Source organism: Rhizobium sp. BK491 (assembly GCF_014194925.1).
Classification (GTDB): domain Bacteria; phylum Pseudomonadota; class Alphaproteobacteria; order Rhizobiales; family Rhizobiaceae; genus Rhizobium.
On sequence record NZ_JACIAR010000003.1, the window covers coordinates 1 to 228,587 of the forward strand.

201 protein-coding genes and 4 pseudogenes (1 of these 205 running past the window's edge) are annotated in these 228,587 nt (G+C 59.5%); 95 read left to right on the plus strand and 110 right to left on the minus strand.

The genetic code is table 11. The annotated features are described in order from the left end of the window. The 14 genes and pseudogenes from FHX05_RS14450 to FHX05_RS14510 all read left to right on the plus strand — a co-directional run. Positions 1-185 (plus strand): inorganic phosphate transporter (locus FHX05_RS14450; RefSeq protein WP_183872469.1); only part of this gene is annotated, 185 nt, incomplete at its 5' end. A 142-nt stretch (positions 186-327) separates the two neighbouring features. Beyond that, positions 328-1,428, plus strand: a complete 1,101-nt coding sequence (locus FHX05_RS14455) for an LLM class flavin-dependent oxidoreductase (RefSeq protein ID WP_183872471.1) — start codon at positions 328-330, stop codon at positions 1,426-1,428. A 128-nt stretch (positions 1,429-1,556) separates the two neighbouring features. After that, entirely contained in the window at positions 1,557-2,801 is a 1,245-nt protein-coding gene (locus tag FHX05_RS14460; protein WP_183872473.1) for an acyl-CoA dehydrogenase family protein, read from the plus strand. Further along, a complete protein-coding gene (locus FHX05_RS14465; protein WP_183872475.1) occupies positions 2,798-3,841 on the plus strand; it encodes a ketopantoate reductase family protein in 1,044 nt (347 codons plus the stop codon). Before FHX05_RS14460 ends, FHX05_RS14465 begins: the two co-directional genes overlap by 4 nt. Before the next feature lie 38 nt (positions 3,842-3,879). Continuing rightward, positions 3,880-4,455: a TetR/AcrR family transcriptional regulator gene (locus FHX05_RS14470; protein ID WP_183872477.1), complete on the plus strand. Its 576-nt coding sequence runs from the start codon at positions 3,880-3,882 to the stop codon at positions 4,453-4,455. A 58-nt stretch (positions 4,456-4,513) separates the two neighbouring features. After that, positions 4,514-5,116, plus strand: a complete 603-nt coding sequence (locus tag FHX05_RS14475; RefSeq protein ID WP_183872479.1) for a DsbA family protein — start codon at positions 4,514-4,516, stop codon at positions 5,114-5,116. Positions 5,117-5,862: 746 nt separating this feature from the next. Further along, positions 5,863-7,047, plus strand: a complete 1,185-nt coding sequence (locus FHX05_RS14480) for a 2-isopropylmalate synthase (protein WP_183872481.1) — start codon at positions 5,863-5,865, stop codon at positions 7,045-7,047. A 133-nt stretch (positions 7,048-7,180) separates the two neighbouring features. Next, entirely contained in the window at positions 7,181-8,956 is a 1,776-nt protein-coding gene (locus FHX05_RS14485) for a thiamine pyrophosphate-dependent enzyme (protein ID WP_183872483.1), read from the plus strand. Between the two features lie 354 nt (positions 8,957-9,310). Further along, positions 9,311-9,706, plus strand: a complete 396-nt coding sequence (locus FHX05_RS14490; RefSeq protein WP_112339137.1) for a DUF1236 domain-containing protein — start codon at positions 9,311-9,313, stop codon at positions 9,704-9,706. Between the two features lie 64 nt (positions 9,707-9,770). After that, positions 9,771-9,971, plus strand: a pseudogene (locus tag FHX05_RS30360) (hypothetical protein). Further along, positions 9,968-10,342, plus strand: a complete 375-nt coding sequence (locus FHX05_RS14495; RefSeq protein WP_183872485.1) for a GFA family protein — start codon at positions 9,968-9,970, stop codon at positions 10,340-10,342. The pseudogene FHX05_RS30360 and the gene FHX05_RS14495 overlap by 4 nt, the downstream one beginning before the upstream one ends. Positions 10,343-10,502: 160 nt before the next feature. Continuing rightward, positions 10,503-11,252: an AraC family transcriptional regulator gene (locus tag FHX05_RS14500; RefSeq protein WP_183872487.1), complete on the plus strand. Its 750-nt coding sequence runs from the start codon at positions 10,503-10,505 to the stop codon at positions 11,250-11,252. 114 nt (positions 11,253-11,366) lie between these two features. Further along, positions 11,367-12,089 (plus strand): haloacid dehalogenase type II, encoded by a 723-nt coding sequence (locus tag FHX05_RS14505; RefSeq protein ID WP_183872489.1) that lies wholly within the window; start codon positions 11,367-11,369, stop codon positions 12,087-12,089. Positions 12,090-12,237: 148 nt separating this feature from the next. Next, positions 12,238-12,564 carry a YrdB family protein gene (locus FHX05_RS14510; RefSeq protein ID WP_183872491.1) on the plus strand — a complete coding sequence of 109 codons (327 nt, stop codon included), beginning with the start codon at positions 12,238-12,240 and terminating at the stop codon, positions 12,562-12,564. 69 nt (positions 12,565-12,633) lie between these two features. Here FHX05_RS14510 and FHX05_RS30365 read toward each other — a convergent pair whose 3' ends face one another. Beyond that, complete coding sequence (locus tag FHX05_RS30365; RefSeq protein ID WP_246698948.1) at positions 12,634-12,969, minus strand: hypothetical protein; 336 nt, start codon at positions 12,967-12,969, stop codon at positions 12,634-12,636. A 15-nt stretch (positions 12,970-12,984) separates the two neighbouring features. Here FHX05_RS30365 and FHX05_RS30370 point away from each other — a divergent pair. Further along, positions 12,985-13,302 (plus strand): annotated as a pseudogene (locus FHX05_RS30370) (cation:proton antiporter); the annotation flags it as partial. A 259-nt stretch (positions 13,303-13,561) separates the two neighbouring features. On the opposite strand, the gene FHX05_RS14520 reads toward FHX05_RS30370, so the two are convergent. Together FHX05_RS14520 and FHX05_RS14525 are read right to left on the minus strand one after the other, a co-directional pair. Continuing rightward, positions 13,562-14,530, minus strand: coding sequence for an alpha/beta hydrolase (locus FHX05_RS14520; RefSeq protein ID WP_183872493.1), 969 nt, complete (start codon positions 14,528-14,530; stop codon positions 13,562-13,564). A gap of 96 nt (positions 14,531-14,626) precedes the next feature. Next, positions 14,627-15,313: a glutathione S-transferase gene (locus FHX05_RS14525; protein WP_183872495.1), complete on the minus strand. Its 687-nt coding sequence runs from the start codon at positions 15,311-15,313 to the stop codon at positions 14,627-14,629. Between the two features lie 104 nt (positions 15,314-15,417). Between FHX05_RS14525 and FHX05_RS14530 the strand changes: the two genes are divergently transcribed. Both FHX05_RS14530 and FHX05_RS14535 read left to right on the plus strand, forming a co-directional pair. Continuing rightward, a complete protein-coding gene (locus tag FHX05_RS14530; protein WP_183872497.1) occupies positions 15,418-15,993 on the plus strand; it encodes a TetR/AcrR family transcriptional regulator in 576 nt (191 codons plus the stop codon). 449 nt (positions 15,994-16,442) lie between these two features. Beyond that, positions 16,443-16,637 (plus strand): annotated as a pseudogene (locus tag FHX05_RS14535) (family 1 encapsulin nanocompartment shell protein); the annotation flags it as partial. 39 nt (positions 16,638-16,676) lie between these two features. Here FHX05_RS14535 and FHX05_RS14540 read toward each other — a convergent pair. From FHX05_RS14540 to FHX05_RS14555, 4 genes are read right to left on the minus strand one after another with little or no spacing between them, the layout of a single operon-like run. Then, positions 16,677-17,225 (minus strand): sarcosine oxidase subunit gamma family protein, encoded by a 549-nt coding sequence (locus FHX05_RS14540; protein WP_112606170.1) that lies wholly within the window; start codon positions 17,223-17,225, stop codon positions 16,677-16,679. Then, the gene (locus FHX05_RS14545; protein ID WP_183872499.1) at positions 17,218-20,151 is read right to left on the minus strand and encodes a sarcosine oxidase subunit alpha family protein; all 2,934 of its coding nucleotides are present in this window, start codon (positions 20,149-20,151) and stop codon (positions 17,218-17,220) included. Before FHX05_RS14545 ends, FHX05_RS14540 begins: the two co-directional genes overlap by 8 nt. Beyond that, positions 20,148-20,426, minus strand: a complete 279-nt coding sequence (locus FHX05_RS14550) for a sarcosine oxidase subunit delta (protein ID WP_112606176.1) — start codon at positions 20,424-20,426, stop codon at positions 20,148-20,150. The genes FHX05_RS14545 and FHX05_RS14550 overlap by 4 nt, the downstream gene beginning before the upstream one ends. A gap of 12 nt (positions 20,427-20,438) precedes the next feature. Then, positions 20,439-21,689 carry a sarcosine oxidase subunit beta family protein gene (locus tag FHX05_RS14555; RefSeq protein ID WP_112606179.1) on the minus strand — a complete coding sequence of 417 codons (1,251 nt, stop codon included), beginning with the start codon at positions 21,687-21,689 and terminating at the stop codon, positions 20,439-20,441. A gap of 88 nt (positions 21,690-21,777) precedes the next feature. Here FHX05_RS14555 and FHX05_RS14560 point away from each other — a divergent pair, with 88 nt between their 5' ends. The 14 genes from FHX05_RS14560 (at position 21,778) to FHX05_RS30770 (ending at position 35,858) form a co-directional block, all read left to right on the plus strand. After that, entirely contained in the window at positions 21,778-22,737 is a 960-nt protein-coding gene (locus FHX05_RS14560; RefSeq protein WP_183872501.1) for a GlxA family transcriptional regulator, read from the plus strand. A gap of 77 nt (positions 22,738-22,814) precedes the next feature. Next, positions 22,815-23,498: a helix-turn-helix domain-containing protein gene (locus FHX05_RS14565; protein ID WP_183872503.1), complete on the plus strand. Its 684-nt coding sequence runs from the start codon at positions 22,815-22,817 to the stop codon at positions 23,496-23,498. A gap of 92 nt (positions 23,499-23,590) precedes the next feature. Continuing rightward, entirely contained in the window at positions 23,591-24,499 is a 909-nt protein-coding gene (locus FHX05_RS14570; RefSeq protein ID WP_112339152.1) for a glutamine amidotransferase family protein, read from the plus strand. Between the two features lie 31 nt (positions 24,500-24,530). Beyond that, positions 24,531-25,217: a GXGXG domain-containing protein gene (locus FHX05_RS14575; protein ID WP_112339153.1), complete on the plus strand. Its 687-nt coding sequence runs from the start codon at positions 24,531-24,533 to the stop codon at positions 25,215-25,217. A 15-nt stretch (positions 25,218-25,232) separates the two neighbouring features. After that, positions 25,233-26,561, plus strand: coding sequence for an FMN-binding glutamate synthase family protein (locus FHX05_RS14580; RefSeq protein ID WP_112339154.1), 1,329 nt, complete (start codon positions 25,233-25,235; stop codon positions 26,559-26,561). 77 nt (positions 26,562-26,638) lie between these two features. Further along, complete coding sequence (gene glnT, locus FHX05_RS14585) at positions 26,639-27,946, plus strand: type III glutamate--ammonia ligase (RefSeq protein WP_183872505.1); 1,308 nt, start codon at positions 26,639-26,641, stop codon at positions 27,944-27,946. 98 nt (positions 27,947-28,044) lie between these two features. Then, positions 28,045-28,929, plus strand: a complete 885-nt coding sequence (purU, locus tag FHX05_RS14590; protein ID WP_183871302.1) for a formyltetrahydrofolate deformylase — start codon at positions 28,045-28,047, stop codon at positions 28,927-28,929. 3 nt (positions 28,930-28,932) lie between these two features. Then, positions 28,933-29,838 carry a bifunctional methylenetetrahydrofolate dehydrogenase/methenyltetrahydrofolate cyclohydrolase FolD gene (gene folD, locus FHX05_RS14595; protein WP_183872508.1) on the plus strand — a complete coding sequence of 302 codons (906 nt, stop codon included), beginning with the start codon at positions 28,933-28,935 and terminating at the stop codon, positions 29,836-29,838. 114 nt (positions 29,839-29,952) lie between these two features. Beyond that, positions 29,953-31,086 carry an aminomethyltransferase family protein gene (locus tag FHX05_RS14600; RefSeq protein ID WP_183872510.1) on the plus strand — a complete coding sequence of 378 codons (1,134 nt, stop codon included), beginning with the start codon at positions 29,953-29,955 and terminating at the stop codon, positions 31,084-31,086. A gap of 12 nt (positions 31,087-31,098) precedes the next feature. Next, positions 31,099-31,704 carry a dimethylamine monooxygenase subunit DmmA family protein gene (locus FHX05_RS14605; RefSeq protein ID WP_183872512.1) on the plus strand — a complete coding sequence of 202 codons (606 nt, stop codon included), beginning with the start codon at positions 31,099-31,101 and terminating at the stop codon, positions 31,702-31,704. Beyond that, complete coding sequence (locus FHX05_RS14610) at positions 31,701-32,666, plus strand: PDR/VanB family oxidoreductase (protein WP_183872514.1); 966 nt, start codon at positions 31,701-31,703, stop codon at positions 32,664-32,666. Before FHX05_RS14605 ends, FHX05_RS14610 begins: the two co-directional genes overlap by 4 nt. A 29-nt stretch (positions 32,667-32,695) precedes the next feature. Beyond that, positions 32,696-33,736 (plus strand): DUF3445 domain-containing protein, encoded by a 1,041-nt coding sequence (locus tag FHX05_RS14615; protein WP_183872516.1) that lies wholly within the window; start codon positions 32,696-32,698, stop codon positions 33,734-33,736. A 68-nt stretch (positions 33,737-33,804) separates the two neighbouring features. Then, the gene (locus FHX05_RS14620) at positions 33,805-35,142 is read left to right on the plus strand and encodes an NAD(P)/FAD-dependent oxidoreductase (RefSeq protein ID WP_112400068.1); all 1,338 of its coding nucleotides are present in this window, start codon (positions 33,805-33,807) and stop codon (positions 35,140-35,142) included. Positions 35,143-35,258: 116 nt separating this feature from the next. Next, positions 35,259-35,858 (plus strand): PAS domain-containing protein, encoded by a 600-nt coding sequence (locus FHX05_RS30770; RefSeq protein WP_112338234.1) that lies wholly within the window; start codon positions 35,259-35,261, stop codon positions 35,856-35,858. Here FHX05_RS30770 and FHX05_RS14630 read toward each other — a convergent pair. Further along, positions 35,855-38,224 (minus strand): DUF1989 domain-containing protein, encoded by a 2,370-nt coding sequence (locus FHX05_RS14630; protein ID WP_183872518.1) that lies wholly within the window; start codon positions 38,222-38,224, stop codon positions 35,855-35,857. The genes FHX05_RS30770 and FHX05_RS14630 overlap by 4 nt on opposite strands. A 242-nt stretch (positions 38,225-38,466) precedes the next feature. Here FHX05_RS14630 and FHX05_RS14635 point away from each other — a divergent pair, with 242 nt between their 5' ends. Continuing rightward, positions 38,467-40,251, plus strand: a complete 1,785-nt coding sequence (locus FHX05_RS14635; protein ID WP_183711860.1) for an APC family permease — start codon at positions 38,467-38,469, stop codon at positions 40,249-40,251. Between the two features lie 98 nt (positions 40,252-40,349). On the opposite strand, the gene FHX05_RS14640 is transcribed toward FHX05_RS14635, so the two are convergent. Further along, positions 40,350-41,801, minus strand: a complete 1,452-nt coding sequence (locus FHX05_RS14640; RefSeq protein ID WP_183872520.1) for an MFS transporter — start codon at positions 41,799-41,801, stop codon at positions 40,350-40,352. A gap of 113 nt (positions 41,802-41,914) precedes the next feature. Between FHX05_RS14640 and FHX05_RS14645 the strand changes: the two genes are divergently transcribed. Continuing rightward, the gene (locus FHX05_RS14645) at positions 41,915-42,790 is read left to right on the plus strand and encodes a helix-turn-helix transcriptional regulator (RefSeq protein WP_183872522.1); all 876 of its coding nucleotides are present in this window, start codon (positions 41,915-41,917) and stop codon (positions 42,788-42,790) included. 156 nt (positions 42,791-42,946) lie between these two features. Here the strand turns inward: FHX05_RS14645 and dinB are convergent, their stop codons facing one another. Next, the gene (dinB, locus tag FHX05_RS14650; RefSeq protein WP_246698949.1) at positions 42,947-44,062 is read right to left on the minus strand and encodes a DNA polymerase IV; all 1,116 of its coding nucleotides are present in this window, start codon (positions 44,060-44,062) and stop codon (positions 42,947-42,949) included. Positions 44,063-44,430: 368 nt separating this feature from the next. Here dinB and FHX05_RS14655 point away from each other — a divergent pair, with 368 nt between their 5' ends. Continuing rightward, on the plus strand, positions 44,431-44,745 hold the full coding sequence (locus FHX05_RS14655; RefSeq protein WP_183872524.1) for a hypothetical protein: 315 nt from the start codon (positions 44,431-44,433) through the stop codon (positions 44,743-44,745). A 12-nt stretch (positions 44,746-44,757) separates the two neighbouring features. On the opposite strand, the gene FHX05_RS14660 is transcribed toward FHX05_RS14655, so the two are convergent. From FHX05_RS14660 to FHX05_RS14685, 6 genes are all read right to left on the minus strand, one after another. Continuing rightward, entirely contained in the window at positions 44,758-45,318 is a 561-nt protein-coding gene (locus FHX05_RS14660) for a GNAT family N-acetyltransferase (RefSeq protein WP_095438591.1), read from the minus strand. Positions 45,319-45,339: 21 nt separating this feature from the next. Further along, positions 45,340-47,697: an Orn/Lys/Arg decarboxylase N-terminal domain-containing protein gene (locus FHX05_RS14665; RefSeq protein ID WP_183872526.1), complete on the minus strand. Its 2,358-nt coding sequence runs from the start codon at positions 47,695-47,697 to the stop codon at positions 45,340-45,342. A 130-nt stretch (positions 47,698-47,827) separates the two neighbouring features. Then, complete coding sequence (locus FHX05_RS14670; protein ID WP_183872528.1) at positions 47,828-49,606, minus strand: adenine deaminase C-terminal domain-containing protein; 1,779 nt, start codon at positions 49,604-49,606, stop codon at positions 47,828-47,830. After that, the gene (locus tag FHX05_RS14675; protein WP_183872530.1) at positions 49,596-50,594 is read right to left on the minus strand and encodes a LacI family DNA-binding transcriptional regulator; all 999 of its coding nucleotides are present in this window, start codon (positions 50,592-50,594) and stop codon (positions 49,596-49,598) included. Before FHX05_RS14675 ends, FHX05_RS14670 begins: the two co-directional genes overlap by 11 nt. 158 nt (positions 50,595-50,752) lie before the next feature. Next, positions 50,753-52,585 carry an ABC transporter ATP-binding protein gene (locus FHX05_RS14680; protein WP_183872532.1) on the minus strand — a complete coding sequence of 611 codons (1,833 nt, stop codon included), beginning with the start codon at positions 52,583-52,585 and terminating at the stop codon, positions 50,753-50,755. 32 nt (positions 52,586-52,617) lie between these two features. After that, positions 52,618-53,814, minus strand: a complete 1,197-nt coding sequence (locus tag FHX05_RS14685) for an aminotransferase class V-fold PLP-dependent enzyme (protein WP_183872534.1) — start codon at positions 53,812-53,814, stop codon at positions 52,618-52,620. A gap of 144 nt (positions 53,815-53,958) precedes the next feature. Between FHX05_RS14685 and FHX05_RS14690 the strand changes: the two genes are divergently transcribed. Continuing rightward, positions 53,959-54,744 carry an IclR family transcriptional regulator gene (locus FHX05_RS14690; RefSeq protein WP_348648325.1) on the plus strand — a complete coding sequence of 262 codons (786 nt, stop codon included), beginning with the start codon at positions 53,959-53,961 and terminating at the stop codon, positions 54,742-54,744. Between the two features lie 67 nt (positions 54,745-54,811). Here FHX05_RS14690 and FHX05_RS14695 read toward each other — a convergent pair whose 3' ends face one another. From FHX05_RS14695 to FHX05_RS14715, 5 genes are all read right to left on the minus strand, one after another. Continuing rightward, entirely contained in the window at positions 54,812-55,309 is a 498-nt protein-coding gene (locus FHX05_RS14695) for a RidA family protein (RefSeq protein ID WP_112400080.1), read from the minus strand. Positions 55,310-55,341: 32 nt separating this feature from the next. After that, positions 55,342-56,550, minus strand: coding sequence for an amidohydrolase/deacetylase family metallohydrolase (locus tag FHX05_RS14700; RefSeq protein WP_183872539.1), 1,209 nt, complete (start codon positions 56,548-56,550; stop codon positions 55,342-55,344). Next, positions 56,551-57,429, minus strand: coding sequence for an ABC transporter permease (locus tag FHX05_RS14705; RefSeq protein ID WP_183872541.1), 879 nt, complete (start codon positions 57,427-57,429; stop codon positions 56,551-56,553). It lies immediately after the preceding gene. Next, positions 57,429-58,370 carry an ABC transporter permease gene (locus FHX05_RS14710; RefSeq protein ID WP_183872543.1) on the minus strand — a complete coding sequence of 314 codons (942 nt, stop codon included), beginning with the start codon at positions 58,368-58,370 and terminating at the stop codon, positions 57,429-57,431. The genes FHX05_RS14705 and FHX05_RS14710 overlap by 1 nt, the downstream gene beginning before the upstream one ends. A gap of 183 nt (positions 58,371-58,553) precedes the next feature. After that, on the minus strand, positions 58,554-60,080 hold the full coding sequence (locus tag FHX05_RS14715; RefSeq protein WP_183872545.1) for an ABC transporter substrate-binding protein: 1,527 nt from the start codon (positions 60,078-60,080) through the stop codon (positions 58,554-58,556). 179 nt (positions 60,081-60,259) lie between these two features. Between FHX05_RS14715 and FHX05_RS14720 the strand changes: the two genes are divergently transcribed. Continuing rightward, positions 60,260-62,680, plus strand: coding sequence for a glucan 1,4-alpha-glucosidase (locus tag FHX05_RS14720; protein ID WP_183872547.1), 2,421 nt, complete (start codon positions 60,260-60,262; stop codon positions 62,678-62,680). 40 nt (positions 62,681-62,720) lie between these two features. Next, positions 62,721-63,461, plus strand: coding sequence for an ROK family protein (locus tag FHX05_RS14725; RefSeq protein WP_183872549.1), 741 nt, complete (start codon positions 62,721-62,723; stop codon positions 63,459-63,461). Positions 63,462-63,540: 79 nt separating this feature from the next. On the opposite strand, the gene FHX05_RS14730 is transcribed toward FHX05_RS14725, so the two are convergent. Continuing rightward, positions 63,541-64,458, minus strand: a complete 918-nt coding sequence (locus FHX05_RS14730; RefSeq protein ID WP_183711895.1) for a LysR family transcriptional regulator — start codon at positions 64,456-64,458, stop codon at positions 63,541-63,543. 104 nt (positions 64,459-64,562) lie between these two features. Here FHX05_RS14730 and FHX05_RS14735 point away from each other — a divergent pair, with 104 nt between their 5' ends. From FHX05_RS14735 to FHX05_RS30390, 4 genes and pseudogenes are all read left to right on the plus strand, one after another. Further along, complete coding sequence (locus tag FHX05_RS14735; protein ID WP_183872551.1) at positions 64,563-65,129, plus strand: chromate transporter; 567 nt, start codon at positions 64,563-64,565, stop codon at positions 65,127-65,129. Continuing rightward, complete coding sequence (locus FHX05_RS14740) at positions 65,126-65,656, plus strand: chromate transporter (RefSeq protein ID WP_183872553.1); 531 nt, start codon at positions 65,126-65,128, stop codon at positions 65,654-65,656. The genes FHX05_RS14735 and FHX05_RS14740 overlap by 4 nt, the downstream gene beginning before the upstream one ends. A gap of 399 nt (positions 65,657-66,055) precedes the next feature. Beyond that, positions 66,056-66,226, plus strand: a pseudogene (locus FHX05_RS30385) (GGDEF domain-containing protein); the annotation flags it as partial. Positions 66,227-66,322: 96 nt separating this feature from the next. Then, the gene (locus FHX05_RS30390) at positions 66,323-66,856 is read left to right on the plus strand and encodes a GGDEF domain-containing protein (protein WP_246698986.1); all 534 of its coding nucleotides are present in this window, start codon (positions 66,323-66,325) and stop codon (positions 66,854-66,856) included. Positions 66,857-67,183: 327 nt separating this feature from the next. Here FHX05_RS30390 and ugpC read toward each other — a convergent pair whose 3' ends face one another. The 6 genes from ugpC to FHX05_RS14775 form a co-directional block, all read right to left on the minus strand. Further along, positions 67,184-68,245 carry a sn-glycerol-3-phosphate ABC transporter ATP-binding protein UgpC gene (gene ugpC, locus FHX05_RS14750; protein WP_183872554.1) on the minus strand — a complete coding sequence of 354 codons (1,062 nt, stop codon included), beginning with the start codon at positions 68,243-68,245 and terminating at the stop codon, positions 67,184-67,186. A 21-nt stretch (positions 68,246-68,266) separates the two neighbouring features. Then, positions 68,267-69,121, minus strand: a complete 855-nt coding sequence (locus FHX05_RS14755) for a sugar phosphate isomerase/epimerase (RefSeq protein WP_183872556.1) — start codon at positions 69,119-69,121, stop codon at positions 68,267-68,269. A 31-nt stretch (positions 69,122-69,152) separates the two neighbouring features. Further along, a complete protein-coding gene (locus FHX05_RS14760; protein WP_183873540.1) occupies positions 69,153-70,391 on the minus strand; it encodes an ROK family transcriptional regulator in 1,239 nt (412 codons plus the stop codon). A gap of 39 nt (positions 70,392-70,430) precedes the next feature. Then, positions 70,431-71,273, minus strand: a complete 843-nt coding sequence (locus FHX05_RS14765; protein ID WP_183872559.1) for a carbohydrate ABC transporter permease — start codon at positions 71,271-71,273, stop codon at positions 70,431-70,433. Further along, positions 71,270-72,199 (minus strand): sugar ABC transporter permease, encoded by a 930-nt coding sequence (locus FHX05_RS14770; protein ID WP_183872561.1) that lies wholly within the window; start codon positions 72,197-72,199, stop codon positions 71,270-71,272. The genes FHX05_RS14765 and FHX05_RS14770 overlap by 4 nt, the downstream gene beginning before the upstream one ends. Positions 72,200-72,266: 67 nt before the next feature. Beyond that, on the minus strand, positions 72,267-73,565 hold the full coding sequence (locus tag FHX05_RS14775) for an extracellular solute-binding protein (protein WP_183711911.1): 1,299 nt from the start codon (positions 73,563-73,565) through the stop codon (positions 72,267-72,269). 271 nt (positions 73,566-73,836) lie between these two features. Here FHX05_RS14775 and FHX05_RS14780 point away from each other — a divergent pair, with 271 nt between their 5' ends. After that, positions 73,837-74,883, plus strand: a complete 1,047-nt coding sequence (locus tag FHX05_RS14780) for a Gfo/Idh/MocA family oxidoreductase (protein WP_183872563.1) — start codon at positions 73,837-73,839, stop codon at positions 74,881-74,883. Positions 74,884-74,897: 14 nt separating this feature from the next. Here FHX05_RS14780 and FHX05_RS14785 read toward each other — a convergent pair whose 3' ends face one another. Then, on the minus strand, positions 74,898-76,034 hold the full coding sequence (locus tag FHX05_RS14785) for an ROK family transcriptional regulator (protein ID WP_183711915.1): 1,137 nt from the start codon (positions 76,032-76,034) through the stop codon (positions 74,898-74,900). Between the two features lie 213 nt (positions 76,035-76,247). On the opposite strand from FHX05_RS14785, the gene FHX05_RS14790 reads away from it, so the two are divergent. Next, a complete protein-coding gene (locus FHX05_RS14790; RefSeq protein ID WP_183872565.1) occupies positions 76,248-79,274 on the plus strand; it encodes a glycoside hydrolase family 38 C-terminal domain-containing protein in 3,027 nt (1,008 codons plus the stop codon). 53 nt (positions 79,275-79,327) lie between these two features. Here FHX05_RS14790 and FHX05_RS14795 read toward each other — a convergent pair whose 3' ends face one another. The 3 genes from FHX05_RS14795 to FHX05_RS14805 all read right to left on the minus strand — a co-directional run bounded on the left by FHX05_RS14795 (position 79,328) and on the right by FHX05_RS14805 (position 83,008). Then, entirely contained in the window at positions 79,328-80,350 is a 1,023-nt protein-coding gene (locus tag FHX05_RS14795; RefSeq protein WP_112338060.1) for an ABC transporter permease, read from the minus strand. Next, positions 80,334-81,854, minus strand: coding sequence for a sugar ABC transporter ATP-binding protein (locus FHX05_RS14800; protein ID WP_183872567.1), 1,521 nt, complete (start codon positions 81,852-81,854; stop codon positions 80,334-80,336). Before FHX05_RS14800 ends, FHX05_RS14795 begins: the two co-directional genes overlap by 17 nt. Before the next feature lie 167 nt (positions 81,855-82,021). Continuing rightward, positions 82,022-83,008: a sugar ABC transporter substrate-binding protein gene (locus FHX05_RS14805; protein WP_112338061.1), complete on the minus strand. Its 987-nt coding sequence runs from the start codon at positions 83,006-83,008 to the stop codon at positions 82,022-82,024. 319 nt (positions 83,009-83,327) lie between these two features. Between FHX05_RS14805 and FHX05_RS14810 the strand changes: the two genes are divergently transcribed. Continuing rightward, on the plus strand, positions 83,328-84,335 hold the full coding sequence (locus FHX05_RS14810; RefSeq protein ID WP_183872569.1) for a LacI family DNA-binding transcriptional regulator: 1,008 nt from the start codon (positions 83,328-83,330) through the stop codon (positions 84,333-84,335). A gap of 133 nt (positions 84,336-84,468) precedes the next feature. Here FHX05_RS14810 and FHX05_RS14815 read toward each other — a convergent pair whose 3' ends face one another. Both FHX05_RS14815 and FHX05_RS14820 read right to left on the minus strand, forming a co-directional pair. Beyond that, on the minus strand, positions 84,469-85,599 hold the full coding sequence (locus tag FHX05_RS14815; protein WP_183872571.1) for an AraC family transcriptional regulator: 1,131 nt from the start codon (positions 85,597-85,599) through the stop codon (positions 84,469-84,471). Further along, positions 85,586-86,059, minus strand: a complete 474-nt coding sequence (locus tag FHX05_RS14820; protein WP_183872573.1) for a hypothetical protein — start codon at positions 86,057-86,059, stop codon at positions 85,586-85,588. The genes FHX05_RS14815 and FHX05_RS14820 overlap by 14 nt, the downstream gene beginning before the upstream one ends. Positions 86,060-86,088: 29 nt before the next feature. Between FHX05_RS14820 and FHX05_RS14825 the strand changes: the two genes are divergently transcribed. Continuing rightward, positions 86,089-86,409: a hypothetical protein gene (locus tag FHX05_RS14825; protein ID WP_183872575.1), complete on the plus strand. Its 321-nt coding sequence runs from the start codon at positions 86,089-86,091 to the stop codon at positions 86,407-86,409. Positions 86,410-86,540: 131 nt separating this feature from the next. Here FHX05_RS14825 and FHX05_RS14830 read toward each other — a convergent pair whose 3' ends face one another. The 12 genes from FHX05_RS14830 to FHX05_RS14885 all read right to left on the minus strand — a co-directional run bounded on the left by FHX05_RS14830 (position 86,541) and on the right by FHX05_RS14885 (position 99,889). Further along, positions 86,541-87,005: a DUF995 domain-containing protein gene (locus FHX05_RS14830; RefSeq protein ID WP_246698950.1), complete on the minus strand. Its 465-nt coding sequence runs from the start codon at positions 87,003-87,005 to the stop codon at positions 86,541-86,543. A 60-nt stretch (positions 87,006-87,065) separates the two neighbouring features. Next, on the minus strand, positions 87,066-88,013 hold the full coding sequence (locus FHX05_RS14835) for a glycosyl hydrolase (RefSeq protein WP_183872579.1): 948 nt from the start codon (positions 88,011-88,013) through the stop codon (positions 87,066-87,068). Positions 88,014-88,030: 17 nt separating this feature from the next. Further along, on the minus strand, positions 88,031-88,774 hold the full coding sequence (locus tag FHX05_RS14840; protein ID WP_246698951.1) for a DUF995 domain-containing protein: 744 nt from the start codon (positions 88,772-88,774) through the stop codon (positions 88,031-88,033). A 38-nt stretch (positions 88,775-88,812) separates the two neighbouring features. Continuing rightward, positions 88,813-90,645 (minus strand): glycosyltransferase family 2 protein, encoded by a 1,833-nt coding sequence (locus tag FHX05_RS14845; protein WP_112611158.1) that lies wholly within the window; start codon positions 90,643-90,645, stop codon positions 88,813-88,815. Beyond that, positions 90,642-91,628 (minus strand): UDP-glucose 4-epimerase GalE, encoded by a 987-nt coding sequence (galE, locus tag FHX05_RS14850; protein ID WP_183872581.1) that lies wholly within the window; start codon positions 91,626-91,628, stop codon positions 90,642-90,644. Before galE ends, FHX05_RS14845 begins: the two co-directional genes overlap by 4 nt. After that, entirely contained in the window at positions 91,628-92,641 is a 1,014-nt protein-coding gene (locus FHX05_RS14855) for a UDP-glucuronic acid decarboxylase family protein (RefSeq protein ID WP_183872583.1), read from the minus strand. Before FHX05_RS14855 ends, galE begins: the two co-directional genes overlap by 1 nt. 554 nt (positions 92,642-93,195) lie before the next feature. Next, the gene (locus FHX05_RS14860) at positions 93,196-93,534 is read right to left on the minus strand and encodes a hypothetical protein (RefSeq protein WP_112338070.1); all 339 of its coding nucleotides are present in this window, start codon (positions 93,532-93,534) and stop codon (positions 93,196-93,198) included. An 18-nt stretch (positions 93,535-93,552) separates the two neighbouring features. Beyond that, complete coding sequence (locus tag FHX05_RS14865; RefSeq protein WP_183872585.1) at positions 93,553-94,107, minus strand: ATP-binding protein; 555 nt, start codon at positions 94,105-94,107, stop codon at positions 93,553-93,555. Positions 94,108-94,111: 4 nt separating this feature from the next. Beyond that, the gene (locus FHX05_RS14870) at positions 94,112-96,472 is read right to left on the minus strand and encodes a SpoIIE family protein phosphatase (RefSeq protein WP_183872587.1); all 2,361 of its coding nucleotides are present in this window, start codon (positions 96,470-96,472) and stop codon (positions 94,112-94,114) included. Beyond that, positions 96,469-97,644 carry a class I SAM-dependent methyltransferase gene (locus FHX05_RS14875; protein ID WP_112611166.1) on the minus strand — a complete coding sequence of 392 codons (1,176 nt, stop codon included), beginning with the start codon at positions 97,642-97,644 and terminating at the stop codon, positions 96,469-96,471. The genes FHX05_RS14870 and FHX05_RS14875 overlap by 4 nt, the downstream gene beginning before the upstream one ends. Beyond that, entirely contained in the window at positions 97,641-98,147 is a 507-nt protein-coding gene (locus FHX05_RS14880; protein WP_183872589.1) for a ubiquinone biosynthesis methyltransferase UbiE, read from the minus strand. Before FHX05_RS14880 ends, FHX05_RS14875 begins: the two co-directional genes overlap by 4 nt. A 44-nt stretch (positions 98,148-98,191) precedes the next feature. Continuing rightward, complete coding sequence (locus FHX05_RS14885) at positions 98,192-99,889, minus strand: EAL domain-containing protein (RefSeq protein WP_183872591.1); 1,698 nt, start codon at positions 99,887-99,889, stop codon at positions 98,192-98,194. A 605-nt stretch (positions 99,890-100,494) separates the two neighbouring features. On the opposite strand from FHX05_RS14885, the gene FHX05_RS14890 reads away from it, so the two are divergent. From FHX05_RS14890 to FHX05_RS14905, 4 genes are all read left to right on the plus strand, one after another. Then, positions 100,495-101,124, plus strand: coding sequence for a hypothetical protein (locus FHX05_RS14890; RefSeq protein WP_246698952.1), 630 nt, complete (start codon positions 100,495-100,497; stop codon positions 101,122-101,124). A 239-nt stretch (positions 101,125-101,363) separates the two neighbouring features. Further along, positions 101,364-102,092, plus strand: coding sequence for an MgtC/SapB family protein (locus FHX05_RS14895; RefSeq protein ID WP_183872595.1), 729 nt, complete (start codon positions 101,364-101,366; stop codon positions 102,090-102,092). Between the two features lie 131 nt (positions 102,093-102,223). After that, a complete protein-coding gene (locus FHX05_RS14900; protein WP_348648317.1) occupies positions 102,224-102,709 on the plus strand; it encodes a BON domain-containing protein in 486 nt (161 codons plus the stop codon). Positions 102,710-102,719: 10 nt separating this feature from the next. Next, entirely contained in the window at positions 102,720-102,866 is a 147-nt protein-coding gene (locus FHX05_RS14905) for a hypothetical protein (protein ID WP_165915298.1), read from the plus strand. Positions 102,867-102,876: 10 nt separating this feature from the next. Here FHX05_RS14905 and FHX05_RS14910 read toward each other — a convergent pair whose 3' ends face one another. Further along, positions 102,877-103,305 carry a hypothetical protein gene (locus FHX05_RS14910; protein WP_348648318.1) on the minus strand — a complete coding sequence of 143 codons (429 nt, stop codon included), beginning with the start codon at positions 103,303-103,305 and terminating at the stop codon, positions 102,877-102,879. Between the two features lie 268 nt (positions 103,306-103,573). Between FHX05_RS14910 and FHX05_RS14915 the strand changes: the two genes are divergently transcribed. Continuing rightward, complete coding sequence (locus FHX05_RS14915; RefSeq protein ID WP_183872599.1) at positions 103,574-103,930, plus strand: hypothetical protein; 357 nt, start codon at positions 103,574-103,576, stop codon at positions 103,928-103,930. A gap of 107 nt (positions 103,931-104,037) precedes the next feature. Here the strand turns inward: FHX05_RS14915 and FHX05_RS14920 are convergent, their stop codons facing one another. After that, positions 104,038-104,295 (minus strand): DUF2934 domain-containing protein, encoded by a 258-nt coding sequence (locus FHX05_RS14920; protein WP_112611180.1) that lies wholly within the window; start codon positions 104,293-104,295, stop codon positions 104,038-104,040. Positions 104,296-104,433: 138 nt separating this feature from the next. On the opposite strand from FHX05_RS14920, the gene FHX05_RS14925 reads away from it, so the two are divergent. Both FHX05_RS14925 and FHX05_RS14930 read left to right on the plus strand, forming a co-directional pair. Then, positions 104,434-104,895 carry a YbhB/YbcL family Raf kinase inhibitor-like protein gene (locus FHX05_RS14925; RefSeq protein ID WP_183872601.1) on the plus strand — a complete coding sequence of 154 codons (462 nt, stop codon included), beginning with the start codon at positions 104,434-104,436 and terminating at the stop codon, positions 104,893-104,895. A gap of 67 nt (positions 104,896-104,962) precedes the next feature. Then, complete coding sequence (locus FHX05_RS14930) at positions 104,963-105,151, plus strand: DUF3008 family protein (protein ID WP_183872602.1); 189 nt, start codon at positions 104,963-104,965, stop codon at positions 105,149-105,151. A gap of 323 nt (positions 105,152-105,474) precedes the next feature. Here the strand turns inward: FHX05_RS14930 and FHX05_RS14935 are convergent, their stop codons facing one another. Together FHX05_RS14935 and FHX05_RS14940 are read right to left on the minus strand one after the other, a co-directional pair. After that, a complete protein-coding gene (locus tag FHX05_RS14935) occupies positions 105,475-105,852 on the minus strand; it encodes a hypothetical protein (RefSeq protein WP_183774110.1) in 378 nt (125 codons plus the stop codon). Between the two features lie 185 nt (positions 105,853-106,037). Beyond that, positions 106,038-106,262: a hypothetical protein gene (locus FHX05_RS14940; protein ID WP_183872604.1), complete on the minus strand. Its 225-nt coding sequence runs from the start codon at positions 106,260-106,262 to the stop codon at positions 106,038-106,040. Positions 106,263-106,553: 291 nt separating this feature from the next. On the opposite strand from FHX05_RS14940, the gene FHX05_RS14945 reads away from it, so the two are divergent. After that, on the plus strand, positions 106,554-108,194 hold the full coding sequence (locus FHX05_RS14945) for an FAD-binding dehydrogenase (protein ID WP_183872606.1): 1,641 nt from the start codon (positions 106,554-106,556) through the stop codon (positions 108,192-108,194). A 761-nt stretch (positions 108,195-108,955) separates the two neighbouring features. On the opposite strand, the gene FHX05_RS14950 is transcribed toward FHX05_RS14945, so the two are convergent. Continuing rightward, positions 108,956-110,689: a phospholipase D-like domain-containing protein gene (locus FHX05_RS14950; RefSeq protein WP_183872608.1), complete on the minus strand. Its 1,734-nt coding sequence runs from the start codon at positions 110,687-110,689 to the stop codon at positions 108,956-108,958. 364 nt (positions 110,690-111,053) lie between these two features. Here FHX05_RS14950 and FHX05_RS14955 point away from each other — a divergent pair, with 364 nt between their 5' ends. The 10 genes from FHX05_RS14955 to FHX05_RS15000 all read left to right on the plus strand — a co-directional run bounded on the left by FHX05_RS14955 (position 111,054) and on the right by FHX05_RS15000 (position 121,862). Then, entirely contained in the window at positions 111,054-112,100 is a 1,047-nt protein-coding gene (locus FHX05_RS14955) for a LacI family DNA-binding transcriptional regulator (protein WP_183872610.1), read from the plus strand. A 94-nt stretch (positions 112,101-112,194) separates the two neighbouring features. Next, on the plus strand, positions 112,195-113,802 hold the full coding sequence (locus tag FHX05_RS14960; protein ID WP_183872612.1) for an ABC transporter substrate-binding protein: 1,608 nt from the start codon (positions 112,195-112,197) through the stop codon (positions 113,800-113,802). Between the two features lie 10 nt (positions 113,803-113,812). Continuing rightward, on the plus strand, positions 113,813-114,781 hold the full coding sequence (locus FHX05_RS14965; RefSeq protein WP_183872614.1) for an ABC transporter ATP-binding protein: 969 nt from the start codon (positions 113,813-113,815) through the stop codon (positions 114,779-114,781). Then, positions 114,774-115,640 (plus strand): ATP-binding cassette domain-containing protein, encoded by an 867-nt coding sequence (locus FHX05_RS14970; protein WP_183873544.1) that lies wholly within the window; start codon positions 114,774-114,776, stop codon positions 115,638-115,640. The genes FHX05_RS14965 and FHX05_RS14970 overlap by 8 nt, the downstream gene beginning before the upstream one ends. Before the next feature lie 11 nt (positions 115,641-115,651). Then, positions 115,652-116,578 (plus strand): ABC transporter permease, encoded by a 927-nt coding sequence (locus tag FHX05_RS14975; protein WP_183872616.1) that lies wholly within the window; start codon positions 115,652-115,654, stop codon positions 116,576-116,578. Positions 116,579-116,602: 24 nt separating this feature from the next. After that, positions 116,603-117,493, plus strand: a complete 891-nt coding sequence (locus FHX05_RS14980; protein ID WP_183872619.1) for an ABC transporter permease — start codon at positions 116,603-116,605, stop codon at positions 117,491-117,493. A 37-nt stretch (positions 117,494-117,530) separates the two neighbouring features. Then, entirely contained in the window at positions 117,531-118,328 is a 798-nt protein-coding gene (locus tag FHX05_RS14985) for a glycerophosphodiester phosphodiesterase family protein (RefSeq protein WP_183872621.1), read from the plus strand. A gap of 729 nt (positions 118,329-119,057) precedes the next feature. Then, entirely contained in the window at positions 119,058-120,032 is a 975-nt protein-coding gene (locus FHX05_RS14990) for a mannonate dehydratase (protein WP_183872623.1), read from the plus strand. 37 nt (positions 120,033-120,069) lie between these two features. Then, complete coding sequence (gene kdgD / locus FHX05_RS14995; protein WP_183872625.1) at positions 120,070-120,978, plus strand: 5-dehydro-4-deoxyglucarate dehydratase; 909 nt, start codon at positions 120,070-120,072, stop codon at positions 120,976-120,978. 458 nt (positions 120,979-121,436) lie between these two features. Then, positions 121,437-121,862 carry a DUF4168 domain-containing protein gene (locus tag FHX05_RS15000; protein ID WP_112414455.1) on the plus strand — a complete coding sequence of 142 codons (426 nt, stop codon included), beginning with the start codon at positions 121,437-121,439 and terminating at the stop codon, positions 121,860-121,862. 221 nt (positions 121,863-122,083) lie between these two features. Here the strand turns inward: FHX05_RS15000 and FHX05_RS15005 are convergent, their stop codons facing one another. Next, complete coding sequence (locus FHX05_RS15005; RefSeq protein ID WP_183872627.1) at positions 122,084-122,953, minus strand: NmrA/HSCARG family protein; 870 nt, start codon at positions 122,951-122,953, stop codon at positions 122,084-122,086. Positions 122,954-123,059: 106 nt separating this feature from the next. Between FHX05_RS15005 and FHX05_RS15010 the strand changes: the two genes are divergently transcribed. Beyond that, positions 123,060-123,950, plus strand: coding sequence for a LysR family transcriptional regulator (locus tag FHX05_RS15010; protein WP_183872629.1), 891 nt, complete (start codon positions 123,060-123,062; stop codon positions 123,948-123,950). 234 nt (positions 123,951-124,184) lie between these two features. Here FHX05_RS15010 and FHX05_RS15015 read toward each other — a convergent pair whose 3' ends face one another. Then, a complete protein-coding gene (locus FHX05_RS15015; protein WP_183872631.1) occupies positions 124,185-125,408 on the minus strand; it encodes an MFS transporter in 1,224 nt (407 codons plus the stop codon). Between the two features lie 99 nt (positions 125,409-125,507). Between FHX05_RS15015 and FHX05_RS15020 the strand changes: the two genes are divergently transcribed. Next, a complete protein-coding gene (locus FHX05_RS15020) occupies positions 125,508-126,488 on the plus strand; it encodes an AraC family transcriptional regulator (protein ID WP_112611212.1) in 981 nt (326 codons plus the stop codon). A 42-nt stretch (positions 126,489-126,530) separates the two neighbouring features. On the opposite strand, the gene FHX05_RS15025 is transcribed toward FHX05_RS15020, so the two are convergent. Next, positions 126,531-127,145, minus strand: a complete 615-nt coding sequence (locus FHX05_RS15025; protein ID WP_183872633.1) for a TetR/AcrR family transcriptional regulator — start codon at positions 127,143-127,145, stop codon at positions 126,531-126,533. Between the two features lie 101 nt (positions 127,146-127,246). Here FHX05_RS15025 and FHX05_RS15030 point away from each other — a divergent pair, with 101 nt between their 5' ends. Continuing rightward, positions 127,247-128,680, plus strand: coding sequence for an MFS transporter (locus FHX05_RS15030; protein ID WP_210294892.1), 1,434 nt, complete (start codon positions 127,247-127,249; stop codon positions 128,678-128,680). A 174-nt stretch (positions 128,681-128,854) separates the two neighbouring features. Here FHX05_RS15030 and FHX05_RS15035 read toward each other — a convergent pair whose 3' ends face one another. Further along, positions 128,855-129,433, minus strand: coding sequence for a TetR/AcrR family transcriptional regulator (locus FHX05_RS15035; RefSeq protein WP_183873548.1), 579 nt, complete (start codon positions 129,431-129,433; stop codon positions 128,855-128,857). Positions 129,434-129,575: 142 nt separating this feature from the next. Here FHX05_RS15035 and FHX05_RS15040 point away from each other — a divergent pair, with 142 nt between their 5' ends. From FHX05_RS15040 to FHX05_RS15050, 3 genes are all read left to right on the plus strand, one after another. Continuing rightward, complete coding sequence (locus FHX05_RS15040; protein ID WP_183872635.1) at positions 129,576-129,935, plus strand: DoxX family protein; 360 nt, start codon at positions 129,576-129,578, stop codon at positions 129,933-129,935. 184 nt (positions 129,936-130,119) lie between these two features. Then, complete coding sequence (locus FHX05_RS15045; RefSeq protein WP_183872637.1) at positions 130,120-130,698, plus strand: flavodoxin family protein; 579 nt, start codon at positions 130,120-130,122, stop codon at positions 130,696-130,698. 318 nt (positions 130,699-131,016) lie between these two features. Beyond that, positions 131,017-131,661 (plus strand): glutathione S-transferase family protein, encoded by a 645-nt coding sequence (locus tag FHX05_RS15050; protein WP_183872639.1) that lies wholly within the window; start codon positions 131,017-131,019, stop codon positions 131,659-131,661. 125 nt (positions 131,662-131,786) lie between these two features. On the opposite strand, the gene FHX05_RS15055 is transcribed toward FHX05_RS15050, so the two are convergent. Continuing rightward, positions 131,787-132,680, minus strand: coding sequence for a LysR family transcriptional regulator (locus tag FHX05_RS15055; RefSeq protein WP_112338115.1), 894 nt, complete (start codon positions 132,678-132,680; stop codon positions 131,787-131,789). 110 nt (positions 132,681-132,790) lie between these two features. Here FHX05_RS15055 and FHX05_RS15060 point away from each other — a divergent pair, with 110 nt between their 5' ends. From FHX05_RS15060 to FHX05_RS15075, 4 genes are read left to right on the plus strand one after another with little or no spacing between them, the layout of a single operon-like run. Beyond that, positions 132,791-133,873 carry a 4-oxalomesaconate tautomerase gene (locus FHX05_RS15060; protein WP_183872641.1) on the plus strand — a complete coding sequence of 361 codons (1,083 nt, stop codon included), beginning with the start codon at positions 132,791-132,793 and terminating at the stop codon, positions 133,871-133,873. Between the two features lie 47 nt (positions 133,874-133,920). Continuing rightward, positions 133,921-134,922 carry an ABC transporter substrate-binding protein gene (locus FHX05_RS15065; protein WP_183872643.1) on the plus strand — a complete coding sequence of 334 codons (1,002 nt, stop codon included), beginning with the start codon at positions 133,921-133,923 and terminating at the stop codon, positions 134,920-134,922. A gap of 11 nt (positions 134,923-134,933) precedes the next feature. Next, on the plus strand, positions 134,934-135,767 hold the full coding sequence (locus FHX05_RS15070; RefSeq protein ID WP_183872645.1) for an ABC transporter ATP-binding protein: 834 nt from the start codon (positions 134,934-134,936) through the stop codon (positions 135,765-135,767). Continuing rightward, the gene (locus FHX05_RS15075) at positions 135,751-136,524 is read left to right on the plus strand and encodes an ABC transporter permease (protein ID WP_183872647.1); all 774 of its coding nucleotides are present in this window, start codon (positions 135,751-135,753) and stop codon (positions 136,522-136,524) included. The genes FHX05_RS15070 and FHX05_RS15075 overlap by 17 nt, the downstream gene beginning before the upstream one ends. A gap of 110 nt (positions 136,525-136,634) precedes the next feature. On the opposite strand, the gene FHX05_RS15080 is transcribed toward FHX05_RS15075, so the two are convergent. The 14 genes from FHX05_RS15080 to FHX05_RS15145 all read right to left on the minus strand — a co-directional run bounded on the left by FHX05_RS15080 (position 136,635) and on the right by FHX05_RS15145 (position 151,323). Then, the gene (locus FHX05_RS15080) at positions 136,635-137,546 is read right to left on the minus strand and encodes an ABC transporter permease (RefSeq protein ID WP_183711977.1); all 912 of its coding nucleotides are present in this window, start codon (positions 137,544-137,546) and stop codon (positions 136,635-136,637) included. Next, the gene (locus FHX05_RS15085) at positions 137,543-138,643 is read right to left on the minus strand and encodes an ABC transporter permease (RefSeq protein WP_183711979.1); all 1,101 of its coding nucleotides are present in this window, start codon (positions 138,641-138,643) and stop codon (positions 137,543-137,545) included. The genes FHX05_RS15080 and FHX05_RS15085 overlap by 4 nt, the downstream gene beginning before the upstream one ends. After that, a complete protein-coding gene (locus FHX05_RS15090) occupies positions 138,640-140,163 on the minus strand; it encodes an ABC transporter ATP-binding protein (protein ID WP_183872649.1) in 1,524 nt (507 codons plus the stop codon). Before FHX05_RS15090 ends, FHX05_RS15085 begins: the two co-directional genes overlap by 4 nt. A 7-nt stretch (positions 140,164-140,170) precedes the next feature. Further along, positions 140,171-141,271, minus strand: coding sequence for a BMP family ABC transporter substrate-binding protein (locus FHX05_RS15095; RefSeq protein ID WP_183872651.1), 1,101 nt, complete (start codon positions 141,269-141,271; stop codon positions 140,171-140,173). Between the two features lie 21 nt (positions 141,272-141,292). After that, complete coding sequence (locus FHX05_RS15100; protein WP_183872653.1) at positions 141,293-142,672, minus strand: amidohydrolase; 1,380 nt, start codon at positions 142,670-142,672, stop codon at positions 141,293-141,295. Between the two features lie 4 nt (positions 142,673-142,676). Then, complete coding sequence (locus FHX05_RS15105; protein ID WP_183872655.1) at positions 142,677-143,333, minus strand: glutathione S-transferase family protein; 657 nt, start codon at positions 143,331-143,333, stop codon at positions 142,677-142,679. Continuing rightward, entirely contained in the window at positions 143,330-144,175 is an 846-nt protein-coding gene (locus tag FHX05_RS15110; protein WP_112609893.1) for an aromatic ring-hydroxylating dioxygenase subunit alpha, read from the minus strand. Before FHX05_RS15110 ends, FHX05_RS15105 begins: the two co-directional genes overlap by 4 nt. Beyond that, entirely contained in the window at positions 144,172-144,816 is a 645-nt protein-coding gene (locus tag FHX05_RS15115) for a Rieske 2Fe-2S domain-containing protein (protein WP_112609895.1), read from the minus strand. Before FHX05_RS15115 ends, FHX05_RS15110 begins: the two co-directional genes overlap by 4 nt. Before the next feature lie 138 nt (positions 144,817-144,954). Beyond that, positions 144,955-145,239 carry an acylphosphatase gene (locus FHX05_RS15120; protein WP_183712000.1) on the minus strand — a complete coding sequence of 95 codons (285 nt, stop codon included), beginning with the start codon at positions 145,237-145,239 and terminating at the stop codon, positions 144,955-144,957. Between the two features lie 121 nt (positions 145,240-145,360). Then, on the minus strand, positions 145,361-146,875 hold the full coding sequence (locus FHX05_RS15125; RefSeq protein WP_183872657.1) for an ABC transporter substrate-binding protein: 1,515 nt from the start codon (positions 146,873-146,875) through the stop codon (positions 145,361-145,363). Positions 146,876-146,894: 19 nt separating this feature from the next. After that, a complete protein-coding gene (locus FHX05_RS15130) occupies positions 146,895-148,598 on the minus strand; it encodes an ABC transporter ATP-binding protein (protein WP_183872659.1) in 1,704 nt (567 codons plus the stop codon). Further along, entirely contained in the window at positions 148,595-149,446 is an 852-nt protein-coding gene (locus FHX05_RS15135; protein WP_183872661.1) for an ABC transporter permease, read from the minus strand. The genes FHX05_RS15130 and FHX05_RS15135 overlap by 4 nt, the downstream gene beginning before the upstream one ends. After that, positions 149,443-150,381: an ABC transporter permease gene (locus FHX05_RS15140; protein WP_183872663.1), complete on the minus strand. Its 939-nt coding sequence runs from the start codon at positions 150,379-150,381 to the stop codon at positions 149,443-149,445. The genes FHX05_RS15135 and FHX05_RS15140 overlap by 4 nt, the downstream gene beginning before the upstream one ends. 51 nt (positions 150,382-150,432) lie before the next feature. Further along, positions 150,433-151,323, minus strand: a complete 891-nt coding sequence (locus FHX05_RS15145) for a proline iminopeptidase-family hydrolase (protein ID WP_183872665.1) — start codon at positions 151,321-151,323, stop codon at positions 150,433-150,435. 131 nt (positions 151,324-151,454) lie between these two features. Between FHX05_RS15145 and FHX05_RS15150 the strand changes: the two genes are divergently transcribed. Both FHX05_RS15150 and FHX05_RS15155 read left to right on the plus strand, forming a co-directional pair. Further along, positions 151,455-152,237, plus strand: a complete 783-nt coding sequence (locus FHX05_RS15150) for a LuxR family transcriptional regulator (protein WP_183872667.1) — start codon at positions 151,455-151,457, stop codon at positions 152,235-152,237. A 54-nt stretch (positions 152,238-152,291) separates the two neighbouring features. After that, complete coding sequence (locus FHX05_RS15155) at positions 152,292-153,206, plus strand: proline iminopeptidase-family hydrolase (RefSeq protein WP_183872669.1); 915 nt, start codon at positions 152,292-152,294, stop codon at positions 153,204-153,206. 92 nt (positions 153,207-153,298) lie between these two features. Here FHX05_RS15155 and FHX05_RS15160 read toward each other — a convergent pair whose 3' ends face one another. From FHX05_RS15160 to FHX05_RS15175, 4 genes are all read right to left on the minus strand, one after another. Beyond that, positions 153,299-154,543, minus strand: coding sequence for an amidohydrolase family protein (locus FHX05_RS15160; protein WP_183872671.1), 1,245 nt, complete (start codon positions 154,541-154,543; stop codon positions 153,299-153,301). Then, positions 154,540-156,114: a gamma-glutamyltransferase family protein gene (locus tag FHX05_RS15165; RefSeq protein WP_183872673.1), complete on the minus strand. Its 1,575-nt coding sequence runs from the start codon at positions 156,112-156,114 to the stop codon at positions 154,540-154,542. The genes FHX05_RS15160 and FHX05_RS15165 overlap by 4 nt, the downstream gene beginning before the upstream one ends. Positions 156,115-156,553: 439 nt before the next feature. Next, positions 156,554-159,712: an efflux RND transporter permease subunit gene (locus tag FHX05_RS15170; protein WP_183872675.1), complete on the minus strand. Its 3,159-nt coding sequence runs from the start codon at positions 159,710-159,712 to the stop codon at positions 156,554-156,556. A gap of 7 nt (positions 159,713-159,719) precedes the next feature. Next, a complete protein-coding gene (locus tag FHX05_RS15175) occupies positions 159,720-160,802 on the minus strand; it encodes an efflux RND transporter periplasmic adaptor subunit (RefSeq protein WP_348648319.1) in 1,083 nt (360 codons plus the stop codon). Positions 160,803-161,139: 337 nt separating this feature from the next. Here FHX05_RS15175 and FHX05_RS15180 point away from each other — a divergent pair, with 337 nt between their 5' ends. Together FHX05_RS15180 and FHX05_RS15185 are read left to right on the plus strand one after the other, a co-directional pair. After that, a complete protein-coding gene (locus tag FHX05_RS15180; protein ID WP_183872678.1) occupies positions 161,140-161,832 on the plus strand; it encodes a response regulator in 693 nt (230 codons plus the stop codon). Then, positions 161,789-162,874: a HAMP domain-containing sensor histidine kinase gene (locus FHX05_RS15185; protein ID WP_246698954.1), complete on the plus strand. Its 1,086-nt coding sequence runs from the start codon at positions 161,789-161,791 to the stop codon at positions 162,872-162,874. Before FHX05_RS15180 ends, FHX05_RS15185 begins: the two co-directional genes overlap by 44 nt. A 48-nt stretch (positions 162,875-162,922) precedes the next feature. Here the strand turns inward: FHX05_RS15185 and FHX05_RS15190 are convergent, their stop codons facing one another. The 8 genes from FHX05_RS15190 to gcl form a co-directional block, all read right to left on the minus strand. After that, positions 162,923-163,798 (minus strand): NAD(P)H-binding protein, encoded by an 876-nt coding sequence (locus FHX05_RS15190; protein WP_183872680.1) that lies wholly within the window; start codon positions 163,796-163,798, stop codon positions 162,923-162,925. A gap of 99 nt (positions 163,799-163,897) precedes the next feature. Further along, complete coding sequence (locus FHX05_RS15195; protein WP_183872682.1) at positions 163,898-164,755, minus strand: AraC family transcriptional regulator; 858 nt, start codon at positions 164,753-164,755, stop codon at positions 163,898-163,900. 217 nt (positions 164,756-164,972) lie between these two features. After that, positions 164,973-166,028 (minus strand): hypothetical protein, encoded by a 1,056-nt coding sequence (locus FHX05_RS15200; RefSeq protein WP_246698955.1) that lies wholly within the window; start codon positions 166,026-166,028, stop codon positions 164,973-164,975. 366 nt (positions 166,029-166,394) lie between these two features. After that, on the minus strand, positions 166,395-168,023 hold the full coding sequence (locus FHX05_RS15205; protein ID WP_112609931.1) for an MFS transporter: 1,629 nt from the start codon (positions 168,021-168,023) through the stop codon (positions 166,395-166,397). A gap of 280 nt (positions 168,024-168,303) precedes the next feature. Then, on the minus strand, positions 168,304-169,581 hold the full coding sequence (locus FHX05_RS15210; RefSeq protein WP_183872686.1) for a glycerate kinase: 1,278 nt from the start codon (positions 169,579-169,581) through the stop codon (positions 168,304-168,306). 15 nt (positions 169,582-169,596) lie between these two features. After that, the gene (glxR, locus tag FHX05_RS15215) at positions 169,597-170,481 is read right to left on the minus strand and encodes a 2-hydroxy-3-oxopropionate reductase (protein ID WP_183872688.1); all 885 of its coding nucleotides are present in this window, start codon (positions 170,479-170,481) and stop codon (positions 169,597-169,599) included. A gap of 5 nt (positions 170,482-170,486) precedes the next feature. After that, a complete protein-coding gene (gene hyi, locus FHX05_RS15220; RefSeq protein ID WP_183872690.1) occupies positions 170,487-171,302 on the minus strand; it encodes a hydroxypyruvate isomerase in 816 nt (271 codons plus the stop codon). A gap of 12 nt (positions 171,303-171,314) precedes the next feature. Next, positions 171,315-173,099, minus strand: coding sequence for a glyoxylate carboligase (gene gcl / locus FHX05_RS15225; RefSeq protein WP_183872692.1), 1,785 nt, complete (start codon positions 173,097-173,099; stop codon positions 171,315-171,317). A gap of 35 nt (positions 173,100-173,134) precedes the next feature. On the opposite strand from gcl, the gene FHX05_RS15230 reads away from it, so the two are divergent. Together FHX05_RS15230 and bhcR are read left to right on the plus strand one after the other, a co-directional pair. Then, complete coding sequence (locus tag FHX05_RS15230) at positions 173,135-173,287, plus strand: hypothetical protein (protein ID WP_183872694.1); 153 nt, start codon at positions 173,135-173,137, stop codon at positions 173,285-173,287. A gap of 5 nt (positions 173,288-173,292) precedes the next feature. Next, on the plus strand, positions 173,293-174,120 hold the full coding sequence (bhcR, locus tag FHX05_RS15235) for an HTH-type transcriptional regulator BhcR (RefSeq protein ID WP_183872696.1): 828 nt from the start codon (positions 173,293-173,295) through the stop codon (positions 174,118-174,120). Between the two features lie 63 nt (positions 174,121-174,183). Here the strand turns inward: bhcR and guaD are convergent, their stop codons facing one another. Beyond that, entirely contained in the window at positions 174,184-175,530 is a 1,347-nt protein-coding gene (guaD, locus tag FHX05_RS15240) for a guanine deaminase (protein WP_183872698.1), read from the minus strand. After that, positions 175,527-176,765 (minus strand): urate hydroxylase PuuD, encoded by a 1,239-nt coding sequence (locus FHX05_RS15245; protein ID WP_183872700.1) that lies wholly within the window; start codon positions 176,763-176,765, stop codon positions 175,527-175,529. Before FHX05_RS15245 ends, guaD begins: the two co-directional genes overlap by 4 nt. A gap of 156 nt (positions 176,766-176,921) precedes the next feature. On the opposite strand from FHX05_RS15245, the gene FHX05_RS15250 reads away from it, so the two are divergent. Continuing rightward, a complete protein-coding gene (locus tag FHX05_RS15250; RefSeq protein ID WP_183872702.1) occupies positions 176,922-177,866 on the plus strand; it encodes a LysR family transcriptional regulator in 945 nt (314 codons plus the stop codon). Here the strand turns inward: FHX05_RS15250 and xdhC are convergent. From xdhC to uraH, 4 genes are read right to left on the minus strand one after another with little or no spacing between them, the layout of a single operon-like run. Beyond that, on the minus strand, positions 177,853-178,704 hold the full coding sequence (xdhC, locus tag FHX05_RS15255; RefSeq protein ID WP_183872704.1) for a xanthine dehydrogenase accessory protein XdhC: 852 nt from the start codon (positions 178,702-178,704) through the stop codon (positions 177,853-177,855). The genes FHX05_RS15250 and xdhC overlap by 14 nt on opposite strands. A 4-nt stretch (positions 178,705-178,708) precedes the next feature. Further along, positions 178,709-181,063: a xanthine dehydrogenase molybdopterin binding subunit gene (xdhB, locus tag FHX05_RS15260; RefSeq protein WP_183872706.1), complete on the minus strand. Its 2,355-nt coding sequence runs from the start codon at positions 181,061-181,063 to the stop codon at positions 178,709-178,711. Positions 181,064-181,066: 3 nt separating this feature from the next. Further along, the gene (gene xdhA / locus FHX05_RS15265; protein WP_183872708.1) at positions 181,067-182,551 is read right to left on the minus strand and encodes a xanthine dehydrogenase small subunit; all 1,485 of its coding nucleotides are present in this window, start codon (positions 182,549-182,551) and stop codon (positions 181,067-181,069) included. Between the two features lie 3 nt (positions 182,552-182,554). Next, positions 182,555-182,920 carry a hydroxyisourate hydrolase gene (gene uraH / locus FHX05_RS15270; protein WP_183872710.1) on the minus strand — a complete coding sequence of 122 codons (366 nt, stop codon included), beginning with the start codon at positions 182,918-182,920 and terminating at the stop codon, positions 182,555-182,557. 580 nt (positions 182,921-183,500) lie between these two features. Between uraH and FHX05_RS15275 the strand changes: the two genes are divergently transcribed. Then, on the plus strand, positions 183,501-183,986 hold the full coding sequence (locus FHX05_RS15275; RefSeq protein WP_183872712.1) for an ureidoglycolate lyase: 486 nt from the start codon (positions 183,501-183,503) through the stop codon (positions 183,984-183,986). A gap of 151 nt (positions 183,987-184,137) precedes the next feature. On the opposite strand, the gene FHX05_RS15280 is transcribed toward FHX05_RS15275, so the two are convergent. From FHX05_RS15280 to FHX05_RS15310, 7 genes are all read right to left on the minus strand, one after another. Beyond that, positions 184,138-185,430 (minus strand): NCS2 family permease, encoded by a 1,293-nt coding sequence (locus tag FHX05_RS15280; protein WP_183872714.1) that lies wholly within the window; start codon positions 185,428-185,430, stop codon positions 184,138-184,140. A 452-nt stretch (positions 185,431-185,882) separates the two neighbouring features. Then, entirely contained in the window at positions 185,883-187,535 is a 1,653-nt protein-coding gene (locus tag FHX05_RS15285; RefSeq protein WP_183872716.1) for a GMC family oxidoreductase, read from the minus strand. A gap of 30 nt (positions 187,536-187,565) precedes the next feature. Further along, the gene (locus FHX05_RS15290; RefSeq protein WP_183872718.1) at positions 187,566-188,648 is read right to left on the minus strand and encodes an ATP-binding cassette domain-containing protein; all 1,083 of its coding nucleotides are present in this window, start codon (positions 188,646-188,648) and stop codon (positions 187,566-187,568) included. Positions 188,649-188,652: 4 nt separating this feature from the next. Beyond that, a complete protein-coding gene (locus FHX05_RS15295; protein WP_183872720.1) occupies positions 188,653-189,537 on the minus strand; it encodes a carbohydrate ABC transporter permease in 885 nt (294 codons plus the stop codon). Then, positions 189,537-190,424: a sugar ABC transporter permease gene (locus tag FHX05_RS15300; RefSeq protein WP_183872722.1), complete on the minus strand. Its 888-nt coding sequence runs from the start codon at positions 190,422-190,424 to the stop codon at positions 189,537-189,539. Before FHX05_RS15300 ends, FHX05_RS15295 begins: the two co-directional genes overlap by 1 nt. A gap of 70 nt (positions 190,425-190,494) precedes the next feature. Continuing rightward, entirely contained in the window at positions 190,495-191,727 is a 1,233-nt protein-coding gene (locus FHX05_RS15305) for an ABC transporter substrate-binding protein (RefSeq protein WP_183872723.1), read from the minus strand. A 59-nt stretch (positions 191,728-191,786) separates the two neighbouring features. After that, a complete protein-coding gene (locus FHX05_RS15310) occupies positions 191,787-192,740 on the minus strand; it encodes a sugar phosphate isomerase/epimerase (RefSeq protein WP_183872725.1) in 954 nt (317 codons plus the stop codon). A 220-nt stretch (positions 192,741-192,960) separates the two neighbouring features. Here FHX05_RS15310 and FHX05_RS15315 point away from each other — a divergent pair, with 220 nt between their 5' ends. Beyond that, positions 192,961-194,037 carry a LacI family DNA-binding transcriptional regulator gene (locus tag FHX05_RS15315; RefSeq protein ID WP_183872727.1) on the plus strand — a complete coding sequence of 359 codons (1,077 nt, stop codon included), beginning with the start codon at positions 192,961-192,963 and terminating at the stop codon, positions 194,035-194,037. Between the two features lie 97 nt (positions 194,038-194,134). Here the strand turns inward: FHX05_RS15315 and FHX05_RS15320 are convergent, their stop codons facing one another. Both FHX05_RS15320 and FHX05_RS15325 read right to left on the minus strand, forming a co-directional pair. Next, entirely contained in the window at positions 194,135-194,677 is a 543-nt protein-coding gene (locus FHX05_RS15320; protein ID WP_246698956.1) for a hypothetical protein, read from the minus strand. A gap of 271 nt (positions 194,678-194,948) precedes the next feature. Continuing rightward, positions 194,949-195,893 (minus strand): LysR family transcriptional regulator, encoded by a 945-nt coding sequence (locus FHX05_RS15325; RefSeq protein WP_183872729.1) that lies wholly within the window; start codon positions 195,891-195,893, stop codon positions 194,949-194,951. Here FHX05_RS15325 and FHX05_RS15330 point away from each other — a divergent pair. The 6 genes from FHX05_RS15330 to FHX05_RS15355 all read left to right on the plus strand — a co-directional run bounded on the left by FHX05_RS15330 (position 195,861) and on the right by FHX05_RS15355 (position 201,510). Next, the gene (locus FHX05_RS15330; RefSeq protein WP_246698957.1) at positions 195,861-196,736 is read left to right on the plus strand and encodes a phosphoribosyltransferase family protein; all 876 of its coding nucleotides are present in this window, start codon (positions 195,861-195,863) and stop codon (positions 196,734-196,736) included. The genes FHX05_RS15325 and FHX05_RS15330 overlap by 33 nt on opposite strands. A gap of 445 nt (positions 196,737-197,181) precedes the next feature. Continuing rightward, positions 197,182-197,754, plus strand: coding sequence for an aminotriazole resistance protein (locus tag FHX05_RS15335; RefSeq protein ID WP_112609985.1), 573 nt, complete (start codon positions 197,182-197,184; stop codon positions 197,752-197,754). An 18-nt stretch (positions 197,755-197,772) separates the two neighbouring features. After that, positions 197,773-199,296 (plus strand): ATP-binding cassette domain-containing protein, encoded by a 1,524-nt coding sequence (locus tag FHX05_RS15340; RefSeq protein ID WP_183872731.1) that lies wholly within the window; start codon positions 197,773-197,775, stop codon positions 199,294-199,296. Further along, entirely contained in the window at positions 199,293-199,973 is a 681-nt protein-coding gene (locus FHX05_RS15345) for an energy-coupling factor transporter transmembrane component T (protein ID WP_183872733.1), read from the plus strand. The genes FHX05_RS15340 and FHX05_RS15345 overlap by 4 nt, the downstream gene beginning before the upstream one ends. Further along, positions 199,963-200,595 (plus strand): phosphoribosyltransferase family protein, encoded by a 633-nt coding sequence (locus tag FHX05_RS15350; protein WP_183872735.1) that lies wholly within the window; start codon positions 199,963-199,965, stop codon positions 200,593-200,595. Before FHX05_RS15345 ends, FHX05_RS15350 begins: the two co-directional genes overlap by 11 nt. A 294-nt stretch (positions 200,596-200,889) precedes the next feature. After that, positions 200,890-201,510, plus strand: a complete 621-nt coding sequence (locus FHX05_RS15355) for a YdeI/OmpD-associated family protein (protein WP_183872737.1) — start codon at positions 200,890-200,892, stop codon at positions 201,508-201,510. A 66-nt stretch (positions 201,511-201,576) separates the two neighbouring features. Here the strand turns inward: FHX05_RS15355 and FHX05_RS15360 are convergent, their stop codons facing one another. Beyond that, positions 201,577-203,136 carry a glycosyltransferase family 39 protein gene (locus FHX05_RS15360; RefSeq protein ID WP_183872739.1) on the minus strand — a complete coding sequence of 520 codons (1,560 nt, stop codon included), beginning with the start codon at positions 203,134-203,136 and terminating at the stop codon, positions 201,577-201,579. A 944-nt stretch (positions 203,137-204,080) separates the two neighbouring features. On the opposite strand from FHX05_RS15360, the gene FHX05_RS15365 reads away from it, so the two are divergent. Then, entirely contained in the window at positions 204,081-205,370 is a 1,290-nt protein-coding gene (locus tag FHX05_RS15365; protein ID WP_183872741.1) for an MFS transporter, read from the plus strand. 69 nt (positions 205,371-205,439) lie between these two features. On the opposite strand, the gene FHX05_RS15370 is transcribed toward FHX05_RS15365, so the two are convergent. The 4 genes from FHX05_RS15370 to FHX05_RS15385 all read right to left on the minus strand — a co-directional run bounded on the left by FHX05_RS15370 (position 205,440) and on the right by FHX05_RS15385 (position 212,336). Further along, on the minus strand, positions 205,440-206,024 hold the full coding sequence (locus tag FHX05_RS15370) for a YigZ family protein (RefSeq protein WP_183872743.1): 585 nt from the start codon (positions 206,022-206,024) through the stop codon (positions 205,440-205,442). A gap of 509 nt (positions 206,025-206,533) precedes the next feature. Next, on the minus strand, positions 206,534-208,630 hold the full coding sequence (locus FHX05_RS15375) for a carboxy terminal-processing peptidase (RefSeq protein WP_183872745.1): 2,097 nt from the start codon (positions 208,628-208,630) through the stop codon (positions 206,534-206,536). A 549-nt stretch (positions 208,631-209,179) separates the two neighbouring features. Next, entirely contained in the window at positions 209,180-210,229 is a 1,050-nt protein-coding gene (locus FHX05_RS15380) for a porin (protein WP_183872747.1), read from the minus strand. 622 nt (positions 210,230-210,851) lie between these two features. Beyond that, positions 210,852-212,336 carry a nucleobase:cation symporter-2 family protein gene (locus FHX05_RS15385; RefSeq protein WP_183872749.1) on the minus strand — a complete coding sequence of 495 codons (1,485 nt, stop codon included), beginning with the start codon at positions 212,334-212,336 and terminating at the stop codon, positions 210,852-210,854. A gap of 317 nt (positions 212,337-212,653) precedes the next feature. Here FHX05_RS15385 and FHX05_RS15390 point away from each other — a divergent pair, with 317 nt between their 5' ends. The 3 genes from FHX05_RS15390 to FHX05_RS15400 all read left to right on the plus strand — a co-directional run bounded on the left by FHX05_RS15390 (position 212,654) and on the right by FHX05_RS15400 (position 215,930). Beyond that, a complete protein-coding gene (locus tag FHX05_RS15390; protein ID WP_246698959.1) occupies positions 212,654-212,980 on the plus strand; it encodes a hypothetical protein in 327 nt (108 codons plus the stop codon). Between the two features lie 352 nt (positions 212,981-213,332). Continuing rightward, positions 213,333-214,961, plus strand: coding sequence for a thiamine pyrophosphate-binding protein (locus FHX05_RS15395; protein ID WP_183872751.1), 1,629 nt, complete (start codon positions 213,333-213,335; stop codon positions 214,959-214,961). Between the two features lie 327 nt (positions 214,962-215,288). Then, positions 215,289-215,930, plus strand: coding sequence for a Pr6Pr family membrane protein (locus FHX05_RS15400; protein ID WP_348648320.1), 642 nt, complete (start codon positions 215,289-215,291; stop codon positions 215,928-215,930). Positions 215,931-216,009: 79 nt separating this feature from the next. On the opposite strand, the gene FHX05_RS15405 is transcribed toward FHX05_RS15400, so the two are convergent. Then, positions 216,010-217,233: an MFS transporter gene (locus tag FHX05_RS15405; RefSeq protein WP_183872753.1), complete on the minus strand. Its 1,224-nt coding sequence runs from the start codon at positions 217,231-217,233 to the stop codon at positions 216,010-216,012. Between the two features lie 133 nt (positions 217,234-217,366). Here FHX05_RS15405 and FHX05_RS15410 point away from each other — a divergent pair, with 133 nt between their 5' ends. Continuing rightward, on the plus strand, positions 217,367-217,960 hold the full coding sequence (locus FHX05_RS15410; RefSeq protein ID WP_183712099.1) for a TetR/AcrR family transcriptional regulator: 594 nt from the start codon (positions 217,367-217,369) through the stop codon (positions 217,958-217,960). 68 nt (positions 217,961-218,028) lie between these two features. Here FHX05_RS15410 and FHX05_RS15415 read toward each other — a convergent pair whose 3' ends face one another. From FHX05_RS15415 to FHX05_RS15430, 4 genes are all read right to left on the minus strand, one after another. Further along, positions 218,029-219,060 carry an ABC transporter substrate-binding protein gene (locus FHX05_RS15415; RefSeq protein WP_183872755.1) on the minus strand — a complete coding sequence of 344 codons (1,032 nt, stop codon included), beginning with the start codon at positions 219,058-219,060 and terminating at the stop codon, positions 218,029-218,031. Between the two features lie 34 nt (positions 219,061-219,094). Continuing rightward, positions 219,095-219,865 carry an ABC transporter permease gene (locus tag FHX05_RS15420; RefSeq protein ID WP_112414397.1) on the minus strand — a complete coding sequence of 257 codons (771 nt, stop codon included), beginning with the start codon at positions 219,863-219,865 and terminating at the stop codon, positions 219,095-219,097. Beyond that, entirely contained in the window at positions 219,862-220,680 is an 819-nt protein-coding gene (locus FHX05_RS15425) for an ABC transporter ATP-binding protein (RefSeq protein ID WP_183872757.1), read from the minus strand. The genes FHX05_RS15420 and FHX05_RS15425 overlap by 4 nt, the downstream gene beginning before the upstream one ends. A gap of 191 nt (positions 220,681-220,871) precedes the next feature. Beyond that, positions 220,872-221,432: a type 1 glutamine amidotransferase domain-containing protein gene (locus tag FHX05_RS15430; protein ID WP_112338224.1), complete on the minus strand. Its 561-nt coding sequence runs from the start codon at positions 221,430-221,432 to the stop codon at positions 220,872-220,874. A 133-nt stretch (positions 221,433-221,565) separates the two neighbouring features. On the opposite strand from FHX05_RS15430, the gene FHX05_RS15435 reads away from it, so the two are divergent. Further along, entirely contained in the window at positions 221,566-222,063 is a 498-nt protein-coding gene (locus FHX05_RS15435; RefSeq protein ID WP_183872759.1) for a cupin, read from the plus strand. An 18-nt stretch (positions 222,064-222,081) separates the two neighbouring features. On the opposite strand, the gene FHX05_RS15440 is transcribed toward FHX05_RS15435, so the two are convergent. Next, positions 222,082-222,780 (minus strand): isoprenylcysteine carboxylmethyltransferase family protein, encoded by a 699-nt coding sequence (locus FHX05_RS15440; RefSeq protein WP_183872761.1) that lies wholly within the window; start codon positions 222,778-222,780, stop codon positions 222,082-222,084. Between the two features lie 158 nt (positions 222,781-222,938). Here FHX05_RS15440 and FHX05_RS15445 point away from each other — a divergent pair, with 158 nt between their 5' ends. Then, positions 222,939-223,886, plus strand: a complete 948-nt coding sequence (locus FHX05_RS15445; RefSeq protein WP_183872763.1) for a bile acid:sodium symporter family protein — start codon at positions 222,939-222,941, stop codon at positions 223,884-223,886. An 81-nt stretch (positions 223,887-223,967) separates the two neighbouring features. On the opposite strand, the gene FHX05_RS15450 is transcribed toward FHX05_RS15445, so the two are convergent. After that, on the minus strand, positions 223,968-224,585 hold the full coding sequence (locus FHX05_RS15450; protein WP_112338229.1) for a 4'-phosphopantetheinyl transferase superfamily protein: 618 nt from the start codon (positions 224,583-224,585) through the stop codon (positions 223,968-223,970). Between the two features lie 7 nt (positions 224,586-224,592). Beyond that, positions 224,593-228,587, minus strand: the 3' portion of a protein-coding gene (locus FHX05_RS15455; protein ID WP_183872765.1) for a Pls/PosA family non-ribosomal peptide synthetase. The gene runs 49 nt beyond the window's last position; the window shows 3,995 of its 4,044 coding nt (coding positions 50-4,044); the start codon falls outside the window, past its right edge; its stop codon occupies positions 224,593-224,595.

The window sequence follows — 228,587 nt, forward strand, 5'->3', positions numbered from 1 at the left end:
TCGGCATCCCGGTCTCGACGACCCATACGATCACGGGCGCTATCATCGGTGTCGGCGCCGCGCGGCGGATCTCGGCGGTTCGATGGGGATTGGCGGGCAATATTGTCATCGCATGGGTAATAACCCTTCCGGCTGCGGCTGCTATCTCTGCACTCACCTATTGGATGACGAATTGGGTCGGATAGAACTGTGCCTTCAGGATTGAAGACATCTTAAGCACGAATATTCTATAAATTTAGTAGAAAAAGAACGACCTGTCTTTCTGAGGCCGGAGGGTCACGCTAGCATTCTGTCCAAATCCGATGAAGGAAACCATAGGACATCGATATGCCGACCGAATTCATCAGCGTCACCTTTCCGAATGCCTCGACCGAGCTCAATCCTCTGGAAAACCCCGCGCTCGACCCGCAATTCCTAGAGCGCTATGCCCGTTCGCTCGATGATTATGGCTTCAACTATACCCTTATTCCCTACGACAGCGCCTCCTTCGACCCCTTTACCATCGGCGCAACGGTTGCGGCGCACACGAAGAATATCAAGATCATCATCGCCCTTCGTCCGAACACGATCTATCCCACCGTCGCGGCAAAATCGCTCGCCACGCTCGATCAGCTGAGCGGCGGGCGTGTGGTGGTTCACTTCATTGCCGGCGGAAGCGATGAGGAACAGGCCAAGGAAGGTGATTTCCTTGACAAGCGCCAGCGCTACGAACGGCAGGAGGAGTATATCCGCATTCTGCGACGCGTCTGGCAGTCGAGTGAAGCCTTTGACTTCGATGGCCGCTACTATCAATTCAAGCAGTTCCACAGCCGCGTGCGTCCAGTAAACGGCACCATCCCGGTGTCGGTTGGCGGGTCGTCGGACGATGCCTATCGCATCGGCGGCGCGCTTGCCGATATCTTCGGCCTATGGGGTGAGCCGCTGGCCGAAACCAAGCAGCAAATCGACCGGATCTATGCTGAAGCGGCCCGCGCCGGGCGCAAGGATCGCCCGCGGATCTGGGTGACGTTCCGTCCGATCGTTGCGGAGACTGACGAGCTTGCCTGGGCCAAGGCGCATCACACCCTCGACCTTTTGAAGGAAAATCGCGCAAGGGCCCTTGGCAAAGTGCCGCCATCAGCGCCTTCTCCGCAGAATATCGGCTCGCAGCGCCTGCTTGAGATCGCCTCGCGCGGTGATGTCCATGATCGGGCTCTCTGGTATCCGACGGTGACGGCGACGAATGCGCGCGGCGCCTCCACCGCCCTGGTCGGCTCACCAAGAACGATTGCGGACTCCATTCTCGATTATGTCGATCTCGGCGCGGATCTGATTTCGATCCGAGGCTATGACAACCTGAACGATGCCATCGACTATGGCCGCTATATTCTGCCGCTCGTCAGGGCGGATCTGGCGGCAAGAGAGGCGCCGCAGCAAGCCGTCGCCTGATCCCACATTGTCACGCACCGACAAACAGAATTGGCGAACGCCATTTGGGTTGTGTTCGCAAAGACAGGCCATCGCGCGGCAAACGCCGCGCATGGTGCTCCTGACTGCTTCAAAGAGGCTGATGTAAAGTGTCCTTTAACACCATCGATCTGACGGATGTGACCCGCGAGCTTGCCGCCGCAGCTGCGGTGGCAGATGAGTCCGGCGCCTTCCCCTGGGCCGGCATCGAGGCCGTTCATGCGGCTGGCCTACTCGAAAGCACGGTGGCGACGCGGTTCGGTGGAAAAGGTGCTGGTATTGCCGATGTCGGGCGTATTCTGGCAGCGCTTGGTCGCGGCGATCCTTCGGTCGCCCTGATCAGCGCTATGACCATATTCACCCATCTCGGACAGGCAGCGGGCAACAAATGGCCGGAGCCGCTTTATCGACGTTTGCTCGACGACGCGCGCGATCGGCCGATCCTGCTGAACGTGGCCCGCGTCGAGCCCGAGCTTGGTTCTCCCGCCCGAGGCGGCCTTCCCGACACATTGGCGCGCCGCACCGTCAGTGGATGGGTGATCACAGGGCGCAAGCGTTTCGTGACGGGTGCGCTTGGCCTGACCCACTTCCTCGTCTGGGCACGCACCGATGAGACACCGCAACGTGTCGGCACTTTCGTCGTTCCGTCGACCCTTCGCGGCATCAAGGTGATCGAGAACTGGAAGAGCCTGGGAATGCGGGCCAGCGGCTCGCACGACGTCGAATTCAAGGATGTCGAGGTGCCGGTTGAGGACGTCCTCGATCTTGTCGACGTTTCCGTCGGCACACAGGACAATCGTGCCCATGCCGCCGCTAACGTCGCGCTTACCGCCATATACCTCGGAGCTGCAGAAGCTGCCCAGGAGGCTTTCATCCGTTTCGGTCATGAACGCATCCCCCCCAATCTCGGCGTTCCGATCGCAAAAACGGAAAGGTTCATTTCCGCAGCCGGTGAAATCGACTTGCTCGTGGGCGGCGCGAGACAGATCCTGTTCAACGCGCTCGACCATTCGCTGGATGAACCTGAAGCGCTCATCAGGGCGCGCCTTCTTGCTGCCCGCAACATACGCGACGCGGTTCAGCTTGCCGTTCGCACGCTCGGCAATCCCGGTCTCAATGGCGATCTCGGCATCGAGCGGCATTTCCGCGACATCCAATCGGTTCTCGTCCACGCGCCTCAGGAAGACACGTCTGTTTCCATTCTAGGGCGCTCGGCCTGTGACAGATGGAGCCGAAAGGCAGAGGAATCGCCTCATCTTTTCGCGGTTGAAAAGGCGTCAGCTGTCTCCCCCAGTTCCCGGCAGACAGAAGACGCGCGGGAGCTCCTGAATGCAGTTTCCGGGCGGCGAGCATGACACGTTACATCATCATCGGAGCGGGCGCCGTCGGTGCGAGCCTTGCCGCGCAGTTTGAGCTTTCGGGGATAGACTACGCCCTTGTCGGACGCGGCGCCCAGATCAGGCATATCGTCGATCATGGTCTCGTCTACCAGCGGCCCGCCGGCACCCGGCAAATCCGGCTGAAAGCCTTCGACGCGACTGAACCGCCATCATTGAGGCAGGGAGACATCCTCCTGCTGACGGTGAAATCGCAGGATGCAGCCGAAGCTCTTGCCTTTTGGGCCTGGCGGCCCGTCGAGCATACCGAGGGACTGACCGCCTCCGCCCTGCCGATCGTCACGTTTCAGAATGGCCTGGCGACGGAAGCGGCGGCTCTTAGGCTATTTCCGAATATCTACGGCGCCAGCATCTTGACGCCCGCCCGCTTTACGCAAGTCGGTCACGTCGTGGTCGGTGGCGATCCGCAAGTGGCGATCGTGACTATCGGTCGCTATCCGCAAGGCTCGGACGAGACCGCGGCCAAGATCGTCGCGGATCTTAGCCGGTCCGATTACATTGCCGAGGCAACAAGCGATATCAAGCGATGGAAGGCGGCGAAGCTTCTTCACAACGTGCGCAATGTGCTGGAGCTTTTCGACGGCGCGGACGACGAAAGAGCAACGTTCAGCGCGGCCCTTGTCGATGAGGCCCAGATCGTTCTCAAGGCCGCGGGCTATAGATTTGCATCTCCCTCGGAACGTACGGTCAGCATAGCGCACTGGAAGATCGCCGAGAATGCCGGTATTCGCCCCGGTCAGCAATCGACGTGGCAAAGTTTCACGCGCGGCGCTTCGAGCGAAGTCGACTATCTGAACGGAGAAATCGTGCTTCTCGGGCGTCTGCATGGGATAGCAACGCCCTATAATCGTACCGCCCAGGAAATTGCCGGATCGGCGGCGCAACAGGGTGGCTTCACGGCGCTCCTTCCTTTCGCTAGTCTGCGCGAGCTTGCCGAGAACTACCTGTCTTTCTCCACTCCCACCCATTCGAGGCCGAAGGCGCACCTGGCGGGCTAGTTCCGAGTTAGTGCGGTGAAGGCATCCGGACCGACGCAATGAAAATTTCAGACCATATCCTGACCACCGCCGGCACCCTTTTTTATAGGGAGGGTATTCGCGCCGTCGGCATCGATCGCATCATCGATGAAGCCGATGTTGCAAAAGCCACGCTCTACCGGCACTTTCCATCCAAGGATCATCTTGTCGCGGCCTACCTGACCGAGCGTCACGAACGCGTCCTTCTCCAGTTGAGAGAGGTCATATCCACCGCAACCCTGCAGCCGCGTGACCAGATTGCCATGATTTTCGAGCGCCTGTTCGAAAAGGCCGACAGTCCGGAGTTTCGCGGCTGCGCTTTCGCGTTGGCGGTTGCCGAGCACGGCGATTCCGAGCGGGTCGTCACTATCGCCCGCGAGCATAAGAATGCGGTGCGCGAAATCTTCCGTTCCGTCATGTCGGCGGCAAGGTGTCCGACCGAGCAGGCGGCTGCGCATCTGTCTCTGCTTTACGAAGGCGCTTTGGCTACGGTCGCTGTCGGCCGCGACCCCCGGTCTGTTTTGATCGCGCGTGATTGCGCGCTGTCCGTTTTCGATATGGCGACCACAGCATCCGGCGTCGCGTGTGACGCGTAAAGGTCGCTCTAGCAATTTAGATCTGTTTCACATTTGATCCCGTCGGGAGGAAAACTTTATGACCAAAACCATCGACTACTTCTTCGGCATCGGATCGCCCTGGGCTTATATAGGCTTTGACGCGTTTATCGAACTCGCGGCGCGATCGGGCGCGGAGATCCGCCCTTATCTCATTCCGCTGATCGTCGAAAATGGCGCGATCTACTCGCGTGATCGCCCCGACGCGCGGCGGGCCTACTGGATGAAGGATCTTCGGCGGTGGGCCGCTCTCCGCGGCAAGCTGCTCGACTTTACCAACCGGTCGGCGCTGTCCGATCCGACGCCCGCGGGCTTTCTTGTCTTGGCGGCCCAGCTCGATGGGCAGGATTGGACTGCTCTCGCCCGCGCGCTTCAACATGCTTTCTGGGGCACCGCTGCAGATATCGGCAATGCCGATGTGCGAAAGGCGATTGCCGAGGCTGCAGGTTTTGACGGCGCTGCGCTCGAGGCGCGCACGGCTCGTCCCGATATTGCCGAACTCTGGAGCAGCAATCGCGATGTTGCCAAGGAGGCGGGCGTCTTCGGCCTTCCAACCTTCCGATACGAAGGCGAGCTCTATTGGGGACAGGACAGCCTCCCCTTCCTGGAGCGTCATCTCAGTGGTGAAAAGCTGGTGGCGTGACACAGGGCTGAAAAATAGCGACTTGCTATGGAAGCCGCGCTAGGCAAGAGCTGCCATCGTCCGGCCCGGATGGCTTGGGCGAGGGCAGACGTATGCAATGACATCTTATTATGGTGATCGGCGCAGATACGGGGTCTGCATGACCGGACTGTCCGATGCTGCTCGCGAGCCGGCGACGGTGCCGCTCCCACTATAGCCCTAAAATACCAGCGGCTTAGAGCAAGTGTGGCAAAGTCGATACACTCTTCGCGGGTGGAGCAAAAAGCCGTAGCTTCCTAAAAATAATCCATAGTTTTCTAAAATACGGCCATCGAGAATGGAGGCATGCTCGCGATGGTAACCATTCGGTGCGCTATGGACACTCAATTCTCAGACCTTGAAATATTGGCTCCGAAAATCGAGATGGTCCGGACTGCCTCGCGGCGGCAATTTGCCAGCCATCTGACCGTTGTGGAACCTGGAATCTACTTGCCTGCCGCATCCTGGGGAGATGAAGCTCCCTTTCGATCTCACACATGTTGAATGGAAAAAGTGCTGTCCGAATTGACGGTTTAGTTTGTTCGGTTTCCAGAAGCGAAACCCGGTCGAACGGGATCAGATCTGATAGGAATTGCATGAGATGATCGATGTCGCTGCCGGCGTGAATGTGCCGGAAGCCTCGATTTATACGACCTGCACATGATGCAGTGCAGCTAACCCTTACGAATTCGTCAATGCCGATGTTTCAATCGATTGGGGAGAGTCGCGTGAGTGCCGAAAAAATCACTATCTTTGACACCACATTGCGGGACGGCGAGCAAAGCCCCGGTATCAACCTCGACACCGGTGAAAAGGTGGAGATCGCGCTTATGCTCGAAGGGCTGAAGGTCGATGTGATCGAGGCTGGCTTTGCCGTCTCCAGTCCCGGAGAATTCGAAGCGATCAAAGCCGTGGCGCGTGTCGTCAAGGACAGCACGATTTGCAGCCTGAGCCGCGCGGTCGAGCGCGACATCGATCTTACGGCGGAGGCCGTTTCCGGTGCGGCATCGTCTCGTATCCACATCGTGCTGGCGACCTCGCCCATTCACATGAAATACAAGCTGCAGATGACACCGGAAAACGTGCTCGAACACGCTGTTCGCGCGGTGGTCCATGCGCGACGCTATTCGGAGGATATCGAATTTTCCTGCGAGGACGCAAGCCGGTCGGAGCCGGAGTTTCTCGCCCGCTTTGTGGAACAGGTGATTGGGGCCGGTGCAACCACGGTCAGCCTGCCGGACACCGTCGGTTACGCCACGCCCGATGAATACGGCAAGCTATTCACCTATCTGCGCAATGTCGTGCCGAATGCTGACAAGGCCGTGTTCTCCGCGCATTGTCATAATGATCTCGGCATGGCTGTTTCCAACTCGCTCGAAGCGACCCGGCAGGGCGCGCGCCAGATCGAATGCACGATCAACGGTATCGGTGAGCGAGCGGGCAATGCGTCGCTTGAGGAGATCGTCATGGCACTGCATACACGCGAGGATTTTTTCCGATGCCGGACGTCCGTTGAAACCCGCCGTTTGACGGCTGCATCCAGGCTCGTCTCGGAGATCACGGGTTTCGTTGTGCAGCCCAACAAAGCGATCGTCGGCAGGAATGCTTTCTCGCATCAGTCCGGTATTCACCAGGATGGCATGCTGAAGAACCCGTTGACCTATCAGATCATGACGGCGGCGGAGGTCGGCGCCGACGAGTATCGGCTGGTGCTCGGAAAGAATTCCGGTCGTAACGGTTTTCGCATGTGCATGCGTTCGCTCGGCGTCGAGTTCGGCTCCGATGCGGATCTCGATCTCGCTTTCTCCCGTTTCAAGGATATCGCCGATCAAAAGGCATCGCTTTGCGATGAGGACCTTCTGGCGACGGTTGCCGGTATGGAAGCGTTCTTCCGCGAAAAGCACATCGCGTAATTCTGCTTCCACAACATGCAACCGGGATCGGCTTGAAGTCGGAACCGCGCTTCCTCCGAGCCCGACCGGTTCGGGGAACGAACGTCAATACGTTGCTGAATTCAGGAAAAGGCCATAGCGGAGAGATGAGCAAATGACGGTGAATCTCACAGTCGAAGCGGCAGGCGATGTTCAGGTAGTCAAGCCGAAAACGGGATATGAATTCCTGATCGATACGCTTGCGACCTGGCATGTGCGTCACTATGCCGGCGTCACGGGTGGAGGGGTCATCCATTTGCTCAAACATCTCGAGCCGATGGTTGTCCCCGACGACGGGGTCGAACGCCCGGTTTTCTTCAATGTCGGAGAGTATGTCGCCGGCTTCATTCCTCTGGGATACTATCTGGCGAGCGGGAAAATCAGTGCAGCCATTGCAACGACGGGAGCCGCAACGCGGCTGCTGACCTGCGGCCTGAGCGATGCGAAATTGCACAATATTCCGGCAATCTACCTGATTCCCCTTAGCCCCGCAGATACGCGATACCGCGCACCGCTGCAGGACACGAGCGCAGACGGGGCCGATGTCGTGGCTCAGTTGAGGGCCGAGTTACCTTCGGGCACATTCGTCTTGAACGATCCGGACAGTATCGAAGAACAACTTGAAGAGGCCCGCAAACAGCTCGATCAGGGCTCGCCGATCGCACTTCTTATGCCGCCGGAGGCACTCGGAAAGGTGGTGCCTGAGCCGGTCCTTACGCCTTGGCGCGGTGACTACGCCCATAAACCGAATAGGATCGACCATGGGTCGCTCGCCCATTTTCTGGCTGAATTTCCGCGGCAATCGGCGGGGCGTCGGGTGATCGTGCTCGCCGGGGAAGAGGCGGCCGTGTATCCGTACATGCCTGTCCTCACCACACGTTTGTGCAAAGCGCTACAGGCACCGATCGTCTGGAGCATAAACGGAGCGAATGCGGTGGCGCGCAACAATAGCTTCGGTTTCGGCTATCTGGGATTTGGCGGCAATGATCGCGCAATGCAGCTCTGGAAAAGCCTCGGGCCCGACGATATCGTCATTACGCTCGGGTTTTGCCCTGACGAATATACCCTGAACTTCTCTGACATACCCGCCCATACGACATGGAATTTCACCAACCTGACAGCGCCCTACGGCAGCGTTGGGGGCGAGTTTCGGCATCGTGTGGGCGGCGAATATTTCGATGTTCGAGGCCCGATCGACCAGGTTCTGAGCGAAGCGATCGGCCGCCTTGAGGGTCTTCAGCTGCCGCGCCCTCCCGCGCCGGCCTTTGTGGCTGATCTCAATGATCGCAAGATCTTGCCGCCACGTGCCGGGACGATCGATATCGCCCGATTTTATCAGGAGCTCGACTGCCAATGGCAGTCGGGAAGCATCGCGTTCGACGATGTCTGCCTTGCCTACAAGGATCGTCAATATGTCACGCAGCGCCCGCATCCGAATGTCCGCTTCCATTCGCTCTATCGCGGTTCGGCAATGGGCGGAGCGTTGGGCGCGGCAATCGGCGCAAAGCTTGCAAAGCCGGAGGCGACAGTCTTCGCTTTTATGGGCGATGGATGCTTCCGGTTGATTGCTGGTTGCCTGGCCGAAGCGCGATCATTGGGGCTAGTTCTGTTCGTGCTGGACAACGGCGCGCTCGGCATCATGGTGCAGGGCCTGCCCGTGGTCATTCCAGACTATTCATCCGATCGCTACCACAGTGACCTCTACCGCATCGACTTTGGGTTAATGGCGCGCGCATGCGGCTGGACAAGCCGGAAGCTGATGCCGGATCTCAGCAACCTGGCCGAGATCATGCGCGAAAGCTACAGCCCCGGTCACCCATCCATCTTGGTCGAGGTGCCGGTAGATGCAGAACAGGTCGTGGGACAAAATCCGCGAGCTAACAATCTGTAGCGCCACACAAGACTATCTCCGTTAAGAGCCGCAGCGCATGCGGGGCGAGAAGCGTGATCAACTGCGGCATCGGTTCGAAGCGGCAGGGCGAAGCTAAGACAGATCATACGACTACCGTCTGTCTCAGACAGAGACTCCTAGGCGGCATGGCATCATGGCCGAACATGAGATCCAGTCGGAAGCGTTGCCGTTACCGCATCCTTCGCCGATGCGCCTGCCCCTTCCGTGCCGATCACGAAGTTTGTCGCAGGCGGCTAACTCGTGATGGCTTCGGATGGTAACCGAAGAGGAACATTCTATTGGCTCAGTAATTCTCCTTTCAGCTCATAAGAGCTGGAATTAAAGGAGAATGCTATGAAAACGAGACTTGTCGTTTCAATGGCCGCCTTCGGCCTTCTGGCCGGTTCGGCCTTCGCCCAGTCTTCCACCGTAACCGGCGCCGCAGGCGGTGCGGTGACCGGAGCAGTAGTAGGCGGCCCTGTCGGTGCTGCAGTCGGAGGTGTCGCCGGTGCGATTGCTGGCACCGCGATCGATCCACCGCCAGAGAAAGTGGTCACATACGTTCAGGAACAACCCCTGCCTCCATCCGAGGCAGTCGTCCAGGACCAGATCGTTGTCGGCCGCGCGCTCCCAGAGACGGTTGTCGTCACACCGGTCCCGGACAACCCGACCTATGCCTACGCTGTCGTGAACCACAAACGTATCATTGTTCAACCAAAGACGCGCACGGTTGTCCGCATCCTTGAATAATGCCGAAAGGGTGGCCCTAGGGATCGGGAAAGGCAGAAAAGGACCGAGGCCATCTTCTTGAAGATTGGCTTATGTCTGATCGGAGACCTTTCCCGACCATGAGAGTGCGCTCGCGGCTGCCAAATTTGCTGCAGCCCGCCAGTCACAGGGCGGTGAGGATGCAGAAATCAGCTATCAGCTGTCTGACCGGCGCTGGCAGACGGAGCATGTCAACCGTGGGCAAGGCCCGATCACGAATGTCAGCGATGATGAGGACATACCATGACGGAATCGACCGGATCGTGCCGGTGCGGGCAAGTGCGTCTCACGGTGCGCGGAACGCCGCTTCATATCGGCATTTGCCATTGTACAGATTGCCGACAGGAAAGCGGATCCGCCTTCACTTATTTCGGCCTGTGGCCGGTAAGTGAATTTCACTATGAAGGCGAGACAAGCGAGTTTGCTGGACGGGAGTTTTGCCCGCGCTGCGGCTCGCGCGTCTTTGCCATGAGTGATAACGAGGTTGAGATCAAACTCGGGATCCTTAGCGAGGCGCCCACGCGTCTCCGCCCCACCTATGAGCTGTGGACCAAACGGCGGGAACCCTGGCTTTCTCCGATCGAGGGAGCGGAACAGCACGAGGAGGATCGGCGATGAGCAGCGCATGATGGTTGGTTACTATGTTTGCTGCTCCCGCCGTCGGCTCGCGGGCATGAGCAGATATGCCAGAACTCCGCGAAAATTAACATCGCGCGCGAAAACGGGTATGCCCAGCTAATTCATAAGCGCAAGACTGGGTTGCCTGGGAGCAAGAGCCGTGGACATCAATCTCGAGACAAGACAGTATCATAGTCGCGGTTATCATTATCACGACCATATCCAGGTGCTATTTCCGTTGCGGGGCGCGATGAAGATCTCCATCGACGCGGGATCGGGCGTTATTGCAGGCGGCTCAGTCGCTGTCATCCCGACGGGGTGTTACCATGACTTCGTCCCAAGTGCGGACTGCAGTCTGTTGGTCGTAGATCTCAAACTCCACGAAAGCGATGCGGAACAAGCACCGGTTCTACTGACCAGAGGTAGCCCCTTGGTCTCGCGCATGGAGCCCTGGCTTTGGCGAATCTTCCGCCAGATCGGCACAGAGGTCAATGCGAATGGGCATCGCGCTCAAGATGCAGCCATGTTGGCGCTAACCGGACTGCATCTTATCCGTCCGGCCTCGGCCCCTAAGACAAAATCAAAAGCATCGAACAGAATAGAGCGGCTGGCGGCCGATCTTGGAACAGGCGGCAGCAAAACAAATATCAGCGCTATGGCGCGAGAGGCCGGCATTAGCCAGAGCCATTTCCATGCATTGTTCAGGGCGACGTTCGGCAGTTCTCCGAGACAGTATGATATTGAGCGGCGACTTGATGTAGCGATGGAGTGCCTGATCGCCACCAATAACACCATAGCGGAAATTGCCTATGCGGCAGGTTATGAGAATGTTTCTGCGTTCAACCGCATATTCAAGCGTCGCCTTGGGATTTCACCAGGCGAATTTCGTCTGACTGGTCGCGTGGACTAAGGCTCGGCTAAATGTCGTAGCTTTGGCATAGTCTTCCAGATTCCAGGCTCATCTCTTCTGGCACAGCAAACGCTAGTGTAGCGCAACGAAGATCTGCGCGAGAGGATGAACGACATGGATCTGACCTGCTTTAAGGCCCTTTCTTTTGATGTCTACGGTACGCTGATTGACTGGGAGAGCGGCATCTGGAACGCCCTGCAGCCGTTGTTGAGCACGGGAAGTCGCGAAATCGGGCGCGAGGAGGCGCTGAAAGCTTACGGGGAGATTGAGACGGCGCAGGAGGCTGAGACGCCGTCCTTGCACTACGTCACGCTCTTATCGGTCGTGCATGCAAGGCTTGCTCGGCACTGGGGCTTAACTGTCCACTCCGACCTACATGAGCGCTTCGGCGCCTCGGTACCTGATTGGCCAGCGTTCCCTGATTCTGCTGAGGCACTCGCGTATCTGAAGCAGCACTATCATCTGGTTGTGCTTTCCAATGTGGATCGCAAGAGCTTTGAGGCTTCAAACCGTAAGCTCGGTATTTCCTTTGATGCCGTCTACACCGCAGAGGACATTGGGAGCTATAAGCCGGATCCGAAGAATTTCCATTTCCTTTTCTCGCCGCTGCAGCAGGATCTAGGCGTTCAAAAGAGTGAGCTTTTGCATGTGGCGCAGAGTTTATATCACGACCATGCGCCGGCCGTGCAAATGGACCTGACCAGTGTATGGATTGACAGGCGATTTGGTAAGGCGGGCCAAGGGGCGACGAAAATCCTCGACAATCCTCCGAAAGTTGCTGGTCACTTCCGTTCGCTGTCGGAGTTTGCGGCTGCACACCGAGCCGCAATCGGGTAAAGGCACTCGCTGTGCCGATCGTGCTGTGTGGCCACATAAAGCCTCAGGACTTCGAGTAAAAACTGCTATTCGGATATCGTTCGAGTTTCTTAGTGGCCTTGGGCTTCTTTAAAAATGAATGAGCACAGCTCTACAGCTGGGAGGGAAGATGAAAGCGATAGCACTTAGCATCAGATTTGCGCTCGAGCTTTGTATACTCGCTTCGCTGGCGGCGTTGGCCGCACATCTTGCCGTACCGATCATGGCACAAGTGTTGTTGGGGTTTGGGCTGTGCGCAGCAGTTGCCACTTTTTGGGGTAAATTTCTTTCCCCGAAACGGAGATATGAGGTTGGCCCGGCCGGCGGGCTCGTTCTCGAAGCTGGCATTTTCTTGATCACAGCCTTGATTTTGAATCACCTCGGTTGGCCAACGCTGGCGATCGCGCTAGTCGTCGTCGCAGCTGCCAATCGGATTGCCCTTGCGCTCATTCCATGATTGGGCGCCATCCAGACATGACAACGCCCATCAACTGATTGGACGAGTGTCATGCTGCCCGACGAGCGGTTAAGTCTGTAAAGTAAGGGACAATCGCGTGGAAGCCATTGCTGTCAGCCTTATTCTGATCGCCCTTGTCGTTGCCAGCAGCATTCTGGCGAGAATGTCGCCGCTGCGCCTTCCTATTCCTTTCGCGCAGATCTTGCTCGGGGCCGTCGCCGCGCTCGCGTTTGATTTTCGCGTGGAGCTTGATGCGCCGACATTCCTTCTGTTTCTCGCGCCCTGCTCTTTCTTGACGGCTGGCGAACGCCCAAGGAGGGCCTTCTGCGCGATCAGGGCACGATCGCCGCCCTCGCTTTCGGTCTGGTGTTTTTCACGGTTCTTGGCGCAGGCGCTTTCATCCATTAGATGATCCCGTCTATGCCTTTGCCCGTCGTATTCGCTCTCGCGTCGGCCATTTCGCCCGCAGACGCGGTCGCCGTGTCTGCCATCGTGAGCCGTTTACCCGTTGCAAAGCGCCTGATCCACATCCTGGAGGGAGAGTCGCTTCTGAACGACGCTTCCGGTCTGGTTTGCATGCGCTTCGCGATCGCCGCCGCCACGACGGGCAAGTTCTCACCGCCGGAAGCATCGACAACGTTTGCCTGGATCGGAAGCATAGGAGCCACGATCGGTAAAGCCATGACTCTTCTGGCGACGACGGGAAAGGACTGGATATCACGGCGTTTCGGGGAGGAAACCCGATCGCAGATCCTCATCAGCCTGTTGATCCCCTTCGCCGCATACATGCAGGCGGAACGGGAGCGGCAAATGCGTTGGACACCGATCGCCACTCATCGGGTTCTTCAAGTCCAAGCAGCCGTCGCGGAAGGCCGTCTCAAACAGGCAAAGCTCGACCTCGCGGCCTAACCCCCAGCTTTTTTCCGCTCCCCTGATCGATCGTACGCAAAGGCCGGGGCGTGGCTCTATGACCAGCCCCCGGGCCTTTCGCACGCCATCAGCCGCGAAGGAACGCAAGCAGGTCGGCATTCAAGCGGTCCTTGTCGACATGCAGCAATCCATGCGAGCCGCCTTCGTAGACAATGAGCTTTGCACGCTGAACGAGCTCAGCGGTCGGTTTCGCGGAGATCTCCAGCGGGACGATCTGATCATCGCTACCGTGGACTATCAGTGCGGGGACGGTGATCTTCCTGAGGTCGTCGCGGAAATCGGTCTCCGAGAAGGCGCCAAGCGCGTGGTAGGCGGCTAGAAAGCCGGTTGCCTGCCCCTGCCGCCAGTAGCTTTCCCGTAGGCCTTCCGAGACATGCACCCCGGGCCGGTTGAAGTTGTAGTACGGCATGGTGACGTCGAGATTCCACTGCGACCTGTTTGCCTGGACGGCAGCGCGGAAGCTGTCGAATAACTCCTTCGGCGCACCGGTCGGGTTGGTTGCGGTCTCGAGCAGGAACGGTGTCACCGACGACACGAAGGCGACCTTGGCAACGCGGTTCTGGCCATGGCGCGCGACATAGCGTGCGACCTCGCCACCGCCCATCGAGTGACCGACAAAGGTTGCCTCGCGCAGATCGAGCGCCTCGACCAATTGGGCCAAGTCGTCGGCAAAGGTATCGTAGTCGTAGCCGCCGGATGGTTGGCTCGAGCGGCCAAAACCCCGACGGTCGTGGGCGATGACGCGATAACCGTTTTGTAGCAGGAAGAACATCTGGTCCTCCCAGGCATCGGATGAGAGCGGATAGCCGTGGCTGAACACCACGGCCGGACCGGTGCCCCAGTCCTTATAGTAGAGGCTGGTGCCGTCTTTCGTGATAAGGCGATCACCGGTTGGCTTGCTGGCACGGTTTGAGGAGAGGGTCTTTGCATCCGCCGGATTGGCGCCGGCCCGGGCTGCAAGTCCGACGCCAGCGATGGCGACCCCTTTCAGCAGGTTGCGCCGCGAAGCGCTGTCGGGTGTTGAGATCGTGGACATGAGGAAACTCCGTGATAATTGCCGCCCTGGGACGGCGTGATCGCAAATGTGGATGGGAGTGTCGGCGCGACGTTCAAGCCGCTTTTGCGCGGGGAATTAGAAGTCGAGCCTGCGCAGGTCCTCAGAGACGAACATCTGGCCGCTGCGATTTTTGACGCTCGGCAGTTCAGAGACCTTCGCGCGCCAGGACTTCAGGGCGGAATGATCTTCAGGGATGGAAATGCCGGCGGCATCCGCAAACATCAGTCCGGCAAACACAGTGATGTCGGCCATTGAGAACGCATCGCCGGCAACGAAAGGATGGTCCTGCAGTACCGTGTCGAAATACCCCATGCCGGCGAACGCCTTGTCGCGCTGGCGGTTGCCCCAGTCCTGACGGCCCGCCCATTCAGGGCTCTTGAATACTTGCAACGCGTCCCCGAGGCCAGGCGTTGCGTGGTGGAAATAGTTGCCAACGGCGTCGAGCAGCTCGGTCTCGGCCCGCTTCTGCATCATGTGGATGACGGCTTTTTCCTTTGGCGTCTTGCCGGTGAGCCGTGGATCGCCGTCAAGATTGTCGAGATATTCGGTGATGGCGGTAGTTTCACTGATGTAGGTGCCGTCCTCGAGCTGGAGCACCGGCAGGACGCCGGACGGGTTCTTTTCGAGGAAAGCCGGCTGCTTATGTTCGGCGGCGATGAGGTCGACGGAGACGAACTCGACCTGTGGTTCAAGACCCTTCTCGGCGAGCACGATGCGAATGCGGGCGGGATTGGGAAAGCCGGGGCGATCGAAGATTTTCATGAGAGATCCCTTTATCTGTCTATCGATAGATAGGTTACGACCTCCAAATAGCCCTTCCCTTTTGCGGCGTCAACAACTATCTATCGAGTGATAGGTAAGGATCGATGATGGCTGGGACAAAAACGGATATGCGCGAGGCGGTCATGACCGCCGCAAGAGCGACGGTGCAGTCGCATGGCTACAATGCACTCAGCTTTCGCGAGCTGGCGAAAGAGGTCGGGATCAAAAGCGCCAGCGTGCACTACCACTTTCCGACCAAGGGCGACCTCGGCGCAGCGTTGGCGCGTCGCTATACCGAGGAAGGGGCTGCCTATCTGGCGGAGCTGCTGGCGACGCCCGAAGACGCGACCTGGTGCATGGACAGATATACCGAGATCTTTCGCTCTGCTCTCGCCAACGACAATCGTATGTGCCTGTGCGGCATCATGAGCGCGGAACTTGACGATCTTCCCACGGAGGTTCGGACGGAGGTCGACAAATTCGCCGCCATGAACGTCGGTTGGCTGGCCAAGGTGCTCTCGCGGGCCAGGCCTTCCGCACGAGACCAGGACCTGCAGGAGCACGCGATGGCGATCTTCGCAGCCATCGAGGGGGCCCAACTGATCGCGCGCGGTTGCCGGGATATTGGCATCTATGACCGAACAATCCGGGCCTATCGGGCGACTGGTTTTATCCCGTGATAGGTGCTTGTGAATCATGATCAAGAAGTGGTTGCCTCAGACGCCTTGATCGCTGCGATAACTTGTTCTCGCATTGTGGTATTTATGTTCCCGCTTCCCAAATCTTATTTGCCATCACATTGCCACGTGCGCCTCAATTCGCCGAGGCGTGATCGGTACAGACAACTTCCTGAATGAATGGAGATAGAAGCGCAGCTTTTGGCGAGCCAAGAAATCGACGTTCCTTGACGGTCATAATCGCCCATCCGGAATGTTCCCGTTTGATGGGTTGAAAGGAACTATCAGCTGCCAGCGATGTCGGAAGGGCGAATTCGGGACTATTTCATCGGCTACCCCCATCGGCGGCGCGTATGGAACAGATGCTCGTCAATATGTTCGTCGGCCGACCACCGGGAATGAAAATACGGACGGCTCCCTCGGGATCGGTTCCTTAAAGAAAGAGGTTTGACATGGACAATCCTCACAGGAAACTCGCTCCGATCTCGAACAAGGCCTGGGAGCAGATCGAGGGAGAGGCGAGAAGGACGCGCAAGCGTCACCTGGCCGCACGGTGTGTGGTGGATGTCGACGGTCCGAAGGGCGCCGAATTTTCAGCCGCCAGCACCAGGCACCTTAAGCAGATTGCAGGATTGGGTGAGGGCGTCCAAGCTTCCGTCTTTTCGCGTGCATCAAAAGCGGATGCTTCACGAGTTGCGCCGAATGCCAGCCCCTTGGGAAATGACCAGCGTTTCGAGTTCTTCATACAGCGATTCCGCAAAGCTGCGCAGGACAGTCAGTTCGAAATCCTCCATGCCCAGGCGCGTGAGCTGCACGGAGATATGCCCGAAGAGCGTCATGGCGCTGCTTCCCTCCGGGAAGTTCGCTGGATGCAGGTCGACAGCAGTACCTCTATTGAGCATCCGGGCGGCGCTCGATCCTGAGATGCGGATACGGATGCGCCCGTGGCTTTGATCGGAGACGAAAGCTCTGCCCGCCAGAGCGTCCGCAAGTGCCCGCTCTTGGGAGCCGGCAAGCTGCTCGCCGCCGGCGATGAACCATTGCCGGTATCCGGCCGGACGCACGGAGCTCTCCGTGAGGCCGGCTGCTGCAAGATGCGCCGCAAGCTCTTCGCTCGTCGTCGCTCCCATTACCTGCAGCAGATGACCCTCAGGTAAGGCTTCAAGCCGGATGGTCTCGCCTTGTAGAACGGCCTTGCCGGCGAGGACCGGCTTCGATGTCGGCAAATCAGGCATGGAGTTTCTCGTTCTGAGGGTCGATGAAGACGGGGCTGCAGATCACCGCATCCGTGTATTCGTTTCTGAGGCCATTCCAGACGACGATCTTTTCGCCGATACGCTCCGGCCCATTCTTGATGAGCGCGAGCCCGATTGTATGGCCGAGGTTGGGGGAAAAGGCGCTCGAGGTGACATAGCCCTGATCGTTTTCGAGCGTTGCGGCAGCGCCTTCCGCCAGGATGTGGGCCCCAGTGCGGAAGCTGGTCGCAGGGTTCACCGGTTTGACCCCGACGAGGCGAGGCCGGTTGGGCGCCTGCAGGCCTTCGCGCGCGAGCATCGCTTTGCCGATGAAATCGGGTTTCGTGGTCGAAACCATGCGACCAAAGCCAAGATCGCCTGGTGTTACCGTACCATTGATTTCCGCATGGGTGACGTGGCCCTTCTCGATGCGCATGACGCCGAGCGCTTCGGCGCCATAGGCGCAGATACCACGCTTCTCGCCTGCTTGCATGATGGCGTCGGCAACGAACTCGCCATAGGCCGCGGGTACGCCAAGCTCATAGGCGAGCTCGCCGGAAAAGGAGATGCGGAAGAGCCGACCCTTGAGTTTGCCGCCGAACAGAGAGACGGCGCGCGCGCCCATGAAGGGGAAAGCCGCGTCGGAAATGTCCTCGTCGATGATCTCGGACAGGATCATCCGCGATTTCGGGCCGGCGACCGCCATCTGCGCCCATTGATCGGTCGACGACGCAAAATAGACCTCCAGCTCGGGCCAGAGCGTCTGGGCGCAGAACTCCAGATGGGTGAGCACGCCGGCGGCAAGCGCCGTCGTCGTCGTCATGAAGAAATGGTCTTCGCTCAAGCGGCTGGTGGTGCCGTCATCATAGATCATGCCATCTTCGCGCAGCATGATGCCGTAGCGCGCCTTGCCGACGGACAGCTTGGCGAAGCCGTTGCAGTAGATGCGGTCGAGGAAGGTCGCCGCATCCTTGCCGAAGATCTCGATCTTGCCGAGGGTCGAGACATCGCAGATGCCGGCATTTTTCCGGATATTCAGCACTTCGCGATCGACACTTTCGCGCCAGGTCTTCTCGCCGTCACGCGGGAACCAGGAGGAGCGGTACCAGAGGCGGGTTTCGACGAAGACTGCGCCATTCTTCTTTGCCCATTCATGCAAGGGAGATTTGCGCGCCGGTTGAAAGTGCTTAGCCCGCGAAGTACCTGTCAGCGCGCCGAAGGAAACAGGGGTATAAAACGGTCGGAACGTTGTAGTTCCGACCTCGGCGGGGGAGACGCCGCGGGCCTCGGCCAGAATGCCGATTGCGTTGATGTTGGAAAGCTTGCCCTGGTCGGTCGCCATGCCGTTCGTCGTATAACGCTTGGCGAGCTCGACATCGCCATAACCTTCGCGCACGGCAAGCCCCAGATCTTTCAGGTTCACGTCGTTCTGGTAGTCGACGAAGGCTTTGCCTTTGCTCCCTTTGACATGCCAGAGCTGCGCGGCAACAGTCGGTACTTCTTCTTCTGCTGAAGAAAAGGCGGGAGCGATCTTTCCAAAGCCGATGGTTTCCAGCGCCTCGGCAGCTTTGATTGCTCCGTCGCTAAGGCAGCTATCCGTGGAGGCGAGGCCGGATGCCGAGCCGGCAATCAGCAAGCCCTCCTGTCTTTCGGGCGCGAGGAAGGCTGCATGCCGTTCGGACCATACCGGCCTTGTGCCGCGATGGCAGGCAAGATGGATGATCGGGCTCCAGCCGCCGGACATGGCCAAAGCGTCCGCATCGATCTCCTGAGTGCCCAAACCGCTCGCAATCTTGACCCCGCGAACCTGCTTGGTTCCGACCGCATCGAGGACGCAAGCACCGGTCAGCACCCGCGCCTTGCCGCCCCAGTGTTCACCTGCGGCGCGCGTATCGACGATGGCGACCACGTCGACGCCCGCGGCCTCGAGGTCGGCGGCGGTGCGGTAGCCGGAACCGTTGGTCGTGAAGACGACCGTGCGCTTGCCGGGAGCGACAGCTTGACGGTTCAGATAGCTGCGCATGGCGCCAGCCATCATCACGCCTGGAATATCGTTGCCGCCAAAGACGAGCGGCCGCTCCTCGGCGCCGGTCGCAAGGATCGCCTGCTTGGCGATGATGCGCCAGAGGCGTTCGACTGGCTGGCGCGGGTCGGGCGCTGCCACATGCTTCTGAACGCGTTCGACGGCGCCGAAGACATTGTCGTCGTACCACCCGATAACCGTCGTGCGCGGCAGGCATTGCACGTTCGGCAGGCTGTCGAGTTCGTCCAAGATTTCCCCAAGGGGTGAATTGCTCTCAAAGAGCAAACTGCCGCCAAGAGCGAAGCCTTCATCGGCAAGAATGACGCACGCTCCGGCGCGTCCCGCCGTCAGCGCCGCGGCAAGGCCCGCAGGCCCAGCGCCGATGACGAGCAGATCGCAATGCGCCCAGCATTTCTCGTAGGAATCGGGATCGACCTCATAAGAGGCTTTGCCGAGACCGGCGGCCTTGCGGATCAGCGGCTCGTAGACCTTTTCCCAGAAGGCGGCCGGCCACATGAAAGTCTTGTAGTAGAAGCCGGCGCTGAGGAAGGGCGACAGCAGCCCGTTGACGGCACCGAAATCGAAGGCGAGAGAGGGCCAGCGGTTTTGGCTGCGCGCCGTGAGCCTATCATAAAGCTCGATCATCGTGGCGCGGCTGTTGGCCTCGGTGCGGCCGCCTGTGCCGGTCGTGACAAGCGCATTGGGTTCGGCGGCACCGGCCGTCAGGATTCCGCGCGGCCGATGATATTTGAAGCCGCGGCCAACAAGCTGGATGCCGTTGGCGAGGAGGGCTGAGGCAAGCGTGTCGCCGGGATGGCCCGCCAGGTTCCTGCCGTCGAAGCTGAAGGCAATGGTTTTGGAGCGGTCGATCCGACCGCCGGAGGAAAGACGATAGCTGCTCATGCGCCGCCTCCAAGCTTGGTAAGCGCCGCATCGCTGACGCCATGGACCTTGTGTGTGACGGTGTCGCGCTCGACGATCAGCCAGCGGCGGCAGCCGGAGGTGTGGTGCCAATACTCCTTGTGACGCCCCTTTGGATTGTTGCGCAGGTAGACGTAATCATACCAGTCTTCGGTGCCGGCATCGGCTTTCGGGCGGATAAGGTTTGCATCCCCCTTGATGGTGAATTCTTCCTTGGGACGTGTGCCGCAGTGAGGGCAGGAAATCAGGCTTGCCATGTCGTCATGTCCTCAATGCAGGTTCGGCTGGGCGCCGACGCCCTTTTCATCGATCTGATAGCCACGCCGGAATCGGTCGAGGCGCAGCTGTGTCGCCGTTTCATGCGGCTCGTTGCGGGCGATCAAATGCGCGTAGCAAAAGCCTGATGCCGGCGTGGCCTTGAAGCCGCCGTAGCACCAGCCGGCGTTCAGATAGAGATTGTCGATATGGGTCCGGTCGATGATTGGGGAGCCGTCCATGCTCATGTCCATGACGCCGCCCCATGTGCGCAGATAGCGCACGCGGGTCAGTGCCGGGATCATCGCCACACCGGCTTCGGCAACATGCTCGACGGTCGCGAGGTTGCCGCGCTGGGCATAGGAGTTGTAGCCGTCGATATCGCCGCCGAAGACAAGGCCACCCTTGTCGGATTGCGAGACATAGAAATGCCCGGCGCCGAAGGTGACGACACAATCGATGAACGGCTTCAGGCCTTCGGAGACGAACGCCTGCAGCACATGACTTTCGATCGGCAAACGCAGACCCGCCATATCGGCGACGACGGTGGAATTACCGGCTGCCGCCAGTGCCAGCTTGCCGCAACCGATGAATCCCTTCGTGGTCTCGACACCCGTGACGCGGCCCTGGTCGGTGCGGATGCCTGTGACTTCACAGCCGGTGATGATGTCGACGCCACGGCTATCGGCTCCGCGGGCATAGCCCCAGGCGACTGCGTCGTGGCGCACCGTGCCGCCGCGCTGCTGCAACAGGCCGCCCATGATCGGGAATCGTGCGTTTTCGAAATCGAGAAAAGGCAGCTTTTTACGGATGGCTTCGCGATCGAGCAATTCGGCATCGACGCCGTGCAGGCGCATGGCATTGCCGCGGCGAGTGTAGGCATCGCGCTGCGCATCCGAATGGAAGAGATTGAGCACGCCGCGCTGCGAGACCATGGCGTTGAAATTGAAATCCTGCTCGAGCCCTTCCCAGAGCTTCATTGACAGCTCGTAAAAGGGATTGTTGCCGGGCAGCAGGTAATTGGAGCGAATGATCGTAGTGTTGCGGCCAATATTGCCCGAGCCGAGATAGCCCTTTTCCAGAACGGCGACATTGGTGATGCCGAAGGTCTTGGCCAGATAATAGGCGGTCGCCAGTCCATGACCGCCGCCACCGACGATGATGACGTCATAATGTGGCTTCGGTTGCGGCTGGCGCCAGGCGGGCGCCCAGCCAGTATTGCCGCGTAGGCCGTTGAGGAAAACAGAGAAAGCCGAATAGCGCATGGTCAGGTCCGCTGTGAATTGCGCTCATGATGACAGAGTGGCAAATGCCGACTTGCCCAATTAGGACCTCTTTCGATAGAAAAGGGACATGGCTCCAATCGACGCAAGAAATAGTCAGTCCATCGGCTTTGTCCTGATCCCGGGATTCGCGCTGATGTCTTATGCTTCTGCGAGCGAGCCGCTGCGGGCGGCCAATCTTCTGGCCGGGCGTGAAATCTATCGATTGTCGATCTTTTCGCCGGACGGCACTCCGGCGGTATCGTCGGGCGGCGTGCCGGTGCCGGCCGAGCATCTTCCAGGTCGCGGATCCGGTCTTGGCACGGTCTTCGTCTGCGCCGGCGGCTCGCCACGCGATTGGCATTACCCTTCGGTGCTTGCCTGCCTGCGCCAGCTCGCACGCGAGGGCGTACGCATCGGTGGGATTTCCGGCGGTCCTTATCTGCTTGCCGCCGCCGGGCTTTTGGCTGAGCGCGATTTCACGATTCATTGGGAGCATGCGCCAGCCCTGCTCGAAGCCTTTCCGGTGCTTACGCCGCGCCAAGCGCGCTTCGTCATCGACGGCAATCGTATCACCTGTGGCGGCGGTATTGCGCCGCTCGACATGATGCATGTATTGATATCAGAGCGCATGGGCGCCGATTTTGCCCGGCGCGTCAGCGATTGGTATCTGCATACGGAGGTGGGTGAGCCGACTGCGCCGCAACGCGGCTCGCTAGCCGAGCGCTATGGCGTCCATCATCCGGGTCTGCTGAGCGTGCTCGAAAAAATGGAGGAAACGATCGAGATGCCCCTCGACCGTGCCGCCATGGCGCGGATTGCCGGCGTCACGCCGCGTCATCTCGACCGGCTGTTTGCCGCTCATCTCGGCTCGACGTTTCTCGATCAATATCGGCGAATACGGCTGCAGCATGCCCGGCGGCTCCTCGAGCAGAGCCCGCTTTCGATTTCCGAAATCGCCATCGCCACCGGCTTTTCAAGCGGCGCGCATTTTGCCCGAGCCTATCGCTCTCTTTATGGGATTGCGCCCGGTGATACCCGTCAGGCGTGATTTTCGCGGCAGTTGAGAAAATTTCACTCGGAGGATAGGATCGCCGCAGCAAGCCCTGCCGGCAAAAAGGATCATAAATGAAAACCAAGGCAGACAAGATATCGGCCGACGATCAGTCCCATGGCGGACGGTCAGCTTTCTCACAAAATCCGCATGCGGTGCGCGAGCCGAAGGAAAACAATCTCGAGATGGCGATCGGCCACGAGGTTCGCGCCTATCGCAAGAAGCTCGGCATCACGGTGACGGATCTTGCCGCCGCGACGGGCATCTCGCTCGGCATGCTGTCGAAGATCGAAAACGGCAATATCTCGCCGTCGCTGACGACGCTGCAATCGCTGTCGCGCGCACTCGGTGTGCCGCTGACAGCTTTCTTCCGTCGTTACGAAGAGCCGCGCAATGCTGTCTTCGTCAAGGCTGGCCAGGGCGTCGAACTCGAACGCCGCGGCACGCGTGCCGGCCATCAATATAATGTGCTCGGCCATATCGACAACAATTCGAGCGGTGTCATCGTTGAGCCCTATCTGATTACGCTGACGGCCGATTCCGATGTCTTTCCGACATTCCAGCACGAGGGCATGGAGTTCCTCTATATGCTCGAGGGCGAGGTGATGTACCGTCATGGCGACCAGCTCTATCCCATGCAGCCCGGCGACAGCCTCTTCTTCGATGCGGATGCGCCGCATGGACCGGAAGTGCTTGTGAAACTGCCGGCGAAATACCTGTCGATCATCAGCTATCCACAGCGGGGCAAGATTGATTAACTTGCCTAAAAAGAAAAATTTATTCTTTTGAGTTGAAAAACCGCGTTGGACCTGATAGCCATTTTGCAGATGCGAAAACGGAGGGTTTGGGCATGTGCGGAATTGTCGGTCTCTTCTTGAAGGATAAGGCGCTGGAGCCGAAACTTGGCGCGCTTCTGTCCTCCATGCTGATCACGATGACCGATCGCGGACCTGACAGCGCGGGCATTGCGATCTACGGCAACGATAACGGAAACACGGCGAAGATAACCGTCCAGTCAGCCGATCCGGCCAAGGATTTCGACGGTCTGGAATATGAACTCCGGCGCGCGCTCGACGTCCCGGTATCCGTCGTGGTCAAGAGCACGCATGCGGTCATCACTCTTGCCAAGGACAAGCTCGACGAAGGTCGAGTAGCACTGGCGGCTCTGCGCCCGAATATCCGGGTCATGAGCAGCGGCGATACCGTCGAGATCTACAAGGAAGTCGGCCTGCCGAAGGATGTAGTCTCGCGCTTTGGCGTCGCCGCCATGTCCGGCACGCATGGCATCGGTCATACCCGTATGGCGACCGAGTCGGCTGTCACAACGCTTGGCGCTCATCCCTTCTCGACAGGTTCGGATCAATGCCTGGTTCACAACGGGTCGCTCTCGAACCACAACAACCTGCGTCGCGAGCTTAAGCGCGTCGGCATGACCTTCGAGACGGAAAACGATACCGAGGTCGCGGCCGCCTATCTGACGGCCGAAATGGCAAAGGGCAAGGATCTCGGCGCGGCATTGGAAGGCGCGGTCGACGATCTCGACGGCTTCTTCACCTTCGTCGTCGGCACCAAGTCAGGTTTTGGCGTCGTTCGCGATCCCATCGCCTGCAAGCCGGCCGTTATGGCCGAGACCGACCAATATGTCGCCTTTGGCTCCGAATATCGCGCGCTCGTCAATCTGCCTGGCATCGAGGATGCCCGCATCTGGGAGCCGGAGCCGGCGACCGTCTATTTCTGGGATCACGAAAAGGCTGCCTGATCAGGTCAGCCGCAATCGAGAGAGATCTTACATGCCAGTTTTCGACCTATCCGTCACACCGCTACGCGAACTCAACAGCGCCCTTCATGGCCTTCCCCCGGGCGCCAACGATCTAGCCTTCGAAGTCGTCAACCCACGCGGCCATCATGCTGTCGCCGCCGGTATCGATGCGCCCGTCACCGTCGATATAAGGGGTTCGGTTGGCTACTATTGTGCCGGCATGAACGATGGCGGTAACGTCACCGTGCATGGCTCCGCCGGTCCTGGTGTCGCCGAGAACATGATGTCCGGCAGCGTCGTGATCGAAGGCGATGCCAGCCAGTATGCCGGCGCAACCGGACGTGGAGGCCTGCTCGTTATCAAGGGCAATGCAGCGTCGCGCTGCGGCATCTCGATGAAGGGCATCGACATCGTCGTCTACGGTAATATCGGCCATATGTCCGCCTTCATGGGGCAATCCGGTCATCTGGTCGTGCTGGGTGACGCTGGTGATGCGCTCGGTGACAGCCTCTATGAGGCTAAGCTCTTCGTCCGCGGTTCAGTGCAAAGTCTCGGTTCGGACTGCATCGAAAAGGAAATGCGCCCGGAGCATCTGGAGAAGCTTGCCGAGCTTCTCGAGAAGGCCGGCGTGCGCGGCGTCAAGCCCGAGGAATTCAAGCGCTACGGATCGGCCCGCAAACTCTACAATTTCAACATCGACAATGCCGACGCGTATTGAGACGAAGGGGACCTCATGAGCTACCACAATCCATATACGCCACCCCGCAAGTCGGCGACCTTCGACGATCATACGCTCGCTGAAATCCGCCGTGCGGCAGCGACCGGCATCTACGATATCCGCGGCGCCGGCACGAAGCGCAAGGTGCCGCATTTCGATGATCTGCTCTTTCTCGGCGCTTCGATCTCGCGCTATCCGCTCGAAGGCTATCGCGAGAAATGCGATACGACCGTCGTGCTTGGCAGCCGTTTTGCCAAAAAGCCGATCACGCTGAAAACCCCGATCACCATCGCAGGCATGAGCTTCGGTGCGCTTTCCGGCAACGCCAAGGAAGCGCTCGGCCGGGGCGCCACACTTGCCGGCACGTCGACGACAACAGGCGACGGCGGCATGACGGACGAAGAGCGCGGCCATTCGCAGACGCTGGTCTATCAGTATCTCCCCTCGCGCTACGGCATGAACCCTAGGGATCTTCGTCGCGCCGATGCGATCGAGGTCGTGGTCGGGCAGGGTGCCAAGCCTGGTGGCGGCGGCATGCTGCTCGGCCAGAAGATCTCCGATCGCGTCGCCAACATGCGCAATCTTCCGAAGGGCATCGACCAGCGCTCGGCCTGCCGCCATCCGGACTGGACCGGGCCGGACGATCTCGAAATCAAGATCATGGAATTGCGCGAGATCACCGATTGGGAAAAGCCGATCTATGTCAAAGTCGGCGGCGCGCGCCCCTATTATGATACGGCTCTTGCCGTCAAGGCCGGTGCCGATGTCGTCGTGCTCGATGGCATGCAGGGCGGCACGGCCGCGACGCAGGACGTCTTCATCGAGAATGTCGGCATGCCGACGCTCGCCTGTATCCGTCCCGCCGTCCAGGCGCTGCAGGATCTCGGCATGCACCGCAAGGTGCAGCTGATCATCTCCGGCGGCATTCGCTCTGGGGCTGATGTGGCGAAGGCGCTCGCACTCGGTGCGGATGCAGTTGCCATCGGCACGGCGGCGCTGGTTGCGCTCGGTGACAACGATCCCAAGTGGGAAGAAGAGTACCAGAAGCTCGGCACGACGGCCGGCGCCTACGACGACTGGCACGAGGGCAAGGACCCGGCAGGCATCACGACCCAGGATCCGGAGCTCGCAAGCCGGCTCGATCCGATTGCTGCGGGCCGACGCCTTGCCAATTATCTCAAGGTGATGACGCTGGAGGCGCAGACGATCGCGCGCGCTTGCGGCAAAAATCACCTGCACAATCTGGAACCTGAGGACCTCTGTGCGCTGACGATGGAAGCTGCCGCCATGGCGCAGATTCCGCTCGCCGGCACCAATTGGTACCCGGGCAAGGGAGGCTTTTAAGATTTCGGCCGGGCTACGAGGCCCGGCCGCTGCATGCATCATCGAAGTGTCTCGAAGAAATCCAAAGGGGAACGAGAATGACACTGGATCTTGCTGCCTTTGCAAAGGACAAAGGCATCAAATATTTCATGATCAGTTATACGGATCTTTTTTCCGGCCAGCGTGCCAAGCTGGTGCCGGCGCAGGCAATTGCCGGCATGCAGGAAGACGGTGCCGGCTTTGCTGGTTTTGCCACCTGGCTCGACATGACGCCCGCCCATCCCGATCTTTTCGCCGTACCTGATGCTTCCTCCGTCATCCAGCTCCCATGGAAGAAGGATGTTGCCTGGGTCGCGGCCGATTGCATGATGGAGGGCGAACTCGTCGGCCAAGCGCCGCGAAACGTGCTGAAGAAGCTCGTGAAAGAAGCGGAAGCCGCTGGCAAGCGCGTCAAGACGGGCGTCGAGGCTGAATTCTTCCTGATCACGGCCGATGGCGCCAAGATATCGGATGAATACGATACCGCAGAAAAACCTTGCTACGACCAGCAGGCCGTCATGCGCCGCTATGACGTCATCTCCGAGATCTGCGACTATATGCTTGAGCTCGGCTGGGGTGCGTACCAAAACGACCACGAGGACGCCAACGGCCAGTTCGAGATGAACTGGGAATTCGACGATGCCCTGAAGACGGCGGACAAGCACTCCTTCTTCAAGTTCATGGTCAAGTCGATCGCCGAGAAGCACGGGCTTCGAGCAACCTTCATGCCGAAGCCCTTCAAGGGTCTCACCGGCAATGGCTGCCATTGCCATATCTCCGTGTGGAGCAATGACGGCAAGACCAACGTCTTTGCCGACAAGGAAGCGGAATTCGGTCTGTCGGCCGAAGGCAGACACTTCCTTGGCGGCATCATGAAACATGCCTCGTCGCTGGCGGCGATCACCAACCCAACGGTCAATTCCTATAAGCGCATCAATGCGCCGCGCACGACCTCCGGCGCCACCTGGTCTCCCAATACCGTGACGTGGACCGGCAACAACCGCACCCACATGGTGCGCGTGCCCGGTCCCGGCCGCTTCGAGCTGCGCCTGCCCGATGGTGCCGTCAATCCATACCTGCTGCAGGCGGTGATTATCGCTGCCGGCCTGGATGGCCTGCGCAGCAACGCCGATCCGGGACCGCATCACGATATCGACATGTATGCGGAAGGCCATCTCGTGAAGAATGCGCCGCGCCTGCCGCTCAATCTGCTGGATGCTCTGCGTGCCTATGATGAGGACGAGGGGTTGAAGCAGGCGATCGGTTCGGAATTCTCCGAAGCTTATCTGAAGCTCAAGCATCAGGAATGGAACGCCTACTGCTCGCATTTCACGCAGTGGGAGCGCGACAGCACGCTCGATATCTGAGTGCGCAGCGACAAGATGCCCTTAAGGGCTCAGGTGCCGGGGCGTGAGCCCCCGGCACGACAGCGGAATTTTGGCCGCGGACGGCGGAGGAAATCAGCATGACGAGCTATGTATTGACAGTTGCGTGCAAATCGACGCGCGGGATCGTTGCGGCGATCTCGAACTATCTGGCCGGGCAGGGCTGCAACATCGTCGACTCGAGCCAGTTCGACGATCTCGACACCGGCATGTTCTTCATGCGCGTCTCCTTCATCTCGGAAGAAGGTGTCGGTGAGACGGCGCTGGCGGAAGGCTTCAAGCCGATCGCCGAGAAGTTCGCCATGGACGTCGAGATCCACGATGCCAAGAAGCGCATGAAGGTGCTGCTGATGGTGTCGCGCTTCGGCCATTGCCTCAACGACCTGCTCTATCGCTGGAAGATCGGCGCCCTGCCGATCGACATCGTCGGCGTCATCTCCAACCATTTCGATTACCAGAAGGTGGTGGTCAACCACGACATCCCCTTCCACCATATTCCGGTGACCAAGGCCAACAAGCCGGAGGCGGAAGCCCGGATCATGGACGTGGTCGAGCAGACCGGCACCGAGCTGATCGTGCTGGCGCGCTACATGCAGATCCTGTCGGATTCCATGTGCCAGAAGATGTCGGGCCGGATCATCAACATCCACCATTCCTTCCTGCCGTCGTTCAAGGGCGCGAACCCCTACAAGCAGGCCTATGAGCGCGGGGTGAAGCTGATCGGGGCGACGGCGCATTATGTAACGGCCGATCTCGACGAGGGTCCGATCATCGAGCAGGATACGGCGCGCATCACGCATGCGCAGTCCGCAGAGGACTATGTCTCGATCGGCCGCGATGTGGAGAGCCAGGTTCTCGCCCGCGCCATCCATGCCCATATCCACTATCGCACCTTCCTCAATGGCAACCGCACCGTCGTCTTCCCGGCAAGCCCGGGTTCCTATGCCTCCGAGCGCATGGGGTGAGTGATGACCCTCGCAACGGTGATCGACGGGAAGAAGGCAGCCGCTTCGGTGATCGAGGCCGTGAAGGCTGCGGCGGCGGGACTTGAGCAGGAGGCCGGTGCGAAGACCGGACTTGCGGTCGTCATCGTCGGTGATGATCCGGCCAGCCACGCCTATGTGAGTTCCAAGAGCAAGATGGCCAAGGAATGCGGCTTCAAGTCGGTCCAGCACACGCTGCCGGCCGAGACGACGCAAGGTGAGCTGGCAAAGCTCGTCCAGTCGCTGAACGACGATCCGTCCATCCACGGCATTCTCGTGCAGCTGCCGCTGCCGAAGCATCTTGATTCGGATGACATCATCCAGTCGATCCGGCCGGAGAAGGATGTCGATGGTCTGCATGTCGTCAATGCCGGCAAGCTTGCAACCGGCGATCTCGAAACCGGGCTGATCTCCTGCACGCCGGCCGGCGCCATGCTTTTGGTACGTTCGATCCACGGCGAAGACCTGTCGAGTCTGAATGCCGTCGTCATCGGCCGCTCCAACCTGTTCGGCAAGCCGATGGCGCAATTGCTGCTCAATGCCAATGCGACGGTAACGACGGCGCATTCGCGCACGAAGGACCTCGCCTCCGTGGCAAGGGGTGCCGATATTCTGGTGGCGGCCGTCGGCCGTCCGGAGATGGTGAAGGCGGATTGGGTGAAGCCAGGTGCGACCGTCATCGATGTCGGCATCAACCGGATCGCGGCACCGGAGCGCGGCGAGGGCAAGAGCCGGCTGGTGGGCGATGTCGCTTATGGTGAAGCCTCCGATGTCGCCGCAGCGATTACGCCGGTTCCGGGCGGTGTGGGTCCGATGACGATCGCCATGCTGATGGCCAACACCGTCATCGCGGCCCATCGCGCCGCCGGCAGAAAACCGCCGAGGTTTTGACGGCGAAATACCATCCGGACGGTCAAGAAAAACCCTTCGGATCGGCTTGCCAAGGCGCGAAAGACGATTATAGTCAGGAAATAATTATTCCATAGAAGAAAATGAGGGAACGAAATGGCATTATCATGGCGTTTCTCCGCCTTGGCGGACCGGCACCGTGCTCTCGGATCGAAACTCGAGGACTGGAGCGGCATGGGAACCGCCTGGACCTACGACAAGGACATGTCGCAGGAACATGTGGCGATCCGCACCAAGGCCGGCATCATGGACGTTTCCGGCCTAAAGAAGGTGCATCTGGTCGGGCCCCATGCCATTGCCGTGCTCGACTATATCACCACCCGGGATATGTCGAAGATCTATCCCGGCCGCTCGGTCTACGCCGCGATGCTCAACGACCGCGGCTACTTCACCGACGACTGCATCGTCTACCGCACCGGTCCGAATTCGTGGATGCTGGTACATGGCTCCGGCTCCGGCCACGAGGAAGTGCTCAAGCAGGCGGCCGGCCGCAACTGCGCTGTCCTCTTCGACGACGATCTGCACGATCTGTCCCTGCAAGGTCCTGTCGCCGTCGACTATCTCGCAAAATATGTGCCTGGGATCCGCGATCTCAAATATTTCCATCACATGCAGACGACGTTGTTCGGTGCGCCTGTGATGATCTCGCGCACCGGCTATACCGGGGAGCGAGGTTATGAAATCTTCGTGCGCGGCCAGGATGCGCCGATGGTCTGGGACCGCATCGTCGCTGAAGGCGAGGAGATGGGAATCATTCCCTGCTGCTTCAGCGTCCTCGATATGCTGCGCGTCGAAAGCTACCTGCTCTTTTATCCCTATGATAACTCGCAGATGTATCCCTTTGCCGACCAGCCGCCCGGCGACAGCCTCTGGGAACTCGGCCTCGACTTCACCGTCAGCCCCGGCAAGACCGGCTTCCGCGGCGCCGAGGAACATGCACGCCTCAAGGGCAAGGAGCGTTTCAAGATCTTCGGCATGCTGATCGATGCAGACGGTCCGGCCGATCTCGGCGACGAGGTCTATGCCGACGGTAAAAAGGTCGGCGTCATCACCTGCCCCTGCTATTCGAGCTTGACGAAGAAATCGATGGCGATCGCCCGCCTCGATGTCGACAAGGCCGTGCAGGGCACGGAGCTGGAAGTGCGTGGCAAGAGCCTGAAGGCGAGCGCGATTGCCCATACGCTGCCGTTCGACGACCCGGAAAAGAAGAAGAGGACGGCCATCGGCTAAGGAGGCGCGCTCATGCTTGTCGAAGGCATCAAGAGCCGACCGGTCTACAAAGGTCTCTCCATCCAGCCGCATGCCCGGCGGCATCTGTTCGCGCTGGAAGGCGAGGGGGCCAATGCCCTCCTCGACCAGACGGCCGGGCTTGACGATACCATCCTGTCGCGCAGCGAAATCCTCTATGTCGCGCGCGGTTCGCAGGGCAGAGGCCATGATGAGGCCCTGCGCGGGCTCGGCGCCGACATGTTCTTCACGGCGCCGACCATTGCGACATTGCTCTTCCGCCTGAAGGGCTCGCTTGCAACGGCGCATATGGGCACGCGGCTTTATATAGCCGGCACCGAGGGCTTTATCGGCCAGGCAATGATGGTGGCGCTCGACTACGGCATGGATCATGCCTCGATCATCACGGAACATCGCGGTTCCCTGGCGCGCCGCGTGCAATGCGTCCACTGCAAGGGCATCACCGAGGATGTCACGCACAGCCCGTTCAACTGCGGCCATTGCGGTTTGCCACTTCTGGTGCGCGACCACTACTCGCGTCGTCTCGGCGCCTTCCAGGGCGTCAATATCGATGCGGAAGAGCCAGGCACTGCGCCCGATCCAGAGGAGTTGTTCTTGTGAGCGGTGGTACGGAAATTCCTGTTCGTGTCGCGAAGGTGACGCCCATTGCCGACCGCATCAAGCGCTTCCGCTTCGAACGTCTCGATGGTGCGCCGATGCCTTATTTTTCCGGCGGCGCCCATGTCATCGTGTCGATGAACGACGAAGGCCATGTTCGCCGCAACGCCTATTCGCTGATGTCGGCGCCGCATGATTGCTCGGCCTATGAGATCAGCGTGCTGCGCGTCGAGGACTCGCGCGGCGGCTCCGCCTTCATGCATGAGAAGGTGCGGGAGGGCGACGAACTCAAGGTCAGCTATCCCGTCAATCTCTTCCAGCCGGACTGGCGCGGCCGCAAGCATCTGCTGATTGCCGGCGGCATCGGCATCACGCCCTTCATTGCGATGATGCAGCAGTTCTCCCGTGAGGGCGCGAATTTCGAGCTGCATTATGCCGTGCGTTCGCTCGATCGCGGCGCTTATTGCCAGGAGCTTGTCGAGCAATATGGCTCGCAGCGGGTGAAGATCTATTGCGACGCCGATCGCAATTTCATGCCCGTAGCCCGTCTGCTCGAAAGCCAGCCGCTCGGCACGCATCTCTATGTGTGCGGCCCGGCCGGCATGATTGACGGCGTGTTGAAAACGGGCGTGGAGGCTGGCTGGCCGGAGCAGAACCTGCATTCCGAACGCTTCCTGTCGTCGCAGCCCGGAAAGCCTTTCTCCATCATGCTGACGCGGTCGGGCAAGACCGTTCACGTCGGCCATCATGAGAGCATGCTGGAAGCGATCGAGGCTGCCGGCATCGATGCACCCTTCCTCTGTCGCGGCGGTGCCTGCGGACAGTGCGAGACCGGTGTCGCCGTCTGCGACGGCAAGCTTCTGCATAATGACGTCTATCTGACCGACGAAGAAAAGGCCTCCGGCCGAAAGGTGATGATCTGCGTTTCCCGTTTCGAAGGACGCGCGCTGCATCTCGACCTTTAGGCACTCAACCGATATCCAGGAGAACGGACATGGCAATCGCCTTCAAGCAGGAAACGTTCAGGGACGATTTCAGCTACCGCAACAGTCCGGAAAATATCAGGCGTTTCCCGTTCCCCTTCGATCGTGACGAATACATGTATTCCGTCAACATGGAGCCGCATGTGAAGGGGCGGAAGAACACGGTCTACGAAAGCCTCATCGACGTCGACGAGCACTATGTCGCCGAGATGCACGACCGGGCTTTGGTGCTGAAGGAAGATCCGCTTCGCTATCAGGCGCTGCCGCATATGATGACGGCGCAATGGGATACGCTGGAATTGTTGATGGAAGAGCAGGCGGCCGGCTATCCCGAGCATTTCACGCTCATCAAGAACGGTGACCAGTGGCGCTGGATCAATCGTCCCCTTGGCATAGACGACACCTTCACCTTCGGCGATGCGTCCACTCTGCCTTACGAACCCTTCGAATACATCTCGCGCCAGGCGCAGGGCGATTTCTGCATCGTCGACCAGCGCGACGGCAATCTCTGGATGGATGCCGGCATGGTGACGACCCAGGCCGACTGGTCGCTCGATTTCGATATCGGCATGAATTTCATGGAGTGGCACGGGCCGGTGCCGCTTGCCCACCAGATCGGCGTCTTCGACCGTGCGCTCAAATTCCTTTTGAACCTGCAGCTGGGCAAGCCGACGCGCCGGTTCAATTGGACGATGACGATCAATCCGCGCCTCGATACCAGTCCTGAAAACTATCCGAAATGGGGTCCGGATCGCACCACGGTGACGCCCGAGAATGTCGGCGAGAAGGTGCATCTGCGCGTCGAGCTGCAGAGCCTGTGGCGCCTGCCGCGCTCCAACGCCATACTCTTCGTCATCCGCTGCTATTTGATGAACATGAATGAGCTGGTGACCGTGCCGAAATGGGCGCGCCGTTTTCCGCGCGTGCTGAAGACGCTGCCGCCCGAGCTCATCGACTACAAGGGCCTGACACGCTTCCGCCAGACTACGATCGATTGGCTTTCGCGATATGACGACGGCGCGCCGACCAGCCCCGGCATCTTCCCGGATTGATGCCGGACGCCACGCCGAACTTCTGCATGCCATAAGAATTTCGATAGAATCGAGAAGGGGAATGCCACATGACACGAGTTGCCGTTATCGGTGCCGGCCCTTCGGGCCTTGCCCAGCTAAGGGCCTTTCAATCGGCTGCAAAGAAGGGTGCTGATATCCCGGAAGTCGTCTGCTTCGAAAAGCAGGCGGATTGGGGCGGCCTCTGGAATTATACCTGGCGCACAGGCCTCGATGAATATGGCGAACCGGTGCATGGCAGCATGTATCGTTATCTCTGGTCGAACGGCCCGAAGGAATGCCTGGAATTCGCCGATTATTCCTTTGAAGAGCATTTCGGCAAGCCGATCGCCTCCTATCCGCCGCGCGCCGTACTCTGGGACTATATCAAGGGCCGCGTCGAAAAGGCCGATGTGCGCAAATGGGTGCGCTTCAGCACGCCGGTGCGCATGGTGCGCTTCGATGAAGAGACGAAGAAGTTCACGGTGACCGCGCATGATCGGCCTCAGGACCGGATGTATGACGAGGAGTTCGATTATGTCGTCGTCGCCTCAGGTCACTTCTCGACGCCGAACGTGCCCTATTTCGAGGGCGTGAAGACCTTCAACGGCCGCGTGCTGCACGCGCACGATTTCCGTGACGCGCTGGAGTTCAAGGGCAAGGACGTGCTCCTCGTCGGCCGCAGCTATTCGGCCGAGGATATCGGTTCGCAATGCTGGAAATACGGGGCGAAGTCCGTGACGACGAGCTATCGCTCCAAGCCGATGGGCTTCAAATGGCCCGAGAATTTCGAGGAGCGGCCGCTGTTGACGCGTCTTGAGAACAAGACGGCCTATTTCCTCGACGGCTCATCGAAGGAGGTCGACGCGCTTATCCTCTGCACCGGCTATCAGCATCATTTCCCCTTCCTGCCGGATGATCTGCGTTTGAAGACGGCAAACCGCCTCTGGGCCGACCATCTCTACAAGGGCGTGATCTTCGACAAGAATCCGCAGCTCTTCTACATCGGCATGCAGGATCAGTTCTATACCTTCAACATGTTCGACGTGCAGGCCTGGTGGGCGCGTGATGTCATCATGGGCCGCATCAAGCTGCCGCCGGAAGCGGAACTGCAGGCAAACTTCGACAAATGGCGCGCCCGCGAAGAAACCCTCGAGGATGCCGAGCAGATGATCTGGTACCAGGGCGACTATGTGAAGGAACTGCTCGCCGAGACGGATTATCCGAGCTTCGACATCGAAGGCACGAACAAGACCTTCATGGAGTGGGAGCACCACAAGGCTGAGAACATCATGGGCTTCCGCGACCACGCCTACCGCTCGCTGATGACCGGCAACATGTCGCCGACGCATCATACGCCCTGGGTCGATGCGCTTGACGATTCGATGGAGGAATATCTGCGCAATTGATCAGGGATCACTTCCCCACCTAACCGGCAAGGGAGGCGAAGAGCAGCCCTTGTCGGCTCTTTTGTGCGTTGAGACGAAACGAGTTCATCCGCAACCTTCTCTTCGGGCATGGCTTCATGGATTTTCAGACAAGCGTTCTCGGCCGTATGGCGGGTTTTCTTTATCGCTGCCGGGCGGACGAAAACTATACGATGCTTGAGATGACCGACGGCATCGAGCGCATTTTCGGCTATCCCGCTGACGAGATCATCGGCAACCGCGCGCGAACCTTTACTTCGATCATGTGCGAAGAGGATATCCCGCTCATGGACGAGCTTGTCGGCAAGGCGCTGGAAAGCCGCACGGACTGGACGATGGAGTATCGCATCCGTCATCGCGACGGCCATTTCCTCTGGGTAACGGAGACCGGCGGCGGCGTATGGGATGAGGCCGGGGAGCTTCTTTATCTCGAAGGCAGCATTCTGAATATCGAATCGCTCTACCAGCGTATCGACGAGCAGACCGCCGGCATGCGGGTTACCGCGTCCAAGACCAATGAGATCCTGCAGTCCCTGCGCTATCTGAAGCTTCTTGCCGTCAATGCCGGCATCGAGGCTGCAAGAGCGGGGACGGCGGGATCGGGCTTCGCTGTTCTGGCGGCCGAAATGCGTTCGCTTGCAAACTCTTCGGAAGAAGCTGCGCGCGCGATTTCGAGCGCGCAGAGGAAGGCGGATTAGGATCGCGGTCGCGTCTTCTGCGGGTCGTAATGCGAAAGCGGCACGATGATAGCCGGAAGCCGCTTCTGTTGGCCATCGAGTTTGCCAATCTCAACCTTGGTGCCGACCCCCGCATGCGTGACATCGACCCGGGCAAGCGCAATGGTTTTGCCGAGGATCGGCGACCGTGTCGCGCTGGTGATCACGCCGACCTGCGCGCGGCCGATATGGATGCAATCGCCATGTCCCACGGCTTCGTTGGCCTCGATGTCTAGACCGACCATCAGGTGGCGCGGATTTTCCTTTCGCCGTATCAACGCCTCGCGACCGATGAAATCATCCTGCTTCGATTTCAGCGGAACGGTGAAACCAATGCCGGCCTCGAAGGGATCGGTCTGGTCGTCGAATTCATGATGGGCAAAGACCAGGCCCGCCTCGATGCGAACCATATCCAGTGCCTCCAGGCCCATCGGCTTCAGCCCGTAAGGCTCGCCGGCTTTCCAGACCGCATCGAAGACAGTAGCGGCATCCTTCGGATGGCAGAAGATCTCGTAGCCGAGCTCGCCGGTATAACCGGTGCGAGAGACGACGACCGGTGCTCCCTCGAAATGGCCGATGCGGCCGACCGCGAAACGGAACCATTCGAGCTCGCCGATCGTCGGCTGGCGCGGCGCCGTCCAGATGATCTCCTTCAGGATGTCGCGGCTCTTCGGGCCTTGCAGGGCGATATTGTGCATCTGGTCGGTGGAGGAGCGCACCCAGGCCTTGAAGCCTTTCTTCTCCGCCTGCTCGCGCAGCCAGATGCCGCTATAGTCATCACCGCCGATCCAGCGGAAGTTCTTGTCGCCGAGGCGAAACAACGTGCCGTCGTCGATCATGCCGCCGTGTTCGTAGCACATGGCGGAATAGACCACCTGACCGGTCGATAGCTTGCGCACATCGCGCGTCAGGCAATATTGCAGCAATTCCTCCGCATCCGGTCCCGTCACCTCGAACTTGCGCAGCGGCGAGAGATCCATCACCACGGCGCGTTCACGACAGGCCCAGTATTCCTCGACCGGTCCTTCCGAGGAGAAGCGGTTCGGCAGCCAGAAGCCACGATATTCGGTGTAGTCGCGCGTCAGGGCGGAGAGGCGCGGGTGAAACGCGGTCTCCCGCGTCAGTTCGGGGTCGGCATCAGGGGTCATGCGATAGGCCACCGCTCGTGTGAATTTTTCTTTGCCTGAAAAGGTGCGGACATGGATATCGGTCGGGTCCCAGCCATTGGCCGCATCGATGTCATCAGGGCAGGAGGAGGAGACGCAGACGAGATCCGTCAGTGCGCGCATCAGGACGTAATCGCCCGGTCTCGACCAAGGTTCGTCGAGATAGAGCTGGTTATTGTGATCGACATTGGTGTTGTAGAAGTAGTTGAGCGCCTCCCAGCCCTTTCGGCCGGCAATGCCGTAGGGCGCAAGTGCCGCATTGAAATTGTCTGTGCAGTTCACATGGCCGGGATAGCCCATGTCGTCGTAGTAGCGCGAATTGCAGGCCGTTGCGAAGGCGTCGTGGCGGCCGACCGTATCCTGCACGATTTCCACCAGCGGCTCGAAATCGCGGTCGAAGGCCTTGGACGGCAGGCCGGGAGCTGGATAGCTGCGGCCAAGAAGGGTGCGGGTCACTGTAGAATCGAGTGCAAGATCGAGTCCCTTGTCGACCTTGCGGGCGGAAAAGGCCTGAAAATCCGTGCATTGCCGGCCATAGACATCGATGATCTGGATATATTCGCCGGCGCGAACGAAGTAGGCCGAAGCGGTCGCTGCCCGGATGCGAATGTTCTCGATCGGGTCGGCGAGCGGTTCGGGCAATGCGGAGGCATAGTCTCGCAGGATCGTCGCACGGCGGATCCTGACCTCGATTGGTGTTGCGGTATCCTGCGTTTCCGGCGACATGGCCATTCCTGGCGCACAGGCGACAAGCAGGCCTTTGGTCGCGATCGTGAATTCCGCGGTACTGCCTGCCGGCGAAGAGGCGCCGAAGAGGCGAAGCGCTGCCGCAGAGGCCAGATCGGCCCCACGCCGCTCCAGCGCCGTCCTGACGCGAACCGCACTTTCATTCCCCGAGGAAAGAATGGCTTTGAGACCTGTCGCCTCGCCGGTGAATGCCGACCCTAGACCAGCGGATTGAAAGCGGCCCTTCTCGTCAAGGAAGGTCAGCTCGCAGACCTGCCCGCCTTCGCTATCCGCCACCGAAATCCGATCGCCGGGTTCGACGCGGACGACCAGCGACCCACCGCCCTTGCAGCGATAGCGCTCGGTGTCCGGCGGCAGCGCTGGAATGCCCGGATAGCGGACAATGCTCGCCGAGACGGGCCGTATTCCGGCTGCTGACGGATGGAGATCTCGCATAGAGCCCTCTCGGGAAATGAGGCGTGTCGAACACCGGAATCATGCTGACAAAATGCCGTCCGAAAGTAAAGGGATATTGACTAAAAAGAAAATATCTTCACTATGTATAAAGGGCATGCATTTGGAAATCCGCGCGCAGACTCGGCTTACGAAAACCTCCAGCAAGCCCCGCAATGCCATGGGAGGCACGTTCAGGGAGACGTACGAGAGATACGTCCGGAACAAAATGGGGAATATCACCGATGACGGATATCGTGGACGCCGGCGCTTCCGCCGGCACCGAAGGTAAGCTTATACGCGCGCTTGACTGGAAGGGCGCGTTCTGGGTGGCTGCGGGCGTGCCGCCGCTTGTTCTCTTCTCCATCGGCGGCATCGCCGGCACGACGGGCAAGCTTGCCTTCGTCGTGTGGATCATCTCGATGATCATGGGCTTCCTGCAGTCTTTCACCTACGCCGAAATTGCCGGCATGTTCGGCAACAAGTCCGGCGGCGCCTCGGTCTATGGCGCGACGGCCTGGCTGCGTTACTCGAAATTCATCGCGCCGCTTTCGGTCTGGTGCAATTGGTTTGCCTGGTCGCCGGTGCTGTCCCTCGGCTGCGCCATTGCGGCAGGCTATATCCTCAATGCCTTCTTCCCGATCCCCGCGGCGGACTCACAGGCTGTGCTCAGCTGGATCAGTGCCCATGCGACGTCGATCGCCGCCGATAGCCCGCGTGTTGCCGAATACATTGCGGCCCATGCCGGTACATCGCCCGACGATGCGGTAAAAGCGCTGCTCAGCGCCGATGGCGTTGCAGCTTTTACCCCGCCCATCCGCAACTGGTCTCTCGTCAGCTTCAACATTCCTTTCCTCGCGACCGCCAATATCAACGCCACCTTCTTCATCGGCGGTGTCCTGATGCTGATCATCTTTGCGATCCAGCATCGCGGCATCTCCGAGACGGCGAGCGTGCAGAAATGGCTCGCCATCATCGTCCTCGTGCCGCTTCTGATCATCGGCGTCTATCCGATCGTCAGCGGCCAAATCCTCTCCGCCAACGTGACCGGCCTGCTACCGCCGACAGCGGCCTACGCTGCGACTGACGGCACCTGGAGCAATGGCGGCTGGACGCTTTTCCTCGGCGGCCTCTATATCGCCGCCTGGTCGACCTATGGCTTCGAGACGGCGGTCTGCTACACGCGTGAGCTGAAAAACCCGAAGACGGATACGTTCAAGGCAATCTTCTACTCGGGCCTTGCCTGCTGCGTCTTCTTCTTCCTGGTGCCCTTCGCTTTCCAAGGCGTGCTCGGTCATGCCGGCATGCTGGCGCCCGGCATCGTCGATGGCACCGGCGTTGCCGAAGCGCTCGGCGGCCTGATCGGCGCCGGCCGGATCGTTACGCAATTGCTCGTCATCCTGATGATCCTGGCACTGTTCCTTGCGATCATGACGGCAATGGCGGGTTCCTCGCGCACTCTCTATCAGGGCTCGAAGGACGGCTGGCTGCCGAAATATCTCGATCATGTGAACGAGAACGGTGCGCCGACGAGAGCGATGTGGACGGACTTCGCCTTCAATCTCTTTCTTCTCGCCATTGCCTCCGACACGAGCGGCTATTTCTTCGTGCTTGCCGTCTCCAACGTCGGATACATCATCTTCAATTTCCTCAACCTCAATTCCGGCTGGATCCACCGCATGGACTCGGGCCATGTCGAGCGCCCGTGGAAGGCGCCGTCGTGGCTCATCGGCCTTAACACCGTCCTTGCTTTCGTCAATGCGCTCTTCCTTGGCGCTGGCGCCAAGGTTTGGGGCTATGCCAATGCGCTCTGGATCGGTTTTGCCTTTGCGGCCCTCATCCTGCCGGTCTTTGCTTACAGGCATTATGTTCGCGATGGCGGCAAGTTCCCGGCCGGTGCCATGGATGATCTTGGTCTGGTCGGCCAGGATCTGGGTGTCAAGAAGGCGGGTATTCTGCCCTATCTGGCGCTTGCCGGCGGCCTTGCCATCGTGCTGATCGCCAATTGGGTCTTCCAACTGCCGGCGTAGCCGCATCTGATCGAAGACGAGGCCTATGCTTGCAAGTCCGGCCTGGCGACAGGCCGGACTTTGTTATGGGATCAATGCTTTTAACGCTGATCGTCCGATCATTCGGGTGCGACGATGAGGGCGTCGCCGATCTGGGTTTCTTCAGGCCGGCTGCGCTGTCGCGCCAATCGCAGAAGCGTGGCCACCAGCAGGATGGCCATCAGCCCGAGTTCGACGGCGATCGCCGTGACCCCGGCGGAGAGATAGGCGCTGGAATATTGCAGCACCTGGGCAAATACCGCCCCCAGGATCGCCGGCCCGAGACCCAGCGACACCTGCTGCATGGTTGCGAGCATGGCGCTGCCGGCGCCGGCATGTTCATGCGGCACGTCCGCCAGCCCCAGCCGGTAGAAGCTGTTGACGATCAGCGCCTGGCCGAAACCGATCAGGACTGTGGACGGAATGAGGTTGATGACGCCAGGTCGCGGCCAGACCGTTTCGAGCGTCACGATGAGCAGAGCAAGCCCGCTCATCTGGATCACGCAGCCCATCGCCAGCATGAGTTCGCGCCGTAGGTTTGCAAGGCGAGGCGTGACGAAAGCGGCCGAGACGAAGTAGGAGCCGCCAAGTGCAATCAAGGCATTGCCCGATTGCAGCGGGGTCAGCCCGGCACCTGCCTGCAAGGTAAGGGCGAAGACGAACATGAAGCCGCTCCAGCAAGTGAAGAAGAGTATGGCGATCAGCCCGCCAAACCGCATGCTGGAGATGCGCGTGAGCGACGGCGGCAGGATCGGGAAGGCGCCACGCGCCTCCTTAGAGCGCTGGATACGCCAAAGGAGTGCCACCAGTGGCAGGATCGGCACGAAGCCGAGCAGGCAAAGCCAGTTCCAGTGGAGCGACGGGCCGAGCGCGGTCGGCAGCAGAACCGACAAAGTCAGCAGCGCCAGCGTTATCATGCCCGACCAGTCGACCGGAACTCTGCCTTGGCCACGCGTTTCGGGAACATGGCGCCATACGCTGACCAGGATCAGGATGCAGACCGGTAGGTTGATGAGGAAGATACTGCGCCATCCGGAGCCGGCAATATTGGCAGAGATCAGGAAGCCGCCGAGAACCTGGCCGACGATGAAGGCGATGCCGCCGATTGCACTGTAAAGCGAAACGGCGCGGGCGTGATCGCGTCCGGTCAGGCTGACATGGATGGTCGCCAGCACCTGCGGCACCATCAGCGCTGCAGCGATTCCCTGCAGTGCGCGCGCAACGATGAGGAAGGTGACTGATGTTGCCATCCCGCATAGCAGGGAGGCGAGGCAGAACAACAGGACGGCGAGGCCGAACATGCGCCTGCGGCCGAAATTGTCGCCCAGGCGCGCACCCATCGCCAGGCAGACGGCAAAGGCGACGCCATAGGCGGCGACGAAAAGCTCAAGTTCGGTCTCGCCGGCATGCAGCGAGGCCGAGATGGCGGCAAGGCCGACATTGATAATGGAAAAATCGAGCTGAAGCAGCAATTGCCCGGCGAGCAGGATCAGCAGGCCGAACTGGCCAAGCCGGATTGGTGCGGAAGACATGGGGGACCTCAAAGTATTTTCAAAACTGAGTCCACAGCGTTTTACACCCATGTTAAACTGGTACAAGATACCTGTTTAGACTGGTATAAGAAGTGTCAGGCTGGAGAATGGAAATGCACGGCACGCTCGATATTAGCTCCAATCAGATCCTTTCGCGGGCACAGGAACTTGGCGAGATGTTGCGAAGGCGGCGGGAAACCCTCGACCCGCAAAGATTGGGACTCGGTCGAGCGGGACGGATTCGTACACCCGGATTGCGGCGGGAAGAAGTGGCGTCACGCGCCGATATCGGCATCACCTGGTACACCAAGCTGGAGCAGGGCCGCCCGATCCGCGTGTCGCCGCGCGTACTGCTCTCCGTCGCGCATGCTTTGGAATTCAACGAAGTCGAAACGGAGCACCTGTTCAGATTGGCCAATCTGCCGGTCCCGCCCCGGCTCGAAAATCCTCGCGTCTGCGAGCCGCTCACCGAGGCAAGCCAGCGCATTCTCGATCATCTCTGTCCTTATCCGGCTCTTATCCAGACGAAACGGTACAATATACGCGGCTTCAACGAGGCCTATCGCCGTCTCGTCGGCGTCGATCTCGATGCCCTTCCGCCTGAAGACCGGAACTGCATCTATCTGTCCCTCGTCAATCCTGCCTGGCGTGCAAGCCAGGCCGATCCCGACGAGATGCTGGCCAATATGGCAGCGCTGTTTCGTGCCTCCATGGCCGAGCATCTCGATGATCCGAGCTGGGAGCGGCAATTGGAACGCTATATGAGCGCTTCCGATCAGTTCCGCATCGTATGGGATCGCTATCAGCTCAAGGGCATCGAGAATACCGTGAAGCGTTTTCGGCTGGCGGATGGCACGGTCCTGCCGCTGCAATCCAACAATTGGTGGGCAAGCCCCAGCAATGACGACCGCATGATCGTCTATACACCCGTCGACGAAGCCGGGGCGGAGAAGCTGAACGCGATGATGAAGCGCAAGCGGTCTTGCTGAGCGGCGTTGCCGGTAGATCGTGAAGGGGGAACCCGATGCGTGATCAGGTGCCCGCGACGGCGCGTCCTGTCCTGGCTGAGCCTCAATCGGCTCTACGGTCCCTCGGCCAAGGGAATGCCGAGCGCGGCCAGATGGCGGATGGGAGGTTATCACCTCTCAGATGCCGAGATCGAGCTGAGGCTGTGATCTCCCATCGTCGGCCTCTTCGTTCGTCAAAGAAGAAAGCGTAATGCCAAGCAGCCGGATCGGCCGGGCAAACGGGTGAACGGTTGCCAGAAGCGCCGAGGCTGTCTCAAGAACGGCGCCGCCGTCTGCGACCGGCAAGGAGCTTGTCCGACTGCGTGTCGCCTGGGTAAAGTCCGAATATTTGATCTTCACGGTCACCGTCTTGGCGCTGAAACCGCCTGTTTCGCAGTAGCGCCAGACCTTCTGTGCTAAGGGCCTCAACTCCGCCGTCGCCAGCTCGAGATCGTCGATATCCTCGGCGAACGTATCTTCCGCGCCAATGGATTTGCGGATCCGGTCGGGCTTTACCTGGCGCTCGTCGATGCCGCGGGCGATACCGTAGAAATATGGGCCTGCCTTTCCGAAATGCTCCTGCAGGAAGGCGAGGGATTTCGACTTCAGGTCTAGCCCTGTTTCGATGCCGAGTTTGTGCATCCGCTCGGCGGTCGCTGGTCCGACGCCATGGAATTTCTTGACGGGAAGCGTTTCGACGAAGGCCGGCCCGTTCTTCGGCGTAATGACAGCCTGACCATTGGGCTTATTGAGGTCACTTGCCATCTTGGCGAGGAACTTGTTGTAGGAAATGCCGGCAGAAGCATTGAGACCAGTGACCTGCTTGATCTTGGTCCGGATCTCCAGCGCGATCTCGGTGGCGATCTCCATGCCCTTGTGGTTCTGGGTGACGTCGAGATAGGCCTCGTCGAGCGAGAGCGGCTCGATCATCGAAGTATATTCGGCGAAGATTTCGCGGATCTGCTGCGACACTGCCCTGTAGACGTCAAAGCGCGGCGGCACGAAAATCAGGTCCGGGCATTTGCGCTTCGCCGTGATCGAAGGCATCGCCGAGTGAACCCCGAAGGCGCGGGCCTCGTAGCTTGCGGCTGCGACCACGCCGCGCGCCGCAGACCCGCCGACCGCAAGCGGCTTGCCGCGCAGCTCGGGATTGTCTCGCTGTTCGACCGACGCATAGAATGCGTCCATATCGACATGGATGATCTTCCGAACAGGGTTTGTGTTGGTGTCGTTCATGACGATCTCGGTCATCATGCTGCAGGTTCAAGCATGGACTCTTCAATTATAGAATCTGAAACAAATACAGAACATATCATCCCTGATCACGATATCAAACCGGCTCCGTTGTCGTACCGGAGAGATGCGGGAAAATCGCTCTGTGACAGTCATTCGCAAGTGCCACCTTGGAGATGCCTTCGAGGCTTCTTATCTCTTGTCTATCCCCCAATACGGAGCCTCAAGATGGGCCAAATCGCAACCGAACCCCTTTCCGACCTGCCGATGGAAATCCTTCCGCCCGAGCATGACGAGGAATCTCGATCTAACGGAACCGCGTGCCTATGCTGCCGAAGGCACCGATCGGCACGGAAGATGGATGAGGACGGCTGCGGCATATGTGACGAATGCCTGGCGCCATGACGAACGATGCGCTGCTGGCGTCCGAATTGTCGGACTTCGAACATGCGCTTGCGAAGCTGTCTGATGGCTATTCGGAGGGTCGCTTCCAAGATCGCCCCTGGGGTGTGACGGTCAAGCGATCGCCTGAGGGGAAGCGAGTTTGGCTCTATGGCGAGGAGCTTGGCGGGACCGATGTCGTCAGCTTCAATCTCTATGTGCTCTCCGGAGCCAGCCTCACCCTCAAGCCTTGCGAAATGTCCTCGTCGAAAGTCGTGGATTTCGTGCTGGGTTTCAGGCCAGCTCAAACGCAGCCGGTATAAGCCCCCTTTGCTTCAGCGGGTCGACAGCGGCGGCGGAGGCGGCTGCGTGGTTGAGCCGGGACCGAGCGAGCGCTGGACCATCACGGTATCGGCCCAGCGGCCGTAACGATAGGCAACCGCCGGCAGCAGGCCGACGCGAACGAAGCCGAAGCGCTCGTGCAAGGCCAGCGACGCCGCGTTGTCGGCATCGATATAGCCGATCATCTGCCGGAAACCGGCCGCGGCACAGGCGTCGATCAGTCCGCGCATGAGCAGGCTCCCGACGCCTTGGCCAACATGGTCGTGATGCACATAGATCGAATGCTTGACGGTATAGCGATAGGCCGGACGCTTGCGGAACAGCACCACATAGGCATAGCCGACGACCTTCTCACCCTCGATCGCAACGACATGCGGGAAGCGTTTGTCCTTCAAATTCTTGCGCCGTTCGCGCAGATCGTCCGGCTGCGGCGTATCGCTATCATCAACTCCGGCCTCGACGCCGCGGTGAATATGGCGGCGATAGATTGCCAGCATGGCATCGACGTCGCTCTCCCGGGACGGGCGAACGATGATTGTTTTATCCTGCTTCATGTCCGAACCTGAATTCCAAGCCTATTCCGCGACGACGTAGGTATAGAGCCGGATTTTGCCGGCTGCATCAATCTCGCGATAGAGGCCTTGAATCTCCACCTCGAAACCGGGGAAGGTGTTGAAGCAGGTTTCAAACATCTTGAGATAGTCGATCATGGGCTTTGCCTGCTCCGTCAGGCGCTCGCCCGGCACGATGGTCGCAATCCCCGGAGGATAGACGACGAAGGGCGTCGTTGCGATGCGGCCGGCAATGGCGTCGATCGGCAGATAGTCGACATCGTTGCGAACAAGGCAACGTGCGGCATCGTGCGGCGACATGGCGATCGGCGGCAGGTGTTCGGCGGAAAACTGCTTTGTCTGCAGCGCGCTGACATCGGCCTGGCGGAAGAAATTGTGCATCTCAGCGCAAAGATCGCGCAGGCGCACGCCCGCATAACGGCCCGGACGGCGGCGATAGAATTCCGGAATTGCCTCTTCCAGCAGCGCATTGTCGTCATGAAGCTTCTTGAAGGCGACAAGGCCGCTGATCAACGTACCGGCCTTGCTGGCTTCGACACCGGGGGTGAGGAGGAAGAGCAGCGAATTGAGATCGTTCTTTTCCGCGACGATACGGTTTTCACGCAGATATTGCGCGACCACCGGCGCCGGTATGCCGTGTTCCGTGTATTTCCCCGTCCGACGATCAAAGCCCGGTGTCAGCAGGGTAAGCTTGTTCGGGTCCGTCATGGCAAAACCCGGTTCCATGCCGGAAAAGCCGTGCCATGCCGCATCGGGCGTCAAGTGCCAGAAGGCGGGATTGGTGGCGAGTTGGTCGGTCGCGACGCTTTCCCACGACACGTCATGCACTGCGCCTGGGCTCGATACATCCGGGATCGCAACGCGGTCTGGCACGAAAGGCTCGAAGAACCAACGGCGTTCGGGACGATGCTCCTTCTCCTCGAATTCGCGACGCACGGCGCGGATTTTCTTGCGCAGCTCGATGCCGAGGCGGATCGTGTCGTCCCAAAGCACTTCGCCCGAGCGGCCCTTCATCATTTGCGCGCCGACGTCGAGCGAGGCAAACAGCGGATAGAAGGGCGATGTCGAGGCGTGCTGCATGAAGCTTTCGTTGAAGCGTCGGTGCTCCACGCGGCGCTTCTGGCCGGTGATGTGCCTATCCTTCATGTGGATCTGGGAAGCCTGTGAGAAGCTTGCCAGCTGCTTATGGGTGGATTGCGTGGCGATGATGCCCGGCGCATCCGGGCCGAGGTCGGAAAGACCCATGGCAAAGCGCCCGGCATAAAGCGGATGGAACTTCATGAAGCCGGCCCAGGCCTCGTCGAAAAGGATGTAATCGCAGAGATGGCCAATCCGTTTGAGAATCATCTCGGCATTGTGGATGGTGCCGTCATAGGTGCACTGTTCCACGACCGCGACGCGGAACGGGCGAGGCTTCTTGTAGGCCTCCGGATCTTTCACCAGCGGATGGGTGCGGATGCGCTCGCGCAGCGCGTCCTCGTCCATTTCAGCGAAATCCATGGGACCGATCAGGCCATAAAGATTGCGTCTGGTCGGCAAATAGACCGGAATGCCGCCCGAGATCATCAGGGCGCCGTGATGGGCGGCCTTGTGATTGTTGCGATCGAACAGCACGAGATCGCCATCGGTGACGAGGGCTGATAGGGCGACCTTGTTTGACGTGGAGGTGCCGTTGAGCACGAAATAGGTCTTTTCGGCGCCGAAAATCTTGGCCGCTTCCTTTTGCGCGGCAAGCGCTGGCCCCTCGTGGGTCAGGAGGTCACCGAGGTCGAGCACGGAATTGTCGAGGTCGTCGCGGAAGACCGCCTCGCCCAGATGCTCCATGAACACGCGGCCGATGGGGCTGCGGCTATAGAAGATGCCGCCATTGTGCCCCGGGCAGGTCCAGAGGTGATTGCCTTCCTCGGCATAATCGACCAACGCGCCGAAGAAAGGCGTCTTCAGCGTCTCGGCATATTGCTTGAGCCGGCTGATGAGGCTCTTGGCGATAAAGGCGGGCGTTTCTTCCGACAAGAAAACATAGCCGTCGATAAAATCGAGGACTTCGACCGGCACATCTTCGAAGCGTTTGCGCCGGATCAGCAGGATAATGGGGAATTCGAGGCCGCGGCGGCGCATGAGGTTGATGAGGGAGGCCGTCTTGCCCTCCAGACCCTTCTTGCCCCAGTCGACCAACATGCAGCCGATGGCAGCATCGGTCTGTACGGCGATCTCGGCGTCTTCGAGATTGCGCGCACGCACCACCTCGAAACCGGAGCGTTCGATCTCCTCGACGATCTGATTGTAGCGGGCACCCTCCAGATCCTCATTGTCAAAGGTTGGCGTCGCGAACAGAAAGTTGAAACGTCTGAAATAATCCATCTGGGTACCCGCTCCTGATTTGGCATGAGGTGTCGGCGTATTTCATGACATGGATGTGACAGAATAGAGGACGTCCACTGCGGTTCGGATGTTCTCCTAAATCGGCAATATTACCGTTTGGCCGGTGACCTCAGTTTCGGCTTGTAGCCAGAAGCGGTCTGATGTCCCGGGTGGTTCCGTCGGTCAGCCCGAGATCGGTGACGTGCGGGCCGGGATTGCAGGCAAGGCTTGCTCCGACGATTGCCTTGAAGGTGCGAATGGGCGGCATCCAGTCAGCGATCGCATCGGCTGCCGCGCGCAGCCTGGCGAAATCATCGGCCACGTCCTTTGCGGGCGCATCCGACAGCAAGCCGCAGACGGGCAGGGGAAGCACAGCGGTGACTTTGCCATCGGCCGCCGTTGCCATGCCGCCGCCAGCCTCGATGACGGCATTGGCTGCCGCAGCCATGTCCGCGGGGTCGCGGCCGAAGACGGTAAGATTATGGCTGTCATGCGATATCGTCGTCGCAAGCGCGCCGCGCCAATGGCCCCAGTCTTCCAAGATGCCGATCACGGGCGTCGGCTCTTTTCTGCCATGGCGGTGGATGACGGCCATCAGGAGCATGTGATCAGGCAGAATGAGCTTGCCGTCTTCGACCTTGACGTCTGCTTCTCCCCATTTCGTGAACCGTGGGCTGACCACGGTGTTCACCCTTGCCTCAGTCATACCTGGCAGGGTGATGGTAAAATCGGTGGCGGAAAGTTTCTCAAGCTTTACGGTGTCGCGATAGGCATCCGAGGACACGCCCTTGCCGCTTCCAATAAGATTGCCGTCTCTGGCTACTTCACGCCCCGATGCATAGACGCGGTCGACCACGATCCTTTCCAGATCGGAGAGGATGACGATGTCGGCGCGGCGGCCGGGCGCGACCAACCCCAGATCATAACGGTTCAACCACATGGCGGCGTTGAGCGTGGCGGCGCGGACGGCATCGACCGGCTTCATGCCGTAGCCTATGAGGCGCCTCAGAACCGATGACATCGCGCCGTCATTCACGAGATCGTCGGGGAAGACGTCATCGGTGCAGATTGTCAGCGTTTGCGGCAGATGAGGCAGCTTTTTCAGAGCCTCGATCACGCCGGGCAGGACATAGTCGTGGGAACCGCGTAGCTCGACGGCAAGGCCCGCCCGCAATTTCGCCAGCAAGTCCTCGCCTGAGGTGAGTTCGTGATCGGATTGGATGCCTGCGGCAATAAAGGCCTGCAATTCCGCGCCTTCGAGGCCGCGGGCATGACCGCAGACGCGCTTGCCGCTCGCAAGTCCGGCTTCGACGATACTGCGCATCGGCTCGCTTCGCTCAAGGACGCCGCGCATGTTCATTACTTCGGCGACGCCGGAAATCTCCGGCCAGCTCAGCATGGTCGACATTTCGCCCGAGCGGAACTCCGCGCCGGCAAGTTCCAGGCCGGGCGCCGAAGGCACGCAGGACGGCGCCAGTGTCAGGAAGCGCAGCGGCAATTGCCGTGTCTCCTCAAGCGCCCAGCGAATACCATCGAGGCCAGCGACATTGCCGATTTCATGCGGGTCCCAGCAGACCGTCGTCGTGCCCTGGGGAACGACCGCTTCGGCATATCGCCTCGGCGTCACCATCGAGCTTTCGACGTGCATATGCGTGTCGATAAATCCGGGCGTGATGAATCGTTCCGTAGCGTCGATGGTCTGCTTTGCGTCCCTCCTTGTCCCCGAGGCGTGGACGCTTGCGATCAAGGGGCCAACAAGCCCGATATCGGCCGGTCTCATTTCCGAAGTCCCAACATCGACGAGCGTTCCGCCGGTGATGAGCATATCGAACGGCTCAAGCCCCAACGCCGACCGCACGGCACGATCGCGCAGCTCAGACGAATTGAGGTCGTGGGGTTCATTCGGCATGTCTGCCTCCCTTGGCAAAGGCGGATGGGCGCGCGGTGGATTGCCTCAAGACAAGTTCCGTTGGAAATATTCGGCTGGTATCAGTTTCTCCGGCAACGAAGGCAAGCGCGTGGTTCGCCACCGTTTCCAGATCCTGTCGAACTGTCGTGAGCGGCGGGGAGGCGATTTGAGCCCACATCAGATCATCGAAGCCGGTGAGCGACATGTCTTCCGGAATGCTGCAGCCTCTGTCTCTGGCCGCGATGGCAAAGCCGATGGCAAGAGCGTCATAGGCGGCGGCGCAGGCTGTAAAATGTCGTAGATCGAGCTCGCGTCCGAGGGCGCTGCCGGCTTCAAAAGTCGCATCGCTGTATCGTAATGCCGGTTCGACGCCGGCGTGGCGGAAGACCTCGCGCATTCCTTCCACGCGCTCGCACGCCACCAGCGAATTCTCCGGTCCGGCGAGGATGAGAAGCCGGTTATGACCGAGCTCGAGCAGATGGCGGGCGATGAGACGTCCACCCTCGCGATGATCGCTGGCAGCGATGTTGCCGACCGTGGCGGCGCTGTCGATGACGGCGACCGGCACCGGGACATCCGCCGGCGCAATCGTCGTCCCGCGCGTCGGTATCACGATCAGCGCATCGACGCCGCGGGCGATCATAGTCCTGATTTCGAAATCCTGCTGCCGTGGATCGCCCTGACTGTCGCCGATCAGAACGGCAAGACCGCGCCGCTTGGCGGCTCGTTCGATGGCCTGGGCAAAAGCGGGAAACAAGGGTTGGCCGATATTCGGAACCAGCAGGCCGATCGTATTGCTCTTGCCGGTGCGCAGAGCGCGGGCCGCATGGTCAGGCACATAGCCGAGCCTGTCCGCTTCCAGACGGATTTGTGCCGCAAGGGCTGAAGACACTCGCCCCGTGCCACGCAGGGCATTCGAGACCGTTGCCGTGGAGACACCCAGCTTGATCGCAATTTCCCGAATCGAAGAAGGGCGTGTCTGGCTCATCCAGGAGTTCGTTCCGATTTCCGTGATTAAACGATTAATCAACGCGGCGCGCTTTTGCAAGAGCTCCTGTTGCTGAGGGAAAAAGGAGGCTCCTGCAATGTCGGCGCCTGCTGCCATTGCGGATGATGTATGGCGTTCAGCCTATCTGAATTGAAGCTTCAGACGGCAACCAGATGGCCCGGTGAGACAGCTCGATACTCGCGCGGCTTGACCAGGTAATCGACGGCCCGGATCGGGCTCTTCAACTCATCATTGGCACTCGCGCGCTTCTCGCGTCGGCGATCGGGGTCCGGCACCGGAACGGCGGCCATCAGCTTTTTCGTGTAGTCGTGCTGCGGATTGCCGAAGACGGCGGCGCGTGGGCCGATCTCGACAATTTCGCCGAGATACATGACGGCGACACGATGGCTGACGCGTTCGACGACTGCCATGTCGTGGGAGATGAACAGGAAGGCAAGGTTGAGGCTCTGCTGCAGATCGAGCATCAGGTTGATGACCTGGGCCTTGATCGACACGTCGAGCGCGGACACGCTTTCGTCGGCGACGATCACTTTCGGCTGCAATGCCAGGGCACGGGCGATGCAGATGCGCTGGCGCTGGCCGCCGGAGAATTCATGCGGGTAGCGGCTCGCCATGTCAGGCGTCAGGCCGACCTTGTGCAGCATATCGGCGACGATCTCTTTCGCCTCCCTTGCCGTTCCCATCCTGTGTTCGAGATAGGGTTCGGCGATCGCTTGCCCGACCGTCATGCGCGGATTGAGCGAGGCGAAGGGATCCTGGAAAATCATCTGCACGGATTTGCGCATCTCTCGCATGTCGCGCTTGCCAAGCGAGAGCACGTCGCGGCCATCGACGATGACGGAGCCGGATTGCGGCTCGATCAGCCGCATGATGGCGCGCCCTGTCGTCGACTTGCCGCATCCGGATTCACCGACAAGCGACAATGTTTCGCCGGCAAAGAGATCGAATGAGACGTTTTCGACCGCATGGACGCGACCTTTGAGCTTTCCGAAGAGGCCCGAATAGATGTCGAAGCGTTTGGTGAGGTTCTTCACCTGCAGAACTGGTTTTTCTCTTGCCACCGTATCGGGCACCTCCGCAGGCGTGTCGGACTCTCCCGTTGCCGCATTGACGACGGGAAAGCGCAGCGGCCGTTCATAGGATTGCATCGAACCGAGCACCGGCACGGCCGACAGCAGCGCGCGGGTATAGGGATGCTGGCCGCGATGGAAAATGTCGGCCGTCGCGCCCGTCTCCACCTGCTCGCCGCGATACATGACGACTGTGCGATCGGCGATTTCTGCGACCACACCCATGTCATGCGTGATGAACAGGACGGAGGTTCCTTCCTCCTCCTGCAGCATCTTGATGAGATCGAGGATCTGGCCCTGGATGGTGACGTCAAGGGCGGTCGTCGGCTCGTCGGCGATCAGCAGTTTTGGCTTCGAGGCGAGCGCCATGGCGATCATGACGCGCTGGCGCATGCCGCCGGAAAAGCGGTGCGGATATTCGTCGAAGCGCGAGGCGGCTGAGGGAATGCGGACCTTTTCCAAAAGCCGGATCGTCTCGGCCTTGGCATCCGCCGCCGACATGTCCTTGTGGCAGAGCAAGGCCTCGGAAATCTGGTCGCCGATGGTGAAGAGCGGATTGAGAGAAGTCATCGGCTCCTGGAAGATCATCGACACGTCGTTGCCGCGCACCTTGCGCATCTCATGCTCGGGAAGCGAAAGCAGGTCGCGGCCACCCAGCATGATTGTGCCCTCGATGCGGCTTGAATCGCTCTGCAGCAGCCGCATGATCGATAGCGAGGTGACGCTCTTGCCAGAACCGCTCTCGCCGACGATCGCCACCGTCTCGCCGGGTGCGACCGAGAAGGAAACATCGCGCACGACGGGCTTCCATACGCCGTCCACTAGGAACGAGGCGGTGAGGTTCTCGACGGAGAGAATGGGTTCGGCAGCCTCTGTTGCCGTTACCTGCGACGTGCCCATGGTTGTTTCCTTCTTGCGATCCGTGCCACAGCTCAATCCGGCCAGTTCAGCATGCCGTCGAAGCGATGCCGGCTGCGGTTCTCGATCGGCGTCGCGATGATCTCGTTGGAGGCGCGCGCCTTGTTGAGCTCCTCGGCAAGCCGGGTCGCGACGATCGTCTCCTGGCCGGGATGCAGGTTGCATGGATCGAGATAGAAATAGTGATGCTCCACCTCGTGGTCGCGCACAATGACGGGCGGGTTGCCGCGGGCCAGCGCCGCCGCAAGATCCCAGGCGGTGATATGCGCCTCGGGCGCCGAGATGATGACGCGCATGCGATCGAGCGGGTTGTTGGTGGGATCGGGTTCGATCAGGGCGGTGACACCAGGGCGGCCGTCGAGCGTTCGCTTCCATAGGTTCAGATAGCCGGTCTCGCGTTCGCGGATGCCGGCATGGTCGCGCTTTTCCCAGGCCTCCAGCGCCGCCATAGTGCCATAGATGCTTTCCTTGCCGACCTTCATGCCCCGGCCGATGCCCATGTTCTGCAGGAAGGCGTTGCGCACCAGTTCCTTCCTGCCGGCAACGATGCCGGAAGTCGGGCCGCCGAGAAACTTGTGGCCGGAATAGAGCACGATGTCGGCGCCCTGAGCCAGGAAGAGTTTGAGGTCGTATTCCGACGCCGCATCGACGATAACTGGCACGCCTTTGGAATGCGCAATCTCGACGAATTCGGTCAGATGCAGCAGGCCGTAATCGACCACATGATGGGATATGACATAGACGGCTGCCGCCGTCTTTTCGGTGATGGCATTTTCCATGTGGAAGCGATGCGTCGATGTTGCCTGACCGATCAGCACGACCTTGCCGCCCGCAAGGCGGATTGCCTGATCCACCGGAGCGCCGTAGCTCACCACATGGCCCATTTGCACGATGACTTCGTTCTTGTCTGGTGCGGTATCAGGCAGTTTCTCTATGGCAAGGAGGTTGTTGCCGGTAATGGCGCCAGCGACGGCGAGGCTGATGCCCGAGGAGCAGGATGCCGTCACGAAGCCGGCCTCGCTACCCGTCAGCCGCGCGATGACCGCGCTGGCCTTGCGCTGGAGGTCGTTGATCTCGACGAATTGCGGCAGGATCGCCGCCATCGCCGCAATGGCTTCGGGCACGACGATCGATGCGCCGAGGCTGGTCATGGTGCCTGACACGTTGATGACAGGCCTCAGGCCGATCTTGCTGCGGATATCATCGGACATTCTATCTCTCCAAAGTGACGATTGACCGCCGATTGTCATCGACAGCTATACCATAGTAATGTAATAGCTTCTCGAAATCTCACGAGGAGCGTTGATTTGGACGCCAAGAGCCTACCCGCCGCACTCCCTGAAGACGCCGATTCGATCGGGGAAGCGGAAGCCAAAGGCGCGCGCCGTTCGCGCGTGAGCGGCATCGACCGCGCGCTGCAGGTGATCGATTATCTCTATGAAACCGGCGCGCCCGCTGGCGCTTACGCGATTGCCAAGGCGATCAAGGCGCCTCTTTCGACCGTCTACGTGATCATCGACGACCTGGTCGAAAAGAACATGCTCGGCCGCAATGCCGACGGTTCCGTCTGGCTCGGGGCGCGCCTTTACCACTATGGCCTCGCCTATGCCCGGTCGCTGGATTTCATGAGCGTCGCCACGCGCGAGATGCACGATCTTTGCCGGCAGGCGAACGAGACAGTGCAAGTCTGCGGCCGCGACGGCGACAACATGCTGGTGCTGGCGATGGCGGACGGACCGAGCCATTTCCAGGTCGCTTCCCGTGTCGGTACCCGCGTGCCCCTCAACTGGACTGCCTCGGGCCGATTGTTGGTCGGCCACTTGCTCGAAGAGGAAAGGATCGAGCTTTTCAAGCGCTGTGCCCGCACCTCGCCGACCGGTCGGGCCGAGATCGATGCCCACGCACTTTCCGATGCGGCGGGCAAAGCATTTGAGGAGCGCTTGTCCATCCAGGTGGCGGAGTCCGATTATGCGGTTGCCTGTATCGCCTCGCCGGTCGTTGACCGGGATGGTCAATGTGTCGCGACCATTTCGATCGTGCTTCCCGAACAGAAAGTCGTTTCCGACGGTAACCGCTACGGCGAGCAGGTGCGCGCGACTGCCGAGCGGATCGAAAAGCTGATGGGCTGGCGCAATCACTGAATTCGTCCTTCTTAGAGCAATTCCAGCAAAAGTGTGACGCGGTTTTGCGTCCGGAATTGCGCAAAAACTAATCATTGAGTGAGATGATCGCTTCGATCTCGACCGTGATATTGCCGGGAAGCGAGCCGAAGCCGACGGCCGAACGGGCATGCTGGCCCGCCTCGCCGAAGACCTCGATGAAGAGATCAGAGCAGCCGTTGATGACGCTCGGATGGTCTTCGAAATGCGGCACGGCATTGACCATGCCGAGCAGTTTCACCACCCGCTTCACCCTGGAAAGGTCGCCGAGCGCACCATGCATGACGGCAAGAAGATTGATGCCCGTCAGCCGCGCATGTTGATAGGCCCGGTCAACGCCGACGTCACCGCCAACCTTGCCGGAATGGAGGTGGCCGTCCAGCTCCCGCGGCCCTTGACCCGAAAGGTAGAGCACGTTGCCTTCGCGGACATGGGTGACGAAATTGGCGATCGGCGGCGGCGGCGGCGGAAGCTCGATGCCGAGCGCAGCCAGTCGCTGGTAAGGTGTTTGCGCTGCTGAAGCGGCCTGTGTTGGGGACGTGTTCACGTATGCTCCTGCTATGCGGGCCTGGTGTTTGATTAGCGCCACGAATAGCCGTGGCTGTGGCGGACGAGTTTGCGAGCGCGTGGCACGTAGCGGCTGGCGGTGATCGCCTCCGCGCCGATGACCGCGTAACGTGGTTCGAACAGCTTCTTGAGGCGCGAGACATCGCCATTGGAATCGGTCGCCTCGAGATCCGCATCCACCAGGTCGAAAATGGTGAAGTCTGCTCGTTCGCCGACCGACAGCCGGCTGTCCATCGAAAGCTTGATGACCGAGGCCGGTGCATGGGTGACGGCGTCCACGACCTTGTCGAACGGCATGCCGACCGAGAGCAGCTTGGACATAGTGGTCGCGAGATCCCATACCGGGAAGTTCATCGAATGCCCATGCAGGTCGGTCGAGATCGAGTAGGGCAGCAGGCCACGCTTGATCGCCGCTTCCGCGACCTTGAAGGAGAAAGAGGCGCCTCCATGGCCGATATCGAGCCGGATGCCTTCGCCGGCGCAACGTTCGGCGAGATTGTAGAGGTCCTCGTCCTCCATGATGCTCGAACCGGCCTTGCCGTTGAAGCAGTGGGTGACGACATCGCCCGGCCCGAGAATTTCGAGCACTTCGTCATAAAGCGCCGGCGGCTCGCCGACATGCACCATCATCGGCACCTTCAGGATCTTGGCGATCTTCTTGCCGAGCTTGACGGGTGTGACACCCCAGGAGCCGGTGATGACGTGACTGGCGCGTACCTTGATGCCGACGATATGCTCGCTGTTCTCGGCATAGCATTCGAGGATGCGGTCGAGATCGATATCCTTGATATCGCGCAATTCGGGGACGCGATTGCAGGCAACGAGGCCGATCGAGCCGAGATTGAGGAAGGCCTTGATGCGTTCCCTGGACGGTTCGATGATGTATTCGCGGAAGCCATGAAAATTGGCTTCGCCGGCGGAGCCCGCATCGACCAGCGTCGTGACGCCGCGCTCGGCACCGCATTCGGACGGACGGATCGAGATATCAGTGCCTCCATGCCAGATATGGACGTGCAGGTCGATCCAGCCGGGAGAGATCCAGGCGCCCTTGCCGTCGATGCGCTCGACGTCGCCGGGAGCGGCAAGCTGCGGGCCGAAAGCGGCGATCCTGCCGTCGGCGCCGACGAGAATGTCGATTACGCCAGTGCCGGTATCGCCATCGAAAGCCATGGGCTTCACATTGGTGAGGAGGAGCGGCTTGCCCGCTTTTTCACCGGTCATTTACAGATCCTTTCGAAGTCTTGGATCGAGCATGTCCCGCAAGCCGTCGCCCACCATTTGCAACGAGAGCACGGAGAGAATGATGGCAAAGCCCGGGAAATAGGTCATCCAGTCGGCCTGGCCGATATATTGGCGGCCGGCGGCGATCATGGTTCCCCAGGTCGGGATTTCGGGGCTGACGCCGAGGCCGAGAAACGAGAGCCCGGCTTCGGCCAGCATGGCGCTGGCAAAGAGAAACGAGCTCTGCACCAGGATCGGCGACAGGAGGTTTCTAAGCACATGCCGCGTCATGATGTGGAATGTCGAGATGCCGAGAGCCTTGGCAGCCTCCACGTAAGGGAGTTCACGGATGACAAGGGTCGAGGCGCGGACGATGCGGGCCAGCCGCGGTGCGTAGACGATCGACAGTGCGACGATAACAGTCGTCAGCGACGGGCCGAGGGCTGCGACCAGCGCAATGGCGAGCAAAATGTCCGGAAACGCCATCATCGCATCGATCAGGCGGGCGATCGGCGTGTCGAGCCTTTGGAAGAAGCCGGCGAGCAGACCGAGGGTAACACCGATCGCAGCCGACAGCGCCACGACGGCGGCTCCGACGAGCAGCGACAGCCGTCCGGCATAGATGGTGCGAGAGAAGATATCGCGGCCGAATTCGTCGGTGCCGAACCAGTAGACCCCGCTTGGCGGCTTCAGTCGGTTGACGATCGAGAGCTTCGAGGGCGAATAGGGTGCGATCCATGGCGCGAGGGCGGCGAGCAGCACGAAGATCGTCAGCACAATCAGTCCGATGGCAACGGTCTTGCGCTTCAGCAGCCGACGAAGGAACTTGCTTCGCTCGCTTTGCGCCTGTTTGGGTGTCTCGGTTGCGATGTCGGCCATCAGTAGCGTACCCTCGGATCAACGAGCAGGTAGAGCATGTCGATCGCAAAATTGATGAGGACGTAGAGGCCGGCGATGACGAGCAGAGCCCCCTGGATCACCGGATAGTCGCGGCGCAGCACCGCGGAGACGACGAGGCTTCCGACACCCGGCAGGCCGAAGACCGTCTCGGTGACGACAGCGCCGGAAATCAGCACGGCGGCCGTCAGCCCCAGAACGGTCAGAATTGGAATGAGTGCGTTCTTCAGCGCATGTTTGAGGACGACGCGGCGTTCGATCAGCCCTTTGGCGCGGGCGGTGCGGATATAGTCGTCTCCAAGCACGTCGAGCATCGATGCGCGGGTGAAGCGCAGGATCAGCGCCGAGGAGACGAGGCCGAGTGCGACGGCCGGCAGCGTCAAATGATACATGCGATCCAGGAAGCTTGTGCCCGGTCCGCCATAGCCGGAAACCGGGAACATCCCCAGGCGCACCGCGAAGATCTGCATAAGGATGAGGCCAAGCCAGAAGCTTGGAATGCTCGCGGCCAGCATGCCGATCGCCATCGAAGCCTGGTCGACGAGCGATCCGCGCCGATAGGCGGCATAGATGCCGATCGGCAGCGCGATGACGCCAGCGATGAGGAGCGAGAACAGTGTCAGGAAAAAGGTCGGCTCGGCACGTCCGAGAAGCGCAGAGGAAACCGGAATATTGAGGAAGATCGACTGGCCGAGATCGCCCTTTAGCAACTGCCCGACATAGAACAGGTACTGGACGAAGATGGATTGGTCTAGGCCAAGCCGGGTGCGGAGCTCGGCAATATCCTGCGCGGTCGCATCCGGGCCGAGCATGACGGCGGCCGGATCGCCAGGGGTCACGCGCACGATCACGAAGACGATCGTGACGACGAGAAACATCACGACGATCATGCCCGCAAGACGGTGAAGGATGTAACGTATCATTGCGTCGGTTCCCAGAGTAGTTCCGCTTCTCTTCGACCGGCGGAACCACCCTATTTCTTTGTTCTCTCGCAATCCCGAACGGAAAACCGTTGCGCACTTTCCCTGGAATTGCTCTAGGTCCGCAAACGGACGGGATTCGGAACGGGCGCCGGTCGCGGCCGGCGCCCGAGCGCCTTGGGAGGCTTATTTCTTGATCGATGCGTTCCAGAAGTAGGGCCATGGCGCGGGATCGACGCCTTGAAGCTTGGTGGAGATCGCCGCGACGGCGTTGAAATCACCGATCTTCATCATGGGAGCTTCGTCATAGATGGTCTTTTGAACATTGGCCCAAAGCTCGATACGCTTCTTGGGATCAACCTCTGTGTTGAACGCGTCGATCGCGGCTTTGCTCGTCGGCGTCGTCCACCAGCCGGGCGAGCTTGGCGACAATGTGCCGATCAGCGCCGGTTCCGGCAGGAAGGGACTGTGGCTGATATAGATGTCCCACAGCGCCTTGTCCGCACGGCGCTGGGTCAGCGTAGCCCAGTCGACCACCTGAAGGTCTACCGTGAAGCCTGCCTGTTTCAGATATTCGGCCGCGACCTGCGCCATCTTGTAATGGAACTCGTACTGTCGGCTGGTCAGGATGCGGACCGGTTCGCCCTTGTAGCCTGCCGCCTTGGCGGCAGCTGCGGCACCTTCCGGATCGGCGACGTTGTAGTTCCCTTTGACGCCGGCATCCGTGCTCCAGGTAAAGGGGGCGGGGTACATGTTGCCGTCAACCGTATAGAAATTTGTGCTGCCGAAGGCTGCCGCCATCATATCTTCCATGCTGAGCGCCTGACGGATCGCCTTGCGGATCGCGACATTCTTCGTGATGCCGTCGGCGGTATTGAAGACGAAGACCGGATAGCCGAACGGCTTCAGGAGCAGCGGCTGGGTCGCCGAAGCGGATTTCAGCTTGTCGAAGGATTCGACTGGAAGACTGTCGATGTAGTCATACTGGCCGGAAATGGCCGCCTCCACGCGGGTATTGGCGTCGGGCACCGGGACGAAGCGGATTTCGTCGAGATATTGATGCCGGGCGCCGCCATAACCATTGCTCTCGCCATCGCGCGGCTTGTAGCCGTCGAAGCGCACCAGCTGGATATACTGGTCGGGCTTGCGCTCCTTCAGCATATAGGGGCCGGTGCCGATGAAATCGGTCATCGTATCCGCCTGCTTGCCGGCTGGAATGATGATGGCGGCGGAGTTGTTGAAGGCAAGCAGCGAGGTGAGAGGCGCGTAAGGCTGCTTCAGCTTGATGACGACGGTCGCCGGATCCTGGGCAGCAATGGATTCGATGAAGCCGCCCGCCTGCTTGCCGCGCGACGCCAGCTTGATCCAGCGGTTGAGCGAGGCGACCACGTCGTTGGAGGTCATGACGCTGCCGTCATGGAACTTGATGCCGGTCCTGAGCTTGATCGTGTAGGTTTTGCCGTCGGCACTGATCTCAGGCAGGCTCTCGGCAAGCAGCGGCGTGACGTTCCACCCCTTGTCGAAGGTGTAGAGCGTTTCGAAGATATGTTGGGTGACGATACCGACGAGATCTGCGGTGGAAGTCATTGGATCGAGCGTCGGCGGCTCGCCGATCGTTGCGACATTGATGACGCCACCTTTTTCCTGAGCCATCAACAGTGAGGGCGCTGCAACCAAGGCAGCCGCAATCAGGAATCCGAGTCCTAACTTCATCGAAATTCTCCCAATTATGTTCCACAATTATGTTATATAAGATTTTATAACAGAATACAGAACGGGCGGGGGCTGTCAATGGTGGTGAAAACAAGCGCGTATCGGCTTGAATGCGCAAAGGTTCTGTCTTGCCGAAACAGTTTGGTCGGAGCAGATTGCAGCGATAGAGGAGATAGTGCATGGCGCCTTACGATGCTTCCGGCCCCAACGTGAACGGTATCGAACCTCGTTGGACGTCCAGTGCAAAGAGCGGAGTTGGCACGGCGCTTTCGCCGGCCTGCCGCATCTGGTTCACTCTCAGTCACGGCATCTTGAACGAAATCTATTATCCCCGCGTCGATAGCGCCTGTACCCGCGACATCGGATTGATCGTCACAGGTCCCGATGGTTATTTTTCGGAGGAAAAGCGCGATACGGAGAGCGTCGTCACCACGGTTGAGGATGGCGTTCCGGCCTATCGGTTGATCAATACTGCAATCGATGGTCGTTACAGGATCATCAAGCGCATCATCGTCGATCCGATGCGCAGCAGCTTGCTTCAGCAGATATCGTTCGAGCCGCTGGAAGGCACGATCCGCGATTATCGTCTCTACCTGTTGGCCGCTCCACATCTGGTCAATGCCGGTTACGGCAATACGGGATGGGTGGAAGACTATAAGGGCACGCCGATGCTTTTTGCGACGGGCACAGGCGGTGTCTCGATGGCTCTTGCCGTTAGCGGCGGCTGGCGGATGGCATCTGCCGGCTATGTCGGTATTTCCGACGGATGGCAGCAATTGCAGAAAGAGGCCCGGTTGGACCCGGCCGTCGCGCGTGCCGCCGACGGCAACGTCGCCCTGACCGGTGAGATCGATCTGATCGGCGGCAGCGACACCGTCACCGTATCGCTCGGCTTTGGAAGCCATGCCAAAGAGGCCGGCTACAATGCCCTTGCCAGTCTGCAAGCCGGCTATGACAGCGCCGAGCGCAGCTATGTTGCCGACTGGCGGGCCTGGCAAGACGGATTGCTGGCCCTCGACGAACCGAGAGCACCGCCGCCCGAAGTCAATCGTTATCGGATCTCGACAGCCGTGCTGGCAACGCACCGGCCACTTTCCTTCGAAGGGCCGGCCGTTGCTTCTCTCTCCATTCCGTGGGGCTTTGCCAAGGGCGACGAAGACCTCGGTGGCTATCATCTGGTCTGGCCGCGCGATCTGGTCGAGACAGCCGGCGGCTTCCTGGCTGCGGGCGCTTCGCAGGATGCGCTGCGCATTCTGGCCTATCTGCGCGTCATCCAGGAAGAGGATGGGCATTGGCCGCAGAATTGCTGGCTGGATGGCGAGCCTTACTGGAGCGGGATCCAAATGGATGAATGCGCTTTCCCGATCCTGCTTGCCGATGCGCTGCGCCGCGAGGGAGTCCTTACGGGCGATCTGCTATTGTCCTACGTGCCGATGGTCGAAAGCGCAGCACGCTACGTCGTCGTCAACGGGCCCGTCACGGGTGAGGACCGCTGGGAGGAGGATGGCGGCTTTTCTCCCTTCACGCTGGCGGTTGAAATCGCTGCGCTGCTGGCGGCGGCCGATATTCTGGAAATTGCCGGTCAGATGCACAATGCGGGCTATCTGCGGCAGACCGCGGATGCCTGGAACGACCAGATCGAGCGCTGGACTTATGTCAGCAGCGATACGGAGAGCGCCGCTCTCGGGGTCAAGGGCTATTATGTCCGTATTGCGCCGCCTGAGATCGCCGATGGAAGCTCGCCCGCCGATGGTTTCGTGCCGATCAAGAACAGGCCGCCCGCTGAATCCTTCCTGCCGACCGCGCGAGTCGTCAGTCCCGATGCCTTGGCGCTGGTACGGTTCGGATTGCGAGCCGCCGACGATCCTCGCATCCTCGACACCGTGAAGGTGATCGACGCACAGCTCAAATGTGACCTGCCGCAAGGGTCTCTATGGTATCGTTATACCGGTGACGGCTATGGCGAGCATGAAGACGGCGGCCCGTTCGACGGCACGGGCATCGGGCGTCCATGGCCCTTACTTGCGGGCGAGCGCGCCCATTATGAGCTCGCGGCCGGCCGGCCGGAAGCGGCTCTTGGTTTGCTCAAGACACTCGAGCAGTCTGCCGGGCAGGGCGGATTGCTGCCGGAACAGGTGTGGGACCAGCCCGATATCCCGGAGCTGGGCCTTGCCCTCGGGAAACCTTCCGGCAGTGCCATGCCACTCGTCTGGGCTCATGCCGAGCATATCAAGCTCCTGCGTTCGCTGAGAGACGGGGCGGTTTTCGACATGCCGCCGCAAGGTGTCGAGCGCTATGTAAAAAACAATGTGACGGCACCCTTCGTGCCGTGGCGTTTCAACAACAAGCTGTCGCAGCTTTCCGTCGGCAAGCGCCTGCGGATCGAGGTCATGGCGCGGGCCATCATTCGCTGGAGTGTCGACGGTTGGGCCAGCGCCAGCGATACCGAGACGAGCCAGAACGGCTTCGGGATACATGTCGCGGAGCTGTCATGCGAGCGCCTGCCCAAAGGCGGTTCGATTGCCTTTACCTTTTACTGGCCTGACACCGACCGCTGGGAGGGAGAGGATTTCTCCGTCTCCGTCGTTGAGGCGCGATAGTGCGATTTGTGCCCGTCGTGGATAGAAAGTGTGGACGAATATGAGCCAGGTAACAGAGAGCCGCAAAACAAACGTAAAACTGAAGAAAGCCGTGGCGCCGGCTGCGACAGAAGAGCTTGTCGTCTTGGCAATCGATCTCGGCGGTTCGCATGTAAAAATGCGTCTCAGCTCCGGCGGTGAGCGCCGGGCCGCCGTCTCCGGGCCTACGATGTCGGCAAAAGAGATGGTCCAGACCGTCAAGGATCTGACGAGTGATTGGCGATACGACGTTATCGGTATGGGATATCCCGGGCCCGTTTCGAACAACAGGCCAGCTATGGAACCGCACAATCTGGGAAGCGGCTGGCAGGATTTCGACTTTTCCGCCGCTTTCGGCAAGCCGGTCAAGCTTGTCAACGACGCCGTGATGCAGGCAATCGGCAACTACAAAGATGGCAATATGCTGTTTCTCGGCCTCGGCACCGGATTGGGTTCGGCAATGATTGCCAATCACGTTTGTCTGCCCATGGAGCTCGCCCATCTGCCCTACAAGAAGCGGGGCACCTTCGAAGACTTCATCGGCGAGCGTGGCCTTGAAAAATACGGCAAGAAGAAGTGGCGCCAGTCGGTCGAGGAGATCGTTGAGAGATTGAGGGCGGCACTACTGCCGCATGAAATCGTTATCGGCGGCGGCAATGCCGAGAAGCTCAAGGAACTGCCATCCGCCTGCCGTATCGGCGGGAACGAAAATGCGTTTCTCGGAGGATTTCGGCTTTGGACGGATGCGACTTTGACCTTCTAGGCTGCGGCGGTGATCGAATGGAGCGGCATAAGGATCAGTCTCAGGTCGCTTGTTCTTCGCGGCTAGAAAGATAGCCGGCTTATTTCAGTAAAGCTTTCTCGTGCTGAACGATGTGGGCAAATAGTTGCAGCGCGCCGCTTGGCTGCTCATCTTTTCGCGCGAAATAAAGCGGCGCCACGAGATTGGCACCCGGGTCGAGCCTTAGATAGGCGATGCCGTTCGTCTCCAGCCGAGCGATCGATCCTGGAATGATGGAGATTCCGAGTCCCGCGGCGACCAGACTGAGCGTCGACAGCAACCGGGGAGCTTCATGCCGTATTTTCGGGCTGAAACCCGCGGCAAGGCAAGCCGCTATGATACTGTCGTATAGCCCCGGCCCGGAGGGACGGCGGTAAAGTATGAAGGCTTCGTCTGCGAGTTGCGACAATCGAACGTGGCGAGGCTTCTCTCCTTTCGCCATCACAAGAGGATGGCGATCGGGAAGAGCGACCAGCATCTCTTCATCGAGAATTCGGGAAATCACAAGGCCGCTCGACTGTGCAACGGGAGAGCGCACGAGCGCGACGTCGAGAAGGCCGGAATGCAGCATGGCGATCAGATCGGGCGTACTGGCTTCCTCAAGCTTGAGTGCGACATCCGGCGATGTCTCGCCGAGCGAGCGGACGGCTGCGCTGACCAGCGGATGAAAGGCGGCCGAACTGGTAAAGCCGATCGCAAGGCTTCCCTCCTCTCCGCGGGCATTGCGCCTTGTCGCCTCTATCGCAAGATCGACATCGTGGAGAATGGTCCTTGCCCTCTCCACAAATGTCCGCCCCGCATCCGTCAGCTCGACGCCTCTCGGCAGCCGTTTGAAGAGCGACGCACCGACGATGGCCTCCAGCTTGGCTATCTGCTGACTGAGCGGTGGTTGCTGGATGCCGAGCCTTTCGGCAGCGCGGGTCATATGGCCCTCATCGGCAACGGTCATGGCATAACGGAGATGTCGAAGTTCGATCATGGCATATCTCAAACATATGGATGATGTTCTATCCATATATTGGACGCATGATCGGTAAAAGCTTATTTTGACGGTCTGTCCGACATAAACATGCAGGCCACGATATGGATGCCATTTCTCATTCCAATGCTGCTCAACGCGAAGGACCGGCGGTCGCGGAGCTCTTTTTCGGTTTTTTTAAACTCGGCCTCATCGGGTTTGGTGGGGTCTTGCCGCTCGCACGCCGCATGGTGGTCGAGGATCGCAAATGGTTGACGGGGGAGGAGTTCACCGAACTGCTGGGGCTGTGTCAGTTCCTGCCGGGCGGCAATATCATCAATATGGCGGTTGCGATCGGCTCGAAGTTTCAGGGCGTGGCGGGAGCTTTTTCCGCTCTTCTCGGCTTGATTGTCGCGCCGACGGCGATCGTGATCGGCCTCGGTGTCGTTTACGATCAGTTCAATAGCGATCCGCACATCCAGCATATGTTTGCAGGCCTTGCTGCCGCCGCGGCCGGTCTGCTCATCTCGATGGCCGTCAAGATCGTCCTGCCGCTGCGCCGCAGGCCAGTCACCCTGGTCATTGCTGCCATTTGCTTTGCTGCCATCGCCATTGCCGGGCTACCCTTGCTGCCGACCATGCTGGTTCTGGCGCCGCTCAGCATCCTCGCCACCTGGAAGCTCGAAGCATGACCACGCCCCTCATTTCTCTTGCAATCATTTTCACTCAGCTTTCGCTGCTGGCCTTCGGCGGTGGCAATTCCATTCTTCCGGAGATGCATCGGCAGGTCGTCGACGTGCAGCATTGGATGACGGCGCAGCAATTCGGTGCGCTGTTCGCATTGGCGCAGGCGGCTCCCGGTCCGAACTTGATGGTCGTGCCTCTGGTCGGCTGGCACGTTGCCGGATGGGCGGGTGTGTTGGTTACTTCCGCGGCAAAGTTCGGGCCTTCTTCGGTCCTGACCTATCTGGTGCTCCATCTCTGGAACCGCTTCAAGGACAGGCCATGGCGACGGATCGTGCAGGCGGGATTGGTGCCGATGACCGCCGGGCTTGTCACCGCCAGCGCGGCTGTCATCACGGAGGCATCAACCCAGGGGTGGATTCTCGCGGCGATTGCCGCAGCGGGCGCACTTGTTCTTGCGACAACGCGCGTCCATCCGCTCATCGTTCTCGGCGTTGGCGCATTGATCGGCCTGAGCGGTGTCGGCCAGATGTGAGCCGGCGTGGTTCAGTATCCGGTTTGGGGCAGACATCCTTCTTGCCCTTGGACTCATTTTCACAAACGCCTGAAATCCTCTGTTTCATGGAGGCCGCCCTCAAAATAGGGTTATTGATGTCGATGATCACGCGGCGCTCTTGCATTTGGAAACCAATATGCAAACAATCCATGTAATCATTCCACTGGGAAAGATTACCGGCGATAAAGCTGGTGAGGTCCTTTTGATCAGCTGGTGAGGCCCCCAGTGTCCTGCGATGGAAATGGAATACTCGATCCTCAGGCAATCGCCTCGCGCGAGTTCATGCATTTGCGTGAGTTGTTTGATCGATCGTTCAAGGCCGCTCGTATCGGGGTATGGGAATGCAGTCTTCCCGACCAGACGCTCAGCTGGACGGATATGGTCTACGAGCTCTTTGATCTTGCGCCGCAAACGCCGCTGACGAGGGATGAGATCCTTAAACTCTATACTCCCGAGGTTCGAAAGCGTCTCGATGAGGTGCGCGAGAAGGCAATTCGCACGGGCGAGGGTTTCAGCCTGGATGCTGAGATCATTACCGCAAGAGGCAATCGGCGATGGATCAGAATAACCGCCTGCGTCGAATTCGCGAACGGAGCTGCGACCAGAATTTTCGGGATGAAGCAGGATGTTACCGCCGAGAAGACGATGGTCGAGCAGCTTCGTCAATTGGCCGAGTACGACATGCTCACCGGGTTGACGTCCCGCACCAGATTCGAAGCGTTTTTCAATGAAATATGCTCAGACGAGGGCCGAACCGGCAGAGCGCTCCTTCTCGTGGATCTCGACGGCTTCAAATCCGTGAACGATACTCTCGGACATCAGGCTGGGGATGATTGTCTCAAAGTGGCAGGGCGCAGGCTTGCACGCGCGGTCCCCAAGGCCAATATGGTGGCGCGCATTGGCGGCGACGAGTTCGCCGTCATTCACGAATGCCTTTCGACCGAGGATCTCGCAAAAATCGCCGATCGCGTTGTCAGAGAGTTGAACTGGACCATCTCCACGCCGACGAAGACCATTCGCATCGCGACCTCCGTCGGCGCGGCGATAATCGTGCCCGGTCATTCTTCCAAGGACATATTCGCCAAAGCGGATCGTGGTTTGTATGAAGTGAAATCGTCGGGAAAGAACGGCTTCCGGATCGCTCCATCTTCATGGTCCCGATGCGAGGCTGCTCTATAGAGTAAGCCCGCCACTCGGTCGCCAATCACGACATCGTGCCGCCGCACCGTTTTTCTGGAAATGAACCTCACGCATTTGTGACAGCTTTCATGAATCGCGGGATATCTTTGCGACAAATCAGGACTAAAGTGTCGGCAGTTGCCCAATCTCTTGAAGGCGGCCTGACTTTTGGAAGAGCATCCCATGCAGCAACGTAAAAGCGTATCGGTCGAAGAGCTTCCCGAGAACACTGCACTTGCAATATATGAGTTGATCGGCGGCACGTTCGCAAGACGGCTTCTGCTCCATCGCTGCGTGCGGCATCACACAGGTAATAAACATCTCTCCTCAATTGAATTCCGAGCGTGTGCTCGCGATGCGCTCTCCACTTTTGTCAAATAGATGAACTGCCTCATCGGCAGGTGCGATGTGCAGCACATCGCCCGGTGCGGCTCTGATCCGTTCGCGAAAAACGCAGGTGAGCGTTTGCGTACCAAGGCGGACGATGACCATAGTCTCGGATCCCGTCGGTTCGACGACGACGGTTTCCACCGCAATGCCATTCTGGACGAGCCTGATATCTTCGGGGCGAATGCCATAGGTAACGGCCGCCGCCGGATGCTGACCGCTCGGCAGCACGATCCCGTCGGTGGTACGGAAACCGGCGTTCGTCATGCTGCCCTTGATGAAATTCATCGCGGGAGAGCCGATGAAGCCCGCAACGAAGAGATTCGCCGGCTGGTCATAGAGCTCAAGCGGCGATCCGGATTGCTCGATCAGGCCGTCCTTCATGACGACGATCTTGTCCGCCATCGTCATCGCTTCGATCTGGTCATGCGTGACATAGATTGTCGTGGTCTGCAGCCGCTGGTGCATTTCCTTGATCTCGGAGCGCATCTGGACGCGAAGCTTCGCATCGAGGTTCGACAGGGGTTCGTCGAAGAGGAAGACAGCGGGATCGCGTACGATCGCGCGACCCATGGCGACACGTTGCCTCTGGCCGCCGGATAGCTGCTTCGGATAGCGCTCAAGAAGGTTTTCGAGCCCGAGGATCTTTGCGGCATTGCCAACCCGCTGATCGATTTCCGCCTTCGGCATCCGCTTCAGCCGCAGGGAGAAGCCCATGTTCTTGGCGACCGTCATATGCGGATAGAGCGCATAGTTCTGGAACACCATCGCGATGTCTCGATCCTTTGGCGCGAGATCGTTGACGATATGCTTGCCGATCTGGATATCGCCTGAGGTGATCCCCTCCAGGCCGGCGATCATTCTGAGCAGCGTGGATTTGCCGCAGCCCGAGGGGCCGACGAGCACGACGAACTCGCCGTCGCGGATGTCGACCGACACGCCTTTGATGGCTTTGAATGCGCCATAGTCCTTACGCGCGTTGTTCACTCTGACATGTGCCATTTTCCGTCCTCCCGGATAGCTTCAAAGCCCGTTCAAGACCTTTTGGAGATAGGCAAGGCCGAGGCGCTCGCCTTCCTTCCGCTGGACAAGATCCTTGCCCGGCCAACCGAAATCTGCATCCTCGTGCTCGATCGAAAGCGTGCCGTCAAAGCCGTTGGCGCGCGCCTGACGCAGGAAACGCGGCCAATCGAGAAGGCCATGGCCCGGCAGCTTGTACTGCCACCACCCCTTGCCGTGATAGCCGACGGCCTGCTGTACGGCCGCATCGATTGCCGTGTCCTTGGCATGAAGGATGGCGATGCGATCCTTGACCGCATCCATGGCGGCATAGGGATCGACGCCGATGCGGATGAGATGGGAAGGGTCGAATTCAAGGCCGAAGCGCTTGTCGGGAATTCGTTTGAAGAGCTCCTGCCAGCCTTTCGGCGTGGTGCCGATGAAATTGTCCTTCGGGCCGGGCCAGTTCTCGATCGCGAAGACCAACCCGCTCGATGTCGTCCGGGCGATCAGCCGCTTGGCGAAGTCGGCGAAATCATCATAATTGGCGTCCTCGTCCGCGCTTTCATCTCTGCCGGGAAAGATTACGAAGATGGGCACGTCCGCTTCCCCGATCGCGTCGGCAAATTCCTCTGTAATGGCTCGAAGCTCGGCGCGTTTGCCGCGATCGGCATCGAGCTGATTGCCGAAAAAGGCAATCGAGGAGACGAAGAGGTTGCGGTCGCGGGCAAGGGCGACCGCCGCCCGCACCTTGTCCGGTGTCTTGATATGGCCGCGGACATCGATTTCGATTGCGTCGAAGCCGGCGGAAGCGGCGAAGTCCACCACCTCTTCGAATGGCCTGTCGTTGAACGTCGACGTATAAAAACCGATCCTCATTAAAATCCTCCCTGCGGCCGCAGCCGCCAATTCAATTGTTCAGGCGGTCCATGAATTTGAGCGGCGAACGCGTGCGCTGGACCTCATCGGCCGAGGCGAGCATGAGGGCTGCCGCCATCGGCATTGCCGCGGCGCCGATCGCGCAGGCGTCCTCGCCGAGCGAGGCACGATGGATCGATGGCAGCGCCGTGTCCTCCATATCAAGGTGGTCGTGGACATAGCGCAGCAGCTCATCGATCATGCGGATAGGCAGGCGGCCGCCAAGGATGATGGCGTCGGGATCGACGATCATGCCGATGTGCTTGACCGCGACGGCGAGATGCGCGCTCATTGTCTTCAGCCATTGCGAGACCAGCTTCCTTCCACGGGCATCCAACGTGAGGAGGTCCGAGGGCACGTTTGCCTCGATGCCGTGCTCGCCCAGGAACTTGTAGAGGAAGAAGAGCGAGAATATTTCGCCGAGAAGCTCGACTTTCTGGCCTCCCCTGTGGCGTGGATCGGCGATTGGCAGCCAGCCGATTTCGCCGCTTAGGCCCATGGCGCCACGATGGCCGGCGCCGTCGAGTACCAGCCCGCCGCCTGGGCAGGCATTGACCGAAATATAGAAGAAGCTGCGACTTTCGGCGCCAAGTCCGTAGTCGAGTTCCGCGAGTGCTGCCGCATTGGTTTCGTTCTCGATGAAGACGGGATGCTGTGTCAGGTTTTCCAATGCGGTCCGGACATCGAAATCCATCCACTCTCCGTAATCGTCGGGCTTGCCCAGGAAGGCGATCTCGCCGAGCCAGTCCGGCATCGCAAGTCCGATACCAGCCAGATGCGCGTCGTCGATCAGACGGCTCCGCTGGAAATGCGAGATCGCATCGGCGGTCAGCTGCATGAATTCGCCGGGCAGGATGTAGCGCTTCTCGTGGTGGACGCGGGCGCGCACGTTGCCGACGGCATCGACGGCGAGGATCGTCAGATGATCACGATCGATGTTGATGCCGATCGCAAAGAAGGCGTCTGGGTTGATCTCAAGCTCGATTGCCGGCTGTCCCCTCAGACCATGGCGCCGGCGGGCTTCGATGATCAGGCCTTCATCGAGCAGGCGATCGACGATGCGGGCGATCGCCGGCTTGGTGAAGCCGGTCTGCCGGGCGATTTCCGCACGCGAAATCGGTGCCTGCCGGTGGACGCAACGCAGAACGACGGCTCGATTATGCTCGCCCGCATCCTCGACATTGGCTCCCGTCAGGTCGGGAGACAGTTTGACACCGGCCGTTTGGTTCATCATCGGGATCCTTTATCAGTCTGGCGCGCGCAACCGGCCTCATCCCTTTACCGAGCCACTGGTCATGGAGCCAAGGATTAGCCGCTGCAGCGACAGGAACGCCACGATCGCCGGTACGACGGAGATGAGGCAGGCGGCCGCCAGCAGCTGGATGGATGAGTCGGTTTGCATGCCACGGAAGTTAAAGATCCCGACGCCGATCGGCATCAAATTGTTTTGCGTGAGCAGCAGAAAAGGTACGAGGAATTGCGACCAGCCGGCAATGACCGTGATGATGAAGACGGAGGCGATGCCCGGTGCTGACAGCGGCAGCACGATCCGCCAGAAGACGGAGAAACGGTTGCATCCGTCGATCATCGCCGCTTCATCAAGGCTGCGTGGAATTCCGTCGATGGTGCTCTTCAGGAGCCATGTCGCAAGCGGCACGCCGAGCGCGATATAGACCATGGTCACGGCGAAATGCGTATCGAGCAGGCTAAGGCGGTTCATGTAGCGGTAGAGCGGCACCATGATGACCAGCGGCGAGATCATCTGAAAGAGCAGAAGCCCCATCATCGAAAGGCCCTTGCCCCGGAACTGAAAGCGCGAGAAGGCGTAGGCCGCGGGCATGGCGACGATCAAAACGCCGAAGCCGCTCAGAGCCGCGAGCTTCAGGCCGTTCCACAGATAGAGCGGGAAGTAGCTGTTGTTGAGCACGGTGATGAAATTGTCGATGGTGGGATTGTGCGGGATATAGCGCGCCACGCCGCGATAAATCTCCCGCTTGTCGCGTAGCGCCATCGATAGAAGGTAGGTGAGCGGGCCGGCGAAAAAGATAAACATCGCCAGCATGAAGAGATAGCTCAGAAAATCGCCGAAGCGCGTGCCGGTGCGCCTGCTCATCGTTCATCCTCCTTCGGCAGGAATGATGCGTAGACGACGGCCAGTCCGAGGCTGATAATCAGCATCAGCACGGAAAGCACGCTGCCGCCGGACAGATCGTAGTTGCGGAAGACGATGTTGAAGACATAGAGCGATATGACTTCGGTGGCGCGGCCAGGCCCGCCGCCCGTCAAAGTGATGATCGCGTCGAAAGTGTTCAGCGTCATGATGGTGATGAGGATCATGTTGACGAGGATAGCCGCCCGCAGCTGCGGAATGGTGATGAAGAAGAACTGCTGCGAGCCCGTCGCGCCATCCACTTCCGCCGCCTCGTAGAGCGAGGGATCGATTGCCTTCAACGCGGCATACATGACAACCATCGAGAAGGCCGTTCCGCGCCAGATGTTCGAGATCAGGGCCGACCAAGGCGCGATGGCGGGATCGGAAAGCCAGGCAACCGTCGGCAGATGCATGAGCCGCAGGATGCTGTTGAGCGCGCCATAGGGCGCTTCCGAAAACAGCATCTGCCAGATGATGCCGCCGGCAATGCCCGGCACGACCCAGGCGATCAGCGCCGTGGTTCTGAGGATTGTCGTGCCGAACAGGCCGCGCTTTTCTCCGCGAACGACGACGACGGCGACGGCAAGGCCGAGGATCTGCTGGCCGATGACGCTGCCGCCGACGAAGACGAGGGTAGCCCAGAGGATGTCGGGAAGCTGCGGCGAACTCAGCATGTTCGCAATGGAAGCGAGTGTATAATCCTGATTGTCACCGATCAGCGTCGCATTGGTGAAAGACAGACGGAACACGTCGATCATCGGATAGAGATAGAAGATGCCGATGACGATGATCACGGGCATGATCCAGGGTAGAGGCGCACCGGCAAAGCGGCGCATGAACGATCTGCTGTGGGGCCGGCTGGCAGCCTCGATGGCGATTGGGGTCATTGGGCTTCTCTGTCCGGGTTTGATACTGCCGGCGGCGCCCCTAAGGGCGCTGCCGTGATCGCAATCGTTAGAGACGCTTGTAAGCCTCCATGGTCGCCTTGAAAGCCGCGTTAAGGGCCTCTTCCGGCTGTTTGGTACCCGACAGGACGTCGCCCATCATGATCTGGATCTGATTTGAGATTTCCGGATAGATCGGAGCGCCGGGGCGGGCCTGGCCGTTGGCGAGAGCTTCGGCAAAGGTCTTGTTGGCTTCGGTCGCGAAGACCTCATATTTGTCGAAGAGCGACTTGCGCGTCGGCAATTGCTGCTGAAGCGCATTGCCCGGCCCCATGTAGATATCCCGGGCAAGATTGGCGCACATCTCGACCTTGGCCTTGTCCTTGCTGAACGAGGCAATCGTCCAGCCGCCGGTACCGGTCGAGCGCTGATCGGCAGTCGGGCCTGGGATGGGCGAGAAAGTCCAGTTGGCGAACTCGTCTGCATCCAGTGTTGCCTTCAATTGGGCAAGCTGCCAGTTGCCGCCGATGAAGAGCGCCGTCGTTCCGGCAGCCGCGGCCGCGTTCAGATCATCATAGTTGCCGATCGTGGTCACACGCTTGGGTGCGGCGCCGGAATCGACGAGATCCTTGTAATAGGTCAGCGCCTTGAGGAATTTCTCCTTGTTTTCGCCCTCGCCGAAAACAGGTTTGCCGCTATCGTCGACGAGCTTGCCGCCGAGCGCCCAGTAATTGGCGAGCCAGTCGAAGGTCGACCCCTCATAGCGGCCGGCGTTGAAAAGAATACCCTCCATGCCTTCCTTGACGGAGGCGATGCCGGCCTTCTTCAGGTCGTCCCAGGTCTGCGGTGCATCGGGGACGATGGACTTGTTGCGGTATAGAACGCGAAGGTCAGTGTCCCACCACCAGGCGCGGATCGTCTGATCCTTGTCGGTAATGCCGTTGCGGATGAAGGGAAAGAGATCGGCAACCTCATCCTTGGAGAAATAGGGGGTGAAGTCGGCGAGCACATGATTGACCATGAACTGTGAGAGGACGAAGGAGTCGACAGCGGCGCAGTCGGGAGCGTTGCCGGCCTTCGCCTGTTCGAGCATTTTTGCCTGTTCGGTACCGATATCCGCCGACATGAACTGCATCTGCAGTTTCCAGTCGGGATGCTTCTTGATGAAATCGACGAAGAGCTTTTGGTAGCCCTGAGCAATCGCCGGATCGGCATTGTTGGGACTGTCGTTCGTGAGCCGGACAGTAAGGGTTTTCGGCGCATCTGCAAGGCCGATCCTGTCCTTCGTCGCCAGTTCCTGGGCAAACGCGGCAGGCAATGAAAACAACATCGTGCTCAGCGCCAAGGCGCTGACGAACGCTCTCTTCATGATGGGTCTCCTCCCCATTTAAACGGATACAGCCTGGCGGTCAGTTGACCTCTCCTCATTTCCATGCTGCATTAATTAGATTAAGTTACTTTGGTTTGATGTCAAGTCACAGCTCGGGAGGATTGAGATGCCGGCGACATTCAACAGCAGCTAGCGGCCTCAACCCGCGGCTCCCGATTGCAGAATAGTCGAGCCGTTGCGGGCAGCCGCAAAGGGCAGCGAGGGTTTTGCTCCGGCTGTCGAAACAGCCAAACCATCCATGGAGGATCAGATGCGTCTACTCATTCTCGGCACCGGCGGAATGGCCAACAAGCACGCGGCAAGTTTCAAAGAGATCGAAGGCGTCAGCGTTGTGGGCGGCGTCGATGTCGTGCCCGAGCGGCTGGCCGCCTTTTGCTCGGAACACGGTATTCCCAATCGTTTTGCCTCGCTGGAAGAGGCCTTGGCCTGGGGCGAGTTTGATGCCGTCGCCAATGTGACGCCTGACGCTGTTCACCACCCGACGACGCTGCAGGCGATTGCGGCCGGCAAGCATGTCTTCTGTGAAAAGCCGCTTGCGACCGATGCAACCAAGGCGATGGAAATGACCGAGGCTGTCGAGAAAGCCGGTAAGGTCGGCATGGTGAATTTCACCTACCGCAATTCGCCTGCCCTGCAGAAGGGGCGGCAGATGGTGCTCGGCGGCGAAATCGGCAAGGTGAGGCATGTCGAAGCTTCGCATTTGCAAAGCTGGCTGGTGGGGAAGCATTGGGGCGACTGGAAATCCGAGAGCAAATGGCTGTGGCGTCTCAGCAAGAAGCATGGCTCGAACGGTGCGCTTGGCGATATCGGTATCCATATCGTGGACTTCGCCTCCTATGGTTCCGGTCTCGATATCGCTCATGTTTTCGCGCGGCTGAAGACTTTCGACAAGGCCCCGGGTGACAAGATCGGCGAATACGATCTCGATGCGAATGACAGCTTCACGATGAATGTCGACTTCACGACGGGAGCGATCGGCACCATCCAGGCGACGCGCACCGCCGCCGGGCAGATGGACCAACTGCGCCTCCGGATTTACGGCGAGACGGGCTCGATCGAGATCATCTATGACACTGGAAAATCGACGCTTCGCGCTTGTCTCGGCGAAGACGTTCATACGGCAACGTGGCGCGATATCCCGTTCGACGAAGTGGAAACCAATTATCAGCGGTTTGTCCAGGCGGTCAGAATGGGCAGGACGCAGGAACCTTCGTTCCGCCGTGCGGCCAAGATTCAGAAGGTGCTGGATAAGGCGCTCGCCTCGGATACTAGCCATAAAGACGAGGCACTTGCCTGAATCCGCAGTGAGCCTCAGCCTGAGACCGGCGGCAGCAGGGTATTCAGAAAAGGCAGGAGTGCCGCCCCCAGCGCCACGCCGCCGCCGCTGAAGCTTGCCGGCTTCATCGGTGAGATCCAAGGCGTGAGGAAGGGGCGCTTCGACGTATCACGGCGCTCGACAGACAGCTGATGGATCAGCGCGTCGATGACGCCTCGCGGCAGGTCGCCGCCGATCATGATGACGCTCGGCGCTATGAAGCCGGCCATCGCGATGATCGGATCAAGCAGGTGGCTTGCCGCCTCGCGGATCCATTCCGCGAGCAATGGTGATGGCGGCTCCTGTCCGTCTATCAGGCGGCTGAATTCGTCGCCGCTGAGAAATTTGCGCAGTGCGCCAAATCCGACGACCGTGTTCAAGGGAACATTGTCGGGGCCGGTTCGCATATCGCCGATATTGCCCGCACGTCCGTGAACGCCCGAATAGGGAATACCGCGAACGAGGAAGCCGGCCTGCACATCCTCGTCGATGATGATCATCGCGAGACCACCTTTCAGGGGCGGCGTGCCGATCGTGCGCTCGGCGAGGAGGCTTGCCGTGCATTCGCTCTCGACATAGCTGCGCGGCAGTTTCGATGCGGCATCCAGCTGCTCGCGCTCTTCCGCGCTCCAGTCGTTCGAGCCGATACCCAGACCGATGATCGGCAGGTCGGCGTGACGGCCAATCATGCCCTCGATCGCCGATTGGATCGATGTGACTCTGCTTCTCTGCGTAAGAGGAAAATAAACGCGGTCGTGAACCTGGCCGCTGAGATCGACAAGCACGGCCTCGCCGCGATTTTGACGAGCACGGATACCGATCGAGAAGGCCCCTTCGGGCCGCAGGGCAAATTCCGTTGATGTCGCGCCGCCACCGGCACCTTTGCGCCTATGCGATGTCACCAGCCCTTCATCGCCAAGCCGGCGCAGAATGTTGGTGATTCCCGGTCCGGTCAGCCCCGAATGTTTTCCAAGCTCCATGCGGGTCAAAGGGCCGTGGCGGCGGATCGCCTCCAGAATGACGCGAATATTTCTATCGGCGATTTCTCCAGACCGCAGACCGAGTGTCTTACCCCGCGTAACGTCCGCATCCTGCGGCTGATAGCGCCGTGGCCCGGATCGAAGATACCGCATGTTCGATTTCCTTGCGTATCCTGATGCTTGTGTATCACGGACAAAACTCTCGCAACTTATTTCTGTGCGCCTTGACGCCAAAACAAAGTTACTTAATCTAAATTCCGGCTGCGCGATCCGCTGGGAGGAGATGGGATGCGGGGCTGGCGACCCATTTGCGCTGATCTATTCTCTCCTCCGCCGTCAGTTGCCGATTTTCCGATAGGATCCGCCATGTCTCTTACTATTGCTCAACGCCTTGATCGCCTGAAAGTCCGCACTGCAGAGCTTGCGCATTGGCGTGACAGACAAAGCCTCGCGATCGACGGTTGGACCTTCGATGGAGAGCCGATAGCGCATCATCAGGATTGGCCACATCGCAATGGGACGATTCGCTTCGCTGCCAAGGCAACGGCGCCGCAGGACTGGCCGCTCGAGCAGATCCGCCTACAGCTCGATCTTGGCGGCGAGAGCCTGCTGACGCTGCGTTATCCTGATGGCGAAGCTGAGACCTTCGGCCTCGACCCCTATCACCAGGAATTTCCGATCAAGGGTCGCGATTTCCAGATCGCCACCGAGAGCGTCGCGCGTTTTCCGTTCGGGGAGCCGAACAGGGCGCCGAAACTCAACAAGGCGCGATTGATCTGGTTGGATGAACCGGTCCACCGGCTGCATCTCCTGTTGCAACAGATCGGCGAGGCTGCCGATGTTCTTGACGGCCATGAAGCCGTGCCGCATCTGATCGATGCCGCCGAACGGGCGCTGCGCAGCCTCGATTGGCCCTCCGACACAGCAGCCTATATCTCGCGCACCTCGGGCGCGGCAATGCAGCAGAAGATCTGGGAATTGCCGGAACTTCAGGACAATCCAGCCGGTCTCAGCGAAGCGCAGAGTGCTTCGGCAGCTGCTGCCTATGATGAATTGCTTGCGCAACTGAAGGAGCTTCAAAAGCGCTTCCCACAGAATGGCGAACTGCTGCTGACCGGTCATGCCCATATCGACCTGGCATGGCTTTGGCCCTATGACGAAACGCGCCGCAAGATGCGCCGCACCTTCAGCACCGCGCTTTCGCTGATGGAACGCTCCGACGACTTTCGCTTCAATCAATCGACCGCGCAATACTATGCGCAGATGGAAGAGGATGATCCGGAATTGCTCCAACGGATCAAGAAGAAGGTTACCGAAGGAAAATGGGAAACCCTCGGCGGCATGTGGGTCGAGCCTGATACCAACATGCCCACAGGCGAGAGCCTCGTACGCCAGGTGCTTTATGGCCAGCGTTATTTCGAAAAGCATTTTGGCCTGCGTCACAGCGTCTGCTGGCTGCCTGATTGTTTCGGCTTTTCCGGTGCCCTGCCGCAGATCCTGCGGCTTGGAGGCATCGACAGCTTCTTCACGATCAAGGTGAACTGGAGCGAAAGTAATCACATTCCGTCCGACCTGTTCTGGTGGAAGGGGCTCGATGGCAGCAAGGTGTTGACCCATACGTTCGATAACCCCATGCAAGGTTACAACGGCTTCGTGCAGCCGGATTGCTTCGTGCCGACCTGGAAGAATTTCCGCGGCAAGACGCAGCATGACACCTCGCTGCTGGCCGTCGGCTATGGCGATGGCGGCGGCGGCGTCACGCCGGAAATGGTCGAGCGCGAGGTACAGCTCCGCGACTTCCCGGCGATCCCGAAGGCACGCTGGGGCACGGTGAAGGGTTTTTATGAAAAGGCGCACCGTACCGCTAAGGAAAAGGAGCTTCCGGTCTGGGACGGGGAAATCTACCTCGAGCTGCATCGCGCGACGCTGACATCGCAAAGCGGGGTCAAGCGCAAGCATCGCCAGGCCGAACGCGCCCTGATCACGGCGGAGACGCTGGCCTCGCTTGCCCATATGCTGGGCGCTGCCAAACCTCTGAGCCTGGAGGCTGATTGGCGCGTCGTTCTGAAGAACGAGTTTCACGATATCCTGCCTGGATCGAGCATTCGCGAGGTCTATGCCGATGCCGAGCGCGAGCTTGACGGCGTGATCGACAATGCCAAGGCGGAGCAGGCCAAGGCCCTGAAGACGTTGTCGGCTCATCTTCCGGCGGGTGGGGTGACCGATGCACTTGTTGTCGTCAACCCATCCCTTTCGCCGCGCCCGCTGACCGCAACCTTATCGGACGGAACGGTCCTTGCATCTGCCGATCCCATCGCACCTCTTTCCGTCGCGGTCTTCGATCGCAAAGCGCTGAAGCCTGTCGCGGGGCTCAAAGCCGATCCCCATCATCTCGAAAACCAGCATCTGTCCGTGATCATCGGCAAGGATGGCGCCGTATCGAGCCTTATTCACAAGGCGACGGGACGAGAAGCGATTGAAGGAAGTGCCAACCAGCTCTGGGTCTATCCAGTCGACAAGCCGCGCAACTGGGATGCCTGGGACGTCGACGCCGACTATACCGAGAAAGGCATCCGGCTCGATCGGCCGGAGAGCATCACTCTGGTCGAGGAGGGACCGCATCGCGCCGCGATCCGTGTCATCAATCGGTACCGCAACTCGACCGTGACCCAGCTTTATGTTCTGACGGCCAATGCCCGCAGGCTGGATATCGAGACGACGATCGATTGGCACGACCGGCGCACCCTGCTTCGGACGCTGAACCCGGTTGCCGTGCGGTCGCGCACCGCGACTTTCGAATGCGCCTTCGGCATCGTCGAGCGGCAAACGCATACCAACACCTCCTGGGAGCAGGCGATGTTCGAGGCGGCTGCACATCGCTTCGTCGATCTGAGCGAACCCGGCTTCGGCGTCGCCCTGCTCAACAATGCCAAATACGGCCACAGCGCTCGCGGCAATGTCATCGGCATGAGCCTCGTGCGCTCGCCGATCTATCCCGATCCGCTGGCCGACGAAGGCGAGCAGAGCTTTACCTATGCGCTGATGCCGCATGAAGGCGCCTGGTATGAAGGCGGCGTTCTAGCTGAGGCGATCGATCTCAACCAGCCGCTGGTCAGCATGGAGGCAAGCGGTCTTGCGACCTGCACCTTGTCGCCGCTCGCTATCGAAGGCATACCTGTCGCCTTCTCCGGCCTGAAGCCGGCCGAGGAGGGGGAGGGACTTATCCTGCGACTTTATGAACCAGCCGGCCGGCGCGGCCGCTTGTCGCTGACCCTGCCGTCAGGATGGCAGGCTTCGGGGCCGCTGAACATTCTGGAGGAGCCGATCGAACGCACCGGCCCTGCCGACATCATGCCGTTTGAAATCCGGACCTGGAAATTGCAGCGGACCTGACGGCAAAGCTCGATTTTGTCGGGCCATAGCCTTTGCTCCGGAGAGCCGCCTTGTCAGCGGCTCTCCAATATGCGCATCAACCGGCCGCGATAGCTGTCGAGAATGACGGCGAGCACGATGACGGCACCGATGACGATCGGCTTGATATTGTCGTCGGCGCCCAAGAGCTGCAGCCCCGTGGACAGCACCTGCAGAATGCAGGCTCCGACAAGCGTTCCGATGATCGAGCCCTTGCCGCCTGAGAGGCTGGTGCCGCCGATGATGACGGCCGCGATCGCGTTCAATTCATAGCCGATGCCCGCAACCGGGCTGCCGACATTGAGACGTAGCAGGTAGACCATGGCGGCAATGCCGGCAGTCAACCCGGAAATGGTGAAGACCGCGATCTTGTACTTCTTCGGTTCGTGGCCCGATAGGCGGACAGCCTCTTCATTCGTCCCGATTGCGAAGACGAAACGCCCGAACACCGTATAGCGCAGCACGAACCAGCCGATGAGGACGACGACGATCGCGATCAGGAAGATCGACGGGAGGACGCCCCAGAAAATCAGATTGCCGAAGTCGACGAAGGGCTGCGGCAGGCCGGTAATGGTGGAGTTGTCACTGACGACGCGGGCAAGGCCGCTTGCGACGTTAAGCATGCCAAGGGTGACGATGAAGGATGGAAGTTTCCATTTCTCGCAGATCCATCCGTTGATGGCACCCAGGATCGCGCCGGCCCCCATCGAGGCGAGTGATGCGAGAGCGATCGCCTGCCAGGGAGAAAATCTCGGGTCGATCATGATCGTCGCGCCGATGACCGTACAAAGCGCCAGCAGCGATCCGACGGAAAGATCGATGCCGCCGGTGAGGATGACGAAGGTCATGCCGGCGGCAAGCACCGTATTGATGGCGATCTGCACGAAGATCTTCAGGAAGTTCTCCGGCGTCGCGAAATAGGGCGCAGTCAGCGAGAAGAAGATCAAAATCAGGACGAGGGCGATGGCGACACCGGCCTCTTTCATCGAGATCCGGATGAGCTTGTCCCAGACGCTGGCTTCTTTTGCCTCGGTCGTCTTTTCAATGTTGCCGGACACGACTGTACTCCTTGTAAGCGAGCGAGAGGATCCTGCTCTCGTCAAATTGCTCTCGGGGTATTTCCCCGGCTATCTTGCCGTCCGAGAAGACGATGATGCGATGGCAAATGCTCATGAGTTCCGGCAGATCCGAAGACACGACGAGAACGCCTTTTCCCTCGGCGGCAAATTTCCCCAAAAGCTCGTAGATTTCCGCCTTGGCACCGACATCGATGCCGCGCGTCGGCTCGTCGAAGATCAGCACTTTGGGGCCGCGAAACAGCCATTTGGCGATGACGACTTTTTGCTGGTTGCCGCCGGAGAATGTCCTGACGGCCTGATGGATGGACGGTGTCTTTATCCGCAATTCACGCACAAGGCGCTGCGAGGACTCGTCTTCGACTTTGCGGATGATCAGCCCCTTGCGGGAGACTTTGGCGAGATTGGTGATGGTGGTGTTTTGCGCACAGCTCATGTCGAGCATGAGCCCCTGCACCTTGCGATCTTCTGTCGCCAGGCACAGTCCGGCGGTTACCGCGTCCTTGGGCGAGGTAATCTCGACCGGTTCGCCATCTATGCGGATTTCGCCTGCAGCCTTGGCGTCGGCGCCGAATATGGCCCGGACCGCCTCGGTGCGGCCGCTGCCGACAAGCCCGGCAATGCCGACGATTTCTCCTTTGGCGACGGAAAATGACAGTTCGGGGCTATGGCTCGTCACTTTGAGACCGGAGACGCCAAGCGCCTCGCCGGAGATGGTGCTGTCGCCGCGGAAGGCGTCGTGCTGCGCAAGTTCGCGCCCGACCATGAGTTCGACGATTTTCGGAATTCCGAGTCCTTCGAGCAGCCGCGTGATCACATGCTGCCCGTCGCGCAGGATGGTGACGTCATCGCCCACCTCGAAGATCTCTTCGAGCCTATGCGATATATAGAGCGTGGTAACGCCCCGCGCCTTCAGCCGCTTGAGAATCTCAAAAAGCCGATCAACTTCCTTGGAGGTCAGGGTTGCCGTCGGTTCATCGAGAACCAGAAGCTTGCTTTCGTTGGAGAGCGCCTTGGCGATCTCGAGAAGCTGAAGCTGGGCGACGCTCAAGCTGCTGGCAAGCGTCGTCGGCGCCACGTTGAGGCCGACTTCCGCCAACAGCTCCGCCGCCCTGGCGTTCATCTGCTTATAGTTCACCAGGCCATATCGGCGCGGCAGGTGTTCAAAGAGCAGATTTTCGGCGACGGTAAGATTGGAAAGCGGATGCAGCTCCTGGTGAATGACCCGGATGCCCGCCTTGAACGCCTCGAGCGGAGAGGACGGATGATAGGCTTTGCCGTCAAACAGGATGCGGCCATCGTCTGGCTTGAAGACGCCGCCAAGCATATTGATCAGGGTCGATTTGCCGGCACCGTTTTCACCAAGAAGAATGTGACCCTTGCCGCGACCGATCTCTATTGAGACATCCTTTAGCGCCACAACGCCCGGGAAGCGCTTGCCTATTCCTTCCAGCTTCAGGATGGCATCATCTACTGTCTCAGGCACGTCCACCTCCTCAGCGTTTCCATTTCGAATTGGAGATAACGATCTTCCTCGCGGCGCCTTCCACTGGGGCTAACGCCTCACGCTAAACGGCCGGTCAGAAGATCGATCGAAAAGCGGATGCGCCGGCGAATGCCGACGCATCCCTGCCCGCAAGGCGGGTTTATCGACTATTTGAGGTCCTTGGCGGTGACGAGCGTCACGTCGGTCTTCACCCAACCGGTGAATTTTTCGCCGGCATATTCGCGAAGGCCGTACTTGATGCCCATGGCCGCCATTTCCGCGCCATACTGCTCGACGGTGGCAAGCATCTTGCCGTCCTTGATCAACGGCTTGACGGAGGGGATGTTGTCGAAGCCGACAACCTTGATCTTGCCTGCCTGGCCGGATGCATCGAGCGCCTTGACGACACCGAGGGCCATGGAATCGTTTGCAGCCATGACGCCTTGAATATCCTTATATTTCGTCAGGAAATTCGTCATGACGGTATTGGCTTCTTCGGTTTCCCAATGTGCGGTCTTGCTGTCGAGAAGCTCGAGCTTGCCGTTCTTGATGGAATCCATGAAGCCTGCCTTGCGCTCCTTGGCGTTGTCGGCCTCGGGATTGCCTTCCAGGATCACGACCTTTGCGCCGGGTCCAAGATCCTTGGCGAGCGCATCACCGGCAAGCTTGGCGCCGGCAGCGTTGTCAGGGCCGAAGAAGGCGAGATCGATACCGGCTGCCTTCTTGGCGTCGGCGTCGAGCGGCACGTCGATATTGATGACTTTCACGCCGGCCTTCACTGCCTTGGCAAGCGGCGTTGCCATGGCCTTGGAATCGGCCGGTGCGACGACGATGATGTCGTACTTCTGCGTCACGAAATTCTCGACGGCGTCGACCTGCGAGGCAAAGTCACGTTCGTCCTTCATGCCGACGGCCTTGAAGTCGAACTTGTCCTTGTTTTCAGCCGCATACTTGTCCGCGCCGGCCTTCATCTGCTTGAAGAACTCGTTGGACAGAGATTTCATGATCAGCCCGACCTTGGGCTTGCCGGCCGCAAAGGCAGGCGACACGCCGCAGGACAGCGCAAGCACCAGAGTGCCCGCAAGTCCGAGCTTCAGCGCCGCGCGCCGGGGTGCGTTGATCAAGACGGATTCACGCTTTGTAGAATTGGACATTTCTTTCCTCCCGAACGGTCCTGAGCTCAGCTCCAACTGAGTTGTCTGCGACAATGAACCGTTTCCACATATATTGGGTAGCATGCCGCTAAGAATTGTCAAGGCGCTATAAAATCCAGCTGAAACCTGGCTAAAATTTCAACTTTACCAATGCTGGAAGAGAGGTATGATGAACCGTTTCCATTGTGCGGAGCGTTTATGTGGAAGCAATGGAAGATCAGCTTGACATGAAGCCTTTGACTAAGATTGCAGAGACCATCAGCTGAGAGCCCGGATCAGGGCGCGCCGGAAGGTGAGATGAAGGGATATTGGTATCCATATGCCAAAGGTCGGAATTCGTGACGTTGCCAAGCTGGCAGGAGTTTCCACCGGGACCGTTTCGCGGGTTTTGAATGATCATCCTTCCGTGACCGGCGAATTGAGAGTGCGGGTCAGAGGCATTATCGAGCAGCTCGGCTATATGCCAGACCCATCTGCCAGAAGCATGCGCGGCAAGGTCAGCCGGCTCATCGGCATCGTCATTCCCGATCTTACCAACCCCTTCTTTTCGGAACTTGTGCAATCCGCAGAGCAGGCGGCGGCAAGGCATGGCTATAACATCATCGTCATGACCTCCTTTGATCATGCAGCCAAGGAGGCGGATCGGATCGGCCAGCTGACGAGCCGTAAGGTGGATGGCATCATCCTTGTTCCGAGCAATGATTTCCATACGCTCAAGCCGCCGAAGGGGTTGCCGATCGTCATCGTCGATCGCCTCCTTCCGGGATATTCCGGCATTGCTGCCGATCATCGAAGCGGCGTGCGCCTCGGTGTCGAGCATCTCGTGAAGCTGGGCCATCGCCGTATCGGCTTCATTTCCGGTCCAAAAGACTCAGTTCCTGCGAATGATCGTCTCAAGGGCTATATCGATGCGATGGAGCTGATCAGCGAGGGCAAGCAGAATGCGGCGCCACTGATCGCCGAAGCTGCCTTCGACTATGAAAGCGGCCGGTCCGCCGGAAACTATCTTCTAGCGCGCGCGCGCCACGAGCGCCCAACCGCCATATTCGCTAGCTCCGACCAACAGGCGATCGGCTGCATGAGGGCGGCTCATGATTTGGGAATTCCAATCCCGGCTGCCCTTTCCATCGTCGGCTTTGACGGTATTCCGCTTGCAAGCATGACAATCCCACGCCTGACCACCGTCAAGCAGCCAATTCAGGACATAGCGGCGGCAGCGGTCGCTGTTTTATTGAGCAAGCAGGGCGCCCCCGAGCTCGGCAAACCACTCTTGTTGCCCTGCGCGATTTCCGAGGGGGAAACAACCTCTTCACCGCAGCCGGATTGAAAGCGGGTGATATCAGTGACCTAGCAGGCGGTACACCGCATATCGACTGCATATATTACTCGCCGTATTTATCTGTAGCAATATCTGAACTACTGCCGTTGGAACTGCCATGCCGATATGTAGCTTATACCGCTCAAATACCGAGCGTATTAAGCCAATCGCCGAAGGTGGATGTCTCCGTCATCTGCGGTAGATGATCGACCTTGCATTCGCCTGTATGCCTGCGGACTTCGCTCGGGCTATAGCCGAATTCGTGTGTGAAGGCCCGGCTGAAGTTAGCTGCTGATTCAAAGCCGAGATTACTGGCTATATCTGCAATTTTCTGACCGTTGCTCAAGTCGGCAAGTGCTGCGCGTGCAGCCAGAAGTCTTCGTCTTCTCACATAGTTCAACACACCACCCGATGTCTGGAACAGTCCATAAAGCCGGGTTCGGGAGATTGCCAATTCACGGCTCAATGCTTCAGGGGTTAGATCCGCCGATCCGAGATTGTTCTGAATAAAGCGACGAGCTTTCGTCATAAGGCCGATCTCGGAGCTGCGATCGCCGGTCGTGTGGCCGTTCACCAGCGGTGCGACACTATGAAATATCATTTCCTGTAGTTGGTTGCGTACACTGTGCAGGTCGTCTTTTGTCAAACGGTCGAGGTTTGCTTCAAGAAAAGCAATGTAGTCAGCCAGCAACTTGACGCGCTCACCCCCCAGGACGATGTTGTTGCTTGCTCCAGGCAGTCCGCCGTGATCGGCAAACAGATCGCAAGGCAGGATGAGGGAGACAGATTGCGCGCTTATGGTGCGGCCATAAAACGGGCAGCCAAGTGCCCGGATTTCCATCATGCCAGGCTCGTTTTCGACCACATGTCCGTTGACGCTGGTCCATGTTCTGCCCGTGCGCAGAAAGGTGATCTGCCAATGATCTATGGCGCTGAAGCGTACTTTTTCTGCAGGGCGCTCATAACGGAAAGCCGGCGTTTGTTGCTGAACGAGAAGTGCCCCTTCCAGATTCCATACGGTTTGGCTCGCAGCAAAACCATCGGCGGCCTCGGCGCTTTCGGGAAGATAAGCATCGATCAAGGGCGCCATATGCTTCCGCCAAGCCGGGAATTGCTGGTTGGGAGCCTCATTGGATGTGGAAAACGGCAGCGACACGAGTACCGGCTGGTCTGTGGCGTTGCCGCAAAGGGGAGCATCGGAAATGCGGGGCCAGCGGCGCCTTTCGACAAGGGTCGGTTGTTCGGAGCTAGTCTCCGTTTTATCCCACATCATCGTAATAGCCTTTCGACGCAACATTCCAACTCGATTGGCGGTTCCCGCGTTGTTCTGGCAACGGGCGGATGAAAAGGAGTGATGGACGGCCAAAATAGATCGCGCGTGGATAGTATAGATCTTGCATATCCAAGATCTTCCCTGGTCGTCGCAAAACAGCCCGAATTTCAGTCCATCCGAGCGTCCGCCGGTTGGCGGACTGACTGAAGGGACGTGATTGGATCACGTCTTGAGAAAATGATTCTGTGCTGCGATGCGCCTTGGCCAGCGAACCAAAGAAGTCTGTGGATGTCTGAGTCGAGGCTCTGTGCATCCATCGAATATCGCGCCAAGCTATATTCATTGCAGGCAGCATTGTTACAGTTCCCCGCCGGAAGGCTGTAGGGAAAATTAAGCAGATTTCATTAATCTTTTCAAGATATTTATAGAAGTTGCTTAAATGTTTTCCGCTGTAATACACGAACAAAACTTGCAAAGGAGAGTAAATTTATGAGTTTTTGGAAAAACTCTTGTAATCTGACTAACGTTAATCGAAAAATTGATGCCTTCATGCCAGCGGTACTTGTGATTGCATTTTCGGCAGGTATGGCTGCAACCGCAAATGCAGCGGAGAGCCAGCACGTAAAGAGCAAGACCGTTCAGCTGTATATGAAAAAGTATCAGAAGAACGATGTCGTCTTCTATAGTGGAAGATCGCTTGCCAAGACGACTTCGGTTTCCGCCGAGGACTACTTCAAGGGCTCTCCCTATATCTGCACACCAAGCGGATTTGGAAGAACGTCGCATTGCTACAATCGCGGTGTGTTCTAAGGTGAGCCAGCGACTGTCGCGCTGTGCGCGCGGCAAAGAATAGGGGTATTCCCTGGATGGCGATTCGGCGGAACAAGTGGGGACGCGTGCCGCCTGCTATCCAAGAAAAGCCCCTATGTGAGTATTCGACTTCAACCGGGCAGATGACTGCGAACATAATCGCCCCGTCGTAGTTTCAGAACTTCGTCATCATGTTTGATCGGATTATGACGGAACACATACCATTTGCCGCCTGATGCTCGTTTCTGATAGATGATCCCAGCCTTCTCGCGATGCAGGAAGCAGGACACATTGGATGCTGCACTTTTCTTGCTGTGCCAGACAGCGCTCATGCAAAGTCTACCGCGATCGGTTGCATACCAGGTGCCCTTTGCGTAAGATTTTTGGGCACCCGTGTGCGACCAGGCCGTAAATCGGCGGTGATGGCGGGAGAAGAAGCCGGCCCCGTCTTTCCATATCCAGGAGCGTCCTGCGTAGAGCTTTTTGAGCTCCCTCGCACTCATCGGCATGGCTTGGTGGGCCGCATGCGCCGTCATTCGATCGATATGACGATGCGTCGCCGCGTTCGCGGTGCCGGCCAGCAGCATCGCGAACATGGTATTCAGGATGATGAAACGGAACCAGGACATATACTTATCCTCCACCTTTCATCGCGGTCAGTTCAGCAGGGGCGGTGTGGCGACCCGCCAGTCCGGCCTGCCCAGACCGTCCGGCCAGGGGTAGACTTCACGATCGTTGAAATAAACTACTGCCTGCAGGTTAGGGAATTCGGAGTGCGGCTTGTTGGCTTCCTCGGCCCATCCATGAACATAGGCCTCGTTGCCCTGATAGCCCAATTCCGCGATCACGACCGGCTTCTTGAAGCGCTTCACACGGTCATAGCCAGGCTTGGTTGCTTCCACGAAGGTCGAATCCCGCCCGAGCTTGCGTAGATCGAACGGTTGGTAACCGAACACCGACAATCCGACGACGTCGACGAATGAATCACCGGGGTAGTAGGCTTCGAGCCCATCCTTGCCCATCGGCGACCACATGTACTTTGCCGTGGGAAGGCTCTTGCGGCAGACGGTGACCGCGTGCTTATAAGCTTTCACGTAGTCGTCCGCCTTCCAATAGGCCCAGGTGAACTGTCCGTTCTTCTCGTCCATTTCCTGAGCCCAGCGAATGGTGACGGGCGTATTGAGCTTGGCGGCCGCGGAGCAGATCGCCGTCATGTTGGAATCGTAGTGACCCGCCAGAATTCCACTGAGGAGATCGGCTGGTGTGACCCGCCAGTTGCGGGCCCATGACCAGGGCTCGACCGTGATCAGCAGCGAGCGCCCGCGCTTGCGGGCATATTCGTCTGCCGTGCTCAGCGTCGACAGATCGACATCTTCCCAAGGCAGGAAGAGGTGCTCGATCTTTGGATTGGGGTCATTGGAAAAATCCCCGTTGGGATCATAGGCACCCCCCGGTAGCGATTGGGGAGTGATAATCGGCCTCTTGTCATTGAAGAGCGGCCGGGTCTCGGCCCTTGCATCCAAGCCGTTGCTGGCAGCATATACGCCCCCGCAGAGGGCGCCAGCCGCAAGCAAAGCCGTCGTTAGTTTCGATAGGGTTTTCATCGCATTGCCTCCTTCCTCTATTCGGTCTTGCGGACGGTTAAAGAGGTCTTCAAGGCCTCCAGTCGTTGTGAGACCAGATCATCGGCGATGAGGTTTGTTGCCTCATCGGTTTTCTCGGTAGTGGGATGGCGAAACACAATCCATGCTCCGCCAGTCTCGCGTTTCTGATAGATCGTTCCATCGAAGATGCGATGAACGAAGCAGGTCTTGGCCGGAAACTGGCCGCTTGCGGCATGCCAGGTTGCCTCCAGACACAGCCGGCCGGTGTCTGTTATAGCCCAGCGGCCTTCAGCCCAGGATTGTCCACCGGTTCCGTCAACCCAGGCTGAGAACCGACGGTCGGTATTCTGCATTCGGCCGGCGCCATCGGGCCAGCGCCAGCTCTTGTCGTGATAGAGCATGTAGAGTTCAGCCGCCGTCATGGGTCTTGCGCCGTCCGGCACCTTGGTGGTAGTCGCGGCTACGGCCGCATTGCTCGCCGTCGCAAGCCCGAGAACGATCGCGCATGCCAGCGATGCTGCGGCGAGGAGGGAGGTCTGTTTCCTTGATGGTTTCATATTATTTCTCCCGTGTTCGTGACTGCCGAGCCTTGGCGCTGCTGCCCTCAAGGCTCGCTGCCGGTTTCGCCGGCTGGCAATGTCTCGCAGGTTACCCTGCGTGCTTGCCGACTTACCTATGGCGCAGATGCGAGCGCCGATCCAGCGGGCATGGCTTTGTTCCGCCAGCGCGCTGAGATCCTGCTCGGTTTCCATAACAGCCATCTTCATCTGCGTTCCGCCATAGTGTCCCTGTATGAAACTCAATCGTCCGTGTCGCTCACGTGCCAGTGCGGATTGAGCACCATTCTGTGCAGTCCGCGGCCGCCAATTCCAGCACCTGCCACCGAAAAGCGCGTATCGAACAATACGTAGCCGTCGGTGTCCCAAATCAATGATTGTGCTCCGGCGCGGCCGTGCTCCATGATGCCAAAAAATGGCAGGGCAGTCAGAGCAATCAGACCGCTGGCGAGCGCCGGCCGGTAAAAGCGCCTGCTCGCGCTGAGCGTATTTTCACGCGCATGCTGAACGATGATGACCAGCAGCAGTAAAGTGTAGATGGTTGCATTCATCGTCGCGAAGATATAGAAGCCGCTGCTCTCCTCCGTAGCACTGACAAATAGAACCGGCAGGATGGAGACAAAAGAGAGCATGGCATAGGGTGCAAGAACTCTGAATGGCAGAGGATCGACGTCCGATGTACCCTTCGGAGTGACGCGGAAATCCACAAATGTTCCAGTCGTCCAATCGCGAATGGCAGCGAGAGAACCCATAAGCGCCCATGGCCAGCGAGCAAACAGGAACAACGTCATCTCCCAACTCAGAATACTCGCATCGACCGGTCTGAACGTATACGTGCTGCGCCAGTGGTAGGCGAACAGGATCAGCAGAACGGACTGCGGCACGAAATGCAGCAAAAAGTCAGGATATGACACATCGACGAAGGTCTTTCCTATAGTAAGCGCGATGATCGGCATAATGAACATAAGCGCCATGAAGAGAGAAAAGAGGGAATACCAGAGCTGCGAAAACAGGAACTGTATTCTGAAGCGTAGCGGCAGCCGTTTGATCAAGCTTGGCGAATATTGCAGCAGGATCATCATCAGGCTGCGCGACCATTGAAACTCCTGGGTGATGAGATCGGCGAAAGTGCGCGGACCGTCGCCATGAGCAATGGCATCGAGCGCGTGAATGCCGCGCCAGCCATACGCATTCATCATCAATGTGGTGGAGTGATCTTCCGCCAGTTCAGGTCCCAGCCCGCCAATGCTCTTGAGGGCCTTGGTGCGGACGGCATAGTGCGAGCCGATGCAAAGTGGCGACAGCCCATGATTGAACCCCGCCTGAAGCGATCCATGCATGCTGGCTTCCGCATAGAGGCGGCCGCGAGCCGCCCAGCTCTCATGGGCATTCTGGTCGCAAATGCTCGGCGCGGACACATAGCCGACTGCCGGGTCGGCAAAGGGCCGAAGCATCTGGAAAAGATAGCCTTGTTCGGGCACATGGTCGGCATCGAGCTGCACGACGAAATCATAGCCTTCATAGCCATAGTGATCGTAAAAGAAGGCAAGATTGCCTTCCTTGCAGCGTGTGCGCCGCGGCCATGTCTGGCGGTGATAATCTTCCCGCCCTTTCCGGGTGGAAATCTGGACGCCATATTTGCGGCACCAATCCCGCGTCGAGGGCGATGGATCTTCATCTGCCAGCCAGGTGTCGTGGGTCACTGCCTGCGCCAGCATGGCATCCAACGTGCGGGCTACCACCGAAAAGGGCTCCGATGGTGCTTTGGTCACCACCATGGCGATGCGACTGCCGGCGGGAAGCCGCAATTCACCCGTCGGCTTTTCGGCCCGGAAGAAGACGATGATGAAATAGGCCGGAATGATCGTCACCCAGGCGAGCACCAGGGTCACCAATATCGACCCGAGAGCGTCGACATGGTGCGCGGGCGCGAACCACCAGCTCCAGAAATAACCGAGTGCCGCGAGCCACAACGCGGCGCACACAACATATTCTACGCGCTTGCGACCTTGCAGCACCGGCGTCATCAACGCCCGGTCCTTCATCGCTTGAGCTCGTGTCCGGATCGATGTCATCCTCGCATCTCCAGCCCGAAGAAGGGAGCTGCAGTCCGGATGATCGTGTCGATATCCGAATGCAGAGCGCGGAAGCCGAGCTTCTCGGCAGCAAGATCCGAAGCGGCATAAAGGGTAGGCGGATCGCCCGGCCGCCGCCTGTGCATGGCGACAGGAACCCGGCGGCCGCAAACGCGCTCGATCGCGCCGACAATTTCCTTGATCGACGTGCCGCGGCCGCTTCCCAGATTGACGGCAAGATTGCTTCCGCCGGCCAATAGATATTCGACCGCCAGAACATGCGCCTTGGCGAGGTCGAGCACATGGATATAGTCGCGCACGCAGGTGCCATCCGCCGTGTCGTAATCGTCCCCATAGACTTCCAAGATTTCCGTCGTGCCGGCCGCTGCTTGCAATGCACGGGGAATGAGATGCGTTTCGGGATCATGCCACTCGCCGAGTTCCTGTTCCGGATCGGCGCCGGAGGCGTTGAAGTAACGCAGCGCCACATAGGAAAGCCCATAGGCTGCCGAATAGTCGGCCAGCATATGTTCGGCAATCAGCTTGGTTCTGCCGTAGGGATTTATCGGCTGAGGCGTCTCGCATTCGCGGATTGGCAGATGGGCGGGAATTCCGTAGATCGCACAGCTCGATGAAAAGATCAGTTTGTCCGCGCCCGTGCGGCGGCACGCCTCCAGAACTGACAGTGTGCCGCTCACATTATTGGCATAGTATTTTGCGGGATTTTCAACGGACTCTCCGACATAGGCGGAGGCAGCGAAATGGATGATTGCTGCAGGCCTGTGCTCCTCGATTGTCTCGGCAAGATGGGATGTGTCGAGAATATCTCCTTCCACAAACGGTCCCCAGCGCACGGAGGTCAGGTGGCCCGTCGAGAGATTGTCATAGACAACCGGCTCGAAGCCTTGGTGATGGAGGAGTTTCGCGGTGTGGCTGCCGATGAAGCCGGCGCCACCCACGACGAGTATTTTTTTCTTGCCCATCACGCAACCTCGAAAAGTTCGCTGCTCGCACGTACCAACTGACGTTCGAAATACGCGATGGTGGACTTCAATCCATCCGCCAGCGCGATGGACGGTTCCCATCCCAACTCGCGCTGCGCCACGGTGATATCGGGCCGCCGCTGGCGGGGATCGTCGATTGGCAGGGGCTTATGGACTATCTTCGACTTGGAGCCGGTAATCGCGATGACCTGTTCGGCAAGATCGCGCACGGTAAATTCCGCCGGATTGCCGAGATTGACGGGCGTATGGATGGTCGTTTGGTCGGCCATCAGACGAATGAAGCCCTCGATCAGGTCGGCGACATAGCAGAAGGAGCGCGTCTGAGAACCGTCGCCATAGACAGTGATATCCTCACCCTTGAGCGCCTGCACGATGAAATTGGAAACAACGCGGCCATCGTCGGGACGCATGCGCGGTCCATAGGTGTTGAAGATGCGCGCGATCCTGATGTCTACGCCGTGGCGAGCGTGAAAGTCACGGAAAAGCGTTTCAGCGGAGCGTTTGCCTTCATCGTAGCACGAGCGAGGGCCGAAGGAATTGACGTTGCCCCAATAGTTTTCCGGCTGCGGATGCACTTGGGGGTCGCCATAGATTTCCGAGGTCGAGGCCTGGAAAATGCGCGCTTGATGATATGTGGCCAGCTCCAGCAAGTTGAGCGAGCCGAAAACACATGTTTTCATCGTACGGATCGGATCGGCCTGATAATGTGGCGGAGATGCCGGGCAGGCCAGGTTGTAGATTTCGTCGACAGGTAGATCGAGTGATGCGATGACGTCGTGGCGGATGAAGCTGAACGTCTCGTAACGAAGGAGATGCCAGAGATTGTCCATCCGTCCGGTTGAAAAATCATCCACGCATATGACTTCGTGACCATCCTGCAGAAGTCGGTCGCAAAGATGTGACCCGAGGAACCCTGCGCCGCCCGCAACAAGGATGGTACGTCTTTTTGTATTGTTTAGCGATATACTTGTAGATTTGAACGCTATGCCCATCAAACCCTCCCGATAATTTAGACGCGACCCAGTATTCATGGGGAGGAGAACTTTCCTCCATCCTGTGAAAGACTTTTTACAACAAGTAATTATTGTTGCAATTTCTGGTTATCTTTTACAAAAAATTAATAATTCTGTCGTTATCAGGGAATGCGGAAGCTTTACATTCTGTCCATTTTTATCACATGGAACAAAAATAATAGGCTCAAGTAATGTGTGGCAAGCCTAACGCATATTTTACTATTTTAACTAAGGTTTGCTGTAATATATGCTCATGATGCCGGTAGGTCGGCGTTTTTAACTAGCCTAATCCAGAAATCAATAAGAGTAAGTAGTAGCTAACCGAGATTGCTCGAGACAGATGCAGACAGCAGCTTGTTTCACGACGCGGCTCGGCATCGAGCTTTCGACAGTGGCGATGGCGCACCTAAATAAGAGGGGTGGCTGTTCGATTGCTAAGGAGCGTCGCGATCTTTCAGACTGGCCTCACGCTTGGGTCTTTGATTTAACGCATGTCGTGATCGCAAAACCGCTGCCCACTTGCGCGACCTGGTTCAGGTCAGTCGCAGATCCAGGCGCGGATGCAGTTTTTTCAAGTTCGGTAATGATTTCATCTGCCAGGGAATTTGCGAGGAGCCACATACTGTGAGGTGAATATCCGGATGCTTGCGTGCCTCTATTGTCAGCTTGGCAAGCAGGTTGATGCCTGAAGAATTCAAGAATTGCAGACCTGTCAGATCGAAAGTCGCTTTGCCTCCACTTCCATGAAGGACTGACCTGGCCAGCTCATAGACAGGTGCATAGGCATCGGGACCGGCCAGGCGCATGGTGCCATCAAAATATAGGGTACTGCCTTCGGACCAGATGCGAAATGCTTCTTCTTTGATTTCCATAAAGGGCCTCTCACGGGTTCACGCCGATGATATCGCCATGGCGGCATAGGTTTGGAGTTTGACCCGCTTGTGCGGACCAGCCTCGTCGAAATGCCAGGCCAACTGAACCTGGTAGTCGCTCATCAATGTCAAAAGTCCTAACCCCGACGCGTTGCCGCCGGCAAGAACACTTGTTTCAATCTGTTCTATGAGGAGATCGCCGGGATCGCCAGTGGTAACCCTCAATAATAATTGTTGGAAGCGCGCCATCGCTTCGCGGTCGATCAAGTTCATAATCCGCATCCGGAAACAATGGCCATCCCTCAATGCCTCGATAAGGATCTCGCCCGAGGCGCGGAATTTGATGGAATTTTCGATGAGTTCGTTGGTCACATAACCAATGTCGTGCCGCACCGACTTATATTGTCGCTCGGAAGAGCGGAAGCCGAGCGCTATCGTCTCCGCGATAAAGTCGGATGTCATAGCCGAATGGCGCCATGCCAGATGCAGCGGCCCGTCGAATAGTCGTATGCGAAGAGCGTTGGTGGCATCGAACGAAGCCAGGCGTTCCTCGCCGAAAATTGCTGTCGTCATTTCCTCACCTGTGCCGCATCACCACAAGGGTAATATCGTCATGGATCTTGTGGGTCCCGATATAAGCCATCAAGTCGTCGAGTATGCCTGCGACGACTTCCTGCGCAGTCCCGCCATGCAGGCGGCGGGCGTCCTCCAAAAGCCTGTCGAAGCCAAACAGCTCTCCTTTCGAATTCTCCGCTTCCGTGACGCCATCGGTATGCAGCACAACCATGTCGCCCTTCTCGAAGGGCACTTGCCGCGTATCGATAAAGGGAGCGATATCAGGCTCAAGACCGACCGGAAGGCCGAGATCGCCCGTATCTATCCGCTCCACCTTGCCATCCTGGCGAATGATGATCATGTCTTCGTGCTGACCGGATATCGTCAATCTCTCGCCGTCGTAATCGAGGAACGACAAGGTAATATGCTTGTCGGTCCGGGTCCGCTCGATGTTCTTGAAGATCGTCCGATTGAGATCGGTCAGGAATTTTGCCGGGTCCATCTCACCCGCCTCCTGCAGGGCGCGGGCAATCGACTGGACCATCAGCATCAGCACACCGCTTTCCAGCCCATGGCCGGTCACGTCGCCGATGCCGATTTTCAGGTTCTTTCCGTTCTGCAGAACATCATAGTAGTCGCCGCCGACTTCATCGGCCGGGCGCATGTAGGCGGCGATCTCCAGATTGTTGATTGCCGTCAGTTCCTTGGCCCGCGGCAAGACCATGAGCTGGATCTGCCTGGCGACGTTGAGTTCCGCACCCAGCCGCAGGTTTTCGTTCTTGAGTTGGTTATTGAGGGTTGAGATCTCTTCCTTGGCCGCCTCGATCTCGCTGGTCCGATCCGAAACGAGCTTTTCGAGGTTTTCGGTGTGGAAGCTGATATCCTCCGCCATCCTGTTGAAAGCGATACCGGCATCCCCAACTTCATCCCTGGTCGAAATGTCGACCCTAACCGAATAATCCTTCGCCTGTATGCGCTTTGCGGCGCTCGCCAGCGCGCTGATGCCGCTGGTGACGCGTTTCGAGGCCGCAAAGACCGCCGCCGTGACGATCATCAGAGACACGAGAACGGCCATGATCTGATAGAGCAGAATGCGGTTGGTCGCCCGCGAGATTTCATCCTTGGCGGCGATGAGCGAGGCGTAGATCTCGCGCTCGGGCACCACGATCCCGAGCGACATGACCTCGCTCTTGACCGGTCCATCCACCCAGAGATTGGTCGGGCGCAATTGCTTGACGACCGCGAGATAAGGAACGTCCTCTCCCTGTTCGCGGAGGCTGATGTGCTGGATCACGCCGTCGGCGTCGAGCGGAAGCTTGGTAATGGCCGTTTGCGTGCTGTTGCGCAAGGATCGGTCGAGGCCGGTAACCCCCTTGGCGGCGGCATCGTTGGCGGCGCGCAAGCCGATGACCTTTTCGCCTACAGGATTGATTGCAACCACATTCCCATTCGACATGGCAAGAAAGCCGAAGCCGGTTTGAGCGACTTTCACATGTTCGACGATCTCGGCAAGCTGTGTGAGTGTAATATCTGCGCCGGCCGCACCGGCCACCTGATGCCTATCGGGCGTCCAGAGCGGATGGAAAAAGCTGACGATCAGCTTGCCGGTGATAGCGTCGGTATAGGGAGCCGTCTGGGTGATGTAATCGGCAACGGGGCGGGATGAGGGGTTGGAGGCCCATTGCTGCCAGGATTCGTATAGGCCTGGAAAGAAGAATGTCCAAAAATCGGAGCTGTTGTGACCGGGATAGAGCCGGTCAAAGGTCTGCGCTTGCGTCGTATAGGGAGCAGTCCGGAAAATCGGACGCTCCCGCGGGCCGATATAATACATCTGCAGCTTCGACGCGCCGTTGTGCAGCAAGGAAGGAGCAACCAGATCGAGCACCGCGCTCCATTCTATATCTGCCTGCACCTGAGGCAGGGGATGGTGATCCTTATCAAGCAGGTAACCCCAGACGCTGACGACCGAGGGCGTGCCGGGCAGGTTTTGTGACCACTGGCCGGCTTGGTCGTAGGTCACAGTTACAGCGCCTGGCGACGCTCTGCTCATAGCAGCACCGACATCGAGACTCCGCGCCGGATTGTCGATCTGTCCCTGCAGCACGCCCGCCAGCGCCTTCACATCGGAATGGACCTGGTCGATCAGCAAACCGACCTCTGCGGCGGTCGAATCCGCATAGGAGCCGATATAATCCTGGCTCGCTTTCTCGAGACCTTGTCCCACTTCCATCGTGGCGTTGCGCGATAGGCGCTGGACGTTCCATAAAGCAAGGCCGCCGCTGACGAGCAGGTCGAAGAGAACGGCTCCCCCGACGACGAGGAGAAACTTGGCGCGAAATGAGCGCAATCCGAGCCGTTGCTTGGCGATTGGCGCGTCCGTCATAGCGGTTTCTGTCCCGAAGAAGCCCAGATCGGCCAGCCCGCATAGCCTCTTGGGTGGAGCGCGGCAAAAATATGATCGGCGAAGCCTTGCTTGAATCGCTCGATAAATGCGGCCGAATCCCCTCTTCTGACCGCCATTTCATCGGCATAGACATTCTGCCATGCCGTGATGATGTCAGCGAAATCCTGGGGATCGCCATCGAGATTCGTGACCATGAAGCTTTCCATGCGCACATCCTTGAAGCCGGCATCCAGTAGCATGCGGCGGCCCTTAGGCCCCATCTCGACATCCATATCGAAATACGCGAACAGTTTCGCGACCTCGTTATAGGTCCATTGAATGCTCTCGGCTCTGGGCTCACCAAGACAATGGGAGTTCTTCTCGTTGGTGATGTAGACCCTGCCGCCTGGCTTGCATATGCGATAGAGTTCGCGAAGCAGAACATCCGGGCGGTCGAAGATCTGCAACGAGTGCCTGCAGGTCACGAAATCGAACTGGTCGCTCTCGAACAGCATCTGGGATGCATCGCCATAGGTATATTCGATGTCGTGGACATTGAAATCCTCCGCCACCTTGCGGGCATATTCCAGGCTGGGGATCGAATGGTCGAGGGCAACGATCCGCGCGGGTTTGAAATCCTTCCGCAGCAGCATGGCGAAATCGCCGATGCCGCAGCAGATGTCGGCGATATGCAAACCCTCTCGAAGGCCGTGCCGCGGCAATATCTCGCGCTCGTGACGCCAGGTCATCTTCGTCTGGGTTCGCAGGATCGGGATGAAGCTCTGATTCTCCACGAATGTCTGCCCGGGATAGAAGGCGGAATCATAGATCTCGACGATAATGTTGGGTGACAGATCGCTCAAATGGCGAAACAGTCGCGATGCCCATGCAACGACACTGGAAGCTACGACCGTCAGTTTGAGATCCGGCCTCGATCGCGTGGCATCGAGTAGGACACGCGTCAGGGCACGGAACGCCGTATTGTTCATGTGGATGACGCGTTTCAGATTGACGTAGCAGACGCCGTTCACCGTTTCGATGCCGTTGCGCAACAGGGCGAGATCATCGGCAAGCTCGGCAACTGAATGTGGCCTCAGAACTCCGGATAGAGAGAATTCTTGATTGTTGGCATCGAATTGCGCTGTGAAACGGCCAGAGGAGCGGTTGTTCAATTGAGTAGCCTTTCGAGCGCGAGGTCTACCACGAAAGTCGTTGTTCCCTTATCCCGAATGGACAGCTCGATGTCGGCATCGTAATTGACGGCAAGGCCGAGGAGGATCGCCTGCTCGGCACCCGCGGTGTCGTCGGTGATGACATCGAGATAGTTTGCGAGCGCCTGGCCGCTTCTAATGCGCTGGACGATGGTTTCATACAAATTGCGCTGCTCGGCCGAGCAGGGAAAGGCCAGTTCGATCCGTTCGATCGAGCCATTCCGGTAGACGCGAAAGGTAAGGGTACCGCCGCTTTCTCTGGCGTGGAACGACATTTCGAAAAGCTCGTTCAGGGCTGCCGAAAGCAGGTTCGCATGACGGATGGGATCGTGCCGATCGTGGCTGACCATGCGAGCCACGTAAGAGGCACATTGATCGCAATTCGACCAGTCTGCCACAAGGGTCGCCATCTCCATTTCCAGTTCAAGCAATGGCTCGAAAGCCGCGTCCACTTGCACCCGCATGGTATCCTCTCGAAAAATTCCCGAATGAAATGCGCTTCAAAAACTCACGGACTTGCGTGAAATTCGTCGAATGTCGCGGCCGACTGATCGCGTGCACCCTGCCTTATGAAATCATCAAGCTTGTCGGCGCTCAGCGGAGGGCTGATGCTATAGCCTTGCAGGCGGTCGCAGCCCTCCTGCTGGAGCCAGGCCGCCTGTTGCCGCGTCTCGACACCCTCCGCCGTCACCCGCATGCCCAGGCCATGTGCAAGGCCGATGACGGAGCGCACAATGGCCTGGCTTTTGCCGTCCTGCAAAAGATCCCTGATGAAATAGCGATCGATCTTGATCGTATCGAAGGGGAAATTCTTGAGGTAGCTGAGCGAGGAATATTCGGTGCCGAAATCATCGAGGGAAATCTGAATGCCGAGCACGTTAAGCGTGTTCAGCGTGTCGAGATTGTTGATGGTCCGCTCCAGAAGCACGCCTTCGGTGATTTCCAGTTCCAGGCGCTCGGCTGGAAATCCGACGATATCCAGCGTTTGAGAAACGCGATCGGTGAGGCCCGGCGTCAGGAACTCCGCCGGAGAAAGATTGACGGCAAGCGTATAGTGATCCGGCCATGCCAAGGCCTCGCGGCAGGCTTCCTCCAGCATCCACTGGCCGATTTCACGCATGAGACCATCGGCTTCGGCCATTGGAATGAAAGCTGCCGGCGGAATGACCCCGAGGGTCGGGTGCCGCCAGCGTAGGAGCGCCTCGAAGCCGACCACGTTGGACGGAGGCTCCACCAGCGGCTGATATTCGATGAAGAACTCATCGCGCTGCAGCGCCACGCGAAGGCTGCGCCGCAGCAGCTCCCTTTGTTCGACCACGATCAGCATGGCCGGATCGAACGTCCGCGCCCGCCGTCGCCCTTCCTTCTTAGCGGCATAAAGGGCGACATCGGCAGCCTTCATCAGCTGTTCTCCCTCGTTGCCGTCGCGCGGCGCGATTGCGATCCCCACGCTGACGCCGACGAAGAGAGAGATGCCGTTGACCGTGAACGGCTTTTTGAATTCGGCCACCAGCGCGTCTGCCAACCGTTCCGCCTCCAGGGCCTGCTGCGGACCGATCTGGATGATGGCGAATTCATCGCCAGCGAGACGGTAGGCCGTTCCGCCGCGGCCGAGTGCTTTCGTAATCCTCTCGGCGGCGAGTTTCAGTACGATATCGCCGGCTCCGTGGCCAAGTGTGTCGTTGACGGGCTTGAAATCATCGAGGTCGAGCTGCATCAGCGCCGGCCCAACCTTGCCGGTAACCGGAAGCAGTTGCGTCAGAGCCGCGCTGAATTGGCGGCGATTGGGCAGTCCGGTGAGGACATCGTGCGTTGCCTGATGGATGAGCTGTGCTTTTTCATTGTCTTCGGACGATGGGCTTTCATGTGCTCCATTGGTTTCGACGATCAGAAGCCCCACTCGAATACGGGAGGCGAGCAAGCGGCGCTTTCCCTGCGTCGGATCGTCGAACTGGATCGTGCAAGGTTCGCCTGTGTCTATGACTTTATGAATAAGCTCGGCAAGCGTCGGCTTCGCAAGCGCGGGATAGGCTTCCCACAAGGATACCTCGCTCCGGGGCGCAAGACCGATATGCTCTTTGAATCGCTTCGAGCAATCGAGTAGTTTGAAATCCAGATCCCAAAGCGAGACCGTCGCCTCTAAACCGTTGTCGGATTCGGACCCGTAGAGAGTTTGCTGCGACCGATCCACTCGGTTCTCGGGCATATGGCCTCGTCCTCCCCAAGCCGGCCGCGCAAAATCCGGGCATTGTGCAGTTTGAACTGGTCCGTTGGCATCGGAGCACGCCTATCAATGATCGCAATCTCATCGAGCGTACGCGCGCAAGTGATAACTTACCAGAAGGCGGCAGCCGCTTTAAGCGAATATATTACGAGATCTTCATATTTAGCAATGATTGCTAAGACATATGCAGTTTAAACAGACTGCCACCACCTCGTTTGTTTCATTTTGAATGCACTAAGATTGTATTGTCGCGGTAGAGGCATTGCAATGGTTGTGGTGCGCATCGAATGGTCCGATTACACGATCGTTGATTCGCAGACATGAGTGCCGTCAAAGGGGCCCTCCCGATGATCGTCCCGACTTATGCCATACGCCCGTGACGCAGATCAGGTCGCGATGCATTGATGCCCATTTGGGATGAGGCGGCGGCGGAGATTGCTTCATCAAGCGGTTTGGTGTAGGGCCTAGACCTTCAATATTCGCGGACGATCGCCATGCTGCGGTGTTGCTCCCAGAGAATGCCAGCCTCTTATTCATAGTGATTGTCCATCAACTGCGCTCCATCATCGGGCACATATCGAAGCATCATGGTTAAACAGACAAAGCCCTTTATCATCGAAGTCAAAACCTCCCGCCGGATGAAAGCAAGATCGGCTGAATCATCGAGATCCATTTGGGGAGAGCTTGCCGCCGACCTCAAGCAGACCTTGGCTTTGCAGCAGGAGATACAAGCAGGTTCGTCCGTGGATGAGGCCCAGCACAAGGGCGGCGCGGAGCGCCTGGATATTGATTCCGCGGCTCTGATGGAGCGCGATGAAGCGATAGCGCCGCAGCCCAACTCTCAGCTTCTTGAAAAATGGCTGGCAAGGAAGGCGGAAAGGCCGAAGGCCGGCTCACAGGATGTGGTTGAAACATTCCTTGCGCGGCTTGATCAGCAAAAGATGCTGCTCGCGGAGTTTCAGTCGGACCCCGATGGTTTCAAGCGCTGGCGCTCGGCCTGGTTTCGCAAGGTAGCCAACGGCTTCGGCGTCAGCATCGGCCACGATCTGATCGATGCCGGCGGTGGTCTGCGATATGTCGTCGTCGATACGCTCGAAGATATCTCTCGTTTTCTCGACGACCTCCGTCACCATGCGAGAACCGACCTCGATTTTCGACGGGCGCTGGATGCCAACCGAAGACAGCGTGCCGCTCGCCTGTCCTCACGGGCAACGTGATATATTTCGCGATGCGGCTGGAAAAAGCAAAGGCCTGACGCGCGAGAGGCGGCTCGCGGCGCAATCCGGCAAGCGGCCCACGGGCTCAAGCGCTTTTCCCGAGGTGACAATGACGCGGTAGAGCATCATGCTGCTTCTATTATGTTTTTCACGCGCACCTTCCATCGAAGATGGAACGAAATGTCGTTTGCGATGTTCCCCACTGAAATTTGCTGATGACGCTCCCTTGGGAGGACATCGTGCCTGACCTGACCGACACTATGCCAATAGACGCGGACTGGCTGGATATCGCCCTCCGTCTGCTGCTGGTCGTCGCAGCCGGAGGGCTGATCGGTATCAATCGGGAAATGGGTGGTCATGCCGCCGGGTTTCGCACGACGATCCTGGTCGGGCTCGCCGCATGCCTGTCGATGATCCAGGCCAATCTACTTCTATCCACTCTGGGCAAGACGTCGCAATCATTCGCTTCGATGGATGTGCTGCGCTTTCCGCTCGGCGTGCTGACGGGTGTCGGCTTCATCGGTGGCGGCGCCATTCTCAAGCGTGGCGACCTGATCACCGGCGTAACGACGGCGGCGACCTTGTGGATCATGACGGCAGTCGGCCTGTGCATCGGCGGCGGTCAAGTGATCGTGGGTTCCGCCGGGGCCATTATCGCCTTCATCGTGCTATCGCCTTTCAAACAGTTCGACAGGCTGATGCCACGCAAGCAGAAGGCGCGCCTCGTGATCGAGTTGCCTCGCGATGCAGGCGTTGCGATCGCCGATGCGCAAGCAGCGCTGGAACCGCTCGGATATGCTTTCTCCTTCATCGGCTGCAGGACAGGGCCGAGCGACGCGACAACGCATATTTCCTACGAGGTGCGATGGCGGCAGGCGGGACCGGATGGCGGTGGTGCGCAATTGCTTGCGTCCCTTGAGGAACATTACAAGGTGGTATCCTTCGAAATGCTGACGACAGGGGCCTGACGCAAGCCCTGAGACCGGAACATTCCGGAGCGGCAAAGGTTAAGCCCTCATCGAACAGGGAGAAAACCATGACCAAAATCAGCGATAGGTCAAACGCAAGGGGTTCCCCGCGTCGTGGCGATACGCGCACCGTGCAGGCACTCGACCAGGCAGCCGGTGGGTCCGGGGATATCGAGTCCGAACAGCGGGCAGGAGAAGCCTCGCCAATAGAACTACGGCCCGAAAATGGAACCGACGATGCGCGCTGCGAAGATTCGGCTACGCATGATCTATTGCGCAGGCAGATGGCTGATGAAGTTTCCGGCAAAATCTCGGAAGTGAGGGCAGCTTCCGGATCAGAAGAGGCCAGCGGAGATACACGATCCGAACCCCCTTACGCATCGACGCCGGAGAGAACAGACGTTGAAATACGAACGGAAATCGAGAGCAGGCTGAAAGCCGATCAACTGCTCGATGAGACCAGTATCTTCGTGACCGTCAGTCACGGGCGCGTCGTTATTGAAGGTTCCGTTGAAAATCACGAGGCCAAGCAGCGTGCGGAAGCGCTATCCCGGCAGGCCGGCGGCATTATCGGGCACGACAGCAACCTTGCCGTCCGCAAATCGCAGCGGGCGTAAGGCATTTCAGATGCGGATGCTATTGCTCGTCATCTTCGGCCTCATGGTCGCGTCCGTTCTGGCGATTCTCGTCATCAAGCCGTTTACGTCAAGCGACGGCCGAGATAGCGGCGCCGTTAAGAACGGCCCCATCGAGCAGCCAGAACCCAAACCCTGACGGATCAGTCTCATTTGCCCGGCTGTTGATTGTCCTGCTGTTCTGTGTTGCCAGGCTTGATGACGGGAGTGTTGCCCACCTGCGGCGCGGGCTTTTCCATCTTGCTGTCGCCGACTGACGGCGGTTTCAGCACACCGCCACAGTCGGACAGTTTCCGGCTGGGATTATGCGTAGCCGGCGGCGTCTGTTCGCCTTGCGCCTGCTGGCCATCAGTCTGGCGGTTGGTTTCTTCCGCTTTGCAGCGATCATCGTTCGATTGCTGCGCGATGGCAAAATTCCAGGACATGGCAGCCGTTATCGTTGCGATCAACAGCAGGCGGCCGCTTTCAGTCAGGTCCCAACCGTTCCACTGGCGCGGTCGACCAGCCCTCAGGCGCGCGCGCGCCGCCAGGGTCGACAATTTTTGCGGCGTCATCGCGTTGACGGTATTCATGGGCATTGTTCACCCTCCGTAAATGTTGGAGGGGCTGCAGATCGGATGGATAGGAAGCTCGACTGCCGTTTCGTTGGCTATGGAGAGAAAGCGGAAAAATCTCCATATTCTTCAGCACCATCGCGTCCACTTGGCACGATCTGCAACCTTATTGGGCTAACGCTGGGCTTTCCCTGTTGTTCCGCTTCGACCCAATTCCTTGGTGCCCCTCTGGAACTATCGCCGGGTGTTTTGGTTAGGTCGATATGAAATTTGCAATAGATGGAGGCTTGCTATGACGTTCGACGAACAGAAGAAGCCCCGGGAACAGACGAAACCACTATCCGCGACTGAAGCCCGGCAGGGCGTGCGGGGAACAAATCTGTTCACCGTGCTGGTGACAGCGCTGGTTCTGGCGGCAATCATATGGGTTGGCGTGGAAATCTGGGGTCGTTACATCGAACCAGGCAAACCTCAGAATGCGTCGCCGACGATTAGCTCCTCCAGCGGACAGCCGCAGGCGGGCACCGTAGACAACACGCCGCCAGCCGGCCAGACGGCCCAGCCAGCGCCTACCGATCGCACGGAAAACAATCAGCAGGGCACGAAGAGCACGCCGGCCCAGCCGAACCGTGACGGAACGCAGAATTAGGGGACTTTTGAATTGCAGATGAAATCGCAGGATCAATGAGTCCGTCGACAGGTCAGCTCCTGGCGCATCTGATTGTTGGCCTTATCCAGCAAAAAAGCGGACGTCTATTATCCGGCGCGCCGGGCGCCGGACTGCGTTTTTCCCTCGGGTTCCTGACCGTCGCCGTCGGGCTGGTGCTTCGCGGGGGCTTTTCTGAATCTTGCGAGTATTTCTTCGCCATCTGCCGATGCGCGCGTTCTCTCCATGATCTCGCGTTCCTTCGCTGCCTGCTCCCAATGATGCTGGCTGCAGCCCCAAGGGCGCCCGGCCGCTTCCCAAATCGCATAGGCCCGTCTGCTGATCCACTCGAACCGTTCATCCGCCATCTTTTCCTCCTTCGTGGATGTTCTAAACAACTGGGGCGAGCGATGGTTCCATGGGGAACAATAGTGATTCTGATGTGTTCCACCTTAGTTTCAGAGGTTCACAGGCTCATGAATCTGCGATGATAAAAGGAGGATCGAATGGCTTTGACATTGATCAGCAAGGCCTTTGCCGAGGGTACGCCCATACCGCGCAAATATGCCCTGGAAGGGGAAAATATATTCCCGCCTCTTGCCTGGGGCGGCGCGCCGGAGAAAACCCAAAGCTTCGCACTGATCGTCGAGGATCCGGATGCCCCGAGCGGAACATTTCGTCACTGTGGTATCGCCAATATCCCAGCGCAATGGACTGGCCTGGTTGAAAGTCTAGATACGATGCAGGAACAGGCGCTGCGTTTCTACAGGAACGATTTCGGCAATGCCCGCTATGATGGTCCACGACCGCCTGCGGGCGATCCACCCCATCGGTATATTTTCCGGCTTGCCGCGCTTGATGTACCGAGGGTGACCCTTCCCGAGGCCGCCGGCGCGGAAGTCATGTGGCAGAAGGTGAAGAAACACACGCTTGCAGAAGCAAGTCTTACCGGCAGCTACCAAGCGTAAGTCGCGCCTTGCAAGCGGACACGATCGGCGGCGGCAAATTTCAACCTAATCCAAAGGAGATGTCATCATGCCAGCAAAGTCGAAATCACAGCAAATGGCTGCCGGTACGGCGCTCGCCGCCAAACGCGGCGAAAGAAAGAAGAGCGAACTGAAGGGGGCGTCGAAGAGCATGGTCGACTCCATGAGCGAGAAGGAGCTTCGCGACATAGCCTCCACCAAGCAAAAGGGAAAGCCGGAACACGCGTCCAAATCGTAAGGTTTGGCCGCTGCACGGCGGTGTTCTCGGCTTGTTGTCGAAGTCATGCCAGTTCTATCGTTTCCACCGCCAGTCGCGAACTTCCGGCATATCCTCGCCGTGCTGCCGGACTTAATCGTGATGCGTGACGAGCTTTGCCTTCAGGCCATCCACATCGTCGTTCATGTCAGCCTCAAATGAAGAGTGTCGACTACCATAAGTTCGCGCGCTCCAGCCCGGAGGCAACCGGGCATAGAGCCGCATGCCATCCTTATCGACATGGCTCCGCGGCGCGGTACTTCCATTGCCGCCCGTTAAGGAGGGCTTCGCGCCTGCGTGTGCCGTCAGATCTCCATCACATCTTCGAATGCTTCGGGGAAGCTTTCGCGCGCCACTTTCTCGTTGATGACGAGCATGGCTTCATAGGAGAGCGGATCGAAATCCTTGTCTGCGGGCAGCACCTCGCGCCCGAAGAGCAGGTTGAGCCGAGCAGCGTCGAGATTGCCGCGCTCGAAAGGTTCTGCTCCGAAATAGTGCCAGAGCGCATGCAGGAATGCGGCGTCGATCCGGTGTTCCTGCGTTCCCGGCCGCGCGCGGCGTGGCAGTTTCTTGATCGGCGTCACGCCCTTGGGGTTTGCGCGGCGAATGGTGAATTGCACACCTGTACCCGGCATGCCGGAAGGAAAGCCGCGATGTTTCGTCATGTCGGGAAGCTTGCCCATGGCTGCTGCTCCTCTCCTGTTAAGCAATCGGGTATTGCCTTTTCCGATGTCAGGCAAGCCGATGCGGTGGAGAAGGCCGTGTGGGCATCTACTCTGTCGTGATTTCCCTCCGCCAGTCAATTGCGGGGACGAGGCTTTCGTTATGCCGAAGGGGCGCCATTTGGTTCGACCTCCCAAGGAGAAGATTACCGCTCGCGAGTAAGCGGAGCCACTTGTGGAGAAGAGTCATACACCGAGAAGTTCGGTTCCACGTCAACCAAATGATACATCAGCGCGGCGAGCGCGACAAAAAAGACAGTGCCTAGAATGAAACGAAGGAATATCGGCCACAGGTAAACCATGATGATCGGTGCCAGACGCGCCAACATGAAAAGCCAATCGATAAGCGTGGGCGTCTTCTGCTTGTACATGATGTTTCATGTTTCCCTGGAGGGGCTTCCGATGTCGTTCGTCACTCCCTCGGAGGCCCATGCCTGCTGAGGGTTCCTTTCGTGTCGACAGTGGCAACCGCATCAACAAAAACGGCGATTGATCGCTGTCAGTGTCGGAAGACAACATGAACACCGTGCAGGTTTCGTGGAGACGAAATGCAGGCTTGGTGGATCGATTCTGGATGGTCGTCAGCTCTGACATTCGTTTTACTTTTACGTAAGCTTCATTAAGCTCTCTAATTGATATGCTATTCGCGGAGGGGGAAACGAATGAGCAGTCATGCTGATGTGGTGATCGTTGGAACAGGCCTGTCAGGCCTTGTTGCGGCTTGCGAGCTGCTAGAGCGTGGGAAACGGGTGATCCTTGTCGATCAGGAGCCTCGGGCAAGTCTCGGTGGACAGGCCTTCTGGTCTCTCGGCGGGCTGTTCATGATCGATACGCCGGAACAACGGCGGATGCGCATTCGCGACAGTCTCGATCTCGCCCGTCAGGATTGGTTGGGCGCTGCGGCCTTCGACCGACCGGAGGACTTCTGGCCGCGTGCCTGGGCAGAGGCCTACCTCAATTTCGCCGCCGGCGAGATGCGCAGCTGGCTGCATGGGCTTGGCATGCGCTGGTTTCCGATTGTCGGCTGGGCAGAACGCGGCGGAGGCCTTGCCGACGGGCACGGCAATTCCGTGCCGCGCTTCCATGTCACCTGGGGTACAGGTCCTGGCGTTCTCGATCCATTCGTAAAAAGGGTTTTGGCGGCGGAGAAGGACGGCAAGATCGAGCTCTTGTTCCGGCGGCGCGTGACACGATTGGTCGGTGATGAAGACGGCATTTTCGGCGTGGAGGGCGAGATCCTCGCCGAGGACAATATCCGCCGCGGTCAGCAATCGAACCGTGATGTTGTCGGCGACTTCCGCATCGAGGGCGCCGTGATCGTGGCAAGCGGCGGCATCGGCGGCAATCCGGAACTGGTTCGCCGCGCCTGGCCCGTCGAACGCCTTGGCGCACCCCCGGAGCGGATGCTGAGCGGCGTGCCCCATCACGTGGATGGCTTGATGATCAGTCATGCCGAGGCAGCCGGCGCGCGGCCGATCAACGGCGACCGCATGTGGCACTATACCGAAGGCATTGCCAACTGGGACCCGATCTGGCCGAACCACGGCATTCGCATCCTGCCGGGGCCGTCCTCGCTCTGGTTCGACGCCAATGGCAATCGCATGCCGGCACCTTGCCTGCCGGGCTTCGACAGCCTTTCGACGCTGCAGCACATCTGCAAGCTCGGGCATAGCTACAGCTGGTTCGTGACCACGCAGAAAATCGTCAAGAAGGAATTTGCCCTTTCAGGCTCTGAGCAGAACCCGGATCTTACCGGGCGCGATATCGGGCTTCTTCTGCGCAGCCGCCTTGGGCGATCGGCGCCTCCGCCGGTGGAAGCCTTCAAGGTGAAGGGCAGGGATTTCGTCGTTGCCGAAACGCTGGAAGAGCTGGTGGCCGGCATGAACCGTATCGGCGATCGTCCGCTCGATCTTGCCCATCTGCGCAGGCAGATCGAAGCCCGCGACCGCGAATTGGATAACCCCTTTGCCAAGGATGCGCAGATCGTAGCCTTGCGACAGGCGCGCGGCTATCTCGGTGATCGCTTCATGCGCACGGCCCCTCCGCATCGCATATTGGATGCGAAGGCAGGTCCATTGATCGCCGTGCGCCTCCATATTCTGACGCGGAAATCTCTTGGCGGTCTCGAAACCGATCTGAATAGCCAGGCGCTCGGGCGGAGCGGCGCACTCATCCCGGGATTGTATGTCTGCGGCGAGGCCGCAGGCTTCGGCGGCGGCGGATATCACGGCTACAATGCGTTGAAGGGCACATTCCTGGGAGGATGCATCTTTTCCGGCCGCAATGCGGGGCGGGCGGCATAAGCCGGTCGAAATGGGCGCGGTTTTAGGGGAGGGTGTCCGACGACACTGCGAGGGCATGCAGTCTCGCCGGACGCTGCGGTAGTCGGCTCGGGGGTGGCATCCAAGCCGATAGTGAATATCATATCAGCTACCAGAGGTTTATTTAACCTGCCCGAATGGATGGCTGGCGGCTTCGGTGGGCGGGGAGGGTCCGGCAACTGATGCTGCAGCGGCGGGATCATTCATGCCTCGTATTCGCTTGCGTAGCCTCATGGCCGGCCTATTTTCGCCGGTGGCGCGTCCGCAGAAGGTATAGAAGCATCCTGGCCCGTTCGAAATAGCCGGGTGGCGAAGGCGCGTTACTGTCACCACACGATGGAGCCTGACGATACTCGCCGCCGGAACCAGTCGGTACGGCATCGCCGGCAATCCTATACCCTGCAGGATCCTGTCGTTCGGACGTGAGATGACGCATGTCGGCAAACGCCCCGGGATATGGCGTTGCCATCTCGTCTGGCCGGACGGTATGGCTTTTGAGAATAGGGAAAGCCCACCCCGTGAGTGCCAAAGCGCCGATAAAAATAGGAACGGGAAAAGCATAGCGGAGCAACATTGGGGAATCCAGATTGTTGCCAAGCCACTAGAAGCCGAAGATTGCGTCGGCATTACAAATGCTCGACCGGACCGAGCTACACGGGCAAGGGGATCGCAACTTCATTCATCCCGAAGCAAATAATCGGTTGCGATCCCGGATTAGCCTCTACGCGATGTCAGGCCAGGCATCAGGCGGTGTCATTCTTGCCGAACCAGAAGTCGAGCTCGCGTATGCGGCGTTTGTCATAGGGCTGATCCGGCGATTTGATCTGCCAGCTGTCATCATTGGCAAGACCGGTCCACTTGGGCGCGCCGCCCTGTTTTTGGACGGATTGCCGCCAACGGTACTGGGCATAGATTTCCATGATCTTGCCGGCATATTGGCTGGCAAGATCGCCGTTGCCGGTGATGATTACCAGGTTCTCGTCGTTCACGCCGCTCGCCTTCGGACCCATATTGTGGGAGCCGGTCATGACGACGGGATTGGGACCATATGGATCGACGATGACCACCTTGCTGTGGACCATGGCATGGGCCGTTGGCAGCTTCAGAACTTCCTTCTGCCAATAGGCAAACCGGCCGGAGATAGCGGCGGGCAGCACGACGTCCGCATTGGCATCGATCCTCTCGCCTCTGTTGAACAGCACGACCGGGTTCTTTGCCGTGCCGGGGTTCTGGTTGACCACCCCCTGGATGTAGAGATCGGGCTTGAACGAAGGGCTCGACGGCGAGGCAAGCTCGATGATGTCGTTGAGAAGCGTGCCGCGAGGCCCGGGATTGAACATGGCGAACAGGATGCCCTGCTGGGCACCGCGGATCAGCTCGCTTGCCTGTTCGAGATCAAGCCCTTCGCGCATGGGCGTGAACCAGACTGTCGTATTCTTGGCCTTGGGCGTTGTTCTGGGCTCGGCATTGCTTTGATAGAGGGCGGGCGGCGAATCATTGCCGTCGGTGGCAAGCGTCTTCCACTGCTCCAGGTAGAATTGTGCGATGGCCGGATTGTCGATCAGAAGCGCATTGTTGGCCTGCGTGCAAAGGCCGGTCATCGTCCAGTTCGTGCTGCCGGTCCATACGGCCTGCGGCGATTTGTCGGCGCCGCAGATGACCAGGAATTTATTGTGCGCCAGCGCCCGCGGCGCGCTCATGCGATCCCTGACATCGCAGGAAGACAGGTCGGATCGAGCATCTTCGTTTTCGTCCTCGCCCTTTTTCTTGACGCTGCCATTGCCAAGCACGATATGAGCGCGCTTCTTGAAGCCCTGCAGCAGGGGAATAAGCTCCGGATCATCCAGCTCGAACAGGGCCGCATAGATATGCCCGCCGCTCGACCTGATATCATTGAGGAGCGAGACCAGCTTGTCGCGGATCGGCCCTGCAAGGAACTGGCGGATCGGGTCCTCGGGGTTGGCGATCGCCTTCTTGAGTTTGGTGGTGGGAGCCTCTTCGGGCAATAGGCGTGCAAGCCACTGGCTGGCGACGATGCCGCGATTGAAATAGCAGCTGACATGGCCGCTGGTTTCGGCCCCGATCTGCATGGCCTCGCTCCAGTCCGATACGTGATCGGCCGATTCCTGCAACGCCGTCTCGGGTCCGATCATGGCGGAGACCCGGTAGGCGACGATATCGCCCGGATTGACGGCGAAATCGGACCAGAGATATTTCTGAATCGGCCATTCCGTGGTCGGCTTGCGTGTGCCTTCCTCGACGGGAGGTCCGTCGGCGAAGCCGACCCAGCTGGCAACGATCTCCTCATGATAGCCATCGGCGTCGACATCGGAGACCGTGTTGGGGCTTCGCGGGCTTCCAGCCGCCCGCTTGATCTTCCGCCGCAGGGCAAAGCCACGGCACTGGTCGATGAAGTCGCTGCGCCAGGCGATAAGAGCACTATCGACACCGGGATGCACGATCAGATTTATGTTCATTATCCCTCTCCCTGGATGGTTGCTTCTGTTCCTCTTACTGCGGCGTATCGGATTTGCGCCGATACCTGACCGCGAAGCCTTAATCGGGCGCGTCTGGTGGTTTGGCCGGTTGAGTGGCTCTATCCTACTTTGCGTCACAGCCGTGACGGTCTCATGAATTGCTCTGGGCATCATCTTAAGGACGGCGCTATGCCATCCTGATTTAGCAGTCTTTGGAGCAGCTATGAAATTCGTGATTCATAGTCGCCTATGAAAATTTCGCTCGAAGTCGAAATGTGATCTTGCGTCTGGAAGCAAGTGGGGCAAGACTTCTGGGACCCCCTTGCGCCGGCGCGGCGCGGCGCGAAAAATTTCGGCAGACTGTATGAAAGCACCCAAAAGAATCGGCATTCTGGACGTCGCCCGGTTGGCCGGCGTGTCGGCTACGACCGTATCGCGCGTCCTGAATGGTCAGGTCGACAGCCGCATCCGCCTGGAGACGCAGGATCGTGTCAGGGAGGCGGCGAGCAGCCTCGGCTACGTTGTCAACCGTCTCGCAACATCGCTGAGAACACACAGAACCGGCGTCTTCGGGGCGATCGTCAACAGCCTGTCGGGCCACTATCAGCCGCATCTGACAAGCCGCCTGCAAATCGTGGCCCAACGTCGGGGCGTGGAACTCCTGGTCGCGCAAGCCAAGACGGAGGCCGGCGAAATCGCCGGCCAGCTGCGCTTGTTTCAACAGGATTTCTTCGACGGCGTCATCATGGTGAGCGACCTTCCGGGCCAGCAGGCGCTCTGCGATCACCTTGATCTCATAGGTAAGGCGCATGTGACGCTCGGTGCGGGGCTGACAGGGCCGCTTCCTGCGGTTCTAACCGATGATCGGCTTGGCATTAGACTGCTGCTTGATCACCTTGTGGAGCTCGGCCACCGCCGCATTTCCTTCGTCTACCGCATCAGCCGTAGCGCGCTTCGCGATCGGATGTCGATTTTCCAGGATGCGATTGCCGGCAGTGCTGGCTTGATCGCCGGTGATATCATCTCCTTTGAGAGGGGCGAGCACGACCGCACGCTCTTTGCCGATCTCCTGGCATCGTCGGAACGCCCGACGGCTCTGATCTGCGGCAGTGACGGGCTTGCCATCGAGGTTGTCGCCTTCCTGCGCGATCTCGGCCTGCAGATCCCCGCAGATATTTCCGTCGTCGGCTATGACAACGTGCCCGACACCGCCTATTGGGCTCCGCCGCTGACGACGGTCGCCCAGCCGACAGATGCCCTGTGCGAAGCCTCGCTCGATCTTCTGGTTGAGCTTTCGAACCTTCCGATGGACGCACGCGTTGCAAAGCGTCCGATGCGGTTCGTCACCCCCGAACTTGTCATACGTGCGTCATCGAGCTCGCCTAGCTTGCGGCCACTTTCCCTTGCGTAAAAGAAAAGACGATCTTGAACGCAAGTGGTCGTATTTCATATGCGCAAACGTTTGTGCGGCGATTTATAAATTGCTTTAACAGGAAAGTGTGCCGATGTCCGATTACCTGCCCAGCGGCTTCAACAGCCCGGTTACCCGCCGCACAACCCTTCTGATTGGAGCCGCGGCCGGCCTCAGCGCTTTTGTCCCAGCGTTGTCGGCCTCGGCCGATGCCGGCACTGACAAGAGGCCTGAACTGCGCATCGCCGTTCAGATGAATCCGGTGTCGCAGGAGCCCGTCGATGCCGCCAGCAACGTCGCCTTCCGCAATAACTTTTCCATCCACGAAACGGTGCTCGCGCTGGACATGCGCGGCGATTTCTCGGTGAAACCCAATCTCGCGACGTCCTGGACCTGGGTTTCGCCGACCGTACTCGAAATGAAGCTGCGCCCCGGCGTGATCTTCCATGATGGCCGCGAGATGACCGCCGAGGACGTCGCCTTCTCCTTCGGGCCTGAGCGGCTCCTGAACAAGGACGCACCGGGTTATCCGACCTATCGCACCAATTTCAGCAGCCTCGACCATGTCGAAGTGGTGGATTCGCTGACGGTCCGCTTCGTCACCAAGTTCCAGGATCCGATCTTCCTGCAGCGCCTTGCATCTTACGCGGCCGTGGTCATCAGCAAGGATGCCTGGCAGAAGAATGGCGGTAACTGGACGATCTGGCGGCAGAAGCCGGTCGGCGCCGGCCCCTACAAGGTCGAAAGCTATACGGCCAATGAGAGCGTCGTTCTCGCCGCACACGATCAGGCCTATCGCGGCAAGCCGGCCGCCAAGCGCGTGACCTTGCGCATCGTGCCCGAGGTTTCCTCGCGCATCGCCGGTCTGCTGGCCGGCGACTACGACATTGCGACGGACCTGCCGCCGGATCAGCTCTCGGTCGTCACAGCGAGCACCGATCACGAAATCGTCGGCGGGCCGGTGCCGAACAACCGCATCCTGTTCTTCGACAAGAACAATCCGGCGCTGAAGGACCCGCGCGTTCGCCAGGCACTCATCCTCGCCATCGATCGCCAGGCGATCGTGGACACGATCTGGAACGGTCGCACCAGGGTGCCGAACGGCCTGCAGTTCGAGCTCTACGGTCCGGTCTATCTCAAGGATTATCCTGCCTACAAATATGATCCGGACCAGGCCATGCAGCTCCTGAAGGATGCCGGCTATAATGGCGAGGAAATCGAGATCCGCTCGCAGAACAATTACTACACAGCGGAAAACCCGGTCACGCAGGCCGTTGTTGCCATGTGGCAGGCTGTCGGCGTCAATGCCAAGATGAAGTTCGTGGAATCAGGCAAACTGTTTGAGGCCTCGTCGACCCGCGCGACCGGCAACTGGTCGAGCACCGGCCAGGTACCGGACCCCTATATCTCCTTCTTCACGCAGTTCAGCTCGGCAGGTAATCTGAGCTCGTTCAAGATCTGGCAGAATGCCGATTTCGATGCCCTCGGCGCCAAGATGGAACAGGCCGTCGATCCGACCGACCGCGCCAAGATATTCCGCGACATGCTGCATCTGATCGAGTGGGAAGATCCGGGCGAGACTGTCCTCCATCAGAACGCTGTCTTCTTCGGCATTCGCAAGGGCATCAAGTGGCAGCCTCTGCCGGCCTTCCAGATGGATCTCGGCGCCGGCAGCCTTGCCTTCGAAGAGCAGAAGAGCTGAGCTGCTCGTCATGGCGACGCCCGTTCTTTCGGTCGACAATCTGAGTGTCTCGTTCAGAACGGGCGCCGGACGGTTTCATCCGGTCAACAACGTGTCTTTCGACCTTGCCGAGGGTGAGATCCTCGGCATCGTTGGCGAGAGCGGATCGGGAAAGAGCCTCACCTGCCTGGCGCTTGCCGGTCTTCTCGGGCCGAGCGCCAGCGCCACGGGCTATATTTCCTTCCAGGATGCCATGTATGACGCGGCCGAGCTCGGTCCGCGGTCAAGTGTGAAGCTGCCGCCGATCGGGCTGATCTTTCAGGAGCCCGTCTCCTGCCTCGATCCGGTGCGCACAATCGGCTCTCAGATCGCCGAGGCGGCGGTCAGCGCCGGCATGTCCGCAAGGGAAGCCAGGGACGAAGCGCTTCGGCTTCTGGCGGAGGTAGCGATTCCCCAGCCGGAGACGCGCTACAATGCCTATCCCGCGCAATTTTCCGGCGGCATGTGCCAACGCGTTATGATTGCCACGGCGCTTGCCATGCAGCCGCGATTGATCATTGCCGACGAGCCGACCACGGCGCTTGATGTGACCGTGCAGGCGCAGGTCATCGCTCTCCTGGTCAAGGCAGTGCGAGAGCGTGGGATTCCAATGATCTTCATCAGCCACGATCTCGATCTCGTCGCCGAAGTCTGCGACCGCATCGCAGTCATGTACGCGGGGTCGCTGGTCGAGATCAACCGCACCGACGATCTCTACGACAATCCGCGCCATCCCTATACAAGGCTGCTGCTGGAGGCCATGCCCGGACGCGGCAGGCCGCTGGAAAGGCTTGCGGACATTCCCGGCGAGCTGAAGCTGCATGACGATCCGCCGCAGGCCTGCGCCTTTGCACCCCGTTGTCCGCGTGCAGAGACGAATTGCGCGACAATGGTCCCGCCATTGATTGCGGGTACGGCAGCGCTTGCCTGCTTCAATCCGTGGAGTTCCCATGATGCCTGAGAAGCAAATCGCCTCTGATGCAAAGGAGGCTGGCGTCGCACTCGCGGCTCGTGATCTGCAATTTTCCTATGCGCCCGGCTTTTCCCTTTGGCCAGGACGGGCCAAGGGGTTTCATGCGATCAAGGATGTGAGCCTGGAATTGAGACCCGGCGAAACACTCGGTCTCATCGGCGAGTCCGGTTGCGGCAAGTCCACGCTTGCCTCGCTGCTCTGCGGCGATCGTATGCCAACCTCAGGCGAAATCACGTTGTTCGATCAGCCCTTCAAAAGCCTGATGAAGCCGAACCGGCGCGGGCTGGCAAAACATCTGCAGGTTATTTCGCAGGATACGATGGGCGCGCTCGATCCGCGCCGGAGCGTCGGTCATCAGATGGTGGAGACGCTCACGATTCACGGCATCGGCTATCCGACAAGCCGGCTCGATCGCGCGGCAGAAGTTTTCAAGGCCGTCAGCCTGCCGGTCTCCGCCTTGCAGAAATTTCCGCATCAGCTCTCCGGCGGCCAGCGTCAGCGCGTCGCCATCGCCCGTGCCCTCGTGGTCGAACCACAGATTCTGCTTTGCGACGAGCCAGTCTCGGCGCTCGACGTTTCCGTGCAGGCGCAGGTGCTGAACCTCCTGCTCGAATTGCAGCGGGCACGCGGTCTGTCGCTGCTCTTCATCAGCCATGACGTGCGCGTGGTCCGGCATGTCTCGCATCGTGTTGCGATCATGGAAGCGGGACAGATCGTCGAAACCGGTCCCACGGAGGACGTCTTCGCAAACCCGGCCCATCCCTATACCGCAAAACTCCTCGCCGCCGTCCCCCGCAGACGGCGGAGCCGGGTACCGCAGGCGGCGGACGTGCTCGAAACGCTCTGAAGGAACAGGCAATGCTTCAATCCATCCTGCGGGCGTTTCTAAGGGCGCTCGTGACGCTATTCCTGGCGATGACCTTCACCTTCGTCATCCTGCGCGTCAGCGGCGACCCGCTGCATTCCCTGTTGCCCATCGAGACGCCGCCGGAAGTGGTGGCGCTGATGCGGCAGCAATGGGGTCTCGATCAGCCGCTCTACATCCAGTATTTCGCCTATCTCGGCCACCTTCTGCGCGGCGATTTCGGCACGTCGCTACTGAACGGGCAGGATGCTCTGACGCTGGTTCTGTCGAAAGTCCCGGCGACGCTGGAATTGATGGGCGCCGCGCTGATATTGGCGTTCGGCGCCGGTGTGCCGTTGGGCATTCTGGCTGCACGCAACCGCGGCGGCCTGATCGACCGCTTTGTCATGGCGCTTGCGGTGCTGATGCATTCGCTGCCAAATTTTCTGATCGCCATCCTCCTCATTCAGCTTTTCGCCGTCTCCTTGCGGATCCTGCCGAGCGGCGGGGGATCGACGATGGCGCATCTCGTCATGCCCGTTCTGGTCATTGGCCTTTACAATGCCGGCATTATCGCCCGCTTCGTCCGCTCGAGCGTGCTGGAAGTGCTGGGCCAGCGCTTCATATTGGCAGCGCGCGCCAAGCGCATCGGCGAAAGTGCTCTTCTGTGGCGGCATATCATGCCGAATGCAGCCTTGCCGCTTCTTACCATGCTCGGCTTCCTCGTCGGGGGCATGATCGGCGGCGCGGCCGTGGTCGAGAGCGTCTATGCCTGGCCGGGTGTCGGCCGCTTTCTCGTCTCCTCCGTCGCGCAGCGTGATCTGAACATCGTGCAGACCATCGTGCTGCTCATCACGGCGACGATGGTGACGGCCAATCTCATGATCGATTGTCTCTACATTCTCGCCGATCCGCGTCTGCGGCATCGCGCATCGGCCTGATCGGCCGCTCGAAAGGTAAAAGCCATGGCGAATGCAGCGACGGGTGCCGATGCTCTCCCTAAGAAAAGATCGGAGCGAGCATTTCTGCCCCGCCTCCGGTTCGATTTGATGACGGCCATTTGCGTCATTGTGCTCGTGACCTTCATCGTGGTCGCGATCTTTGCCAATGTGCTTGCGCCTCATGGGTTTGCACAGATCGATCTTCATGCCCGCAAGGCGCCGCCGATCCTGTTTGGAGGCTCCTTCAAGCATATTCTCGGCACCGACGAGCTTGGTCGCGATATTCTGAGCCGCATCTTCTATGGCTTGCGCACCAGCCTGCTGATCGCGCTCGGCGCTTCGGCGATCAGCCTGACGCTTGGTACCGTGCTTGGCCTGCTTGCCGCTTTCGGCCGTGGATTTGCCGATATGCTGATCCGCGTCGCCGTCGATTTTCAGGCATCGATGCCGTTCCTCATCATCGCGCTCGCCGTCCTCGCCTTCTTTGGCGACAATCTCTGGCTGTTCATGGCATTGCTCGGCCTCTACGGCTGGGAGCGTTACGCGCGATTGGTGCGGGCCATGGCCGGGCTGGAACTACAGCGCGGCTATGTCGCGGCGCTGAGGCGAAATGGTGCAGGAACAGCGCGCATCGCCTTCCTGCACGTGCTGCCCAATATCCTCTCCGTCGTCCTCGTCAATCTGACCATCGTCCTGCCGGAAATCCTGCTGCAGGAATCGGCCCTGAGCTTTCTCGGCCTTGGCATCCAGCCGCCGCTCGTCAGCCTCGGCAGCATGGTCGGTGCAGGCCGCGACTATGTGATGACAGAATGGTGGATCGCGATCCTGCCGGGCATCGTGATCTTCATCCTGTCACTGTCGATCAGCTTGATCGGCGATTATCTGCGCGACGTTCTCGACCCGACACTTCACTAGGTTGCCCCGTAAAGAACCGACTCCAAGGAGACTTGCATTGCCTTTGCCCCTTCACGCCGCTCGTCATGGTTCGCTCCGTATTGCCGCTCATCGCGGCTTCAGCCGACGCTTCCCGGAAAACACTATTCTCGCCTTCCAGGAGGGTGTGAACGCAGGCGCCAACGAATGCGAAATCGATCTCATGCTGACGCGCGACGATCAGATCGTCGTGATGCACGACAGAACCCTTGATCGCACGACCAACGGCTTCGGCTTTGTTGCCGATCACGATCTCCAGCATATTCTTTCCCTTGATGCCGGCGCGAAATTCGATCCCCGTTTCGCCGGGACGCGTGTGCCGACGCTTGCCGATACGCTGCTGTGGGCAAAGCAAACGGATACCCGTCTCGCAATCGAGATGAAGGAGCCAGAACGTCCCGATCGCCTCATCGATCTCATGATCGCGACACTGCGGGAGCTCGATGCTTTTGAGCATGTCGCCATATCCTCCTTCGACCATCTTGACCTGTTGCGCGTGAAGGAACTCGAGCCGCGCCTGCAGACGGAAGCGATCCTCCACCATCGTCCGGTAGACATCGTCGCCTCGATGCGCGCCGGCCGCATTGACGGCGTCTCACTGGAACTGAACCGCTTTCATCGCACTGACGCCGAGGCGCTGCAGGAGGCCGGCATTGCCGTGCGTCTGAGCCTGCCATTGCCGGAAAAGCTTGCCCTGTTCTGGCAGGGTGGCCGCGACCTGCTTCCCATGATCCGCAGCTGCATTCGGGATCGGCTGGTCGATGCCCTTATCGGCGACGATGTGGATTTCCTCCGCATGCTGGGCGCGAGCGCCTGAGAAGAGAGCATCAAAGGACGGCTATCGTCGCAGGGGGGTAGTCCTCTATTGCTTCCTGATCCGGCATATCACGGTGGCATTCCCCGTTTGGGCTTTTTTGTTAGGGTCTTATGCAGGTCAACGCACCCGGCTCGCAATCCTCCCGGAATTCGTAGGGTCCGTTGGAGCCCTGCGCCACAAGGTTGGGACTTTGGTTCGGGCAATCCACAGCCTCCGTGCCGCGTTGCTCGCATGCCCAAAGGCTAAGGCCGATCAAAAGAAGACCAGGAAATTTGTTCATCATCTACTTTCGATTGCAGGATCGTATGATGAATACAAACCCATGAGCCCCTTGGGTTATGGGGAAACTAGGTAACTAGGCCATATGTCAAGGGGCATTGGGGCGTAAGACCAAGTTCAACCTCCCTGATTTTCATAGCGCACATGGAAGTGCGCGCTGATATCATATTATGACTTCGGAAAATCCGCGACGTTTGAAAGTCATTGGGACGACTTTGGTACGAATATAAAGACCAGACCCACGACAAAAGTCGCTAGGCGCGCTGCAGGCTACCGATAGAGCATATTCGCCATTCAGGCGACCTTTTATGCGCTAAACAATGCATACAAGGCGGCAAGCCAGCGCGTCTGCCACACCTCCTGGCCGAACCGAGCAATAATGCTCGACACGTTACAAAATTCATATTATGTCATATGATATAGATCAATCTCGTATGGAAGAGATGCTCCGTGTATGTAGGAACGCAGGTCGAGGCGCGGGATGATGACGACTATCGCGTTTTCGCTCAATTGGGGGTGAAACATATTTGCGCGGACCCGCCGGGAAAGCCGGAAAGCTGGACCCTTTCCGATCTTGAGCGCCTGCGCGACAAGGTCGAGAGTTTTGGGCTGATTCTGGACATGATCCAGCTTCCCTTGCCGTCTCAGCCGATTGAGAAGGCGACCTATCCCGATATTCTGCTTGCCGGACCGGATCGTGATCGCCAGATCGATGCAGTCTGCAAGCTCATCGAAGATGTGGCGGCCGCGGGAATTCCTGCAGCAAAATACAACCTCAACCTCATCGGCATCCCACGCACGCCGGAAGAACCTGGCCGTGGTGGTTCGCTGAATGCGAGCTTCCGCTGGGACAAGGCGGACCACCAGGCTGCCCCGGGCCTTGCCGGCATCCTGTCGGAAGACGAAAACTGGGAGCGCATCGACTATTTCCTCGAGCGCGTCGTCCCCGTGGCGGAGAGCAATCGCGTCCGTCTCGCCTGCCATCCGCACGATCCCTATACACCGCCGGGCTACCGCGGCGTCACCCGCGTCCTTGGCTCTGTCGAAGGTTTGAAGAAATTCGTGCTCATGCGCGAAAGCCCCTATCACGGGCTGAACTTCTGCCAGGGATCGGTCGGCGAGATGCTCGACAATCCGAGGGAGGAGATCGACGACATCATTCGCTGGTTCGGCACGCGCGGCAAACTTTTCAACGTCCATTTCCGCAACATTCGCGGCGGCAAGCTCTCCTTCATGGAGACTTTCCCGGATGAGGGCGACATGGACATGGTCCGCTCCGCGAAAGTCTACAAGGAAGTCGGCTATCGATACATGCTGATGCCCGATCATGTGCCGACCATCAGTGGCCGGGACCCGACCGGCGTCGCTTTCGCCTTCTGCTACGGCTACATCGCCGCCCTCGTTCAGTCGCTCGAAGGCGCCTGAGAACCGTTGTCATACCAATCGACGATAGGATTCCAAGATGGACCCGATTGAACTGAAAAAGGCGGTTGGCAGCGGTCTGCTGTCCTTCCCGGTCACCCATTTCGACAGCGATCTCAAATTCGACGAGGCGAAATACCGCCCCCATGTCGAATGGCTGGCAGGCTATGATGCTGCAGCCCTTTTTGCAGCCGGCGGAACAGGTGAATTCTTCTCCCTCAATCCCGCAGAAATTCCGCAGGTTGTCCGCGCCGCGAAGGCATCTGCCGGCAATACGCCGATCATCTCCGGAACAGGCTACGGCACATCGCTCGCCGTCGAGATCGCCAAGTCGGCCGAAAAGGCCGGAGCCGATGGGGTGCTGCTTTTGCCGCCTTACCTCATGTCTTCGGAGCAGGCCGGTCTCATCGCCCATGTCAAGGCGGTCTGCCAATCCGTGGGGATCGGGGTCATCATCTACAATCGGGACAATGCGGTGCTTAGCGCCGACAGCATCGCGCGGCTTGCCGACGAGTGCCCCAACCTCGTCGGCTGCAAGGACGGAGTCGGCGATGTCGACAAGGTGATCGAGATCACCACGACCCTCAAGGACCGTCTCGTCTATGTCGGCGGCATGCCGACCCATGAAGTCTATGCTCAGGCCTATTTCGCTGCCGGTGTCACGACCTATTCCTCCGCCGTCTTCAACTTCATCCCCGCGCTGGCCCAGCGTTTTTACAGTGCGTTGCGGAGCGCAGACCAGGCAACGGTGGACGAAATCCTCACAGGCTTCTTCTTCCCCTTCGTCGCCCTGCGCAATCGGAAGAAAGGCTATGCGGTCTCGATCATCAAGGCCGGCTTGCACGTTCTCGGCAAAGATCCCGGCCCGGTGCGGCCACCATTGACCGATCTGACGCCGGAGGAGCTGTCAGCACTCGCCAAGATTATCGAGATGGCCAAGGCAGCTTGAACCGATAGCGCAATTCCAGGAAAAGTGCGCAGCGGTTTTCCGTCGGCAGTTGCGGGAAAAGAGAGAGCGGTTCAGAATTTCGGTGAGCTGCATCCCCCGGGCGAACAGCACGCTCCGGGCTGTTCGATCGTTATTCCGTCGCCCTCGCCGGCGAGATGGTCACAGAATAACTATGGCCAAGGCTCAGTCACCATCGTGAACTTCACTGGCTTTCACATCCCGTAACGATGCCTGTCACCTTGGCAAGAAACCCGCGCCGAAGCGGAACTGCTGCCATAAAGCTGCCGTTCTATCGTCAACACGTCGCCGCGCTATGACCCCGTAGAAACCGTTTGAGGACCACATTGTCGCCGGATCGTTCCTGAAACCTAACCGGCGGTGATATCGAAACGATATGTCACCCCTAGCTCTACGCCGTCAAAGAGGTGTTCCCCCCGCACGACTGAAGAGGAATTGAGATGATTGTTCGTCATATCCCCGCTGCATCGCTGACCGCCGCAGTCTTGAGCTTGATGGTTCTCGGCAACCAGGCCTTTGCGCAGCAAGCAACACAAGGGCAGCCACCTGCGCAAGCGCAGCAGCCCGACAGCAATGCTGCGGCTGCACCCGTCAGCGACCAGAAGATAGAGGCCTTTGCCGTCGCCTATCTCCAGGTGGACAAGATCAGGCAGGAATACTCGGCCAAGATCGGCGCAACGCAGGATCCAACCGCGAAGCAACAGCTCCAGACCGAGGCAAGCAAGCAGATGGTGCAGGCCGTCCAGACCTCGCCGGGCATGTCGGTGAACGAATACAACGCAATTCTGACGGCCGCAAAGAGTGATCCGGCGCTTGTAAAGAAAGTCCAGGACAAGATCCAGAAAGCCGAGCCTGCACAGCAATAGGCGGCGCACGATCTCCAGATAAGTTGATCTCATGCCGCCGCCGCGCCAGGAGCTTCGATCTTGGCGCGGCGGCGGCATTTTTTACACAATCGTTTGAAAGCGGTCGTTGCGGCTTACCGGGCCGTTGCTTTCAGCACGATTTCGCCGAGAAATTCACCAGCACAGCAGCAGCTGAATAATCATGATGGATCTTCAGGCGAAGTTGAGGTGAGCAGCCAGGGCTATGCCGCGTTCGCAATCGCGGCTGCGAAATCACGGTAGCTCTGCAGCGGACGGCCGAGGATAGTGGTCAGCCGTTCGATGTCGCCGATCTCGGGGATCATGCCGTCGCTGACATAGCGTTCCGCCATCAGGCGCATCTCATAAGCGGTCCACTTCGGCATGAAGCTCGCCATGTTCTGCTCGAACCCGCTCGGATCATCGCCGCCGTAAACAACCGGGCGGCCGAGCAGGTCCGACCAGATCTTGGCTATATCCGGGCCGGTCAGCGTGTCGGGGCCGACAAGGTTGATCGTCTCGATCGGCAGCTTGCCGGGAGCCTGGTCGCGGCGGATCAGCTCGATGGCGGCGACCTCGGCGATATCGCGGGCGTCCACCATGGCGACACCCTTGCTGCCGATCGGCATCGGATAGACGCCGTGATTGAGGATCACGTCCTTGATCATCAGTTCATTGTCGATGAAGTAGGTCGGGCGTAGGATGGTGGCGCTGAAGCCCATCTGCACGAGCATGCGCTCGGCGCCGAACTTGACGGCGAAATGCGGCACATTCACCGCGCGATCGGCTTCGAACACAGAGAGATAGACGACGCGTTGGACGCCTGCCTCGCGGGCGATGTTGAGCGTGATGATTGCCTGGGCGAATTCATCGCCGGTAACGGCATTCAGCAGGAAGAGCGTGCTGACGCCATGGAAGGCGCTGCGCAGGGCATCGATGTCGAGCAGGTCGCCTTGGGCAACTTCGACGCCGGCCGGGACATTGGCCTTCGAGGGGGCGCGGGTCAGCACGCGGACCTTTGCGCCGCGCTTGACGAGTTGATCGACGACGTGGTGGCCGACACGGCCGGTGGCGCCTGTAACGAGAATGGTCATTGTGGTTACTCCGGTTGGGGTGTTCAGTTGACAGTCATCAATTTAATGATCCACATTGATCCCGATAGGCGCCACTTTTGGACTCGCTGTCTCACTGGTGAAACACATGGATCTGCTCGCTCTCGCCGATTTCAATCTGGTCGCCCGCCACGGCGGGTTCGGGAGGGCCGCTCGTGCAACCGGTCGTCCGAAGGCAACCTTGTCACGGCGCGTGGCTGAGCTGGAGGCAAGTCTCGACCTGCGCCTGTTCGAGCGCGGTGCACGGATGCTGAAGCTGACGGAGGAGGGGCGTGCGCTCTTTGAGCGAACGGGCGCGCTGCTGACCGAGCTCGACGAAACGGCGAAGGCGATCGCATCGGGCGGACATAGTCCCCGCGGTCGGTTGAGGATCAGCGCACCCTTGCTGTTCTCGCAGACGGCGTTGGGAAAGCTTGCAGCAGGATTCGTCCGGAAATATCCCGAAGTTCAGCTCGAGATCACGACGGAAGACCGGGCCGTCGACATGATCGAGGAAGCTTACGATGTGGTCATTCGCGTGAATCCGGAGCCGGATGAAAGTCTTGTCGGCCGCGTCTTCCTGCATGATCGGCTTGTTGTCGTGGCAAGTCCCGACCTGCCGCGTCCAGCAGGCCGCAATGCCGTTCCCGCCGTCAGCCGTGGAGCGATGAACCAGGCTGAATCGTGGGAGGTCACGACTTCAGCGGGAAAATTCCGCCTTATGGCAAGGCCGGTTCTGAGCGTCTCCTCCTTCGTCATGGTTCGCGACGCCGTCCGCGCCGGCGTGGGCGCGGCGCGTTTACCCCTATCGCTCGCTATTCCGGATCTGGCCACTGGCAGGCTGGTGAGTTGGGGTGAGGTGGAAGGATTTCAGACTGCCCTTTGGGCGCTATACCCGACGCGGCGGCTGCTCAGCGCCCGCGTGTCTGCATTTCTGGATTATCTTAAGGAAGCTTTTCCCCGGGGAGCGCCCGAGGAGCTTGCGGCCTATATGGAATGACGGCGTATTGCCGAACCATAAAGCGGGTGCATGGCCCGGTGTCTGTCTGGCTGAGCGCCGATAACGCCGGGCGAAAGGCCGTTGGTCCAGACTGGAGCTATCTCGATCGCTGCAGCGCGAACGAATGCTTCGATTGCTCCCTACTTTGGAAACCGAGGGCGCTTCCGATCGCTGCCGTATCTGCAGCTCCAAAGCTACCCTCGATAATCGGAGCAGACGCTGTGATCTCGCCCGTCAGCTTTGAGCGAGCGCGGTCTGTTTGCCGCCGCGTGCCGCCATCACGATGGTTCCCGCAAGGCATGCGGCCCCAAGGAACGACATGACGCCCAGCGGCCCCTGCAGATCGATCAATACGCCGCCCAGGACCGCTCCGCTCGAAATAGCGACCTGGAAAGCGGTCAGAAGCAATGCTCCTGCGCTTTCAGCTTCGTCGGGAGCAGCACGCGTGATGTAGCTCTGGATGGAGACGGGAAATGCGCCGAAGGCGAAACCCCAAATAGCAACTCCGACAATCGCCGCGAGCTCGGACGCGCCTATGGTTACGAAGATAGCGCCAGCAACGGCGATCAGGCTCGACGAGAAGACGGTGCCAACAGCAGCACTGCGCTCCGCGATCATGCCACCGACAATATTGCCGAAGAAACCACTGACGCCGTAGGCGAGGAGCACCAGCGACACCATCTCGACCTTGAGGTGGGCGATACCTTCCAGATACGGGCGAATATAAGTGAAGCCGGCAAAATGGCCTGCAACGATGAGAAGTGTGGTGATCAGACCCACCCGGATCTTGGGGCGCGTCAGAACGGCGCCGAGCGTTGACAAACCGGCGTGACCGGTTGGTGGCAACGACGGCACGGTGACAGCCTGGGCAATAAATGCGAGCACGCCGACAGCTCCGGCCAGGACGAAGGAAGCTCTCCATCCAAGGGTCGACCCCACATAGGAGCCAAGCGGGGCTGCCGTGACGGTGGCGAGGGAGACGCCGGTAAAGATCATCGCCATTGCTCGGGGGAGATGTTCAATCGGGACCAGCCGCATCGCGAGCGCACCGGCCATTGCCCAGAAACCGCCGAGCCCGACGCCCAGCAGAACTCGCGATACGAGGAGCGAAATCAAATTGTTGGCGGTTGCCGCCAGAACGCAGGAAAGAATCAGAAGAGCAGTCAGGCTAAAGAGCACACGGCGTCGGTCGAAGCTTCGAGTGGCTATGACGATACCGGGGCCTGCAAATGCAGCGACGACAGCCGTTGCCGTGACTGTTTGGCCAGTTTCCCCGGCAGAGAGACCTAGGTCGGAAGAGATTGGGGTGAGCAGGCTGGCAGGCAGAAATTCCGCGGTAACGAGACCGAACACGCCGAGAGCCAGGGCGACGACGGCATCCCATCTTGGTCGGTGGGATGTCTCTGCCGTCGGCTGGTTGTGAGGAGATGAAATGGGCCTGAAATCGCTGTCTGCCATGGCGGGAGATCCTATATTACGATGTCTTGGCGTACGGTTGATGCCATTGAGCAAAAGGTAGTGGTGACAGTCTGTACTTTCCATGCTAGGAAATCCGAGATGCTTGACTATTCGTCCAAAGATAATGCTGGCGAGACTCATGATGCCCTGAGCGAGATGCTGAGGGGCTTGCGGCTTGATGGCGTTGAATATGGGCGCTGTCGGCTCTCGGAGCCGTGGGCGACCTATTTTGCGCCGCAGTCGTCGGCGAGATTGCATTTCATTTCGTCCGGCTCCGCCTGGCTTCAGGCGCCGTCAGGCGATTGGCTTCCGTTGGGACCCGGTGACGCCGCGCTTCTGCCGCGTGGCAACGCGCATGTTATCGCAAGCAAGCCAGGCATTCGGCCGGTGCCTTTCGAGCAATTTGACCGCAAGGAAGTCTGCCGGGATGTCTTCGATCTCCAGTGCCAGGATGCGTGTGGGGGAACGGTGGCTTTGACCGCGGCGATGCGCTTCAATATCGACAACCTTCATCCGCTGCTGCGGTTGATGCCCGACACCATGCTCACCAGCGATCTAGCCAAGAACGAGCCGGCGATTCCGCATTTGCTCGACGCCATGACGCGTGAAGTGCAGATGGATCGGGTCGGCGCGGGAGGCATACTGGCAAGGCTTGCCGATGTCTTGACCGCAACATTGATCAGGACGTGGGTCGAACATGGCTGCGGCGATACCACCGGCTGGATTGCCGCGGTGCGCAACCCCGAAATCGGCCGGGTGCTGGCTGCAATTCACCTCGAGCCGGATCGTGACTGGAGCTTGGCGGCGCTTGCGAACCTGATGGGCATCTCACGCTCGGGCTTTGCGGAGCGATTCCTGAAGGTCGTGGGTGAAACGCCGGCGCGCTACGTGGCGAGGGTGCGCATGTATCAAGCTCTTCAATGGCTGCGCAATGGAATGCGCGTGTCCGTAGTCGCGCAGAGATTGGGCTACGACGCCGAAGCATCGTTCAGCCGTGCCTTCAAGCGTATTATCGGTGCTCCACCGAGCCAGTTCCGTAAGGGCAGCGGAGCTGAGACGAATTCGCTCCCTGTTGATTGAGGCACTCACCATCGAGAATGTGCAACGCCGGCGACAATCGGTTCAGAGATCGTCAGCCTTGGCCAATAACGCGCTCTTCAACGGCAATAGCGCGTGAGACAATGTAGACAGAAGCATGTCTCTTGGCACGCCGTCGGCCGCCTGCACTGATAGACCGTGAAGAAAAGCGGCGTAGAATTCCGCCAGCGCGCGAGGGTCGGCATCAGGTTTCAACTCGCCGGCCTCCGATGCCATTTTCAGACGCTCGTGTAGGGAGGCAGCGCGGTCCCGCCGGTATCGGCCGAGCCGCGTGCGAACGGCCTGGTTATTGATCGTATAGTTGGTGGCCGCCATCACGATCATGCAGCCGTGTGGGCGATTTGGGCGCGAATAGAGCAAAATCGCATCCCGCAGAAGTCGCTCGAAGGCATCGAGAATAGTCGATTCTTCAGCCAGTGCTCGAGTGGCAAATCCGCCCTCACCGGAGGCGTACAGCATGACCGCTTCCTGGAACAGTGCCTCTTTCGATTCGAAAGCGGCATAGATGCGCGCCGACGCTATGCCCATGGCGTCGACGAGGTCGGCCATCGAGACGCCTTCGTAGCCTCGCTCCCAGAAGAGGTCGCGGGCTTTGGCCAACGCCTCATCACGATCAAATTCCCGCGGCCGTCCTGCCATGCTCAACCTCAATCTTTGTCATTCAACAAATAATAACCTTGACTCGGCTGTGCAAGCTTCACATTATTTGTTGATCGACAAAGAATTGACGGAGAGGATAAATGGACCACATTGCAGAAAGACCGTCAGTCGGGGCAGGCGCGGCGAATTTCAACCGGGCGGCTGCGCTGGCGCTCCTCGCATTCGCACAGTTGATCATCTCGCTCGATATCAACATCGTCTTCGTCGCCCTGCCCAAAATCGGCGAGGGTCTCAACTTTTCCGGTCAGACACTGCAATGGGTCGTCAGCGCCTACACAGTCTTCTGCGGCGGTTTTCTGCTCTTCGGCGGGCGTGCAGCGGACCTCATCGGCCAACGCCGATTGTTCATCACGGCGCTCGGGCTCTATGCGATATCCTCACTGGTGGGGGGATTGGCCTGGGAGTCCGCAGTCATCATCGCAGCGCGAGCCGTCCAAGGCATCGGCGGCGCTTTTCTATTTCCGGCCACGCTTTCACTCGTCAACCGCTTGTTTGCGGAGGGGGCAGCGCGCAACCGGGCTCTGGCAGTCTGGGGAGGGGCGGGTGCCAGCGGTCTTACGATCGGGTCTCTTGCCGGCGGGTTTCTAACGAGCGCTTTTGGCTGGCCATCGGTGTTTTTCGTCAATGTCTTCCTCGCCTTGATTGCGATCATCGCAGCCTTTTTCGTCATCCCGCGAGATCCTCGTGTGTCTCATGGCCGCTCCTTCGACTTGTCGGGAGCGCTGACGGTTACGGGAGGCGCCACTCTGATGGTGTTCGCACTCGTCCAGGGGCCGGTGTTCGGCTGGAATGCCGCACCTATTCTCTGGGCCTTCGGTCTATCGGCGCTTCTGCTGCTGGCGTTCATGATCATCGAATCGCAAAGTCGCGATCCATTGATGCCTCTCAGGCTGTTCGGCAACCGCATGCTTGTGACGAGCATGGCCATCACCTTTCTCTACATGGGTACGTTTGGAGCCTTGCCGTATTTTCTGACGGTGCTGTTTCAGGATATCCATCACTTCACGGCCTCGGAGACGGGTCTTGCCTTCCTCGTTCCCTCGCTTGCCATTGCTGCCGGTACTCAAATCGGTGAGCGTTACGCGTCACGCTTTTCGGCGCGATCGACATTGATCGCGGGAATGCTGGTAGGGGCGGCGGGCACCGTTATCATGGTGGCCGGGGCGTGGCCCGAAAGCAGTTATGCGGCCATCGTTCCGGGTCTGCTCATCTCGGGGATCGGTCAGGGTGTCGTGTGGACCGCAATGTGGATCATTGCCGGTTCCGGAGTGCCGGATCGCGAACAGGGCGTTGCATCGGGGATGGCGTCGACCACGATGAACATCGGCAACGCCGTTGGCCTTGCTGTCCTTGTTGGTTTTGCCAATGCTTATGCCGGTTTCGCAGGAGGCAAGGTGTCGGCCAGCGACCTGGCGAGCGGTGTTCGTCTCGCCTTTTGGCTTTGCGCGGCGGGTGGCATCATCGCCACGGCTATTGCCGTAGCAACGTTGTTCCGACCGCGGCAGTCGCAGTAACGACTAATAGATGATGGAGCTATCCATCTTCGATTTAGATATCGATACGCCCAAGGAATAAAGCCGTGGAATTTCAGTAAATCGCGCCCCTATCGGCAGTGAACAAATTCCGAAGATCGAGGCCCTTCGTCCAACTCCTGCTCCCCTGCTGCGGCATCCCATCAATCGCAACATTTATCGTTGGAGCTGGCCCGACACCATCTGCATGATGAGTGTGATCCGGTGGGACCGGAAAGCGGGCCTTATTCTGCCGTGGCGCTCAAGCTCCGCCAATCCGTGGAGCGCCGCCCAGAAAGTTTCTGTTGCGGTATCCACATCCTGGGCGAAGGGCGCGATCACCGTCGCCATGGCTCCGAAGCCCTCCCGGAGCTGCGTTGGCGTATCGGATCTGGCGAAGCGTAGACCGGTGGGAAGGATAAACATCGCCTCGTACATTGCCGGTCGGGCAAAGGCGAAATCGAGATAGGCGGTCGCGACGCCTTTTATTGCCTCCTCGGGCGTGGACGACGGCCGGATCGCGGCGCGGAGTATCCCGGCCAGCTCGCCGAATCCTTCGAGTGCGACTGCGCCGACGATTTCATCGCGATTTTGGAAATGCGAGTAGAGAACGGGCTGGCTGTATTCGATCTCGTCGGCGAGACGCCGGATGGTGACCGAGGCCCAGCCGTCGCGTTCCGCGATCGTCCTCGCAGCGACAACGATCCTGCGGCCTCGTTCCTCCCTTTCCCGGGCTTTGCGTTCGCTGATACCCACCTTGGCTCCCGTCTTCATTCGCACGAATTCCCTTATCCTGAAGCTATCAAAAAGAACGTCGATTGACAAATTAGCACTGCTAGAATATATGATGACGCTATAAGAGCTGGTCGCGACGCGGCGTATCGGAGAAGAGATAGCAATGGATTCAGTTCAAATTTTCACGGGCACAACGGTGCTCAATACCGTCCTCGTTTGGCTGTCTGCCGCCGCGTTTCTCGTCGGGGCCATGGTCAACATGAGCGGCCATTCAAAAGTCCGCGCGGGCTTCGTGCAGCTCGGATTTCCGTTCTGGTGGTGCTGGATCACGGGCGCACTCGAACTCCTAACCGCAGTGCTGCTGGTCACAGCCGGCAGCCGATATATCGGGGTCGCCTTGGGCACCTGCATCATGCTCGCAGCGATCACGGCCATTGTCCGTATCCGGAACTATCGCGAGCTACCGCCGCCAATGCTGTTCCTGCTGTTGCTGATGTTGGCCGGTGTCAGCGGTCATGCTTGAGCGTCTCGCGGCACATAAGTTCATCACCCTGAGAACCTCCGCATAACCGGCTGGCTAAAGCTATCCATCGCCAGACGTTGGACGTCATCCGCCCCCCATCAACCTCTTTTGAAAGAAGGCACCGTACGGAGCGAAATCGCCTCCGGACTGCGCAAAGCCACGGCCCCAAGGAGGCCAGATCATCATGTCACATCGCAAAACCAATACAGCTGTCGTCTATCATTCCGGCTACGGTCACACTCAGCGAATGGCGGAAGCCATCGCGGAAGGCGCGGGTGGTACACTCTACGCCATTGACGCTGACGGCAACCTTTCAGACGAGGCCTGGACCGCATTGGATGCCGCTGACGCCATCATCTTCGGATCGCCGACCTATATGGGTGGTCCGAGCTGGCAGTTTAAAAAATTTGCCGACACGTCCTCGAAGGCCTGGTTTACCAACAAATGGCAGGACAAGGTCTTCGGAGGCTTTACCAACAGCGCCAGCCTGAACGGTGACAAGCTCAACACCCTCGAATATTTCGTTCTTCTGGCGGGACAGCACGGCGGTCTGTGGGTCAGCCTGGGTATGAAGCCGGCGAACGTGAAGGCATCGAAACGTGACGATGCCAACAGGATGGGATCGTACATCGCGCCCATGGCGCAGTCCGACGCCGATGCAGCCCCGAGCGAAATGTCGGTCGGCGATCTGGAAACAGCCCGCGCTTACGGCGAGCGCGTCGCACGGGTTGCGCTGCGGCTTGCGTCGGCTCAGGTGGCCTGATAGCGGCACCGGTTCTCAAGGCGTAAACGGCTGCTGGCTCCGGTGGGCAGGCGGCCGCTTACTGCGTGACCGGCTCTTGGCGTGGCGGCGTGAAGATCGACTGTGCATGTTCAATCCGGTTGGTTTTCCCGGTCCTTTTCTACCTACGGATCGCGGATTCTCGCATTGATCGTCCGTCAGCCTCTTTCATAAGGACGCGGCTCGGCTATGTCCCGGGAAGTTGTAGTCCCGTCCGTGGTGGAAAAATCCTGCCAGCCATTGTCGGGCGGCCCCCGTTTCAATCGTCCCTAAGATAACACGCCATAAATGGAGAGGACGATGAGCAACAAGATATCGACCATCATTATCGTCTTTGAACGATCGCCCGACCGCGGTCGGGGACTGGCGCGGGACATGCCGGTTCGCTGGGCGCTCGAAGAAGTGGGAGAGCCTTACGAGGTCCGCCTTGTGTCGTTCGAAGCGATGAAGGAGCCCGCACATCGCGCACGTCAGCCCTTCGGGCAAATCCCGACCTATGAGCGAGGCGATCTCATTCTCTTCGAGTCGGGGGCGATCGTGTTCCATATCGCAGAACATCACCAGGGCTTGCTGCCGGACGACGCCAACGGCCGTGCCCGCGCGATCGCCTGGATGTTCTCTGCGCTTAACACGGTAGAACCGCCGATCATCAACCGCGGCATCCACGAGCCCTGGTACGAGCAGCGCCGCCCGCTCGTCGAAGAAGGTATCCGCAATCGACTGGGTGACCTTTCAGCATGCCTCGGCGATGCCGACTGGCTCGAGGGCGCATTCAGTGCCGGCGACCTGATGATGGTGTCGGTGCTGCGCAGGCTGAACGCATCGGGAATTCTGAACGAATACCCGAACCTCCACGCCTATGTCAGTCGCGGTGAAGCGCGGCCTGCCTTCAAGCGTGCTTTCGATGCCCAGTTGGCGGTTTTCACCGCCGCGTCGGGCGACTAAGTGCGATTTGCCGAAAGGCTGGCTGTCATCGCAGTTTCCCCCGCTCAGTTAATTGAGCGCTCCGAACGATTTTGAGCTGGCGCTGCCTGCCGGAGCGTGCTGTCGGCTGTGCCTGCCGATTAGTTTTATGTCCACGCCCCGATCAGCATGCGCATGAAATGCTCGGCAGCGGGCGACAGCGTTCCTCCCCGGCGGCGGACAACGCCGATCGTGCGCGAGATTTCGGGGTTTCGGATCGGACGTGTGATCAGGAAGGGATGCTCTCCCTGCGGGGTCGCCATTTTCGGCAGCACGGAAATCCCGAGCCCTGCCTCCACGAGACCGAGCGATGTGGATAGATGGGTCACTTCGTAAAACCAGTTGAGCTTGATGTTGGATCTGGCCAGAGCAGCGTCGAGCAATGTCCTGTTTGCGCTGGAGCGATGAACCGTGATCAGCGGGTAGGGTTCAAGATCCTGCCATCGGACCTCTTTCTTTTCCGCTAGCGGATGGTCGCGCTTGGCCGCCAGGACAAACGGATCCTCGGCCAGCCTCTCGAAGATCAGATCGCTGTCGGAGCTCCCCATGATATTGATTCCGAATTCGACCTCGCCGCGTGCCACCGCCTGCAGTGCGTCAGTCGCGGTCAGATCGAGAATCCGAAGCCGAATATTCGGATATTCCTGGTTGAACTGGCGAATGACGGACGGCAGGAAATAAAAGGCTGCCGTCGGCAGGCATGCAATTGTTACCAGGCCTCCACGCTTGGTTCCCAGTTCCCGCATCGAAAACAGCGAACCGTCGAACTCTTCGAGCATACGCTGCACCAGAGGCACGAGCTCGGTTCCAAGAGCCGTGGCCGCGACATGGCGCGTCGTTCTTTCCAGCAGAGGCGCGCCGATCGCCTGCTCCAGCTTTTGGATGCGCCGGCTGAGCGCCGGTTGCGACATGTTCAGCTGATCGGCCGCGCGATGAAAGCCCTGCAGTTCGACCACGGCAAGGAAGGCTCTAAGGTCAAGGATTTCGCAATTGATGTTCATTCTGTATCAATGCCCTCGATTTTAGCATTTCACATATCAATCATTAATTCCATAATAGCAATAACAAGGCTGATTGATACGCCAATCACATTATACGGCGAGAAAAACGCATGAATGATTTGCTCTCCATACCGTGCGTGCTGATGCGGGGCGGCACCTCGAAGGGCCCGTTCTTTCTGGCGTCGGACCTGCCTAAGGACCCGGCCGAGCGGGATCAGGTGCTTTTGTCGGTGATGGGTTCTGGGCACCCGCTTCAGATCGATGGTATCGGAGGGGGAAATCCTGTCACCAGCAAAGTTGCCATTTGCGGCCCGGGAACGGTGCCTGGCGCCGACGTGGATTATCTGTTTGCGCAGGTTCGCGTCGACAGGCAGATCGTCGATACCTCACCCAATTGTGGGAATATGCTGGCGGCTGTTGGGCCGTTCGCGATAGAGGCAGGGCTTGTGCCGGTCGCCGGAGAGACCACCCTCGTCAAAATCTTCAACGTCAATACCGGCAAGATGATTGAAGCCGAGGTTCCGACACCGAACGGCGCGGTAGCCTATCTCGGCGACGCGAAGATCGATGGCGTACCCGGCCAGGCCGCTCCGATCGCGCTTACGTTCAAGGATGCGGCAGGTGCCCGAACGGGACAGCTCTTCCCAAGCGGCAAATCGATAGAGACGATCGACGGCATCGACGTGACCTGTATCGATTGCGCGATGCCGATGCTCCTGATCGAGGCCGCCTCGCTTGGCGTGACCGGATACGAGAGCGCTGCTGAACTGAACGGCAATCATTCGCTGATCGAGCGGCTGGAAGATCTTCGTATCCTTGCTGGCGAGAAAATGGGAATGGGCGACGTTCGCAGTCAGGTCACTCCGAAACCGGTCCTCATCTCTCCCGCCAGACAAGGCGGCGCATTGAGCGTACGGTATTTCATGCCGAATGAATGCCATCCGTCACTGGCGACAACAGGCGCTGTCGGGATTGCAACGGCCTGCGTAAGCGAAAACACCGTGGCATCCCGCCTTATTGGCGTTCAAACACCGCCCATCGTGCTTTCCATTGAACATCCGAGCGGCCATCTGGACGTGAAGCTGCAGTTGCGAGATGGGAAGCTCGTCGCCGGAATTCTTCGCACGGCACGCCGGCTGTTCGAAGGCCATGTCTTTGCGAAACCCGCCAAAGCGCTGGTTTGTGCAGCATAATCAATCAACCTATGGTGCCGGGAGGGTGCCAAAATGGAGGAGATCGAATGAAAAAGCTTATTCTCGCACTCGCTGCGGCGGTCGCGCTATCCGGAACGGCTTTCGCGGAACCTGTGCGCATCAGCGTTGGTTCCTACAACCTCAACAACCTGCCTTTCCCGGTCGCGCAGGGGTTGGGTCTTTATGAGAAAGAGGGCCTGGAGGTCACCGTCGAAAACTTCGCGTCGGGCGGATCGAAGACCCTGCAGGCGCTGGTCGCCGGCTCGACGGATGTTGCTGTCGGCTTTTACGACCATACGATTCAGATGCAGTCTCAGAACAAGCATGTTGTCGCCTTCGTGGAGCTCGGACGCAATTCCGGGCTGGTGCTGGCCGGCGGCAAAGAAGCGAAATTCGACCCGAAAAATCCGGAGACCATTAAGGGCGCCAAGATCGGGATCACCGCTCCGGGATCGTCCTCGGACTTCTTTATTCGCTACTATCTTCAGCGGCATAAGCTGTCGGCGAACGACGTTTCGATCATCGGCGTCGGATCGGGCGCCGCAGCAGTGGCAGCGCTTCAGCAGGGCAAGATCGATCTGCTCGTGAATTACGATCCTGCGGCAACGTTTGTGGTCGAGAAGGGTGTCGGAAAGATCCTGATCGATGCTCGCAACGACGATGGCGCTAAGGAAATCTATGGTGGCATCTATCCGACATCGGTGCTCTACGCCACCCAGGACTACATTTCCAAAAATCCGGAGACCATTCAGAAGGTCACCAATGCAACGGTAAAAGCGCTTCAATGGATGAAGACGCACAGCGCCGCAGAGATCGTCGAGAAGCTCCCGCCTGAATTCATTTCGGGCGACAAGGAGACATATATCAAGGCAGTTGAAAACGCCCGGCAGATCTTTTCCACGGATGGGCTGCTGGACGAACAAGATATCAAGACGCCTCTCGATGTCCTGACGTCGTTCAACGACAAGGTCAAGGCTGCCAAGATCGACCTTTCCAAGACCTATACCAACGAATTTGTAGCTAAGGTGCCGGCGACGGCATCGAACTGAGGGAGGTTAAGATGTCCGTGACAGCCTTAAAGCCGGCAGCACAGACACCGCATGCGGCGGCGTCACCCAAAGCGATGGTGGCAATCGAAAATGTCACCATGGCCTTTGGCTCCTTCGTCGCGGTCCAGGATGTGAATCTGGCGGTGGCCGATGGCGAATTCGTCGCTATCGTCGGGCCGACGGGCTGTGGCAAAAGTACGATCCTGAATGCGATCGCAGGTCTTTTGAAGCCGGCAAAGGGCTCGGTCTCCATCGATGGCAGCGTGGTCTCCGGCATCCAGAATAATATCGGCTATCTGTTTCAGCAGGATGCTCTGCTTCCCTGGAAAACCGCGATCGAAAATGTGGAACTGGGGCCGATGTTCCAAGGCGTCGGCGCGGGCGAGCGCCGGGAGCGAGCCCTTAAATGGCTGGCGAAGGTCGGGCTTAAGGGCTTCGAGGACCGCTATCCGCACCAGCTTTCGGGCGGCCAGCGTAAGCGTGTGCAAATGGCGCAGGCGCTGATAACCGGGCCGAAGGTTATCCTCATGGACGAACCTTTCTCCGCGCTCGACATTCATACCCGGCATTTGATGCAGAATGAGCTGCTTCGGCTATGGCAGGAAGAGCAGCGGGCAGTGGTTCTGATTACCCATGATCTTGAGGAAGCGATTGCTCTGGGGGATCGCGTTGTGGTTCTGGCCTCGGGTCCCCGGTCGCGTGTCATCGACAGTTTCCCTGTCGATCTGGAGCGGCCTCGCGATGTCGCGGAGATCAAGCTCGATCCCCGCTTTACCGAACTCTATCGCAATATCTGGTCTTCCCTGCGCGGTGAAGTGGAGAAAAGCTATGAACGCCATGACTGAGAGACTTACCCAACTGGCATTGCTGCTGGTCATTGTCGGCGGTTGGGAGATCGGCGTGAACCTGGGCGTGGTCGATGTCTTCTTCTTTCCCTCGCCTGTCGATATTCTGAAACAGGTATTCACATGGGTCACAGATCCAGGCTTCTTCAAGCATGTGACCATTACCCTGACAGAAACGGTGCTCGGCTACGTCATTGGCACGGCACTTGGCGTTGCTGCAGGCGTGTGGCTCGGATTGTCACGCTCCGCTGCCCGAATCTTCGATCCGTTCATCAAAGGCCTGAACGCCATTCCGCGTGTGGTCCTTGCCCCGATCTTTGTCCTGTGGCTCGGCTTGGGCCTGTGGTCCAAGGTGGCCCTTGCCGTCACGCTCGTGTTCTTCGTAACCTTCTTCAACGCGATGCAGGGCGTGCGGGAAGTCAATCCCGTGGTGCTGTCCAATGCCCGCATTCTCGGCGCGAAGAAATCCGAACTGCTGCGCCATGTCTATTTCCCGGCTGCGGCGAGCTGGATTCTTTCATCGCTTCGGACATCCGTCGGTTTTGCGGTTGTTGGTGCCATCATCGGTGAATATCTGGGTGCATCGGCCGGTCTCGGTTACCTGATCGCGCAGGCTGAAGGGAACTTCGATGCCGTCGGCGTTTTTGCGGGGATCTTCATCCTGGCAGTGTTCGTCCTGCTGATCGATCTCGTCCTGGATTTCGTCGAGGCTCGTCTGATCAAATGGCGTCCCCGCGCGGCAGAACGTACCACCTGATTGCGCAAAGATAGTCGGAGCGTTCACGCATTTCTTCGAATTGCGTGAACGCTCTTTGGTTCTATGCGCATCCGGCCGGAAAGCCGGTGCGCATTTTTTCTGGAATTGCTTTAACGCTCAAATGGCTCGCCGAGGGAGGCGACACCGTTAAGCTTGAGCAGGCGGCGGTCGGCCGAGATAATGCCGAGGACGATGATCGTCACGAGATAAGGAAGGCACGCCAGGAGTTGTGAGGGGACGGCAAATCCTGTCGCCTGGGCGGCAAGCCCCATAAGCGATACCGCACCAAACAGGCAGGCGCCCAGGAAGATCCTCCCCGTCAGCCAGGTTCCGAATACGACGAGAGCAATGGCAATCCAGCCACGCCCGGCGATCATGCCGTCCGCCCAGAGCGGTGTATAGATCGTGGAGGCATAAGCGCCGGCGAAGCCTGCCATCATGCCGCCGAATGCAACCGCGGCGAAACGGATCGCAATAATGGGATAGCCGATCGCATGCGCGGCTTTCGGGTTTTCACCGACCGCGCGCAGCACCAGGCCAACCTTGCCGTAGGCAAACAGCGCCCATATGGCGATCGTCACGACAAGCGAGATCCAGACGACGATATCCTGGTTGAAGAGGCCACCGATAACCGGGATGTCCGACAGCCCGGGGATCGCGATCTTTGGCAGCGTCGTGATGGTCAGGCTCTCATAACTTTTGCCGAATAGCGCCGAGAGGCCCTGGCCGAAAATCCCGAGAGCAAGGCCGGCTGCAACCTGGTTCGCGTTGAGACCCAGGATGATCCCGGCAAAGATCATCGAAAGGAGAGCGCTTCCTAAGCCAGCGGCGAGGAAGGCGAGAAAATGGCCGCCGCCGTGATAAACGACGATGAAGGCGATGGCGGCACCGAGCGCCATCAGCCCTTCGACACCAAGATTGAGGACACCGGCGCGCTCTGCGACAAGCTCGCCCAGGGCTGCCAGCAGAAACGGTGTTGCGGCCGCCAACATGCCCGCAAGAATGAACTCGACAGCACTCATGATGTGCTCCGTGCGGATGTGGGGCGCCATACGATACGGTAGCGCACGAAGGCCATGGCGATCAGATAGATGAGGAGCAGGCTGCCTTGGAATACGCGGACGGCGGCAATCGGCAGATTGGCGGAAACCATGGCGTTGTCGCCGCCGATATAGAGCGCTGCCATGACGATCGAGGAAATGACGATGCCGATGGGATTGAGGCCGCCGAGGTAAGCGACGATGATTGCGGCGTAGCCATATCCGGTCGAGATCGAACGCTGCAGCTGGCCAAGCGGGCCGGCAACCTCGGCAGCACCGGCAAGGCCGGCCGCCGCTCCGCCAATGATCAGCGAGAGCCAGATTGCCCAACTCTCCTTGAAGCCGGCATAGCTCGCCGCGCGGGGCGCCAGTCCGCCGACCTGCAATTTATAGCCGGCGAAGCTCTTCTGCATGAAGATCCATGCGGCAATCGACAGAGCAAGGGCAAACACGAACGAAACATTGACCCGCGTTCCCTCAAATAGGATTGGCACCATGGCATCGTATTGGAACATGACCGACTGCGGGAAGTTGAAGCCGTTCGGATCTTTCCATGGCCCGAGAAGCAGATAATTGAGCAATTGCGCGGCGACGAAGCTCAGCATCAGCGAGACGAGGATCTCGTTGGCATTGAGCCTGACACGCCAGAAGGCGGTGAGAGACGCCCAGAGCGCGCCGCCGAGGGTGCCGAGCAACAGCATCGCCGGCCAGATCCATTGGCCCGTTGCCTGCGGCATCCAGATGGGTATGGCGGAGGCGAAGATTGCCCCGAGAATGAACTGGCCCTCGGCACCGATGTTGAAAATCTTCGTTCGAAAGCCGATCGCGAGACCCTGTGCGATCAGAAGTAGCGGACCGGTCTTCAGCAATACCTCTGAGAATGATGCCCACGAGACGAACGGCTCGATCAGCATGGCGTAGATCACCGCCGCCGGGTCGCGGCCCATCGCAATGTAGAGGCCAAGATTGAGGGCGATTGTCACGACGAGGGCAATCGGCGGCGCGAGCAATTTCGCAGTCAGCGAGGCTCGTTCCCGTCGAACCAGGGTGGGCAGGACGGCGGAGAAGGAACTGCTCATGCGGGCGCTTTCTCGCGTTGGGGCTGTACGCCGATCATGTATCGACCGATCTCTTCCGGGTGGGTATCGCGCGTGACGAGCGGCGGGCTCAGCCTGCCGTGATAAAGGACCTGGATAAAATCGCTGAGTTCGAACAGCTCCTCGAGTTCTTCCGATATGACGAGAATGGCCATGCCCTGATTGCGCAGCTCAATCAGCCGCTTGCGAATGGCGGAGGCCGCGCCCACATCGACGCCCCAGGTTGGTTGCGCGAGAAACAGCAGTTTCGGCGCCAGCATGATTTCGCGCCCGACAATGAACTTCTGCAGGTTTCCGCCGGAAAGCGAGCCTGCTTCCGCATCCGGGCCGAGCGTGCGCACGTCGTAGTTCCGGATGCATTCGTTTGCGAAGTCGGTCGCCTTGCCGCTGTCGAGGAGGCCATGTTTCACGAGCCTCAAGGGATGAGCCGTTAGCAGACCATTGAGCGTCAGCGACATTTCGGGGACGGCGCCGTGCCCCAGCCGGTCTTCCGGGACAAAGGCAAAGCCGAGTTTTCGACGGCTCGCCGCATCGAGACTACCCACGTCGTGCCCCATCATGAAGATCTGGTCGCGCTTGTCCCGCGGCAGGGTCGTTTCCCCCGAAATCAGGGCCGCCAGTTCCTTTTGTCCATTGCCGGAAATGCCGGCAATGCCCAGAATCTTGCCGCTGCGCACCGTCAGGCTGATGGTGGAGAGCGGCATGCCAAAAGGATCGTCGGGTCGGTAATCGAGGCCAATGAGTTCCAGGCGCTTTTCGCCTTCGGCCATAGGCAATGCAGGGATTGCTTCCGGCATGTCGCGGCCGATCATCATGCGGGCGAGATCATGGCCGTCATGCTCGCGCGGATCCACATGCCCGGTCACATGTCCGGCGCGCAGGATGGTGGCGCGGTCACACAGGGACTGGATCTCCTCCAGCTTGTGCGAGATGAAGAGGATCGAGACGCCGCCGTCTCGCAGCCGGCGCAGCGTCTCGAACAGCTTACCTACGGCCTGCGGCGGCAGCACCGATGTCGGCTCGTCGAGGATCAGCAGCTTCGGATCGGTCATTAGGCATCGGATGATTTCCACCCGCTGCCGCTCGCCAACAGACAGTTCGTGCACATGGGCGAGCGGATCGACTTCGAGACCGAATTCATCCCCCAATGTGCGGATGCGCCGCGCAAGTTCGGCCCTGCGGCCAGCCACGATCAAGCGAATGTTCTCGACGACCGTCAGGTTCTCGAACAGCGAGAAATGCTGAAAGACCATCCCGATGCCGGTACGCCTCGCCTCCGCAGGGGAGGCAAGGCTGAGAGGCTGCCCATGCCAGGCGATAGTCCCTTCGTCCGGTTGTTCGACGCCGTAGATTAGCTTCATCAGGGTCGATTTGCCGGCGCCGTTTTCTCCGAGGATGGCATGGATCGAGCCCTTGGCCACGTCCAGGTCGATATGCTTGTTAGCATGGACCTGGCCGTAGCTTTTGGAGATGCCGCGCAGCGACAGCAGCGGAATGGTCATGACGTGATTACTTCGGCAAAGGCGTCTTCACACCTTTGACATGCCAGTCCATCGCGACGATCTGGGCATCCGTCAATGTCGCGCCCGAAGCCGCTCCCTCGCTGCCGTCGGCCTTGGTGATCGGGCCGGTAAACGGCGAGAAGCTGCCGCTTGCGATCTTGCCTTCGGTTTCTTTGATCTTTGCCATGGTATCGGCGGGGATTGCCGTGCTCCAGTCAACGACCTGGACGACCTTCTCCGCGACGCCGAGAAACGCGTTGGCGCCTTTGAACGTGCCGGCGAGATGGGCATCGACCGATGCCTTGAAGAACGGCGACCAATCCGTGGACACGCAGCCGAGATAGGTTTTCGGCGCATATTTCTTCATCGAGGAGTTCAGGTTGAAGGCGTAGACACCGGCTTCCTCGCAGGCCGATATGACCGAGGGCGTATCCTGCGCGTTCGAGAAGATCACGTCGCAGCCTTGCGAGATCAAGGCCTTGGCCGCTTCCTGCTCTTTGGCGGGATCGAACCACGAATTGACCCAGACGACCGATACTTCGATGTCTGGCTTCACCGCTTGTGCGCCGAGCGTGAAGGCGTTTACCGACGTGATCAGTTCGGGAATCGCGAAGGCGGAGACCGAACCGAGCTTGCCCGTCTTGGAGACGGCGGCAGCCGCCATGCCAAGCAGGTAAGTTCCTTGAAAATACTTGGCGGCGAATGGGGAGAAATTCGGTGCGACCTGGAAGCCGGAGGCATGCAGGACGCTGACCTTCGGATTGCGACGGGCAACCTGAAGCGCGCCGTTCTGATAGCCGAACGAGCCGGCGATCAGGAAATGGTTTCCATCGGCGACCGTCTTGTTCATGATGCGGTCCGCATCCGGACCTTCGGCAATGTTCTCGATCACCGTCACCTTGACCTTGTCGCCATAGGCGGCCTTGATCGGATCAAGGCCCGCGGCCAGCGCATGGCCCCAGCCGACATCGCCGATCGGCGAGGGCACGACGAGCGTGATGCCGAGCGGTTCGCTTGCGGCAAAGGCAGAGCGGCCGGTAAAGGCCGTTGCGAGGCCTGCAACAGCCGCGCTCTTCATCAATGTTCTGCGGGTCAGATTCTTCTGCATCCCAGTTCCCCTTTTGGTTTTTCAGAATTCTACTGTTGCAAGTGCTGCCTCGGCCGCGGCAAACAGCGCAGCCTCGTCCAGTCCGGTAAATTCACCGCCCTGCCAGACGATGCGTCCGTTGATCATGGTCAGATCGGTGGGCATGCCGATCCCGACCTTGGCAATCAGGCTCAGCGGGTCATGCCGAGTCCCGACATAGTCCATCCGTCGCGTATCGATCGCGAAGAGGTCGGCTGCCATGCCCGGGGCGAGACGGCCGATATCGGTGCGCCCGAGCAGGCTTGCGCCTCCGCTTGTCGCATAGCGCAGAAAATCGAGCGGGGCGGGGACCGAGTGCTGACGCGTCGAGGCCGTCAGGCACTGCAGCATGTAGGCGGAATGGATGCAGTGCATGAGGTTCGAGTTGTCGTTCGATGCGGCTCCATCGCAGCCGAGGCCGATGCGCAGGCCGAAAGCCTGCATCGCCGGGATATCGGTCACTTCGGCGCCGACGAGGTAGACCGGCTCCGGGCAGTGGGAGACGCCGGTGCCGCTTGCCGCCATCTTGCGCAACTCGTCATGCGTCAGTTCCCAGCAATGGGCGTAGAATGCATCAGGGCCGGCAAAGCCCAATTCGGTGCAGTAGTCGACCGTGCGCATGCCATGCCGCGCCTCGATGACCGGGCTTTCGCCTTCGCCGACATGTGTGTGCATCTGCACGCCGCGATCGCGCGCCAGCGCAACCGACTCGACGAAGGTTTCGCGATAGCAATTGACCGGCTGGCAAGGTGCGACCACCACCTGGCGCATGCTGAAGGGGCCGGCATCGTGATAGCTGTCGATCAGCCGCGCGCAATCAGCGATGAACTCATCCGTGGTTTCGAGCATGGCATCCGGGATCGTCGACCCCTCGGACTTCGGCAGGGTGTTGCCGCCGCGGCCTGCGTGAAAGCGCATTCCGAGCAATTTCGCCGCTTCGAACTGGCGATCGATCAGGCGCTTTCCGGCATGGCGGGGAAAGCAATATTGATGATCGAAGGCGGTGGTGCAGCCATGCTTGATCATCTCGGCCATGGCGGTGACCGAGGAATGATAGAAGCAATCCTCTGTCAGTCGCGAGAAGATCGGATAGATGCGGTCGAGCCATTCGATGACGGAAAGTTTCGTCCAGTCGAGATCCGCCCGGTTGCGCACGAAGCATTGAAAGAAGTGGTGATGGGTGTTGACGAGCCCCGGATAGACGAACCAGCCGGTAGCATCCTGAATGATCGTGCCCTCAGGCAGGACATTCAGCGACAGGTTTTCGCCGATCGCCTGGATCGCCGGACCCTTGGTAAGCAGGTCGACGTTTCGGCGTACGCTCGGTCCCGTGCCCTCATCGACGATCACAGCGGCGCAATTTTTCAGGAGGTAGCCGGTCATTTCATCACCTCTGCGCCGCCGGGTGCGGATCGGGTTTCAGCTCGTGCAGGCGGTGAATGCCGGGCATTTCGATGAAACCGGGCAGGCTGCGGATGGCGCGCATCCAGAGCCGGATCAACGGGTAGGGGTCAAGCGAGATGCCGCCGTCGGGCGCAAGCGCGACATAGGGAAAGCAGGCGATATCGGCGATCGTCGCCCGGCTTGCTGCAAGGAATTGCATGCCGCGCTCGCCCTGTTCGAAGAGGCCAGCTTCGAGTTCGCGCAGGGCAGTAATCCCCTGAGCCTGTAGAAGCTTAATGTCACCCGGTCGCAGGAGCATTTCGTGGAGCCGTGCGCCACCAAGATTGGCTGTCAGGCGATGCGAAAAGGAGAGCCACTGCTGCACGCGCGCGGTCTCCTGCGGCGAATCCTGCCCCAGCCATTCCGGCGCAGAATTGGCCGCGAGATAGGCAAGCATCGCCGAGGATTCGGTGAGCACGAGATCGCCATCTTCGAGGATCGGGATGGAGCCCGCCGGATTGAGCGCCATAAGCTCCGGCCCGCGATGCTCCGCGCCGGGATGGAAGTCGACGGGCCGGATGTCGAGCTTGATGCCGAGGATCGCGGCCATCAGCCGGATCTTGTAGCAACTCGGCGATAAGATGTAGTCATAGAGTTTCATTGTGCGACCAACTGTGCGCCGTAGGTATAGTTATGGCGCTTGAGCCATCGCCGGTAGGCGACCGAGGTGAGGTCGGCCCTTGTCGGAATTTCCATGCCGGGATCGAGCGGAAGAAGCGCGGGTATCTGGTTTTCGAGGATCGAGCGGTCCTGCAGGAAGATCGTCTGCTGAAAGTGGATGAGGTCCGTCATCGGCGTTTCATCATCGAAGAGCGCCATCCACGGCCATACGTCGCATAGGTCTTCAGCGAGCGGCTGGACGAACAAGGTTATGACGTCCCATTCGCTAGGGCGCGGAGGGCATGTCTTGTAGAGGACGGAACAGGTCGGGGCTGGCACGCGATACATGTATTCAGTGGTAATGCCGCCGGTCGCGGATTTTGCAGCCTGCGGCTGGTAGAATTTTACTTGCGTTGCCCAGACTTCATCGACACCCTCGCGGATCTCGACCTTATAGTTTTCGACTTCCGTATGCGGTTCCGCACCGAGGATGTCGGTGTGGACAAAGGGAAAATGCGCGATGTCGAGAAAGTTCTCTACGGCGCGAAGCGGCGAGCAGCGCACACGGACCACGCCGACATCGACGAAGCGCCGGCCCGGCTGATCAGCCTCCGGAATGGCGAAAAGCTCCTTCTCCGGGTTCCCGAGGGAAGACCAGACATGGCCATACCGCACCCGGACGGGGAGGGCCCTTCCCTCGGCAGTAATCACCTGCGCATTGCCATGCCGATCGCGCGCGACCTCGATCGCCTCGCCCATTAGCCAGGTCTTGCTTCCCTTCTCGCTGAGTTGGCTGAAGAGGCCGACAGGATACCATTCATCCATCATGGCGCCGACTTTCATTCCGCGATCTCCCTATGGCGCTCTTCCGCCGTACGGCGAATGGATTCGACAATCCGAGACGCCGCAATGCGGTCTGCCGGGCTGCGATCCCTGTCGATCATGAGAAGTAGGAGCGCATGCTTTTCCTGTGGCGCCAGAAGCAACCCAATCCAGGGAAATTCCGGCAAGCGGATCAGTTCCCTAGCATCGATCTTCGCCCCTGCCGCGGCCTCGATTGCCGCGACATCCGCTTTCACGCCTAGAGTGCGTAAAGGGACCAGCTCGTCAAGCTGTGGAGGCTGCGTCGCCGGCTGTCCGACGGCTGCCCATAAGATGCCGCCCGCTTCTTCGATTTGCTGGACGGCGACACGAATGGTTTCCGGGGGAACCAGATCCGGATGGGCGGGAATGCGAATACATCCGCCTGACACCGCATAGCTCCAACCGTGATAGATGCAGGACAGCGCTTCGCCGCGGACGAAACCATGCGACAATCTCATTCCGCGATGCGGACAGCGATCGGAAGATGCAGTTGCGCGGCCCGACTGACTGCGCCACAGGGCAATCGGGCCAACCGATGTCCAGGCCGGTATGACGGTTCCTGGCGGCAGATCAGAGGAAAGGGCGACTGGCGCCCAGGATCCGGCCCCATCAAATGGCATGGTCTCAACTCTCTAATTTCACCAATGGCTTAGCGCCGCTGGTCATAGGCAGGCACTGATGCCTGCATCCCCGTAGCGTTCAAAGATTTTGCATAAATAATTCGCATTGGCAACAATGATTAAATAAAAGGCAATAGATCAGGAATTTCTAAGATGCGATGGCTGCGGGTCATTCATGACCCTGCGCTGAATCTCGTCTACCCAGACGTCGATCGGACCGAGTGAGCAGCCCATTTCCAGCATGTCGATTAGTTCCACAGGCCCGGTGACCTCAAATTCGATCCGGTCTGCATCGGAATGGAAAAACGTCTGCGAAAGCCCGAGCTTGTTGGCGTGACGCTGGATCCAGGGGACGAACGAGGCTGCGTTAAGGTCGCCCAGTATCGTCATGCGCTCCCGAAATTCACCTTGCGGCACGTGCATTCGCCAATGATCCTTGCCTCGCATCAAGATGACAGAATAACCGCTTCGTGGGTTTGCGAAAGGGGTCATCTTACAAAGCAATGCTCCGCCGCCCCTGTGGACAGCGGAGCATGGGGCCATGTCAATTCTTGACTGTATCTTCCAGGAAGAAGCGGCCGAGCGGGTTTTGATGGAAATTATCGACGTTCTTGCGCGCGACGTTGATATAGGGGCTGTAGTAAAGGTCGATCCAGTTGACGTCATCCTTCGCCATCTTCTGCAGATCGACATACATCTCTTCGCGCTTCTTGGGATCGAGCTCCAGGCGGGCCTTGGCAACCAGCTCCTTCACGGCCTCATTCTTGTAGTTGGTTGAATAGTTGTTGTTGGAATCGTGACCGAGCACGAAGGTCGTCTTCTGGTCCGGATCAAGGATATCGTTGGTCCAGTAGTTGACTGAGATGTCGTAATCACCGGCAACGGTCATGTCCCATTCCTGGCTCGGATCGACCTTCTGCAGGTTGGCGGTAATGCCGGCCTTGGCAAGCTGTTGCTGCACCAGGACGGCCGTCTGCTCATCCACTTCATCGCCGGCGCGAATGAGGTACTTTACAGTGAGATTGGAGACGCCTGCTGCCGAAAGCATCTGCTTGGCCTTCTCCGGATCGTAGGGGCGTTGCGGATTATCCGCATAGTAATACAAGGCGCCTTTGGGGATATAGGAGTTTGCAACCGTGCCCTGATGGAAGGTAACGGCGTCGACGATCGCCTTCTTGTCGATCGCCATGTCGAGGGCCTGGCGGACTTCCTTCTTGCCGAGGTCGCCATGGGCATGGTTGATCAGCAGGTGATCCTCACGCGTGGACGGATCGATCAGCACGTTGAGGTTCGGGTCCTTTTTCAGTTCTTCCACGCGCGAGAACGGAACGAAAATGGCGGTATCGAGCTGGCCGGCCTGCACGTTCAGCATCCGCGTGTTGTCGTCCGGTACCGAAATCCATTCGACGCCGTCGAGCTTCACGCGGTCGGCCTGCCAGAAGTTCGGGTTCTTCTTCAGGATGATGCGATCGCCGCGGCGCCATTCCTCGACGGAGAAGGCGCCCGAGGCGATTGGCTTTTCGGCATAGGCATCAGCGCCTAATGATTGCATGCCGGCCTTCGAGATGACCGAGGCATTCGGAAGCGCAAGCGTCGACAGGAAGGGTGCAGATGCGTGCTTGAGCTTGATCGTCAGCGTGTGCGGATCAGTCGCGACGGCGGTATCGATAACCTTGTAGGAATCGCTCCAGAGCGACGCCGGATCGTCGCGGATGCGCAGAAGGCTGAAGGCCGCATCATCAGCCGTCAGCGGCGAGCCATCGGAAAATTTCGCATCGCGGATCTTGAAGACATAGGTCAAACCGTCATCCGAGGTCGTCCAGCTTTCCGCGAGACCCGGCTCCAGCTTCGTGCCCGTCTTGTCGACGCGCACCAGCACGTCGTAGACGTTGGAGAACACCCAGTTGTCGATATTCTGCGCCGTCTTGATCGGATCGAACGTCGTCGAATCCTCGCGGCGGCCGATGGTGAGTACGCCGGCCGCTTCTACATAGCTCGCGCTCAGCGTCAGGCCGGCGAGAATGGCGGCAAGCCCGATTGTTTTCCACTTGTTGGTCATGAATTTGTTCCCTTCGTTGTTATCGCATGCGTTTGGCTGATTGGGTCTGCCCTGCCTGTGCCGCGTCGCGTTCGCCATGCAAGGGCCTGTCCGGATCGATATCGGGAATGGCTGCTATGAGCGCCGCGGTATAGGCATGTTTCGGGTGGGAGAAGATTTCCTGCGAGCGGCCTTCCTCGACGATCTCGCCGCGATACATCACGACGGTCCGCTCACAGAGATTGCGCACGATGGCGAGGTCGTGGGCGATGAAGATCAAGGTCAGGTTCATCCTGCGCGTCAGCTCACGGAAGAGATCGATGATCTGCGCCTGGATGGTGACATCGAGGGCAGCCACGCATTCGTCGGCGATGATGAGCTTCGGGTTGACCGCAAGTGCCCTTGCAATGCCGGCGCGCTGGCATTGGCCGCCGCTCATGCTGCGCGGCTTGCGATCGGCGAATTCGCGCTCCAGCCCGACGAGATCGAGCAATTCGCCGATGCGTGCTGGGATCTCAGCCTTTGCGACCTTGCCCTGGACTTTCAGCACCTCGGCAAGCGTCTGGCCGATCGTCAGGCGCGGGTTGAGTGCGTTGAACGGGTCTTGGAAGACCATGGCCGTTTCGCGCCGGAGCCTTGCCAGGCCGGCGCTCTTCTGCTGGGTCAGATCGATACCGTCGAAAGTCACATGACCGGAGGAGATCGGGGTAAGGCCGAGGACGGCGCGCGCAAGCGTGCTCTTGCCGCTGCCGGATTCGCCGACGATGCCGATGGTTTCGCCCGGCATGACCTGCAGGCTGACGCCGGAAACGGCGCTGACCGTCTTTGCCCCGCTGCCCTTTAAGAAACCGCCGCCGACCCTGAAGTCGACACGCAGGTCATCGATTTCGAGAAGCGGCTTGGCTGACCTCTCCGGCCTTGTGGGTTCCGGCTGCGTCATCACCGCTTCGTCGGGCAGGGAAGGGTGGCTGTTGATCAGATCGATCGTATAGGGATTTTCAGGCCGGCTGAGGATCGTCCTTTTGGGACCCTGTTCAAGCAGCCGGCCGCTGCGCATGACGGCGATCCTGTCGCAGGTCTGGGCGACGATGCCGAGATCGTGGGTGATAAGTATGATCGAAAGCCCGCGCTTGTCGCGAATGTCGATCAGCAGCCGCAGGATCTGCGCCTGGATGGTGACGTCGAGCGCCGTCGTCGGCTCATCGGCGATGAGGACCTTAGGATTACAGGAGAGCGCGACGCCGATCATGGCACGCTGCCGCATTCCGCCGGAAAACTCGTGCGGATAGCTGTCATACTGCCTTTTGGGATCAGGAAAGCCGACCTGCTCAAGGATCTCGATTGCTGCTGCGCGCGCCTCGCGCGTTTTGAGCCCCTGATGGTAGCGGATGCCTTCGGCGATCTGGTCGCCGATGCGCATGACAGGATCGAGATGGCTCGTCGGATTCTGGAAGATCATGCCGATCTCGCCGCCACGCACCTTAAGCATCTCGGCGTCACTGATTTCTGTGAGCTCTCGCCGTTCGAGGCGAATGGAGCCGCTTTCGATCTTCAGAAGCGACGAGGGTAGCAGCCGCACCAGCGAGCGGCACAAGAGGCTCTTGCCCGAGCCGCTCTCGCCGACAAGGCCGAGAATCTCGCCCTTGCCGAGATCGAGCGAAACGCTGTCGATCAGCGTGCGGGTGCCACCATCGAGTCTTGCCTTGACCACGAGGTCTCGAACGGAGAGCAGGGAGTCGCTCATTCATGCACCCCCAGCAGCTCGCCGAGTGCATCGCCCAACATGCTGAAGCCGAAGGCGAGGCAGACGATGGACAGGCCGGGAAACAGCGTGATCCACCAGGCCGTGGTGATGAAGCTCTGGCCTTCCGCCACCATGACACCCCATTCGGCAAGTGGCGGCTGAACCCCGAGGCCGAGATAGCTGACGGCCGCGCCGCTCAGGAGCACCAGAACGGCATCCGACATGGAAAAGACGATCGAGCCGGCAATGGCGTTCGGCAGCAGGTGGCGGAACATGATCCTAGGCCGGCTGAAGCCGAGACTGACGGCAGCAACGGCATAATCGCTGCCCTTCAGCACCAGCATCTGCGCGCGGATGAGGCGGGCATAGGAGACCCAGCCGACCAGGGCCATAGCAATATAGAAGCTGCTCAGCCCCGGTCCCAGAATGGCGATGATCGACAGCATCAGCACCAGGAAGGGGAAGGCGAGAATGATATCGACGATGCGCATGAAGAGCGCGTCAATAATGCCGCCGAAAAAGCCGGCGGTGGTGCCGACCGTCGTGCCGATCAGAAACGGGAAGAGCACGCCGATGACGGCGATCTGCAGATCGATGCGCGCACCCCAGATGACGCGCGAAAGGATGTCTCGTCCGAAATTGTCGGTGCCGAACGGATGCAGGAACGACGGCGCCTGCAGGCGCATGTCGGCATTCTGGAAGATTGGGTCATAGGGCGCGACAAGTGGCGCTGAAATCGCCAGAAGTAAGAAGAACAGAAGGATGCCGCCGCCGAGCGTCAGCGTCAGGTGCTTCCCCAAAAATCTGTTCCAGCCAAGGGATGCGGTCGCTGTTGCCTCGATGCTCATAGCTTCACCCGCGGATCAACGGCGACTGTGACGATATCGGCGAAGAAATTGACCAGCACCGTGGCGCACGCAAAGACCATCGCAACACCCTGAACGACCATGTAGTCGCGCGAGAAGATGGCGCGCACCAGCAGCTGTCCCATGCCGGGCAGGGCAAAGACGCTTTCGACGACGACCGTGCCGCCGATCAGCCAGCCGATGTTGACGGCGAGCAGGTTGATTGATGGCACCAGCGAGTTCGGCACGACATGCCGCCAGAAGACGATACCCTCCGGCATGCCGCGGGCGCGGGCCGCAGTCGCAACATCCGATTTAAGAGATTCGATCATCGCCGCCCGCAGGCTGCGGGTTAGCACCGTCGAAAGCGATAGCGCAACGGTCAGAGCCGGCAGGATGAGATGGGCGATCTTCTCGCCGATCGTCGAGCCGTAGCCCGAGACCGGCAGGACGCCGAGCTGGACGCTGAAGAGGATGATCATCATCAGCCCCAGCCAAAAGGGCGGAAAGCCGATGCCGAAGGTCGAGACGACGCGCACGATATGATCCGGTGCGCGACCGACATTGCGTGCGGCAATCGCCGACATCGGCACTGCAATCAGGATCGACAGGATGACGCTCGAGACGACCAGTGCGATCGTCGGCTCGATCCGGGTCGAAATCAGCGGCAGCACGTCGATCTTGTAGAGGATCGATTTGCCCATCTCGCCATTGCCGAGGTTTTTGATGAAATAGAAATATTGCATCCACATCGGCTGATCGAGGCCATATTGCGCCCGAATGCTGGCAAGCGCTGTCGGGGTGGCGCGTGTGCCGAGGATATTGCGCGCGGGATCGCCGGGAATGAGGCGGACCAGAACGAAGGTGATGACGCTGATGCCGAAGAGGACGGGCAGGAATTGCAGCGGCCGTGTCAGTACGAATCTATAGCGATGCATGGCGGCGATCGCCCCCTTGTCGTCGGTGGGATTGGATCACCTTAACTTGCATCAGCTTGCCCTATGCCGTGACAGGAAATCGAGGAGCGCCGGATAGTAATCCCACGGGTTCTCATAGAAGGGCATGTGGCTGGCATTGGTGAAAACCTTGAGTTCGGCATCCTTCAAGGCAAGCTTCATCCTGAGCGCGCAGGCCGGCGTCAACTCGTCATGTTCGCCCGCCGTGATCAGCACCGGCATGGCAAGTTGCGGAAGGTCCGGAATGCGGTTCCAGTCCTTGAGATTGCCGATATAGAGAAATTCGTTCGGCCCCTGCATCGTCTCGTAGGGACCCATGTTCCAATCGTCGAGCGAACGGCGGAGCGGTGCCGGCCATTCCTGCAGGCGGCAGACATGGCGATAGTTGAGTATGGTGACGGCGGCGAGATATTCGGGGTGGTTATAGGTGCCTTGCGCCTCGTGCTTCTGCATCATCGCGACCGTTTCCGGGCCGAGTGCCGCGCGCAGCCGCTCCAGCTCCGAAATCAGATGCGGCATGTCCGCGACAGTATCTTCGAGGATCAGCGTCTGCAAGTTCTCGGGATAGGTCAGCGCATAGTCGATCGCCAGCCAGCCGCCCCAGGAGTGGCCGAGCATATGGACCTTGCCGAGGCCGAGCGCCTTGCGGACGGTCTCGGTCTCCTCCACGTAACGGCCGATGGTCCATAAACCCTTGTCGGTCGGGCGGTCTGAGGCGCCGGTGCCGAGCTGGTCGAAGGCAACGACCCTGTACCCCTTGTCGACCAGGCAGGAATGAGCCTCGCGCAGATAGTCGCAGGGCAGGCCGGGGCCGCCGTTCAGGCAGAAGACCGTCTCAGGGCCGCTGCCAAAGCTGTAGGCGACCACCTTATAGCCATCGACCTCGACGACATGCCGCGCCTCCGGCTCAATTTCACGCCACATTGACAACTCCGGCGAAAGATTCTGCTTGCTCAATATTTGAGCATGGCTAAATTTTTACCTTAAACCGCGCTCGGCACCAGCTATAAGAAGTGATAGGTTGGGAGGTCGCAGGCACAGATTGGAACCGCTGCATGTTCGATCAAATCGGAACCATCAGGCGCCAGTTCACGGCGCATCAGACGCTGGACGGCCGCATCGACCATATCTTCGAGGGTATGAAGGCAATCGGCTTCGAGGCTTTGATCTACGATTATTCGCCGGTGCCCTACGACCTTGACGGCAAGATCATGATCCCATCGCTTTTAAAGCTCAGGAACATCTCCGACGACATGTATGAATACTGGTTCGATCGCGGCTATTTCCGCATCGATCCGGTGCAGCAGGTGGCGCTACGAACCTCGGCGCCCTTCTTCTGGAATTATGATCCCGACGCCGATACGCTGATCAAGCGCTTCATGAGCGAGGACACGGTTCCCGTTGCGCGCTACCTGAGCGAGCGCGACATGTCGACGGGTGTCACGGTGCCGGTGCACATGCCGCGCGGCGATTACGCGACGGTCACGGGAATTCGCTTTGGTGCCAACAAGGAGTTCGAGCGCGACGCCCTGCGTTATATCGCCGATTTCAACCTGCTTGCGCATGTCTTCCACGAGACGGCCTATTCGCTCTTCGACACCGCAGCGCTGAGTGTCGGCAAGATCCGGCTGACGGAGCGCGAAAGGGAATGCCTGCGCTATTCCGCCGAGGGCTATTCCGCCAAGGAGATTTCCCGCATCATCGATCGCTCGGTGCCGACGGTCGTCATGCATTTGAATGCCGCGGCAAAGAAGCTCGGCGCAAAGAACCGCACGCAGGCGGTCGTCCGTGCCACGCATTATCGGCTGCTGGACGCACAGCCATCCTATAACTTCTGATAGCTGCCGCAGCCGTTTCGGTCGCGTTATGGTCTGGTCCATCGAAGCCTGGAGATGGAGAGACACGTGGCCGCAATCCCGACGCAGGAAGCCTTTCTGCCCTTTCGCGAATACCGGACATGGTACCGCATCACCGGTTCGCTCGATTCCGGCAGGCTGCCGCTCGTCGTCGCCCATGGCGGGCCTGGCTGCACCCATGATTATGTCGATAGCTTCAAGGGCATTGCCGAAATCGATGGCCGCGCCGTCATTCACTACGATCAACTCGGCAACGGCAAGTCCACGCGCCTGCCAGAGAAAGGCCCTGATTTCTGGACACCGGCGCTTTTCCTGGATGAGCTGGACACGCTGCTGAGGCACCTCGGCATTCAGGATCGCTATGCCTTTCTCGGACAGTCCTGGGGCGGCATGCTGGGTGCCGAACATGCGGTGCGTCGACCGAAGGGGCTGAAGGCATTGGTGATCGCCAATTCGCCGGCCAACATGCATACCTGGGTCGCAGAAGCGAATCGCCTTCGCGAGGAGCTGCCGCAAGAGGTGCAGGACACATTATTGAAGCACGAACGCGCCGGCACGATCACCGATCCGGAATATATCGTCGCCTCCCGCGTCTTCTATGATCGCCATGTCTGCCGGGTCGTGCCCTGGCCGGAGGAGGTTGCCCGCACCTTCGCCACCATGGACGAGGACAATACCGTCTACCGCAACATGAATGGCCCGACCGAGTTTCACGTCATCGGCACGATGAAGGACTGGACGATCGAAGACAGACTTCCGCTCATCGAGGCGCCTACCTTGCTGATCTCAGGCAAATATGACGAGGCGACGCCTCTGGTGGTCAAGCCTTATGTCGATCGTGTGAGGGGCTGCGAGTGGGTGCTCTTTGAAAATTCGAGCCATATGCCGCATGTCGAAGAGAAGGATCTTTGCCTGAAGACGGTCTCGGAGTTCCTGGAGCGGTATGACTGATCTTTCGGCCTTAGCGGGGTATCCAATTGCGCTGCCCGCCTCGCTTCTTCCTTCGTGGACCACTTCGGTCCCCGATGGATGGCGCGGTCGTTCTAGATCGGTTTGTGGAGCATAGGGCGACCGTTGTCGAAGCTCTTGCGCCCCTTTTTCCAGCCGGCAATCACACGGGCAATCTCGCGCACGGCCGCATTGGGGCCGGCGCTGTCGAGGAGCACGATCGTTGCTTCGTCGCCCGCCTGCAGACGCGTGCTGCCATCGAGTTGGCCCGCTGCCATTCCGCTCACCATGTCGAAAACCAAGGCCATATCTTCGTCACGCGAAAGCTGGGCCACATTGGCGTAAAGATTAGCCATGCGGATTAGCGAAGCGTCGCCATAGGGCGTGAAGGGATTAAGAATATTGTTGGTCGCAATCGACGTGGCGACCCCTCTTCCGGCGAGCAGATGGGCCGGCGCTACACCACGTGGAACCAGGCGGTCGTGTCCGCGGCCCATCAGAAACAGATCGGTTGCCGGCAGCACCGACAGAGCGATCCCGGCTTTTGCCAGGTCATCTGCGATGGCAAGCAGCTGTGCCTGTGGCATAGCCGACAGATTGGTGACGTGGCCGATCGATACGCGGCCCTGCCAGCCATGACGGAGCGTCGCGTCGATCACCTTGGGCAGATCGGTTCGATCCGGATCGAGACTGAAATCGAGATGAAAGTCGACCGCAACATTGTGCTTTGATGCCAATGCGAAAATCATGTCCACATGCCGGCCGGGAGAGGGATCCGTATAAGGACAGCCTCCCACCAGATCTGCACCATCGGCAAGTGCTGCGTCGAGCATATCGTATGTTTGCGGATCGTTCGTCAGCCCGTCCTGGGCAAAGGCGCAGATTTCGATGTCGATCGCGAAAGCATAATCCCCACGGACACGCTTGATCGCTTCAAAGGAGCGGAAGCCTGCGCGCGGATCGATCTCGACGAAGGTTCGCATCCTCGTCGTGCCGTGCGAAATCGCTCTCTCCACGACGCGTGCAGCGCGCGAATAAACATCGGCTTCTTCAAAACCTACCTTGGCTTTGGCGACTTCCTGCACGGCCTCGCTCAACGTACCCTCGCAAATTGCGCAGCGGTCGAGAATGCAGGCCTTGTCGAGATGGATATGGGTATCGACAAATCCGCCGAAGGCGAAGCTTCCCTCGCCGTCGACGTCCGATACAGCGTCGCACCGAATGCGGGGTTCTATGGCTGCGATCCGGTCGCCCCGAACTGCGATGTCGACGAAATCGCCGTCCTCCGCGATGCGAACGTTACGGATGATGAGATCGAATTGTTGATCGCTGGCGCTCAAAGTAGGATCGCGCCTCCATCGCTGCGCGGATCATGCGCGCCGTCGATCGATCCGTCGTTTCCGATGCGGATGACACCGGCTTGGCCGCCAAGCGGACTGAGAGCGCCGATTGTCGAGATCTCATGTCCCATGGCGGCAAGGGCCGACACCAATTCGGCGCCAATATTTTCCTCGATCTTCAGGCTGTCGCGGCTGTTCGAGAATGTGCGGCCGAGCAAAAAGCGCGGGCGTGCAAGGGCGGCAGCGGGATCAAGGCCGTGATCGATCAGCAGGCTGAGCAGCAGCGACAGCGTCTGTGGCTGGCCATCCGCCCCTTGCGTTCCATAGACCAGATGCGGGCGCCCGTTCTTCAGCGCAAGACCTGGATTGAGCGTATAGAAAGGACGCTTTCCAGGCTGGATATGATTGGGGCTTGCCGGATCGGTGCTGAAGGCTGCTCCCCTGTTTTGCCAGAGGAGGCCGGTGTCGCCGATTACCACCCCGCTGCCCCAGTCGAAATACAGGCTTTGCAGCAGGGAGGCGCATCTCCCATTGGCATCCACGGCGGCAAGCAGCGCCGTATCGCCGTGTCGATAGTCTTGCGGCCAAGGCAAGGCCCATGCCGGATCGATCGCGGCAGCCTTGGCCACGAGGCGATCCGGATCGAGAAGGTGTTTCGCGACATCTGCGGCGCAGCGAGGATCGGCGATGGCGTGCCGATCGAGGAATGCCTGTTTCACGGCCTCGACCAGTGCATGATAATAGGCTGGGCTGTCGGGCCGGAAATCTGCCATCGACAGGTGGCCGAGCACACCCATGATGCCGAGGGTGGTTATGCCTTGGGTCGGCGGTGGCGGAGCAAGAAGTATCGTGTCGCGATATGCCTGCCGGAGGGGAGCGACAATATCGGTCCGCGTGGCGGCGAGATCGGCGGCGGAGAGCGGAGAACCGACCTCGGCAAGCCCGCTCGCAATTCGCCGGGCCAGCGCACCCTCGTAGAATTCGCGGGTGCCGTGACGAGCTATGGCCTCGAGCGTCCGGGCCAAAGCGGGCTGGTGCTGGACGCCGCCAGATCGGAAGAGCCCGTTGAAGCCCGGCCAGTCGTTCAGCTCATCGCGCCGGAATTCGTACCAGAAAGCCTGCGACTGACTGACTTGAAAACCATCGTCCGCGAGCGCGATGGCGTCGTCGAGAAGGGCCGGCAATTGTTCGGTGCCTACCCATTCGGCAGCGGAGTAGGCCAGAGCCTTCTCCCAGCTGTCGACGAGACATGCTGTCGTGAGCGTAGAGGCCGGCCCCCGCAGAGGTATCTCTCCCCGCGGCATGGCTGCCGCGGCCTGTCCGATGCCGAGGAAAGTCCGCGCATTACCTTTCTCGTCTGACACCAGCCAGACGGCATCGCCGCCGAGACCGCAGAAATGAGGATAGGTAACCGACAAGGCAGCGCCGGCTGCCACAAGCGCTTCGATTGCATTGCCGCCGCGCTTCAGCACTTTCGCGCCAGCTTGGCTGGCCAGCCAATGCGGTGTCGCGATCATTGCGCTGGAAGACGGCGAATTCGTTTGCGGGGTCTCTTTAGCAGAAGGGCTCATGAGTAGATTTCAGCGATGCTTCCGGTGGCGATGCGGTTTGGCGTGGAGCGACGGCGGCGGCTTTCGACCGATACTCGGCCATTGGAGTCACGAAATCGTCCTTCAGGCTAACGGTAATGACATGCGTTTGGCATGGGCACAATCCTGACGGCATGATCTGCACAACCGTGCATGCAATACCGATGCCATAAGGAATCCTGGTTAGCCGTGCTCAGCATTTCGCCTGCTAAGCTTTTGTGTTTTATTTGGAATAAGTCTGCGGCCAACCATCCCGGAAGAAAGCGGCCTTTGCCGGTTCTCCGAGATTGCCGCAGCCGATGCCTAACAATTCATTTCGTCATGAATAGGTGACGGAAAAAGTGGCAGTCGGTTAAAGGCCTTCGAATTAACCGGCATGATGAGGTCGGCATAAGGCCGTTTTGGAAGATTCTTCTCCTTCTCATCGGGATGGGGGATCGGCGGTGGGTGCGGGCGGGACGTCGGCGCCCGCACCCTTCTCTTCGGCCGGTCTCTTGGTCCGGAGGAGGGACAGCACAAAGACGAAAAAGACCGGGACGAAGAAGACGGCAAGGACCGTTGCGGAGATCATGCCGCCAAGGACGCCCGTACCGATCGCATTCTGGCTGGCGGCACTGGGACCCGTTGCGATCGCCAGCGGCACGACGCCAAGCGTGAAGGCAAGCGACGTCATCACGATCGGGCGGAAGCGGACGCGAGCAGCCTCGGTCGCTGAATCCAGCAGGGACTTGCCTTGTGCGTAATAATCCCTGGCGAACTCGACGATCAGGATGGCGTTTTTCGCCGACAGGCCGATGATCGCAATGAGCCCGACCTTGAAATAAAGGTCGTTCGGCATGTCGCGGAGGATCGCCGCCAATACGCAGCCGATAATGCCGAGTGGTACGACAAGCATGACCGACAGCGGGATCGACCAGCTCTCATAGAGGCCCGCCAGCAGCAGGAAGACGAAGAGGATGCTGAAGGCGAAGAGGATCGGCGCCTGGCTGCCGGAGGCGATTTCCTCGCGCGACTGACCGGACCACTCGTAGCCGAAACCGTCGGGAAGTTCGGATGCGAGGCGTTCCATCTCGGCAATCGCAGAACCCGAAGACTTGCCTGTTGCTGCCTCGCCGGTGATACGGACGGTCGGATAGCCGTTGTAGCCGACGATCTGCGGATCGCCCTTGCGCCAATCAGCGGTCGCGAAGGATGCCAGCGGCACCATCCCGCCGCTTGCGTTGCGGACGTTCAGCTTCATCATGTCTTCCACCTGCATGCGGCTGCGGCCATCCGCCTGCACGATGACCTGCTGCATGCGGCCGGCGTTCGGATAGTCGTTGATATAGGAGGAGCCGAGGTTCGCGGTGATCGCATCGTTGATGTCGGTGAAGCCGACGCCGAAGGTGTTCGCCTTCTCGCGGTCGATCGCAAGCATGATCTGTGCGGCTTCCTGCATGCCCTCGATGCGGACGTTCGTCGCCACGCTGCTCTTGGCCGCCTTTGCCATCAATTCTTCCGCAGCTTGCTTGAGCGCCTTCTGTCCGCGCCCGGCGCGATCCTGGAGCCGGAAGGAGAAGCCGCTCGTCGTTCCGAAACCTTCGATTGGCGGCGGCGAAAGGGCATAGGAGGTGGCGTCCTTCAATCCGGCGAGCTGTGCGTTGACGCGCGCGGCGATTTCCGGCACTGAACTGCCGGCAGGCCGTACGGCCCAGTCCTTGAGCGTAACGAAGGCGATGGCCGAGTTTGGCCCGTTTCCGGAGAAGCTGAAACCCTGGACGGCAAAGACGTTTTCGACGGCCGGTTCGGCCTTGAAAATCGCCTCGATCTGCTTCAGCGACGCGATCGTGCGGTTGGCGCTCGCCTCCGGCGGTCCCTGGACGTCGACAATCAAGATGCCCTGGTCTTCCTCCGGCACGAAGGAACCAGGCAGGTTGACGAAGAGGTAGCCGAGGCCGACGGCAAGTGCGAGATAGACGGCCATCACGCGTCCCGACCGGCGTGCAAGGCCGGCAGCCGTCTTGGTGTAGCCCGCCGTCATTCCGTCGAACTTGCGATTGAACCACCCGCCGAGCCCCTTCTTCTCATGATGATTTCCGTCGATCGGCTTCAGGAAGGTGGCGCAGAGCGCCGGCGTCAGCGACAGCGCCAGGAAGGCGGAGAACATGATCGAGACGACCATCGTCAGCGAGAACTGGCGATAGATGATGCCGGAAGCTCCGGAGAAGAATGCCATCGGAATAAAGACGCAGGACAGCACCAGCGTGATGCCGAGGATGGCGCCGGTGATCTGCTTCATTGCCTTCTGCGTCGCGGCTTTCGGCGGCAAACCCTCTTCGGCCATGATACGCTCGACATTCTCGACCACGACAATGGCGTCATCGACGAGGATGCCGATCGCGAGCACCATGGCAAACATGGTCAGCACGTTGATGGAGAATCCTGTCGCATACATGATGGCGCAGGTTCCGAGCAGGGCAACGGGCACGACGAGCGTCGGGATGACCGTGTAGCGGAAGTTTTGCAGGAAGACGAACATCACGATGAAGACAAGCACGATCGCCTCGATGAGCGTATGCACGACCTTCTCGATCGAGGCATTGACGAAGGGGCTGGTGTCATAGGGGATCGAGTACTCGACACCTTTCGGGAAGAACTTCGACAGCTCGTCCATCTTCGCCTTAACGGCCCCCGAGACGGCAACGGCGTTGCCGGTGGAGGAAAGCTGGATGGCAAGGCCGGCGCTCGGATTGCCGTTGAGCCGGCTTGCAGTCGAATAGGTTTCCGCGCCATCCTCGACGCGGGCGACGTCGCGCAGGCGCACGGTCGAACCGTCGGGATTGGCGCGAAGGATGATGTCACCGAATTGCTTCGCGCTGTTGAGCTGGCCCTCGACGATCACGGTCGCGGTCAGATCCTGGCTGACCGGATTGGGCGTGGCGCCGATCTGACCGGCTGCGACCTGCGCGTTCTGGGCGGTGATTGCCGCGCTGATGTCGGCCGCAGTCAGATGGAGGCCGACCATCTTGTCCGGGTCGATCCAGACGCGCAGCGCCCGCTGCGAGGCGAAGACCTGCGCACGGCCAACACCGGGAAGGCGGCGCAGCTCTCCGAGGATATTGCGGTTGATGTAGTCGCCGAGCGCGATCTCATCCATCTTGCCGTCGGTCGAGGTCAGAGCCGCGATCAGCAGGAAGCCGGCACTGGCTTCTTCGACCTGAATGCCTTGCGTGCGAACCGCCTGCGGCAGTCGCGCCTCGATGCGCCGCACCGCATTTTGCACGTCGACGGTCGCCTTGCCGATATCGGTTCCGGAGACGAAGGTGGCGTTGATGCTCACCGAGCCGGAATTGTCGGAGGTCGACTCGAAATAGGCGATGCCGTGGACGCCGTTCAGCTCCTGCTCGATCAGCCGGGTCACGCCCTGATAGATTTCCTGCGGCGAGGCGCCGGGGTAGGAGGCGGAAATGGAAAGCTGCGGAGGAGCGACGGCGGGATATTGCGCGACCGGCAATATCGGGATGGTAATGATCCCCGCAATCATGATGAAGAAAGCAAAGACCCATGCGAGGACGGGTCGCCTGATAAAGAACTGTGCCATGATTTGATTACTTTGCGGCCTGGTCTGAGGTGTTCGGCTCGGCGCTTGGCGGCGTCCACGGTTCGGCGACGACCTTGCCACCGGGCGTGACCTTCGGGACTCCGTCCGCTATGATGGTTTCGCCATCCTTCAGCCCGGAAAGCACGATCCATTCGGCGCCGAGAGACGTGCCGAGGGCGATGTTGCGCACCTGTGCTGTTTGGTCGGCGGAGATCACGAAAATTTGCGGATTGCCCTCGGCGTCCCTCATCACCGCCCTTTGCGGAATGGTGATGCCGCTCTTCTGGACCGCCTGTTGGATGCGCACGCGGACATACATGCCCGGCAGGAGATCGCCATCGGGATTGGGAAATTCCGCACGCAATGTGACCTGTCCCGTGCTCGGGTCCACATTCGCGTTCGAAAACAGCAGCTTGCCCGGCTTGGAATAGCTCTTTCCACCGTCGAACACGAGCTCGACGGATGCCTGTCCGGGTGCCGGGCTCTGCAGCTTGCCTTCGCTGACGGCCCGCTTCAGCGCCAGGAGGTCCTGCGCGGATTGCGTGAAATCGGCATAGACCGGATCGATCTGCTGGATGAGCGCGAGATTGGACGCGCCTTCCGCGGTCACAAGCGTTCCCTCGGTCACGAGAGCGCCACCGATGATGCCGGTGATGGGCGCTTTTACCTCGGTGTAGTCCAGATTGATCTCAGCTTCGTCGAGGGCGGCTTGCTGAGCCGCGACATCGGCGTCGGCCTGTGCGAGATTGACGGCGGCTGTATCATAGTCGACGGCGGTCGAGACATTGCGCTCTCGCAGCGAGCGCTGGCGTTCCAGCTGTTGCCTCGCATTGGCCTGGACGGCCTTCGCCTTCTGCAAGGCCGCCCTGGCGCTCGCCACCCGCACCTGAAACAGCTTCGGATCGATCCGGTAAAGAACGTCGCCCTTATGGACGAGGCTGCCCTGCTCGAAGACGCGCTCCTGGAGAATGCCCGAGACGCGAGCACGCACCTCGGAGACCCGGGTCGCGGCGATGCGCCCTGGAAGCTCGCTCATGACAGGCACCGGATGCGCCTTGATTTCCAGGACACCGACTGTGGGAGCGGGCATTTCGCTGCTCTCCTGCGCGTAAGCGTGGCTGGAAACCAGCATAAGCATCGCCATTGCCGCCAATATCGCCTTCCCGCAAGGCAGTTCGATTGCAGATCGCATAGATGTATTCCCAATTGACCGGGACGTGAGGAGATCGTCGCTCCGCGTCTCGACGGCATGAACCCATTCGAAAGGAGCCGCTTCAACGCCGCGAATGGCACTTTCGTCCGAGCCTAAGCAAACATCGGGATTGTTGGCCTTCGGTCGACGTTTTGTGGAGGTTTTATGGAGGAGGGCAGAGGAATGTTGACGCGCAGGCCCTGTCTGACGTTTCTATCCGGTAAAGGAGCCTTGGATGGAAAATGCATTGATATTGATCGTCGAGGACGAGCCGGAAATCTCCGATATTCTTGAACGCTATTTTGAGCGCGAGGGGTTTCGTGTGCTGACGGCCTCGGATGGCGAGATCGGGCTTTCCCATCACCAGCGGCTGCGGCCCGATCTCGTCGTCCTCGACGTCAAACTGCCGAAGCTCGACGGTCACACCGTGCTTGCCACCATCCGCCAAAGAGGCGATACGCCTGTTATCATGGTCACGGCACTTGCGGACGATCTCGACAAGCTGCATGGGCTGCGCTCCGGCGCCGACGACTATGTGGTCAAGCCGTTCAACCCGGTCGAGGTGGTCGCCCGGGCGCGGGCGGTTCTGAGACGGGCGACGGGAAGTGCTGCGAACAAGGTGCTGCGGGTCGGCAGGCTCGCAATCGATCCGATCGCCCACATGGCCGTCGTCGAGGACGGCGAAAGCCGCATGCCGTTGAACCTGACGCGCACCGAATTCCGCATCCTCGAATATATGGCTGGGTTCCCGAACAGGGCCTTCGAACGCGGCGAGATCGTCGATGCCTGCCTTCCCGAAGGCGATGCGCTTGACCGCACTGTCGACAGTCACATGAGCAAACTTCGCCGCAAGCTCGATGCCGCCGGTGTCGGCGAGCTTCTCAATGGCGTCAGGGGAGTGGGTTACCGCCTTGGCGATTTCGGTTAGCAACAGCCTTAACAGGCAAATCATCTGGTCGACGACCATCGTCGCCTTCGTCGCTCTGTCGGTGATGTTTTTCGGCTTCCTGATCTACGGCTATGTCTACGAATGGCTGTTCAAGGACTCCGCTCCGCCGGACGACTGGGCCGTCAGCGATTTCGTCGTGCTCGGCATCAACGTGGCGATCGGCCAGGCCGTCGGCGCTTATGTCGGATGGCGGCTTGCCCGGCGCCTCGTCAAGCCCCTGACGGCCGTGACGGAGGCTGCCCGCCTCATTGCGGATGGAGATTTTGCCGGCCGGGCAACCGGCGAAGGCAATTTCGGCGAAGCTGACCGTCTGATCAACGATTTCAATCGGATGGCAGAGGAGCTGCAAAGAGCGGAAAAGGAGCTCCAATATTCGAATTCAGCCATCGCGCACGAGTTGCGCACGCCGCTGACGATCCTGCGCGGGCGCATGCAGGGGCTGGCGGATGGGGTGTTCGAGCCGAGCCAGGAGGTATTCCGCGGATTGATCGGCCATATCGATGCTCTGACGCGCATCGTCGACGACCTCAAGACGCTTTCGCTGATGAATGCCGGGCGCATGGAGCTGCAGCAATCGCGTTTCGACGTTGGAGAAGAAATCGCAGACATCATCGATTCCGTTGGGCCGGCGCTTGCCAGCCTCAGCATCAGGATTGAAACCGACTTGCAGAAGATGCCGGTGATTGCCGATCGGGCGCGCATCCGGCAGGCAATGCTTGCGCTCATCGACAATGTCGCACGCTACGCTCCGGGCTCGAGGTTGAGTGTAGCCTCTCAGGAGGCCGGCAACCTGTGCGTCATCATGGTTTCGGATGACGGCCCCGGCATGACGGCTGCGGAAAGCGAACGGGCCTTTGAGCGGTTCTGGAGGGCCGACGATGCGAGAACGCGAAGAGGCGGCGGGTCAGGCCTCGGCCTCGCCGTCGTCAAGGCGATCGCCGAGGCGCACGGCGGCCACGCGACGATCGACAGCCGCAAGGGTGGCGGCACGACCATCGTGCTGACAATCCCGCGCTGCTGAGATCGTGCGCAGGGCAGCAAATAGCCTGTTCCAGGCGTTCGAGAATCCTCATGCGCTGAGAATCCGCCGCAACGCCTCCACCAATTCGATTGTACCTCGACGGATCTCGCCCACATCTTTTTCGACATCTATTCGGTCCGCATTGTGGGCGGTATAAAGTTCGACCAGTAGTCGCGCATAGTCTTCGGAAAGACCCGCCCGCATGAGTGCGGCTTGCCATTCGGTCTCGGGAAGCGGTTTGGCAACGACCTCGCGCCCGGCCAGCAAGCCGATGGCCGCCGCAACGTCATTCGGCGTATAACGCCGAGGACCTTCGGCATGAACAATCCTTAGCGCGGTGTCCTGCTTTTCCAAAAGCAATTCGGCCGCGATCGAACCCACGTCATAGGCGGAGATGGTCGGAAGAAGCTTGGTCAGCGGATGATAGAAGCTCGGCAATCGGCCGCTATCGGCCGCTACTTTTGCCAGACGCGCCCAGTTCTCCATGTGCTCGGCCGATCGCAGCAGGATAAGCCTTTCGGTCTCCAGCCGACGCAGCCGTGTTTCAAGCGCGTGGAAGATCAAGGTGACGCCGGTGCCAGAGCTATGCTGCGCGCCATAGTCGGAAATGGCAAGAATGGTTCGCGGCTTGGCGGCTGACAGCGCTTCGCCAATACGGTCCACCAGTCGTCTCATGCTGGAATAGGCTTCAGCGGCACGAATATCGACCGGGCAGATGATCTGGACGGCGCTCGCCCCTTCGAATGCGGCCGTCAGCGCCCGATGGTCGTGCACATCGGCAATGGCGATCTCGCAGCCGAGATCCGAAAAAACCTGTGCTTTCGAGCCGTCGCGCAGAATTGCGCGGACCGGAACGCCGGCCTTGCGCAGGGCGGCGATGGTCGTGCGGCCAACCTTGCCGGTGGCGCCCAGAATTGCGTGCATTGCATCTTCTCCTGTCGATTTTCCTGCAGTCTAGCCATGTATGCTCGCGGGATCGCACAGATCCGGATGGTCAATTGCAGGTTTGGACGACAATCGAAGTCATGAATGCATCCGGCTCAGCATGCCGGGGGTGAGGCCGAGGATGCGCCGCATCCAGTGCGTCATGTGGCTCTGATGGGCAAACCCTGTCGCCAAAGCGATTTCGGCGAGCGGCATGTCGGTGGAGAGGATGAGCAATTTGGCGCGCTCGATCCGGCGCGTCAGCACGTAGTGATGAACCGGCACGCCGAAAGTGGCGCGAAAGAGTGGTTTCAAATGCGATACGCTGAGATCGACCGCCGCGGCGAGATCGGCAAGAGACAGCGACTGATCGATATGGGCTTCGATAAAATCCAACAGGCGTCGTTGATGGCGGTTTGTCAAAGTGGCGCCTGTCGCGGCTGTACCGACCGAAGTCTGTTCGCCGCCTTCCACCAGGCGGATCGCCAGCGCCAATCCCAGCGCTTCCGCATAGGTTTTGTCCGACGGGACCGGCGACTCGATTTCGGCCTTGATCGCCCAGGCGATCGATTCAATCCGGGAATCCCGAAGCTGGAATTTTGGTGCCAGAGAAACCGCATCCGAATTTCTGCCGAGCGCTTCTGCGGCGGATTGAAGGAGTTCGTGCTGGATATTCAGGCGTAGAATGGTGCAGTCCCCGTCATCTTCCCACCAGCCATCGAGTCCGGCAGGAACGATATCGATATCGCCATGCGCCTGCCGACGGCGGTATTGACGGCCGTCGCACTCACAAAAAGCATTTACGGCCCGCCCGAAATGAATGCCGAGCCGATGCGTCTGCGACCCCGGCACATGGGTTCGGCCAGCCTGAATACGAAGGAAATTCGCTTCCAGGCCCTTCCAGCCGCGATCCTTGCTGGAGAGGAGTGTCGCGGCGGTGCTGTTCAGCTGGTCCATGATTATGCGCTTCCGCGGATTCTATCGTCCCGAACTGAGGCGATCTCGATCAGGAGAATATAGGTAGAACGGCGTATCCGGTCGAGCTGTCCTCGGAACGATGTACCCGTCACGAACGATGACGTTCTTGCGTCGGAGATCAGGGAATGAAAGGGGAGAATGTCCGGATGAACGCGACCTCGCTGGAGGGATCGCGTCCATCTCGGCTGGTCGAATATTACTTCCAGCTCGTATAGTCCGAGGCGGTGCATCCGAAGGGCGCGCGCTGATCGCCGAAACGCTTCTTCAACTGATCGCAGCCCCAGCGGTTGAGGGGTGCCGGCATCATATTGTTGATATCCATGGCGGGGGAAGTGAATTGCGAGCCGGCGCTGGTCACATACCAGACCCAGTAGCCGAAAATGCCGACAATGAAGAGAAGGATAACTAGGAACCCCCTGGCAAGCCGTGCCATGACGGACGGCCCTCTCTTCCCTTGAACAATGAGTTCCGGCGGATGAGCGCCAAGTTCCGCTGTGAGCGGAGCGAGAATGCCCGCGCGTTCGTCCGCCGAGATGTCGATGCGTTCCAGCCGGCTGTCCAAAAGCACTGGGAGAGCCGTATTCCCATGCCAGACGGCCAGTGCCACGGCCTTGTCGCCCTTTGCGCCGACGACCAGTGGCTCCTCTCCAGGCCCGAAATTCGTATGGGCCGCCCGTCCGGTTTTTCTGCCGCCGATCTTGTCGGCATAGGCCACCATCAGCCGCTTGCCGCGTCGCTGGAAAGCGGTGATTTCCACGGGGACCGGCTCAAGCTGGGCAGGCCGGCGCAGTTGTCCGCGGGCGCGCCAGACGCGCAGGATCTGGAAGATCGCGGCAATGCAGGCGCCGCCAAGAAGAGCGACGAAGACGGCAAGCGTTATGATCCGGTTCCAGAGCATATCCAGTCCGAGGCTGAGGGTCGCCAAGTCTGGATGATCTCTGGAGATGACGAGGTCAGTGTCATAGTCGCCGGCATGGATATCGACGAACATGATTTCGACATCCTTGTCGAAGGTCTGCCCATTGTAGGCATATTTGAGGTGCGCCTCACAGGTGATGAAGAAGCCTCTTCGGGTCGAGCATTTTCCGTCGCGGATATCACCATCGACGAGATTGATGGGGTTTTGGCTGATCGTCCAATCCCTCAATATGCCTGGCGCTTCATAAACTGTTATGAAAACCGTAAGCGCGATCACGATCGCCAGGGCGAAATAGGCGGCCTTCGGCATCGTAATCACGCCCTGAGCGAGCATGATGGCTCTCTGGGGAAGCTTAATCGTCGGAAATATCATTGTCTGCCCTGAAACTCCGAATGGTTGCGTAGGCAGCCGCAAGGCGAGGAGCGAAGCATATGCTTCGCAAAATCCTGGGAGTGATTTGGCGCCCACATTAGCAGCGCGGGAAGATAGGCATTTTGATTGATAGCTCAATATAAGGTTGTGGATCCTTCCCCGACTTTACGATGATGTGATATCAAATGCCTGCAGGGTGTGACCTTTTTGCCTCGCAGGATCAATCGACGGATCGAGCCCGCTGGTTTTCACTTTGAACCGATAGTTCGAGGCCAAAAAGAAATGCAACATGATCATGTCGCCTGGAGCAGGTCTGCGACCGCTCCGTCACGTCGCATCCAGATAGGGTTTCAGGGGCATGTCGTCGTGCCGGGGCACCGTCTGCCGTTCGATCATGTGGTGAATGACCGGCGGCCCGTCGCCACGATGCAGTCTATCTAGCTGTTCGGCGACCTCGACATCGGCATGCGTCTGGCGCTGGCCGTGGCGGACATAGTCGATCCATGTCGGCAGATGGTAGCTTTCCGTCCAGGTGTTTGGCTTTTCGAGATCGCGCAACAGCGACCATTGCTTCGCGCCATCGCGGATTCTCATCCGGCGGCGCTTCGCCATGACGGCCAGGAATTCCTCGACGTCCTCCTGCTCGATGTCGTAGTCCACCATGACGAGGATAGGGCCGCTTCTGGGGCGCAGGTCGAGCTGCAATTGCGGCTCGCTGAAGGTGTTCGTCGGATCCAGATTGAGGGATTCGAAGTCCGGCTGCTGCAACAGGAGGCCAAGCAGACCGCCAATACCGAGAGCGGCGCTTGCGATGAGGAGGGCGCCGGTCACGCCATGGGCATCGGCCAGTTCGCCCCAGAGCCAGCTCCCCACAGCCATGCCACCGAAGGTGGCGGTCTGATAGAGAGACAAAGCGCGGCCGACGACCCAGCGCGGCGTGGAAAGCTGAACCGTGACGTTGAAGAGAGAAAAGGCCTGCACCCATGCGACGCCGGCCGGCATGAGCAGAAGGCAGCTTAGCCATACCTGGTCGCTAAGCGCCAGGAAGAAGCAGCTGACGGCCAGCGTGAAGAAGGCACCACGGATCACCCATTCATTGCTCAGCGCATCGCGGATACGGCCGATCAGCATCGCGCCGCAGATGGCGCCGAAGCCGAAGAAGCCGAGCATGATGCCGTAGGTGATGGCAGTGCCATGCACATGATCGCGTGCAACGAGAGGCAGCAAAGCCAGAATGACGATTGCCGTCAGGCCGAAGACGAAGCTGCGGCACATCACCTTGAGCAGGTTCGGCGACATCTGGACGTAGCGAAATCCGGCAGACATTGCGCTGCCGAAAGACTCGCGCGGCAGCGTGTTGCGCACAGGTGCCTTCTTCCAGCGCCATAGAGTGAAGATTAGTGCAAAATAACAGAAGACGTTGAAGAGAAACGCGAAGGCCGCGCCTGCAGCCGCCACGATGACGCCGCCGATCGCCGGCCCGATGCTGCGCATGAGGTTATAGCTCATGCTGTTGAGCGCCACCGCACCCGGCAGATGCTCGCGCGGCACGACATCGCCCATGGATGCCTGCCATGACGGGTTATGCAGCGCGCCGCCGCAGCCGATCATGAAGGTGAAGCAAAGCAGTAGCCAGGGCGTCAAGGCATTGCTGTAGGACAGGATCGCCAGCGTTGCCGATACGCTGAGCATCAGCGTCTGCGCGATCAGCATGATCCGTCTTCGGTCGTAATTGTCGGCAAGCGCGCCGGCAGCGAGCGAAAAGATCATGACAGGCAGCGTCGTGGAGGATTGAACCAGGGCGACCATGCCATGGGAGGTGGCGAGGCTGGTCATCAGCCAGGCAGCCCCCACACCTTCGACCAATCCGCCGAGATTGGAGATGAGTGTTGCCGACCAGAGAGAACGGAATGTCTTGGACTGAAACGCGACGAGCGGGGAGGTTCTCTTGGGCATGTCGGCTTTTCTTCGCAGGATTGTCTTGCTCGGCGGCAAAGCGGACTCGCTCAAAGCGTACGCACCGCCGAGTCGGTATCAACCCTATAGTGATTTGCTAACTTCCGAAACGATCTTGGAATAATATTCTCGTCAATGAAGGCGGAATTGAGCTCTGGCCGAGGCCCTCGTTAATTCAGAGCAGCTCTATGAGCCTCGGCGCCATAAGCTTTACCCGGCATTTCGTTGACTAGGTGACATCTGGCGTCTTGATGATTCCGATCGCCTGGGTCGCCTGGCCTCAATCCAGCGGGTCTAGAAGAATGGCACGGAAGTCGTTGATGTTCGTGCCGGTCGGTCCGGTGACGAATAGGTCATCGATCGCGGCGAAGGCCGACCAGCTGTCGTTGCGCTCCAGGAATTCGGCTGCATCCTTCTCTCGAGCGGCAAGCCGTGAAACGGTGGTGCCGTCGGCAAAGGCGCCTGCATTGTCTTCGGAACCGTCGATACCGTCCGTGTCGGCGGCAAGCGCCGAAATGCCCTTTTGGCCGGAAATGGCGCAGGCGAAGGATAGGAGGAACTCGCTGTTGCGGCCGCCTTTGCCTTTGCCCCTGATCGTTACCGTGGTTTCCCCGCCAGACAGAAGAAGCATGGGTTCTTGCGATGCCAGCCCCCGCTGCAGGATCTTGGCTACGATCGCCCCATGTTGACGACCGACTTCCGATGCTTCGCCCTCGATGGCATCGGAAAGCACGATCGTCTCGACGCCGGCCTTGCGGGCGACATCGGCAGCAGCATCCAGTGCGATAGCCGCCGAAGCAACGAGCTTTACCTCGTTGCGGGCGAAACGAGGGTCCGAGGGCAGGGGCGGCTCATCCGTGCCATCCTCGAGATGACGCATCACCGCGTCAGGTAAATCGAGACCATAATGTTCTATGATCGCAAGTGCATTGGCGCGGGTCGTCTGGTCGGGAATAGTCGGGCCGGAGGCAACCAGGGCGGGGTTGTCGCCGGGAATATCGGAAACGACCAGAGAGACGACGCGGGCCGGATGGGCAAGGGCCGCCAGCCGCCCTCCTTTGATACGCGAGACCTGCTTGCGCACGGCATTCATGGCGCCGATCGGTGCGCCGGAGGCAAGCAAGGCCCGGTTGACGGCGATCTCATCGACAAGCGTGAGATCGCCGGCCGGCGCGGGCAGCAGTGCCGAGCCGCCGCCGCAAATAAGGGCGACGACCAGATCGTCTTCGTTAAGACCGCTGACCGCAGCCATCAACCGCTCCGCTGCGAGCAGCCCTCTTTCATCCGGTACGGGATGGGCGGCTTCGAGAACCTTGATACGCTCACACGGCACGGCGTAGCCGTAACGCGTCACAACAACGCCGGAGAGCGGTGCATCCCAGAGACGCTCGAAGGCCCGAGCCATCTGCGCCGCTCCCTTGCCGGCACCGACCACCACCGTCCGGCCCCTCGGTTTTTCCGGCAGATGGGCGGCGAGCGCCTTGTCCGGATCGGCAGCCGCAACCGCTGCATAGAAGAGCCTTTCCAGAAAGGCGCGGGGATCGGCGATGTCAGGCATCGGGTCTCTCACATGTTACGCGACGGGATGGTTCGCCATGCGCTCCAGCGCCTTGACGAGACCGGAATGATCGAGCCCGCTATCGCCATTGGCGGCGCATTGGTTGAAAAGCTCCTGCGTTGCCGCAGTGTTCGGCAGCGAGACGCCGAGAGCCTTGGCGCCTTGCAGGGCAAGGTTCAAATCCTTCTGATGCAGGGAGATGCGGAACCCCGGTTCGAAGGTGCGCTTGATCATCCGTTCGCCATGCACTTCCAGGATGCGTGAGGAGGCAAAGCCGCCCATCAGGGCCGAGCGCACGCGGGCCGGATCGGCACCGGCCTTCGAGGCAAAGACGAGGGCCTCGGACACGGCCTCGATCGTCAATGCGACAATGATCTGGTTGGCGACCTTTGTGACCTGGCCATCGCCGCAATCGCCAACGAGCGTGATGTTCTTGCCCATCAGCTGGAAGAGCGGCAGCGCCCGCTCGAAGCTGGCTTCGGAACCGCCGGCCATGATCGAGAGCGAGGCGTTCTTGGCACCGACTTCGCCACCGGAGACGGGCGCGTCGACATATTCGGCGCCCGTTTCCCGAACCTTCCTGGCGAATTCCTTGGTCTCGATCGGCGAGATCGAGCTCATGTCGATGACGAGCTTGCCCTTGGACAAGCCGTAGGCAACCCCGTTCTCGCCGAAGAGCACGTCTTTGACCTCGGGCGTATCCGGCAGCATCAGGATGATGGTATCGACGGTTTCGGCGAGCGCCTTCGGCGTTTCGACAAATTGCAGGCCGTTGTCGAGCAGCTCCTGGCGCGGCGGAATCGAAAACTTCGATGTGACGACGATGTGGCCGGCATTTTGCAGGTGGCGCGCCATGGGGGTTCCCATGATGCCGAGGCCGATAAATCCGATATGTGCCATGGTTGTTAGCTCCTGATATTGAGAATGGCGGCGCCTTCGGCGTGGCGTCCGGCTGCGGCAAACCAGCCGAGCCCCGCCGCGGTCGTCGTGCGCGGCTTATATTCGCAGCCGATCCAGCCGTCGTAGCCGAGCGCATCGAGCGTTTCGAAGACAAAGGGGTAGGCGATCTCGCCGGTGCCTGGTTCGTTGCGACCCGGATTGTCGGCAAGTTGCACATGGGCGATCTGCGCCTGGTGCTTCTTGAAGGTGCCGATCAACTCGCCCTCCGTGCGCTGCTGGTGATAGAGGTCGTACTGAATGGACAGATTGTCGCTGCCGACTTCGGCGATGATCGAGGCCGCCTGGTCCGGCGTGTTGAGATAAAACCCCGGAATGTCGAACCTGTTGATCGGCTCGATCAGCAGCCGTATCCCATGCTTGCCGAGCTCTTCCGCCGCATATTTGAGGTTGACGACGAAGGTGGTCCGCAGCACCTCATCGGGCACGCCGGCCGGCGCGATGCCGGAAAGGCAGTTGACCTGTCTGCAGCCGAGCGTCGTCGCATAGTCGATCGCCGAGGCAACGCCGCGGCGGAATTCGTCGATGCGATCGGGCAGGATCGCGATCCCTCGCTCGCCGCCGGCCCAATTGCCGGCGGGCAGATTGTGCAGCACCTGGGTCAGGCCATGACGATCGAGTTCGGCGCGCAGCGCTTCCTTCGCAAAATCATAGGGAAAGAGATATTCGACGCCCTCGAAACCGGCCTTGGCGGCCAGCGCGAAGCGATCCAGAAACGGCGCCTCGGTGAAAAGCATAGTGAGATTGGCCGCAAACTTCGGCATGTTATTGCTCCTTCAGTCCAGCAGAGCGAGGATTGCGGTTGGGGCATCCTCGCCACGTTCGGCAAGTTCCTCGAACTCGACGACCGCATTGATGTCGGCGCCCATGGCGATGTTGGTGACGCGCTCCAGAATGAACTCGATGACGACGGGAACCTGATGCTCTGCCATCAGCTGCTTTGCTGTCGTGAACGCCTCTTGGAATTCGTTCGGGCTGCGCACCCGGATCGCCTTGCAGCCGAGCCCTTCGGCAACGGCGACATGGTCGACGCCATAGCCGGGTTCGGCGTTGTCAGTGGCATTGATGTTCTCGAAGGCGAGGCTGACCTCGAAATCCATGTTGAAGCCGCGCTGGGCCTGGCGAATGAGGCCGAGATAGGAATTGTTCACGACCACATGCAGATACGGAAGCTTGTGTTGCGCCCCAACCGCCAGCTCCTCGATGAGGAACTGGAAGTCGTAGTCGCCGGATAGGGCGACGATCGGGCGGTCCGGATCGGCAGCGCGCACGCCGAGCGCTGCCGGCAGCGTCCAGCCGAGCGGGCCTGCCTGGCCGCAATTGATCCAGTTGCGCGGCTTGTAGACATGCAGGAACTGCGCGCCGGCGATCTGGCTAAGTCCGATGGTCGAGACATAGCAGGTATCGCGGTCGAAAGCCTTGTTCATCTCCTCGTAAACGCGCTGCGGCTTCAGCGGCGTCTGGTCGAAATGCGTCTTGCGCAGCATGGTGCGCTTGCGCTCGCGGCATTCCTCCGCCCAGGTCGACCAATCGCGCAGCTTGCCTTCCGTCTTCCATTCCGTCGCAACGTCGAGGAAGAGCTTCAACGCAGCACCGGCGTCGGAGACGATGCCGAAATCCGGAGCGAAGACACGGCCGATCTGGGTCGGTTCGATATCGACATGCACGAAGGTCCGCCCCTCGGTATAGGTGGAGACATTGCCGGTATGGCGATTGGCCCAGCGATTGCCGATCCCGAAGACGAAATCGGAGGCAAGCAGCGTTGCATTGCCGTAGCGATGCGAGGTCTGCAGCCCGCACATGCCGGCCATCAATGGATGATCGTCCGGGATCGTGCCCCAACCCATCAGCGTCGGGATGACCGGAACGCCTGTGATCTCGGCGAATTCGACGAGCAGGTCGGAAGCATCGGCGTTGATGATACCGCCGCCCGCGACGATCAGCGGCCGTTCGGCCGCGTTCAGCATGGCGAGCGCTTTTTCTGCCTGTGCCCGCGTCGCCGATGGCCTGTAGGGTTCGAGTGAGGCATAGGTTTCGATATCGAACTCGATCTCGGCGAGCTGGACGTCCACAGGCAGATCGATGAGGACCGGGCCGGGGCGACCGGAGCGCATCGTGTGGAATGCCTTCTGGAAGACGTAAGGGACGAGCGCCGGCTCCATGACGGTCACGGCCCATTTGGTGACGGGTGCTGCTATCTTCGCGATATCGACGGCCTGGAAATCTTCCTTGTCGAGACGGGCGCGCGGCGCCTGGCCGGTAATGCAGAGGATCGGGATAGAGTCGGCCGAGGCCGAATAGAGACCGGTGATCATGTCGGTGCCGGCAGGTCCAGACGTTCCGATGCACACACCGATATTGCCCGCGCGGGCGCGGGTGTAGCCCTCGGCCATATGGCTTGCGCCCTCGACGTGGCGGGCAAGTACATGGCGGATCGAACCGCGTGCCTTCATCGCCGAATAGAAGGGGTTGATCGCAGCGCCGGGAACGCCGAAGGCGCAATTGACGCCTTCCTTTTCCAGAACCAGCACTGCGGCATCGACTGCGCGCATCTTCGCCATGGGAATTTCCTCCGTTTCTGGATCGAAGGTACCGCATGGGCGAACAAGTGCAATCTAAAAATGGAAATCAATCCCATCATATGGAAATAAACATTTTCAAGGAATCTGGAACAATCGCAGCGAAGCGGATATGTCATGAAGCCCAAGCGGGCCGCGCCGAATTGCGCGGCGTGCGTTCGGTAAAGTGAGCGTCATGGCGGAAAATCGGGAAAAGACGAGGGGCAGGCCGGGTCGGAAGCCGGCAGAGAATGCGGCGGCTTCATCCGTCCAGGTGCTCGATCGAAGTCTGAAACTCTTGGAGTTGGTGGCCGAAGCCGATGGCGCGGTTCTGACCGATCTCGCCGATAGATCGGCCATGGCGCCGTCCACCGTCCATCGGCTGCTGACTTCTCTCGCCCAGCACGGCATGGTGGCGCATGACGAGGAGACCGGCGCCTGGACGATCGGGGTGAAAGCCTTCGAGATCGGAACGGCCTATTTGCGCTTCCGCAAGCTCGGTACCATCAGCCGGCCTTTCCTCAAGCAGTTGATGGAGGCGTCTGGCGAGACCGCCAATATTGCCATCGAGGAAGATGGCGACGTCGTCTTCATCTCCCAGGCGGAAAGCCATGCGCCGATGCGCGCCTTTTTCCGTCCTGGTCGGCGTGGGCCGATCCATGCCTCCGGTATCGGCAAGGCGATCCTCTCCACCTGGGCGGACAGTCAGATCGGGGCCCTGCTCGGGGAGCGTTCGCTCCAGCATTTCACCGACAAAACCCGGGATACACTGCCTATGCTGCTTGCGGATATGGCCGAGATCCGCTCTCGCGGCTGGTCGATCGACGATGAGGAACACACGCTCGGCATGCGATGCGTCGCCGCGCCGATCTTCGACGAATATGGCGAGGCTATTGCCGGAATCTCGATTTCAGGTCCGGCCGTGCGGCTGCCGGATGAAAGGGTCGCGGCGCTCGGTCCGGTTGTGCGGGCCGCGGCAGAAGAATTGACGAAGGCAATGGGCGGAAAATCGAAGCGGGTATAAAAACGCCTTCGCCATCGTCTCTCTTCCAGAGACGATGGCGTTGACGGCCCGCCGCATAGTGGGTCAGGCGAACTGCAGTTGTTCGCGTACTGCCGCTTCCGGCGTTCGATTGCTTCTGGTTTTCATCGCTTTACCCGCGACATAGACTTCGGCGACGCAGCGATCGTCGCCCATGGTCTGCAGGATAAAGAGCTCCTCGGCCAATGAGGTCGCGGTGCGCATGCGGAATTCCATCGCCGACTTGGCGCGGGAATCAAGCACGACGATATCGGCGTCCGCGCCCGCCTGCAGCGAGCCGATCTGCTTTTCGAGCCCGAGTGCGAGAGCGTTGCCGCGTGTCATGCGATAGAAGGAATTGAATGGCGTCAGCCGCTGCCCCTGCAGGTGCAGCACCTTGTAGGCCTCATCCATCGTTTCCAGCATCGAGAAGCTGGTGCCGGCGCCGACATCGGTTGCAACGGACCAGCGTGCACCGACCTTGTCGAACTGAGCGGCATTGAAGAGCCCCGAGCCTAGGAAGAGGTTCGAGGTCGGGCAGAAGACACCCACCGCGCCCGTCTCCGCAAGCACCGCGACTTCCCGTTCGCTCATGTGGATGCAATGGCCGAGCAGCATGCGGTCGTTGAGCAGACCGTAGCGGGCATAGATATCCGTATAATCCTTGGCCTCGGGATAAAGAGAGGTAGCAAAGGCGATCTCGTCCCGATTTTCCGAGAGATGCGTCTGAACGTAGCAATCCGGGTGTTCGGCAACGAGAGCCTTGCTCATTTCCATCTGCTCGGGCGTCGAGGTAATCGCAAAGCGTGGGCTGACGGCATAATGCGCGCGGCCGCGGCCGTGCCATTTCGCAATCAACCGCTTCGTCTCGTCATAGCCGCGCTGCGGCGTATCGCGCAGTGGATCCGGCGCGTTGCGGTCCATCATCACCTTGCCGCCGATCATGCACATGCCGCGCGCTTCGGCTGCCGCGAAATAGGCATCGACGCTTTCCGGGTGCACCGAACAATAGGCGACGGCCGTCGTCGTGCCGTTGGATAGGAGTTCGTCCATGAAACGGTCCGCCACTTCGGCCGCATGGGCGGCGCGGGCGAACTTCTGTTCCTCGACGAAGATATAGGTGTTCAGCCATTCGAGCAGTTGCGCGCCATAGGAGGCGATCGCCTGCGTCTGCGGGAAATGAAGGTGCGTGTCGATAAAGCCCGGCAGGATAAGGTTCGGGCGATGGTCCGCGATCCGGATACCGGCGTCTGCCAGCTTGCGAATGTCGCCATAGGCACCGATATCAACAATCTTGCCATCGCGAACATAAACCGCGCCATCCTCGATGTAACGATAGGAGATGGTATCGTCGATGCCCTGCGGTTCGGCAAGGAAGGTCAGCACACGGCCGCGGATCAGGACTTCATTCATCGGGTTTTCTCCCCATTGATGGCATTTTCGTACCAGGAGACGAGCAGCCGGCGCTCCTCGTCGGTTATGTGCGAGGCGTTGGCGGGCGGCATGGCATGGCTGCGGCCAGCCTGCAGGTAGATCTCGCGCGCATGGGCGGCGATGTCGCGGTCGGTCTCGAACATCACGCCCTTCGGCGGCGCAACGATCCCCTCCCAGCTCGGCTCCTTCGCATGGCACATGGAGCAGCGTCCCATCACGGTGTCGCGGACCTTCGGGAAATCCTGCGCCGTGATGAAGGGCTGCTGGATGGCAGAGACCTTCGTTGTTGGTTCGCCGGCCAGGATCTTCGGCACCGTGGAGAGCCACATGATGATGATGAACAGGATGACGGTGGCAAGCCAGGTCCAGGTCGGGTTACCGGCATTGGCGTGCCGGGTGTTGAACCAGTGGCGGATCGTGACCCCCATCAGGAAGACGAGCGAGGCGATGATCCAGTTGAACTGCGTGCCGAACGCCAGCGGATAGTGGTTCGACAGCATCAGGAACAGCACCGGCAGCGTCAGGTAGTTGTTATGCGTCGACCGCTGCTTGGCGATCCTGCCGTATTTAGCATCTGGCGTGCGCCCGGCAAGCAGGTCGGCGACAACGATCTTCTGGTTCGGAATGATGATGAAGAATACGTTGGCCGACATGATCGTCGCCGTGAAGGCGCCGAGATGCAGGAAGGCGGCGCGGCCGGTAAACAGATGCGTATAGCCCCACGCCACTGCCACCAGAATGAAATAGAGCGCCACCATCAGCCGCGTATTGTCATTGCCAAAGGGCGACTTGCAGATCAGGTCGTATAGGAGCCAGCCGCCTGCGATCGAGCAGAGCGAAATGGCGATCGCCACCGGCTTGGAAACGTCAAGCACGGCCGGGTCGATCATATAGAGGTCGGCGCCGGCATAATAGACGAGACAGAGCATGCCGAAGCCCGACAACCAGGTGACGTAGCTCTCCCATTTGAACCAGACGAGATGATCAGGCATGTTGGCCGGCGCTACCAGATATTTCTGGATATGGTAAAAGCCGCCGCCGTGGACCTGCCACTCCTCTCCGTAGGCTCCCGGCGGCAGTGCCGGATGTTTTTTCAGGCCTAGGTCAAGTGCTACGAAATAGAACGACGAGCCAATCCAGGCGATGGCGGTGATGACGTGCAGCCAGCGGACGGCAAATGTCAGCCAGTCCCAGGCGATGGCATATTCATACATGGGAACTCCTCCCGGCCTTCATAGGCCCGATCTTTACGGGACTGTTTGCCATCGCGTGATTTTCTCGAAAATCCCAGTGAATCCGCCAACACTTTCAAAAAAATCTATAAGATGAACCCTGGTTTGTTCCGCGTGCCGATGTGGTAGAAAGGTGCCATGTCCTATCTCGATAATGTCCGTGTCTTCGTTCGCGTGGTCGAACTCGGTACTCTCTCGGCAGCGGGACGCGACCAGCGCGTCACGCCTGCGGTCGCGAGCAATCGCATCAAGGAGCTCGAGCGCCATCTTGGCGTGCGCCTCTTCAACCGCACCACGCGTAAGCTCTCGCCGACCGAGCATGGCCGCGTTTTCTACGAAAAGGCGGTGAAGATCATCGAGGCTGTCAATGAGGCGGAAGCGGCGATCGCCGATCTCTCACGCAATCCGAAGGGTTCGCTGAGGATCACCGCGCCACTCGGCATCGGCCGAAGGCTGATCGCCTCGGGCATTCCGGAGTTTCACGACAAATATCCGGATATCGAAGTACGCCTGCGCCTGTCGGATCACAATGTCGATATCCTTGCGGAGGGTGTCGACGTCGCCTTCAAGCTCGGCGTCTTGGAAGATTCCAACCTGCGCATGCGCGGCATCCTCAACTGCGAGCGCGTGCTGTGTGCTTCGCCGACCTATCTCGCGCGCCGCGGCGTACCGGCGCGCGCGGATGCTCTAATTGCCGACAAACACGACTGTCTTCTGCTGCGCTATCCTGGCTCGAAGGAATATTACTGGACGCTGATGACCGCAGAAGGCCCCCGCAAATTCGAAGTCGCGGGCCCCTATGACAGCGACGACGGCGACGTGCTCACCCAATGGGCGCTGGAAGATCGCGGCATCATCAACAAACCGCTGTTCGAGGTGAAGGCCTATCTGAAAGAAGGGCGATTGGTCGAGATCCTGAAGGAGAGCCCTCCGGCGCCGGTTCAACTTGCGGCCATCTATCCGCACAAACGGTTTCAGGACCCCAAGGTGCGGCTGATGATCGACTTCATGGCGGAGCGCTGCCAGCGGCTGATCGGCAAGCTGCTCGAAGATGAGCCCGCCGCTGTGGCTACGGGCGGTTAACGCTGCCCGCAAACCTTGCGTGATCAGCCGTCCAGCTCAGCGCTGCCGTCATGATCTCGGCGGCCGCCAGTGTAGCGATGACGGTCGGACGTTTGTCTTTCACAGCCGTTCCGCCGATCGGGCAGATGAGGCGATCGAAAAGCTCCGTCTCGCCGCTTTCGCGCGACAGCCAGTTGCGGAAGGTGGCGCGCTTCGTCTTGGAGCCGATCATGCCGACATAGGCGGCATCCGAGCGCTTGAGCGCTTCTGCGGCAATCAGGAAATCGAGCGCGTGGTCATGAGTGAGGATGACGAAGCTGCTGCCGGCGGGCGCATCGCGCACCACGGCTTCCGGCATGGCTGTGAGACAGGTCTCGATGCGCGGCACGTTGGAGGCAATCAGCTCCTCTTCCCGCGTATCGACAAGCACCACGCGTAACGGTGCCAGCGAAAGCGCCATGGCGAGGGCATCGCCGACATGGCCGGCGCCGAAAACATAGACATGTGGGCGTGCGGCCATCTCGCGGTCGCTCCGAGCTATGAGGTCATTCGCAAGCTTCGGGTTAAGCGTGGTGAAGGCGAGGCCCACCCGGCCGCCGCAGCACTGGCCGATCTCCGGACCGAGCGGTACGTTCATCGGCTCCGCCGCAAGGCCGGAGCGCAGTGTCCGTCGTGCCTGGTCGATCGCCATATACTCCAGTGCGCCGCCGCCGATCGTCGCAAAGATTGCCCGTTCCGATACCAGCATCCAGGCATCCGCATCGCGCGGCGCGGAACCTGCGACCCCCGTCACCTCGACGAGCATCGATGCCGGTTCGCGGCGCAGGAAATCCCGGATATCTTCACGGGCGGCAGGCATGATCTTACTCCTTCTTCGCCGCCTTGAGGCGCTCGATCGCCATCAGCACCCGTTCGGGCGTTGCCGGCGCGTCGAGACGCGGGCAGATCTTATGGTCGGCGACGCTCGCCACGGCATCCGAAAGCGCATGCAAGACGGAAAGCCCGAGCGGCAGCGGCGGTTCGCCCACGGCCTTGGAACGATGGATCGTCGGTTCATGGGCCTCCGACCAATCGGTCAGGGCTACATTGAAAATCTTCGGGCGGTCGGATGCAAGCGGGATCTTGTAAGTCGAGGGCGCGTGCGTTCGAAGACGCCCCTCGCCATCCCACCAATGCTCCTCCGTCGTCAGCCATCCCATGCCCTGGATGAAGCCGCCCTCGACCTGACCGATATCGATGGCCATGTTCAGGGAGCGTCCGGTATCGTGGAGGATATCGGTGCGTTCGACCACATATTCCCCCGTCAGCGTATCGATCGATACTTCCGAGCACGCCGCGCCATAGGCATAGTAGTAGAAGGCGTGGCCACGGCCCGCCTTGCGGTCCCAATGGATCTTCGGTGTCTTGTAGAAGCCGGCGGCTGAAAGCTGGACGCGGGCCATATAGGCTTTCTTGACGAGATCGTCGAACGGCATCTCGATGTCGCCGATGCGCACCCGGTTGGGCAGGAAGAGAACCCGGTCGCGCGGCACGTGATGGCTTTCCGCGGCAAAGGCGATCAGTCGTTCCTTGATCTGGCGTGCAGCGTTCTGCGCCGCCATGCCGTTAAGATCGGCGCCGGAAGAAGCAGCCGTTGGTGAGGTGTTCGGCACCTTGGCTGTCGTCGTCGCGGTGATCTTTACCCGGTCGAGATCGATCTGGAACTCTTCCGCCACGACCTGCGCCACCTTCAGATGCAGGCCTTGTCCCATTTCGGTGCCGCCATGATTCATGTGCACGGAACCGTCGCTATAAACATGCACCAGCGCGCCGGCCTGGTTCGATTCCGTCTTGGTGAAGGAAATGCCGAATTTCACCGGGGTCAGCGCGATGCCGCGCTTGACGATACGGCTCCTGGCGTTGAATTCGGAAATTGCCTTGCGGCGCCCGGCATAATCTGCGCTTTCTTCCAGTTCGGCAACGATGCGCTGGATGATGCAGTCCTCGACCTTCTGGTGATAGGGGGTGAGGTTGCGTTCGCCTTGAACGCCCATTGCGTCGTAGAAATTCAGCTTGCGGATGTCGAGCGGGTCCTTGCCGACAGCGAAGGCGACTTCGTCGATGACACGTTCGGCGCCCACCATTCCCTGCGGGCCGCCGAAGCCGCGGAAGGCCGTGTTGGAGACGGTGTTGGTATAGAGCGGCGCCGACTTCGCCCGCACATGTGGAAAGAAATAGGCATTGTCGCAATGAAACAGCGCGCGATCGCCCACGGGACCGGAGAGATCGGCGGAAAATCCGGCGCGCAGCGCGAAGGTGTAATCGACGCCGAGGATGCGGCCTTCATCGTCGAAGCCGACATCGTAGTCGATGGCAAAATCATGCCTTTTGCCGGTCGCCACCATGTCTTCATCGCGGTCGAGCCGGATCTTGACGGCACGCTTCAGCTTCTTTGCGGCGATGGCCGCGATCGCAGCACACTGGTTTGCCTGGGTTTCCTTGCCGCCGAAGCCGCCACCCATACGGCGAACCTCGATCGTAACAGCATTGCTCGGGACGCCCAGCGCGTGGGCGACCATATGCTGCGTCTCGCTCGGGCCTTGGGTGGAGCAATAGACGACGACCTCGTCATCCTCGCCGGGCACGGCAAGCGAGACCTGGCCTTCAAGATAGAAGTGATCCTGGCCGCCCAGCCGCATGCGGCCCTTCACGCGGCGCGGAGCGCTGTTGAGGGCGGCATCCGCATCGCCGCGCTTCAGCGTAAGCGGTGTAACCACCTGCCGATGGGTCGAAACGTCGAGATCCCAGATGTCGATATCGGCCGGCAATTCCTCGTATTCGATCTTTGCCAGCTTTGCGGCGCGGCGGGCCTGCTCACGCGTTTCGGCGATCACGCAGAAGATCGGCTGACCATGAAACTCGACCTTGCCGGCGGCAAGCACCGGGTCGTCGTTCATGTAGGAGGGGGAGATATCGTTGACGCCAGGCACGTCCTCATGGGTGAGCACGGCGACCACGCCGGGCGCGGCGCGCACTTCTGTCAGATTGACGGATTTCAGGATGCCGTGCGCAACGGTGGATAGGCCAAGCCCTGCATGCAGCGTTCCGGTCGGTTCGGTAATGTCGTCGATATAAACGGCGGCACCGGAAACATGTTTGTGCGCGGAGTCATGACGGGGGCTGGTATGAACCCCGCCAACGATGGTTTCGGCCTTGATGTCTGAAGCGTGTTTGTTCATGGCCTATGCCGCCTCATATCTAGACACCTGAACCGGTGCCTCATTGGACGTCGTTTCCAGGAAGAAGCGCAGCAGAAGGTTCCTTGCCGCCAGCGCACGATATTCCGCCGTGGCGCGCATGTCGGTCAGCGGCGCGTAATCCTCGGCATATTTCTCCATAGCCAGATTTACAGTTTGCTCGTTCCAGGGCTGGCCGAGCAATGCCTTTTCGACGGCGAAAGCCCGCTTTGGCGTTGCGGCCATGCCGCCATAGGCGATCCGGATTTCGGCAACCGTGCCATCTTCGCCAAGTGTCAGCCGGAAGGCGCCGAGCGTGGCGGTAATGTCCTCGTCCCGGCGCTTCGTCACCTTGTAGATGGCGAATTTCTCCGAAGCTGCAGGAACCGGAATATGCACGGCTTCGACGAATTCGCCGGGCTGGCGGTCCTGTTTGCCATAGGCGATGAAGAAGTCTTCAAGCGCGATGGTGCGCCGGACGGCGCCCTTGCGCAAGGTCAGGGATGCCCCGAGTGCGATCAAGGCTGGCGGCGTATCGCCGATCGGCGAACCATTGGCGATGTTGCCGCCGATCGTGCCCATGTTGCGCACCTGCTGGCCGCCGATGCGGGTAATCAGCGGCCCGAGCGCCGGAATATGCTGCGACAGCGTCGCGATCGCCTCCGAATAGGTGACGCCGGCGCCGATGGTGACGAGCCCGTCTTTCACCCCGATCGATTTCAATTCCTGCAGCCCGGCAACGAAGACGACCGGCGTGATGTCGCGCATGTGCTTGGTGACCCAGAGGCCGACATCGGTCGAGCCGGCCACCACGGTTGCCGTCGGCGATGCCTTCAGAAACGATGCGAGATCATCAAGGTCCGCCGGCACAATAAGCCGATTACGACCCTCGCCGATTTCGACGCGGGCGCCGTCGCGAAGGGCCTGCAGGCGCGCGATCATGGTTTCGCGCTCTATCAGCAGCGGGTCGTCTTGTGTCCCGCCATAGCTGGAGATGGAGCGGGCAGCGCGCAGGATCGGCTCATAGCCGGTGCAGCGACAGAGATTGCCCTGGAGCGCCGTTTCGATCTGCTCGTCCGTCGGGTTCGGCGTCTGCATCCAAAGTCCGTAGAGCGACATGACGAAACCTGGCGTGCAGAAGCCGCATTGCGAACCGTGAAAGTCGATCATGGCTTGCTGCACCGGATGCAGGTGCTCGTCGCTCGGGGCGAGATGCTCGACGGTGACCACGTGACAGCCGTCCAGTGAGCCAAGGAAGCGAATGCAGGCGTTGACGCCCTCGTAAACGAGGCCGCCCGCTGGCGTCAGCCGCCCCACAAGCACGGTGCAGGCGCCGCAGTCGCCCTCGGCGCAGCCTTCCTTGGTGCCCTTCAGCGAGCGGGAGAGGCGCAGCCAGTCAAGCAGCGTCTGGTCTGGTGCCACGTCGGTAAGAACGACGTCCCGGCCGTTGAGAATGAAACGAAGTTCGGAGCGGATTGTCGTCGATGTCATCGCTCAGCTCCCACGGTAGGTGGAATAGCTGTAGGGCGAGAGGAGGAGCGGCACATGGTAATGCGCGCGTTCGTCGGCAAGACCGAAACGGATCGGGATGATGTCTAGAAACATTGGGCCATCCGATGCGCGACGGAGATAGTCGCCGGCATGAAAGCGCAACTCATAGATGCCCGCCTGCATGGTTTCTCCCGACAGCAGCGGCGCATCGCAGCGACCGTCGTCGTTGGTCTCCGTAGACTTCACGAGGTCCAGTGCATCGCCCTCGATCCGGTAGAGTTCGATGCGCAGGCCCCGGGCGGGCTTGCCAAGCGCCGTATCCAATACATGGGTCGTGAGCCGTCCGGCTCCTGGCGAGTGAGACTGCATGCTTTTCTCCCGAACGTAGCGCTCCTGTCTCTACTATCGGCCAGGCCCATTCCCATGAAAAGCAGCTGTAACCTTCGAGACTTTCAAAATTTCCAAGGGGAATAGCGCGCGCGATTTGCGGTTAGACATTGGGTATCGAAGACGTTTGGAGGAACGTTTCATACGATGTCGCGGCGGGACGGATGAGCTCGACTTGCGCATTTCGCATGCACTGAGGCGTCGAAATACGTGCCGATATCGCGATATGCATTTCATGAAAAGGCAGGTTTTCGCCGGTCTCGCTGCATGGCGGAAGTAATGAGTGCGCCGATTTTCGGCTGGCCCTGATGGGTGTCAGTTTGAGACGCTTGGTGGCAGAAAAACCTTGCCGCAACTGGCGGGAAACCGATGTCGTGGTCTTCGCGATCAGCGTCGGCAGTGATCGACCATGGAAATAGCCGCCGCATGGCGGCTGCCGGAGTGCCAGCCGCGCTCCGGTCGATTTCTGCTGCCCGCACCGCGGGTCAGGCGTCGAACCCAAGCGAACATATCGTCGATCGAGGAAGAGATGACTTCGGAGAATGGAAACGGGAGACCATGAATGAAAGTGATCGAAATTCAACCGCTGACAAGAGCCGCATTCGCGTCTTTCGGCGATGTGATCGAAATGGAGGGTGCGCACAGCTATCCCATCAATGCCGGCAAATGCGTTCGCTACCATGACCTCGCAAAGGTCGAAGCGATCGGCGAGGAGGCACGTACGATGATCAGCTGGCTGCGCGGCGAACCCTATGCGCTGCCATTGGAGCTGAAGATGGTCGAGCGGCATCCCCTCGGCAGCCAGGCCTTTGTGCCGCTGACCTGCAATCCATTCCTCGTCGTTGCAGCGCCGCAGACGAACAATGGTCCGGGCGAGCCGGTGGCGTTCCGCACCAGGCCCGGCCAGGGCGTCAATATCTGGCGCAATGTCTGGCACGGTATTCTGACGCCCCTCGATGGTGTCTCCGACTTCATCGTCATCGATCGCGGCGGCAAGGGCGTCAATCTCGAGGAGCATTTCTATGAGGAGACGTTTTTGATCCGCTGAAAGGAGCTGGATCGGTTCAGATGTTGGAAGGGGCGCTGCCATCGCAACGCCCCTTATTTGCTAGAGCAAGTTCCCGCTTCCAACGGCTCTCGAATGCCAAAAGACCGGGTCGTTCCAGCGAATGATCCGGTCTTGCATTTAATATCCACCGTTAATCCGCAAAGAAGGCGAAGCGTACGACGAACAGGGCGGCGACGATCTGCGTTGCCGGATGCAGCATCGACCAGCGGCCGGTGAAGACCTTCACGGCGACATAGGTGATGAAGCCGAAGGCAAGGCCGTTGGCGATCGAGTAGGTGAAGGGCATGGCAAGCGCGGTGATTGCCGCCGGTGCCGCCTCTGTCAGGTCATCCCATTCGATCTCGGTCAGCTCGCGCATCATCAGGCCGGCGACATAGAGCAGCGCCGGAGCCGTCGCATAGGCGGGAACGGAAGCTGCGAGCGGCGAGAAGAAGAGGGCGGCGATGAAGAGGGCGGCGATGGTGATCGCGGTCAGGCCTGTGCGGCCGCCAGCCTGCACGCCCGAAGCGCTTTCCACGAAGGCTGTCGTGCTGCTCGTGCCCATCAGCGAGCCGGCGACGATGGCGGCGCTGTCGGCAAGCAGAGCCCTACTTAAGCGGTTCGGCTTTCCGTCCTGGATCAGGTTCGCACGCTTGGCGATGCCGATCAGCGTCCCGGTGGCGTCGAAGACTTCGACCAGCACGAAGACGAGGATGATATGAACCAGACCGCCATGGAGAGCGCCGACGATGTCGAGTTGCAAAAAGGTCGGCATGATGGACGGCGGCGCCGAAACGATGCCGTGAAACTGGCTGACGCCAAGGATCCAGGAGAGAATGGTGACGGCGAGAATGCCGATGAGGATCGAACCTCTTATTTTCAGCGCATCGAGAACGGCGATGACGAAGAAGCCGAAGATTGCGAGAAGGGGGCCGGTCTGCTTCAGGTCGCCGAGGCCGATGAGGGTCGCCTTGTTTGCAACGACGATGTCAGCGCTCTTCAGCGCGATGATCGCCAGAAAGAGACCGATACCTGCGGCAATCGCACTCCTCAGCGAATGCGGGATACCGGCGATCAGCCAGCTGCGCACGCCGGTCACCGTCAGCAGAACGAAGATGCAACCGGAGATGAAAACCGCTCCGAGCGCCTGCTGCCAGGTAAAGCCGAGTGCGGCAACGACGGTGAAGGCGAAGAAGGCATTGAGTCCCATGCCCGGCGCCATGCCGATCGGCCAATTGGCAACAAGGCCCATGACGATCGAACCGAGCGCGGCTGCGAGACAGGTGGCGACAAAGACTGCATTGCGGTCCATGCCAGTCGTCGACAGAATATCCGGATTGACGAAGATGATGTAGGACATCGTCAGGAACGTCGTGACGCCTGCGATGAGCTCGGTGCGCACGGATGTACCGTGCTCACTCAATTTGAAAAGTCGTTCAAGCATTGTTCCTCCCTAAGCGTTCCCGACGCTCGTGAAATCATGGGGCTTGCCCGCATCTCCTCCAGATGCGGGCCGCGAGAAGCGGCTTTCAACGCTTCGTGGCGAGGGGGGATTGTGCGCTTTTAATGGCTTTGCGCGCTAGAGCCGGATTTCCCTGCAATTCGCGAAAGACATTCTAAATTTTCGAGCTATTTCCGCGCGAATTTCTTCCGGTTTCGGAGCCGTTACTTGATGGTCGAAGCCATCCCTCCGTCCTGCACCAGCGCTTCGTGCGGTGCGGGCAAGAAGATATGTATGCTATCTATAGCCGGAAGGTGACAAAGCCAAACTATTTCCATCGCCTGGCGAAACCGTGAAGGCCACACAGACAGCGGCTATGAAGGATTGCGGCGAGCCCGGTAACCAAAATGGAAGGCTACCGAAGGCGGAGCGCACTCAATCCGGCTGGACGCCGATCATATCTGACCGGCGCGATATTGATCGGCGATGTTTCTGCAGGCGCGGATGGTCAGGGCCATCACGGTCAGCGTGGTGCCGGCAATGCCGCTGCCCGGAAAGGCGGAAGCATCCGTCACGAGCAAGTTGGGTATGTCCCAGCTCTGGTTATGGGCGTTGAGGACGGATTCCTGGCTCGATGTCCCCATGCGTGCACCGCCGGTTTCGTGGATGGCGGCGCCCATGCACATGGTCTTGCGGAACCATGTGCGGAACATGAAACGGCTGAACGGATCGGCATCCGGGAAGGCGCCACGGCCCATTTCTCTAAGGCCGGTGGGCGAGCCGATGAATTCCAGCTCGCCGCCGACGCCACGGATCATCTCGATCAGCACCTCTTCCTGCCGGCGCAGCAGGGTGTATTCCTCCTCGCCCATGGCACATCGGATATGAGGAACGGGGATCCCCCAGGCATCCTTCCGTCGTGCATCGAGCGTGATGCGATTGTCGGCATAGGGCAGCATGCGGCCGAAGCCGAAGAAGGCCAGCCGCGAAGGCTCGTCATCCGGCGTCGGGGCTCGACCGATGCTTCCCTGATAGTCGAAATCATCACGACCGGCATCGCCCTCTCCAAAGCGCGGGACGAAGATGCCGCCGGAGGGATTGTAGAAGGGATCGACAGGCGCGGAATCATCGGCCGCCCATCCCTTCGCCTTGGAGAAGGAGCCGAAGGCAAGACATGGAAGCTGATCCATGAAATAGCGCCCGAGTGCGCCCGAGCTGTTGCCAAGCCCATGGGGATGGCGAGCGCTGGACGAATTGAGAAGTAGCCGCACGCTTTCGATCGGCGATGCCGAGAGCACGACAATGGCTGCTCGGGCGGCCTCGACCTTGCCGGTCACTCGATCGATGAACTCGGCACCCGTCGCCCGGCCGCCGGCATCGTCGGTGGTGATACGGCGCACGATGGCGTCATGGCGGATCGTCAGCCGTCCGGTCGCCAACGCCTCTCGTAGCGGCTTCGGCGTACGCTCGGCGTCGGGCGCGATATACCGCCAGGAAACCACATGCCGCTTGGGCCAACGTCCCTCGACTTCGGTCTTGAAAGTCTCTTCGGCCGGCGTCAGCTTTGCCGGATGGGCGTAGACGCCGTCGGGCAATGTGTCCACGCCATCCTCATTGCCATAAAGGCCAAGGCTGGTTTCGACCTCCGCATAGTAGGGAGCGAGCTCGTCATAGGAAAGCGGCCAGTCGACGCCCCTGCCGGTCTTCGACCGGATCTTGAAATCGTCGTCGGTCCAGCGCAGCAGCACTCGGCCAAAGCTATGCAGGCGGCCGCCGCCCTGACGGCCTCGTATCCACAGGAACGGCGCATCCTTCGGCGTCGTATAGGGGTTCTTGCGATCGTTCACGAAGAAATGGCTGAAGCGCTCGGTAAAGAAGGCGGCGCGCGCCTGGATGGGCTGGCCCTTTAGCGTGGCGCGTGCGCGCTCCCAGATATTGATGCTGCTCGCCGGCGCCTTCTTGCGGTTCGGATCGAAATCTTTCTGCGTCACCGCGGGGCCGGCTTCGAGCAGCAATACCGACAGCCCTTGGGCAGTTAATTCCTTGGCGGCGAAGGAGCCGGCGGCGCCGGAGCCGATCACCAGCGCGTCATAGACAGTCTGAGACATGGATAATTTCCGTATGCTGTGAAAATGGTCTTAAAGACGGGTGCCGTCAGCGCCGAAGAGGGAGGCCTTGGCGATATCGAGGCCGGGTGCGATCGCCGTACCCGGCTGCAGGATGGCATCTCCCATGATGCGGTAGGAGAGGCTTTGGCCCGCCCAATCGAACCACAGCACAGTATCGGCGCCCATCGGTTCGACGACCGAGACGGTGCCGGGAATGGTGGGCCAACCCGCGTCAGCGCCATTCGGGGCGATATGTTCCGGCCGGATGCCGAGCGTCACGGGACCTGCCTTGGCGGCGCTGAGGAAAGGATAGCCGGCTAGATCGATGGCAAGCCCGTTGCTTTCGAAGACCGGCGTGCCCCCTTTCAAGACGATCTCGCCCTCGATGAAATTCATCGCCGGCGCGCCGATGAAGCCGGCGACGAAGAGATTGGCGGGGCGGTGGTAGATTTCGGACGGGCTGGCGAGCTGCTGGATCACGCCGTCCTTCATGATGGCGATACGATCGGCAAGGGTCAGTGCCTCGACCTGATCATGCGTGACATAGATCATCGTGTTGCCGAGGCTCTGGTGCAGCTTCTTGATCTCGACGCGCAGCTCGTTGCGAAGCTTGGCGTCGAGATTGGACAGCGGTTCGTCGAACAGGAAGACGTTGACCTCGCGCACAAGGGCGCGGCCGATGGCGACACGCTGGCGCTGGCCGCCCGACAATTCCGAAGGGCGGCGATCGAGCAGCTTGTCGAGGTGCAGAAGCGAAGCCGTGCGGGCGATGCGCGCCTCGATCTCGGCTTTGGGAAGACCCGCCACGCGCAGGCCGAAGGACAGGTTCTTGCGCACCGACATGCGGGGATATAGCGCATAGGACTGGAAGACCATGCCGATGCCGCGATCCTTCGGCTCGGCCCAGGTGACGTTCTTGTCCGATATCCAGATTTCGCCGTCGCTGATGTCCTGCAGGCCGGCGATGGAGTTGAGCAGGGTCGACTTTCCGCAGCCGGAGGGGCCGAGTAGAACCAGGAATTCCCGAGGCGCGATGTCGATCGACATCTTGTCGATGACGGTGTGATCGCCATAGGCGATCTTGAGATCCTTGACCGAGACGGCAGGCTGCATGGCGTTACCCCTTGACGGCCCCGGCGGCGACACCACGCAGGAACCAGCGGCCGGAGAAAAAATAGATGGCGAGCGGAACGACGGCGGTCAGGATGGTGGCCGCCATGTTCACATTGTAGGCGCGCTCGCCCATGGTGGTGTTGACGATGTTGTTGAGCTGCACGGTCATCGGCAGATTGTCGCGTCCGGCAAAGACCAGGCCGATCAGAAAATCGTTCCAGATGCCGGTAAACTGGAAGATCGAGGCGACAACGATCATGGGCACAGCCATGGGCAGCATGATCTCGATGAAGATCCGCCAGAAGCCGGCGCCATCGACGCGAGCCGCCTTACAAAGCTCTTCGGGAATGACGACGAAATAGTTGCGGAACAGCAGCGTCACCAGCGGCAGGCCAAAGATAACGTGAACGAGGACTACGCCTGCCACCGAATTATAAAGGCTGAGATTGGCGAGCAGCCGCACCAGCGGATAGAGGAAGATCTGGTAGGGGATGAGGCCGCCGGCCATCAGAAGTCCGAATAGCAGGTTCGAGCCTCTCGGCCGCCAAAAGGAGAGGGCATAGCCGTTGATCGCGCCGATGAAGACGGAAATCGCCACGGCCGGCACGGTGATTCTGACCGAATTCCAAAAGCCGATGCGCACGCCCAGGCATTGCGTGCCCATGCAGGCGCCCGACCAGGCGGTCTTCCAGGCGCCGAAGTCGATGCTATCTGGCAAGGCGAAGATGCGGCCCTGGCGGATCTCTTCCATCGACTTCAGCGAGGTGACGAGCATCGTATAGAGCGGCAGCAGGAAAAATAGCGCAGCAAGGATCAGGAAGGCATAGAGCCCGATCTGGCCGGCCGTCAGCCGTGATGGCTTGGGACCGCGAGGATGAAGAGCCGCCATCAATGTGCTCCCCTTCGTCTGGCTCGCATGGCAAGCGCATAGCGAAACGGTGCGACGGCCATGACGACCGAAAGCACGAGCACGGTGGCGCCGGCACTCGCAAGGCCGAGGTTCTGGCGCTCGAAGAGATTGTCCATGATGAATTTTGCCGGCACTTCGGTCGAGTAGCCGGGGCCGCCCCCGGTCTGCGCGACGATGAGATCATAGGTCTTGATCACGCCCATGGAGAGCAGCATGCCCGACGCGGCAAGTGCTGGCCCAAGCTGCGGCAGGATGATCGAGGTATAGATGCGCCAGACCGGAATGCCGTCGATCTGAGCCGCTTTCCATTGTTCCTCGCCGATCCTGCGCATGCCTGACAGTGCGATGACCATGACAAGGCCAGCACCCTGCCAGACGCCGGCAAAGACCACCGTGTAGATCGCCATGCCGCGATTGACGATCCAGTCGAAGACGAAGCTCTGCCAGCCGAGCGCCCTGACGGTCGCCTGAATGCCGAAGGTTGGGTTCAGCATCCACTGCCAAATGAGGCCGGTAACCACGAAGGACATGGCATAGGGGTAGAGGAAGATGGTGCGAAATACGCTTTCGAAGCGAACCTTGCGATCGAGTGCCGCGGCGAGCACGAAGCCCAATGCTAGGCAGCCGGCAACATAGAGTACGCCGAAGATCAGCACATTTTCCAGGGACGCGAGCCATCGCGATGTCCGGAACAGCTTGGCATATTGCGCAAATCCGACATAGTTGGACGACGGGAAGATGGTCGAATCCGTGAAAGACAGGCGCACCGACCAGACCATGGTGCCGATATAGACGAAGATCGCGGCAATCCATGTCGGGAGCAGGGCAAAGGTCGCAGCAAGGGGACGTCTGCGCTTGGCTTGCATCAGCAAACTTTCTCGAAAGGATGGGCAGAGCCGATCGACAGGGAACTCGGACGACCGGCTCGCTGAAGGTCTATTCGAAGATCGCGAAGAACTTCTCCGCACCTGAGGCGCTGTCTTCGGACGGATTGGTCCAGAACTCGTCGACGAAGTCGTTGAGGGCGCCGGCCTGCTGCGGCGAGAGGATCAGAGCCTGATCGGGCACGATCTTGCCGGCGCTCATCAGCTCAAGGCCTTTCTGCGCGCAGATGTCGAGCTTGGACTTGTCGACGTCGGTCCGCATGGGCACCGAGCCCTTCTTCAGCGAAAACTCCACCTGCACGGCCGGATCCATGGCGACCTCGGCAAGCAGGGTCTGGCCCTTCTGTGCGGTCGCATCGGCGATCTTCGGGAAGGAGAAGGAATCGGCGACATAGACCATGCCCGGCGATTGCGGCGCGAGCATGCAGCCATAGTCCTTGCCCAGTTCCTTGCCGGCGGCCACGAACTCACCCTTGGCCCAGTCACCCATGAATTGCACGCCGGCCTTTCCGGTGATGACCATGGCGGTTGCGTCGTTCCAATTGCGGCCGGCGGCACCTTCATCGACATAGGCGCGCAGCTTGCCGAGGATATCCAGCGTCTTCTTTACGCCTGCCGTCGAGGCGTCGCCCTTGTCTTTGTCGACATAGATCTTGAGGAAGCCGTCAATGCCGACCTGGGTCAGCAGGATCATGTTGAAGACCTTGGATTCCTGCCAGGATTGGCCGCCCCAGGCGACGGGCTGAATGCCTGATGCCTTCAGCTTGTCGAGGGCCGAGAAGAATTCGTCCCAGCTCTTCGGCTCGTCAGTGAGGCCAGCCTTGGCGAAGGCATCCTTGGAATAGAACACCCAGCTCTCGCCATGGGCGCCGGTCGGAGAGAGGTAGACCTTGCCATTATAGGAGATGAGGTCGTAAATCGACTTGGGCAGGACATCGGCCCATTTGCCGGCTTTCGCCACATCGTCGATCGGGCTCATAAGTCCCTGATTGACGAAATCGGTGTTGGCAAGGCCGAGCACGGCCTGCTTGGCGGTCGGCGGGTCGCCCGCGACCAAACGGTTCTGGAAAGCCGCATCGGCCGCGCCGAAGCCGGCGATGGACGAGTCTTTCCAGGTGCCACCGCGCTTTTCGAACTCCTGTTTGATGACGCCGAGGGCGGCGGCCTCGCTGCCTGAGGTCCATGAGGTCATAACCTCAGCCTGCGGCTTGTCTTCTGCATGGGCAGTCATCGAGGCCGTGACGAGTGCGGCTCCCATCAATAGCAATTTCACTGTATTTTTCATCGTTCCACCTCTTCAGGAAAGCCCTCTTGGCGGGGCCATTCGTTTTCGGATTTTTGGTATCAGCGATAGATCGGCAAGAGCGCCTGCCTGACGAGTGTGAGCCCGCTGGCGATATCGCCGACCGGATCGGGTGCGGCGTCGAGCTCGAGGATGGCCCAGCCTTCATAGCCCCGGTCGCGCAGCAGCCTGGCCCAGCCCGGCCAATCGACCCGGCCGAGGCCGAAGCCGCAGAAATAGGGGCGATGGCGGTCATGGATATGCTCGTCGATCACCGTATCGGCCGGCATCGGACCCAGCGCATCCTTCCAGTGAGCGATAATGACGCGCTCGTGATGGCGATCGACAAGCTGCAGCGGATCGGAGCCGGCAACGATGATATGCGCCGTATCCGGGCACATATGCACGTAGGCGGGATCGGTCAGTAGCATCAGTAGATCGACGTCGCGTGCTGCCGCGAAGATTGAATGCGCCTCGGTGTGGAGAGCGAGACGCACACCTTTGACATAGAGAGCAGCGCCGAGGCGATTGAGGAAATCGGCAATTTTTCGCGCCTGCTCGAAATCGAAGAACCGCACCGGCTGAGCACCGAGCGTCTGGCGAAGTGGCGCACCGATGACCATGATATCGCTGCCGCACGCCTTGAGGAATCCGGCATATTTTTCGGCCTTGTCGATGATGGCGGTCTGCGCTGATGCCTCGGTGAAATCACCGGCGGCTTCGAGCTCGGCAAAGAAGCCGCTCGCAAGCGTCAGCCCACGCCTGGAAAGCTCGGCCGCGAACTTGTCGACCGAACCATAGGTCTTCGTTGCATCCTGCCAGTTGAAGGGCGAGAAGGTCAGCTCCACGCCGGTGACGCCGGAGGCTTGTACGGCGTCCAGTATCTTGTCCCAGAAGGCGCGCGGCTCGTTGCGCGATAACGTGATGATGCCGTCATAATCCTCTACGCCCCAAAATCCGGGGTGGAAAAAGGTGACGAGATCGACACCAAAGCGCAGCCGTTCCGTAGAGGTCATGGGACTATCCATTGTTAAGGCATGGAAGATCACTCGCGGAACCATGGCCCACGACAAATAATCCATAATGATTTCAATGCACTATGATTGGCAAACGTTTGCCGTGCCTGAATAGTAGACAAGTCGTTTTTTTATGCAAGCGATTTTTGGCAAACGTTTGCTAAACGGCTGGGATTGCCGTAGCATCCCGCGCGACGGGCATTGGGAAGGACGCCAAAAAGTGAAGAATAACAAGGATCTGCCGGCAGAAGAGCATTCCGGTCCTCTGATGGCGGATGTCGCTCGGCTGGCAGGCGTTGCGATCTCCACGGTGAGCCGGGCGCTCGCCAATCCCGGTCGCGTCAACGAAAAGACGCGCGCCAAGATCGATGCCGCCGCCAAGCAGCTCGGCTATACGCCCAATGCCATGGCGAGGGGGCTCCGTGTCGGCAAGTCCAATGTCGTCATGATCATTCTGCCGGGCTCGCTCTATTACGGTGTTTCGCAGGTCATTCCCCTGGTTCTGCAGGGGATAAACCGCTCCCTGAGCCAGAATGGCTACCATTTGATGATTGCCAACCTCGATCGCGACGAGGCTTCGGAGCGCCATATCCTCGATCTGGCTTTCGGAGGCACGGTGCGTGGCGCCATCATTCTCTCCTCGGATCTGCCGGTTCATGGCGGTCGGTCACTGAAGGATTCCGCTCTGCCGATTGTCTCTCTTTTGTTCGACATGAGCCACGCAGCCCTGCCGAGTGTCGTAACCAATGATCGCCAGGCCGTTCGCGATGCCACGACCGAATTGATTGCTCTCGGCCACCGGCGTTTCCTTTATCTTGCCGGTCCCGAGGGCAATTACCATGACCGAGAACGCTATCTGGGTGCCGTTGAAGCGCTTGCCGCCGCGGGTCTGCCGGAGGCGGCGATCGTCAGGTCCGGCGGCAGCCTTGATTATCAGCATGGTTTCCAGATCGGCGTCGCTGCGGCGGCGGAATTTGCCGATCTCATCTTGAAGCCCACGGCCGTCATTGCCACCAGCGACGACATGGCGATTTCTTTCATGAGCTGCGTTCAACGCATGGGCTGGAAGATTCCAACCGATCTTTCTATTGTGTCCTTCGACGGCGCCCCGGTCTGTGAATATTCGCTGCCGCCATTGTCGACCATCGAACAGCCCGTCGAGGAAATGGGGCAGATGGCCGTGAGTTTGCTGATGGAGCGGATCGACGCGCCGGATAAGGCGACGGCCTTCCGTCATGTCATTGAAAGCAAGCTCATTCGGCGCGAAAGCTTTGGTCCGGCGCCGTCAAATGTTTAGGGACAGCTCTGCATTTTTCATCCGGGCGTAAAAGAGCCGCAGCTATAGGGACATCATTATAGTGAATTATAGCGAGAGCACCGACGTTCTCTCCCGCTCACCGTATGACATTCGGTATGGAGCGTTCGATCCGGACATCCAGGCGGATGACACGGGTGCTGAGTGTTTGAGATTCGCGCAAGATCTCGAAAACAGGCAGGAAAACCGGACGGATGATGGTAAACCACGAAGCGACATCATCGATACCGGCGCTGACACTTGCGGCCGCGCCGCTTTCATCCCTGCCAACGATCAAAAGATTACCAGCCAGCGGGGAGGAGTGCCCCTTCAAATCCGTAACGCTCGAAAGGCCGTCGATAAGGCCATTGTTATCGGTATAGAGAAAATGCGCATCCTCGATTCTGATAACATCGACTTTGCTGGCCCTCACCAACTTGCGGATGTATTCGGTACGGTTGCTGGCGGGAAGCATCACCGTGCGAATGGTTCCATCAGCCGGATTTAAAAGATACGCCTTGGCTTCGGGCGGGGAAGTTTCTTCAGTTTGCACTTCCACAGGGCGTGGTTCCAGCGCAGGGAGGAGTCGCAGCTTTGTTCGCGCTCTCCCCTGGGATCCAGATCGGCCATAGCTATCCGTCATTCACCGTTCCCTTGCCACATCGAGAATTAGCATCGGAAGAGACAGGGCCTTATAGGCGCGAGATTATGCAACTTTTGCAAGCATCAAAATTCGCTCGGTGTGTTGCCTTTTCTTCAACGGGAGAGTGGCCCCCAATCTCCTGCGTTCGAATAATTTCACGGAGATAATCATAAGACTCGCGGCCTCGCCGTATGCCGCTTAAGGAAGAGGATGATCAGGGGAAGTCAGGTGGCAGCGTAGATAAGCAGTGACTTGCCTCGATAGGGAACGGCTATTCAAACGTATTGGTCGATGTTTTTCCATTTTGAAGAGAAATCTCATCAAAATACTTCTCAAAGTATCTGCGCGCAATGATTGAAGTCATCGAGAGACTGCGCTTGGGATCGACGATTAGAGAAAGCACCATTGGCGGTAAGTCGTTGTCCGCTATGCGGGCGTAGCGCAATCCAATCTCATGGGCAAGGGGCCTGCCGGCAGGCATGGCCGTCACGCCGAAACCGCAGCCCTCGCGGACCATGGAACGCATGAGCGACAGGCTATTGGTGGTCAAAATTGGCTGAAAGCGGATGTCCATACGGGCAGCGGCGATATCGACGATATCCCGCAGGTGGCTGCTGGTGTCGGGTACAATTATCGGCTTCTTGAAGAATTCGTCTATGGATATGCTGTCAGGCCGTTCAAGGTGGGGATCTCCCGGCAGCATGGCAATGAGATGAAAGTCGGCGGAACGCGTGACGACGACTCCCGGCAAGGGCAGTGGGCTGAAGGTTAGGCCGAAGTCTGCGCCCCCATCCCTAACCAGCTGCCGCACACGGTCGGAATCCTCCACTGCGATCGCATTGCGGATACGAGGATGATCCTTCGTGAACCGCGCAATCACTGCGGGCAGGAAATCGGGCACCGCTTCTTGCGACGAGGCTATTTTCACCTCGCCGCGGCGAAGTCCTTTCAGCTCCTCGATTTCGGATTTGATGCGGGAAAGGTCTTTATTCCATTCCCTATAGCCATTGACGAGCAATTCGCCCGCCGATGTCAGCCGCATGCCGCGCGGCAGGCGCTCGAAGAGAGTGACGCCAAACTCCTCCTCGGCGCTGATGAGCTGTTTGTTGATCGCTGAAGCCGATACGTTCAGCTTTTCGGCGGCCTTTCTGATCGAGCCGTGATTGGCGATCTCGTCGAGGTAATGCGCGAAGCGGGAAAACAGGAGCCTGCTCATTCGGAGCTATACCTCGTTGAAGAAAAGGAAACATACCAGACGAATTTTGTTGGTTGTAAAAATCGTGTGATCTGGTGTCTATTAAGACGAGAATTTAAATGCAAACAATGTGCCAAAAAGGCCGCAGTGATGTATCTTGAGACTTCTCAAACCTATCAGGTACAGGTTGCGGGCGAAAATTTCAGCTTGCCGATCGTCCGGCTGAGCGAGCGTCGCGCGATCGCATTGCTGATGGTAATCGATATGGGGATCCGGTTCGGAGATCTCGTCGGCGAGGCCCTTGCCCGTCATTTCGCGCAGTCGAAACCCGATATTGTCGTCGGCAGCGCTACTTTGGGCGTGCCGGTCGCCATAGAGGTTTCGCGGCGCCTTGGTATCGATCAATATGTCATCTTGCAGAAGTCGCCCAAGTTTCATCTTGCCGATGCCTTGGTCGAGGATGTCCGTTCCATCACGACCGCAGTGCCGCAGCGTCTCCTGCTCGATCGCCGTTCGATAAAACTGCTTCAAGGCAGACGCGTCCTTGTTGTCGACGATGTTATCGCAACCGGTTCCAGCATGGCGGCTGCACTCAGGCTGGTGCGCCGTGCTGGCGCAAACATCATTGGCGCCGGCGCCATTCTGACCGAGGGTCATGCCTGGCGGAATTTGCTGGGTGATGACGCCCGTCTCGTGACCAGCCTGGGACATATTCCACAGTTCGATATTGTCGATGGGGTGGCGACGCCCGATGTCGTCACCGAAAAGGACGCTTGGACGGATGATCTGGCTTCGCCTGGCAAGAATTTGACGCAGTTCCAGCGAAGACGCACGGTAATCCAAAAGAGCGCAGCAGGGATGTAGGCAAGTTGCCGATCCCTAGCATGGCTATCTTGATGCAGCCGGTCCATGACGCGCATGAATGGATTGGCCGATCGATGTTCCCTATGCTAGGTCATGTTTTATATGCAATCTGAAATGGTTTTTACGAACGGAAACACGCATAGTCACTCAATTCTTGGAAGAGGTTTTTCTGTGAGCCGGCAATCGATTCCCATCCCAGTCTCAATTCGATTGCTTCGCGATCTTCGTTTCAAAAACTCATCCAAGCCTCTGAAGTTCGAGACGTACTGTAACTGAGGTTGGCAGGTGGCGTGTTCACACTGCCTTTCATGATCGGATGGGCGATTATCCGAGCAAGTGCATGCATTATAGATAAAGCGCGTCCCTGCGCTTGAATGGTCGTGGAGAGCCTTTCAGCCGGTTCTCCGGCAATTTTTGGAAATTACTTTTTAAAGGAACCAAAATCATGCAGCCAGCGAGCATGTCCCAAACTGACGGCAATACTCTCTTTCCCATCGTCCTCTCGATCGTGGCGGCAGCCGCGACCGGTGTGCTTTGGGCCTATGCCAATCCGATCCAACTCGTGCCGGGGATCATTCAGTGGCGCATTTTCGCCTTCCTGCCGCCAGTGATCGGCATTCTGCTCGGCTGGCGCAGCGGCTTCATCTGCGGCTATCTCGGCACCATTGTCTGGTCGCTTCTTGCCGGCACGTTCATACCCGCACATTCGCTTATTGTTGATGGCATCATGGTCGGTCTGACCGGTCTCGTGCCGGGGCTCTTCTTCGATCCTGCCAAGACGGTCTTCGATCGCGCCGCGCTGATCAAAATCGCGATAGTCTGCCTTGTCATCGGGCTGATCATGGTGGCGGCGGTGTCCGCAAGCCTTGCCTATCTCGGCATTTTCCCGTTCTGGTGGGGCTTCGGCTATATCGGCCTGTCCGACATCGTCCCGATGGTCGTCGGCACGCCGCTTCTGATCATCCCGGCCCTGAAAATTCTGAAGAGTGCTCATCCCGCCGGTTTCAAGCGCTTCTGAACCAATCTGGATCGACAAGTGCTCAATATTGCCAATCTGACGATTGGTTTCGGCGGCGCCGCACCGGTGTTTGCCGATACCAATTGCATGCTTGACGAGGGGCAGCGGCTTCTCGTCTGTGGTGAAGCCGGCAGCGGCAAGTCGACGCTGCTCGGCGTTGCCGCGGGTTTGATTCCGCGTCTCATTCCCGTTGCCGAATTCTCCGGGCAGGTGGAGCTTGCCGGCCGTCCGCTGCCTTCCCTTACAAAGAAGGAACTCTTCGACACGATCAGCTTCGTGTCGCAAAATAGCGAAGACCAGCTTTGGGATATCTGCGTCGAAGACGTCATCGCCTTCCCGCTGGAAAACAAGAGTGTCGAGCGGAGCGTGCTCCGGGACCGGCTCGCCGAATTGATGACCGAGTTCGGGCTGGAAACACTGAGCGGCCGGCGGGTTCTGACCCTTTCGGGGGGCGAACGGCGAATGGTCACCATTGCTGCGGCGATCGTCTCCAGCCCATTGATTCTGGTGCTGGACGAACCGACGACCGGGCTCGATCCGGCTGCGCGCGTGCGGTTGTCCAATATCCTGCGCAAAGTGCTGGACAGCACCCCGACATTGCTGATTTCCGAGCAGGACCCTCTGCCGCTTCGTTCCGTAATAGACAGCATTGCCTTGTTGCGTCGCGGCGGCATCTCTCCAAGCATGCCGCCGAAGATGGTGCTCAGGCAGGATTCCGCCTGGATCGATGCCGGCATTTTGCCGCCGATGCGCGCCCGGCCCGCGCGGCAGACGGTCGAGCGAGGGCGTCCGCTATTGACCGTATCCGGGCTGGCGAGCCAGCTTTCGCGCTCGCGCGGAAACCCCGTGCTGAAGGACGTGAGCTTCGATGTCCGGGCCGGAGAAGTGCTGGCGCTTATCGGCCGTAACGGTGCCGGGAAGACGACGCTGTTCAAATCGATCCTCGGGCTGACGAAAACCACCTCGGGTTCCATCCTCCTCGACGGGACGAAGGCTGACAATTGGTCGGTCGCCGCGCGAGCCCGCAAGATCGCCTATATCCCCCAAAACATGCGGCATATCTTGTTCAACATGACCGTGCTCGGTGAGGTGATCTTTGCCATCACCGCGTCGAGCGCATCGTCGAGCGACCCGGCGGTCATCACGCGCGCCAAGGCGGCGCTGGAGCGCTACGCACTCCTCGACCTGGCGGAAGCCAATCCGTTTGCTTTATCGGCCCGCCAGCAGGCGCTGCTGGGGCTTGCCTGCGCCGATGCCACCGGCGCACTCGTTGCCATCACCGATGAACCGCTTCTAAGCAGAGACATCAAAGGCCGGCAGATGCTGGAGCTTTTCATCTCTTCGATGCAGTCCTCGGGCCGAGCCGTGATGCTGATTTCGCACGATCTGGAACTGGTCGACGATCTGGCCACCCGCCTGATGATCCTCGACAATAGCACGATCGCGTTCGAGGGAACGCCAGAAGAGGGCTGGAAAAGCGATCCCTTCCGTTCTCTCGGCTGGCAGACGCCCTATGATATGACGGCCTGGAGCATGGCATGACGCGGCTTCATGAGCTCAATTTCTTTATCAAGCTGGGCGTTGCCTTCATCATCATGCTGGCTGCCTGGTTTGCTCCGGATTGGCGGTTCGGCGTAACTCTTGCGCTTGTCTGCCTGGTCCTTCTGTGGGGCCTGAGGGTTCCTGGTCTTCGCGGCTACATCAAGGGTGCTGCTTTGCTGACGGGCATGGTCATGGTGAGCTGGATGATAAATCTCTGGCTGCAGGGTTTTTCAACGCCGCAGGCCCTGCCTGTGGCGGCGGCGATGGCCGCCAGGCTGGTGACGACAACGGCCGCCTTCTATTTCGTCATGGAAACAAGCTCGCCGGGCGAAATATTAGCGGCGGCAAGCGCCGCGCGGCTACCCTCTATTGCCACTCTCGTTCTGTCGCTCACCTTCGGCGTCATTCCAATGCTGCGCGACGATTTCGAGCGCATTGCGGATGCCCAGCGTTCTCGCGGCATGGAGATTGACGATGTCGGCCTACCGACGAAATTGCGCTTTGCATTGGCACGCGGCATCCCGCTGCTCGTTCAGGCGATCCGCATGGCGCATGCCATCTCGTTTTCGCTTACCCTTTACGGGTACGATCTGAAACACAAGCGAACAACCTGGCGCGAGGTTGGCCTGATGGTCGAGCAGCGCCTTAGCATGAAGGATAAGACCTATGAGCTCTGAGACCGCCGACCCGAGAACCGGGCAGAACTGGAAGGTCGACGTTGCCGGCTATACCGTTGATCTGCCCATCGTGGCGATCAAGCCGGATTTTGCCATTTCGCTGATGATGGTCATCGATCTCGGTGTGAAGTTCGGTGAACATGTCGGCGCCAAGCTTGCCGCCAAATTCGCATCGCTCAAGCCCGATATCGTGATCGGTACCGCGACGCTCGGCATTCCCGTCGCCATCGAGGTCACGCGTGCACTCGGCCTCAACGACTATGTCGTCCTGCAGAAGTCGCCGAAAATCCATTTGGCGAATGCACTGGAACAACGCATCTCCTCCATCACCTCCAAGGGCGAGCAGCGCCTGCTGCTGGACCGTGCCGCAATCCCCCTTCTCAACGGCAAGCGCGTGCTTGTCGTCGACGACGTGGTCGCCTCCGGATCGAGCCTCAAGGGCTCGCTGGAACTGGTGCGCAAGGCTGGAGCCGAGGTCGTCGGCATTGGCGTCATTCTGACGGAAGCCCGCGATTGGCGCGAGACGCTGGGATCCGATTGCGATCTCATTCAGAGCCTCGCCCATATCCCGCAATTCTCCAGGACCGGCAATTCGACGTGGGAGCCGATCCCCGGCACTTGAACTTTCCGCAGCGACTGGAGCAGTATCTTGGATCGAGGGGTGCTCGTCATCGACCCGAGCAGCCGACTGTCCTACACATGGAATTGCGCACATGATGATCCAGCTTCGGGCCGGATCAGAAACAGCCCTATGGAGATGCCAAGGCGGGGATGGCGTAAGTTGAGGCTATTGCTGGCAAACCCGGGATGCATTCATGCGAGCTTGGCCCGGCCACTTGCTTTCATCAAGCCTTTGTCTTGTTCTGGCTGATGGCGTGGATACTTCAGATAGCCGAACTATAAAGTGGATGAGGATATGATCACCGATATCGAGGACTTCTTTGCCAAGGGATGCGGACGCTGCGAACGCTTTGCGACGCCGGACTGTTCGACGAGGTTGTGGATTGACGGTCTGAACGAACTGCGCCGAATCTGTCTGGAGGCGGGGCTCGTCGAGACGGTGAAGTGGGCCCATCCATGCTACATGCACGCGGGTCGCAACATCGTCATCATCGGCGCCTTCCGCGGCGATTTTCGCCTCACTTTCTTCAACGCGGCGCTGATGAAGGACCCTGAGGGCGTGCTCGAAAAGCAAGGGCAGAATACCCAGTATCCCGATATGATCCGCTTCGTGAGTAACGCCGCCGTGGCGAAGATGGAGCCCGTCATCCGAGCCTATCTGAAGGAGGCGATGGGATATGCGGAGGCCGGCATCAAGCCTGCAAAAGAGGTGGGCGAAATTGAATTGCCGGACGAGCTGATCGAGGCGCTGGATTCCGATCCCGAGCTGGCGGAGGCTTTTCACGATCTGACGCCAGGGCGAAAGAAAAGCTATGTGATCAGCCTCGGCTCCGTGAAGAAATCCGAAACGCGGGCCGCGCGGATTGCTAAGTTTCGCAATCATATTCTTGCCGGAAAGGGCGCGCTGGAGCGCTAGCCGGCAATTGATGTCTCCTGCTTCTTGATCATCATCGATGAGTTCGAGCCGCTGCGCAATCTCAAGTCAGTTCGGTTTGGGATAATACCAAGCATAACCAAAGTGATAACGATCCGGCTCCTTGCCGTAGTAATAGGGAAGGGCAATGTCCTGCTGCGGCGGCAGTTCCGCCGCCGTTCCGTATTTCGACGTGAGCCATAGCTGCAGTGCGTTCGGCATGGTTGATTGATGCCCGTCGCGTTCGTTCCAGACCAACAGGACCGGTCCATCGCCTATGACCTGCCGGCTGAGATCTGACGCAGGATATTCCGTCGATACGACCGATGTGTGCGGCATGTTCACACGCAGATTGCCTGCCTTGAGCCAGGTCGTCGTGACGACCGCCGAGGGTTGTTTTCCTTCCGGGGTGACGACTTTGTCCACGAAGGTGGCATAGGGCGCGTTCAGATGCTCGTACGAATGGAAAAACCGCGCAAAAAGGACACCTCCGGCTATGATCAGAGGTAGCGCGATCATCATGACGATGGGTACGTAAAGGAATTTCTTTATATCGGCCTGGCTCTGCTGTCCCGCTGCATCGAGCTTCAGACAGAAGTAGGCTGGCAGCAGAAATAGGAAGGGTAGCAGCCAGCGGTCGCGAAATTCCGTAAGCGTGATCACCAGTATCAAGAGTACCAAGATAGCGGCGGTGCTTAAGAGTATCCTGCCGACGAAATCGCTCCATTCACTTCTGGCTCGCAGGGCTCGCAGAAATGATTGACGGAAGAACAGCAGAAAGATCACGCTCGTGGGAGCTATGATGGCGACGCTCGTCTTTATCAGCTCCAGAAGTCCGAAACCGATATCGGAAAGCTTTCCGCCGGCGCCTTGCTCCGACATGGTTTGGACCGTCGTTGTCAGGACCCGATCCATGTTGGACACCATCCATATCGCGTGCGGCAGGAACACGAGAACGGCGATTGCGAGCGTCAGCAGGAGGCGCCAGTCCAGAAGCCTTTTTCGCCCGACCGGATGAAAGAAGGTCGCGATGAGGACACTGCCAATCACCAGAGCGAAATTGTACTTCGTCAGCATGCCAAGCCCGGCCCAAAGCCCGATCAGCGCGTAGGAGAGGACTGTCGGACGACGGATGGTGACGATGACGAAATAGATCAACATGAGCACCGCAAGCAGGGTGCCGACGGAATGTGTCAGGTCTCTCTGCGCCTGCCAGAACATCTGTGGCATCGTCAGGAGCGATAGCGTTCCGACCGCCGCCAGCCTTTTGTCGGCCAAGAGCGATCGCAGAAGCTTGTAATAGGCGAGATAGACCAGGAAAAGCAGAAGATTCTTCACGATGACGAGCGATGCGACACTCGTGCCGAAAATTTCGAAGATGCCGTACTGAATCCAGTTGTAGAGCGGCGGCTGGGCGTCGTAACCCCAGGCGAGCCATTGGCCGACGAGAAACTGCTGCGCTTCGTCGATCCGCAGCGAGCTCGATATGGCGATGCGGATGGCTGCCTGCACGATGAAATATATCGCCAGGCTCCCGGGTACCCACCAGTATTCGGAGGATGACCTGCTGTCGATTGATGCAGTCTGCTGTCCGACACCGGCAAGACTGTTTTTTCCCAGGGGGTTCATCCGGTTCTCCGTGCGATTGCCAAGATCGTTGCACGGCCATCTCATAGATGTCGCGACGGCACAATCGTTTTCAGTGGGATTTCTAGGGTTGGCATGTCGAGGATGGATCTAATTCCTCAGATATCGTTCCTGAGCAGCCGGGTCATTCCGGGTCACTAAAGTATCCTCGTCATTCATCGCATTCAGCTTTCCGACATCATGCCGGTCGAATTCGCATGGTCAATAATTGACTAGGGCTGCGGGAGTATGAAGGCCACACCCGGCGCCAACAATAAATTTTCTCTGAATGTTGCCATAATCTCCTTGAGATCAGTTGTCAAACATACCGAATGTATGTATATAGAATCCAAGCTTGGACGAGGGGCGCTTTTCAAACTCCGAGTCCGACCGCCATCCGACACTCTGTGTCGGTAGCTGCAGCCCATCGTTCCAATCCGATGCGGCTGCCCACCCCGATCGGTTGACCTCCGATCAAGACGAGAAGGATTCGGCTTTCCCTCCGAATCCTTCTCTTTTTAATTTTTAAGCTGTTTGGACTTTTGCCTTCCGTGGATGCGGAAATAGTCGCGCTCCGTCTGGTAACACTCGATCTTGTCGAATTCGACCTGAGCGAACATGTCCCTCGACTTTATAGAGGTTTACCGCGTGCTGTTCATGCCGCCGGCTGCAGCAATTCCTCGATCTGCCCGCGGAGCCAGCGATGCGCCACACTCGATCGCGGCGATGCCAGGTCCGGACCAATGGAAAGCTCGGCAGGACGAAGAGCACCTTAAGACATAGACGCATGGCAATACGCTCGAATTGTCCTTCGGCCAGGACATCGCGTTCGCGACGGAGCAGTTGAGAGCACTGGCCAGGCCCGCCTGCATCCATCTAAATGTTGCGGAACCTTTTGCCGTCCAGCGCTTTTCATTGGACGATTTCAGAAACCATGTAGTTGTCACTTGTCGCGCTCATCCCCCAACGACCACCACCAAGCCCGAGCTCTCGTCCCCCTTGGATTTCTGAATTTCTTCATGGCCGATGTTCAGGCGGGCATCGGACCCTTCCTCGGGGTTTTCCTCGTCGCCCATGGCTGGCAAAGCGGATCGATCGGCTCCGTCATGACGATCGGTGGGATTGCGGGGATGGTGATGATGGCCCCCGCCGGAGCGTTCATCGATGAGACCACGCATAAGCGCACATGCGTGATCGTGCTTGGCATCTGCACGGTCCTTGCCTCGATGATCATATTGGTGTCACAGTTCTTCTGGGTCGTGGCGCTGTCCCAGGTTGCGACCGCTATTGCCGGCGCCGCGATCGGGCCAGCGCTTAATGGCATTACTCTCGGCATTGTCCGGCAGGTGGGCTTCAATCGGCAGAATGGTTACAATCAGGCATTCAATCATGCCGGCAACCTTGTCGGTGCCGGGCTGTCGGGGTGGCTCGGCTGGATGTTCGGGCTGACTGCCGTGTTCTGGCTGTCAGCCGTCTTCGGCGTGCTGACTATCATTTCCGTGCTGATGATCCCAGCCGACGCGATCGACGATGACGAAGCCCGCGGCGCGACCCTTGCCACCGTTGGTCCGCCGGGAGAGGGGGAGCCTGCCAGGCACCGAAAACCGAGCGGCTTCAAGGTGCTTGCCGAATCGAAGCCGCTGCTCATCTTGGCCGGTGCGCTTGCATTGTTTCATCTTGGCAACGGCGCGATGTTGCCATTGTTCGGGCTGGCTGTCGTCTCCGCCGGTCAGGCCGATCCCGCGGGCTTCGTCGCGCTGACGGTGGTGGTGGCGCAGGGCACGATGATCATCACTTCTCTGATCGCGATGCATATGGCGGAAAGGAGAGGACAATGGCTCGTGCTGCTGGTCTCGTTCGCCTCCTTGCCGATCCGCGGTTTCGTGGCGGCGCATCTGATTACGTCCTGGGGGGTCTATCCCGTTCAGGTTCTCGATGGTATCGGCGCGGGCTTGCAAAGCGTTGCCGTGCCGACGCTCGTCGCCCGCATCCTGAACGGAACCGGCCGTATCAATGTCGGCCAGGGCGTCGTCATGACCATGCAAGGGGTCGGCGCATCCCTGAGCCCGGCGATCGGCGGCTGGCTGGCGCAGGAGATCGGTTACAGCACGATGTTCATGATCCTCGGCAGCTTCGCGCTCGGGTCGATTGCGCTTTGGGTCGGGTTTCATGGAGTGGTGCGGGTTGCCGCTTCCACACCGGGGCGACCTCAGGGCGTTGTGTTCTCAGGTGATTGATTGCCTATCTCCACCCTATTGCGGGGCCAGGAAAGCATCATCCTTTGGGCATATCCCTGAGCGCTCCGATCAATCGAGTTTTACCGTGGCGCGGCCGCTCGTGAGATCCCGAATAGTGTCAAAAACCTGTTCGGCGAGCGACGCGGCTATGGTCACGCTGAGCAGGGCTCCGGATTCGGTGAAACGCTCTTCCAGAACCTGCACGCCGGCCTCGCTATGAAGTTTCGCTTTTACGAGAGCGAGGTGCGAAAACTGCACATCGATCGTTGCCGCAATGGTCGGCAGTATTTCTCTTTTTTCCGCGCGTTGCAGACATTGCGCGGCAGTGCCGCCATAGGCGCGGATCAGTCCGCCTGCACCCAAAAGAGTGCCGCCGAACCAGCGTGTTACGACGACGGCGACCATATCCAATTCGAAGCCGTCGATAGCCTGGAGGATCGGCTTGCCGGCCGTGCCGCTCGGCTCGCCATCATCGCTGAAGCGATAGTTCTGTCCGATACGCCAGGCCCAGCAATTGTGATTGGCATCTGTGACAGAGTGCTGCGCGACAAACGCCTGTGCCGCCTCGGTATCGGCGATCGGAGCTGCCGTCGCAACGAACCGGCTTCGCTTGATTTCTTGATTGGCGGTGGCGATCGAAACAAGCTCAAACATATGGCCTCTTAGCCAATTTCGTGCACGCTGCGAAGAGGCAGCTGCCGCCGCCCGAAAAGACATGCGGTGGCGCGCGGTGAGATAAAATGAATTGGATGAGCATAGCCGTGGAAAGTATCCAAGGCCTTCGATGGCGTAGCCGAAGCTCGTCGAGCATGATCCAGGCAGAGAAAGCTCTGCCTCATTTGCATGAGGCAGAGCAGAGAGCCTTATCGGCGCCTCGTGCGAAACTTTGTTGGGGGCGCAAGTATTCGCACGCACGCAGTGTACAACGGCTAGCTGAAACGTAGCTGAGGCTCTGAAGCTCCATGATCTTATGGTCTTCGACCTGAAATCCGAATTCGCCTTGAAATCAAGGTGATAGAACGGGAGGTCGCCCGAAGGCCATCCACACTTTTTGGCATTTTGCTTTAGCCGCGAGTCTCATGCACCCGCAGCCGGCGAGGCGGTCGACGTCACGTCGGCGACGTCGATTCCTCGGCCGTGAGAGGCACGATGGAACTCTGTGACTACTTTGCCGCGGCCCTGGACATGCCGGCCTGGAGGTCAGCCTCATCGGCAACGATGGAAGCCGCCTCGTTCTGCAGGATATCCTTTGCGTTCTTGCGGGCCTTCTCGATGGCGATATCGGCGCTCAAGCTGCGCTCATTGGCCTGCAGGCCATCATCCTCGCCGGTATCGATGCCATCATTCGCCTGCCCGCGCGCCTTGATGCGGTTTGCCTGGGCGGTCAGCTCATTGCGACGTTCGGCTTCGTTGAGAGAGATGACCTTCTTGTCGCGCTGCTCCTTCAGCGTGGTGAGGTCTTCCACGAAGCGCTTATATTCCGGATCGTCCTTCACTCGCGCGTCATGGCGGCTTTGCAGCTGCGGCAGCAGCGCCTGGAGGTCACCCCAGGGCTTGTAGTTCGCAGGCTTCACCTGTGTCCAAGGCAGCGCGTTGTCGTAGCTGGATTCGCCGAAGGTCTTGAGGTCCGAAATTCCGGGCAGGCTGATATCCGGCGTCACGCCGCGCAACTGCGTCGTACCGCCGTTGATGCGGAAGAATTGAGCGACGGTCAGTTTCAGCTCGCCGAATTTCGGTTTCTGATTGTGGGCCACCTGATCAAGATTGACCACGGTTTGCACCGTGCCCTTGCCGAAGCTCGGTTCGCCGATGATCACGCCGCGCCCGTAATCCTGGATCGCTGCGGCGAAGATCTCGGAGGCCGATGCCGAGCCGCGATTGATCAGCACGCCGACCGGGCCGGTCCAGGCCGGGGCGGCAAGATCATCGCTTTCGACCTCCACCTCGCCGCCTGCATCGCGCTGCTGGACGACAGGACCCTTGCCGACGAAGAGCCCCGTCAGGTCGATCGCTTCCGACAGCGAGCCGCCGCCATTATTGCGCAGGTCGATCAGGACGCCGTCGACCTTCTCCTGCTTCAATTCGCCGAGAAGCTTGGCGACATCGCGGCTGGCGCTGCGGTAATCCTTATCGCCCTTGCGCCGGGCTTCGAAATCCTCATAGAAAGCCGGCAGAGTGATCACGCCGATCCTGCGCGTCGTATTGCCGTCCTTCACGGATAGGATCGTCTGCTTGGCGGCCTGTTTGTCGAGGCTGATCTTGTCACGGACGAGACTGATGACGTGATGCTTGCCGTCCGGCCCGGCATCAGAAGGCAAAATGTCGAGGCGCACGACCGAGCCCTTGGCGCCGCGTATCATCTGCACGATTTCATCGAGCCGCGTGCCGACGACTTCCTTGATCTGGCCGTTCTCGCCTTGACCGACACCGATGATGCGGTCACCGACCGCAAGCTTGCCGGACAATTGCGCCGGGCCGCCGGCAACCAGTTCGCGGATCGTCGTATAGTCGTCCCTTTCCTGCAGCACCGCGCCGATACCGACCAGGGAAAGTTTCATCGAAATATCGAATTCCGCCGAGGCGGTCGCGCCGAAATAGTCGGTGTGCGGATCGACTGACGTCGTATAGGCGTCCATGAATGTCTGGAAGACATCGTCGTTTTTGTATTTATAGGCGCGCTCCAGCGAGTTTTCGTAGCGCTTGTCGAGCGTATCGCGAATGGCGGCATCATCCTTGCCGGCAAGCTTCAGGCGCAGCCAGTCGTTCTTGACGCGTTTGCGCCAGAGATCATCGCTTTCAGCTTCGGTTTGTGGCCAAGGCTCCTTGTCACGCGCAAGCGCGTAGTCTTCCTTGGCGGTGAAATCCAGCTTCTGATTGAGGAGGCTGCGCGCATAGGTCATGCGATCGACGACGCGCTGCTCATAGACGTTGAAGATGGAAAACGGGATGTTCAAGTCTTCCTGATTGATGGCGTCATCGATCTTGGTGCTGCCTGCCATGAACTTGTCGATATCGCTCTGCAGGAAGATGACACGATCCGGATCGAGGGATTTGATGAAGCGATTCATGATCCGGGCGGAGAGAACGTCGTCGAGCGGAACGGGCTTGTAGTGGAAGCGCTGCAGAAATTGCGCCGTCAAATGAGCGGCCTGCGCCTGCTGCGGCAGCGGTGTCAAAACTGGCGGTGAACCGGCTTCCAGAGCATATGCCGATGACGCAAATGCCAGGAACAGGCAGAAGAAACCATATTTCGTACGCATCAAGTCTTGGCCCGATTCTCAACGTTAAATGTTCAATCTATAATCTAGGTGGAACAATTATGGTTTTTTGGCAACCGGACAGATGCTTTCCTTCGGGAAAGATTCTCGAAACATTTGTGTTACGCGAGTGCGAAGACGGTCAACACGGCCGCGAATACGAAGCTGCACCTACCGGGTTCGACCTTGGAATGCCGTAGAAGATGCTGCGCGAAACGTTTCTTGGCCATGCCGAGGTGCATCGGGGATATCGTCCTCGGATTTTGAGGGGCAGAGGAGCTTTCTTGGGTCTCGCGACGGGCAATGTGCGACAACGGAGAGGTGAGCGAAAGCAATGTTATTTCCTGGCGCGCCTTCATCGCAGTAGGCGCAGGCCACCAGGCCGAAAAGTTTCGCGTCGGTAACGCGTGCGCTTCCTCTCGCATAGCGGGGAGGCGCGTATCATGCGGATTGGATATGGCAGCCGGTACGGCTTTAACGAATTGTGGAAGAAGACCCGGAGGGAAACCAGGTCTTCTTCCGTCTCTGATCGGAGGTCTAGTTCAGATCAGATCAGAAGCTGCGCTCGAAGCGGAGGATGCCAGCCCACTGGTCCTTGTTGATGGAGTCCCAGTTGGTGTAGGTGACTTCCGGCTCGATGAGCAGGTTCTTGACCGGCTTCCACTTGACGTTCGTGGTTGCCGAGAAGGTCTTGTTGTCGGTGTAGGCGAGCTGCAGGTTCCACTTCAGCTTTTCGTTGACCGGTACGCCAACGCCGCCCCAGACAGCCCAGTCGCCCCAGCTCTGGCCAATCGAATCGCCAGGCGCATACTTGTTGAGCTTCTTGCCGTCGGTGTTCCAGCCGCCCATCAAGAAGGCGTCGAATACGCCGAAGTCGGCATCGACACGGGCCTTGATGGCGCCTTCTTCGACGATCGAGTCGTAGCCGCCAACCACCTTGAAGGACCATGCGCCAGCCTTGTAACCAGCACCGGCAACAACGTCAGGGATGTAGTGGTTCGTGCTGTCTTCGCCGTTTGCGCCAGTTGCGCCCTTACCGGAGTTCGAGTCTTCAACCGAGATCACAGCCGTGAAGCCGTTGCCGGCGTCGTAGTTGTAGGTGATCTGGTTCAATTCGTACGGGCCATCAGCGATCACGTCGTCGTTGATGACGTCGCCGGCGTAGCCGGTGAAGACGTTGAACTGCGAGTCTTCCTTACCAACGGTGAAGCCGCCGAGGCTGATGCTGGCATGCAGCAGATTGGTAGCCGTAGCGCCGCCGTCATTCCAGTCCCAACGCAGCTCGGTGTTGGTCTTCAGCGCACCGTATTCGGTGTCGGTTGCCGTCTGCAGCTGCAGCTCAGCACGCGTGTGCCATAGAGTGCCAAAGTGAGTGTCTGGGCTGTAGGCGTCGTACCATTTGCCTTCGGTACGAACCTTACCGCCGATCTTGAGGCAGGTTTCCGTGCCCGGGATGAAGAAGTAGCCAGCACCGTATGCGTCGCAGATGCGAACGTATTCCAGCGGCTCGGGCTCAGCAGCGACGATTGCGTCAGCCGCGTGGGCGCCGGATACTGCTGCAAGCGCAGCAGCGGAGCCGAGAAGAAGGCTCTTGATATTCATTTTTTCTCCAATCGATTTGCCGGATCGGAACGTAGCCGGAGGTTTTCCACCACGTTCATCAATTAGGCGTTCCCTCTAACCGAAAGCCCGAAAGACTTTCGTATCGGCACGCTAGCGGTGCTTTTGACGCATCGGAATAGAATAATTCGAAGTGATAAAGTAATTACCGTCATAAATTCGTCAAAGATGCAAAAATACACCATAAAATCACACGATCTTAGTATGTATATGAAGTATATTAGAAATCTATACGTAATAAACGTACAAGATGTATGTTATTAATCGAAATTTTGTAAAAGTAATAAGTAAAGAATACAAACTATACAATAACTGCCGAGGTGTGCTTGCAGGGCGAATCCTGATGCGATCTCACTCAAGTCAGTTAGAGGGGTTGCAGAAGGATCGGAGATCTGCGGGGGAGAGGCAAAAGTGCCGCTCGGCAGTGCGCCTGAAGCCGAACTAGGCCGCAGGCCACTTGCGAACTCGGGCAATACTTCAGCAGCCGATGTCCCCGGCCAAATGGCTGGATTGCGAGACCGGCGCGATTGTGGGACCGTCCGGCCTACATGGTTCTCAGCCGTGCAGAATGCTTTGAAGCCGCCGAAGTAGATCCCTCTGTGGTTTAATGGGCTTCCGCGGGGACCAATGGAACTTCCGTGCCATTGGCGTCGTAAAGCTTACCGTTCAGGAAATAATCGCCGTCATGCAGGCCGGCAATGTCCTGATAGCGGATCAGACGTTCCGTTCCCGCAACGAAGACCGATTGCTGATCCGAATTTCCGGTCGTCAGGTGGTTGAACAGGAGGTTCAGCATGATCGCCATCAGCGCCGCCGAGCTGATACCGGAGTGGAAGATGGTGATGATCCATGCGGGAAAATGCTCGTAGAAGCCAGGCGACGCGATCGGGATCATGCCGAAGCCGATCGAGGTCGCCACGATGATGAGATTCATGTTGTTTTCATAGTCGACCTTGGCGAGCGTGCGGATACCGCTTGCCGCGACGGTCCCGAAGAGGACGAGCCCCGCCCCGCCGAGTACGGAGCTCGGAACGGCAGCGACGATGCGGCCGACGATCGGCAGCAAGCCGAGAGCGACGAGAAAAAGGCCACCGGTCGCCACGACAAATCGGCTCTTGATGCCGGTCACGGCCACAAGGCCGACATTCTGGGCAAAGGCACTCTGCGTGAAGGAGCCGACGACCGGGGCGAGGATGCTGGACAGCATATCGGCGCGCAAGCCGTCGCCGAGCCGGCGCGCATCGACCTTGGTGCCGACGATCTCGCCGACAGCGAGAATATCCGCCGAGGTTTCGACCAGTGTCACCATGATGACGATGCACATCGAGATGATCGCGGCAATATCAAACACGGGATAGCCAAAATGGAAGATCTGCGGCAAAGCGACAAATGGCCCGTTCATTACTCGGGAGAAGTCGGCAATGCCGGCTACATAGGCGATCCCCGTGCCGACGATGATGGCGAGCAGGATCGAGAGCCTTGATATGGCAGCACTCCCCAGCTTGCTGAGCAGCAGCACGATCATGAGTGTCGCGGCGGCGAGCAGGACATTGGCCTGGCTGCCGAAATCCGGTGCATTCCTATTGCCGCCCATGGCCCAGCCCGCTGCGACCGGCATCAGCGTCAACCCAATGGTCGTGATGACGATGCCGGTGACGATCGGCGGAAAGAAGCGGGTGATGCGTGAAAAGACCGGCGTGATGAGGAGCCCGATGAAGGATGCTGCAATGACCGCGCCGAGAACGGCCTGTATGCCACCATGCCCGGTAATGGCAATCATCGTCGCGACGCCGGAAAAGGATACGCCCTGTACGAGGGGAAGGCGGCTGCCGAAAAACGGTATCCCGATTGTCTGCAGGATGGTCGCAAGACCGCCGGCAAACAGCGATGCGGTCACGAGCAGACCGACGTCGGCCGGCGTCAGGCCCGATGCCTGGCCGATGATCAACGGAACGGCGACGATGCCGCCATACATCGTCAGAACATGCTGAAGGCCATAGGCCAGGTTGGCGCCGATGCTGAGTTTTTCATCTTCGGGGGGTAGGCGCGCGGTATTTTCCTTTGCTGCTGCCAAGGTAATCTCCTCCATACCTTTGCGTTTCTCGTTTCCTCCAAACGAGGGCTGCACGTTACGGCGTGCGCCGTCACAAGACTTTATAGAAAAATGCGAAACACCTTATCGGCAGGCCGCGCCCGGTTTCGTGGGCAGATACCGCGCTCCGCCGGCGGCCGTTTAAAAATGCCCGGTCTTGGTCCAACTGAGATAGGGCGAAAACTGATGTCGGCACGCATTGTCGCAGGACTTATGCATCTGCCGAACCAATACAGTCTCGGGAAAGACTGTATATGCAGAGCCTATAGCGGAGTTGCGATTCGAATATCATTCAGAAGATTTGGATGGATTGTATGAGTGAATACCAAAATAAGGCAGTCAAGCTGCTGGCTTCGACTGTGAGCGATGGGTCTCTAATGGATTTGAATGATCGCAGGGATGCATTTCTGCACAGAGCTCTGGAGCTTTATTTTGCGGCCGGTGGCACCGAAGATGCTATCCAGCCGATGGTTGAGAAAGTCTATTCGGCGAGTAAGCCGCGCGTGGATATAGCCGTCGGCGATGTGCTCTACAAATTGGCCGGTATCGGTCACGCATGCGATATTGATATCATACAGGCAGGTTACAACAAGCTCGACGACGCCAAGCAGACATTTGCGGGCGAGCATCATCACCCCTGATAGAAGTAGATTCCTTCCAGGCCAATGATGAATGTTGCAAACGAGCCCATCCGTTGTGTGGATGCCTGGGCTCTTGGCCAGCCCGCACGGGTTGCGTGCACTTCAACAGTGCCATCTCGGTGCCCGCTTCCCTTTAAAAAGGTTGAGATGAAACCGCACCATCAGCCTGAAAAGGGGCGTGTTGAAGCATCATATCCATATCCGCATATATCGTGCACATTATTTGATGAAGCAGTGATTATCGTGCGCAGAAAGAAGATTTTAATCTCCAAATCGCGCACCTCTTGCATGGCCTTGCTGATATTCTGAGCATCAATGATCTGCCGGGCTGCGGAAGGGGAAAATACAAAGAATGACCGACAATGCGATCTATGTGTACCAGTCGATTGCGCGTGCGGTGCGCGATCACGATGTCGGCACGATGTTCGGTCTCATGGGAGATGCCAATCTCTTTATTATCGACCATTATGTGCGCGGATGCGGCGGCCGCTTCGTGCCGGCAGCGCATGAGGGTAGTTCGGTTCTGATGGCGCTTGCCTATGCTCACGTCGCGGGTACGGTGGGCGTGGCGAGCGTGACCCACGGTCCGGCTTTGACCAATTGCGTCACCGCGCTCACCGAAGGTGCCCGCGGCTCCATCCCCATGGTGCTCCTGGCGGGCGACACGCCGGTCGTCAACCCGCACCATCTGCAGAGCATCGATCAGCGCGAGGTGGTCAAGGCCACCGGCGCCGGCTTCGAGCAGATGCGCTCACCGGAAACTGCAACCCGGGACGTTGCTCGCGCTTTCTACCGTGCCCGGGTCGAGCGGCGTCCGATCGTCTTGAACATGCCGGCCGATTTCATGTGGTGCGAACAGCCTCACGAGCGGGCTGTCTTCGAAGTCTTCGATGCTCCCGGATATGTGCCCGAGGGTGACGCGCTGGACAGGGCCATCGGCATGATCGCTTCGGCAAAGCGTCCGCTCATCCTCGCGGGTGGCGGGGCTTGTGGTGCGCGCGATCAGCTGATCCGGCTGGCGGATCGGCTGGAGGCTCCGCTTGCGACGACCTTGAAAGCAAAGGGGCTCTTCGGCGGTCATCCCTATAATATGGATATTTTCGGTACGCTGAGTACGCCCGCCGCCTATGACCTGATTGCCAGGACGGATTGCCTGATCTGTTTCGGAGCGGGGTTGCATGATTTCACCACCGACCGGGGCAAGCTCCTGAAGGGCAAGCGCATCGTCCAGATCGATATGGATGCGCGCGCCATCGGCAAGAACATTCATCCGGATGCAGCCCTGGTAGCCGATGCAGGATTGACGGCAGACAATTTCGTTCATTGGCTGGACGAGGCGGAAATTCCGCCGAGCGGCTTCACGCACGAACTGGATGTCCTCTCGCTCACCACCCACCCATCCGATCAGCGCGGCAAGACGAACACGGGATATGTGAATTACATCTGGGCGCTCGAAGAGCTGGAAAAAGCTCTGCCGAAGAACAGGGTGCTTGTGACAGACGGCGGGCGTTTCATGACCGAGGTCTGGTGCCGGATTTCGGTCAGCGATCCCGGCAGTTTCGTCGTGACGGCAAATTTCGGCTCGATCGGCCTTGGGTTGCAGGAAGCAATCGGCGCAAGCGTTGCTGCGCCGGATCGACCGGTGGTGCTTTTCACCGGGGATGGCGGTTTCATGATGAGCGGCGTCAACGAGTTCAATACGGCCGTGCGTCTTGGGCAGGACCTGATCGTCATCGTCTGCAATGATTCCGCCTATGGGGCCGAACATATCCAGTTTCGCGATCGGAAGATGGACCCGGGGCTCACCCAGTTTAACTGGCCTTCGTTTGCCGAGGTCGCAACCGCGCTTGGCGGCCAAGGTATTGCGGTCAGCTCGGCCGACGAGCTGGAAGGCGCCCTGGGCGCCATCCGGAATCGCAATCGCCCGGTGCTGATCGAGCTGCGCCTCGATCCCAATGACGTGCCGCGCATGCGCATCTGACGATCTCCTGCGAGGGCACGAGAGGCAAAACCGCTTTCAGGGCTCAACATGTCGACATCGACTTGGCCAAGAGCTGTCGTCACCTCATGGCCGAAGGATTTCTTCAGCCGTTCGATGCTTGCTTTTGATTTGCCGCAATCGAATAGTCTTCTGCGAGACGGTATATGTCTCCAATACCGTCGATCTTGCCGCGCTGGGCGGCGGACTGGCGGAAGTTTCAAGGCGCGCCTTGTCCTCAATGAGCTATAGAATTTCGATGAAATCGAGCGAGTCGATGTTGAATTTCCTCAGCCTCCGCTCCGGCGTTAATTCAGCAGGTGAGGCATCGTGGTCGGCTTGATTCGCATCTATCGCTATCTGCTTGCCCTGCTTGCTTTGTCGGGTATCGCGATCTCATATTTTGCTGTCATACCGGGCGTGCATGTTTCGCGACTGACCATGACGTTGAATTTTTTCAGCTATTTCACCATTCAGTCCAATCTTCTCCTCGCTGCGATACTGCTTTGCGCGCAAATCGCGCCGCGCTCGTCGATTGGCCGATGGGCGAGCAAGCCGTCAATACGAAGCGCCGTTCTCATTTACGTCGGGATTGCGGGTATCGTTTATGTTTTGATGCTAAGGGACGTTTGGCACCCTCGCGGCTGGCAACTGCTCGGAGACCAGATACTCCATTATTGTGTTCCGGTGCTGTATGCCCTGGATTGGATTTTTCTGAGTGAACGCGGCAGGCTTTGCTGGCGCGATATGCTCTGGTGGCTGGCTTTTCCCGCAGCCTATTCCGCTTATACGCTTGCGCATGGATATATCTCTCACTTCTACCCATACCCGTTCCTGGATGTCCGCGATATCGGCCTTGAAGCCGTCCTGCAGAACATGGGGCTGCTGGCAGCAGCCTTTCTGGTTCTGGGAGGGGTGCTGACTTTTCTCGACTGGGTCAGCACCCGGCAACGGGTCTTTCGGCGCGCATAGGTTGCGGGAATAGGCAAAGTTGTTCCGGGGCACATTCGTCACGGAGCAATATGCCGCTGCAGGCGGCTCTCCTGTCTCCTTATTCGGCCAGCTGTGTAGCGGTGGCGGAGCTGGGCGCCCGGGTGCCGGAAAGGCTTGCCTGGCCGAGCGCTATGACGATGACGGCTGCGATGGTTGCCGCGACTGAAACCCAGAAGCCGTTGGCGGGGCCGAAACTATCCACCACCCAGCCGGAGACGAAGGCGCCGAGTGCCATGCCGATACCGATGCCGGTCATGACCCAGGTCACTCCTTCCGTCAGCATGGCCTCCGGTACGCGGCGTTCGATCAATCCGAAGGCAGTGATGAACGTCGGTGAAATGGCGACGCCGCTGAGGAAAACGGCAAAGGCGAGCAGTGCGACCGAGGTGCTGGCTACAAGAAGTGGCAGGGAGGTGATGGCAAGGACGGTGGCGGCCACCAGCAGCTGACGTTGCAGCGGCATTTTGAGGTTCAGCGCTCCAATGATGAGGCCGACGATGAAGGAGCCGAGCGCATAGACACCAATGACGATGCTTGCGGCACTCGGTTCGCCGAGCTGCTTGGTGATGGCCACGGCACTGACTTCCGCCGTAGCGAAGGTGGCTCCCACGAAGATCAGCGCGAGCGTGATGATCTGGACCGGCCGCTGCCAGATCGCCGAGTGCTGCGGCGCTTCGGCATCGATTGCACGAACCTTGGGCTCCGTCGATCGCTGCATCAGGAAGGCTGCTGATCCGAGCGCGAGGAAGATGGTGCTGGCGATCATCCCGGCTTCCGGGAACAGTGAAACGGCAAGTCCAACGGAAAAGGATGCGCCGGTGATGTAGACGAGCTCATCGGCTGCCGATTCGAATGCGAAGGCCGTGTTCAACTCGGGCCGGTCTCGAAAGATTTCCGTCCAGCGCGCGCGCACCAGGGCAGGTATGCTCGGCATGACAGCCGCGAAAAAGGCCGATGCGAACAGCGTCCAGGCGGGCCAGCCCTGATTTGCCGCGACGACCAGAATGATGAAGGAGAGGACCGAAACGATGGTGCTCGGCACGACAACGGCACTTTGACCGAGCCGGTCGACGAGGCGCGATATCTGCGGCGAGACGAAAGCATTTGTTAGAGCGAAGGTGGCCGAAACCGCGCCGGCCAGCCAATATTCGCCACGCGTCTGCGACAGCATGGCAACGATGCCGATCGGCGCCATGGCAAGCGGAAGACGTGCGAAGAAGGCGGCGGCTGAAAAGCCCTTGGCTCCGGGCGCTCGGAAAATCTCTCTATATGGATTGGACATCGGAACATTCCCCGAATTGAACGAGATTGCGTACGCATACGCGGCGTATGTCAATGGATAATTGCATACGTCGCGTATGTCAACTAATATACGCAGCGTATGCAAGTGAATGCAGAGAGCCGACGGAGACGCAATGCGCAAACCTCGCAGTGAAATGATTGCCGAAACGCGAGCCAAGCTGCTGACCGCCGCCCGTAAGGCATTCGGCAGCGTCGGCTATGCCGAGGCATCGATGGATGATTTTACAGCGACGGCGGGGCTGACGCGAGGGGCCCTTTACCACCACTTTGGCGACAAGAAGGGCCTGTTGCAGGCCGTGGTCAACGAGATCGATGCCGAAATGACCGCAAGGCTCTGTCAGATCTCATCTCAAGCACCGTCGCGCTGGCAGGCATTCGTTGACGAGAATGTCGGTTACGTCGAGATGGCGCTGGAGCCGGAAATTCAGCGCATCATGTTTCGTGACGGTCCGGCCGTGCTCGGCGAACCCTCAGGGTGGCCGAGCGCCAACGGTTGTATCGCCACGATTACAGAAAGCCTTCGCTGTCTTCGCGAAGACGGTATCATCGTCGATATTGACCCGGAAGCGGGCGCTCGCCTGATCAATGCGGCAAGCAGCTGCGCGGCGCAATGGATCGCCAATTCGGACGATCCAGAGACGACCTCGAAACGGGCGGTCGGCGCATTTCGCACTTTTCTCGAAGGATTGCGGGTCGAGAAGGGCTGATTTGCGTAGCGACGTGACGCCGTGGACGACGGCGGCACCCGGGTTATCGCTTGTCGTCCATTGCGCGATCAGGTCTTTGCGGCCTTGGCAAAGGTCGGATCGAATGTCTTCTCAAAGGGCACGTCGGCATTGGCGAGTTCGGGATCGAGCGTTTTCAGGACGCCCATCATGGAATTATAGCCTTCCATCGTGACCATGCCGTCCGGGGAATACATTTCCTTGGAATTCTTGAAGGCCTGCATATAGAGGTCGCGATTGCCGAGCAGATATTCCTCCGGAACGACGCCCGCGACATCTTCGGGGCTTGCAGCCGCGATCCATTTCAGGGCCTTCATGAATGCATTGACCGTCCGCTGCGTAGTGATCGGGTTTTCCTTGGCAAACTCGCGCTTGATGTAGACCGTTGCGGCCGGGTTCGGGCCGCCGAAGAGCGCACGGGTGCCGGCTTCGGTGCGCGTATCCAGCAGAACATTGATGTCGCCGTCATATTGCAGTTGCGCGATGACGGGATCGAGATGGGAAAGGCCGTCGATCTGACCGCTCTTGACCGCGGCAACCGCGCCGGCCCCGCCGCCGACGCCGATCAGCGATGCATCATCGGTCTTCAGCCCGTTTTTCAACATGGCATATTGGAACATCAGTGCTGTCGAGGAGCCCGGCGCGGTCACGCCGATCTTGCGGCCCTTCATATCCGCCATCGACTTGATCTCGCCGGCGAGATCCTTACGCACGGCAATCACGATGCCTGGGAAGCGGCCGAGATTGCAGATCGCGACGATATCCTGCCCCTTGTTCTGCATGCGGATCGTATGTTCATAGGCGCCGGCGACGACATCGAGGGAGCCGCCGATCAGGCCTTCGAGCGATTTCGACCCGCCGGCGAAATCATTGATGGTGACATTGAGACCTTCTTCCTTGAAGAAGCCTTTTCGCTCGGCGATCGTCAGCGGCAGGTAATAGAGCAGCGGCTTGCCGCCGACGCCGATCAACAGATCCGGCTTTTCCGGTTTCGCATCCTGTGCCGCGGCGGGCAAGATGCCGGCAAGCGATGCGCCGATCCCGAAGCTTGCCGTCCCGATCAGAAATGTCCTGCGTTCCATGTCCTTGTTCCTCCACTTCGCTATTCTCGATGCGCTACTGGCTGCGCCAGGAGAGCAGGCGCCGTTCGACCATCGTCATGACCCAATCCACCAGCAGGACGAATGCGGTCAGAACCACCATGCCCGCAAAGACGCCTGTCACGTCAAAGACACCTTCAGCCTGCTGGATGAGATAGCCGAGGCCGGCGGCCGAGCCCAGATATTCGCCGACAACGGCGCCGACGACGGCAAAGCCGACTGAGGTATGCAGGCTGGAAAACACCCAGGAAAGCGCGGATGGCAAATAGACATGGCGCAACAGCTGTCGCTCGTTCATACCGAGCATCCGGGCGTTGGACAGCACCGGCTGGCTGACCTCCTTGACGCCCTGATAGACGTTGAAAAAGACGATGAAGAAGACGAGGGTGATGCCGAGCGCGACCTTCGACCAGATACCGAGGCCGAACCACAGCGCGAAGATCGGGGCGAGCACGACGCGGGGCAGTGCATTGGCCGCCTTCACATAAGGGTCGAAGACGGCGGCAATCAGCGGTCGGCGCGCGAACCAGAAGCCGAAGACGATGCCGCCGAAGGCGCCGAGCAGAAAGGCCAGGATCGATTCCGATAGCGTGATCCAGAGGTGATACCAGATCGATCCGGTCGCAAACCATTGAATGACGCGCTGCGCCACCTTGAGCGGATCGGCAAAGAAGAAGGATATGGTTTTCGGGTTGCCGAAAAGGCCGGTATTCGTTGCGAGATGCCAGATAGTCAGAAGGGCCACAGCCACCAGGATTTGCAGCAGGAGAAGGAGAGAACGGTTCATGCGATCTCTCCGCTGCTCTGGCGATAGGCAGTCATCACCTCATCGCGCAGCGCCTGCCAGATATCACGATGCAGCCGGTTGAATACGGGATCGTGGCGTATCTCGCCGATATCGCGGGGCCGCTCCAAAGGGACCTTGAAATCGCCGATGATGCGGGATTTCGGACCGGCCGACATGATGACGACACGGTCGGCAAGGGCGATCGCCTCATCGAGATCGTGGGTGACGAACATCACCGCCTTGCGGTCCTCGGACCACAGTTTCAGCAGCAGGTCGCCCATGATCAGGCGGGTCTGCGCATCGAGCGGCCCGAAGGGTTCGTCCATCAGCAGCAGTTTGGGATTGCGGATGAGCACCTGGGCGAGGCCGACGCGCTTGCGCTGGCCGCCCGAGAGCATGCGCGGGAAACGATCGGCGAATGTGGCAAGGCCAACGCGACCCAGCCAATCCCGCGCAACCCGTCTTGCCTCGGCTCTATACGCACCCGCGATCTCAAGTCCGATCGCAACATTCTCGAGAACCGTTTTCCACGGCATCAGCGAATCCTGCTGGAAGAGATAGCCCGCCTGTATATTGATGGATTTCAGCGGCTGGCCGAAGACTTCGACCGTGCCGGACGCCGGCGTCAAAAGGCCCGCCGTCGCATTGAGAAGGGTGGATTTGCCGCAGCCCGTCGGCCCGACGATGGCCACGAACTCATGCGCTCCCACCTCCAGATTGGTCGCCGCCACGGCATCGAACCGTGTCCTGCCGGCTATTGCAAAGGAAATCGCCACCTGCTTCAGGCTGACCGCCCTCACAGCCTCCATCGTCATGCCCTGCTTTCCTCCCCGATATCCGTCTACCTCCGGCGGACATCAGGCATTGTCATGTTCGGCCAACAGATCAAAGCATGCCCGGCCAGTCAATATGCGGATTGGCTCTGCTCTCGCTCTGCTGCAGGGAAAAGATGCGAAGCCCCGACAGTTGCTGCCGGGGCTTCGCAAGTTTCGTTGGAATCGGGCGGTCAGGCTGCTCGCCGCCGGTGCCGGCCCTCCTGAACCTCCTCGACGATCTTGTCGACGAAGGCCGGAAGATCGTCGGGCGACCTGGACGTGATGATGCCTTCATCGGTCACGACCTTTTCGTCCTTCCAGGTCGCACCAGCATTTTTGACATCCGTCTTGATGGACCAATAGGAGGTTGCCTGGCGTCCTCGCAATGCGTCGGCCTCGACGAGCAGCCAGGGTGCGTGGCATATGGCGGCGACCACCTTGCCGGAATTAAGGAACTCGCGGACGACACGCATGGCGTCTCCTTCGAGGCGCAGCTTGTCGGGATTGATCTGGCCGCCCGGCAGCACCAGCGCATCGAACTGGTTCACGTCGACATCCTTGGCCAGGAGATCGACGTCGACGCTGTCGCCCCAATCGGTCTTGTCCCAGCTCTTGATGCTGTCCTTCTTAACGGAGGCAATCTTGACGTCGGCGCCACGCTTGCTGAGTTCGTCGAGCGGAACGCGGAGCTCTGAACGTTCGTAGCCGTCCGTCGCCAGAATGAGAATATGTGCGGAATTGATGGAAGGCATGATCTATCCTTTCGCTGTATCGTTGATCGGATGCCCGTTTCCAAACCCCAGCGGCAGGCAATCGTTCCCGAATTTCCGCGGGAACCGCAGCGAGGTCCGGCGGTTATGATGGCAATCGACAGGGAGAGAACGGATGGAGCAGGCAATCCAATTCGAGCAGTCCGGCTGGGTTCCCAACAACAGGCGATTTCCGGTTATCGTCTATCGGCAGGTGCTTGACGGCCCCGACAGGGCAGGGGCTTTCGAACGGCTATTTCAGACCAATGGGTGGGGCGGCCTCTGGCGAAACGGCGTCTATTCCTTTCACCATTTTCATTCGACGGCCCATGAAATATTGGGCATCGCCGCAGGTCAGGCCCGGCTGATGATCGGTGGACCCGCCGGTAAGGAAATCGCGGTCCAAGCCGGCGATGCCCTGCTGCTGCCAGCCGGAACCGGCCATTGCCGGCTGGAGGCGAGCAACGACCTGCTCGTGATCGGCGGTTATCCGCCAGGTCAGGAGGCCGATCTCTGCCGGGAAATGCCAACGGCCGAGCAGCAGGCGATGATCGACGAGCTTGGCATACCGGCAAGGGATCCGCTGAAAGGAGAGGCCGGTGGCCTCCGCTCCCTTTGGCATGGCAACACCTAGCGCCGGTGAAACAGAGCGTCACCAGATACCCGGCAGCAATCGGAATCGAACGCGCTTGGAATAGTCGGCATAGCCTTCCAACTCGCTATGAAGCAGCGTATCTTCCCAACTCGTGCGCAGGATCAGCACGGCGCTTGCCCAGGCGGCAGGGATCAAGGCCCACCAGGAACCCAGTGCCAATGCCAGTCCCGCAAATACCAAGATCGCGCTGACATAGCCGGGATGACGCACGTAGGCGTAGGGACCGTCGCTGATGACGTGCTGGCCGCGTTCGCGCTGGAGGCGCACGCCGGGTTCGAAGAATCGATTGACCGCCTGAGCCCATGTCGCGAGCGTGATGCCTGCCGCGAGCAGAAGATAACCGAGGATCACGATGAAGGTTGGCATCACCGACCATTCCATCCTGCCGGCATCCAGGGCTCCAAGCGGTATTTCGGCGATCATGCCCAGGAAGATCAGCGAGACCAGGATGAGATCCCAGCCTTTGGTTCCGGCCTGGAAGCGGCTGCGCGCTTGGAAGATGACCGGATTCACGCGCCGCATGATCAGAAACGCTATTCCATAGCTCACCACCAGGAACGCGATGAAGACCCATCCAGGCCGCCAGTCGAGACGACCGGCGGGCAGAAAGATAAGTACGAGCAGCGCCAGCGGCAGTCCGATCGCGTAGGATAAGGCCTTCGTGCGGGACATCGGCTCGGGCTCGGTAACGGTCATGTATTGGCTCCTCGCAGGACAAACCTGCTGTGCTCGTCGACAGATTCATACCGTATCGATGATGGAAGTGGACGGATCGAGCGGTTCGAAGCCTTGACACCCGATGCGCCGGGTTTAGACCGGCCGAATGTCATTGTGCTCCCTCCCCCGGAGATTCCATGAAATTCCTGGCATCCTTTTCCGCCTTCGTCGGCAAGACCTTTTCCATATGGGTCATCCTGTTTGCCGTCCTCGGTTTTTTCCTGCCCGACGTCTTCAAGCAGCTTGCCCCTTGGATCGTCGTGCTTCTCGGCATCATCATGTTCGGCATGGGACTGACCATATCCGTTGACGACTTTCGCGAGCTGGCGCGTCGTCCCCATGAGGTCGCGATCGGCGTCATCGCACATTTCGGCATCATGCCGGTGCTGGCACTGCTTTTGACGCGGATCATTCCGATGCCGCCGGAAGTCGCCGCCGGGGTCATTCTGGTCGGCTGCTGCCCGGGCGGCACCTCGAGCAATGTCATGACCTATCTTGCGCGCGGCGACGTAGCGCTGTCGGTCGCATGCACGAGTGTGACGACGCTGGCTGCGCCGATCGTCACGCCGTTCCTCGTGTGGATGTTCGCAAGCCAGTATCTGCCCGTCAATGCCTGGTCGATGTTCATTAGCATCTTACAGGTCATCATCGTGCCGCTTCTGCTCGGTTTTGTCGCGCAGAAAGCCATGCCCGGTCTGGTTCGTGCCGCAATACCGGTTCTGCCTCTTGTCAGCGTCATTGGCATCGTACTGATCGTTGCGGCTGTCGTCGGCGCATCGAAGGCGGCTATTGTCCAGTCAGGCCTGCTGATTTTTGCCGTCGTTATCCTGCACAACGGCCTTGGCTATCTCTTCGGCTACTATGCATCGAAAGTGCTCGGACTCAATTTCTACAAGCGCAAGGCGCTGGCTATCGAAGTGGGCATGCAGAATTCCGGCCTGGGTGCCGCGTTGGCGACGGCCTATTTCTCGCCGATCGCCGCGGTTCCCAGCGCCATCTTTTCCGTCTGGCACAATATTTCCGGCGCGACGCTGGCAAACTGGTTTGCCTCGCGCGAAGACGCCGACGCACCGCCGCGTCCCTGAAATATCTACGCTTGCGGGAAGGCGCGGGTCCTTCTGCCACCGCCTTTCTAGCCGGGCTGCTCGCAGCCGAGGGATCGTCGCTCAGCGCATATCCCTAGCAAGGGCACAATAGACGGATTGATCCGCAGCGTTGGAAAATCGAGTCACTGCGAGCGCAATCGGCGGCAGCCGCGACCCGGCGCCAAGATGGATCGTTGTGCCATCGGTGCGGAGGAGGTTCAGCTGCGCCGCCAGATCAGGTTCGTCCAAACCGTCAAAAATGCCGCGGCCGCTGATCTTCAAGGCAGCCTCCTTGGCGACCCAGAGTCGGTAACAGACCTCCAGCGCCGCTGCGCTATCGAATGTGGCCACGGCGGCCGCTTCCTTTGGCGAGAAGTGGTCGGCGGCAAAGGCTACCGGTTCGAAACCATTGATATCTTCAACCTCTATATCCACGCCGACAGCGCTTTTAGGCGAATAGCCCGCCAGCAGCACATCGGTGCGATGCGAAAGCGAAACGCCCAGTTCGTGATACGGAGGCCTTAGCGCCGGCCGCTCGCTGGGCCGGCGATAGATGGAAAGATCGTCCCGTTGTGTGGCTTCTCTCAAGGCCATTTGCGCGATCTGATCACGCTCTGCTCGTCCGCCGGGCATCGGGCGGACGAGGATGGCGATCGCATCAGCGACCGCCAGGACGACCTCGAATCGAGGGGTCGTCATACCGCGCTCACGCAGCGGCGGAGGGCAGGGTCTCTTTGTGAGCGACCGGAGCTGGCTCCTGCTCGGCTTGAACTGCCTGGGCGGGTGCGCCGACCCACGACGTTCCCTGCGGAATGGCCTCACCCTTCATGACCAGGGTCAGCAATCCGATTTCGGCGAAATCACCGACATTGGCCTCGTAAAGCACGGTGCTGCCTGAGCCGATGGAGACGCCTTCGCCGATCGTGATGTGGCCGACCTTCATGATGCGGTCTTCATAGAGATGGGTCTGCGGGCAGGATCCCATATTGAGAACCGCATGGTCGCCGATATGGGTGCAATCGAATTCGCAGATATCGGTGCTGTTGATCCACGCACCCTGGCCGATCTTGGCGCCGAAGGGACGGAGCAGCCAGGGCAGGAAAGGCGTGCCGCGCAGATAGTCGAGCAGCATCTTGCTGGCGAGACCGCCGTAAAACACCGCGACGGCCTCGGTACGCATCGCCCACCACGACCACATCGGCCGGTTCATCGGCTTGTAGGTGCCGATCAGCGTCCATTTGAATGCGACGGCGACGAGATAAAGGATGCCGGAGGTCGCCAGGCCCGCGGCCATCAGCGTCCAGAACAGGCTGCCCCAGGCACCGTTGTCGATTTCGCTGGCCAGCATGTCGGACATTGCGAGTGCCATGACGATCAGGATGGCTGTCGGCAGCGATGTGTGCATGGCCTCGAACAGGATGCGCACAAGGCGCATGCGGAGCGGCGGTGCATAGGTGGTGTTCGCAGCCGCCTCCAGCCTCTCGCGCGTCGGGAATTGGAAGGCGGGGCTGCCGCACCAGGTTTCACCCGATTTGACGTGCAGGGAGTCGGGCAGGCGCGTCTTGATGCCGATGAGCGAATCGCTCTCGATCACCGCACCCTGCGAGATGACGGAGGAGTTGCCGAAGAAGCAGCGATCGCCGGTCTTCAGGCGCTTGAGTATCATCCAGCCGTTCTGGATTTCCTCGTCGCCGAAGATGGTCTCGTCACCAATGAAGTTGTCGCGGCCCATTTCGATCAGATCGTAGCGGCCGGCGAAGTTTGCCGAGATCTCCGTGCCCTTGCCGATCTTGGCCCCCATCAGGCGGTACCAATTACGCATGAAGACGGTGGCGTACAGCGAATTCAGGGTTTCGAGCATGGCCTCGGTGGTCAGGCCGACGACCCATTTGCGGAAATAAAGATTGCCGAAGATGGAGTAGCGGCCCGGCACGACGCGAGGCAACAGCACCCATCTGAGCGCCACGACGACAGCCATGGACACGACGATCAGCAGGAAGGCGGCCGGCCAGGAGAGCGCGGCGATCATTCCCCAGGACAACGCTTCGTCCGATCCCGGTGCGTAGAGCTGCTGCACGGCAGAGAATAGATAGAAGGCCGGGAAGATCGGGAGCAGGCCGACGACGAGGCTAAGATTGTAGGCGACGAAATAGGCGGCGAACTGGAAGATACGCCCCGCGGTTCCAAGCTCCGGATGAGCGGGCATGTCTTCGTGCTCGGCATGCCCGGTCTGGCGGGCGGGCGAGCCGTCCCAGCGCGTATGGGCCTCGACATGCGTGCCAGCGGCAATCGCCGTCAGATCGCCGATGACGGCACCGTCGTCAATCTTGACGTTGTGACCGATGACGGAGCCATTGCCGATCTGCACGCCTTCGCCGATATCAATCGTGCCGACATGGATCTCGTTGCCGATGACTTCGACATTGGCGAGCTTGATCTTGACGCCGAGGCTGGATCTTGCACCGATGCGCACAAGGTCGATCGCACCCTCTTCGAACTCGTCGATCATCGCGTCCTTGCCGACCTTGGCGCCGAGTGCGCGCATATAGACGCGGATAAGTGGCGAACCTTTGAGGAATTTCGGAGCGGTGAGCTGTACGATGCGCTGCATCAGCCAGAGGCGGAAATAATAGGTGCCCCAGAGCGGATAAACGCCTGGCCGTGTGCGGCCGATCACAAGCCACTTCAACGCCACGACGATCAGCTTCTCGCCGAGATTGAGACCGAGGTAGACGCCGCCGAGAATGAGGATTTCATTCCAGAGCGATGCACCGTCATCGATCAGCAGGATCGAGGCAAGCAGCAGGCCGATCCATTGCAGCGTTGCGATCGCGACGATGAAGGGCAATACCACGGCTTGAGCGAGACCGCAGAAAAAACGCCGGCGCCACGGCACCGGTTCGAAACTCCTGCGCTCCTGTCCCGAGGTGCTCTCGGCGCGCTGCTCCAGGATCGCGGCAATGCCACGCAGCGTGCGGCCGGCATAGACGTCGCGCAGGGCGATGCTGGCGAGCAGCGGGATCTTGCGCACTTCGGAAACAAACCGGGCCGCCAGCATGGAATGGCCGCCGAGTTCGGTGAAGAAATCCGCTTCGAAGCCGATGGAACGCAGCCGAAGCGCCTCGGTCGCGGCCTTCAGCAGCTGTGCTTCCGTCCATGTGCGCGGCGGCTCTTGTGCCTGGGTCGGCTGGTCGGCTACGAGCGGGATCGCGGCCAGCGTCTTGCGGTCTATCTTGCCGGAAGGAAGCCGCGGCAGAGAGACATGACTATGCCAGGCGGCCGGTACCATGTAGGGCGGCAGCTTGGTTGCAAGCACGGCGCGGGCCTTGTCGCGATCGAAGCTGCTACCCGTGGTAACGATGTGGGCGACCAGCATGTCCTCGCCATCCGGCGGGCGGTGCACGACGACGGATGCGGCCTTCACGTCGGGAAGTTCGCCCACGACGGTTTCGATCTCGCCGAGCTCGATGCGATAGCCGCGAATCTTGACCTGATCGTCGATGCGCCCGAGGAAATGGAGCTGCCCTTCCTCGTCCATCAGCACGGCGTCGCCGCTGCGGTAAAGCACCGGATCGTCATGGCCTGCGAAGGGGTTGGCGACGAATTTTGCGGCGGTCAGCTGCGGCAGGTTTCTGTAGCCGGTAGCAACGCCCGGTCCGCCGATCAGCAATTCGCCGGTATCGCCGCGAGCAACGAGCAGCAGGTTTTCGTCGACGACGTAGGCGGTCGTGTTGGCGATCGGGCAGCCGATCGTGATCGGTCGGGAAGGATCGAGTTCGGCGTAGGTTGCAACCACCGTCGTCTCGGTCGGGCCGTAGGTATTGATCAGGCGCCGGCCGGCCTTGGAAAAGCGGCTGACGATCGCCGGAGGGCAGGCTTCGCCGCCGACGATGATGACGCGCAGGCTTTCGACATCGCGCTCGAGCATGGTGAGCAGGGTCGGTACGGTGTCGATGACCGTGATCTTTTCCGCTTCCAGCACATCCGCGAGCCTGTCGAGCTCGGCCATGACGGCAGATGTCGCAACCTTCAGCGTCGCGCCGACCAGATAGGGAACGAAGATTTCTTCGAGAGAAAGGTCGAAGGCGACCGAAGCTTGCTGCAGAACGACGTCCGATTCGACCATGCCGAGGACGTCGTTGCCGGCCCGCAGATAATGGCAGATATTCCGGTGCGTGATGACGATGCCCTTCGGCTTGCCAGTGGAGCCGGACGTATAGATGGCATAGGCCGGCTCATCGTGAGCGGCGGCGCGGGGCGCGACGCCATCATCGTCTTCTGCGAGCAGTGCCTTGAGGATCAGGGTTTGGCCGTCGAATTCGGGCGCGAGGGCCGCCTTTTCATCATGCGTCAGCAGCCATTTCGCGCCGCAATCGGCGAGGCTGACGGCCACGCGGTCGGCAGGGGCAGCGGCATCGAAGGGAATATAGGCAGCGCCGGCCTTGAGAATCGCCAGAAGTGCGACATGTAGCTCGAGGGAGCGCTGGAACCAAAGGCCGACGAAATCGCCGGGGCCGATGCCGCGACGGCTGAGCGCACGCGCTGCCTCATCGGAAAGCCGGTCCAGTTCGGCATAGGTCATCGCCTGGTTGGTTCCGATCAGGGTCAGTGCCGTCTTGTCGGGGCTGCGGGCAACCGTGGCCTTGAAGATGTCCACCAGGGTTTCATTGCGGACGAACTCAGGCCGAATGCCGCCTGAGG

What these genes read in the sequence shown, in the direction of transcription:
- FHX05_RS14455 (WP_183872471.1), top strand. Translation starts at nt 328, where the DNA reads ATGCCGACCGAATTCATCAGCGTCACCTTTCCGAATGCCTCGACCGAG.
- FHX05_RS14465 (WP_183872475.1), top strand. Translation starts at nt 2,798, where the DNA reads ATGACACGTTACATCATCATCGGAGCGGGCGCCGTCGGTGCGAGCCTT.
- FHX05_RS14470 (WP_183872477.1), top strand. Translation starts at nt 3,880, where the DNA reads ATGAAAATTTCAGACCATATCCTGACCACCGCCGGCACCCTTTTTTAT.
- FHX05_RS14475 (WP_183872479.1), top strand. Translation starts at nt 4,514, where the DNA reads ATGACCAAAACCATCGACTACTTCTTCGGCATCGGATCGCCCTGGGCT.
- FHX05_RS14485 (WP_183872483.1), top strand. Translation starts at nt 7,181, where the DNA reads ATGACGGTGAATCTCACAGTCGAAGCGGCAGGCGATGTTCAGGTAGTC.
- FHX05_RS14490 (WP_112339137.1), top strand. Translation starts at nt 9,311, where the DNA reads ATGAAAACGAGACTTGTCGTTTCAATGGCCGCCTTCGGCCTTCTGGCC.
- FHX05_RS14495 (WP_183872485.1), top strand. Translation starts at nt 9,968, where the DNA reads ATGACGGAATCGACCGGATCGTGCCGGTGCGGGCAAGTGCGTCTCACG.
- FHX05_RS14505 (WP_183872489.1), top strand. Translation starts at nt 11,367, where the DNA reads ATGGATCTGACCTGCTTTAAGGCCCTTTCTTTTGATGTCTACGGTACG.
- FHX05_RS14510 (WP_183872491.1), top strand. Translation starts at nt 12,238, where the DNA reads ATGAAAGCGATAGCACTTAGCATCAGATTTGCGCTCGAGCTTTGTATA.
- FHX05_RS30365 (WP_246698948.1), bottom strand. Translation starts at nt 12,969, where the DNA reads ATGGATGAAAGCGCCTGCGCCAAGAACCGTGAAAAACACCAGACCGAA.
- FHX05_RS14520 (WP_183872493.1), bottom strand. Translation starts at nt 14,530, where the DNA reads ATGTCCACGATCTCAACACCCGACAGCGCTTCGCGGCGCAACCTGCTG.
- FHX05_RS14525 (WP_183872495.1), bottom strand. Translation starts at nt 15,313, where the DNA reads ATGAAAATCTTCGATCGCCCCGGCTTTCCCAATCCCGCCCGCATTCGC.
- FHX05_RS14530 (WP_183872497.1), top strand. Translation starts at nt 15,418, where the DNA reads ATGATGGCTGGGACAAAAACGGATATGCGCGAGGCGGTCATGACCGCC.
- FHX05_RS14540 (WP_112606170.1), bottom strand. Translation starts at nt 17,225, where the DNA reads ATGCCTGATTTGCCGACATCGAAGCCGGTCCTCGCCGGCAAGGCCGTT.
- FHX05_RS14545 (WP_183872499.1), bottom strand. Translation starts at nt 20,151, where the DNA reads ATGAGCAGCTATCGTCTTTCCTCCGGCGGTCGGATCGACCGCTCCAAA.
- FHX05_RS14550 (WP_112606176.1), bottom strand. Translation starts at nt 20,426, where the DNA reads ATGGCAAGCCTGATTTCCTGCCCTCACTGCGGCACACGTCCCAAGGAA.
- FHX05_RS14555 (WP_112606179.1), bottom strand. Translation starts at nt 21,689, where the DNA reads ATGCGCTATTCGGCTTTCTCTGTTTTCCTCAACGGCCTACGCGGCAAT.
- FHX05_RS14560 (WP_183872501.1), top strand. Translation starts at nt 21,778, where the DNA reads ATGGCTCCAATCGACGCAAGAAATAGTCAGTCCATCGGCTTTGTCCTG.
- FHX05_RS14565 (WP_183872503.1), top strand. Translation starts at nt 22,815, where the DNA reads ATGAAAACCAAGGCAGACAAGATATCGGCCGACGATCAGTCCCATGGC.
- FHX05_RS14570 (WP_112339152.1), top strand. Translation starts at nt 23,591, where the DNA reads ATGTGCGGAATTGTCGGTCTCTTCTTGAAGGATAAGGCGCTGGAGCCG.
- FHX05_RS14575 (WP_112339153.1), top strand. Translation starts at nt 24,531, where the DNA reads ATGCCAGTTTTCGACCTATCCGTCACACCGCTACGCGAACTCAACAGC.
- FHX05_RS14580 (WP_112339154.1), top strand. Translation starts at nt 25,233, where the DNA reads ATGAGCTACCACAATCCATATACGCCACCCCGCAAGTCGGCGACCTTC.
- glnT (WP_183872505.1), top strand. Translation starts at nt 26,639, where the DNA reads ATGACACTGGATCTTGCTGCCTTTGCAAAGGACAAAGGCATCAAATAT.
- purU (WP_183871302.1), top strand. Translation starts at nt 28,045, where the DNA reads ATGACGAGCTATGTATTGACAGTTGCGTGCAAATCGACGCGCGGGATC.
- folD (WP_183872508.1), top strand. Translation starts at nt 28,933, where the DNA reads ATGACCCTCGCAACGGTGATCGACGGGAAGAAGGCAGCCGCTTCGGTG.
- FHX05_RS14600 (WP_183872510.1), top strand. Translation starts at nt 29,953, where the DNA reads ATGGCATTATCATGGCGTTTCTCCGCCTTGGCGGACCGGCACCGTGCT.
- FHX05_RS14605 (WP_183872512.1), top strand. Translation starts at nt 31,099, where the DNA reads ATGCTTGTCGAAGGCATCAAGAGCCGACCGGTCTACAAAGGTCTCTCC.
- FHX05_RS14615 (WP_183872516.1), top strand. Translation starts at nt 32,696, where the DNA reads ATGGCAATCGCCTTCAAGCAGGAAACGTTCAGGGACGATTTCAGCTAC.
- FHX05_RS14620 (WP_112400068.1), top strand. Translation starts at nt 33,805, where the DNA reads ATGACACGAGTTGCCGTTATCGGTGCCGGCCCTTCGGGCCTTGCCCAG.
- FHX05_RS30770 (WP_112338234.1), top strand. Translation starts at nt 35,259, where the DNA reads ATGGATTTTCAGACAAGCGTTCTCGGCCGTATGGCGGGTTTTCTTTAT.
- FHX05_RS14630 (WP_183872518.1), bottom strand. Translation starts at nt 38,224, where the DNA reads ATGCGAGATCTCCATCCGTCAGCAGCCGGAATACGGCCCGTCTCGGCG.
- FHX05_RS14635 (WP_183711860.1), top strand. Translation starts at nt 38,467, where the DNA reads ATGACGGATATCGTGGACGCCGGCGCTTCCGCCGGCACCGAAGGTAAG.
- FHX05_RS14640 (WP_183872520.1), bottom strand. Translation starts at nt 41,801, where the DNA reads ATGTCTTCCGCACCAATCCGGCTTGGCCAGTTCGGCCTGCTGATCCTG.
- FHX05_RS14645 (WP_183872522.1), top strand. Translation starts at nt 41,915, where the DNA reads ATGCACGGCACGCTCGATATTAGCTCCAATCAGATCCTTTCGCGGGCA.
- dinB (WP_246698949.1), bottom strand. Translation starts at nt 44,062, where the DNA reads ATGATGACCGAGATCGTCATGAACGACACCAACACAAACCCTGTTCGG.
- FHX05_RS14655 (WP_183872524.1), top strand. Translation starts at nt 44,431, where the DNA reads ATGCCTGGCGCCATGACGAACGATGCGCTGCTGGCGTCCGAATTGTCG.
- FHX05_RS14660 (WP_095438591.1), bottom strand. Translation starts at nt 45,318, where the DNA reads ATGAAGCAGGATAAAACAATCATCGTTCGCCCGTCCCGGGAGAGCGAC.
- FHX05_RS14665 (WP_183872526.1), bottom strand. Translation starts at nt 47,697, where the DNA reads ATGGATTATTTCAGACGTTTCAACTTTCTGTTCGCGACGCCAACCTTT.
- FHX05_RS14670 (WP_183872528.1), bottom strand. Translation starts at nt 49,606, where the DNA reads ATGCCGAATGAACCCCACGACCTCAATTCGTCTGAGCTGCGCGATCGT.
- FHX05_RS14675 (WP_183872530.1), bottom strand. Translation starts at nt 50,594, where the DNA reads ATGAGCCAGACACGCCCTTCTTCGATTCGGGAAATTGCGATCAAGCTG.
- FHX05_RS14680 (WP_183872532.1), bottom strand. Translation starts at nt 52,585, where the DNA reads ATGGGCACGTCGCAGGTAACGGCAACAGAGGCTGCCGAACCCATTCTC.
- FHX05_RS14685 (WP_183872534.1), bottom strand. Translation starts at nt 53,814, where the DNA reads ATGTCCGATGATATCCGCAGCAAGATCGGCCTGAGGCCTGTCATCAAC.
- FHX05_RS14700 (WP_183872539.1), bottom strand. Translation starts at nt 56,550, where the DNA reads ATGACCGGTGAAAAAGCGGGCAAGCCGCTCCTCCTCACCAATGTGAAG.
- FHX05_RS14705 (WP_183872541.1), bottom strand. Translation starts at nt 57,429, where the DNA reads ATGGCCGACATCGCAACCGAGACACCCAAACAGGCGCAAAGCGAGCGA.
- FHX05_RS14710 (WP_183872543.1), bottom strand. Translation starts at nt 58,370, where the DNA reads ATGATACGTTACATCCTTCACCGTCTTGCGGGCATGATCGTCGTGATG.
- FHX05_RS14715 (WP_183872545.1), bottom strand. Translation starts at nt 60,080, where the DNA reads ATGAAGTTAGGACTCGGATTCCTGATTGCGGCTGCCTTGGTTGCAGCG.
- FHX05_RS14720 (WP_183872547.1), top strand. Translation starts at nt 60,260, where the DNA reads ATGGCGCCTTACGATGCTTCCGGCCCCAACGTGAACGGTATCGAACCT.
- FHX05_RS14725 (WP_183872549.1), top strand. Translation starts at nt 62,721, where the DNA reads ATGAGCCAGGTAACAGAGAGCCGCAAAACAAACGTAAAACTGAAGAAA.
- FHX05_RS14730 (WP_183711895.1), bottom strand. Translation starts at nt 64,458, where the DNA reads ATGATCGAACTTCGACATCTCCGTTATGCCATGACCGTTGCCGATGAG.
- FHX05_RS14735 (WP_183872551.1), top strand. Translation starts at nt 64,563, where the DNA reads ATGGATGCCATTTCTCATTCCAATGCTGCTCAACGCGAAGGACCGGCG.
- FHX05_RS14740 (WP_183872553.1), top strand. Translation starts at nt 65,126, where the DNA reads ATGACCACGCCCCTCATTTCTCTTGCAATCATTTTCACTCAGCTTTCG.
- FHX05_RS30390 (WP_246698986.1), top strand. Translation starts at nt 66,323, where the DNA reads ATGGTCGAGCAGCTTCGTCAATTGGCCGAGTACGACATGCTCACCGGG.
- ugpC (WP_183872554.1), bottom strand. Translation starts at nt 68,245, where the DNA reads ATGGCACATGTCAGAGTGAACAACGCGCGTAAGGACTATGGCGCATTC.
- FHX05_RS14755 (WP_183872556.1), bottom strand. Translation starts at nt 69,121, where the DNA reads ATGAGGATCGGTTTTTATACGTCGACGTTCAACGACAGGCCATTCGAA.
- FHX05_RS14760 (WP_183873540.1), bottom strand. Translation starts at nt 70,391, where the DNA reads ATGAACCAAACGGCCGGTGTCAAACTGTCTCCCGACCTGACGGGAGCC.
- FHX05_RS14765 (WP_183872559.1), bottom strand. Translation starts at nt 71,273, where the DNA reads ATGAGCAGGCGCACCGGCACGCGCTTCGGCGATTTTCTGAGCTATCTC.
- FHX05_RS14770 (WP_183872561.1), bottom strand. Translation starts at nt 72,199, where the DNA reads ATGACCCCAATCGCCATCGAGGCTGCCAGCCGGCCCCACAGCAGATCG.
- FHX05_RS14775 (WP_183711911.1), bottom strand. Translation starts at nt 73,565, where the DNA reads ATGAAGAGAGCGTTCGTCAGCGCCTTGGCGCTGAGCACGATGTTGTTT.
- FHX05_RS14780 (WP_183872563.1), top strand. Translation starts at nt 73,837, where the DNA reads ATGCGTCTACTCATTCTCGGCACCGGCGGAATGGCCAACAAGCACGCG.
- FHX05_RS14785 (WP_183711915.1), bottom strand. Translation starts at nt 76,034, where the DNA reads ATGCGGTATCTTCGATCCGGGCCACGGCGCTATCAGCCGCAGGATGCG.
- FHX05_RS14790 (WP_183872565.1), top strand. Translation starts at nt 76,248, where the DNA reads ATGTCTCTTACTATTGCTCAACGCCTTGATCGCCTGAAAGTCCGCACT.
- FHX05_RS14805 (WP_112338061.1), bottom strand. Translation starts at nt 83,008, where the DNA reads ATGTCCAATTCTACAAAGCGTGAATCCGTCTTGATCAACGCACCCCGG.
- FHX05_RS14810 (WP_183872569.1), top strand. Translation starts at nt 83,328, where the DNA reads ATGCCAAAGGTCGGAATTCGTGACGTTGCCAAGCTGGCAGGAGTTTCC.
- FHX05_RS14815 (WP_183872571.1), bottom strand. Translation starts at nt 85,599, where the DNA reads ATGATGTGGGATAAAACGGAGACTAGCTCCGAACAACCGACCCTTGTC.
- FHX05_RS14825 (WP_183872575.1), top strand. Translation starts at nt 86,089, where the DNA reads ATGAGTTTTTGGAAAAACTCTTGTAATCTGACTAACGTTAATCGAAAA.
- FHX05_RS14830 (WP_246698950.1), bottom strand. Translation starts at nt 87,005, where the DNA reads ATGTTCGCGATGCTGCTGGCCGGCACCGCGAACGCGGCGACGCATCGT.
- FHX05_RS14835 (WP_183872579.1), bottom strand. Translation starts at nt 88,013, where the DNA reads ATGAAAACCCTATCGAAACTAACGACGGCTTTGCTTGCGGCTGGCGCC.
- FHX05_RS14840 (WP_246698951.1), bottom strand. Translation starts at nt 88,774, where the DNA reads ATGGCTGTTATGGAAACCGAGCAGGATCTCAGCGCGCTGGCGGAACAA.
- FHX05_RS14845 (WP_112611158.1), bottom strand. Translation starts at nt 90,645, where the DNA reads ATGACATCGATCCGGACACGAGCTCAAGCGATGAAGGACCGGGCGTTG.
- galE (WP_183872581.1), bottom strand. Translation starts at nt 91,628, where the DNA reads ATGGGCAAGAAAAAAATACTCGTCGTGGGTGGCGCCGGCTTCATCGGC.
- FHX05_RS14855 (WP_183872583.1), bottom strand. Translation starts at nt 92,641, where the DNA reads ATGGGCATAGCGTTCAAATCTACAAGTATATCGCTAAACAATACAAAA.
- FHX05_RS14860 (WP_112338070.1), bottom strand. Translation starts at nt 93,534, where the DNA reads ATGGAAATCAAAGAAGAAGCATTTCGCATCTGGTCCGAAGGCAGTACC.
- FHX05_RS14865 (WP_183872585.1), bottom strand. Translation starts at nt 94,107, where the DNA reads ATGACGACAGCAATTTTCGGCGAGGAACGCCTGGCTTCGTTCGATGCC.
- FHX05_RS14870 (WP_183872587.1), bottom strand. Translation starts at nt 96,472, where the DNA reads ATGACGGACGCGCCAATCGCCAAGCAACGGCTCGGATTGCGCTCATTT.
- FHX05_RS14880 (WP_183872589.1), bottom strand. Translation starts at nt 98,147, where the DNA reads ATGCGGGTGCAAGTGGACGCGGCTTTCGAGCCATTGCTTGAACTGGAA.
- FHX05_RS14885 (WP_183872591.1), bottom strand. Translation starts at nt 99,889, where the DNA reads ATGCCCGAGAACCGAGTGGATCGGTCGCAGCAAACTCTCTACGGGTCC.
- FHX05_RS14890 (WP_246698952.1), top strand. Translation starts at nt 100,495, where the DNA reads ATGGTTAAACAGACAAAGCCCTTTATCATCGAAGTCAAAACCTCCCGC.
- FHX05_RS14905 (WP_165915298.1), top strand. Translation starts at nt 102,720, where the DNA reads ATGCGGATGCTATTGCTCGTCATCTTCGGCCTCATGGTCGCGTCCGTT.
- FHX05_RS14910 (WP_348648318.1), bottom strand. Translation starts at nt 103,305, where the DNA reads ATGCCCATGAATACCGTCAACGCGATGACGCCGCAAAAATTGTCGACC.
- FHX05_RS14915 (WP_183872599.1), top strand. Translation starts at nt 103,574, where the DNA reads ATGACGTTCGACGAACAGAAGAAGCCCCGGGAACAGACGAAACCACTA.
- FHX05_RS14920 (WP_112611180.1), bottom strand. Translation starts at nt 104,295, where the DNA reads ATGGCGGATGAACGGTTCGAGTGGATCAGCAGACGGGCCTATGCGATT.
- FHX05_RS14925 (WP_183872601.1), top strand. Translation starts at nt 104,434, where the DNA reads ATGGCTTTGACATTGATCAGCAAGGCCTTTGCCGAGGGTACGCCCATA.
- FHX05_RS14930 (WP_183872602.1), top strand. Translation starts at nt 104,963, where the DNA reads ATGCCAGCAAAGTCGAAATCACAGCAAATGGCTGCCGGTACGGCGCTC.
- FHX05_RS14935 (WP_183774110.1), bottom strand. Translation starts at nt 105,852, where the DNA reads ATGGGCAAGCTTCCCGACATGACGAAACATCGCGGCTTTCCTTCCGGC.
- FHX05_RS14940 (WP_183872604.1), bottom strand. Translation starts at nt 106,262, where the DNA reads ATGTACAAGCAGAAGACGCCCACGCTTATCGATTGGCTTTTCATGTTG.
- FHX05_RS14945 (WP_183872606.1), top strand. Translation starts at nt 106,554, where the DNA reads ATGAGCAGTCATGCTGATGTGGTGATCGTTGGAACAGGCCTGTCAGGC.
- FHX05_RS14950 (WP_183872608.1), bottom strand. Translation starts at nt 110,689, where the DNA reads ATGAACATAAATCTGATCGTGCATCCCGGTGTCGATAGTGCTCTTATC.
- FHX05_RS14955 (WP_183872610.1), top strand. Translation starts at nt 111,054, where the DNA reads ATGAAAGCACCCAAAAGAATCGGCATTCTGGACGTCGCCCGGTTGGCC.
- FHX05_RS14960 (WP_183872612.1), top strand. Translation starts at nt 112,195, where the DNA reads ATGTCCGATTACCTGCCCAGCGGCTTCAACAGCCCGGTTACCCGCCGC.
- FHX05_RS14965 (WP_183872614.1), top strand. Translation starts at nt 113,813, where the DNA reads ATGGCGACGCCCGTTCTTTCGGTCGACAATCTGAGTGTCTCGTTCAGA.
- FHX05_RS14970 (WP_183873544.1), top strand. Translation starts at nt 114,774, where the DNA reads ATGCCTGAGAAGCAAATCGCCTCTGATGCAAAGGAGGCTGGCGTCGCA.
- FHX05_RS14975 (WP_183872616.1), top strand. Translation starts at nt 115,652, where the DNA reads ATGCTTCAATCCATCCTGCGGGCGTTTCTAAGGGCGCTCGTGACGCTA.
- FHX05_RS14980 (WP_183872619.1), top strand. Translation starts at nt 116,603, where the DNA reads ATGGCGAATGCAGCGACGGGTGCCGATGCTCTCCCTAAGAAAAGATCG.
- kdgD (WP_183872625.1), top strand. Translation starts at nt 120,070, where the DNA reads ATGGACCCGATTGAACTGAAAAAGGCGGTTGGCAGCGGTCTGCTGTCC.
- FHX05_RS15000 (WP_112414455.1), top strand. Translation starts at nt 121,437, where the DNA reads ATGATTGTTCGTCATATCCCCGCTGCATCGCTGACCGCCGCAGTCTTG.
- FHX05_RS15005 (WP_183872627.1), bottom strand. Translation starts at nt 122,953, where the DNA reads ATGACCATTCTCGTTACAGGCGCCACCGGCCGTGTCGGCCACCACGTC.
- FHX05_RS15010 (WP_183872629.1), top strand. Translation starts at nt 123,060, where the DNA reads ATGGATCTGCTCGCTCTCGCCGATTTCAATCTGGTCGCCCGCCACGGC.
- FHX05_RS15015 (WP_183872631.1), bottom strand. Translation starts at nt 125,408, where the DNA reads ATGGCAGACAGCGATTTCAGGCCCATTTCATCTCCTCACAACCAGCCG.
- FHX05_RS15020 (WP_112611212.1), top strand. Translation starts at nt 125,508, where the DNA reads ATGCTTGACTATTCGTCCAAAGATAATGCTGGCGAGACTCATGATGCC.
- FHX05_RS15025 (WP_183872633.1), bottom strand. Translation starts at nt 127,145, where the DNA reads ATGGCAGGACGGCCGCGGGAATTTGATCGTGATGAGGCGTTGGCCAAA.
- FHX05_RS15030 (WP_210294892.1), top strand. Translation starts at nt 127,247, where the DNA reads ATGGACCACATTGCAGAAAGACCGTCAGTCGGGGCAGGCGCGGCGAAT.
- FHX05_RS15040 (WP_183872635.1), top strand. Translation starts at nt 129,576, where the DNA reads ATGGATTCAGTTCAAATTTTCACGGGCACAACGGTGCTCAATACCGTC.
- FHX05_RS15045 (WP_183872637.1), top strand. Translation starts at nt 130,120, where the DNA reads ATGTCACATCGCAAAACCAATACAGCTGTCGTCTATCATTCCGGCTAC.
- FHX05_RS15050 (WP_183872639.1), top strand. Translation starts at nt 131,017, where the DNA reads ATGAGCAACAAGATATCGACCATCATTATCGTCTTTGAACGATCGCCC.
- FHX05_RS15055 (WP_112338115.1), bottom strand. Translation starts at nt 132,680, where the DNA reads ATGAACATCAATTGCGAAATCCTTGACCTTAGAGCCTTCCTTGCCGTG.
- FHX05_RS15060 (WP_183872641.1), top strand. Translation starts at nt 132,791, where the DNA reads ATGAATGATTTGCTCTCCATACCGTGCGTGCTGATGCGGGGCGGCACC.
- FHX05_RS15065 (WP_183872643.1), top strand. Translation starts at nt 133,921, where the DNA reads ATGAAAAAGCTTATTCTCGCACTCGCTGCGGCGGTCGCGCTATCCGGA.
- FHX05_RS15070 (WP_183872645.1), top strand. Translation starts at nt 134,934, where the DNA reads ATGTCCGTGACAGCCTTAAAGCCGGCAGCACAGACACCGCATGCGGCG.
- FHX05_RS15075 (WP_183872647.1), top strand. Translation starts at nt 135,751, where the DNA reads ATGAACGCCATGACTGAGAGACTTACCCAACTGGCATTGCTGCTGGTC.
- FHX05_RS15080 (WP_183711977.1), bottom strand. Translation starts at nt 137,546, where the DNA reads ATGAGTGCTGTCGAGTTCATTCTTGCGGGCATGTTGGCGGCCGCAACA.
- FHX05_RS15085 (WP_183711979.1), bottom strand. Translation starts at nt 138,643, where the DNA reads ATGAGCAGTTCCTTCTCCGCCGTCCTGCCCACCCTGGTTCGACGGGAA.
- FHX05_RS15090 (WP_183872649.1), bottom strand. Translation starts at nt 140,163, where the DNA reads ATGACCATTCCGCTGCTGTCGCTGCGCGGCATCTCCAAAAGCTACGGC.
- FHX05_RS15095 (WP_183872651.1), bottom strand. Translation starts at nt 141,271, where the DNA reads ATGCAGAAGAATCTGACCCGCAGAACATTGATGAAGAGCGCGGCTGTT.
- FHX05_RS15100 (WP_183872653.1), bottom strand. Translation starts at nt 142,672, where the DNA reads ATGACCGGCTACCTCCTGAAAAATTGCGCCGCTGTGATCGTCGATGAG.
- FHX05_RS15105 (WP_183872655.1), bottom strand. Translation starts at nt 143,333, where the DNA reads ATGAAACTCTATGACTACATCTTATCGCCGAGTTGCTACAAGATCCGG.
- FHX05_RS15110 (WP_112609893.1), bottom strand. Translation starts at nt 144,175, where the DNA reads ATGAAAGTCGGCGCCATGATGGATGAATGGTATCCTGTCGGCCTCTTC.
- FHX05_RS15115 (WP_112609895.1), bottom strand. Translation starts at nt 144,816, where the DNA reads ATGCCATTTGATGGGGCCGGATCCTGGGCGCCAGTCGCCCTTTCCTCT.
- FHX05_RS15120 (WP_183712000.1), bottom strand. Translation starts at nt 145,239, where the DNA reads ATGCACGTGCCGCAAGGTGAATTTCGGGAGCGCATGACGATACTGGGC.
- FHX05_RS15125 (WP_183872657.1), bottom strand. Translation starts at nt 146,875, where the DNA reads ATGACCAACAAGTGGAAAACAATCGGGCTTGCCGCCATTCTCGCCGGC.
- FHX05_RS15130 (WP_183872659.1), bottom strand. Translation starts at nt 148,598, where the DNA reads ATGAGCGACTCCCTGCTCTCCGTTCGAGACCTCGTGGTCAAGGCAAGA.
- FHX05_RS15135 (WP_183872661.1), bottom strand. Translation starts at nt 149,446, where the DNA reads ATGAGCATCGAGGCAACAGCGACCGCATCCCTTGGCTGGAACAGATTT.
- FHX05_RS15140 (WP_183872663.1), bottom strand. Translation starts at nt 150,381, where the DNA reads ATGCATCGCTATAGATTCGTACTGACACGGCCGCTGCAATTCCTGCCC.
- FHX05_RS15145 (WP_183872665.1), bottom strand. Translation starts at nt 151,323, where the DNA reads ATGTGGCGTGAAATTGAGCCGGAGGCGCGGCATGTCGTCGAGGTCGAT.
- FHX05_RS15150 (WP_183872667.1), top strand. Translation starts at nt 151,455, where the DNA reads ATGTTCGATCAAATCGGAACCATCAGGCGCCAGTTCACGGCGCATCAG.
- FHX05_RS15155 (WP_183872669.1), top strand. Translation starts at nt 152,292, where the DNA reads ATGGAGAGACACGTGGCCGCAATCCCGACGCAGGAAGCCTTTCTGCCC.
- FHX05_RS15165 (WP_183872673.1), bottom strand. Translation starts at nt 156,114, where the DNA reads ATGAGCCCTTCTGCTAAAGAGACCCCGCAAACGAATTCGCCGTCTTCC.
- FHX05_RS15170 (WP_183872675.1), bottom strand. Translation starts at nt 159,712, where the DNA reads ATGGCACAGTTCTTTATCAGGCGACCCGTCCTCGCATGGGTCTTTGCT.
- FHX05_RS15175 (WP_348648319.1), bottom strand. Translation starts at nt 160,802, where the DNA reads ATGCCCGCTCCCACAGTCGGTGTCCTGGAAATCAAGGCGCATCCGGTG.
- FHX05_RS15180 (WP_183872678.1), top strand. Translation starts at nt 161,140, where the DNA reads ATGGAAAATGCATTGATATTGATCGTCGAGGACGAGCCGGAAATCTCC.
- FHX05_RS15185 (WP_246698954.1), top strand. Translation starts at nt 161,789, where the DNA reads ATGGCGTCAGGGGAGTGGGTTACCGCCTTGGCGATTTCGGTTAGCAAC.
- FHX05_RS15190 (WP_183872680.1), bottom strand. Translation starts at nt 163,798, where the DNA reads ATGCACGCAATTCTGGGCGCCACCGGCAAGGTTGGCCGCACGACCATC.
- FHX05_RS15195 (WP_183872682.1), bottom strand. Translation starts at nt 164,755, where the DNA reads ATGGACCAGCTGAACAGCACCGCCGCGACACTCCTCTCCAGCAAGGAT.
- FHX05_RS15200 (WP_246698955.1), bottom strand. Translation starts at nt 166,028, where the DNA reads ATGCTCGCTCAGGGCGTGATTACGATGCCGAAGGCCGCCTATTTCGCC.
- FHX05_RS15205 (WP_112609931.1), bottom strand. Translation starts at nt 168,023, where the DNA reads ATGCCCAAGAGAACCTCCCCGCTCGTCGCGTTTCAGTCCAAGACATTC.
- FHX05_RS15210 (WP_183872686.1), bottom strand. Translation starts at nt 169,581, where the DNA reads ATGCCTGACATCGCCGATCCCCGCGCCTTTCTGGAAAGGCTCTTCTAT.
- glxR (WP_183872688.1), bottom strand. Translation starts at nt 170,481, where the DNA reads ATGGCACATATCGGATTTATCGGCCTCGGCATCATGGGAACCCCCATG.
- hyi (WP_183872690.1), bottom strand. Translation starts at nt 171,302, where the DNA reads ATGCCGAAGTTTGCGGCCAATCTCACTATGCTTTTCACCGAGGCGCCG.
- gcl (WP_183872692.1), bottom strand. Translation starts at nt 173,099, where the DNA reads ATGGCGAAGATGCGCGCAGTCGATGCCGCAGTGCTGGTTCTGGAAAAG.
- FHX05_RS15230 (WP_183872694.1), top strand. Translation starts at nt 173,135, where the DNA reads ATGGGCGAACAAGTGCAATCTAAAAATGGAAATCAATCCCATCATATG.
- bhcR (WP_183872696.1), top strand. Translation starts at nt 173,293, where the DNA reads ATGGCGGAAAATCGGGAAAAGACGAGGGGCAGGCCGGGTCGGAAGCCG.
- guaD (WP_183872698.1), bottom strand. Translation starts at nt 175,530, where the DNA reads ATGAATGAAGTCCTGATCCGCGGCCGTGTGCTGACCTTCCTTGCCGAA.
- FHX05_RS15245 (WP_183872700.1), bottom strand. Translation starts at nt 176,765, where the DNA reads ATGTATGAATATGCCATCGCCTGGGACTGGCTGACATTTGCCGTCCGC.
- FHX05_RS15250 (WP_183872702.1), top strand. Translation starts at nt 176,922, where the DNA reads ATGTCCTATCTCGATAATGTCCGTGTCTTCGTTCGCGTGGTCGAACTC.
- xdhC (WP_183872704.1), bottom strand. Translation starts at nt 178,704, where the DNA reads ATGCCTGCCGCCCGTGAAGATATCCGGGATTTCCTGCGCCGCGAACCG.
- xdhB (WP_183872706.1), bottom strand. Translation starts at nt 181,063, where the DNA reads ATGAACAAACACGCTTCAGACATCAAGGCCGAAACCATCGTTGGCGGG.
- xdhA (WP_183872708.1), bottom strand. Translation starts at nt 182,551, where the DNA reads ATGACATCGACGACAATCCGCTCCGAACTTCGTTTCATTCTCAACGGC.
- uraH (WP_183872710.1), bottom strand. Translation starts at nt 182,920, where the DNA reads ATGCAGTCTCACTCGCCAGGAGCCGGACGGCTCACGACCCATGTATTG.
- FHX05_RS15275 (WP_183872712.1), top strand. Translation starts at nt 183,501, where the DNA reads ATGAAAGTGATCGAAATTCAACCGCTGACAAGAGCCGCATTCGCGTCT.
- FHX05_RS15280 (WP_183872714.1), bottom strand. Translation starts at nt 185,430, where the DNA reads ATGCTTGAACGACTTTTCAAATTGAGTGAGCACGGTACATCCGTGCGC.
- FHX05_RS15285 (WP_183872716.1), bottom strand. Translation starts at nt 187,535, where the DNA reads ATGTCTCAGACTGTCTATGACGCGCTGGTGATCGGCTCCGGCGCCGCC.
- FHX05_RS15290 (WP_183872718.1), bottom strand. Translation starts at nt 188,648, where the DNA reads ATGCAGCCTGCCGTCTCGGTCAAGGATCTCAAGATCGCCTATGGCGAT.
- FHX05_RS15295 (WP_183872720.1), bottom strand. Translation starts at nt 189,537, where the DNA reads ATGGCGGCTCTTCATCCTCGCGGTCCCAAGCCATCACGGCTGACGGCC.
- FHX05_RS15300 (WP_183872722.1), bottom strand. Translation starts at nt 190,424, where the DNA reads ATGCAAGCCAAGCGCAGACGTCCCCTTGCTGCGACCTTTGCCCTGCTC.
- FHX05_RS15305 (WP_183872723.1), bottom strand. Translation starts at nt 191,727, where the DNA reads ATGAAAAATACAGTGAAATTGCTATTGATGGGAGCCGCACTCGTCACG.
- FHX05_RS15310 (WP_183872725.1), bottom strand. Translation starts at nt 192,740, where the DNA reads ATGACCTCTACGGAACGGCTGCGCTTTGGTGTCGATCTCGTCACCTTT.
- FHX05_RS15320 (WP_246698956.1), bottom strand. Translation starts at nt 194,677, where the DNA reads ATGACGGATAGCTATGGCCGATCTGGATCCCAGGGGAGAGCGCGAACA.
- FHX05_RS15330 (WP_246698957.1), top strand. Translation starts at nt 195,861, where the DNA reads ATGCGCGAAGCGGGAAAACAGGAGCCTGCTCATTCGGAGCTATACCTC.
- FHX05_RS15325 (WP_183872729.1), bottom strand. Translation starts at nt 195,893, where the DNA reads ATGAGCAGGCTCCTGTTTTCCCGCTTCGCGCATTACCTCGACGAGATC.
- FHX05_RS15335 (WP_112609985.1), top strand. Translation starts at nt 197,182, where the DNA reads ATGCAGCCAGCGAGCATGTCCCAAACTGACGGCAATACTCTCTTTCCC.
- FHX05_RS15345 (WP_183872733.1), top strand. Translation starts at nt 199,293, where the DNA reads ATGACGCGGCTTCATGAGCTCAATTTCTTTATCAAGCTGGGCGTTGCC.
- FHX05_RS15350 (WP_183872735.1), top strand. Translation starts at nt 199,963, where the DNA reads ATGAGCTCTGAGACCGCCGACCCGAGAACCGGGCAGAACTGGAAGGTC.
- FHX05_RS15355 (WP_183872737.1), top strand. Translation starts at nt 200,890, where the DNA reads ATGATCACCGATATCGAGGACTTCTTTGCCAAGGGATGCGGACGCTGC.
- FHX05_RS15360 (WP_183872739.1), bottom strand. Translation starts at nt 203,136, where the DNA reads ATGAACCCCCTGGGAAAAAACAGTCTTGCCGGTGTCGGACAGCAGACT.
- FHX05_RS15370 (WP_183872743.1), bottom strand. Translation starts at nt 206,024, where the DNA reads ATGTTTGAGCTTGTTTCGATCGCCACCGCCAATCAAGAAATCAAGCGA.
- FHX05_RS15375 (WP_183872745.1), bottom strand. Translation starts at nt 208,630, where the DNA reads ATGCGTACGAAATATGGTTTCTTCTGCCTGTTCCTGGCATTTGCGTCA.
- FHX05_RS15380 (WP_183872747.1), bottom strand. Translation starts at nt 210,229, where the DNA reads ATGAATATCAAGAGCCTTCTTCTCGGCTCCGCTGCTGCGCTTGCAGCA.
- FHX05_RS15385 (WP_183872749.1), bottom strand. Translation starts at nt 212,336, where the DNA reads ATGGAGGAGATTACCTTGGCAGCAGCAAAGGAAAATACCGCGCGCCTA.
- FHX05_RS15390 (WP_246698959.1), top strand. Translation starts at nt 212,654, where the DNA reads ATGAGTGAATACCAAAATAAGGCAGTCAAGCTGCTGGCTTCGACTGTG.
- FHX05_RS15395 (WP_183872751.1), top strand. Translation starts at nt 213,333, where the DNA reads ATGACCGACAATGCGATCTATGTGTACCAGTCGATTGCGCGTGCGGTG.
- FHX05_RS15405 (WP_183872753.1), bottom strand. Translation starts at nt 217,233, where the DNA reads ATGTCCAATCCATATAGAGAGATTTTCCGAGCGCCCGGAGCCAAGGGC.
- FHX05_RS15410 (WP_183712099.1), top strand. Translation starts at nt 217,367, where the DNA reads ATGCGCAAACCTCGCAGTGAAATGATTGCCGAAACGCGAGCCAAGCTG.
- FHX05_RS15415 (WP_183872755.1), bottom strand. Translation starts at nt 219,060, where the DNA reads ATGGAACGCAGGACATTTCTGATCGGGACGGCAAGCTTCGGGATCGGC.
- FHX05_RS15420 (WP_112414397.1), bottom strand. Translation starts at nt 219,865, where the DNA reads ATGAACCGTTCTCTCCTTCTCCTGCTGCAAATCCTGGTGGCTGTGGCC.
- FHX05_RS15425 (WP_183872757.1), bottom strand. Translation starts at nt 220,680, where the DNA reads ATGACGATGGAGGCTGTGAGGGCGGTCAGCCTGAAGCAGGTGGCGATT.
- FHX05_RS15430 (WP_112338224.1), bottom strand. Translation starts at nt 221,432, where the DNA reads ATGCCTTCCATCAATTCCGCACATATTCTCATTCTGGCGACGGACGGC.
- FHX05_RS15435 (WP_183872759.1), top strand. Translation starts at nt 221,566, where the DNA reads ATGGAGCAGGCAATCCAATTCGAGCAGTCCGGCTGGGTTCCCAACAAC.
- FHX05_RS15440 (WP_183872761.1), bottom strand. Translation starts at nt 222,780, where the DNA reads ATGACCGTTACCGAGCCCGAGCCGATGTCCCGCACGAAGGCCTTATCC.
- FHX05_RS15445 (WP_183872763.1), top strand. Translation starts at nt 222,939, where the DNA reads ATGAAATTCCTGGCATCCTTTTCCGCCTTCGTCGGCAAGACCTTTTCC.
- FHX05_RS15450 (WP_112338229.1), bottom strand. Translation starts at nt 224,585, where the DNA reads ATGACGACCCCTCGATTCGAGGTCGTCCTGGCGGTCGCTGATGCGATC.